Source organism: Flavobacterium arsenatis, assembly GCF_031456785.1.
Taxonomy (GTDB): domain Bacteria; phylum Bacteroidota; class Bacteroidia; order Flavobacteriales; family Flavobacteriaceae; genus Flavobacterium; species Flavobacterium arsenatis.
Genome location: NZ_JAVDVI010000001.1, coordinates 1 through 230686, shown reverse-complemented (window position 1 = coordinate 230686; position 230686 = coordinate 1). Strand labels below are relative to the sequence as shown.

191 protein-coding genes, 1 tRNA gene and 1 riboswitch (1 of these 193 cut by a window edge) are annotated in these 230686 nt (G+C 36.7%); of the genes, 122 read left to right on the top strand and 70 right to left on the bottom strand.

The window, feature by feature from the left end:
- The 3 genes from lpxK to J2X31_RS00955 all read left to right on the top strand — a co-directional run.
- On the top strand, positions 1–631 hold the 3' portion of the coding sequence (gene lpxK, locus J2X31_RS00965; protein WP_310023669.1) for a tetraacyldisaccharide 4'-kinase. 389 nt of this gene lie to the left of the window's left edge; 631 of the gene's 1020 nt are visible here — the last part of the coding sequence; the start codon falls outside the window, past its left edge; the stop codon is at positions 629–631.
- Positions 632–900: 269 nt separating this feature from the next.
- Positions 901–5682, top strand: coding sequence for a glycosyl hydrolase (locus J2X31_RS00960; protein WP_310023667.1), 4782 nt, complete (start codon positions 901–903; stop codon positions 5680–5682).
- Between the two features lie 311 nt (positions 5683–5993).
- A complete protein-coding gene (locus J2X31_RS00955; protein WP_310023665.1) occupies positions 5994–6806 on the top strand; it encodes a purine-nucleoside phosphorylase in 813 nt (270 codons plus the stop codon).
- 70 nt (positions 6807–6876) lie between these two features.
- Here the strand turns inward: J2X31_RS00955 and J2X31_RS00950 are convergent, their stop codons facing one another.
- Positions 6877–7218, bottom strand: a complete 342-nt coding sequence (locus J2X31_RS00950) for a hypothetical protein (RefSeq protein WP_310023664.1) — start codon at positions 7216–7218, stop codon at positions 6877–6879.
- A gap of 120 nt (positions 7219–7338) precedes the next feature.
- Here J2X31_RS00950 and J2X31_RS00945 point away from each other — a divergent pair, with 120 nt between their 5' ends.
- From J2X31_RS00945 to J2X31_RS00935, 3 genes are all read left to right on the top strand, one after another.
- Positions 7339–7905 (top strand): pseudouridine synthase, encoded by a 567-nt coding sequence (locus tag J2X31_RS00945; RefSeq protein WP_310023663.1) that lies wholly within the window; start codon positions 7339–7341, stop codon positions 7903–7905.
- Positions 7906–8007: 102 nt separating this feature from the next.
- Positions 8008–8457, top strand: a complete 450-nt coding sequence (locus J2X31_RS00940) for a tRNA (cytidine(34)-2'-O)-methyltransferase (RefSeq protein ID WP_310023661.1) — start codon at positions 8008–8010, stop codon at positions 8455–8457.
- Between the two features lie 39 nt (positions 8458–8496).
- Positions 8497–10104 (top strand): class I SAM-dependent methyltransferase, encoded by a 1608-nt coding sequence (locus J2X31_RS00935; RefSeq protein WP_310023660.1) that lies wholly within the window; start codon positions 8497–8499, stop codon positions 10102–10104.
- Here J2X31_RS00935 and J2X31_RS00930 read toward each other — a convergent pair whose 3' ends face one another.
- From J2X31_RS00930 to J2X31_RS00910, 5 genes are all read right to left on the bottom strand, one after another.
- Positions 10105–10599 (bottom strand): hypothetical protein, encoded by a 495-nt coding sequence (locus J2X31_RS00930; RefSeq protein ID WP_310023659.1) that lies wholly within the window; start codon positions 10597–10599, stop codon positions 10105–10107. It lies immediately after the preceding gene.
- Positions 10600–10645: 46 nt separating this feature from the next.
- Positions 10646–11434: an ABC transporter ATP-binding protein gene (locus tag J2X31_RS00925; RefSeq protein WP_310023657.1), complete on the bottom strand. Its 789-nt coding sequence runs from the start codon at positions 11432–11434 to the stop codon at positions 10646–10648.
- A complete protein-coding gene (locus tag J2X31_RS00920; RefSeq protein WP_310023656.1) occupies positions 11434–12462 on the bottom strand; it encodes an iron chelate uptake ABC transporter family permease subunit in 1029 nt (342 codons plus the stop codon). Before J2X31_RS00920 ends, J2X31_RS00925 begins: the two co-directional genes overlap by 1 nt.
- 47 nt (positions 12463–12509) lie before the next feature.
- Positions 12510–13652 (bottom strand): ABC transporter substrate-binding protein, encoded by a 1143-nt coding sequence (locus J2X31_RS00915; RefSeq protein WP_310023655.1) that lies wholly within the window; start codon positions 13650–13652, stop codon positions 12510–12512.
- Positions 13653–13923: 271 nt separating this feature from the next.
- Positions 13924–14139 (bottom strand): DUF2683 family protein, encoded by a 216-nt coding sequence (locus tag J2X31_RS00910; protein ID WP_310023653.1) that lies wholly within the window; start codon positions 14137–14139, stop codon positions 13924–13926.
- 64 nt (positions 14140–14203) lie between these two features.
- Positions 14204–14541: riboswitch (cobalamin riboswitch) on the top strand.
- Between the two features lie 31 nt (positions 14542–14572).
- Between J2X31_RS00910 and J2X31_RS00905 the strand changes: the two genes are divergently transcribed.
- Genes J2X31_RS00905 through J2X31_RS00890 form a run of 4 tightly spaced genes read left to right on the top strand, consistent with a single transcriptional unit; the run spans position 14573 to position 19767 of the window.
- Positions 14573–16405 carry a TonB-dependent receptor plug domain-containing protein gene (locus J2X31_RS00905; RefSeq protein WP_310023652.1) on the top strand — a complete coding sequence of 611 codons (1833 nt, stop codon included), beginning with the start codon at positions 14573–14575 and terminating at the stop codon, positions 16403–16405.
- A 5-nt stretch (positions 16406–16410) separates the two neighbouring features.
- A complete protein-coding gene (locus J2X31_RS00900; protein WP_310023651.1) occupies positions 16411–17457 on the top strand; it encodes a YncE family protein in 1047 nt (348 codons plus the stop codon).
- A gap of 33 nt (positions 17458–17490) precedes the next feature.
- Positions 17491–18783: a T9SS type A sorting domain-containing protein gene (locus J2X31_RS00895; RefSeq protein WP_310023650.1), complete on the top strand. Its 1293-nt coding sequence runs from the start codon at positions 17491–17493 to the stop codon at positions 18781–18783.
- A gap of 6 nt (positions 18784–18789) precedes the next feature.
- Positions 18790–19767 (top strand): T9SS type A sorting domain-containing protein, encoded by a 978-nt coding sequence (locus tag J2X31_RS00890; protein WP_310023648.1) that lies wholly within the window; start codon positions 18790–18792, stop codon positions 19765–19767.
- A gap of 54 nt (positions 19768–19821) precedes the next feature.
- On the opposite strand, the gene J2X31_RS00885 is transcribed toward J2X31_RS00890, so the two are convergent.
- Together J2X31_RS00885 and J2X31_RS00880 are read right to left on the bottom strand one after the other, a co-directional pair.
- Positions 19822–20565, bottom strand: a complete 744-nt coding sequence (locus J2X31_RS00885) for a tyrosine-protein phosphatase (protein WP_310023647.1) — start codon at positions 20563–20565, stop codon at positions 19822–19824.
- Between the two features lie 70 nt (positions 20566–20635).
- Positions 20636–22225: a peptide chain release factor 3 gene (locus tag J2X31_RS00880; protein ID WP_310024201.1), complete on the bottom strand. Its 1590-nt coding sequence runs from the start codon at positions 22223–22225 to the stop codon at positions 20636–20638.
- Positions 22226–22381: 156 nt separating this feature from the next.
- Between J2X31_RS00880 and J2X31_RS00875 the strand changes: the two genes are divergently transcribed.
- The 7 genes from J2X31_RS00875 to J2X31_RS00845 all read left to right on the top strand — a co-directional run bounded on the left by J2X31_RS00875 (position 22382) and on the right by J2X31_RS00845 (position 33393).
- A complete protein-coding gene (locus tag J2X31_RS00875) occupies positions 22382–23308 on the top strand; it encodes a PorP/SprF family type IX secretion system membrane protein (protein ID WP_310023645.1) in 927 nt (308 codons plus the stop codon).
- Positions 23309–23319: 11 nt separating this feature from the next.
- The gene (locus tag J2X31_RS00870; RefSeq protein WP_310023644.1) at positions 23320–25257 is read left to right on the top strand and encodes an OmpA family protein; all 1938 of its coding nucleotides are present in this window, start codon (positions 23320–23322) and stop codon (positions 25255–25257) included.
- A gap of 278 nt (positions 25258–25535) precedes the next feature.
- Entirely contained in the window at positions 25536–27500 is a 1965-nt protein-coding gene (locus J2X31_RS00865; RefSeq protein ID WP_310023643.1) for a peptidylprolyl isomerase, read from the top strand.
- Entirely contained in the window at positions 27501–28352 is an 852-nt protein-coding gene (locus J2X31_RS00860) for a hypothetical protein (protein WP_310023642.1), read from the top strand.
- On the top strand, positions 28336–29745 hold the full coding sequence (locus J2X31_RS00855; RefSeq protein WP_374725202.1) for a peptidylprolyl isomerase: 1410 nt from the start codon (positions 28336–28338) through the stop codon (positions 29743–29745). Before J2X31_RS00860 ends, J2X31_RS00855 begins: the two co-directional genes overlap by 17 nt.
- Positions 29746–29829: 84 nt before the next feature.
- Positions 29830–30783 (top strand): AAA family ATPase, encoded by a 954-nt coding sequence (locus J2X31_RS00850; RefSeq protein WP_310023641.1) that lies wholly within the window; start codon positions 29830–29832, stop codon positions 30781–30783.
- Positions 30784–31125: 342 nt separating this feature from the next.
- Positions 31126–33393: an aconitate hydratase gene (locus J2X31_RS00845; protein WP_310023639.1), complete on the top strand. Its 2268-nt coding sequence runs from the start codon at positions 31126–31128 to the stop codon at positions 33391–33393.
- Positions 33394–33478: 85 nt separating this feature from the next.
- Here J2X31_RS00845 and J2X31_RS00840 read toward each other — a convergent pair whose 3' ends face one another.
- From J2X31_RS00840 to J2X31_RS00825, 4 genes are all read right to left on the bottom strand, one after another.
- On the bottom strand, positions 33479–34135 hold the full coding sequence (locus tag J2X31_RS00840) for a DUF4283 domain-containing protein (protein ID WP_310023638.1): 657 nt from the start codon (positions 34133–34135) through the stop codon (positions 33479–33481).
- 131 nt (positions 34136–34266) lie between these two features.
- Positions 34267–34626 carry a cupin domain-containing protein gene (locus tag J2X31_RS00835; protein WP_310023637.1) on the bottom strand — a complete coding sequence of 120 codons (360 nt, stop codon included), beginning with the start codon at positions 34624–34626 and terminating at the stop codon, positions 34267–34269.
- Positions 34623–35477 (bottom strand): CPBP family intramembrane glutamic endopeptidase, encoded by an 855-nt coding sequence (locus tag J2X31_RS00830; RefSeq protein WP_310023636.1) that lies wholly within the window; start codon positions 35475–35477, stop codon positions 34623–34625. Before J2X31_RS00830 ends, J2X31_RS00835 begins: the two co-directional genes overlap by 4 nt.
- A gap of 197 nt (positions 35478–35674) precedes the next feature.
- Positions 35675–36469, bottom strand: coding sequence for a DUF3050 domain-containing protein (locus J2X31_RS00825; protein ID WP_310023635.1), 795 nt, complete (start codon positions 36467–36469; stop codon positions 35675–35677).
- Positions 36470–36636: 167 nt separating this feature from the next.
- On the opposite strand from J2X31_RS00825, the gene J2X31_RS00820 reads away from it, so the two are divergent.
- The 13 genes from J2X31_RS00820 to ftsY all read left to right on the top strand — a co-directional run bounded on the left by J2X31_RS00820 (position 36637) and on the right by ftsY (position 47509).
- A complete protein-coding gene (locus J2X31_RS00820; RefSeq protein WP_310023634.1) occupies positions 36637–37089 on the top strand; it encodes a GyrI-like domain-containing protein in 453 nt (150 codons plus the stop codon).
- 48 nt (positions 37090–37137) lie between these two features.
- Positions 37138–38298, top strand: a complete 1161-nt coding sequence (locus tag J2X31_RS00815) for a glycosyltransferase family 2 protein (RefSeq protein ID WP_310023632.1) — start codon at positions 37138–37140, stop codon at positions 38296–38298.
- 196 nt (positions 38299–38494) lie between these two features.
- Complete coding sequence (locus tag J2X31_RS00810) at positions 38495–39802, top strand: dihydrolipoamide acetyltransferase family protein (RefSeq protein WP_310023631.1); 1308 nt, start codon at positions 38495–38497, stop codon at positions 39800–39802.
- 100 nt (positions 39803–39902) lie between these two features.
- Positions 39903–41213, top strand: a complete 1311-nt coding sequence (locus J2X31_RS00805) for a DUF389 domain-containing protein (protein WP_310023630.1) — start codon at positions 39903–39905, stop codon at positions 41211–41213.
- 578 nt (positions 41214–41791) lie between these two features.
- A complete protein-coding gene (locus J2X31_RS00800) occupies positions 41792–42562 on the top strand; it encodes an exonuclease domain-containing protein (RefSeq protein ID WP_310023629.1) in 771 nt (256 codons plus the stop codon).
- 70 nt (positions 42563–42632) lie between these two features.
- Entirely contained in the window at positions 42633–43244 is a 612-nt protein-coding gene (locus J2X31_RS00795) for a fumarylacetoacetate hydrolase family protein (RefSeq protein WP_310023627.1), read from the top strand.
- Positions 43245–43589 carry an Hpt domain-containing protein gene (locus tag J2X31_RS00790; protein WP_310023625.1) on the top strand — a complete coding sequence of 115 codons (345 nt, stop codon included), beginning with the start codon at positions 43245–43247 and terminating at the stop codon, positions 43587–43589.
- Between the two features lie 4 nt (positions 43590–43593).
- Positions 43594–44274 carry a hypothetical protein gene (locus J2X31_RS00785; protein ID WP_310023623.1) on the top strand — a complete coding sequence of 227 codons (681 nt, stop codon included), beginning with the start codon at positions 43594–43596 and terminating at the stop codon, positions 44272–44274.
- 22 nt (positions 44275–44296) lie between these two features.
- Complete coding sequence (locus J2X31_RS00780) at positions 44297–45550, top strand: competence/damage-inducible protein A (RefSeq protein WP_310023621.1); 1254 nt, start codon at positions 44297–44299, stop codon at positions 45548–45550.
- Between the two features lie 72 nt (positions 45551–45622).
- Entirely contained in the window at positions 45623–45859 is a 237-nt protein-coding gene (gene rpmB, locus J2X31_RS00775; protein ID WP_026704335.1) for a 50S ribosomal protein L28, read from the top strand.
- Positions 45860–45884: 25 nt separating this feature from the next.
- The gene (rpmG, locus tag J2X31_RS00770) at positions 45885–46067 is read left to right on the top strand and encodes a 50S ribosomal protein L33 (protein ID WP_008253902.1); all 183 of its coding nucleotides are present in this window, start codon (positions 45885–45887) and stop codon (positions 46065–46067) included.
- Between the two features lie 75 nt (positions 46068–46142).
- Positions 46143–46295, top strand: coding sequence for a DUF4295 domain-containing protein (locus J2X31_RS00765; RefSeq protein ID WP_084625915.1), 153 nt, complete (start codon positions 46143–46145; stop codon positions 46293–46295).
- A gap of 260 nt (positions 46296–46555) precedes the next feature.
- The gene (gene ftsY / locus J2X31_RS00760; RefSeq protein ID WP_310023620.1) at positions 46556–47509 is read left to right on the top strand and encodes a signal recognition particle-docking protein FtsY; all 954 of its coding nucleotides are present in this window, start codon (positions 46556–46558) and stop codon (positions 47507–47509) included.
- Positions 47510–47690: 181 nt separating this feature from the next.
- Here ftsY and J2X31_RS00755 read toward each other — a convergent pair whose 3' ends face one another.
- Positions 47691–48773, bottom strand: a complete 1083-nt coding sequence (locus tag J2X31_RS00755) for a serine hydrolase domain-containing protein (RefSeq protein ID WP_310023619.1) — start codon at positions 48771–48773, stop codon at positions 47691–47693.
- A 70-nt stretch (positions 48774–48843) separates the two neighbouring features.
- Between J2X31_RS00755 and J2X31_RS00750 the strand changes: the two genes are divergently transcribed.
- The 3 genes from J2X31_RS00750 to J2X31_RS00740 all read left to right on the top strand — a co-directional run bounded on the left by J2X31_RS00750 (position 48844) and on the right by J2X31_RS00740 (position 49797).
- Positions 48844–48984: a hypothetical protein gene (locus J2X31_RS00750; protein ID WP_310023618.1), complete on the top strand. Its 141-nt coding sequence runs from the start codon at positions 48844–48846 to the stop codon at positions 48982–48984.
- 94 nt (positions 48985–49078) lie between these two features.
- Complete coding sequence (locus J2X31_RS00745) at positions 49079–49501, top strand: lipocalin-like domain-containing protein (protein WP_310023615.1); 423 nt, start codon at positions 49079–49081, stop codon at positions 49499–49501.
- Positions 49501–49797, top strand: a complete 297-nt coding sequence (locus J2X31_RS00740) for a DciA family protein (RefSeq protein WP_310023613.1) — start codon at positions 49501–49503, stop codon at positions 49795–49797. Before J2X31_RS00745 ends, J2X31_RS00740 begins: the two co-directional genes overlap by 1 nt.
- 114 nt (positions 49798–49911) lie before the next feature.
- On the opposite strand, the gene J2X31_RS00735 is transcribed toward J2X31_RS00740, so the two are convergent.
- The 5 genes from J2X31_RS00735 to J2X31_RS00715 form a co-directional block, all read right to left on the bottom strand.
- Positions 49912–50331: a nucleoside-diphosphate kinase gene (locus J2X31_RS00735; protein WP_026704340.1), complete on the bottom strand. Its 420-nt coding sequence runs from the start codon at positions 50329–50331 to the stop codon at positions 49912–49914.
- A 149-nt stretch (positions 50332–50480) separates the two neighbouring features.
- Complete coding sequence (locus tag J2X31_RS00730) at positions 50481–51683, bottom strand: T9SS type A sorting domain-containing protein (protein ID WP_310023611.1); 1203 nt, start codon at positions 51681–51683, stop codon at positions 50481–50483.
- 149 nt (positions 51684–51832) lie between these two features.
- Positions 51833–53422, bottom strand: a complete 1590-nt coding sequence (gene bshC, locus J2X31_RS00725; RefSeq protein WP_310023609.1) for a bacillithiol biosynthesis cysteine-adding enzyme BshC — start codon at positions 53420–53422, stop codon at positions 51833–51835.
- Positions 53423–53499: 77 nt separating this feature from the next.
- Complete coding sequence (locus tag J2X31_RS00720; RefSeq protein WP_310023608.1) at positions 53500–57579, bottom strand: T9SS type B sorting domain-containing protein; 4080 nt, start codon at positions 57577–57579, stop codon at positions 53500–53502.
- 121 nt (positions 57580–57700) lie between these two features.
- On the bottom strand, positions 57701–61735 hold the full coding sequence (locus tag J2X31_RS00715; RefSeq protein ID WP_310023607.1) for a DUF7948 domain-containing protein: 4035 nt from the start codon (positions 61733–61735) through the stop codon (positions 57701–57703).
- A gap of 140 nt (positions 61736–61875) precedes the next feature.
- On the opposite strand from J2X31_RS00715, the gene J2X31_RS00710 reads away from it, so the two are divergent.
- Positions 61876–64068, top strand: a complete 2193-nt coding sequence (locus tag J2X31_RS00710) for a B12-binding domain-containing radical SAM protein (RefSeq protein WP_310023606.1) — start codon at positions 61876–61878, stop codon at positions 64066–64068.
- Between the two features lies 1 nt (position 64069).
- Here the strand turns inward: J2X31_RS00710 and J2X31_RS00705 are convergent, their stop codons facing one another.
- The 3 genes from J2X31_RS00705 to J2X31_RS00695 form a co-directional block, all read right to left on the bottom strand.
- Positions 64070–64546 (bottom strand): hypothetical protein, encoded by a 477-nt coding sequence (locus J2X31_RS00705; protein ID WP_310023605.1) that lies wholly within the window; start codon positions 64544–64546, stop codon positions 64070–64072.
- Between the two features lie 62 nt (positions 64547–64608).
- Positions 64609–65298, bottom strand: a complete 690-nt coding sequence (locus J2X31_RS00700; RefSeq protein WP_310023604.1) for a response regulator transcription factor — start codon at positions 65296–65298, stop codon at positions 64609–64611.
- A complete protein-coding gene (locus J2X31_RS00695) occupies positions 65295–66554 on the bottom strand; it encodes a sensor histidine kinase (RefSeq protein WP_310023603.1) in 1260 nt (419 codons plus the stop codon). The genes J2X31_RS00700 and J2X31_RS00695 overlap by 4 nt, the downstream gene beginning before the upstream one ends.
- Before the next feature lie 169 nt (positions 66555–66723).
- On the opposite strand from J2X31_RS00695, the gene J2X31_RS00690 reads away from it, so the two are divergent.
- The 6 genes from J2X31_RS00690 to J2X31_RS00665 all read left to right on the top strand — a co-directional run bounded on the left by J2X31_RS00690 (position 66724) and on the right by J2X31_RS00665 (position 71399).
- Positions 66724–66885 (top strand): hypothetical protein, encoded by a 162-nt coding sequence (locus J2X31_RS00690; protein ID WP_310023602.1) that lies wholly within the window; start codon positions 66724–66726, stop codon positions 66883–66885.
- A 183-nt stretch (positions 66886–67068) separates the two neighbouring features.
- Entirely contained in the window at positions 67069–68010 is a 942-nt protein-coding gene (locus tag J2X31_RS00685; protein WP_310023601.1) for a hypothetical protein, read from the top strand.
- 274 nt (positions 68011–68284) lie between these two features.
- Positions 68285–68800: a GNAT family N-acetyltransferase gene (locus J2X31_RS00680; protein ID WP_310023600.1), complete on the top strand. Its 516-nt coding sequence runs from the start codon at positions 68285–68287 to the stop codon at positions 68798–68800.
- Positions 68797–69252 carry a GNAT family N-acetyltransferase gene (locus J2X31_RS00675; protein WP_310023599.1) on the top strand — a complete coding sequence of 152 codons (456 nt, stop codon included), beginning with the start codon at positions 68797–68799 and terminating at the stop codon, positions 69250–69252. Before J2X31_RS00680 ends, J2X31_RS00675 begins: the two co-directional genes overlap by 4 nt.
- Before the next feature lie 126 nt (positions 69253–69378).
- A complete protein-coding gene (locus J2X31_RS00670) occupies positions 69379–69750 on the top strand; it encodes a VOC family protein (protein ID WP_310024199.1) in 372 nt (123 codons plus the stop codon).
- A 134-nt stretch (positions 69751–69884) separates the two neighbouring features.
- The gene (locus tag J2X31_RS00665; RefSeq protein ID WP_310023597.1) at positions 69885–71399 is read left to right on the top strand and encodes a carboxypeptidase-like regulatory domain-containing protein; all 1515 of its coding nucleotides are present in this window, start codon (positions 69885–69887) and stop codon (positions 71397–71399) included.
- A 142-nt stretch (positions 71400–71541) separates the two neighbouring features.
- Here the strand turns inward: J2X31_RS00665 and rimO are convergent, their stop codons facing one another.
- The 8 genes from rimO to J2X31_RS00625 form a co-directional block, all read right to left on the bottom strand.
- The gene (gene rimO, locus J2X31_RS00660) at positions 71542–72861 is read right to left on the bottom strand and encodes a 30S ribosomal protein S12 methylthiotransferase RimO (protein ID WP_310023596.1); all 1320 of its coding nucleotides are present in this window, start codon (positions 72859–72861) and stop codon (positions 71542–71544) included.
- An 88-nt stretch (positions 72862–72949) separates the two neighbouring features.
- On the bottom strand, positions 72950–73609 hold the full coding sequence (locus tag J2X31_RS00655) for a response regulator (protein ID WP_310023595.1): 660 nt from the start codon (positions 73607–73609) through the stop codon (positions 72950–72952).
- A gap of 1 nt (position 73610) precedes the next feature.
- Positions 73611–74390 carry a sensor histidine kinase gene (locus tag J2X31_RS00650; RefSeq protein ID WP_310023594.1) on the bottom strand — a complete coding sequence of 260 codons (780 nt, stop codon included), beginning with the start codon at positions 74388–74390 and terminating at the stop codon, positions 73611–73613.
- Positions 74380–75006 carry a hypothetical protein gene (locus J2X31_RS00645; RefSeq protein ID WP_310023591.1) on the bottom strand — a complete coding sequence of 209 codons (627 nt, stop codon included), beginning with the start codon at positions 75004–75006 and terminating at the stop codon, positions 74380–74382. The genes J2X31_RS00650 and J2X31_RS00645 overlap by 11 nt, the downstream gene beginning before the upstream one ends.
- A 108-nt stretch (positions 75007–75114) precedes the next feature.
- Entirely contained in the window at positions 75115–75816 is a 702-nt protein-coding gene (locus J2X31_RS00640) for a hypothetical protein (RefSeq protein ID WP_310023589.1), read from the bottom strand.
- Positions 75817–76427: 611 nt separating this feature from the next.
- Positions 76428–78017, bottom strand: coding sequence for a T9SS type A sorting domain-containing protein (locus tag J2X31_RS00635; RefSeq protein ID WP_310023588.1), 1590 nt, complete (start codon positions 78015–78017; stop codon positions 76428–76430).
- Position 78018: 1 nt separating this feature from the next.
- Entirely contained in the window at positions 78019–79866 is a 1848-nt protein-coding gene (locus J2X31_RS00630; protein ID WP_310023586.1) for a right-handed parallel beta-helix repeat-containing protein, read from the bottom strand.
- Between the two features lie 106 nt (positions 79867–79972).
- Positions 79973–80254, bottom strand: a complete 282-nt coding sequence (locus J2X31_RS00625; RefSeq protein ID WP_310023585.1) for a hypothetical protein — start codon at positions 80252–80254, stop codon at positions 79973–79975.
- Between the two features lie 585 nt (positions 80255–80839).
- Here J2X31_RS00625 and J2X31_RS00620 point away from each other — a divergent pair.
- The 14 genes from J2X31_RS00620 to J2X31_RS00555 all read left to right on the top strand — a co-directional run bounded on the left by J2X31_RS00620 (position 80840) and on the right by J2X31_RS00555 (position 96831).
- Positions 80840–81880 carry a hypothetical protein gene (locus tag J2X31_RS00620; protein ID WP_310023584.1) on the top strand — a complete coding sequence of 347 codons (1041 nt, stop codon included), beginning with the start codon at positions 80840–80842 and terminating at the stop codon, positions 81878–81880.
- A gap of 6 nt (positions 81881–81886) precedes the next feature.
- A complete protein-coding gene (locus tag J2X31_RS00615) occupies positions 81887–83092 on the top strand; it encodes an amidohydrolase family protein (protein WP_310023583.1) in 1206 nt (401 codons plus the stop codon).
- Between the two features lie 54 nt (positions 83093–83146).
- Entirely contained in the window at positions 83147–83626 is a 480-nt protein-coding gene (locus tag J2X31_RS00610; protein WP_310023582.1) for a hypothetical protein, read from the top strand.
- Positions 83627–83637: 11 nt separating this feature from the next.
- On the top strand, positions 83638–84873 hold the full coding sequence (locus J2X31_RS00605; protein ID WP_310023581.1) for a hypothetical protein: 1236 nt from the start codon (positions 83638–83640) through the stop codon (positions 84871–84873).
- A 258-nt stretch (positions 84874–85131) separates the two neighbouring features.
- Positions 85132–85398, top strand: a complete 267-nt coding sequence (locus tag J2X31_RS00600; protein ID WP_310023580.1) for a helix-turn-helix domain-containing protein — start codon at positions 85132–85134, stop codon at positions 85396–85398.
- Positions 85399–85805: 407 nt separating this feature from the next.
- On the top strand, positions 85806–86447 hold the full coding sequence (locus J2X31_RS00595) for a DUF6266 family protein (RefSeq protein WP_310023579.1): 642 nt from the start codon (positions 85806–85808) through the stop codon (positions 86445–86447).
- A gap of 367 nt (positions 86448–86814) precedes the next feature.
- Positions 86815–90003: a type ISP restriction/modification enzyme gene (locus J2X31_RS00590; RefSeq protein WP_310023578.1), complete on the top strand. Its 3189-nt coding sequence runs from the start codon at positions 86815–86817 to the stop codon at positions 90001–90003.
- A gap of 35 nt (positions 90004–90038) precedes the next feature.
- Positions 90039–90926, top strand: coding sequence for a HamA C-terminal domain-containing protein (locus J2X31_RS00585; RefSeq protein ID WP_310023577.1), 888 nt, complete (start codon positions 90039–90041; stop codon positions 90924–90926).
- Positions 90923–93457, top strand: coding sequence for a DEAD/DEAH box helicase (locus J2X31_RS00580; protein ID WP_310023576.1), 2535 nt, complete (start codon positions 90923–90925; stop codon positions 93455–93457). The genes J2X31_RS00585 and J2X31_RS00580 overlap by 4 nt, the downstream gene beginning before the upstream one ends.
- Before the next feature lie 59 nt (positions 93458–93516).
- Complete coding sequence (locus J2X31_RS00575) at positions 93517–94437, top strand: hypothetical protein (RefSeq protein WP_310023574.1); 921 nt, start codon at positions 93517–93519, stop codon at positions 94435–94437.
- A gap of 51 nt (positions 94438–94488) precedes the next feature.
- Positions 94489–94734: a CYTH domain-containing protein gene (locus J2X31_RS00570; protein ID WP_310023572.1), complete on the top strand. Its 246-nt coding sequence runs from the start codon at positions 94489–94491 to the stop codon at positions 94732–94734.
- A 3-nt stretch (positions 94735–94737) separates the two neighbouring features.
- Positions 94738–95274: a hypothetical protein gene (locus tag J2X31_RS00565; RefSeq protein ID WP_310023571.1), complete on the top strand. Its 537-nt coding sequence runs from the start codon at positions 94738–94740 to the stop codon at positions 95272–95274.
- A 99-nt stretch (positions 95275–95373) separates the two neighbouring features.
- A complete protein-coding gene (locus tag J2X31_RS00560; RefSeq protein WP_310023568.1) occupies positions 95374–96078 on the top strand; it encodes a transposase in 705 nt (234 codons plus the stop codon).
- Between the two features lie 192 nt (positions 96079–96270).
- Positions 96271–96831, top strand: a complete 561-nt coding sequence (locus tag J2X31_RS00555; protein WP_310023567.1) for a DUF4494 domain-containing protein — start codon at positions 96271–96273, stop codon at positions 96829–96831.
- 327 nt (positions 96832–97158) lie between these two features.
- Here the strand turns inward: J2X31_RS00555 and J2X31_RS18195 are convergent, their stop codons facing one another.
- Both J2X31_RS18195 and J2X31_RS00545 read right to left on the bottom strand, forming a co-directional pair.
- Complete coding sequence (locus J2X31_RS18195; RefSeq protein ID WP_374725201.1) at positions 97159–97566, bottom strand: hypothetical protein; 408 nt, start codon at positions 97564–97566, stop codon at positions 97159–97161.
- Positions 97567–97614: 48 nt separating this feature from the next.
- The gene (locus J2X31_RS00545) at positions 97615–98493 is read right to left on the bottom strand and encodes a T9SS type A sorting domain-containing protein (protein WP_310023566.1); all 879 of its coding nucleotides are present in this window, start codon (positions 98491–98493) and stop codon (positions 97615–97617) included.
- Positions 98494–98711: 218 nt separating this feature from the next.
- On the opposite strand from J2X31_RS00545, the gene J2X31_RS00540 reads away from it, so the two are divergent.
- The 5 genes from J2X31_RS00540 (at position 98712) to J2X31_RS00520 (ending at position 112292) form a co-directional block, all read left to right on the top strand.
- Complete coding sequence (locus J2X31_RS00540) at positions 98712–98927, top strand: hypothetical protein (protein ID WP_310023565.1); 216 nt, start codon at positions 98712–98714, stop codon at positions 98925–98927.
- Between the two features lie 196 nt (positions 98928–99123).
- Positions 99124–100995, top strand: coding sequence for a cytochrome-c peroxidase (locus J2X31_RS00535; RefSeq protein WP_310023564.1), 1872 nt, complete (start codon positions 99124–99126; stop codon positions 100993–100995).
- Between the two features lies 1 nt (position 100996).
- Complete coding sequence (locus tag J2X31_RS00530; protein ID WP_310023562.1) at positions 100997–102961, top strand: cytochrome-c peroxidase; 1965 nt, start codon at positions 100997–100999, stop codon at positions 102959–102961.
- A 216-nt stretch (positions 102962–103177) separates the two neighbouring features.
- Positions 103178–111319 (top strand): LamG-like jellyroll fold domain-containing protein, encoded by an 8142-nt coding sequence (locus J2X31_RS00525; RefSeq protein WP_310023560.1) that lies wholly within the window; start codon positions 103178–103180, stop codon positions 111317–111319.
- A 67-nt stretch (positions 111320–111386) separates the two neighbouring features.
- Complete coding sequence (locus J2X31_RS00520) at positions 111387–112292, top strand: leucine-rich repeat domain-containing protein (RefSeq protein WP_310023559.1); 906 nt, start codon at positions 111387–111389, stop codon at positions 112290–112292.
- Positions 112293–112353: 61 nt separating this feature from the next.
- Here J2X31_RS00520 and J2X31_RS00515 read toward each other — a convergent pair whose 3' ends face one another.
- Entirely contained in the window at positions 112354–113175 is an 822-nt protein-coding gene (locus tag J2X31_RS00515) for a DUF2490 domain-containing protein (RefSeq protein ID WP_310023558.1), read from the bottom strand.
- 138 nt (positions 113176–113313) lie between these two features.
- On the opposite strand from J2X31_RS00515, the gene J2X31_RS00510 reads away from it, so the two are divergent.
- The 6 genes from J2X31_RS00510 to J2X31_RS00485 all read left to right on the top strand — a co-directional run bounded on the left by J2X31_RS00510 (position 113314) and on the right by J2X31_RS00485 (position 119709).
- Positions 113314–113799, top strand: a complete 486-nt coding sequence (locus tag J2X31_RS00510; RefSeq protein ID WP_310023556.1) for an acyl-CoA carboxylase biotin carboxyl carrier protein subunit — start codon at positions 113314–113316, stop codon at positions 113797–113799.
- 3 nt (positions 113800–113802) lie between these two features.
- Positions 113803–115245, top strand: coding sequence for an acetyl-CoA carboxylase biotin carboxylase subunit (gene accC / locus J2X31_RS00505; RefSeq protein WP_310023554.1), 1443 nt, complete (start codon positions 113803–113805; stop codon positions 115243–115245).
- A gap of 3 nt (positions 115246–115248) precedes the next feature.
- Positions 115249–116790 (top strand): acyl-CoA carboxylase subunit beta, encoded by a 1542-nt coding sequence (locus J2X31_RS00500; protein WP_310023551.1) that lies wholly within the window; start codon positions 115249–115251, stop codon positions 116788–116790.
- A 207-nt stretch (positions 116791–116997) separates the two neighbouring features.
- Positions 116998–118176 (top strand): T9SS type A sorting domain-containing protein, encoded by a 1179-nt coding sequence (locus J2X31_RS00495; RefSeq protein ID WP_310023550.1) that lies wholly within the window; start codon positions 116998–117000, stop codon positions 118174–118176.
- A 231-nt stretch (positions 118177–118407) separates the two neighbouring features.
- On the top strand, positions 118408–118704 hold the full coding sequence (locus J2X31_RS00490) for a hypothetical protein (protein ID WP_310023548.1): 297 nt from the start codon (positions 118408–118410) through the stop codon (positions 118702–118704).
- A gap of 396 nt (positions 118705–119100) precedes the next feature.
- Positions 119101–119709, top strand: a complete 609-nt coding sequence (locus tag J2X31_RS00485) for a hypothetical protein (RefSeq protein ID WP_310023547.1) — start codon at positions 119101–119103, stop codon at positions 119707–119709.
- A 58-nt stretch (positions 119710–119767) separates the two neighbouring features.
- On the opposite strand, the gene J2X31_RS00480 is transcribed toward J2X31_RS00485, so the two are convergent.
- Positions 119768–121009 carry an NAD(P)/FAD-dependent oxidoreductase gene (locus J2X31_RS00480; protein ID WP_310023546.1) on the bottom strand — a complete coding sequence of 414 codons (1242 nt, stop codon included), beginning with the start codon at positions 121007–121009 and terminating at the stop codon, positions 119768–119770.
- Between the two features lie 112 nt (positions 121010–121121).
- Between J2X31_RS00480 and flxA the strand changes: the two genes are divergently transcribed.
- The 32 genes from flxA to flxY all read left to right on the top strand — a co-directional run bounded on the left by flxA (position 121122) and on the right by flxY (position 152659).
- Positions 121122–122642, top strand: a complete 1521-nt coding sequence (gene flxA / locus J2X31_RS00475) for a flexirubin biosynthesis tyrosine ammonia-lyase FlxA (RefSeq protein ID WP_310023545.1) — start codon at positions 121122–121124, stop codon at positions 122640–122642.
- A gap of 29 nt (positions 122643–122671) precedes the next feature.
- A complete protein-coding gene (locus J2X31_RS00470) occupies positions 122672–123784 on the top strand; it encodes a WG repeat-containing protein (RefSeq protein ID WP_310023544.1) in 1113 nt (370 codons plus the stop codon).
- Between the two features lie 99 nt (positions 123785–123883).
- Entirely contained in the window at positions 123884–124615 is a 732-nt protein-coding gene (gene flxB / locus J2X31_RS00465) for a flexirubin biosynthesis SDR family reductase FlxB (RefSeq protein ID WP_310023543.1), read from the top strand.
- Positions 124616–124631: 16 nt separating this feature from the next.
- A complete protein-coding gene (locus J2X31_RS00460; protein ID WP_310023542.1) occupies positions 124632–125858 on the top strand; it encodes a beta-ketoacyl-[acyl-carrier-protein] synthase family protein in 1227 nt (408 codons plus the stop codon).
- 3 nt (positions 125859–125861) lie between these two features.
- A complete protein-coding gene (locus J2X31_RS00455) occupies positions 125862–126113 on the top strand; it encodes an acyl carrier protein (RefSeq protein ID WP_310023541.1) in 252 nt (83 codons plus the stop codon).
- Positions 126114–126119: 6 nt separating this feature from the next.
- Positions 126120–127001 (top strand): lysophospholipid acyltransferase family protein, encoded by an 882-nt coding sequence (locus tag J2X31_RS00450; protein ID WP_310023540.1) that lies wholly within the window; start codon positions 126120–126122, stop codon positions 126999–127001.
- 61 nt (positions 127002–127062) lie between these two features.
- Complete coding sequence (locus tag J2X31_RS00445; RefSeq protein WP_310023539.1) at positions 127063–128706, top strand: phytoene desaturase family protein; 1644 nt, start codon at positions 127063–127065, stop codon at positions 128704–128706.
- Positions 128707–128776: 70 nt separating this feature from the next.
- Complete coding sequence (locus J2X31_RS00440) at positions 128777–129679, top strand: dialkylrecorsinol condensing enzyme DarA (protein WP_310023536.1); 903 nt, start codon at positions 128777–128779, stop codon at positions 129677–129679.
- A gap of 13 nt (positions 129680–129692) precedes the next feature.
- Entirely contained in the window at positions 129693–130826 is a 1134-nt protein-coding gene (gene darB, locus J2X31_RS00435; protein WP_310023535.1) for a dialkylresorcinol biosynthesis protein DarB, read from the top strand.
- Complete coding sequence (locus J2X31_RS00430) at positions 130826–131260, top strand: hotdog family protein (RefSeq protein ID WP_310023534.1); 435 nt, start codon at positions 130826–130828, stop codon at positions 131258–131260. Before darB ends, J2X31_RS00430 begins: the two co-directional genes overlap by 1 nt.
- A 3-nt stretch (positions 131261–131263) precedes the next feature.
- The gene (locus J2X31_RS00425) at positions 131264–131725 is read left to right on the top strand and encodes a hotdog family protein (protein WP_310023533.1); all 462 of its coding nucleotides are present in this window, start codon (positions 131264–131266) and stop codon (positions 131723–131725) included.
- Positions 131725–132129 carry a flexirubin biosynthesis protein DarG gene (DarG, locus tag J2X31_RS00420; protein ID WP_310023532.1) on the top strand — a complete coding sequence of 135 codons (405 nt, stop codon included), beginning with the start codon at positions 131725–131727 and terminating at the stop codon, positions 132127–132129. Before J2X31_RS00425 ends, DarG begins: the two co-directional genes overlap by 1 nt.
- The gene (gene darH / locus J2X31_RS00415; protein WP_310023531.1) at positions 132129–133124 is read left to right on the top strand and encodes a BtrH-related acyltransferase DarH; all 996 of its coding nucleotides are present in this window, start codon (positions 132129–132131) and stop codon (positions 133122–133124) included. Before DarG ends, darH begins: the two co-directional genes overlap by 1 nt.
- A gap of 3 nt (positions 133125–133127) precedes the next feature.
- Complete coding sequence (locus J2X31_RS00410; protein WP_310023529.1) at positions 133128–133883, top strand: ABC transporter ATP-binding protein; 756 nt, start codon at positions 133128–133130, stop codon at positions 133881–133883.
- Complete coding sequence (locus J2X31_RS00405) at positions 133873–135159, top strand: ABC transporter permease (RefSeq protein ID WP_310023528.1); 1287 nt, start codon at positions 133873–133875, stop codon at positions 135157–135159. The genes J2X31_RS00410 and J2X31_RS00405 overlap by 11 nt, the downstream gene beginning before the upstream one ends.
- Entirely contained in the window at positions 135134–135583 is a 450-nt protein-coding gene (locus J2X31_RS00400) for an acyl-CoA thioesterase (protein ID WP_310023527.1), read from the top strand. The genes J2X31_RS00405 and J2X31_RS00400 overlap by 26 nt, the downstream gene beginning before the upstream one ends.
- Positions 135583–136719, top strand: a complete 1137-nt coding sequence (locus J2X31_RS00395; RefSeq protein ID WP_310023526.1) for a beta-ketoacyl synthase N-terminal-like domain-containing protein — start codon at positions 135583–135585, stop codon at positions 136717–136719. The genes J2X31_RS00400 and J2X31_RS00395 overlap by 1 nt, the downstream gene beginning before the upstream one ends.
- A gap of 1 nt (position 136720) precedes the next feature.
- Positions 136721–137332 carry a 3-oxoacyl-ACP synthase gene (locus J2X31_RS00390; RefSeq protein WP_310023524.1) on the top strand — a complete coding sequence of 204 codons (612 nt, stop codon included), beginning with the start codon at positions 136721–136723 and terminating at the stop codon, positions 137330–137332.
- 2 nt (positions 137333–137334) lie between these two features.
- Positions 137335–137592, top strand: coding sequence for a phosphopantetheine-binding protein (locus J2X31_RS00385; RefSeq protein ID WP_310023522.1), 258 nt, complete (start codon positions 137335–137337; stop codon positions 137590–137592).
- A gap of 4 nt (positions 137593–137596) precedes the next feature.
- A complete protein-coding gene (locus tag J2X31_RS00380) occupies positions 137597–138793 on the top strand; it encodes a beta-ketoacyl-[acyl-carrier-protein] synthase family protein (protein ID WP_310023521.1) in 1197 nt (398 codons plus the stop codon).
- On the top strand, positions 138793–139854 hold the full coding sequence (locus J2X31_RS00375; RefSeq protein WP_310023520.1) for a beta-ketoacyl synthase N-terminal-like domain-containing protein: 1062 nt from the start codon (positions 138793–138795) through the stop codon (positions 139852–139854). The genes J2X31_RS00380 and J2X31_RS00375 overlap by 1 nt, the downstream gene beginning before the upstream one ends.
- The gene (locus J2X31_RS00370) at positions 139848–140624 is read left to right on the top strand and encodes a polysaccharide deacetylase family protein (protein WP_310023518.1); all 777 of its coding nucleotides are present in this window, start codon (positions 139848–139850) and stop codon (positions 140622–140624) included. The genes J2X31_RS00375 and J2X31_RS00370 overlap by 7 nt, the downstream gene beginning before the upstream one ends.
- Positions 140614–141237 (top strand): flexirubin biosynthesis/transport protein LolA2, encoded by a 624-nt coding sequence (gene lolA2 / locus J2X31_RS00365; protein ID WP_310023517.1) that lies wholly within the window; start codon positions 140614–140616, stop codon positions 141235–141237. Before J2X31_RS00370 ends, lolA2 begins: the two co-directional genes overlap by 11 nt.
- A complete protein-coding gene (lolB2, locus tag J2X31_RS00360; RefSeq protein WP_310023516.1) occupies positions 141215–141835 on the top strand; it encodes a flexirubin biosynthesis protein LolB2 in 621 nt (206 codons plus the stop codon). Before lolA2 ends, lolB2 begins: the two co-directional genes overlap by 23 nt.
- A gap of 8 nt (positions 141836–141843) precedes the next feature.
- Positions 141844–142452 carry a porin family protein gene (locus J2X31_RS00355; protein WP_310023515.1) on the top strand — a complete coding sequence of 203 codons (609 nt, stop codon included), beginning with the start codon at positions 141844–141846 and terminating at the stop codon, positions 142450–142452.
- A 15-nt stretch (positions 142453–142467) separates the two neighbouring features.
- On the top strand, positions 142468–142839 hold the full coding sequence (locus tag J2X31_RS00350) for an ApeI family dehydratase (RefSeq protein WP_310023514.1): 372 nt from the start codon (positions 142468–142470) through the stop codon (positions 142837–142839).
- Position 142840: 1 nt separating this feature from the next.
- Positions 142841–143326 carry a hypothetical protein gene (locus J2X31_RS00345; protein WP_310023513.1) on the top strand — a complete coding sequence of 162 codons (486 nt, stop codon included), beginning with the start codon at positions 142841–142843 and terminating at the stop codon, positions 143324–143326.
- A 6-nt stretch (positions 143327–143332) separates the two neighbouring features.
- Positions 143333–144511, top strand: coding sequence for a DUF2062 domain-containing protein (locus J2X31_RS00340; RefSeq protein ID WP_310023512.1), 1179 nt, complete (start codon positions 143333–143335; stop codon positions 144509–144511).
- Positions 144512–148186, top strand: a complete 3675-nt coding sequence (locus J2X31_RS00335; RefSeq protein ID WP_310023511.1) for an MMPL family transporter — start codon at positions 144512–144514, stop codon at positions 148184–148186.
- Positions 148183–149706, top strand: a complete 1524-nt coding sequence (locus J2X31_RS00330) for a phytoene desaturase family protein (RefSeq protein WP_310023510.1) — start codon at positions 148183–148185, stop codon at positions 149704–149706. The genes J2X31_RS00335 and J2X31_RS00330 overlap by 4 nt, the downstream gene beginning before the upstream one ends.
- A 2-nt stretch (positions 149707–149708) precedes the next feature.
- The gene (locus tag J2X31_RS00325; protein ID WP_310023508.1) at positions 149709–151373 is read left to right on the top strand and encodes a C45 family autoproteolytic acyltransferase/hydrolase; all 1665 of its coding nucleotides are present in this window, start codon (positions 149709–149711) and stop codon (positions 151371–151373) included.
- Complete coding sequence (gene flxY / locus J2X31_RS00320) at positions 151370–152659, top strand: flexirubin biosynthesis putative acyl-CoA ligase FlxY (RefSeq protein ID WP_310023506.1); 1290 nt, start codon at positions 151370–151372, stop codon at positions 152657–152659. Before J2X31_RS00325 ends, flxY begins: the two co-directional genes overlap by 4 nt.
- A 128-nt stretch (positions 152660–152787) precedes the next feature.
- Here the strand turns inward: flxY and J2X31_RS00315 are convergent, their stop codons facing one another.
- From J2X31_RS00315 to J2X31_RS00300, 4 genes are all read right to left on the bottom strand, one after another.
- On the bottom strand, positions 152788–153726 hold the full coding sequence (locus J2X31_RS00315; protein ID WP_310023504.1) for a ring-cleaving dioxygenase: 939 nt from the start codon (positions 153724–153726) through the stop codon (positions 152788–152790).
- 147 nt (positions 153727–153873) lie between these two features.
- Entirely contained in the window at positions 153874–154224 is a 351-nt protein-coding gene (locus J2X31_RS00310; protein WP_310023502.1) for a cupin domain-containing protein, read from the bottom strand.
- Positions 154225–154250: 26 nt separating this feature from the next.
- Complete coding sequence (locus tag J2X31_RS00305; RefSeq protein WP_310023501.1) at positions 154251–154871, bottom strand: alpha/beta hydrolase; 621 nt, start codon at positions 154869–154871, stop codon at positions 154251–154253.
- A gap of 16 nt (positions 154872–154887) precedes the next feature.
- Positions 154888–155178 (bottom strand): GNAT family N-acetyltransferase, encoded by a 291-nt coding sequence (locus tag J2X31_RS00300; RefSeq protein ID WP_374725200.1) that lies wholly within the window; start codon positions 155176–155178, stop codon positions 154888–154890.
- Positions 155179–155426: 248 nt separating this feature from the next.
- On the opposite strand from J2X31_RS00300, the gene J2X31_RS00295 reads away from it, so the two are divergent.
- From J2X31_RS00295 to bglX, 4 genes are all read left to right on the top strand, one after another.
- On the top strand, positions 155427–156308 hold the full coding sequence (locus tag J2X31_RS00295) for a DUF808 domain-containing protein (RefSeq protein WP_310023500.1): 882 nt from the start codon (positions 155427–155429) through the stop codon (positions 156306–156308).
- A 132-nt stretch (positions 156309–156440) separates the two neighbouring features.
- Complete coding sequence (locus J2X31_RS00290) at positions 156441–157520, top strand: SGNH/GDSL hydrolase family protein (protein ID WP_310023499.1); 1080 nt, start codon at positions 156441–156443, stop codon at positions 157518–157520.
- 16 nt (positions 157521–157536) lie between these two features.
- Positions 157537–158907: a sialate O-acetylesterase gene (locus tag J2X31_RS00285; protein ID WP_310023498.1), complete on the top strand. Its 1371-nt coding sequence runs from the start codon at positions 157537–157539 to the stop codon at positions 158905–158907.
- 213 nt (positions 158908–159120) lie between these two features.
- Positions 159121–161403 carry a beta-glucosidase BglX gene (bglX, locus tag J2X31_RS00280; protein WP_310023497.1) on the top strand — a complete coding sequence of 761 codons (2283 nt, stop codon included), beginning with the start codon at positions 159121–159123 and terminating at the stop codon, positions 161401–161403.
- Between the two features lie 110 nt (positions 161404–161513).
- Here bglX and scpA read toward each other — a convergent pair whose 3' ends face one another.
- The 6 genes from scpA to udk are packed head-to-tail and all read right to left on the bottom strand — an operon-like array spanning position 161514 to position 166570.
- Entirely contained in the window at positions 161514–163634 is a 2121-nt protein-coding gene (gene scpA, locus J2X31_RS00275; RefSeq protein WP_310023496.1) for a methylmalonyl-CoA mutase, read from the bottom strand.
- 14 nt (positions 163635–163648) lie between these two features.
- The gene (locus J2X31_RS00270) at positions 163649–163942 is read right to left on the bottom strand and encodes a type II toxin-antitoxin system RelE/ParE family toxin (protein ID WP_310023495.1); all 294 of its coding nucleotides are present in this window, start codon (positions 163940–163942) and stop codon (positions 163649–163651) included.
- Complete coding sequence (locus J2X31_RS00265) at positions 163932–164162, bottom strand: hypothetical protein (protein WP_310023494.1); 231 nt, start codon at positions 164160–164162, stop codon at positions 163932–163934. The genes J2X31_RS00270 and J2X31_RS00265 overlap by 11 nt, the downstream gene beginning before the upstream one ends.
- Before the next feature lie 27 nt (positions 164163–164189).
- Positions 164190–165563, bottom strand: coding sequence for a methylmalonyl-CoA mutase subunit beta (locus J2X31_RS00260; protein ID WP_310023493.1), 1374 nt, complete (start codon positions 165561–165563; stop codon positions 164190–164192).
- Positions 165564–165608: 45 nt separating this feature from the next.
- The gene (locus J2X31_RS00255) at positions 165609–165938 is read right to left on the bottom strand and encodes an FtsB family cell division protein (protein ID WP_310023492.1); all 330 of its coding nucleotides are present in this window, start codon (positions 165936–165938) and stop codon (positions 165609–165611) included.
- A 23-nt stretch (positions 165939–165961) separates the two neighbouring features.
- Positions 165962–166570 (bottom strand): uridine kinase, encoded by a 609-nt coding sequence (gene udk, locus J2X31_RS00250; protein WP_310023491.1) that lies wholly within the window; start codon positions 166568–166570, stop codon positions 165962–165964.
- A gap of 189 nt (positions 166571–166759) precedes the next feature.
- Between udk and J2X31_RS00245 the strand changes: the two genes are divergently transcribed.
- Together J2X31_RS00245 and J2X31_RS00240 are read left to right on the top strand one after the other, a co-directional pair.
- Positions 166760–168727 carry an endonuclease gene (locus tag J2X31_RS00245; RefSeq protein ID WP_310023490.1) on the top strand — a complete coding sequence of 656 codons (1968 nt, stop codon included), beginning with the start codon at positions 166760–166762 and terminating at the stop codon, positions 168725–168727.
- A 421-nt stretch (positions 168728–169148) separates the two neighbouring features.
- Positions 169149–170843, top strand: a complete 1695-nt coding sequence (locus J2X31_RS00240; protein ID WP_310023489.1) for a S41 family peptidase — start codon at positions 169149–169151, stop codon at positions 170841–170843.
- Between the two features lie 1027 nt (positions 170844–171870).
- On the opposite strand, the gene J2X31_RS00230 is transcribed toward J2X31_RS00240, so the two are convergent.
- Positions 171871–171945 (bottom strand) — tRNA-Pro (locus J2X31_RS00230).
- Positions 171946–172103: 158 nt separating this feature from the next.
- Here J2X31_RS00230 and trxB point away from each other — a divergent pair.
- Positions 172104–173051, top strand: a complete 948-nt coding sequence (trxB, locus tag J2X31_RS00225; protein WP_310023488.1) for a thioredoxin-disulfide reductase — start codon at positions 172104–172106, stop codon at positions 173049–173051.
- A gap of 64 nt (positions 173052–173115) precedes the next feature.
- On the opposite strand, the gene J2X31_RS00220 is transcribed toward trxB, so the two are convergent.
- A complete protein-coding gene (locus tag J2X31_RS00220; protein WP_310023487.1) occupies positions 173116–173508 on the bottom strand; it encodes a DUF2721 domain-containing protein in 393 nt (130 codons plus the stop codon).
- A gap of 224 nt (positions 173509–173732) precedes the next feature.
- The gene (htpG, locus tag J2X31_RS00215; RefSeq protein ID WP_310023485.1) at positions 173733–175634 is read right to left on the bottom strand and encodes a molecular chaperone HtpG; all 1902 of its coding nucleotides are present in this window, start codon (positions 175632–175634) and stop codon (positions 173733–173735) included.
- Positions 175635–175809: 175 nt separating this feature from the next.
- Here htpG and J2X31_RS00210 point away from each other — a divergent pair, with 175 nt between their 5' ends.
- Together J2X31_RS00210 and J2X31_RS00205 are read left to right on the top strand one after the other, a co-directional pair.
- Entirely contained in the window at positions 175810–176286 is a 477-nt protein-coding gene (locus J2X31_RS00210; RefSeq protein ID WP_310023484.1) for a lipocalin family protein, read from the top strand.
- Positions 176287–176298: 12 nt separating this feature from the next.
- A complete protein-coding gene (locus J2X31_RS00205; RefSeq protein WP_310023483.1) occupies positions 176299–176994 on the top strand; it encodes a YiaD family glycine zipper/OmpA-like lipoprotein in 696 nt (231 codons plus the stop codon).
- Between the two features lie 145 nt (positions 176995–177139).
- On the opposite strand, the gene J2X31_RS00200 is transcribed toward J2X31_RS00205, so the two are convergent.
- Both J2X31_RS00200 and J2X31_RS00195 read right to left on the bottom strand, forming a co-directional pair.
- Positions 177140–178363, bottom strand: coding sequence for a DNA-methyltransferase (locus tag J2X31_RS00200; RefSeq protein WP_310023482.1), 1224 nt, complete (start codon positions 178361–178363; stop codon positions 177140–177142).
- A complete protein-coding gene (locus J2X31_RS00195) occupies positions 178353–178988 on the bottom strand; it encodes an ApaLI family restriction endonuclease (RefSeq protein WP_310023480.1) in 636 nt (211 codons plus the stop codon). Before J2X31_RS00195 ends, J2X31_RS00200 begins: the two co-directional genes overlap by 11 nt.
- Positions 178989–179230: 242 nt before the next feature.
- On the opposite strand from J2X31_RS00195, the gene J2X31_RS00190 reads away from it, so the two are divergent.
- From J2X31_RS00190 to J2X31_RS00175, 4 genes are all read left to right on the top strand, one after another.
- Positions 179231–179902, top strand: a complete 672-nt coding sequence (locus J2X31_RS00190) for a TetR family transcriptional regulator C-terminal domain-containing protein (protein WP_310023479.1) — start codon at positions 179231–179233, stop codon at positions 179900–179902.
- Positions 179903–180041: 139 nt separating this feature from the next.
- Complete coding sequence (locus J2X31_RS00185; RefSeq protein WP_310023478.1) at positions 180042–181349, top strand: ABC1 kinase family protein; 1308 nt, start codon at positions 180042–180044, stop codon at positions 181347–181349.
- 334 nt (positions 181350–181683) lie between these two features.
- On the top strand, positions 181684–185367 hold the full coding sequence (locus J2X31_RS00180) for a RemA C-terminal-like gliding motility protein (RefSeq protein ID WP_310023477.1): 3684 nt from the start codon (positions 181684–181686) through the stop codon (positions 185365–185367).
- 185 nt (positions 185368–185552) lie between these two features.
- Positions 185553–186521 (top strand): ABC transporter ATP-binding protein, encoded by a 969-nt coding sequence (locus tag J2X31_RS00175; protein ID WP_310023475.1) that lies wholly within the window; start codon positions 185553–185555, stop codon positions 186519–186521.
- Positions 186522–186615: 94 nt separating this feature from the next.
- Here J2X31_RS00175 and J2X31_RS00170 read toward each other — a convergent pair whose 3' ends face one another.
- The 8 genes from J2X31_RS00170 to J2X31_RS00135 form a co-directional block, all read right to left on the bottom strand.
- Complete coding sequence (locus tag J2X31_RS00170; RefSeq protein WP_310023473.1) at positions 186616–189027, bottom strand: S9 family peptidase; 2412 nt, start codon at positions 189025–189027, stop codon at positions 186616–186618.
- A gap of 213 nt (positions 189028–189240) precedes the next feature.
- On the bottom strand, positions 189241–190077 hold the full coding sequence (locus J2X31_RS00165; RefSeq protein ID WP_310023471.1) for an ion transporter: 837 nt from the start codon (positions 190075–190077) through the stop codon (positions 189241–189243).
- Between the two features lie 24 nt (positions 190078–190101).
- Positions 190102–191463, bottom strand: coding sequence for an exonuclease domain-containing protein (locus J2X31_RS00160; RefSeq protein WP_310023470.1), 1362 nt, complete (start codon positions 191461–191463; stop codon positions 190102–190104).
- A gap of 54 nt (positions 191464–191517) precedes the next feature.
- Positions 191518–192168: a YggS family pyridoxal phosphate-dependent enzyme gene (locus tag J2X31_RS00155; RefSeq protein ID WP_310023469.1), complete on the bottom strand. Its 651-nt coding sequence runs from the start codon at positions 192166–192168 to the stop codon at positions 191518–191520.
- Between the two features lie 139 nt (positions 192169–192307).
- A complete protein-coding gene (locus tag J2X31_RS00150; RefSeq protein WP_310023468.1) occupies positions 192308–193525 on the bottom strand; it encodes a DUF1015 domain-containing protein in 1218 nt (405 codons plus the stop codon).
- A gap of 344 nt (positions 193526–193869) precedes the next feature.
- Entirely contained in the window at positions 193870–194757 is an 888-nt protein-coding gene (locus J2X31_RS00145; protein ID WP_310023467.1) for a 3-hydroxybutyryl-CoA dehydrogenase, read from the bottom strand.
- 42 nt (positions 194758–194799) lie between these two features.
- Positions 194800–195792 carry a PDDEXK nuclease domain-containing protein gene (locus J2X31_RS00140; protein WP_310023466.1) on the bottom strand — a complete coding sequence of 331 codons (993 nt, stop codon included), beginning with the start codon at positions 195790–195792 and terminating at the stop codon, positions 194800–194802.
- A gap of 106 nt (positions 195793–195898) precedes the next feature.
- The gene (locus tag J2X31_RS00135) at positions 195899–196864 is read right to left on the bottom strand and encodes a Gfo/Idh/MocA family protein (protein ID WP_026706423.1); all 966 of its coding nucleotides are present in this window, start codon (positions 196862–196864) and stop codon (positions 195899–195901) included.
- Between the two features lie 144 nt (positions 196865–197008).
- Between J2X31_RS00135 and J2X31_RS00130 the strand changes: the two genes are divergently transcribed.
- Complete coding sequence (locus J2X31_RS00130; RefSeq protein WP_310023465.1) at positions 197009–197650, top strand: protein-L-isoaspartate(D-aspartate) O-methyltransferase; 642 nt, start codon at positions 197009–197011, stop codon at positions 197648–197650.
- A 43-nt stretch (positions 197651–197693) separates the two neighbouring features.
- A complete protein-coding gene (locus J2X31_RS00125) occupies positions 197694–198965 on the top strand; it encodes a cyanophycinase (RefSeq protein WP_310023464.1) in 1272 nt (423 codons plus the stop codon).
- Here J2X31_RS00125 and J2X31_RS00120 read toward each other — a convergent pair.
- On the bottom strand, positions 198962–199459 hold the full coding sequence (locus tag J2X31_RS00120) for a metallophosphoesterase family protein (RefSeq protein WP_310023463.1): 498 nt from the start codon (positions 199457–199459) through the stop codon (positions 198962–198964). The two genes, J2X31_RS00125 and J2X31_RS00120, sit on opposite strands and share 4 nt — an antisense overlap.
- A 269-nt stretch (positions 199460–199728) precedes the next feature.
- Here J2X31_RS00120 and truA point away from each other — a divergent pair, with 269 nt between their 5' ends.
- From truA to secDF, 7 genes are all read left to right on the top strand, one after another.
- Entirely contained in the window at positions 199729–200466 is a 738-nt protein-coding gene (gene truA / locus J2X31_RS00115) for a tRNA pseudouridine(38-40) synthase TruA (RefSeq protein ID WP_310023462.1), read from the top strand.
- Positions 200467–200535: 69 nt separating this feature from the next.
- The gene (locus J2X31_RS00110) at positions 200536–202296 is read left to right on the top strand and encodes an ABC transporter ATP-binding protein (protein WP_310023460.1); all 1761 of its coding nucleotides are present in this window, start codon (positions 200536–200538) and stop codon (positions 202294–202296) included.
- Between the two features lie 320 nt (positions 202297–202616).
- Positions 202617–204005, top strand: coding sequence for a dihydrolipoyl dehydrogenase (gene lpdA / locus J2X31_RS00105; RefSeq protein WP_310023459.1), 1389 nt, complete (start codon positions 202617–202619; stop codon positions 204003–204005).
- A gap of 211 nt (positions 204006–204216) precedes the next feature.
- Positions 204217–206157 (top strand): DNA topoisomerase (ATP-hydrolyzing) subunit B, encoded by a 1941-nt coding sequence (gene gyrB, locus J2X31_RS00100; RefSeq protein WP_310023458.1) that lies wholly within the window; start codon positions 204217–204219, stop codon positions 206155–206157.
- Positions 206129–207157: a DUF6588 family protein gene (locus tag J2X31_RS00095; protein WP_310023457.1), complete on the top strand. Its 1029-nt coding sequence runs from the start codon at positions 206129–206131 to the stop codon at positions 207155–207157. Before gyrB ends, J2X31_RS00095 begins: the two co-directional genes overlap by 29 nt.
- A gap of 26 nt (positions 207158–207183) precedes the next feature.
- Complete coding sequence (locus tag J2X31_RS00090) at positions 207184–208119, top strand: malate dehydrogenase (protein WP_310023456.1); 936 nt, start codon at positions 207184–207186, stop codon at positions 208117–208119.
- A 223-nt stretch (positions 208120–208342) separates the two neighbouring features.
- Positions 208343–211327 (top strand): protein translocase subunit SecDF, encoded by a 2985-nt coding sequence (gene secDF, locus J2X31_RS00085; protein ID WP_310023455.1) that lies wholly within the window; start codon positions 208343–208345, stop codon positions 211325–211327.
- 324 nt (positions 211328–211651) lie between these two features.
- On the opposite strand, the gene J2X31_RS00080 is transcribed toward secDF, so the two are convergent.
- The 3 genes from J2X31_RS00080 to cphA all read right to left on the bottom strand — a co-directional run bounded on the left by J2X31_RS00080 (position 211652) and on the right by cphA (position 217419).
- Positions 211652–213784 (bottom strand): S9 family peptidase, encoded by a 2133-nt coding sequence (locus tag J2X31_RS00080; RefSeq protein ID WP_310023454.1) that lies wholly within the window; start codon positions 213782–213784, stop codon positions 211652–211654.
- A 92-nt stretch (positions 213785–213876) separates the two neighbouring features.
- Positions 213877–214683: a tetratricopeptide repeat protein gene (locus J2X31_RS00075; RefSeq protein ID WP_310023453.1), complete on the bottom strand. Its 807-nt coding sequence runs from the start codon at positions 214681–214683 to the stop codon at positions 213877–213879.
- Positions 214684–214794: 111 nt separating this feature from the next.
- Complete coding sequence (gene cphA, locus J2X31_RS00070) at positions 214795–217419, bottom strand: cyanophycin synthetase (RefSeq protein WP_310023452.1); 2625 nt, start codon at positions 217417–217419, stop codon at positions 214795–214797.
- A 369-nt stretch (positions 217420–217788) separates the two neighbouring features.
- On the opposite strand from cphA, the gene J2X31_RS00065 reads away from it, so the two are divergent.
- Together J2X31_RS00065 and J2X31_RS00060 are read left to right on the top strand one after the other, a co-directional pair.
- Positions 217789–218685 carry a cyanophycinase gene (locus J2X31_RS00065; protein WP_310023451.1) on the top strand — a complete coding sequence of 299 codons (897 nt, stop codon included), beginning with the start codon at positions 217789–217791 and terminating at the stop codon, positions 218683–218685.
- A 5-nt stretch (positions 218686–218690) separates the two neighbouring features.
- On the top strand, positions 218691–219533 hold the full coding sequence (locus J2X31_RS00060) for an isoaspartyl peptidase/L-asparaginase (RefSeq protein ID WP_310023450.1): 843 nt from the start codon (positions 218691–218693) through the stop codon (positions 219531–219533).
- Between the two features lie 58 nt (positions 219534–219591).
- Here the strand turns inward: J2X31_RS00060 and J2X31_RS00055 are convergent, their stop codons facing one another.
- The 10 genes from J2X31_RS00055 to thrS all read right to left on the bottom strand — a co-directional run bounded on the left by J2X31_RS00055 (position 219592) and on the right by thrS (position 230176).
- On the bottom strand, positions 219592–220434 hold the full coding sequence (locus J2X31_RS00055) for an SDR family NAD(P)-dependent oxidoreductase (protein WP_310023448.1): 843 nt from the start codon (positions 220432–220434) through the stop codon (positions 219592–219594).
- 85 nt (positions 220435–220519) lie between these two features.
- Positions 220520–221419, bottom strand: coding sequence for a helix-turn-helix domain-containing protein (locus tag J2X31_RS00050; protein WP_310023447.1), 900 nt, complete (start codon positions 221417–221419; stop codon positions 220520–220522).
- Between the two features lie 86 nt (positions 221420–221505).
- Positions 221506–221805, bottom strand: coding sequence for a hypothetical protein (locus J2X31_RS00045; RefSeq protein WP_310023446.1), 300 nt, complete (start codon positions 221803–221805; stop codon positions 221506–221508).
- A gap of 13 nt (positions 221806–221818) precedes the next feature.
- Complete coding sequence (locus J2X31_RS00040; RefSeq protein WP_310023445.1) at positions 221819–222256, bottom strand: carboxymuconolactone decarboxylase family protein; 438 nt, start codon at positions 222254–222256, stop codon at positions 221819–221821.
- 77 nt (positions 222257–222333) lie between these two features.
- Positions 222334–222906, bottom strand: a complete 573-nt coding sequence (locus J2X31_RS00035; RefSeq protein ID WP_310023443.1) for a Crp/Fnr family transcriptional regulator — start codon at positions 222904–222906, stop codon at positions 222334–222336.
- 51 nt (positions 222907–222957) lie between these two features.
- Positions 222958–226722 (bottom strand): chemotaxis protein CheB, encoded by a 3765-nt coding sequence (locus tag J2X31_RS00030; RefSeq protein ID WP_310023442.1) that lies wholly within the window; start codon positions 226720–226722, stop codon positions 222958–222960.
- A gap of 138 nt (positions 226723–226860) precedes the next feature.
- On the bottom strand, positions 226861–227205 hold the full coding sequence (gene rplT / locus J2X31_RS00025; RefSeq protein WP_026706509.1) for a 50S ribosomal protein L20: 345 nt from the start codon (positions 227203–227205) through the stop codon (positions 226861–226863).
- Positions 227206–227373: 168 nt separating this feature from the next.
- Positions 227374–227571: a 50S ribosomal protein L35 gene (gene rpmI / locus J2X31_RS00020; RefSeq protein ID WP_022827375.1), complete on the bottom strand. Its 198-nt coding sequence runs from the start codon at positions 227569–227571 to the stop codon at positions 227374–227376.
- An 86-nt stretch (positions 227572–227657) separates the two neighbouring features.
- On the bottom strand, positions 227658–228212 hold the full coding sequence (infC, locus tag J2X31_RS00015) for a translation initiation factor IF-3 (RefSeq protein ID WP_374725206.1): 555 nt from the start codon (positions 228210–228212) through the stop codon (positions 227658–227660).
- Positions 228213–228229: 17 nt separating this feature from the next.
- On the bottom strand, positions 228230–230176 hold the full coding sequence (gene thrS, locus J2X31_RS00010) for a threonine--tRNA ligase (protein ID WP_310023438.1): 1947 nt from the start codon (positions 230174–230176) through the stop codon (positions 228230–228232).
- Between the two features lie 12 nt (positions 230177–230188).
- On the opposite strand from thrS, the gene J2X31_RS00005 reads away from it, so the two are divergent.
- On the top strand, positions 230189–230686 hold a 498-nt coding region (locus tag J2X31_RS00005; protein ID WP_310023437.1), incomplete at its 3' end, for a hypothetical protein.

Sequence of the window (230686 nt, the reverse complement as noted above, 5' to 3'; positions counted from 1 at the left end):
CAGACCCGAAATCATTTTATTGGATGATGCTTTTCAACACCGAAAAGTTAAAGCAGGATTGTATATTTTATTGACAGCTTACAATGATTTGTATGCTGATGATTATATTCTGCCAACCGGAAATCTTCGCGAAAGCAGGAACGGAGCCAGACGGGCGAATATTGTCATCGTCACGAAATGCCCTGCGAATCTTTCGCTTGACGAACAAAAATCAATTAAAGAGAAATTGAAACTGGCTCAAAATCAGGAATTGTATTTTACTTATGTTGATTATGATGACGCCATTTTTTCAGAAGAAAAGCAATTGCAAGTTTCCGATATAAAAGATTCAGACAAATTACTTTTAGCCGGAATTGCAAAACCCGAACCGTTCTTCAAGCATCTAAAAAAGGAAAATGATGAAGTTTTAATATTTCCAGACCATCATCATTTTTCTGAAAAAGATATTTTAGAGATTAAAAACAAAGCCCAAAACAACATCATCATTACAACCGAAAAAGATTATGTTCGCTTGAAAGGACAGCTTCCAAAAGAGCAGCTTTTTTATCTTCCTATAAAAAGTTCTTTTGTTTCGGATGAAGAAAATTTCGACAAAGCCATTTTTACCTATCTGAATAAATACTTTTTTTAGGATTAAAAAAGCGTTTAAGGTTTTTCGATTTAATCCAGCAGTTTCTCAATTATCTTCATCCAAAAAACAAATAACGAATTTTTATTTTCTTTTTTCAAGAACTCAATAAAGTTCAGTGATAACAACACTTCAACTACAACGTTGTAGTGTTGTTGTATAGGTAAAATACATTCCTTGAGCCTTCTTTCTCAAATCTGTATGGTTTGTATATTGTTGTAATTATAGATGTGTAATAAAATTGCCATTACATTAGCATAAAAATAAATTTTATGGTTTATAATTACGAAAAATGTATTAAAGCAGTAGTTGTTTTAATCTTATTGATTGTGTCGCAAAACATGGTCGCACAATTTACCACTGTAGGCGAAGGAAGCTACACGACTGCATTTCCCGGAACTGATTCCGCTGGAAGAAACGGATTTCCATCAGGAACGCCACAATTAAGCGGAAACGCTGTTGGAAAACCTGTTCCTACAAACGATTGGTGGTCGGCTTTAGTGAAACAAAATCACGCCAACAACCTTTTTAATTATCCATTGGCGTTGAAAACAGTTAACGAAGGACTCGTTGTCAGCTATATCGTTCCGACTTCTACACCAAATGGAAGCAGTCAGCCAATTGATGACGCTTTGCCGATTACGGTTGGAGTTTCAGGTTTAAATGCTGGTCAAGCTTCGGTTTCAGATTATTCGGACTGGACGGTTTCGATGAACTGGAACAATGGATCACATTCTTTTACAGCAACTGCCGGAATCGGGATGCCTTTTCTCTATTTTACAAAAAATGCGGCTGATGTCGCCAGTGTAAAAATCATAGAAGGAACGGTAGTCATTTCCAATGAAATGTTGGTGGTTACAAATTCACATCAAGGGGCCGATTTTGCAGTTTATGCACCAGTTGGAAGTACGTGGACACAAGCTGGAAACATTTACACTTCAACCTTGAACGGACAAAATTATTGGTCGATGGCCTATTTGGCTCCTTCGGCTCCAAGTGTGGCTCAAGCTGCAAATGAGTATAAAAAATACGCCTATGTTTTTCCAACGAATACGACAGCTACTTATACTTATAACGAAAGTACATCTAAACTTACCACCGTTTTTAATGTTGAAACAGATGTAAAAGAAGGAATTGAAACCAATGTGTTGTTGGGTTTGTTGCCTCACCAATGGGCGAATTTGGCTTCGGGTTCTCCACAGCCAAGTACTTATAATTATAGTTCTATCAGAGGCGAAATCAAGACGCTAGACAGTAATACTTTTACGGTTGAGCATACATTTAAAGGAATTTTACCAACGCTTCCTTATCTAGATAATTACAGCGAAGGATTCAGTCCAGCGTTATTGGACAGCAAGATTGCCCAGATTGAAAATGATGGACTTGCAACTTGGACCGATTCCTACAACGAAGGCCAAGTAATGAACCGATTGATCCAGACTGCAAGAATTGCTGATGAAATGGGAGATGTTGAGGCTAGAAATAAAATGGTTGCAACTATAAAAGAAAGGCTTGAAGATTGGCTTAAAGCCGAAGCAGGAGAGGTTGCCTTTTTGTTTTACTATAATACGAATTGGTCAACCTTGATCGGATATCCAGCCGGTCATGGTCAGGACAATAACATAAACGACCACCATTTCCATTGGGGATATTTTATTCATGCCGCTTCGTTTATGGAGCAATTCGAGCCTGGTTGGGTCGATCAATGGGGACCGATGATCAACTTGATGATTCGCGATGCCGCTTCCGCTGACAGGAATGATCCATTATTTCCTTATTTGAGAAATTTCAGTCCGTATGCAGGACATAGTTGGGCAAATGGTTTTGCGACTTTCCCTTTTGGAAATGACCAAGAATCTACTTCCGAAAGTATGCAGTTTGCTTCTTCCTTAATTCATTGGGGAACAATTACAGAAAATGATGCTATCAGGGATTTGGGAATTTACATCTATACAACAGAACAAACCGCAACCGAAGAATATTGGTTTGACATGCACGATAGGACTTTCAAACCAGGATATGGCTATAAAGTGGCTTCAAGAATTTGGGGTAATGGTTATGACAACCAAACTTTTTGGACATCGGATATCGCTGCCGCTTATGGTATCGAGATGTATCCAATTCACGGAGGTTCTTTGTATTTAGGACACAACACAGCTTATGCTGAATCTTTATGGAGCGAAATTTCCGCCAATACAGGAATCTTGAGCAACGAAGCCAATCCTAATCTTTGGCACGACGTTTATTGGCAATATCTTTCATTTACCAACCCACAAGCGGCGATAGATTTATATGATTCCTATCCGGAAAGAGGCTTGAAATTTGGTATCTCTGATGCTCAAACTTATCATTGGCTTCATGCCATGAACGCTTTGGGAAGAGTAAATTCCGCCGTGACGGCAAATTATCCAATCGCTGCTTCCTTTATTGATAATGGAGTGACGACTTATGTGGCTCATAATTATGGAGACGCTCCAATTAGCGTAACTTTTTCTGATGGTTATATCTTGCAAGTTCCCGCCAATAAAATGGTGACAAGCAGAGATATCAATGCAGAAGGAGTCCTTTCAGCCGATTTCTATCAGGCTTATCCTGGCGGAAGTGTCAATCTTACTGCAACTGTAGAAGGAAACGGCATAACCAAAGTGGCTTTCTATGATGGCGATAGTTTTATAGGAGAAGACACTATAGCTCCGTATCAAATGATGGCTCCAAACCTAGCCTTGGGAATCCATAGCATGTATGCAAAGGTTTATATTGGAGAACAATTCAATGTAACCAATATAATTTCCGTACAAGTTGGAGAGCAGGTTCCTTTTTCTGGAACAGCATTTCAGATTCCAGGAATCGTTGAAGCTGGGAATTACGATAAATTTGAGGGAGGAGTTGGTCAAGGTATTTCGTATAACGATACTTCGCAAATTAACGAAGGAGGCTATAGACCAAATGAATATGTTGATGCTGCCATGGATACTCAAGAAGGGGCAACAGTTGGATGGATTGCAGCAGGAGAATGGATGGAATATACCATCGATGTGCAAACTTCAGGTTTGTACAATGCAACACTTCGATATGCTTCAGGAAACAGCAATGGGGGTGGACCTTTCTATTTTGAAATTGATGGAACCGCTATTATGCCACCTACTTCTTTTACAACCACAAGCGATTGGGGAACTTGGGCCAATAAAGTCATCAACAACATTCCTTTCACACAAGGGCAACACATTTTGCGTTTAGTTGCAACCAGTGGAGAATTCAACCTTGGAAGAATGACTTTTGCCTATTCTTCGCCGTTGACATTTGTTCCGCCAGTTGCCAATGCAGGAGAAAATGTAGTAGTGATTTTACCAGCTACAACTGCCACACTTGATGGTTCTTTGAGTAACGACCCAGAAAACCAACCGATAACTTATGCATGGGAACAAATTTACGGTCCGTCCGTTATAGCTTTTAATGATGCGAATGTTGCTTCGCCAAATGTTTCTAATTTGGTTGAAGGTATTTATAAAGTAAAATTAACTGTTAGCGATGGAACCTATACTGCAAATGACGAAGTGTTGATTTTGGTTTCTGCCAATGGAAATTCAGCTCCGGCAGTTTCCCTTACTTCTCCAACGAACGGAGCCTCTTATGTTGAAGGAGCAACTATTTCTATCAGTGCTTCGGCTTCTGATTTGGATGGAACGATCGCTTTGGTAGAGTTTTATGATGGAGAAATTAAAATAGGTGAAGATTCTACAGCACCTTACACTTTTGAATGGAATAATCCAGCTGTAGGAAGTCATGCAATTACTGCAGTTGCAACCGACAATGGTGAGGCACAAAGCACATCCCAAGTTGTGAATGTAACGGTTTCGGCTGTAATGTCGTGTTCTGAAATATCAAATGAAGCTCAACAAGGTTCGTTTACAATTGGATATGAAGCAATATTTGAAACCGTTGGCAACACTGTTACGATAAGTTTTGAAATGCTCGATACCGATAAAGTTGGCGTTGTAGCCTATCTATGGCAACAATCTCCTTTTTCTGAAACGCAGATGGACAATGTTGGCGGACTTAAATTTTCGAAAACATTATCAGGTCAGACAATGGGTTCAACTATTACTTATGCAGTTAAATTTGCCTATGCAGGTGGACTTTCGGTTACCAAATACATCAGCTATGTAGTAGGAAATAATTGCGGAAGCAGTGGCGAAGATACCGAAGCACCAATGAACTTTACGGCAACAGTTGGAGCGATTACGGCAACATCGGTTGAATTATTGTTGAACAGCACGGATAATTCTGGAACTGTGGTTTATGATGTAATGTATGGAACAACATCAACATCGGTTGCTGGAGTTTCCGGAGTTCAGAAATCGGTTATCATTAATAATTTATCGCCAGAAACACTTTATAGTTTTAGTATTGAAGCCAGTGATGCATCTGGAAATGAAGCTGAAAATAATGCGATTGTTTTAGAAGCGACTACTTTGCCAGATTCAAATACTGCATGTTCAGGAACGAGTTCTGGAGCTCAACAGGGTTCTTTTTCTATTGGTTATAGTTATTCATTTCAAACCGTTGGAACCGATGTTGTCATTACATTTGAACTTCTTGACACTGATAAAGTGGGTGTTGTAGCCTATTTGTGGCAACAAACTCCTTTTTCTGAATCACAAATGACGAACCAAGGCGGATTGACATTTTCTAAAACCATAACAGGGCAAACACTTGGAGCAACGATTTCCTATGGTGTGAAATTTGCCTTTGCAGGCGGTTTGGCGGTTACCAATTATTTTAGTTATACCGTTGGAGATGATTGTGATTTGGGAATTGACGAAAATGAATTGAACAATTCAATCAGCATGTATCCTAACCCGGCAACAAATATCGTAACTGTGGATTCCAAAATTTCTTCAATATCAAAAGTGGAAGTATATTCTGTTTTAGGAAGCAAAGTCTTGGAAACTACCGAAAGTAAAATCAACATTGAAAATCTTTCAAGCGGTATTTATCTTGTGAAAGTATATGCAGGAAGTAAATCCGTAACCAAAAAATTAGTAGTTAGATAGTGTTTTTCAAGGTTATGAGATAATGCCCATAACTAGATTTCAAAGGCTGTAGCAAACAAGATGCTACAGCCTTTTTTAATATATCAAATTTAATTTATAAAACATTTGCCGAATTTTCCAGCATTTTCAAATCTTTAAAATAAATTTAAAAAGATACACCAGATCTTTTGTAAAATTCAGAATGATCCTTAAAGGAGAGGTTCTTATAATATTTACAAAAAATGGATTAACTCAACTAATTTGTTTTACTTTTGAATTATCAAGCCTCGGTTTTTGATTATATTTAATTCAAAAGAAAAAAGACAATAATAATGTGGGAAAAAGTACAGCAAACGGTTAGTTATATAAAAGAAAAAACCAATTTCACACCAGAATATGGTGTTATCCTTGGGTCAGGATTAGGAAGTTTTACAGATGATATTGAGGTTGAGTTTACACTACCCTATAATGAAATTCCAAACTTTCCAGTCTCCACGGTTCAAGGACATAAAGGTGCTTTGGTTTTTGGAACCATTCAGGATAAAAAAGTTGTAGCAATGCAAGGTCGCTTTCATTTTTATGAAGGCTATGATATGAAGGAAGTGACATTCCCGGTTCGGGTGATGAAATACCTTGGTATAAAAAAACTTATTGTTTCTAACGCTTCGGGTGGAGTGAATCCAAATTATGAAGTAGGTTCAATCGTGATTTTGAAAGACCAAATCAATATGTTGCCGGAACATCCTTTGAGAGGAAAAAACGACGAACGTTTCGGACCGCGTTTTGTTAATATGAGCGAACCATTTTCGAAAAAGATGATGCTAAAGGCGAAAGAAATTGCCAAAGATTTGAATATTGAAGTGCAGGACGGAATTTATCTTGGTTTGCAAGGGCCAACTTTTGAAACCTTGGCGGAATATAAAATGGTGAAAATTTTAGGTGCCGATTGTGTCGGGATGTCAACCGTTCCAGAAGTGATTGTAGCGCGTCACATGGATTTGGAAACTTTCGGGATTTCCGTTATTACCGATATGGGAAATGAGGAAAGTATAGAGTCAATCACTCACGCAGAAGTTTTAGAAGCGGCTAGAAAAGCAGAACCGCATGTTCGGAATTTAATAAAGGAACTGATTATACAGTATTAAAATTTAAAACCATTAAGAAGTTAAGATTCATTAAAACTTAATTTCTTAATGGTTCAAATTAATTAGAATTTTACTCATCAAGCTTCATATTCCCTCGATCTTCATGGTTTTCTGGATGCGAATTCGGATAGCGATTTGGCGTTATGTCAGAATTTTTATCCTTATTTTCAACCGTTTTCTGATTCTGATTTTCATTGTTGGTGGTTTTAGTTTCAGATCCAGCATCTTTTGAATCTTCTACATTATCATCCACATTTCGAGCTCTTTTCACCACGTCAGCATTTCCGTCCTTGTCTTTTTCGACTTCATTTTTCAAATCGGGAGTATCTTTTGGCATGTTCTGACCACTGAATCCTTCGTTGAGTTGTTGTTCGTTATTGGCTTTTTTAGCACCTAAATCTTTATTTTCCATAGCATTGGTTTTTTTGAAGTTGATTTGTATTATAATAGTACGATTTATAACCCAAAGATGCCACTCAATTAACATTGTTTTAATTGCCAAACAAACTTATCTTTGCCAATATTCTCAAAAATGAAGCACCACCATTATATCATTCACAAGCCTTACGGTTATTTGAGCCAGTTTATTTATGAACAGAAAAGGAAGAAAAAACTGCTGGGTGAATTGTATGCTTTCGCAGAGGGAACGATGGCGATTGGCCGACTCGATGAAGATTCAGAAGGATTGTTGCTCCTCACCACCGACGGAAAAGTGAGTGAAAAAGTGAGAAGCAAAAAAGTGGACAAGGAATATTATGTTCAAGTTGATGGCGTGATTACTGACGAAGCCATCCAGCAAATGAAAGAAGGAGTAGAAATTGGTTTCGAAGGCCAGAAATACATCACTTTGCCTTGTGAAGCTTCAAAAATAGAAGTTCCAAATTTTGCACCACGTTCCAAAAAAATACGCGACGAACGCCACGGACCTACAAGCTGGGCTTCCATCACCGTTAACGAAGGGAAATTTCGTCAAGTCAGAAAAATGACGGCTTCGGTAGGATTTCCAACCTTACGATTGGTGAGAGTCAGAATTGGAAACGTTCATCTGGAAGATTTAAAATCTGGAGAAGTAGTGGAAGTGGAGGAGTTTTTTGTATAAAAATTAAAAATTAAAAATTAAAAATTAAAAATTAAAAATTCCAGCTAACCCACAACCGACAACCGACAACCGACAACTCACAACTCACAACTCACAACTTCTATGCTAAACATCGTCCTAGTAGAACCAGAAATACCAAACAACACCGGAAACATAGGCCGTTTATGTGTTGGAACTGGAAATAGATTACACCTTATACATCCGTTTGGATTTCAAATTACTGATAAGAATCTGAAACGTTCAGGACTTGATTATTGGGTACATCTCGATTGGAAAGAATACCAAAATGTTGCCGAATGGGTTTCAGTAATTCCAGATACTTCTCGCGTTTTCCTGTTCAGTTCTCATGCTGAAAAGTCTTATCTGAAAGAAACATTTCAAGACGGAGACTGGCTCGTTTTTGGCAAAGAAAGTGTTGGTTTGAGCCAAGAGGTTTTAGAAATGTTCGAAAATCATTTAATGATTCCGATTTCGGCTTTGGTTCGAAGTTACAACCTTGCAAATTCTGTAGCTTTTGCAATTGGCGAAGCGAAAAGGCAACTTTCAATTTAAAAAAATACTATATTTGAGAGAACCTTCATTCTTTTAAATATGACCGATAAATCTCAATTAAGAAGTTCAATTTTCAAACATCTCGACGGCTTGGCGGTTGCTCCAGTTGCAATCGCACTAAAAAACAAAGGGGTTTTAGAGTTCATTTTAAACAAAAAACAAGCACAATTAGCTGAAATTACAACTGCTTTTAAAGCAAATGAAGGCTATCTTAATGTGGGTTTGAGAATCCTCGCTTCACAGGGTTTTTTGGAATATGATGTAGATAATGCTACTCAAGAAATCACCATTTCAATAAATAACAAAACAGAAACAGCCTTTTCATTATTTCATTTGTATGAAGATGTAGTCGATTTGCTTCAGTTTTCTACCAAATTTCATCCGCGTCTTTTTGAAGATGCTCCGTTTGAAAAACTCAATATTATTTTTGAGAAATACAAGAAGAATTACGGGATAACATTTTCCGAAGATGAAGTTACTCGTAGCATTCAAAATCAAATCTTAAAACATATCGAAGGATATTTAATAGGTCCAACAATCGTTCGTTTGGCGATGAACGGGATGTTTCACAAATATTTTATGGAGACTTCCTTCAAGCCGGAAGAGTTTCATAAATCTCCTGAAAATTTTAAAAAAATACTGGATTTCTTCGTTCATCTTGGATGGTTTTTGGAAAAGAATGGCAATTATCAATTTACAGAAATGGGTTTGTTTTATGCCAAAAGAGCCAGTGCTTATGGTGTTACGGTTTCCTATTTGCCAACATTTGCAAGAATTGAAGAATTGATTTTTGGCGATCCAGCGGTTTTAAGAATGGTTGCCGATGGCGAAAACGAAATCCACGTCGATCGTGAGATGAATGTTTGGGGAAGCGGTGGTGCTCACGATACTTATTTTAAAGTGGTGGATGAAATTATCGTAAAGCTTTTCAACCTGCCAATTGAAGAACAGCCCAAAGGAATCTTGGATATGGGTTGTGGCAACGGTGCCTTCCTGCAACATATTTTTGAGGTAATAGACAGACAAACTTTACGCGGAAAAATGCTTGATGAACATCCTTTGTTTTTAGTCGGAGCCGATTATAATCAAACCGCTTTAAAAGTGACAAGGGCTAATTTGATCAAAGCCGATATTTGGGCAAAGGTAATTTGGGGAGATATTGGAAGACCTGATGTGCTTTCAGATGATTTGAAAGAAAATTATAATATAGATTTGAAAGATTTATTGAATGTAAGGACCTTTTTGGATCATAATCGAATTTGGGAAGAACCGAAACACGTCAATAAGGACAGAATCAGCAAATCATCAGGAGCATTTGCCTTCAGGGGAAAACGAATCAGCAACAATTTGGTGGAAGACAATCTGCTGGAACATTTGCAGAAATGGTCGCCTTATGTTCGGAAATTTGGCTTGCTTTTGATAGAATTGCATACGATAAACCCAAAACTTACATCCGAAAATCTAGGTCGAACTTCGGCAACAGCCTATGATGCCACACACGGTTTTTCCGACCAATATATCGTAGAGATTGATGTTTTCAATAGTGTTGCATCTGAAGCTGGATTGTTTCCGGATCCAACCATTTTCAGAAGATTCCCAGATGCTGATACCGCTACAGTAAGTATCAATCTGTTGAAAGGGAATTAATTATCGTTGGATGTAGCTTGCAAAAGAAGCAATCAATTTATTTACCGTAATTTCAATTGAAGGCTTTATATCCTCGAAGCCTTGTTTTAGTTTTCCCTCGGGGGTAAAATAGTCTGGAAGGGTCGATTTTATGAGCTTGTCATCGGTATAGATTTCCTTTACCGTAAGTTTCAGCGTATAATTTGCATCGCCAAATTCTACCGCCAAAGTATATTTTACATCAAAAGTGAATCGTTCGCCCAAGCTATAATAAGCGAAAGCACCTTTTCTTAAAGCATCAATTTTCAAGGAGTTTGAAGTGACTTCATATACATCGGCACCATTTTTATTGTAAAATAAAGCCCAGCTTCTGGAAGCTTCAATAAGATTTTCAAGCGGAATATTTGGCTTTGCAATTACTACAGTGGGAAAACCATTTGGAGTAAGCTCAATTTTTTCTTGAGAAAAGGCTAAACAGCAATAAAAACAGCATAATAGAGGTAGCAACTTTTTCATTTTTGAAATTTTTGTTCCTATAAAGATAAGCCATACAAAGCTCAAATTAAAGGTCTTTAAAGATAAATTTAGCTTTTTCTGTATCAAAACGGATGTTCTCATCTTGAAACAAATCATCAAAAATGTGATTTTGAATTAAATTCTTTGGTTCATCTTGAATGACTTTTTCAGGTGTCATCACGATAATTTCATCGCTTAATTGAATGGCCAAGTCAATATCATGGGTAGAAAAAAGAATGCATTTTTGGGTTTCACTTGTTAGTTTTTTCAACAGTTTAAAAAGCGAAATTTTGTGCAGTAAATCCAAATGAGTTGTAGGTTCATCCAAAATAATCAGAGGTGTGTCTTGTGCCAAAGCTCTTGCTATTAAAACTTTCTGCAATTGTCCGTCACTGATTTCGTAATGTTTTTTATCGACCAAATGACTGATTTGAGTCAGTTCAATTGCTGAATTTATTTTCAGAATATCTTCATCAGTAAGTGTTCCAATCCAGTTCGTGTAAGGTTGTCTTCCTAAAGCTACCAATTCAAAAACGGTAAGATTACTTGGCGGAAGGCTTTCGGTTAAAACAATACTCAACTCTTTTGCCAGTTCCAATGAACTATAATCAAAAATGTTTTTGTGGTTTAAATTTACTGGACCTGAAATTGGTTTCTGTATACCAGTGATGGTTTTTAAAAGTGTGGATTTTCCGATACCATTGGCACCAATAAGCGAAATTAATTTTCCTTTTTCTAAAGAAATGGAAATGTTTTTCGCAACAACTTTTTGCTTGTTTTTTTGGCTGTAGCCAATTGAAATATCTTCTGTATGTAAGATGATTTTATTTTCCATCAGGCTATCATTTTACGTTTTCCTACTAACAACCAAATCACAACCGGAGCTCCAATGATAGAAGTTATCGCATTAATTGGTAAGATAATATCCGTTCCGGGAACTTGCGAAACGATGTCGCAAATCAGCATGATAATGGCTCCAAAAAGCAACGTTCCCCAAAATAAAATGCGATGACTGCTTGTTTGGAAAACCAATTTCGCAATATGCGGAACCGCCAAGCCTATAAAAGCAATCGGTCCGGCAAAAGCAGTGATGCTTCCTGCCAAAATACTTGTTGCAAAAATAATGGTCAAACGGGCTTTCTTGAAATTCAATCCCAAGCTTTTCGCATAATTTTCGCCCAAAAGCAAAGCGTCAAGCGATTTGATGCTGACCAAACTCAAAAACAATCCGATAAAAACACAAACGGTAAGAATTACGATGGAAGTCCACGGAAGATTTCCAAGATTTCCGAGTGACCAGAATGTGAATTTCTGCAATTGTTCGGCTGTACTGAAATACGTCAAAACGCCTACAAAAGCACTCGTGAAACTCCCAAACATTAAGCCTACAATCAATATGGACATGGTGTTTTTCAGCCGTTGGGACACGACCAAAACCGCCGATAAAACCATAAAACTTCCCAAACAAGAAGCAATTATAATGCCGTAGGAAGAGGCAACGAGCGAACCAAAAACAGAAGGCAGGAGTGAGGCACCCAAAATCACAAATGCAACTCCAAGGCTAGAACCTGAACTCAAACCTAAAACATACGGTCCAGCCAATGGATTCCGAAACATCGTTTGCATCAACAACCCGCTAATCGATAATCCCATTCCCACTAAAATTGCCGTGATCGCTTTCGGTAATCTGAAATTTACAATGATATACTGCCACGTTTCTTTTGAAGCTTCTTGTCCCGTCAAGCTTTTGAAAACGTCCTTCAACGGAATTGAAACTTGTCCTAAACCAATATCCAATAAAAATAAAATCAACATCAGGAATGTCAATGAAGAGAATAAGAAGATATTTTTAGATTTCAACATTTATAATCTGGTTTAAAAACTTCGAGCCTTTGAGCCTTTGTGGCAAATCATTTCAGCCTTTCAAAGAAAAAAGGAGTATAATCAGGCAACAATTCAGGATGCAAGGTTTTCACAATATCTTTCAAAACAATATCCGGTCGGTTGGGAGCCAATTCGTAATATAAAATTCCACCTGTTTTTCCTTTTTTACTGCTGAAAGAATAGACGTTTTTTTGCTGAAAAGCCTTGAATTGACTGTAATGCGGATTGGAATCTGTCATCTCTTTCAACGAAGAAAATTGACCCGAAGTTATCCAGAAATCAGCGTCTTTGGCTTTCTCCAAAACAGTTTCAAATGAAAGCGACAAGCTTCCAGTTCCTTCGGTTTCGTTCCATAAATAATTTCCTCCGGCTTGTGCCAACAACAAACTTCCCCAACTTGTGCCTTTCGGCAGATACCAGGTTCCTTCAAACATGTCTCCGGCAAGGATTGTTGGTTTTGAAGTCGCTTTTTTAGCAAGTGCCAATGTCGTATTGTATTCTTTTTCGATGTCTGAAAAAATCGTGTTTGCCTTTTCATCCAAACCATATAAGTAACCAAAAAACTTAATCCATTCGGCTTTTCCAAGTGGCGTTTGTTCGTTCCAATCGCCGTTCAGCATTACTTTTAGACCGCTTTTTTCCAAATTATCCAAGGTTGGATTTTTGTTGTCAATTCCATATCCGATAAAAACGTCTGGAGCGACATCAATGATTACCTCGGTATTCAGGGTTTGATTGTTGCCCAATTCTCGCACTTTTCCACTTTCAATTCGGGCTCTCACTTTTTCCGAAGAAATATAATCCAAATTCGGAAAACCTACTAGTGAATTTTCCACACCAAGCATTTCTAACGATGGAATATGGGTGGTAGAAGTTACGACAATACTTTTTATCGGAACCTGAATGGTGGTAAACTGACTCAAACTATCCGGAACTTTAGCGTCTTTTTCTTTTAGAATATAAGTATAATCTTGGGTTGCATTTGGCCACGGATTGGAAACTTTTAAGATGCTATAATCGCCATAATCAAAAATCGACAAACCCGAAGCATACTTGATTTCGTTTTTAATTTCAGAAGTGATAACGCCTTGTTGGTCTTGATTTTTCTTGCATCCGATGGCAAAAATCAATAAGGCAAAAAGTACTATTTTGGAAAAGAATGATTGCATAAAAAATTTTTGTTGAGGTTGACAAAGGTAAAAGTTATTATGGTTTTTTCAGAAATAAAAAAATCGCCGAGATTTTTCTGGGCGATTTTGGTCATTCAAATATCATTTTTTTCCATTTTTACCACATAGATACATAGAAATTTCTGTAGTAAATAGAAAGCTTTAGTCAATTCTTGATTCACATAGCTATGTCAAACTATCTTAAATAAAATGTCTTTATTAACAAACAATATTCTATGATTCTATGTGGTAAAAAAAGGAGAATCGGAATTTATTTCCAAATATCATCCAAATTAATTCTAGTGATTTTACCTTCTTTAAAATCTTGCTTGCTTTTTTCCATCGTAGCAACAAATTCTGGATTATACGGACTTTCATCAGGATTTTGTTCTGTAGTTTTTTCAAACTTGATCTTCAAAGCTTCCAAAAATGCTTTTACAACATTTCTTTCTTCTTGATTTTTAGGGTGAACGATAAAGCTTTCCATAGCTGAAATTATTTACTACAAAGATAAAAAATATTTTAAACGAAACTTGTTTTCAAAAAATCTATATTTGCATCCGAATTAAGGTTGTGGTTTAATTTTTATAAATCACATTAAAAGGGAAACAGGTGGAGATTGCAGATTCAAGATTTTAATTTTAGGTTCCAACAAGAATCTAAAATCTGAAATCTGAAGTCTAAAATCTGAAGTCCTGTGCTGTTCCCGCAACTGTAAGCTACAAAGTTTGTTGTTATCTACAAAAACCACTGTTTAAAATTCAGGAATTAGGAATTTTAGAATTAGGATTTTAAATCCTAAATCACAAAATCTCAAATCCTGAATCAAAAATGGGAAGGTAAACAACAAGACGCAAGCCAGGAGACCTGCCTTTTTTCTTAACGAATATCGAATCTTCGGGAAAAAAGATTCTGGAATTATGACTTTTAGAAAGCAGTTTTTACTTTTATTTCTCTTTGTATGCCAATTTGCTTTGGCACAAAACGACAGCATCCAGTATTTGGATGAGGTCAAAGTGTCTGATTCACAACTCAGGAATTTCTCCAACTCACAATCTGTTCAGAAACTATCGGATTCCATTATCAACAACAATCAGGCTTCGTTAACATCGTTACTGAATTACAACACCGTAATCTATTTCAAGGAAAACGGACTCGGAATGGTTTCGTCGCCTTCATTTAGAGGAACAACGGCTCAACAAACGGCAGTAATCTGGAACGGCATCAACATCAATTCGCAACTGAACGGTCAGACGGATTTCAATACCATCACGACAAGAGATTTCGATAATGTCAATGTTCGTGCAGGAGGAGGAAGTTCGATTTACGGAAGCAGTGCCATTGGCGGAAGCATTCATTTGAATAATGAACTTGATTTTACGGATAAGTTTGCCAATGAACTCCGTTTGAATTATGGTAGTTTCAATACGTATGGCGTTAATTATAAGTTGAATGTTTCGGATGAAAAATTCAGTTTTCAGACCAGTATTACTAGAAATGCTTCGGATAATGATTATGAATTTGTTGATTCTGATTGGAAAAACTTAAACGGACAATATTACAATACAAGCTTCAATACAATTTTTGGCTACAAAATCAACAGTAATAATTTTCTGAAATTCTACAGTCAGTTTTTTGATGGAGAACGTCATTTTTCTGTGCTTTTTGCATCAGAAGTAAAAACAAAATACCAAGATTTCAACACCCGAAATATGCTGGAATGGAGCAGTTTTATAGGGAAATTTACTTCCAAGTTGAAATTTGCAAGGCTATCAGAAAAATATAAATACTTCTCCAATATTGCATCCGATTCACATACTTTCGGGGAGGTTAAGACCTATATCGGGAAATATGATTTGGCTTTTGATGTAAATGAAGCTATAAAACTGAATGCGGTTGTAGATTTTACCCAAAATAGTGGCGATGGCTCTGATATTAAAAATGAAACAAGAAACATTGGTTCGGGAAGTTTGCTTTTGAAGCATCAAGTGACCGATAAATTGCTCTATGAAGCCAGTATTCGAAAGGAAATTACCAATAATTATAAAAGTCCGATGCTGTTTTCCATCGGAACAAATTATGCCTTCACTTCTTTTTATACCTTGAAAATTAACGGTTCAAGGAATTTCAGAATACCTACTTTCAATGATTTGTATTGGCAACCGGGAGGCAATGAGAACTTGAAACCCGAGTCGTCCTATCAGGCCGAAATTGGAAATGATTTTCATTTCAGGAATTTCAGGGTTAGCCTGACGGGATATCTTATCGACATTGAGGATATGCTCCGATGGGTTCCTTCAGGTGGAGTTTGGATGCCTGAAAACACCGATAAAGTCAAGACTTATGGAGGCGAGGTGCTTTTGAATTGGAACAAAAGTTTCGGCAGGAACCACTTTTCGCTGAACGGAACCTATGCCTACACGGTTTCTGAAAATACAACCACTAAAAAGCAACTCATTTATGTGCCGTATCATAAAGCCACTTCTTCATTGGCTTACGGCTACAAAAAGTTCTCGGCCAATTATCAATTTCTATACAACGGAGAAGTTTTTACACGCTCGGATAATAACTCAAGATACAACATGGATGCCTATTTTGTAAGCAATGCTTCGGTAGGATATGATTTTGGAACCACAAATTCCTACAAGCTCGGGTTTCAAGTCTTGAATCTTTTCAATGAAAAGTATGCAAGCGTGGAGAGCCGTTTTTTGCCGGGAAGAAACTTTAATATGTACTTAACTCTCAAATTTTAATGATTATGAAAAAGCTGAACAGATTTTTTTTATTACTTATAGCAACTTCGCTATTTGTTTCGTGTAGCAATGATGATAATGGCAATCCAGATGTGTCACTAGGCGAATATGACAATGGATTTTTTGTCCTGAACGAAGGAAATAGCAACTTATCTTCAGCATCGGTTACTTTTATTAGCAATTCGGGTTTGATTGAGCAGGATGTTTTTGGGAATGTAAATCCAGGTGCGGTAAGTAATGGAACATTATTGCAATCTATTTTCTTTGATGATACCAGGGCTTTTATTATTTCTGGAGGTTCTAACAAGGTAACAGTCGTAAACCGTTATACATTTGAATTTATAGCAACTGTTGATACTGATTTTGCAAGTCCGCGATATGGTGCTGTTATAAACGGTAAGGCTTATGTGACCAATTATAACGACTTTTCTATTGGTACGGACGACTTTTTGACCGTAATTGACCTTTCTACTTATTCAACTTCAAAAGTGCCATTGAACAACTGGTCAGAAAAAGTAATCGAGGAAAACGGTAAGCTTTACATCGCAAACGGATTTTACGGTAGCGGAACTTCTATCACGGTTTTCAATCCAGCCAATACTACTTCTACCACAACTATCGAGCTTGGTTTCAGTCCAAATTCATTGGAGGAAAAAGACGGAATGTTGTATGTTATGGGAGACGGAAAATTAGCTAAAATTAATCTTGCTACCAATCAAATTGCAGGAAACACCATCACTTTTCCAGAAGCACAAGCAGAAGCTAAAAACCTGAACATCGAGAACGACAAGATATATTATACTTCTGGAACAAGCGTTTTTGTGATGAATATCAATGCTACAACCGCACCAACAACTTCCTTGTTTTCGTATGAATCAACTTCTGAATGGGGCGGAATGTATGGCTTTGCTGTAAATGATGATAAGATTTATGTTGCCGAAGGTGGCGATTTTGCTTCCGATAGCGAAGTATATGTATATTCCCTAACAGGAACATTGCTTAACACATTTGGAGCAGGTGTAGGGCCAAATGGATTCTATTTCAACGACTAGTATTATTTCGAATAAATTCAATAAACCTCAAAAATGAAAAAAAATTACAGATTAGTTTTTTCCAGTATTTTACTTGTGTTTGCTCTATTTTCAGCAAATGCTCAAGGCTATGTTAACGGTATTTTTATGCTCAATGAAATTGGCGACGGACAAAGTGCTACGGTTTCGTTTCTTCCGAATGGAGGAACCCTAGAAAACGACATCTTCGGGACGGTAAACCCAACAGCGGGAGGTCTTGGAAATACAGGACAAAGTATGTCTTTTCACGGCGAAAATGCCTATATCATCCTCAATACCTCAAACCGTTTACGAGTGGTTAATAGTACTACTTTTGCTTTGGTAAACACCTTGAATACCGGACTTTCAAATCCTAGATATATGGCTTTCGCCAACGGAAAAGGCTATATCACGTGTTGGGGCGATGTAATTTCAGCGTCGGATGATTATGTGGCGGTTTTAAATCTGGAAACCTATACGATCGAAACCACAATTCCTATGGCGGAAGGGGTTGAAAGGATTTTAGAAATCAACGGAAAATTATATGTAGCCCATAAAGGCGGTTACGGATATGGAAACCAAATTTCTGTCCTCGACCCAATTAATAATACCGTTGAAACAACTATTCAGGTAGGAGATGTTCCGAACACAATGGTTGTAGATAATGGATTTCTCTATGTGCTTTCCGAAGGAAAACCATCTTGGGCTGGAACCGAAACTTTTGGAGCGTTGTCAAAAATAAACCTTACAACCAATGCCGTTGTCAGTACTTTAGATTTTCCATTGCTTCATCCTGCAAATCTTAAAATTGCCAACGGAAATTTTTATTATTCTGTTTTTGAAGATGTTTTTATGATGTCTAGCAATGCAACCGAATTGCCAGCTGAACCCTTGTTTACACTGCCAACAGCACAACCGTATGGTATTTATGGACTCGACATTATCGACGATTCCATTTATGTGGTTGATGCAGGATTTTTTTCAGCTCCATCAGATGTTTATGTGTATGATTTAGACGGAACTTTATTGGACGATTTCGAAGCCGGAATTGCCACAAACGGTTTCTACAAGGCACTTGAAGTTGATTTGGACATTAAAGAAAATCAAAAAAATAAGCTTGCCATTTATCCAAATCCTACAACAGAAGTATTCTATATCAATACAAATGAAACGGCAACAATTAAACTTTTTGATGTTTCGGGAAGATTGGTAAAAACCGAAAAATATACGTCAAGCGGAATCAATGTAGCCCATCTGGCAAAAGGTGTTTATTTGGTTGAAACCGAAATAGGAAACAACCGAAACGTAGAAAAATTGATCGTAAAATAAGACGTAATGAAAAATTTTCAACTTGTATTTTTTTTGTTTTTTTGCCTTTCGGCGAAAGCCCAATCCTATCCGCCAGAAGCTGGAACAGTAGGATCGACTGCAATTTTCAAGGACAGTCCGCTTTATGTGGCTTGGGCAACTGGAATTATCGTAGAACGAGGATACGTTAATAAATCGAATCCGAATTTAATCGTTAGCGGAAGCAACAAGGCTACTTTCGGGTCGCCATCAGATGCTATTGGTTTTCCCGATGGAAATGTGGTTAGCTTGGGCGACGAAGGTTTTGCCATTGCTACTTTTGCCCAACCTATTTATGATGGCGAAGGCTTTGATTTTGCTGTTTTTGAAAACGGAGGGCCGAGTTTTCTTGAACTTGCCTTTGTAGAAGTAAGCTCTGATGGCATCAATTTTTTCCGATTTCCAGCACATAGCGAAACCCAAACAACCACTCAGATTGGTTCATTCGGAACGCCATCGGCACCCTATCTTCATAATTTGGCAGGAAAATATGCAGGACAATACGGAACACCATTTGATTTGAGCGAGCTTGAAGACAATATTTTGTTGGATAAAAACCAAATCACACATGTGAAAATTATTGATGTTGTAGGTTCAATTGATCCTTTGTATGCCACTTATGACAGTTTCGGAAATGCCGTAAACGAATCGTTTCCAACACCTTTCAACTCCTGTGGTTTCGATTTGCAGGCTGTTGGCGTTATCAATCAAGGAACTTTGAGCCGTGATGATTTTGCTCAAAACAGCATCAAAATCTATCCCAATCCAGCTTCGGATTATTTTACAATCCAGTTGGATGAACAAGCGAAAGTTGCTGTTTATGATATTTCTGGAAGGATCATCTTGGAGAAAAACATCGCATCAACTGAAAAAATAAATACTTCCAGTCTTACATCGGGAGTATATATTGTTCAAGTTCTTTTCGCTCAAGGCAAAAAAATCGCAGAACGACTGATTATAAGGTAAGGGTTTTAATTCAAAAAGAAAGGCTTCCAATTTTAACGGAAGCCTTTTTATAACTTATTTTGCGGCAGTAAAAAACTGATTGTTTGAAATCACCTCTTTCAGTGGATTCAAATCCTTGATATCTAATTTGTTGCTAAAAGCCTCTATGTGTTTCTTGTGATGTACGTCGGAACCTACATAATCAATCATGCCGCTTTCGAGCAATTTTTTTGCAGTGACAAAAACACTTTCGCCATAATATCCAACAGTAGAAAGCATATTGAGTTGAAACAAGCAACCGGCTTTTTTTAGCTTCGTGTATTCAGAGAAGTTTTTGTGATAAAAAACATAACGTTCTGGATGTGCAAGTACAGGTTTGTAACCTGCAACCTGAAGATCAAAAATTATATCATAAAGCTGTATTGGAGCATTGATATAGGACATTTCAACCAACACATAATTATCCTTCAAGGTCAATAAAGGTTCTGATTGAAACAGTTTCACGAAGTGATCGTCCATTAAATATTCTGCAGCTGCTTTAAACGGAAGATTGATATTGTTTTCTTTAAGCAGCGAAACAACTTCATCTTTTTTAGTGGTTATAATTCCAGTATTGTTTTCCCAAACGTGCTGGATAATGTGTGGCGTGGTGATAAACTCTTTTACACCAAAATCCAACATCGACTTTGTAAGCGATAAGGTATCCTCAAAAGTTTTTGCACCATCATCAATCCCAAACAATAAATGAGAGTGAAAATCGATGTGGTTATCAGGAATCAGATCCTTGAGAACGGTTTTGTTTCGGTTAAAGAAAAACAATGTTTATTTGATTTAGGGGTTAATGCTTTTAAGATATAGCAATAATCAATTTCTTATTTTTAATTGAAATCTATTCAAATTCAGAAGTAAAAAACAACTTCACGTTTGGATATTTGCTTTGTGTCATCTGGATTGTAAAATCTGAATCGGCCAAGAAAACCAATTGGCCGTATTTGTCGTGTGCCAAGAATTTCTGTTTTATTCTTTTGAATTCCTTGAACTCATCACTTTTTGCATCATCTGGCTTTACCCAGCAAGCCTTGTGAACAGGGAAATTTTCATACGTACATTTTGCTCCATATTCATGCTCCAATCGATATTGGATAACTTCATATTGCAAGGCACCAACGGTTCCAATTACCTTCCTGTTGTTCATTTCAAGCGTAAAAAGCTGTGCAACTCCTTCATCCATCAATTGATCGATTCCTTTGTCAAGCTGTTTGGCCTTCATCGGATCGGCATTGTTGATGTATCTGAAATGTTCTGGAGAAAAGCTCGGAATTCCTTTGAAACTCATCGCTTCGCCTTCAGTTAATGTATCCCCAATCTTGAAATTTCCGGTATCGTGCAAACCCACAATATCGCCTGGATAGGAAATATCAACGATTTCTTTTTTCTCTGCAAAGAAAGCATTCGGACTAGAAAATTTCATATTCTTGCCTTGGCGAACGTGCAAATAAGGTTTGTTCCTTTCAAAAGTTCCTGAAACAATTTTCAAGAAGGCAAGTCTGTCACGGTGTTTCGGATCCATATTGGCGTGGATTTTAAACACAAATCCCGACATTTTTTCTTCTTTGGGATCCACCAATCTGGTTTCGGAATCTTTTGGTCGTGGCGACGGAGCTATCTCAATAAAGCAGTCCAATAATTCCCTTACACCAAAATTATTCAAAGCTGATCCAAAAAAAACAGGTTGCAATTTTCCGTCAAGATAATCCTGACGATCAAATTTTGGATATACTTCATCAATCAATTCCAATTCTTCACGAAGTTTTTCCGCAGGTTTTGGTCCGATGATTTTCTCCAATTCAGGATTCTGAACATCTGAAAAAGCGATGGTTTCTTCAATATTTTTTCGACTGTCGCCACTAAATAAGTTGATGTTTTGTTCCCAAAGGTTATAAATTCCTTGAAAATCATATCCCATACCAATAGGAAAGCTCAAGGGAGTTACGGTCAAGCCTAATTTTTGCTCCACTTCATCCATCAAATCAAAGGCATCTTTTCCTTCTCTATCCAATTTATTGATGAAAACAATGATTGGAATTTTCCTCATACGGCAAACCGAAACCAATTTCTCTGTTTGTTCCTCGACCCCTTTTGCAACGTCAATGACCACAATAACGCTATCAACAGCAGTCAGGGTTCTAAAAGTATCTTCGGCAAAATCCTTGTGTCCGGGAGTATCCAGGATGTTGATTTTTTTATCTTTATAATTAAAAGCCAAAACAGAGGTTGAAACTGAGATTCCTCTCTGGCGTTCAATTTCCATAAAATCCGAAGTGGCTCCTTTTTTAATCTTATTGTTTTTAACGGCACCCGCTTCCTGAATGGCACCTCCAAATAGCAATAATTTCTCTGTTAAGGTAGTTTTTCCGGCATCGGGATGCGAGATGATCCCGAAAGTTCTTCTTCTGTTTATTTCTTGTGTAAAACTCATCATGTATAAAATAGGGTGCAAAAATACTATTTATAGTTAAGAAACACATCTCTTCTAAACTACAATTTGATAAATGATTATAAATTTTTTATACCCAAATTTTTAATCTATTTTTGATTGATGTTTTATGGATTTTCTTGAGTTTAAAACCATTTCATGAATACAAAATATACACTTCACTTATTGGTTTTTTTGTTGTTTTCTTGCGTTGTTCAAGCACAACAAGATGCTCAATATACTCAATATATGTATAACACAATCAATGTGAATCCAGCTTATGCAGGTTCTAGAGGTGTTACAAGTATTTTTGTGATGCATCGCACTCAATGGGTTGGTTTGGATGGAGCTCCAGTCACCAATACAGCATCTATCAATAAACCAATAAATGACAGTAATCTTGGCTATGGGATTTCATTCGTGAACGACAGGATTGGTGTTTCGGATGAGAATACAATTTCAGTTGATTTCTCTTATTCTGTAAAAACATCCGAAGAATATAAGCTGTCTTTCGGTATCAAAGCAGCTGCAAATATCCTAAGTGTCGATTATTCCCGACTAACAATTCGTCATCCAGATGATGTGCTTTTAAGCCAGCAGGCAAATATTGACAACAGGCTTTCGCCGAATTTTGGAGCGGGTGTCTACTTTCATTCCGATAAAAATTACGTTGGTCTATCGGTGCCTAATTTTCTTGAAACCAAGCATTATGACGACAATATGAGTTCGCTTGCAAAGGAGAGGATGCACTTTTATCTTATTGCAGGAAGTGTTTTCGATTTGAATGAAACCCTAAAATTCAAACCCGCATTGATGACCAAAATGGTTCAGGGAGCTCCACTTCAAATAGATCTGTCGGCTAATTTTCTATTCTATGATAAATTTTTCATTGGAGCGGCTTACAGATGGAGTGCTGCTTTGAGCGGAATGGTTGGCTTTCAAGTATCCGATTCTTGGCACATTGGATATTCCTACGATGCGGAAACAACCAAACTTGTCAATTACAATTCAGGATCGCACGAGGTTTTTCTTCGCTATGAATTGTTTCGAAATTACAGCAAGATTGTTTCACCAAGATTCTTTTAATTCTTTCTCTTATGAAAATTAAAATACTCCTCTATCTATCGATTCTCGTCTTGACTGCAGGAAATGTTTTTGCCCAGGAAAAGCAAATTAAAAAAGCAAATAAAAAATTCAACGATTTGTCCTATATTGATGCCATTTCTATTTACGAACGTGTTGCAAATAAAGGATATAAATCTGCAGAATTGTTCCAGAAACTAGGCGATTCCTACTATTTTAATTCACAATTTGAAAAGGCTTCAAAATGGTACGGAGAATTATTTTTTTTGGATAATTCTGATATTTCAGCCGAATATTTTTACCGTTATGCCCAAACCTTGAAGTCTGTTGGTGAATATGAAAAGGCAAATGAAATGCTCGAAAAATTCACAGCTCTTTCTGGCAATGATATTCGTGGCGATTTGTTTTCAAAAAAGAAAAATTATCTGGAAATTATAAAAAGTAATTCGGGTCGATACATAATTAAAGAGGCTGGAATCAATTCTGAATATTCAGATTTTGGAACTGCTTTCTATGGCGATAACATTGTTTTTGCATCATCGAGAGATACCAGCGGTTTGTTTAAGAGAGAACATACTTGGACCAATCAGGCTTTTTTAGATTTGTATGTTTCAGAAATAAAATCAGACACCATAATGTCTAAGCCGGAGAAATTTTCAAAGAAAATCAATTCTAAATTCAATGAATCGACACCTGTTTTCACAAAAGATGGTAAAACGGTTTATTTTACAAGGAATAATTTCAAGGACGGAAAAAAGGGAAAAGATGCCCAAAAAACGACACTTTTAAAATTATACAGCGCCACTTTAAAGGAAAATAGTTGGGAGGATGTTACAGAATTGCCTTTTAATAGCGACAACTATAATAATGCTCATCCGGCTTTGAGTGTAGATGAAAAAACGCTGTATTTTGCATCGGATATGCCCGGAACATTAGGCCAATCGGATATTTTTAAAGTAACAATCAACGATGATGGAAGTTTTGGAACTCCAGAAAATTTAGGACCTCAAATCAATACCGAAGGCAAGGAAACTTTTCCGTTTGTTTCGGCAGAAAATGAACTCTATTTTGCGTCAGACGGTCATCCTGGATTGGGAGGTTTGGATGTTTTTGTATCAAAAATAAATGGCGATAATGCTTTTCGAGAACCAATTAATATTGGAACTCCTATAAATTCCCCAACCGATGATTTTGCTTTTATAATCAACGTTGAAAGGAAGGGTTTCTTTAGTTCAAATAGAGCGGAAGGAAAAGGTTTTGACGACATCTATACCTTTATAGAAACAAAAAAACCGACTTGCCAACAAATTTTATCAGGGACAATTACCGATGATGAAACAGGTGAGCCATTGTCAAATGTTGAGGTGATGCTTTTAGATAAAAAATTTGAAGTAGTAGGCAAACAAAACACCGATGCAAGAGGATTTTATTCTTTTGAGACTGCATGCGGGAAAATATATTACTTACGGACTAGTAAAGAAGATTTTGAAACCATCGAAAATAAGATCATAGTTCCCAATGAATCAGGAAAAACTACTTTGCCGATTACACAAAAAAAGAATGTAAAAGTAATTTCCTTAAAAGACGATATTGCCAAGATGCTCAACATCAAAATGATTTATTTCGATCTAGATAAATCGTTTATAAGGGAAGATGCAAAAGTCGAACTGGCTAAGGTTTTGGAAGTAATGCTCCAATATCCTACCTTGAAAATAGATGTCCGTTCCCATACCGATAGCAGGCAAACCCATCAATACAATCAAAAATTATCAGACAGAAGAGTAAAAGCCACAATCGCATGGCTTGTTCAGCAAGGAATTAGTCCTGAAAGATTAACTGGTAAAGGTTATGGCGAAACACAACTCATAAATGAATGCAAAGATGGGGTAGAATGCACTGAAGAACAACATCAGATCAATAGACGAAGCGAATTTATCGTAGAAGCACTATAATTTTATGCCTACTCTAAATTAGAGGCATCCTGTTTTTGCGGGATGTTTTTTTAATTTGAAGTGCTATTGTGCTGTGTTAGCAAGCCGCCATTTAATTTTTTGTTAATAGTAATGAACAAACTTGCATAATGTAATTGAATTGTTAATTTTGTTGGTTGTTATTATTGTAAAACCGAATGAAATACAAACCAATTTTATTCGTTTTAAATACTGATAATAAACCAAAACAACCAAAAACAATAAGCTTACTTAATTAAAAATACATAATTAAAACAAGAATGAAAATAAAACAATTGTTGTTCGGGCTTTTGCTTTCTGCAAATTTTGTTGCCAATGCCCAAGACAGTAAAAAAGAAGTATTGTTCTCAATTGATGATAAACCTTATTATACTGATGAATTTTCTAGGGTTTATAAAAAAAATATTGACTTAGTGAAGGACGAATCTCAAAAAGACCTTAACCAATATTTAGAACTTTTTGTTGGATATAAACTTAAAATCAATAAGGCCAATAAATTAGGATTGCAGAATAATCCTAAATATCAAAACGAATTAAAATCCTACAGAAGTCAGCTTTCTAAAAATTATCTTACCGATACAAAAGTCACCAAGGAACTCATCGAGGAAGCCTATAACCGATCTCAAAAAGAAATAAAAGCATCCCATATTTTGATAATGGTTGATGAAAATGCGGCACCAGCCGATACTTTAAAAGCCTATAATCAAGCCTTAGACATTCGCAAAAAAGCAGTTGCAGGAGAAGATTTCGGGAAATTGGCACAACAATATTCTCAAGATCCATCGGCAAAAGAAAACCAAGGAGATTTAGGCTATTTTTCAGCTTTGAGAATGGTTTATACTTTTGAATCTGGAGCATACAAAACCAAAAAAGGTGAAATTTCTAAACCTATTAGAACCCGTTTTGGCTATCATTTGATAAAAGTGAATGACGTTCGCGATAACAGAGGAAAAGTCACCGTGGCCCATATTATGATCATGAAGCCTGCCGAAGGATTAAATTCGGAAAAAGGCAAGGCTAAAATTCAAGACATTTACAAAAAATTACAGCAAGGTGAAAAATTTGAAGAACTTGCCAAACAATTTTCCGAAGACAAATCATCTTCAGAAAAAGGCGGTGTTTTGAACAGTTTCAGCTCTGGCGAATTAAGTTCAAATGAATTTGAAGATGTTGCTTTTTCATTATCAAGACAAAATCCAATCTCGGAACCTTTTGAAAGTGCATACGGATGGCATATTGTGAAGTTTGTAGAAAAACATCCCGTTAAATCATTCGAAGAAATGGAATCGGAACTGGAGGGTAAAATCAGAAAAGACGACCGTTCCCGTTTGATTGTGAATTCAATGAACGAAAAGCTTCGTAAAAAATATGCTGTAAAAAGAGATAATAAATTGTATGCAGCTCTTGTGAAAACGGTTACCAACGACATTTATACTGGAGCTTGGAAAGTTCCTGCAGATACAAAAAACTTCGACAAGAATTTGTTTTCTGTAAACGAAAAAGCCATCACTGGAACTACATTCTTAAATTATTTGAACAACCAGCAAAAGGGTGTTTCAGAAATCAAACCTGTATCTAAATTGGTAGATTTCTTATATGAAAAATTCCTTGACGAGCAGTTGAATGTGTATTACAACGATAACCTAGAAAAAGAATTTCCTGAGTTTGCAGACGTTATGGAAGAATACCGCGACGGTTTGCTTCTTTTTGATTTGATGGAAAAAGAAATCTGGGAAAAATCTAAAACCGATACTATTGGTTTGCAGCATTTCTATGAAAAGAACAGCAACAATTATAAATGGAAAAACAGATACGATGTTTTAATTGTGTCTTCAACAAAATCTGATTTTATAAAGAAAGCACACAAAATGCTGAAAAAAGATAAATCGGCAGAATTCATCAAGCAAAATCTAAATACAGGAAAAGAGGTTGAAGTTCTAGAAAAAGAAGGTGTTTTTGAAGAAGGAAACGAAGCACTTCCTAAAAACGTAACGTTTAAAACAGGTGTTACAGATGTTGTCAAACAAGGCGATTATTATTTTGTGACCCGAGTGAACAAAGTGCTTCCGGCAGGAAATAAAACGCTTGAGGAATGCAAAGGAAAAGTAGTGAATGACTACCAACAATATTTGGAAGAAAATTGGGTTTCAGATTTGAAGAAGGAATTTACGATCGAGGTCAACAAGGATACTTTCGAAAAGGTGAAAAAACAAATCAAGTCCTAAATGCAAAAAGGGTTTTATATAATAGGATTGTCTCTGCTGCTGTTTTCTTGTAATTATTTCAAACCAGAAGCAAAACCCGAATCAATAGCAAGAGTAGGAGATTCCTTTTTGTATAAAGAAGATATAAAAGATTTGGTTGCCGCCGGAACATCAAAGCAAGACAGTGTTTTGATTGTGAAAAGTTTCATTGATCGTTGGGCTACACAAAAGTTGTTGATTGAAGCGGCTAATCTCAATTTAAACGACGAAAAAAAAATAGAGTTTGATAATTTAATCCGGCAATACAAAAGCGATTTATATACAAAAGCCTACATCGAAGAAATTGTAAAAACAACAGTTGATACCGTCATTTCTGAAAAAGAGCTTAAAGAATATTACGACAATAATAAAGAAAACTTCAGGACAAACGGTACTTTGGTGCAATTGAGATATATTAATCTGCCAAAGGACCATCCGAAATTTTCAACCATAAGAAGCAAGTTCCTGGATTTCAGAAAATCGGATAAGAAGTTTTGGGACACCTATCAAATTCAGTTTAAAAATTCCGCTTTGAATGATTCTGTCTGGGTAGAGTTGAATGAAGTTTACAGAAAACTGCCTTTTATAAACCCGGATAACCAAGGAAAATATATAGCCGAAGGAATCTCTTTTGAAAAGCCAGATTCATTGAATGTATATTTAGTTAAAATAAAAAAAACAATAAACAAAAACGAGATAAGTCCTTTTGTGTATTTAAAGCCAACTTTACAGCAAGTAATTTTGAATAGAAGAAAATTGGAATTAATTAAAAAATTTGAAAAAGAAATTACTGATGATGCGATTAAAAATAACAAATATGAAATTTATAAATAGTAGAAACTTCCTGGTTCTTTTATTGGCAGTTTTCTCAATTGGCGAACTACAAGCACAAGAAATTATTAGCGATACAGTAAAAAAGCAAGCTCCAAAATCGTCCTACAAGCGTCAAAAAATTGATGGAGTTATTGCAACTGTTGGAGATTATATTGTTTTAGATTCGGATATCGATAAGAATTTCCTAGAGCTTGCAGCCAATGGAAATAATTTAGAAAATGTTACAAGATGTCAAATGTTGGGCAAGCTTTTGGAAGAACGATTGTATGCACATCAAGCACTTCAGGATAGTATTATCGTCAAGGATTCGGAAATCAACAGTATGATGGAAGAAAAGATTGGAGTGATGCTGGAGCAAACACGTGGCTCAATGGACGATCTTGTGAAATATTACAAAAAAAATAGTGAAGAGGAATTTAGGACTTACTTTTTTGAAATTTTGAAGATGAACAAGCTTACGTCAGAAATGACCAATAAAATTATCGATAAAGTAGAAATTACACCAGAAGAAGTTAGAACTTTTTTCAAAGGAATCAAGAAAGAGGAATTGCCTACTTTTGGAGATGAATTGGAGATTTCTCAAATTGTAATCAAACCTCAAGTTACCGAAGCTGAAAAACAAAAAGTTAGGGATAGGCTCAACGAATTTAAAAAAGAAATTGCAGCAGGTTCTAGTTTCTATAGTAAGGCAGTTTTATATTCGCAAGATCCAGGATCAAAATCAAACGGTGGTTTCATGAAAGTAAACCGCAAGACACCTTTGGTAAAGGAATTCAAGGATGTTGCCTTTAGTTTGGATGAAGGGCAGATTTCTGAGCCTTTCGAAACTGAATATGGTTTTCACATTGTTTATATAGAGAAAATACGTGGTCAAGATGTTGATTTGCGTCACATCCTGATTGCTCCAAAAATTTCTGAAGAGTCTTTGAAACAAGCGAAAGATAAAGCTACATTGATAAGAAAGAAGATTGTTGATGGAGAAATTTCTTTTGCAGATGCAGCTAGAAGTGAATCTGATGAAATAGAAACCAAAGCCAACGGAGGTGCTTTGCTGAATCCTAAATCATTAGATTCTCGTTTTGAATTGACGAAATTAGATGCAATGTTATACGGTCAGGTTTCCAATCTTAAAACAGGTGAAGTTTCCCTTCCGTTTATAGATGAGCCAAGATCTGGAGGAAAAGTCTATAAGTTAATGATGGTTACCAATAGAATCGCTGCACACCCGGCGGATTATTCTACTGATTATATAAAAATCAAAGAATTTGCTTTGAAAGACAAGCAAATCAAGGAAATTGCGAAATGGACTGAAGCAAAAATTAAAGATACTTATATTAAAATTAATGGTGAATACAGGGATTGTGATTTTCTAAACAACTGGTTGAAAAAGTAGTACAATCTATTTTTTTGGATAGTTTTTTATAATCTGAAATCTACTCCCGAAGCTTCGGGACTAAACTCTAAAATCAAAAACCACATGTCTGACGTTACTGCTATACAAAACTTGGTTCAAAAAAGGAATGAACTAAAAAAGGAGATTTCTAAAATTATTGTTGGTCAGGATGTTGTAGTCGACCAGATTTTGTTGAGTATCTTTTCTGGAGGTCACGCACTCTTGGTTGGTGTTCCTGGATTGGCAAAAACATTGATGGTGAATACCATTGCTCAAGCTTTAGGTTTAGATTTTAAACGTATTCAGTTTACACCAGATTTGATGCCTTCTGATATTCTAGGAAGTGAAATTTTGGATGAAAACCGTCAGTTTAAATTCATTAAAGGACCCATTTTCTCAAACATCATCCTTGCAGATGAGATCAACAGGACACCGCCTAAAACCCAAGCCGCCTTGTTGGAAGCGATGCAGGAAAGAGCCGTTACTATTGCAGGACACAATTATAAATTAGATTTGCCTTATTTTGTTTTGGCAACTCAAAACCCGATTGAGCAGGAAGGAACCTATCCGTTGCCTGAAGCCCAGTTGGACCGTTTTATGTTTTCCATAAAATTAGATTATCCTTCCTTTGCAGAAGAAGTTCAGGTGGTAAAAAGCACGACTTCGGATACAAAGGAAACCGTAAATCCATTATTTTCAGCCCAAGAAATTATTGATTTTCAACATCTAATCAGGAGAATTCCAGTTGCCGATAATGTTATAGAATATGCTGTTACTTTAGTAAGCAAAACGCGTCCTGATAATGAATTGTCAAACGATTTTATTAAGAATTATATCGATTGGGGTGCTGGACCGAGAGCTTCTCAAAACCTAATTTTGGCAGCAAAGGCAAATGCTGCCTTCAACGGAAAATTCTCTCCAGATATCGAAGATGTAAAGGCTGTTGCCATCGGAATTTTAAGACATCGTGTCGTGAAAAACTACAAAGCCGATGCCGAAGGAATTACGATTGAAAAAATTATAGCTTCTTTGTTTTAAGAACTTATTTATAAAAATTAAACTAAAACCTGATAACTCAAATTGTCAGGTTTTTTTGTCCCAATCTGACTACGAAAACGTGATAGAACCCTAATTTAGAAAGGTTCTTAATTTGATAATGATTCTTAAAACTTTCTAAAATTCCGAATTTGGTAATAAAATGACTTTAAATTAACGATTACATAAAATTTTAATTTAAATGCAAAATTTATTTAATAATAATCATTAAAATTGATTATTTGAGAATAATAATCTTTTGAATCTTCTCTTTTATTAAAAATAGTTCAATTTAGATTTGAATTTATTAAATTTGCAGTCACAAACAAGCAAACAAATTTTACTATGGCTTTTGATATTGAAATGATTAAGAAAGTGTATGCGAATATGACAACTCGTGTGGATAAAGCACGTGAAATAGTTGGTCGTCCGCTTACCTTGACGGAGAAAATTTTATACAACCACCTTTGGGAGGGAAATCCTTCCCACGCATTTACAAGAGGAAAAGATTATGTTGATTTCGCACCGGATAGAGTAGCTTGTCAGGATGCAACTGCACAAATGGCCTTGTTGCAATTTATGCATGCAGGAAAAGCAAAAGTTGCGGTTCCAACAACGGTTCACTGTGATCACTTGATCCAAGCGAAAGTAGATGCAAAAACAGATTTGGCTCGTGCAAAATCGCAAAGTAATGAAGTTTTTGATTTCCTATCATCAGTTTCAGATAAATACGGAATCGGTTTCTGGAAACCAGGAGCTGGAATCATCCATCAAGTTGTGCTGGAAAATTACGCTTTCCCTGGCGGAATGATGATTGGTACAGATTCACATACTGTAAATGCAGGAGGTTTAGGAATGGTTGCCATTGGAGTAGGTGGTGCAGATGCTGTTGACGTGATGTCGGGAATGGCTTGGGAATTGAAATTTCCAAAACTTATCGGAGTGAAACTGACAGGTAAACTATCTGGTTGGACAGCTCCAAAAGATGTTATCCTTAAAGTTGCCGGAATCCTTACTGTAAAAGGTGGAACGGGTGCAATCGTTGAATATTTTGGCGAAGGTGCAACTGCAATGTCTTGTACAGGAAAAGGAACTATTTGTAATATGGGTGCCGAAATTGGAGCAACAACTTCAACTTTTGGATATGATGCTTCAATGGACCGTTACCTTCGTTCAACAGGAAGAGCGGATGTGGCTGATGCTGCAAACGAAATTGCTCCTTATTTGACAGGGGATGCTGAAGTATATGCAAATCCAGAACAATATTTCGACCAAGTAATCGAAATTAATCTTTCAGAATTAGAGCCTTACTTGAACGGACCTTTCACTCCAGATTTGGCTACACCAATTTCTAAAATGAAAGAAGAAGCAATCAAAAACAACTGGCCTTTGAAAATTGAAGTTGGTTTGATCGGTTCTTGTACGAATTCATCTTACGAAGACATCGCTCGTGCTGCTTCTTTGGCAAAACAAGTTGCCGATAAAAACTTAAAAACAAAATCTCAATTTACGATAACCCCAGGTTCAGAATTGGTACGATATACCATCGAACGTGACGGATTTATTGATACTTTCGATAAAATTGGCGCTACTGTTTTTGCAAATGCTTGTGGACCATGTATTGGAATGTGGGATAGAGAAGGTGCTGAAAAAGAAGAAAGAAATACAATTGTTCACTCTTTCAACAGAAATTTCTCAAAACGTGCAGATGGAAATCCAAACACTTTGGCGTTCGTAGGTTCGCCAGAATTGGTAACGGCTTTGGCAATTGCAGGAGATTTATCGTTCAATCCTTTGACTGATAAATTAATTAATGAAAATGGCGAAGAAGTAATGTTGGACGAACCAACAGGAGATGAATTGCCTCCAAGAGGTTTTGATGCAGAAGATCCAGGTTTCCAAGCTCCAGCCGAAGATGGTTCAGGGGTTCAGGTTGCCGTTTCTCCAACATCGGAAAGATTGCAATTATTGGCTCCTTTCGAACCTTGGAACAAGAAAAATATTACAGGAGCTAAATTATTGATCAAAGCTTTCGGAAAATGTACGACCGACCATATCTCTATGGCTGGACCTTGGTTGCGTTTCCGTGGACATTTGGATAATATCTCAAACAATATGTTGATTGGAGCAATCAATGCCTTCAACCAAAAAGCAAATTCGGTTAAAAACCAATTGACAGGAGAATATGATGCAGTTCCGGCTGTTCAAAGAGCTTACAAAGCTGCTGGAGTTCCTTCGATTGTTGTGGGCGATCACAACTATGGAGAAGGTTCTTCTCGTGAACATGCAGCAATGGAACCACGTTTCTTGGGTGTGAAAGCGGTTTTGGTAAAATCATTCGCTCGTATCCACGAAACCAACTTGAAAAAACAAGGTATGTTGGCACTTACGTTTGCCAATGAATCAGACTATGATAAGATTCAAGAAAACGATACCATCAACTTTACTAATCTTGTAGATTTCGCACCAGGTGTGCCGTTGACTTTAGAGTTTGCACACGAAGATGGTTCAGTAGATGTTATCATTGCAAATCACACCTACAATGAAGGTCAGATTGGCTGGTTCGTTGCAGGTTCAGCATTAAACTTGATTGCTGCTGCAGGAAACGCATAATTTGTGTTTTTCTTTTATAAATGACAAAACTCCCGAAGTAATTCGGGAGTTTTTTTATGTGAAATTGGAATATATTTTCTCGATTTTAAATTTCTATCAAAATATTTAAAGCTAAAAAGAAAATTACAGCAATTATACCAATGTAAAAAATTGTTTTTCCGTGATTCCTATCTTGGGTTTTATAGGAATAAATCCTTTGGCCATTGGGCAATGTCTTTTTAGAAGCCCAAAGAGAATACCCAATCAAAATTCCAAGAGCACCTCCCAAAAATGAAAGAATGTAGCCCGCAACAATCCAAGGTTTTTGATTTTCTTCAGGCTGTGACAAAATTTTGATCCGTTCCTTTTTTAAGGATTCCAGCATTTCCAAATCAATAGATTTTCCTCTTTCTTTAAGGATTTTTTGAGCAAGTTTATAATCAAAAATGTTCCATTCATCCGATTTTATAAGCACTTCATACAAATCTTCATTGGTGAAATCAAATAGATAATACCCTTTGTCGATTTCATTTATGTTGTTTTCTGCAAATTCTTCAAGCAACAATTCAGCTTTCTCAAAATCAGAAGGAGCTATTTTTATTTCGTATTGATGCTGTAAACTGCTTCCAGAAAAAGTAGTATCAACAGGAGGGACATTATTTCCTATTTCTGTTTGAATATTATTTTTATTCAACAAAAATTCAAGCTCTTGAGCTTGATTTAAAGTTAGGAAATTTCGAAAAGAAGTAAAATTTTCAGCCATACATTCTTTAGATTGAAATATTATATTTTCAAAAATAGTTTATAATTTTCAAAAAAAAGTAAACCTCTAATTTTATTATAAATATTGGTCATCTGAAGCCTCTTTGCACTAATTTAAAATAGATTTTTAAACTAATACTTTTGTTCTTCAATTGATTTTGTAATTTCAGAAATGACTTTTCCAGTGTGTTCAGTAGTTTTAGATTCGATCAGCATAATTGAGCACTCTTCTTTTGAAGAAACCCTGTGATTTACCCCTTTTTTTACCACATAGAAATCTCCTTTTTGCAAAATTAAATTAGGTTCATTTTCTATTTCCATTAGCAAAGAACCCTCTACGATATAAAATAATTCGTCTTCATTTTCATGATTGTGCCAAGGAATTTCTTGTCCTTTTATTTTTGCCACCTTAATATATTGGTCGTTTACTTCTCCAATTATTCTTGGAGAAAAGTATTGATCTACTTTTAATAATGCATCTTTTATATTCATAATTTACTTGTTTTTCTTTTAATAATTTTACCTTCTTTGTAGGCTCGGTAATATAGAAATAGACCTATTGATAATAAAAAGAGCACTGTTATAATTGAATTTTCAATTCCAACGGCACCACCTGTCAATAAAATAGGTCCTTGAAATTTTGATTGGATAATGGTGCCCATATTGTCCAATCCTGTTAGGTTAGAGCCATAAAAAGGCTGTGCAAAATTCCAGCCAAGATGAAAGAAAAAAGGCAACCAAATTCTTTTTGTATAGATAAAGAGCATGGACATAGTAAAGCCCCAGCACAAATCTGTAAAAAGACTAAAGAGGTTTGAATTCGGGTTGAAAAAGTGCGATGTTTCAATTACCATAATTATTACCAAGGCAATGTGAGTGCCAAGCCAATTTTCTAATTCACGTAAAATTAATCCTCTTATAAATAGATCTTCAATTAATGCAGCAACCATTAAAAGTGTAAATAATTTTAAGGGATAATTGGTTGTTGATATTTCGATAAATTGATAATGTCCTAATAAATAGAGAATAAAAACGGACAATGAAATGGTTAAAAAGCCAACTGAAAAACCTCCAAACATTTCCTTTGCTAAATATTTTGTAGAAAGTTCTTTAATGGCTCTTTTATCATATAAACGAAACATAAAATAGTAGCTAAGCAATAAAATAAAAAGAGATATAATATGAATTAATGGATCAGCATGATCTCTATCTTGAATTAAGCTGTAAAATAGTGGTTTTGAAATGAAATTTTGAATTCCCACGAAAATCGAAAAGCAGGCACTAATTCCTAAGATAATTTTTGTAATGGGAAAATTAAGTATTTTTTTGATGGATTGATTCATAGATCAGTTGATTGATTGATTGATTGATTGATTGATTGATTGATTGATTGATTTGACGAATCGTATTTCGAATTGTTACAGATAAGATTTCTCTATGTCTCCTTTTTTGAATAAAAAATGATTAAGGGAATACGTTTATTAAGTATAGCCTTAATAAACGTATTCCCTTAATCGTTCAAAAATATATTTTAAAAGTTCTAAACTTCTACACTCGCATTTTTCTTCAACAAAATAGCATCATAAACACCGTCCCACAAACTAATACGTTGCTGAAGTGAATTGATGGTGGTGGTTTCGGCTTCTTTCCAAAAAGCTTCGTTATCACCACATAGATTAGCCGTCATTTGGAGGGCAAGATGGCTGTGGTGGTCGCCATCCACTTCAATATGGCGTTCCAAGTAATATTTGAAAGTCGAAATGCTTTCAGGATATTCCTTATACATATCATTGATGATGGCCAAAAACATATCTGGAATCAAATCTTCGCGGCCAAAGGTGAAAATTGCAGATTGCAGATAATCCTTTTTGCTGTTGATGATCTCAAACGTAAAATCTACAAAATCTTTAGCAACAGTTGGAGTTTCAGATAAGGCAAAAGCCGATTCAAAATTCCCTGATTTTTTCAATTCGGCTACAAATTTTTCAATCGAGGTGGTGTCGGCTCCACATTGCTGCATGGCATCAATATACAATTCGAAATGACTTTTTCGGTTGCCAAAAGCATCCACATCTGATTCTTCTCCAACAACAATTTCATTGATAAGGTGTCGCGTATCGGCATCTCCAACAGGAAACCAAGGCACAGAAGTACAGGTCAGGTTATTTTGCAAGGCTTTTAGAAGCGACATAAAATCCCAAACAGCAAAAATGTGGTATTGCATAAAAATCTGCAAATCTTCAGTGTCTTTTATAACAGAATATACTTTATGGTCGATTATTTGTTGTCTAAAAGGGGCAATGGTTTGTTGGATGCGTTGAATATGTGGGTTCATATTTTTAAAATATAAAGTGGGATAATTTTCGGCAAAAGTATTAAAAATAAACGGCAATTTACTGCTAATGTTTGAACTTCAGGTAAGGTTTTAAATTCTCTAAATGTAAAAAACAGCTTAAAAATTAAAACAAAAATTGTAAATTCACAGCTTTAAAAAAAACAAAAATGATTCAAAAACCCTCCTTTCACGTCATTGGAATTTCTATTAGGACTACCAATCAAAACGAACAATCTTCAACCGATGTTCCAGCACTTTGGAACAGGTTTTTTGCAGAAGGCATTCTTGCGAAAATTCCGAACAAAATCAGTAATAATCTTTATTGTATTTATACTGATTATGAAAAAGATCACACAGAACCCTATACAACATTATTAGGATGCCAAGTTGAAAACCTAAACGAAATTCCCGAAGGACTGATTGGGAAAACATTTCCAGAAGCCAATTATGAAATCTTTACAGCAAAGGGAAACCTTATGGAAGTTGCTGTTTATAACGAATGGATGAAAATTTGGAAAGCAGACATTTCAAGAACATTTGTTGCCGATTTTGAAATCTATGACGAGAAATCCCATAACCCAGAGCAAGCGGAAGTTGATATATTTATAGGAATAGGATAAAATGACACTGCATAGAAACTAAAATAAATTTTCAATTATATTTGTCAAATGCAATTATCTGTAATTATCCTCAATTATAATGTCCGCCATTTTCTAGAGCAATGTGTTTTGAGTGTCCAAAATGCCACTGAAAATTTCAATACCGAGATTATTGTAGTAGATAATAATTCACAAGACGACAGTTGCCAGATGATAAAAGACCGTTTTCCAGACGTTATTCTCATCGAAAACAAGGAAAATGCTGGCTTCCCAAAAGGGAATAACATTGGAGCAAAAATTGCAAGTGGAAAATACATTTGCATCCTAAACCCAGATACCGTTGTTGCCGAAGACACTTTCGAAAAAGCACTGGCTTTTGCCAATAAACAAGAAAACCTCGGAATCGTTGGCTGTAAGCTCATTGACGGAACCGGAAATTTTCTACCCGAATCAAAACGTGGAATTCCAACCCCTTTCGTAGCTTTCACTAAAATATTCGGGCTATACAAAATCTTTCCAGGCATCAAAGCCTTTGGGAAATATTATGCCTCACATATTACAGAAAATCAAACCGGAAAAGTAGAAATTTTGGTAGGAGCTTTTATGCTCATGAAAAAAGAAACCTACGAAGAAGTGGGTGGTTTCGACGAAGATTGCTTCATGTATTCTGATGATATCGATTTGTCGTATATGGTTTTAAAAACTGGAAAGGAAAATTATTATTTCCACGAAACCACTGTTATACATTATAAAGGAGAAAGTACGATTAAAGACGGAACCTATATGAAACGTTTCCAAGAAGCAATGAATTTCTTCTACAGAAAGCATTTTACGGTATCATTTTTCTTTTCCTTTTTCATGAAAATAGGAATTATTTTCTTTTCATTTATAAAGATGTTCCAAGGGAAACCAAAACCTAGAAGAAAGCCAAAAAGTTATATTTTAGTGTCGGAGAATGGGAATACAAAAGAAAAATTACAACAAGTACTCAAAAAAAATATACAAATCACAACAATAGAAAATCAAAAAGCAGTATTTTCGCAAACGTTTTCGAAACATGAAAGAACTGAAGTAATTTTAGATAATAATTACCTAACGTTCAAAGAAAGCATCGGGTTTTTGGAAACACACAAAAATAATAATATGACCTTTAAATTTCTGCCAAATGAATCCCATTTTATCATCGGAAGCAACAGCAGTAACGATAGAGGAGAAGTAATCCAGTTTTAAACTTGAAAACTTTTGATTTAAGATTTTTAGCAAAAACTTAATGATTCTTAATTTCTTAATGGTTTAAAATTACATTAAATTTGTGTTTTTAGTATTTAAAATATAATCCTGTAAAATTATATAATTCATAGTATAACCTAAAAATTATCACTAATTTTGCATCAAGAAAATAAAAATTCACCATTAGGTTAGCAATATGGCAAAATTTGAATTGAAACTTCCAAAGATGGGAGAGAGTGTTGCAGAAGCAACCATTACCAATTGGTTAAAAAAAGTAGGCGACCCAATCGAAGCCGATGAAGCCGTTCTTGAAATTGCTACTGACAAAGTAGATTCAGAAGTGCCATCAGAAGTTTCGGGAGTATTGTCTGAAATCCTTTTCAACGTTGATGACGTTGTAAAAGTAGGACAAACAATTGCCTATATCGAAGTTTCAGGTGGAGTAGTAGTGGAAGCTCCAAAAGAAGACGCTCCGGCATCTGTAGCAACAATCGAAAAAACGGTAGAGTCAGCTCAACAAGCTGTTGCAACACCACAAGATTTCTCCAACTCAGAAAAATTCTTTTCTCCTTTAGTGAAAAATATTGCCAAAGAAGAAGGGGTTTCAGTTGCTGAACTTGAAGCAATAAACGGTTCAGGAAAAGACGGAAGGGTTACCAAAGACGATATATTAAAGTTTGTTGAGAACAGAAAAACAGCAAAAGTAGAAACTCCAGCTGTTGTTATCAAACCGCAACCAATTGAGAACACACAACCGACAACCGACAACAAAAAAGCTCCAGTTTCTGTAAACGGTGGCGATGAAATCGTAGAAATGGACCGTATGCGAAAACTGATTTCAGGCTACATGGTCGCTTCAGTTCAAACATCGGCTCATGTTCAGTCGTTCATCGAGGTAGATGTAACAAACATTGTGAAATGGAGAGATAAAGTAAAAACAGCATTCGAAAAAAGAGAAGGCGAGAAACTGACTTTCACTCCAATCTTTATGGAAGCCGTTGCAAAAGCGTTGAAAGATTTCCCAGGAATGAACATTTCTGTAGATGGCGATTATATCATCAAAAGAAAAAACATCAACCTCGGAATGGCTGCAGCTCTGCCAAACGGAAACCTGATTGTTCCGGTTATCAAAAATGCCGACCAGTTGAATATTGTTGGAATGGCAAAAGCTGTTAACGATTTAGGAAACCGTGCAAAAGCCGGAAAACTAAAACCAGACGATACACAAGGCGGAACTTATACCGTAACAAACGTTGGAACTTTCGGAAGCGTTTTCGGAACTCCAATCATCAACCAGCCACAAGTAGGAATCCTAGCTCTAGGTGCCATCAGAAAAGTTCCAGCTGTTATCGAAACTCCAGAAGGCGATTTCATCGGAATCCGTCAGAAAATGTTCCTTTCACATTCGTATGACCACAGAGTTGTAGATGGAGCACTTGGTGGAAGCTTCGTGAAACGCGTTGCAGAATACCTCGAAGCATTTGACGTAAACAGAGATTACTAAAAATAAATCATATTTTGAGACTCCCGAAAGCAATTTCGGGAGTTTTTTGTTTTATGGCTTTTCAGTCTATGAAATTTAAACTATATTTAAAACAAAAAAGATGAGCTTGCTTAGAAAATTCCTCACCTATACCAACCTCCAATCCGAAATGGACGATTATGAGGTGATTCATGCCAATATTCAAAAGGACATTATCTTTAAAGGAACCAATCTTTGGATTTTGGTTTTTGCCATCTTCATTGCTTCGATAGGATTGAACATGAACTCAACTGCCGTTATTATTGGAGCCATGTTAATTTCGCCCTTGATGGGACCGATAAATGGAATGGGTTACAGCATCGCGACCTACAATTTTACCTTGTTCAGAAAAGCACTCAAAAATTTTGCTTTTGCTGTAATTGCGAGTTTATTTGCATCAACTTTATATTTTCTGTTAAGTCCTTTATCAACAGCACATTCGGAGCTTTTGGCACGAACGAGTCCTTCAATCTATGATGTTTTGATTGCACTTTTTGGAGGTTTGGCCGGAATTGTAGCCATCAGTAGTCGTCAAAAAGGGAATGTAATTCCAGGGGTGGCAATTGCAACTGCCTTAATGCCACCACTTTGCACGGCAGGATTTGGATTGGCAAATGGTGACATGGCGTTCTTTTTAGGTGCTTTTTATCTTTTTACAATCAACACGGTTTTCATTGGCATTTCATCGGTTTTGATTTCCAGATTCTTGAAATTTCCCATCACAAATTTGGTTAAGGAAGGACAAAAAACCAAAGTCGTTCGGTGGACTTCTTTTATTATAGCAATTACCCTGATTCCAAGTATTTACTTTGGTTATGTTCTGGTTCAGGCCGAAAGATTCACGTCAAGTGCCGATAAATTTATAGCAGAAGTAAGCGTTTTTGAAGGCAGTTATTTGCTGAAACACGAGATTGAACCAAGAGAAAAAAAAATAAATCTGATTTATGGAGGAAGCGATTTGACAGCCGAGAACAGAAAAGAAATCACAAAACGAGCGACGGTTTATTCACTTTCCGATGCAACATTGATTTTCAAGCAAGGATTTTCGTTCAATGAAGGAAAAGAAAGCGTCAACCAAATCGACAAGCTCAAAACCGAAGTCAACCGCCTGAATCTGGCCTTGAAGGAAAACAAAAGAACTACTGACAGTATTGTTGCCAAACCCAAAATTGGAAAGCAACTTTTAGCGGAAATCAAGACGATTTTTCCTGAAATAAAATCGTGTTCCTATGCCGAAACGATTGCTTTTCAAGACAGTACCAAAACTGACAAGGTGAAAATCGTAGTCATGGAAACCACCAAAAAAGGTCTCAACAACGATTCCCGAAAAAGAATCAACGATTGGCTCAAAAAACGTTTGGAAAGCAACAACGTGAAGACTTATTTTGATTAAATGTTATCTATAAGAACTCCGACAGAATTCAAAACTCTGTCGGAGTTTGAACTCGAAATTTGAAATTTTTATAATTAGTTTTTTCAGGAGCCAAACATTTGGCATTTTTTAATCCATTTTCCCGTCCTCCCTCCAAATCTTTTCTTTTTTTAAAGAAAAAAAAGAAAAGGATTTTCCCTCCGGCCGGGGCTAGAATAAAATCTTTAGGCTTCTTTTAATCCATGATGCCAAAATTGTGGTTACGAAATTCTAACAACTCCGACAGGGTTTCAAACTCTGTCGGAGTTTGAACATTTAGATTTTTTTTTCGACAATCTTGGTCAAAAAGATTAAAGAGTGCCTAAAGATTTCATTCTACCCCCGATGTGACAATTGTCTGAGCTCTTAAACCTGTGGCCAACAGGTTTAAAGCGAGTTGCCGCAGCGGGAATTTCGTTTAAAGAATGCCTTTTGATTTGGTTCTGGAAAACACCTATTAATTTAAAGATTTCTTTGTTTTGCTTCTGCATAAAAGTGATGTTTTGTAGGCGAATTGACTTTAAAACCTTTTATCTTTGCAATCCAAAACAACCCACAAAATGGAACTTAAATTAACGAAATCAATCTGTTTTTTTGACCTAGAAACCACAGGAATCGACATTACGAAGGACAGGATTGTTGAAATAGCAATCTTTAAAGTTTTTCCGAACGGCAATAAAGAAAGCAGGACTTGGCTGGTGAACCCGACGATTATGATTCCAGCGGAATCGACTGCTGTTCACGGAATTACGAACGAAAAGGTGGCAAACGAACCGACTTTTAAAGAGCTGGCTTCTACAATTCATAACATGATTAAAGATTCCGATTTGGCTGGGTTTAATTCCGACCGATTTGATATTCCGCTTTTGGCAGAAGAATTGTTGAGAGCGGGAGTTGATTTTGATATGAAAAATAGCGTTTCGGTTGATATTCAGACGATTTTTCATAAAAAGGAAGAACGTACTTTGAGTGCTGCCTATAAATTTTATTGTGGGCAAAGTCTTGAAAATGCCCATTCTGCAGAAGCCGATACAATGGCAACTTATGAGATTTTGAAGGCACAATTGGAGCGTTATGACGATTTGCCACAGGACATGAAATCGCTTTCGGAATATACAACCAGAAAAAAATCGGTTGATTTTGCTGGATTTATCGCTTTGGATAAGGATAATGAAGAGATTTTTACCTTCGGAAAACATAAAGGTGCTAAAGTAGAAAAGGTGCTGGATGCAGAACCTGGTTATTTTGGCTGGATTCAGAATGCTGATTTTCCTTTATATACGAAGAAGGTTTTAACGGCGATTAAGTTGAGGAGATTAAATACAAAATAAGTTAGTAACCAGTCACAGTTTTCAGTCGCAGTTGGCACTGAAAACTGTGACTGAAAACTGAAAACTAAACATGAAGATAATCTGCATCGGTAGAAACTACACCAAGCATATTGAGGAATTGCAGAACGAAAGACCAACGGAGCCTGTGATTTTCCTGAAACCGGACACGGCGATTTTGCCAAAGAATTTTCCGTTTTTTATTCCGGATTTTAGCAGTGATATTCACCATGAAGTGGAAATCTTGGTGAAGATAAACAGAGTAGGAAAGCACATCGACCCGAAATTTGCCCATAAATATTATGACGAGATTGGTCTTGGAATTGATTTTACGGCCCGTGATGTGCAATCGCAATTGAAAGAAAAAGGACTTCCTTGGGAAAAGGCGAAAGCTTTTGACGGTTCGGCAGTTATGGGTGAGTTTTTACCAAAATCTGAATTTAGTTCGCTTGAAAACATTAGCTTTGAGTTGAAGAATAATGGAGCAACGGTTCAGTCGGGAAACACATCGCACATGTTGTGGAAAATTGATGAGCTGATTTCGTATGTTTCGCAATATTTTACCTTAAAAATTGGCGATATTATTTTCACAGGAACTCCAGAAGGTGTTGCTCAAGTGAAAACCGAAGATGTTTTGGAGGGTTTTATTGAAGGAAAAAAACTATTTAGAATACAAGTAAAATAAATGGCTTTACACTATAATTTGGCGAAGGTTTACGCAATTTCTGAAAACGATACCGATTTTGTGATGGATATCGTGACACTTTTTGTTTCGGAAGTTCCGCAGGATCTATTGCAAATGAAAGAAGCAATCAACGAAAAACAATATAAAGCAGCTTATGGTTTTGCACACAAAATGAAACCAACGCTTGATTTGTTAGGTATGACTGTAGCTCACGAAGAAATCATCTATATAGAGAATTGGACAAGAAATGAAGGGAAGCGAAAAGAAGTAAAAGATACTTACAAAAGCATTGAAAGCCGTATTGAAAAAGCGGTTAAAGAAATTCGCAAGGATTTTAATATGTGATTTTATGAATTTGAAAAGTATTTTGTTTTTTCTTTTATTGTCTTTTTCTGTTTTTTCTCAGAAGCAGTTTGAGTTTGATTATATGCTGATTTATGATTTTAAATCCGACGAGTCATCAGAAAGTGAAGAAATGGTGTTTTTAACCAATTCTAAAGATAACAGCTATAACATATTGCTGATTTCCAAGAAGGAGAATTGGTCAGTAAGCATGAATCATAAAGATTTTGTGTCAATGCCATTTGAATTACCCAAGTTACAGCTTGAAAGTTTGAAAGTATTAACGTTAAATTGCGATTTGATAAGATCAACAGGTGACTATAATAAAGAAAAGATTGATAAAAACTATAAGTTTATTGATGTTGAACCTGTTGATATTGATGGATTTCTTTATGAAACGTTTGCTTTAAAATTGGTTGATTCAAAAAAAGAAAAGAAAAAAAAAGAGCCAACATTTTATTATTGCATAGAAAAGAATACAGATTTTCATTTGCCGATACTTTTAAATAGCGTGATTAATGTTAATTATTTCGAAGAAAAAAGTGTTCCTAATGGTATCGCTAAAGAAATGTATTTAGTATCTTATGTAAAAAAAGAGAAAACCAGTATTTTTAAATTGAAAGATATCTTGAAGATACATAAAACTGTTTTACTGCCAAAGGATTGTGAAGTCTATCTGAATAAATAATCATAAAATAATTGTAAGTATCTTGAAAGCAACAATAGTTACCATTGGCGACGAAATCCTAATTGGACAAATAGTAGATACTAATTCTGGATTTATTGCAAAAGCATTGGATAAAATTGGAATCGAAATCAACGAAATGATTTCTATTTCAGATGATAAAAATCAGATTTTAGATACTTTTTCAAAACTACAAAACAAGGTAGATCTGGTTCTGATTACAGGAGGTCTTGGACCAACAAAAGACGACGTAACCAAGAAAACATTCTGCGATTATTTTGAAGACGAATTGGTTGTCAATGAAGAAGTTTTGGATCACGTTACCCAATTGATCGAGGGAATTTACAAACGTCCGATTTCTCAAATCAATAAGGATCAAGCTTTGGTTCCTTCAAAATCTACCGTTTTGTTCAATCAATTTGGTACCGCTCCAGGAATGTGGATGAAAAAGGAAAATACAGTTTTTATTTCTTTGCCAGGCGTTCCCTACGAAATGAAAGGCTTGGTTGAAAATGAAATCGTTCCGAAAATCATTAAAGAATATAAACGTCCTTATATTCTTCATCAAACTATTTTAACCTATGGTCAAGGCGAAAGTCTTGTAGCTGAACGAATTGAAGAATGGGAGAATAACTTGCCAGAATTCATCAAATTAGCTTATCTGCCAAGTCCGGGAAGAGTTCGCCTCCGACTTTCAGCAAGAGGAACGGATGAAGAAGAATTGAAAAAAGCGATTGCCGAAAATGTAGTTTCACTTACAAAAATCATTGGCGATATAATCGTTGGTTTTGATGATAGCGAAACGCTTGAAGTTGTGGTAGGAAGAATTTTAACACTGCAAAAAAAGACCATTTCAACGGCAGAAAGTTGCACAGGTGGAAAGATAGCACAGGTTTTGACTTCCATTCCTGGTTCATCGGCTTATTTTAAGGGAAGTATTGTGAGTTATGCAAAAGATGCAAAAATAAATGTCCTGAAAGTTTCCGAAGAAACCATAGAAAAATACAGTGTTGTAAGTGAAGAAGTTGCAAAAGAGATGGCTCTTTCCATCCAAAAAATTATGGATACCGATTACGCCATTTCTGTAACTGGAAATGCCGGACCAACAAAAGATGATACTGATGAGGAAGTCGGTACTGTTTTCATCGCTTTGGCCACTCCAGAAAATGTAATTGTCGAAAAGTTTAATTTCGGTCAACCACGTGAAAAAGTGATAGATAGGACTGTAAATAAAAGCTTAGAAATGCTTCAGAAAGAAATTTTGAAAAATGTACTTTAATTATTTTGCATATAAGGTTTATTTTTCTTTTCTTTGCACCCTCGATTTGAATAACGATAAAAGATAAGCATAATGTCAAGAGTTTGTGACCTTACAGGTAAAAGAGCGATGGTAGGAAATAATGTTTCTCACGCGATGAACAAGACTAAGAGAAAATTTTCTGTAAACTTAGTTAAAAAACGTTTTTATCTTCCTGAAGAAGATAGATGGATTACTCTTAGAGTAGCTGCATCTACAGTAAAAACAATCAACAAAAATGGAATCGCTGCAGTTTTGAAACAAGCTAAAGCTAACGGATTTATTAAATAATCCTATCCAATAAATATATAGCAAGATGGCAAAGAAAGGTAATAGAATCCAGGTAATTTTAGAATGTACTGAGCACAAGACTTCTGGTGTTCCAGGAACTTCAAGATACATAACAACAAAGAACAAAAAAAATACTCCAGATAGATTAGAGATTAAAAAATTTAATCCAATCTTGAAACGTGTAACTGTTCACAAAGAAATTAAATAATAATTAGAGATTTTAATAAAATCCCAAATATTCACATTTGCAGATTTTATTAAAATATAAAAAACATTTGTAACCATGGCAAAGAAAACCGTAGCAACATTACAGACAGCTTCTAAGAGATTATCAAAAGCCATCAAAATGGTGAAATCTCCAAAAACAGGTGCATATACATTCGTAGAATCTATCATGTCTCCAGAACTTGTTGATGAATTCTTAAAAAAGAAATAATTCAAAATACAGCCTATACAAAAGCTACTTTCAACTCGAAAGTAGCTTTTTTATTTTTATATTTGTCCTAAAATTTTAAGGAGCAAGGCAAAAGGCATTTTTTAATCGTAGTTCCCGCTTTCCATTACAATCTTTTTGTTCCGAACACCGGAACAAAAAGGATTTCCACTGCAATCGGGGCTAGATGAAAACTAAAGGCATTTTTTTAACTTTAGGAGAAAAAATCCTAAATCCTTAAAATCCTAAATCCTAAATAAAAAATGAGTTTTTTTAAAAGAATATTTTCATCCGAAAAAAAGGAAAGTCTCGACAAAGGACTTGAAAAAACAAAAACAACTTTCTTTTCCAAGCTAACCAAAGCAGTAGCTGGAAAATCAAAGGTAGACGACGAAGTACTCGATAATCTTGAGGAAATTCTCGTTGCTTCAGATGTTGGAGTTGATACAACTTTAAAAATAATCAAGCGAATCGAGAAACGCGTTTCCGAAGACAAATACCTCGGTACCGACGAACTCAACCAAATTCTTCGTGAAGAAATAGCCGCTTTATTATCGGAAACCAACACTGGAAACGATTCAGAATTTGAAATTCCAAAAGATAAAAAGCCTTATGTGATTATGGTAGTTGGTGTAAACGGAGTTGGAAAAACCACTACTATCGGTAAGCTTGCCTATCAATTCAACAAAGCAGGATACAAAGTGGTTCTTGGTGCCGCCGATACTTTCCGTGCCGCTGCAATCGACCAATTGCAGATTTGGGCGGATAGAGTAGGAGTTCCAATCGTGAAACAACAAATGGGGAGTGATCCGGCTTCTGTGGCTTTTGATACCCTAAAATCAGCTGTTACACAAAATGCTGATGTTGTAATTATTGATACTGCTGGACGTTTGCACAACAAAGTAAACTTGATGAACGAGCTGACGAAAGTGAAGCGTGTGATGCAGAAAGTAGTAGAAGATGCTCCACACGACGTAATGTTGGTTTTGGATGGTTCTACCGGTCAAAATGCTTTTGAACAAGCGAAACAATTTACTGCTGCAACCGAAGTAACTTCATTAGCGGTTACAAAACTAGACGGAACCGCAAAAGGTGGTGTTGTTATCGGAATTTCAGATCAATTTAAAATTCCTGTAAAATATATCGGAGTAGGTGAAGGAATAGAAGATTTGCAAGTTTTCAATAAATATGAATTTGTAGATTCTTTTTTCAAATAATAGTTTCCAAAATGAAGCGATTGAAACCTTTACATCTTTACTTGATTTTTATAATTGTAATGATTGTAGCAAGGTTTTTTGAAAATAAGCTTCCTGTACTTTATTATATTTTAGTAGTTATAGGATTTGTGTTTTTCTTTTTAGCTTTAAAAAAATACTTTAAGAAATAAAAATAAATGCGTTATTGATATAACGCATTTATTTTTTGCCATAACTCTTCGTCAAAACCTGAAAGTGCAAAGGTAGGATTATCTGGATTGGCAACTTCTCCCATTCGGATCACGACCATTTTTTTACTTGGAATCACATAAATTTTCTGGTCGTTTTTGCCCAATGCCATAAACATATCGTTTGGTCCAGAAGGGATCAAAGTTCCTTGGAATTCAAACTGTGTTTGTGGCAAATGATAACTTGATTTTCCATTCAACCACCAGAGATAACCATAAGCTTGATTGATGTTTTGAGAAGTTGTGGTGGAAGCCGTAAAATAATTTTCATTCAAAATGACTTCGTTTTCCCATTTTCCTTTGTTGAGTATCAGCAAGCCAAAACGTGCCATACTTCTTGTTGTACTGGTGTAAACTCTGTTATTTCCTAGGTTGACCCAGTTGCCATTCATTCCAATCTTGTCTCTTAATTTTAAGTTGAAATAGCTGTTGTAGGTTTGTCCGCTTGCTTCTGCAATTACGTCTTGAAGTTTTACATAAACGTTGTGATAAGCCCAACGGGTTCCTGCATCAGCTTTATAAGTCAAACATTCTGGAGTGGCGCAGTCTTCGTTAGCTATATCTTCAATTCCGGATGTCATTGTTAGAAGATGTTTGTTGGTTATGAGGTTTTCTTTTTCTGGAGTTAGGCTTGTCCATCCCATTCCCAAATAATCCGAAACTTTGTTGTTGATGTTTAGTAGGTTTTCCTGTTCGGCAATTCCGGTCATGGTTGCTGTTAAGGTTTTTCCAGCACTTGCCCAATACCAATTTGTGGTGGCGGAATGTCCGTTGAAATAGTTTTCAATAACGATTTTCCCATCAACTAAAATGATAAATCCTTTGGTGTGTTTTTCTTCCAAAAAGTTGAGTAGTGGTGCAACGGCATTTTCATTCCAACCTAAATCAGTAACGGTTTTGGTTTCCCAAGTTGAGCCTTGAAGTGGTGGAAAATAGAGGGTTTCTTCTGGATTTGGGTTGGTGCTTGGACTTTCGTCGGATGAACTGCATCCTAAAAAGGAAATGAACAGGATGAGGATTATGTAGTTGCTTTTCATACTATTTCAGTTTCGGGATAAGACTTTAAAAGTAGTGAATAGTTTAATGGATTGGTCTAAAAGTTTTATTTTGAAACTAAAGTTTCCAACGGCGGAGCTAGCCCAGACAGAAGTGGAAACCCCGGAATTCGAAAAGCTATTTTTTGCTGGACAAAAAAGAGCGACCTTGGAAGCTCCTTTTTTGTCCTTGCAAAAAAAGCTTTTTGAATGAGGAGTTGCAACGGATGGCTGGATTGGCTACAAACAATTAACGTCGTTGGTTTTTAGGTGCCAATTTTTAGCTGTATTTTTACGGTTTTAAAATTATGATGAAAAAAACAGCTGTATTATTTATCGCATTTATTTCTTTTACGGCTTGTAAGGAAAAAGTGAAGCCAGAGAATATTTCGAAGATCAATGGATATTGGGAAATTGAAAAGGTGAATTTGCCGGACGGGAATGAAAAAAACTACAAGATTAACGAGACAGTCGATTATTTTGAAGTGAAGAATGATTCAGGTTTTCGGAAAAAAGTAACGCCACAATTTGATGGGAAATATTTGGTGAACGACGAATATGAAAAGGTGAAAGTGGTGATTGAAGACGAGAAAATTTTCCTGGAATATGCTACAGAATATTCGAAATGGAAAGAGGAAGTTCTAGAAGTTTCGGATGAGAAACTGGTATTGAAAAACGAGGCAGAAATTGAATATGAATACAAACGGCCAACTCCTTTTAGTGTAAAATAATGGCAAAACGACTCAATAATGAAAGCTCGATTGGCGATGTGTTGAAGGTAATTATTCAGGACAACAAGCTACAAGCCGGAATCGATCAGGTTTCGGTTAAGGAGGCTTGGGTTTCGCTGATGGGAAATGGCGTGAACAGTTATACTAAAAATGTGGTGTTGAAAGGCAATACGTTGTATGTGGAGCTGACTTCGGCGGTTTTGCGGGAGGAATTGAGCTACGGCAAGGATAAAATTATCAAGATGATCAATGAGGAATTCAGGAGGGATCTTGTGAAGGAGGTTGTTTTGAGATAGTTTTCAGTCGCAGTTTTCAGTTTACAATATTAGATAAAATAAAAAAGTCCAATTTCTATTTTTGAAATTGGACTTTTTTATTTGGATTTGTTTACTGTCAACTGCGACTGTCAACTAAAACTGCTCTCTTCCAGCAAAGTGGAAAGCACTTTCGATAGCTGCATTTTCATCGCTATCAGAACCGTGAACTGCATTTTCTCCGATTGAAGTTGCATATGCTTTTCTGATTGTTCCTTCAGCAGCTTCAGCTGGGTTTGTAGCTCCAATTAAAGTTCTGAAATCTTCTACTGCATTTTCTTTTTCCAAGATAGCTGCAACGATTGGTCCTCTTGACATGAATTCTACCAATTCTCCGTAGAAAGGTCTTGCACTGTGAACTGCATAAAATGCTTGAGCATCAGCTACAGTCAATTGTGTTAATTTCAAAGAAACGATTTTGAAACCACCGTTTGTAATCATTGCTAAAATGTTTCCGATGTGTCCGTTAGCGACAGCATCTGGCTTAATCATTGTAAATGTTCTATTTGTTGCCATTGTAATTTTTTAAATTTTTGGCAAAAGTAGCCTTTTAAAACCATATAATAAAATCTAATTGGCATTGATACTATTAATTTTTTAGGGAAATAAAAATCCCTTGCTATAAAAATACAACAAGGGATAAAGTCAATAAACCTGCCTAAAAATTAATTTTTGATGACTTTTATTGTCTGATTAATGTTGTCAGCTGCAATTCTGGCAAAATACATTCCTTGAGGAAGAGCAGATGCATCAATTGCAATTTCATTTGCAGTAAGATTTTTAGTAAGAACCACTTTTCCTACCACGTCAATAATTTGAACAGATGTAATTGCGGATTCAGATGAAAAAATCCAACTATTTTTTGATGGATTTGGATATACCTTTACGTTCTTTAAATTAAAATCTTTTGTACTTAGATTTGGAGTAATGCTGTATGCCAAAGTGTTTTTATTGAAACTGATGTCATAGTTTCCGGCTGCAGCGATAACGATATTCGGACCATTAACCGCTAAAAAACCAGGAGTATCGCTTGATCCCCAATTGGTATCCCAAGAATTTTCAAGTCTGAATTTTATTTCTCCCGCTAAAAGTGCATAATTTGTAATTGAATAATTTACTCCGTCGGTGGTCATTAAATCTACGTCAGCTCCTTCGAAACCGCCTTCACCCAAGACAGAACCTAGAAATCCTACGCTTTGAAATCCGAAATTATAGGCAAGTGTTGTTTTGTTGAATGTAACATTATAAGTGCCTGCAACAACTGGAATATTGCTGTTTGGATCGTTCAAAAGTGCTGTTCCGCTTGGAAAAGCCGAACTTCCCCAGCTGTTTGTCCATTGGTCATTTTCTCTGAATTTTGCATCTCCAGTAGTGAAGGTGTAGTTGTTTAGAGTATAGTTGATTCCGTCGCTTGTAAACATGTCAACATCCGGTCCGTCAAAACCATTTGCTGAAACAGCATCTCCAAGAATACCAATTAAAGGGAAACTTAAAACATTTGTAAAACTGTAAGCACCTGTGGTTCGGTTGAAGGTGACGTCATAGGTTCCGGCAACAGTAAGGATGTTGCTTCCGTTTTGAGTTGCAACTCCACTTGGAAAGTTTGCATTACCCCAGTTGTTGGTCCAAGCTCCATCTTGTCTGAATTTTGCACCACCATCAGCATTTTGTGCGGCGTCAAGAACTACTAAACCCGTAATGGTATAATTTACGTTGTCAGTTGTACTCATGATGTGGGTATCAGGAGTCAACGGGTCATTATCGGGCCAACCTCCAACGGCTTGACCTACAATAGAAATGGTTTGTGCATGAGTTGTAGTTGAAAGCAATCCAATCAATGCAATAAATAAGAGTAATGTTTTTTTCATAATGGTGTATTTAAAATTTTGTTTAGCATAAAACTAGTTCAAAATTCTTTACAAATAAATACACCACCAAAAATACCATAAGCGAAAACGTTTTCGTATTGATAACTTTTTCTTTTGGGAGTTATAAAAATAGGATATACGGAATAATTTTAGAAAACGATGACGTTGAACTTGTTTTCAAGCGGTTGGAGCTCGGTCATTAATTTCGGAATCAATGCTTCGCCATTGGTGACATAAAATTCAGAAAAATTGGTTTGCCTTTCCTGAAGGCTTTTTATGGGAAACAATTCATTTTGCAAATCGGTGATCCGTTCCAACTCTTCTGAATGTTTTCTTTTTTCGGCTTTCAGCAATCGTTTTTCAAGATTTTCCAGCCCTTTTATCTGTTTAGCTTCTTGTGCTTTTACAGCTCCCGAAAACGATTTGTCAGTTTTGGAAGCTATGGCGTTCAGGTTTTCGAATTGTTGTTTTAGAAATGCTTTTTGCTCTGAAAAATCAATGGCAAATTCCGAAAAGCTTTTTATTTTTTCATTCACCAAATCGGTTTGCTTGCTAAACAAATCGTTCCAATTCAAATTGAGCTTGTCGGCTTTCTTTGCTTGCTTTTCGGTTGCCAAAAGAACAGAATTTCTCAATAATATTATCGGAAAAGTTATGTTCACGGCATCAAAAAATGACTTCAATTCCAACCAATAGGCCAATTCGCCTCCACCACCAATGTAGCAAAGGTTAGGCAAAATTACTTCCTGATACAATGGTCTCATTATCACATTCGGACTGAATTTTTCAGGATGATTTTCAAGTTCTGAAAGCATTTCCTTTTCAGAAAACCTGATGTCGGTTTTGTTTACATAATAGGTTTCATTTTGAAAGATGATCCGTTCCCTCAAATGATCTTCTATATAAAACAAATTGATGTCCCTCGGATTTACCTGAACATTGTATTTCTTTAGTTTTTCAGTAGTTTCAAGCACTTTCTTGCTCGAAGTTTGATGCAGTAATTCCTCTTTTACAAAAGGGATGAAAAGTTTCTTCAACTCCTTGTTATCAGCATCCAAAATCACCAAACCATATTCTCCAAATAAAGAATTGGCTAAAAATCGGGTAGCATCTGTAAGATTATCATGCTTCAAATAAGCTTCTTCGAACAATTTCTTGATGGTTTCCGCATTGGAACCTTGTCCTAATTCTTTGCTGAAAACGTGTAGAACTTCGGCAAGACCTTCGGTTGACAAACGGCCGACTGGTCCGGCACTTTCCTTATTCCATCTAAATTTCTTACCCTTAAAATTAAAATAATTGATTTCATCAAAATCGTGGTCTTCGGTCGCCATCCAATAAACGGGAACAAAATTATAATCCGGATATTTGGTTTTTAATTCCTTTGAAAGATTGATGGCTGAAATTATCTTATACAAAAAATACAAAGGTCCAGTAAACAAATTCAGCTGATGTCCGGTTGTGATGGTAAAGGTGTTTTGCTCTTTTAAAGCTTCAATATTTTGATTTGTAAGTTTAGAAACTGTGAGGCTTTGATACTGTTCTTTTAAAACCGAAACCAAAACCTTACGGTTTTCAATGTCAAAATTTTCTTGTTTTTCAAGAAGTTGTTCCTTGAAGTTTTCCAAGATTGGAAACCGATTGTAAAGCGACTGTAAGTTTTCTTTTTGGTCTAAATAATCATTCATCAATGGAGTGAAATATCCGGAATCTTGATAGCTGATACAGTCGGTTGGCATAATGAAGTGTTCTAAAATTTTTGTAAAATTAACTAAAAAAAAGGTGGTAATTTTTGGTTTAACAAATGGTTGGCTTTTTATCTTTTTAAGGAAAAATGGCCTCTGTGTTCTTTTCCGTTTTCACGGATTACAACAAACCAATAATCAGTTGAAGGAAGCATTTCGCCGTTGTAAGTACCATCCCAGTAGGCTTCACGGTTGGTCAGTTGCTTGATGAATTTTCCGTAGCGGTCAAAAATATGAACTTTCAAATTAGGTTCGTTTTCGTGGAATTTGATTCCCCAAACATCATTGTAGCTGTCGCCATTTGGAGTGAAAAATTTCGGATACATCAGCAAATAAACGTCTTCTTCGGCAACGCCACAACCTTTGATGTCGTTCACATAAACGGTATATTCTCCATTCGGCAAGCCAAAAAACTGGTTGCTACTTTGAAAATGAATCCCGTCAAGCGAATATTCATAATCGCCCAAACCATCTACAATAACCGTAATCGCATTATCATAGGAAGTCCAATCGAGCGTTTCAATTTCCACAATTGTAGCTTTGTTGGACAACTCGACTGTTGTTGTTTTTGTTGAAGAACAAATGACGGTGCCGTGGTTTTTTGTTACCGTAACCGAATAAGTTCTGGCTTGAGTAACTGTGATGGCTCTCGTTGTTTCACCAGTGGACCAAGTATAACTATCAAAACCTGCATTGGCTGTTAGGGTTGTAAAGCCATTTTCGCAAATATAATATGTGTCTTTCATGTCAATGAATGGAGAAGAAATGAGGTTCAGGTTCAACTCCACAACCGTATGACACAGATTGTTGAAGACAACCCGAACATAAACCGTATTTTGACCTAAATTCAAAAGATAATCTTGTTCATCAACCAAGGCTGATGCCAGTTCATTTTCGGCACCTGAAAAACTATCATAATAACTAAAAGTATAAGCTGTTGAATTTGCAATGATATCTTCTTCATAAACCCTCAAATCGATAGTTTCATCTCCGTCATTCAAATCATCACACACTAAATCCGAATAATCATTTGCAGGCAATTCATCAATCAAAACAACATTGATTGCCAATCGTTGAACGCTTTCGCAACCATTTAGCGTTTGCGAAAGATAATAGGTAAAACCATCTTGGAGCAGGGTAGTGGTTGGAAGAAGGTTTCCATTAATAGGACTGTCATAAATTTGAATCGAACTTCCGTTAACAATAAGCTCGTTTAAAGTTGCATTCTGATTCGCACAAAATGTTTGTGGCGACAAACCTGTTGGAGCAGGAGTGTTTTGAAGAGAAATGGCAACTGAAATCCTGTCGCTTTCGCAACCATCAACGGTTTGAGAAACATAATAAACGGAATTCCCTAGCAATGTTGTCGAGGGTAAAAGCGTTCCGTCAATTTGGGCATCATACCATTTTAAATCGATTCCATTCACAACTACATCGGCCAAGGTTGCATTTTGTTGGATGCAGAAGGCTTGAGGTGTGGCATTTGGAGAAGGAATAATAGTTGTAAAAGGAATCAAAGTTGCCATTGTTGCTTCGGAAACACATCCAATAACATCTTTAATCTTAATGAAATAGGTTGTCGGAACAACATTATTCAAAGTAGCATCGGTGGTCCATGTTGTTCCGTTATCAAAGCTGTATTCTGAGGCAGGGGTGTCAACGGTTATTGTTCCATTCGGATTGTTGCAGTTGGGTTGGGTAAGCGTTAAAGTCGGAGGATTTGGATTGATCAGAGAATCTACTACTGCAATTGTAGGGCTGGATTCACAAAGACCGATTTTTATCCTAACTTGATAGATGCCAGGAGATAATGGAGGCGAAACAGGGTTGGTTGAATACGTCAATCCATTGTCAAAGCTATATAGATCGGCTATGTTTGTAACGGTTATAAAACCAAACGGGTTTGTACAACTTGGTGGCTGACTAATTGCAATTGGAGGAGGACTTGGTGCATCTGGAGGGGATTGAATCACCGCTACTGCAGGATAGGAGGGGCATCCATTTGCCGAAAGCTTTATCTTTAAGTTATAAATGCCAGAGGGTAGATTTGTTTGTGTGTTGTTAGTGACCCAGCTAACTCCATTATCAAAACTATATTGAACAGCTGGGGTGGATATGGTTATAGTTCCTAAAGGAGTGGTGCAATCTATGGGTTGAATGGCAGTATATAATGGAGCACTTGGTAGAATATTTTGATTTCCAGTATTTACCGAGGCTGTAATGGAAATACACCCTAAACTGTTTTTAATTTTTAAAGAGTAAGTGGTATTTGCTGTCAAATTTGTAGCAACGGGATTAGTGGTCCAAGTCACCCCATTATCAAAGCTATATTCGGCCGCAGGTGTATTAATTGTTATCGTTATTCCAGTGCCATTTTCGGTAGGGCAATTTGGCTTGACTATACTGTAAAGAGGTGCTGATAGGTAAACATGGTACAATCCAACAGCCAATAGTCCTGAAACACAACCCGCCTCATTTTTAATTTTTAGATAATAGATTCCCGCAGAAAGATTTTCGAATAGAGGATAACTAGACCATGTTAGACCATTATCTATGCTGTATTCCATTGCAGGAGTTGTAAAGGTTATTGTACCTCCAACACCACAAGAAGGATGTGTAACAATGCGTTCTGGAGGAGGAAGATAAAAAGTGTTTGTATTTAGAACAGCTATTGCAAAATGTGAACGGCATCCGTTGATATCCCTTGTACGTACTCGATAATTTCCAGGAAGTAACCCTGTAGCGGTAGGGTCAGTGGTCCAAGTCACGCCATTATCAAAGCTATATTCATAAGCAACACTGGTAATCGTGATACTCCCATTTGGACCACAATCCGGTTGAACCATTGTAAAAGTTGGAGCTGGTGATAAAATCTCTGGTACAGTAACCCGTTTATACATCATACATCCATTGTCATTTTTTATTCTAATATAATAATTCCCTGGAGTTAGGTTTTCCAGCACAGGGTTTGTTGTCCAGGTAAGTCCACTGTCAAAACTGTAAGCATCTCCAGGTGTTTGAATGGTTATCGTTCCTGTGTTCACGCAAGTGGGTGTCGCGATAGCATCAATATCAGTATTTAGGACTGTAAGATCTATATACTCATCGGTGCTGATAAAACAACTGCTTAAAGTGCTGACCTTAACATTATACCGTCCAATATTTTCTAATTCAGTCGGAACATTATAGCTCGCATCAGTAGCACCCACTATAGCAACACCATCCTTATACCATTGATAAGTGGGGTCTGTTATCGAATTATTCTCAATATGCGAAAGCAATACCAGGTCATTACCACAATAGCTTCCGGTTTGGCTAATATTGACATTAAACATTGAAGCGTCATTTAAAAGCAAATTGTCATAAGCAAAGTAAGGAATGCATAAATTCTGTTCAGGACTACGCCAGACAGGATAAGAAGTAGGCAAAACCGCAGGTGCTCCTAGCATTATTGCATTGATGTTTACCGTAGGAGTAAAGTTAATGGTCAGCTGATGCCAGGATTGTTCAGGGGTAAAAGTCACATATCCAATTTCTATCCAAGTAGGATCAAATACCGATGGAGCAGCATAAGTTGGGAGAGGAAGATTGTTTCCATTGGTGCAACCATATAAAGTAATGTTTACGGGTTGCATGATATTGATATTATATCCAGTAGAGTTGCCTATATCGTCCATGCAAACCGCAGTAACATTAAAGGTCAACTGATAGTTAGTTCCAGCAGTCATCGTTGACAACAGCGTAGTACCAATATATTCTCTCCATCCACTCATATAAATACCGCCAACCGCTGCCTCACCATCAGGAAAATCATTTAGCCCAGCGTCAATCAAGGCTCCTGCTACCCATCCACAATTATTAAAATAATCAGATGTAGCATTAGTAGACTGAATCCAAGGAATGGCATAATCCAATTGCGAAAGTTCAGCTTCAGATTCCATAGTAGGGCAGGTGGTATAAAACTCAAACGAAGGATTCGGGATTATCGAAGGAATTATAGTGTTGCCACCACAAACACACTCCGGATCATTCAAGTCAATCAACCCATCGCCATCATCATCAATACCGTTGTTGCAATTTTCTTGGGCATTGAGAGCTACAGAAAAAAGCAGTATAAAAAACACGAGACAATTGCGTAAATTGTTGGTCATCTTTTCATAATTAACAAACGGTTTTCATCAAAGGGATAATTTTTTGATGATATCAAAAGCAGCGTAAATTTAATTAAATACTGATAACGATGGTGTTAATATTTGAAATTACTCTTCGTTCTTATCTTTTTAAACTAAAATGTCCTTTGTGTTCTTTTCCGTTTTGCCTTGTAACCGTAAACCAATAATCAGTAGCCAATTGCGGTTGTCCCTTAAAAGTACCATCCCAAGTAGGATCTGTATCGGTCAGTTGCTTGATGAATTTGCCATAGCGGTCAAAAATCTTGACAACCATATTCGGTTCATTTTGGTAGAATTTAATTCCCCATGAATCATTATATCCATCAGCATTCGGACTAAAAAACTTCGGATACATCAGCAAATAAACATCATCAAAGGCAACTCCACAACCATTGATGTCCCTAACATAAACCGTATATTCTCCATTGGCCAAACCAGTAAATTGTTTGCTCGATTGATAATGAACATCGTCTAAAGAATATTCATAATTCCCAAAACCATCCACATAAACCGTCAGCATGTTTTCATTCGAATTCCAGTCGGAAGTTTCAATAGAAGTAATCGTTGCCTTGTTCGAAGGTACGACTGTAATAGTCTTCGTTGTCCCACAAATCACGTCGCCATGATATTCTGTAACGGTAACACTATAAGTTCCTGCTTCTGTAACCGTAATAGCCTGACTCCATTCTCCGGTCGACCAGGTGTAGGTATAAAAACCAGCATCTGCCGAAATGGTTTTCGACCCGCCTTCACAAATACCATAAGTGTCCAGCATGTTGAGAATTGGCGAAGCAATCACGTTCAATTGAAGCATTACAACCTTGTAGCAAAGCGTAGAATTTTCAACCCTAACATAAATTGTATTCCCACCTAATTGCAGTTCATAATCCCCAAAATCCGTAATCTCATTGACAGAAATTTCAGTATCAGCCGAAGCAAAATCCGTATAATAGCTAAACGAATAACCGCTAGAAGCAGGAATGATATCTTCGTTATAATCCGAAAGATCTACCTTTTCCCTACCATCATTCAAATCATCACAAACGCTCTTGGTAAAATCATTCGCCGGCAAATCACTGATGATGTCGGATATAAAAGGAGTCCTCAAGCTACTCTCACAACCATTTACTGTTTGCGAAGCCCAATATGCCATATCATCCTCCAGCGGAGTATTCATAGGCAAGATAGAACCCCCAAACTGGCTGTCATAAAACACAACATCAGTTCCCGTGAGCACAAAATCAGCAAGGGTCAAGGCTTGCGTGTCACAAAAGTATTGAACCGCAAAACCAGTAGGCCCAAAAGTATTTTGAATGGTTGCCGTTACCGGAATTCTCGCACTTTCGCATCCACCGATGGTTTGTGAGGCATAATAAGTAGTTCCATTTTCAAGCAAGGTTGTATCCGGCAATAAATTTCCACCAGTTGCTTCATCATACCATTTTATGTTTTGCCCTGTAATGGCGATATCGGTTAGGGTTTTATTTTCTTGGATGCAATGGGTAACGGTTGCATTTGCTATCGGAAGAGGTTGTGGTATAATCGTAATAGTTTGGTTTTGAGTTGCAGTATTGCCATTCCCGTCAGTATAGTTCCAAACAATAGTGTAAGTTCCCTCCAAAGTATAAACTAATGGGCTAGTGGTTGTAGCGGCAATTGTCAATAGGCAAGTATCCGTAGCAGTAGGAGTAGGAATTGTCAAACTATTACAGGTTCCTGTAATAGTAGGCAGGTTTGTAATATCAGGAACAGGAGCAAGGGTATTCCCAACAGTTACAACCACCGATTTCGTATCATCACAGCCGCCTGCTGTTCCCGTAATCGCACAAAAGTATTCCCCCTCATTGGCTGTTGTAGCACTCGGAATGTTCGGGTTTGGCAAATTAGAGGTAAAGCCATTCGGACCTGTCCAAGAATAGGAAGTTCCCCCATTAGCAGTAAGCGATATAGTAGCATTAACACAAACAGGAGAGTTGCTTGACACGGTTACAGACGAAGTACAATCTGCAAACTTCACTAAAAAAGCACTCACAGTATCATTGGTAGAAGAAATCATTCCCGGTGTTGTGGCTATACCGGTAGAACTTCCAAAAGTGGTTCCATTCAAATAGATGTTATTAGAATTATCTACTCTAACTTGAAGAAATTGCTCTGCCTTATCTCCTCCAAAATAAGATCCCCATTCTCGTTGACCAGACGAATTAAACTTCTGAAAATAACCTTTCAAATAAAACCCTCGCTCAGTCATATAGGCTCCTGGAGTGGCTATATGTTCATCAATGGTGGTTTGACCAGCAATAAAAACTTCTCCATTTTCATTTGCATCTATTGAGGTGAAGGGTTCAAAAAAATAAGTACACCATACTTTTTCCTGATTTACTACATCAAATTTCAAAATGTAATAGCGGTATGGTCCTGTAGGATCGGGATAGTTGGTTATCAAATCCGTGTAGTTGTCTATAAAAGTACCTGCAGTAGCAAAATCACTATGACTACCAGCCTGTCCATACATGTATAAATAATTGCCTACTAATCGTCCATGCCACATACCATCACCCCCAGGTCCTCCAACAAAAGTTCCCCATATTTTTTCTCCTCCAGTAGTGAATTTAGCGATATGCAAATCACCTTGACCGGCATTGTTTTCCTGATAAGAACCTGGAGTACTAATATTCGGAACGTCTCCTGCTGTACCACTAATATAAACAAAATTATCTGCAGAAACATTAACAGACTGAACACTTCCGTTGTAATACGTACCCCAAATACGTTGACCTGTAGGTGAAAATTTTACAAGAAGTCCAGCCCAATCATTGCTCGTCGGCTGAAAACTACCTGCTGTAGTTAGGTTCTCCGTACTTGCAGTCCACCCTCCAATATATATATTGTTAAAGCTATCTATCGCTACAGACCTTAAATAGTCATTCTCAACATCACCATAATAAGTTCCCCATTCACGTATTCCTAATGAATTTAACTTCACTATATACATATCATTATAAACACTTTTCACTGGTTGGTAAGAGTCGGGTGTTACTATATTAAAATCTGCATGTAAAACACTACCTCCAAAAACAACACTAAAGTCAGGACCAATAGCCATTACGCTCATGCTGTAAGTTGCATAATAGGTTCCCCAAATACGAACTCCATTTTGATCAATCTTGGCATAGTAGGAAGTGTGATCAGCATCAAATGTTGATAAATGAGTACCCGCTGTAGCCACATTGTTTAGACTTTGAGTCGAACCGCAGATATAAACATTATTCAAAGCGTCTGTCCTCATAGCGCCAGAACTTGAGGGATTCTCATTCCCATAATAAGTCCCCCACAACCTTACAGGAACAGGATCAATCACAATGACCTTGTCAGATGCAATCTTTTCTGAAACCCCAAAACCATAAACATTTTTCTTCAATTTCTTATACCCAACCGCAATCTCCTGTCGCCCATTCCCGTCTTCTGCCCAACTCAAAGGCAAGGTTTCTTCCATAGTTCCAAAACGCGTTTCCATCCTGATTTTACCATCCGCCAAATCCGTTTTCAAACCGTCAAATTTCATCCTGATGTCCGAAGCCTTTCCTTCAGGACGGATGATAAAATTGTACTCAACAGCTTTAGCCTCATCCTCAGGAACAAAAAATACCACGTCAATATTCGGATAAAGGTTCTTGTAGGTTATTTTTTGATACTGATGCACCATCAAAATTCCTTCAGGAGCATGTTGCAACGTATAATAATTGTCATAATCCTTTGATTTTCCTTCTGCCAAAAGTTCTACATTCGGATTCGAACCCTCAAAAACAACATCTACACGATGAAAGATGTATTTTAAAGAATAATCAGGCAACGAATTTTTCTCCCCATCCCGACCTTCTAAGTTCTCTTTTTTTTGCCTGTCCTTTTCCGTCAGCGGAATTTTCTCCGTTTCATAAACATCATACGAAAAGCCATCCTTCTTCAACTGAACATTCAGCCCACCCGTATTCAATAAGTAGTTCACTGCTGTATTTGGCTTCCCCTTCTGGTCAATAATTTGGCCCTTGTTTTCTTTAAAGCCAACAGATTGACTCTTGTTTTGAGCCGATAAGCTAAAAGATAAAATAGTAAACAGAAAGAGTAATTTCCGAAGCATAAAAATATTTTTGGTTTCACAAATATAAATAAATCCTCTCTTGTTAAATAAAATATAATTTTTTATGAAACACAAAAAATCAATCAAATTCCTCTATCCTCAAAAATATCAACTAATTTTGCCTGCTGTTGCAAATCTCTATGACAAAACTCTTCCTCATAACGCCACCCTTCACCCAGCTGAACACGCCCTATCCGGCAACGGCCTACATCAAAGGTTTTCTCAACACCAAAAACATCTCCGCCACACAAGCCGATCTAGGAATTGAAGTCATCCTCAAGATATTTTCAAAGCAGGGATTAACGGATTTGTTTGCAACTGTCAACCAACAACCAGCATCCGATAATCCAAATATCCAACGAATAATAGCCCTTCAGGACTATTACATCAATACCATCGATGCTGTGATTCTCTTCCTTCAAGGAAAAAATCCAACTCTAGCTTTACCAATTTGTCAGGAAGATTTTCTGCCCGAAGCCTCGCGTTTCGCACAACTCGAAGAACTCGATTGGGCCTTCGGTACAATGGGAACTCAAGACAAGGCAAAGCATTTGGCTACTTTATACCTAGAAGATATTTCCGATTTAATCGTAGAATGTGTCGATGAAAACTTCGGCTTTAGCAGATATGCCGAACGCCTCGGAAGATCGGCTAATTCATTTGACGAATTATACCAAAGTCTTCAGCAAGAACACACTTATATCGATAAGATTCTAATCCAATTACTAGAAGAAAGAATTAAGGAGGCCAACCCAACATTGTTCCTCATTTCAGTTCCCTTTCCCGGGAATTTATACGCCGCGTTCCGGTCGGCTCAATTTGTAAAGAAACATTTCCCACATATAAAAATATCCATGGGTGGCGGTTTTCCGAATACCGAATTACGATCGTTATCCGATAAAAGAGTTTTCGAATTCTTCGATTTCATAACGTTGGATGATGGCGAGATGCCCATCGAAAATCTCATCGAACACATAGAAGGAAAAAGGGAAATTCAAGATTTGAAACGAACTTTTACCTTGATAAACGATGAGGTAAAGTACATCAATAATTCCACCTGCCGTGATTACAAGCAATCAGAAGTAGGAACCCCCGATTATTCCGATTTACCTTTGGACAAATACATTTCCGTAATAGAAATCGTCAATCCAATGCACCGAATGTGGAGCGACGGTCGTTGGAACAAGCTCACCATGGCCCACGGATGCTATTGGGGAAAATGCACCTTCTGCGACATCTCCCTAGATTATATAAAAATCTACGAACCTGTCGCCGCCAATCTTCTTTGCGATAGGATGGAGGAACTCATCTTGCAAACAGGTCAGAACGGTTTTCATTTTGTCGATGAAGCCGCACCTCCAGCATTAATGAGAGCTTTGGCTTTAGAAATTTTAAGACGAAAGCTAACTGTAACCTGGTGGACCAACATCCGCTTCGAGAAAAGCTTTTCTAAAGATTTATGCATTCTCTTGAAGGCTTCCGGTTGCATCGCCGTTTCTGGCGGACTAGAAGTAGCCTCCGACCGATTGTTAAAGTTAATTGACAAAGGAGTAACGGTTGAACAAGTGGCAAAAGTAACCCGTAACTTCACCGAATCGGGCATTATGGTGCATGCCTATTTGATGTATGGTTACCCGACACAAACCATCCAGGAAACTATTGACAGTCTGGAAATGGTGCGTCAATTGTTTGAGGCAGGTGTGTTGCAATCAGGTTTCTGGCACCAGTTTGCCATGACGGCCCACAGTCCTGTAGGAATGTATCCCGAGAAGTTCGGCGTTCTAAAAGAAACCGAAAACATAGGCACTTTTGCCAACAACGACATCAATTATACTGATTCAACAGGAATCAACCACGATAAATTCAGTTTCGGACTCAAGAAATCGCTCTTCAATTTCATGCACGGAATTTGTTTTGATTATCCATTGCAGGATTGGTTTGAATTTAAAATTCCAAAGACCAAGATTCCCGAAGATTTTATTTTTGAAGCCTTAAATGCCGAAGAAGATTTCAAGATAAAACCTACTGCCAAAATCGTTTGGCTAGGAGGGAAGCCTTCTGTAGAAGACTTTATCAAATCAAAAAAAGGAAGTTCTTGGCAAATGATGGGTTTGACCTTCCACGATAAAAAGGAAAGCTTCACGATTCAAGTAAATAAAAACGAAGGCGAATGGCTGGTGGAAATGCTCAAAAAAATATCGGTTTCCAACTCAAAAACCTATAGTTTTAATGAGCTGAAAACCGATTTTGAAACCAGTTTGGAAGATTTTGAATTGTTTTGGTATTCAAAACCCATCCATATTTTAAGGGATTTCGGATTATTGGTCTTGTAGTTTATTCTTCAACCGGTTCGGCTGCTTCCTCTTTGTCTTTCTTTCCTTTTTTCTTCTTTTTGTCTTTCTTGTCCTTGTTTTGAGCTTTGTCCTTCAACGCCGCAAATTTCACTTTTTGCTTATCGTTCAGGATTTCTAAAATCTTAGCTTCCATATTGTTATTGGCAACTGTCAGTTTCTCATATTTCAATTCATTGGGAACCTGCTCTTCCATAATAGACGTTGAGGCATTCTTATAATCATCAACAATTGTTTTCACAATCGCCGATTGAAATCCGTCCAAACCAAGCTCGCTCGTCAACTTGTCGGTTGTTGCTTGAACCTGATCAATTGGTTTTTGTTTCTTAGGAGTTGGATTTCCTTGTCCTGACATCATCGAGCGATCCAATCCATTTCTATTATTTCTATATTGTGCATTTGCAGCATTAGAAATAAATAAAGTAAAAAGGATGATAAAGGATACTATTTTGATTTTCATCTGATTAATTTTTAAAAGGTTGTCAAATTTAAGGTTTATAATCCTAAAACAAAAACGATGCCTTACTCTTGAATATTAAATTTAAATCCAATTCCGTGTAAGTTTTCTATTGAGATATGGCTTTCCGTTGACAATATCTTGCGTAATCTCGAAATAAAAACATCAAGGCTTCGTCCCATAAAGTAATCGTCGTCGCCCCAAAGTGAGGTCAGGATTTGTTCCCTTTTCAAGACTTTGTTCTTGTTGTCCAAAAACAATTTCAACAGTTCCGATTCTCTCTGGGTCAGGTTGATTTTCTGTTCCTCAAAGGTCAGGACATAATTGTTCGTGTCAAATTTATACCGCCCGACACTATACGAAACCTTTTCAGTAATTTCATTCTTTTGCGATCGTTTCAGGAAAATCTCAATCTTCAAGGTCAATTCTTCAATGCTGAAAGGCTTCACCAGATAATCATCGGCACCAAGCTTCAATCCTTTAATCCTATCTTCCTTCAAGGTTTTTGCCGAAAGGAAAATAATAGGCACATCGTTATTGATTTTTCTAATGTCCGAAGCAATCTCAAAACCATCTTTTTTGGGAAGCATGATGTCCAAAATACAAATGTCGAAATTTTCTTTTCGGAACGCCTCCATACACAAATCCCCATTCATGCAATGCACCACTTCATAGCCGTTTTGTTCCAAATTGTCTTTAGTCAAAAAGGCCAGTGTCTCATCGTCTTCGGCATATAGGATCTTATACGAACTCATGATTTTAAGGGTATTAAAAGGGTTATGGTGATTCCGTTTTCAAGGTTGTTTTTTGCATTTATCTTCCAATGGTGCAAGGTGCAAATTTTCTTTACATAATACAATCCGAGTCCAAAACCGTTCACTTCATTACTCTTTTTGCTCGGAATTCTGTAAAACTTATCAAAGATAAACGAAAGATTCTTTTTCGAAATTCCAATTCCGTTATCGCTAAATTCCAATTTCAAATTTCTGTTTTCTTCCGAAATCGTGATGTGTATTTCAGGTTTGTTCTCGCAGTATTTTATAGAATTGTCAATCAAATTATAGACGATATTGGTAAAATGAAATTCATCGGCCTTGATGCCATAATCCTTTTCAGTATGGATGTGAACCGTGGCATTTTCATATTTCAAACGGATGTTCTCTACCACGTTTTCAATGATCGAAACAACCGAAAGCTCTTTTAAATCTAAATCCAAAGGCGAATTATCGGATTTGGCAATATTTAAGATCTTCTCGATATGGTGGTTAAGTTTATTGCTTTGGTTGATGATGATTTCTGTGTATTTTTCGAGTTTTTCGTCTGATTTTATGGTATCCTGACGGTTGAGGTAGTTCGATGCAATCAAGATCGACGACAGCGGTGTCTTGAACTCATGCGTCATATTATTGATGAAATCCCGTTGCAATTCCGAATATTTCTTTTGTTGTAAGATCGTAAAAATCGAATACACATAAATCACCAAAATCACAATCAATGCAAACGAAAGCACAAACCAAAACTGCAATGAACTCAAAATATAACTGCTTTCCTTTGGGAAGCGAACGGCGAAATAATAGACCAGATTCTTGTGTTTTGGGAAATAAACCTTTGCTTTTGCTTTTGCTTTGTCTGAAAGTGAAACAAAATTACCGTACACCATTTCATCGCTCTGGCAATTGTACATCGCATATTCAAAATCGGTCGTGATGCCCATTTTTTCAAACTCAGATTTGAGGTAGAACTCCAGAATCTCCGGTTCAAAATCGTTCTCTACATTCACGATATAATAGTCGTTCGAGATTTTCTCAATCGGGTTTTTCGAGGGCAACTCGTGGCTGGTTCCCTGATAGAGATTCTTCACCACTTCCAGCAAGGCAATGTGTGCCGTTTGGCTGAATTTCTTTTCCTCAAGTGTAAACGCCTTCTTGGTCCAAAGCAATTGGGCAATCAGGATGCCAATGATGGCAAAGAGTCCTAGGAGGATGATGGTATTGAGTTTGTTGAATTTCAAAAAGATAAATTTAGAATCAAAGTGTAATATTACTCAAAAATAAGCTATGATTTTTGCATTAACAAGTAGTTAACAACATTCAGGTAGGCTCATTGTTGCCGAATTATTTGTTTAATAACTTTAATAGATATTTTAATCAGATCCTTTTTTGTAATTTTAAATAAAAAACATGGAAGTAAATTGGATAGTTTTAGGGATTTTGGGTATTCTGATAGTACTCTTGGTGGTTTATGTAGTGAAGGAAAACCGAAAGGATAAAAAGAGCCTCACAGACTTTTTGAACAATGATTTCAAGAAGAAAGACGAATCTGAATTTAATGATGAAGATTGATTTTTCAGATTTACGGAAAACCGTAATGTTGGTTGTTTTTTGGGAGTAGTTTTGGCGATGATAAAAGTTTTAGTACTTTTAAAAAATAATACGCTAGGGAGTAGCGACAAACTACCTTGTTTTGGGTGGATTGTTGGTACTTTGTAGCGGGTATAAATGAGTTAGGTGCAAGCAAAAAAAAAAATGACTATTGAAGAAAAAATTAAAATACTAATAGAAAACGAAATTCCAAAAGAAGGTATCAATGAAATATTGAAAGGTGCTTTATTTTTTGAGAAAACAAATGGTGTATCAACATCTGAATATTGGAAATCAAAAGAACTCACAAATAGAGATGAATTTTACATCGTGTTAAATTCATACTTTGGATTAATTGGAGCTATAAATGAAAATCCAGAAAATAATGAATGGCGTTTGAAGTTTGATGTTGCATTTTTATTTCAGCTAAAATCAAATGCTCAATCTGCAAAATCAATCGAATTACTAACCAATAATAAGTGTTATGCAGATGCATTAGTAATTTGTAGAACGTTAATATCAAGATTGAATTTATTAATTCTTTGTGCTTTAAATCCTGATCTATTTAATATTTGGTTAAAGAATCCAAAAGAAAAAATATTTTTAGACGGTCAAATCCGTAACGAACTAAAAAATAATAATATATCCTTACCTACTCATCTATATGAATTTTATAGTGAAATAACACATGGGCAAGTTCAAGGATTAGGAGAAATTGGATACTTTGAACAAGGTTTGTTTGCAGACGTAAAACCAGCCGAAAATCAAATTTGGGTTACAGCTAAATTTATTATTGCAACAATTTATTTCACAGTTCTATGTATGGCTGTTCAAGATTGCGAAGGTAAAAATATCCCCGAAAGATTTAAAAATCATCTAATTTTGTTTGAGTTTTTTCAAAAAAAATATTTAGTTCACAATAGAATAGACCAAATATGGACATTTCTACTCGAAGACAGACACATTGAGAAAGCAGGGAAAGATGAATCCATATTTGGCAGAAATTATGATTTTAATGGACTGAAAGAACAAATAATTAAATTTCATAGAAAAGGGCAAAAGAAGAAATTGTCAAAAAAATATGATTTGAATGAAAATAAAAATTAATAAGCCAACGCCAAACAGCCACTACAACAGATTTGGCAATTGGCTTAATGGAAAGTTGGTTTTGTATTTGGGATTATTTGGCAAATTCAAGAATAGAGTTTTAATTAGACCCAAACCCCGAACTCTCGGATATCCACAACAGTTCGCACAGAATTGCACCTCGATCGCTCGGATATCCACAACAGTTAGGCAGAATTGCATTTTATGACCACAAACAAAAACCGCAACCCACCTTGCGGTTTTTTGTTTATATTAGCTACACAAAACAATCATAATGCAACCTGTACTTGAAACAAATCGGCTTGTCTTGAGAGAACTCCACCCCAATGATGCGGAACAGTTCTATCAATTGAACCTAAATCCAAACGTCATAAGATATACCGGAAATACAGCTTTTAAAAATAGGGAAGAAGCCCGCCATTTTCTGGAAAATTATCAGGATTATAAACTAAACGGTTATGGCAGATGGGCTGTAATAGACAAATCAAATGGTGCATTTCTAGGCTGGTGTGGACTCAAATACGACAAGAACCTTGATGAAACCGACATTGGGTTTCGCTTTTTCGAGCACTATTGGAACAAGGGCTATGCTACAGAAAGTGCCAAGGCGTGTATAAGCTATGGGTTTGAAAAACTGCAACTGGAAACCATAATTGGAAGGGCAATGCTGGAAAATGTGACTTCGATTAAGGTACTCGAAAAAATAGGGCTAACCTTCGACAAGGCTTTTGATTTTGATGAGCAAAACAAAGGAGTGATTTATAAAATTGAGAAAGGCTTAAGAAAATGATTATTGAATTAGCGGCTAAAAACGACCACGAAATATTGACATCAATAACAAAGAAGTCAAAAGCCTACTGGGGCTATTCGGAGGAGCAGATTGAGATTTGGTCGGACCAACTCACGATTTCCGAAAGCTATATCGAGAAAAATGCAGTTTACAAGCTTGTTTCGGATACTGCAACAATGGGATATTATTCCTATTTCCATGAAAATGAAAAAACCATAAGATTGGATAATTTATTTGTTTTGCCTGACTATATCGGAAAAGGATTCGGACAAATTTTAATGAACGATTTTTTGAATCGGACGCAATCTATGGGAATTAATAAAATAATTCTCGAATCTGAACCAAACGCTGAAAGCTTTTATGCTAGATTTGGTTTTGTAAAAGTTGGAGCCATCGAAACTTCAATAAAAAATAGATTTTTACCCATAATGGAATTAATTTTAAAACCTTAAAACATGAAAAAGAACATCGTAGTATTGGCAGGATTTCTAACCTCGTTCGGACTTGGTTTTTATGGAAATTCAATTACCGATAAAGGAGTAGCAACTACCGAGAAACAATCAAACACAAACAACGATATGAAATTAGGAGCATTTTCAGTAAGCTTGAGTGTCAAAGACCTCAAGGTTTCAAAAGAGTTTTATGAAAATCTTGGTTTCAAGGTTTTTGCCGGCGGAATGGAGCAAAACTATCTCATTATGAAAAATGAAAGTACACTCATCGGGCTTTTTCAAGGCATGTTTGAAGGCAATATCCTCACCTTCAATCCAGGGTGGGACGAGAATGCAAAAAACATCGAGAAGTTTGATGATGTCAGGGAAATCCAAAAACAGCTAAAAAGCAAGAACATCAAGCTCACAGCCGAAGCCGACGAAAAGACTGCCGGACCTGCAAGCGTGATGCTGACCGACCCCGACGGAAACATGATTTTGATTGATCAGCATCGATAGATACTTGTTTGGAAAGCTTTTTCGGAAGAGTAAAGACGTGGTTGCAAAAAATTTTTTCTTGATGCAACGTTTTTATAAATAAATTCGTCTTCTAATAAAAACTATAGTTCAGTAATCAAAAAACACCAAATCCAATGAACAAATCACTACTAATCTTAACTGTCCTCCTGCTTCAACTTGCAGGATTTTCTCAAAACATTACCGGAAAAATAGTGGATGTCAATACAGGCGAAAGTATTCCGTATGCCAACATCGCTATTTCGGGTGCCGAAAACCTTATCAGTAATGAAGAGGGTTTTTTTAGTATTTCAGGGAAGAACAATGATGCCTCGGTATTGATGGTTTCCTATCTGGGGTATATTAGCCAGCAACTCACCATTGGCACATTAAAAAAACAAAGCAATATTGTAAAGTTGCAACCCGGTGTTTTTGAACTTGATGATGTAGATGTGAATAAAATAAAGCCAAACGCAGATGCAATTATGGCAAAGGTAAAAGAGAACATCAAAAAGAACCACGGAGTGAGCCCGGATGCGATGAAAAAGACGTTCTTTATGCGTGATTTTGGTACGTTCAAGCCTAAAAAACTCGATATTGAAATTACAAAATCAACAGGATTCTCAAAAAAGGCTTTAAAGGATGCGAATGCAGATGTGGCTAGCTTTACCTCAAAACTAATGAACAATCCGCCACAAGAATTTACCGATGTCTTGGCTAATTACTATAGCGGAACGGTTACCGGGAAAGAAAAGCCTGTTTTTACTAATAAGTTAGAGGTGGTGAAAGCCACCAAGCTCAAGGATGAAAACCGTGCAGTTTCCATAGACAATATGGAGAAGATGGCTGCGAATATTTTCTTGAAACATCTTGATACTACAAAGTATTACCGTATCAAGAGTGGATGGTTTGGTTCCCGCGACACGATTTCGTTGCGAAAAGATTACAACAAAAAGAAGAAAAAGAAAGAGAAGAGAACTGAATTGGGTTCGGCAAAATCAAATTTATATTCAACCCTTGCTCAAAATGATGTTCTGGGAAGCCGATTGAATTTTGCCAACCAAACCGATCTTTATGAGTATACTTATGAAGGAGCCGTTTATTCTGCACAAAATGAGTTTGCGTATGTTGTTGGCTTTAAGCCGAAGAAAAGCAAAGCAAAATACACCGGCAAGCTTTACATCTCTGAAAAGGATTTCGCTGTGCTAAGGGCCGATTATAATTTAGCAAAAGGAAAAACATTGGGAGGTTTGAATGTAAAATGGCTTTTGGGTATCAAGGCTTCAGAAAACGTCAGCAACGGAACGGTTATTTATAAGCAAAATGCTTCGGGAGAAGGCTATCATTTGCAGTATGCATCTAGTGAAACAGGTCAGTATTTTTACTTAAACCGTCCGCTAAAATTCATTGAGCTTACTAATGAAGATAAGGATGTGGTGGCCGTTGATATAAAAGTAGAAGGGAACATGACCGAAAAAGTGGAGTTCTTGAATATAACACAAGCAAATATCGAAACGAGTGCACTTGAAGAGGTTAAAGAAAAAGAATTTGAATACATCAAGCTCAAACGCTATGACCCAAAAATCTGGAAAGATTATACCGCCATCGAACCGTTGGAGGAAATGAAGCAGTTTAAGGTTGTGGAGGAGTAGTTTTTAACGTATAACTTTTTTAAAAAAGAAATGAACCATTAAGGTATTAAGGCTCATTAAGTAAACACAAAGCTTAATGAGCCTTAATACCTTAATGGTTTATACAAAAAAAGAGCTTCAATTTGAAGCTCTTTTTAATTTATTATGCTACAACAGCCTCCCCATAAAGGTCAAACTCCGTAGCTTCTATAATTTTGATATCTACAAACTCACCGGTTTTTAAATACTGTTTCGAAGCATCAATCAACACTTCATTATCCACATCCGGACTGTCAAATTCGGTTCTTCCAACAAAATGACCGCCTTCTTTTCTGTCGATGATGCATCTGAAAACTTTTCCCACTTTTTCCTGATTCAAATCCCAAGAAATCTGCGATTGCAATTCCATTATTTCGTTTGCACGAGCTTGTTTTACATCGGCAGGAACATCATCTTCCAATAAATAGGCATGTGTGTTTTCTTCGTGAGAATAAGCAAAACAACCCATCCTGTCGAATTTCATTTCCTGAACCCAGTCTTTCAAGATGTTGAAATCTTCTTGAGTTTCGCCTGGATAACCTACGATCAAGGTGGTTCTGATGGCAATTCCCGGAACAGCTTCACGGAACTCTCTTAATAATTTTGTAGTTTTCTCTTGAGTAGTTCCACGACGCATCGATTTCAAGATGTTATCCGAAATATGTTGCAACGGAATATCAATGTAATTGCAAATCTTTGGCTCACGTTTCATGATCTCCAAAACATCCATCGGAAAGCCCGACGGGAAAGCATAGTGCAAACGGATCCACTCGATGCCTTCCACTTTTACCAAAGCTTCCAGCAACTCGCCAAGATTACGTTTCTTGTATAAATCCAAACCATAATAGGTTAAATCTTGAGCAATCAAAATCAATTCCTTCACACCATCTCTAGCCAAACCTTCGGCTTCCTTCACCAATTTTTCAATAGATTGCGAAACGTGTTTTCCTCTCATCAGCGGAATCGCACAAAAACTGCAAGGTCTATCACAACCTTCGGCAATCTTCAAATAAGCATAGTTTTTTGGAGTCGTCGTCAAACGTTCTCCCAACAATTCATGTTTGTAATCCGCTCCCAAAGCTTTCAACAAGCCAGGCAATTCGGTAGTTCCAAAATACTGGTCCACATTCGGGATTTCTTTCTCTAAATCCGGGCGGTAACGTTCAGACAAGCATCCGGTTACAAAAACCTTATCTACCAAACCACGTTCTTTCTTGTCTGCATATTCCAAAATCATGTTTACCGATTCTGCCTTTGCATTGTCAATAAAACCGCAAGTATTGATCACGATAATATTACCTTCAGTTTCAGCAGGAGCCTCGTGTTCAACGTCTTTGCCACTGGCACGAAGTTGTCCCATCAGGACTTCACTGTCATACACATTTTTCGAACAGCCTAAAGTAATAACGTTGATCTTGTTCTTTTTTAACGATTTGGTTCTCATAGTAATAAGGTCTAAATATTTTTAGAGCGTGCAAAATTACGCTTTTATTTTTAGAAGCGGAATCATTTGGGAATTTTTACTTGGAAGATTACAGGAATGGTGCTGTGAGTTTGTGTTTAAAAGAAAATAAAACCAATCCTACTTTAGATTTAATGCTAAATCGATCAAACAAGGCTGTTCTGTATGATTCTATTGATTTGACAGAAAGGCATAAGATTTCGGCCATCTGATCGTAGGTAAATTCCCTTTCATCGCAAACCAAGGTCAGGAATTCCAGTTCCCGTTTGGATAAGACAATGGATTGTTCACTGTTTTTTTCAGGTTGATGTTCATAGTTACGGATGCGTTTCAAGATTTCGGTTACGTTGGTATAGCCAATCTTCACGATGTTGTCGATAGCTGATTTCAAATCCTGAGCCGTACAGTTCTTGTGCAAAAAACCTCGGGCTCCATAATGGTAGGCATCGTCTATGATCTGTTCGTCAAAATGCTGGGTAAGGAGCAGTACTTTATAATCGCTATTTGATGCTTCTAATTTTTTGAGCACTTCAATGCCGTTCATGTTGGGCATCGAATAATCCAGGATAAAAAGATCGGGTGTGTTTTCTAATGGCAAGGCTTCAAGAAAAGCAACTCCGCTTTCAAATTCGTGGGTTACTTTATAGGTTTCCATTTTTTCCAATAATTCCTTTAAACCCTGTCTGACAATCTTATGATCGTCTATAATGCCGATGGTAATTTTATCCATACTAAATGTTCTTGTTTTCTGAAAGAATGATGGTTGTGCCTTTTTCTGGTTCCGATTGCACTTCAATTGCATAATCGATGATAGAGGCTCTAGCAGTGATATTTTTTAGCCCCAAGCTAGTGGTGCTTTCTTTAACCAATTCATAGTCGAAACCCTTGCCGTTATCGCTAATAGTCATACTAAAACCATTTTTATTTCGAATAGTAATGGTTATTTCAGTTGCTTTAGAATGCTTAAAGGCATTGTTGATGATTTCTTGAAAGATACGGTAGATAACGATTTTTTCATTGGTTGTAAATGTCTTTTCAATGGCATCTGTCTTTAAAAAATGAAAATGGATCGAAGGGTTTTTCTGCAATCGTTCAACTTCTGTTTCTATTACTTTGAGCAGGTTCTGTTTGGTGATGAATTGGTTGTTGAGCGAATGGCTGATGCTTCGGATGGATTTTGATAAATTACTGACCGACTGTGATAGCGGTTCAAGTGTTTCCTTTAGTAGGGGCGAATCCAATTTGAGGTTTTCTATTTGGAAATTGATATAGGTCAATTGCTGTCCGGCATCATCATGCAAATCCTGCGAAATATTGTTCAGTACCTGCTCCTGTGTCTCAATGATAGTGGTGTTGAGGGTTTTCTGGAAATCAATATCCTTCTGATAGATCACCTTGGTGTAGTTTTTAATCTTGTTGATGTAGAGCTTGCCCAATAGCACGCAAAACAGCACTACAAGACTCGCAAACAAAACAACGATAATGATTCCAAAGGCAAAATTAGTGTTCATAGAGCAGTGTTTTTTCGCGGTACATATAGAAGTTAATCAACCCATAATAAACGATGTTCACAAAATAGCCAATGACGGTATAGAGCTGTACATCGCCAAAAACCACCGTTTCGGATAGTTCATGGTTCTTAAACCCAAAGATAACACTCAATCCCAAGAAAAACAGTACGGGTGCAAAAAGCAAGATGTAATTATTGGAGAGGAAGAAACCAAAGTCTTCCTTTTTGAGTCGGTAGAAACTATCAACAATAAAAAAAATCAGGTAGAGGAAGGCACCAAAGATAAAAGTATTGTAATTGAATTTTTGAAGCCCTTCAAACGACACCAGGTTGATGATGCCATAGGTGAGGAATACCGTCATCACAATCCTTCCGAGCATTTTTCTTTTGGTAATCTTGAACAGCAATAAGAGCCAAAGCGAATGATGAAACAAGGTTGTAATGGAATAAACCAAACTGATGTTGATTTTATGGTAGAGAAAAATCAGGCACGCCACCTCACTCGTAAGGCTTACGAAGAGTATCGACAGCAAGATGTGGTGTAGTTTGTTGTTGCGTTTGTAGGCAATCAAAACAACAATAAAGGAAACAAACACCAATAATTGCGTAAAGTTCATGAAGGGTAGTAGGGTTTGAATCATAATTCCACGCAGTTCTCTTTTGGGGTTAAGAAAATAAGCGTGAAATTACAAAAATTAATTAATTAAGGTAAAAATACTTCCCAATCAGGGCGGAATCTGAGAATAATCATAATAATTATAATGTCCAGAAGTGTCTTTTACCCTGAAAATAACAATCTTATGGTTGTTTACACTTGCTGTTGCAAACTCAAAAATACTGCTGTTTTTTAGGCTGTATTTGTCTACGATGCTTCTAAAAAGAGGAACAGAAAAACAGTTTTGGTCAAACAGGAAATTATTGGTCATAGAGAAGCTCAAGACGTTACTGCTGCTGATGTTTATAGTGGTGTATTTATTGTAATTTGTAGTAGTGAAATTACCTCCATTATTAGCAATCTGGGTTTTAATTTGCGACAAATTCATAGAAATATAGGGGCTAACATTACTAATGCTTCCACTGCTGATGTTATGAGCACATTCGATATAGGGATAGGTAGCTTCAAAAAAAATATAACTGCCATTTTCTCTAAGCCAGGCTGCATAATCAACCTCTCTAATTTTGGAGGCATCAATAGCTACGATGCCATCCCCAGTGCCAATCTGTTTTTCGCGAGTGGGAACATCATACATGTATTCTTGATTGTCTATCTGCCAATCGTTGTAAGTATCTTCAGGGATTCTGTTCACGGCCACAAAAATAAGTTGTTCACAGCCTTCAGGGTCTTGCTGGTCACAACATTCATAACATATTATGGCACTTATGATCAAGATCAAAAGCAACAAAATAAGAATTTTTATTCTCTTCATTCTTGGAATTTTGTTTCAATTGTTTATAAAAGGGGCGGTCTATCTAGCAAGTTGATATCGAATCAGCAGCAGGTTCAGATTCTGCTTCTTTTCTTCCTGAGGCTCTGCTTTTTTAACAGGAATGCTAAACGAAGCACTGATGCTTGCTATCAGAAGAAGGAGTATCATTTTTTTCATATTTGCTGTTTTTTTTGGTTCATTACAAAGATTATGCTTTTCTATAAATTCTGATATAGGGAAAACCCTATTTTTTTATAGGTGTTTCACTAGTTGTCTTATGATTGGTTTTTACGGCTGACATTATATAAGCCAAAAAGCAGGATTAAGCGATGGGATGCATATCGTGAAGTAACCTCAGACAACAAAAAGAGGTATGCTGTCAAGCGGATTAAGAATTAAGTTGCTATTGTTATAAAAGCTTAAAAAAGAAGCCGCTTTACTGGATTGCAAAGAGGCTTCTTTTTTACTTCATTGTTTCTTCTTCTTAAATTTATACGTTTGATTGTACTAAATTTTCTTTCAGAATATTAGAAAGTAATTGCACCGCATATAAAATCTTCAATTTATAGCTTCAAATAGGGGATAGGTGACCTTACATCCCATAAGTGCTCTTATTTCTTGATGATCTTTCTGTAAAAAACCTTGTTGTCGCTGTCGGTAAGCTTCATTATATAAACACCGGTAGGATAACTGGCTATGGTAATATTATTTTGATGATCTTCCCATGATCCCATCTTTCTGCCATCTACGGCATACAACAAGATGCTTTTTATAGTCTTGTTGTCTTCCAAAGAGATGTTGACAACATCTGTTGCAGGATTAGGATAGAGTTTAATGTTTGATTTTGTAAGATCTTCAACGGATAAAACAGCACAAGGGGAAAGCATAATACCATTATCGTTCAAATCGGTATCAGTCCTTACAATGGCCCGTGCCACTACCGAACCATTTTGTTTGTTTCCAATAAACAATGGCTCGTCATTCATCACGAATGCCGCATATCCATTGCTAAGTGCATCCAGTTGCATATCGTTGTCCACTATCTTTTCAGCTATTTTTGCACCTGTTGTACCGTTTATCTTCATAACTGCCCATCCACCGTTTTCATAACCATAGGATCCACAATAACCTGTTGCATAGATGGAACCGTCACAGCCAATGTCAAAATGTGAGGCCGCTTGATAGTTAGGGAAATTTGGTCCCAATGGTGGGATAGTCATTTGAGGGGCAGTTCCCGTCCATGCCTGTGTTCCGGTTTCAGTATTGATTTTCTTTACAGCAAAATAACTTGTTGAAGCCCCAACGGTAGTATGCTCTAAACTCATATAGAGATGGCCATCATAAAATTTAGCGTAAGCCATCCTGCTGCCGTAAACGCTGGAGTTCACACTATTCAATCCCCAAATTTGGTTGCCGTTGTTGGAATCTACCTTAAAGACATCAATATCATCAGCACCACTAACCAGATAAAGGTTGTCCTGTGCATCCATTAGCAACTCGTCCAGTTCCATTAAGTTTGGCGAAATGGTAGTATTGTATTCTTTGTCCCACATTGGTGCATCAAAATTATAACCGTTGATTTTTCGTATGTGTGGTACGACAGTCTGATTGAAATTATAGGCATATCCATATATTATATTTTCTTTTGAATCTTGTACCAGATTGCCTAAGAAAGTTCCTGACCATTGGTGTATGAGTTCCGTAACTGGTGCTGCACCTTTGCTGATCTTATAAATCAAATGGCCACCCGAAATGTTGTTCACCTCCGTAAGATTAGAACAAATTAGTATGATTTCAGACTTACGTACCAGTACCCTTACTACATCGCTGTATAGGGTAGATTTTAAGAATTGTTGTGATTGCCAGAGTAAGGCTCCTGTTTGCATATCAATCTTGCTAATATGCATGCCATTATAATAGTGGATTTCAAGAAAGCAGAAATTACTCCCGTCCTCATGGAGGATAACTTTTTTTACTTCATCGGATTGGTTGTAGGCAACAGCCCAAATCTCAGAACCCGAAGCATCCAGTTTGGTGAGTACTACTTTTCCAATGGTATTACCCACTGTATTCTGCCTTGTTGCCAAAAGGATGTTGTTTCCAGAGCGGGCCGAATCCATATAAAAATCACATGTCTGGGCCTCGGTCGTAACTGTGCAGAGAAGAAAGGATAGTAGCGTGATGTATAGTGAACGTTTCATCTTAATTGAGTGTTATGGATTTTGTGAGCAGGCAACCCTGTGCATTTGTAAAAGTAACCGAATAGGTACCCCCTTGAGTGATTGCAATCTTTTGTGTAGTAGCACCTGTTGACCAAAGTACTGTAGCGGTTTGAATTTTAGGAACACTCAACGATTTATAGGCACCACAATTATCTTTTTCTACCGTAATCTCAAAATCCCCTAATTTTAAGATATTGCTCACGGTCTTGCTGTCGTTTGAAAAATTATTATCATTGGTATTGTTTGGATTGGAAACAATAAAATTCAGCTTGGTATAGAAGGTGTTGTCGCCAATGATGCAATTCGGAACCACAACTTGTGCTGTTTCCGAAGGATTGATTAGGGTTGTAGCGGTCACAGGAGTTCCTGCAAAATCGTTTATAGTGGTTTTGATATCGAGCGTGTTGACTATAGTTGCTCCATTGTTCTTTATGGCTAAAATAACGTCACCATTTTCACACCCTGCAAGTGTTGGCGTTACTATTTCAAGCAACTCTATGTCAACGTAAGTTGAAAAATCCATATCAAATTCATCAGCACCGATGTCAGGAATAGCGTTTCGTGTCTGTCCGTCAATATCTGTCGTTATGGTTGCAATAGCTACCCCGCTGTTGTTTAGCATAGAGGCATTTTGGGTATGCAAATCAGTATCCGAATTATAGACATAGCCCACCACCTTGCTGTTTGCTTCCTTGTTGCTGAAGCTCTTCCATTGCGGAAAGGTGTAATATTTTTCCAGATTCGGATTGTCTACATACATGTAACGTACGGTCTTGATGTCGTTTTTAAAAGCATTGTAGCTAGAACTGTAAACCGAAAGAGGAATGTTGTCCATCACAGCAATATCTTGTTTGCCAGAGGAGCAGAATACATTGTTCCGAACCTGATAGGAAAGCGCGGCTGTCGAATTGTATTCCTTGTCAATCAGCAGGCAGTTGTGGGTCGATTTAAAATTATTATGGGATACCCTCACGTTTTTAAAATAGGAGATGTAGAGGTTCTGATGCTGTGAGTTGATGAAATTATTATACACCGTTGCTGTATGGTCTCCTGGTGCAGCACTAAGTCTTACGGCAGCGGTACTGAAACTACCTGTATTGTTCGCTTGTGGATTTTGAATTTTATTAAAGCTGACAGTCAGGTTTCCTTCACAGATCAATGCCGCTATACTGCTGTTGACAGCAGTTCCAAATGTATTGTTGGTGATGGTCAAATTACTTCCCCTGTTAACTTCAATCGCATTCGTCCCGGCATAAGGAAAATTATTGCCTGATATTACCAGATTTGCAATTGGAGATGCATAATTTGCCCGGTAGATGCAGCGACCGGGACTGCCAGAAAACAAATTGTCAGCAATGGTCATATTGTCACCTAACACTTCCATATAATAGCCTCCAAAGGCATTTGTAAAAGTACAATTACGTACTTGTATAAAGTTGCCGTTAAGATTAAATACATGGCTATTGGAAGGGGTGCTAAAATGATACGGATTGAATTTTAAGTATTTAAAGATGCAATGATGGGCATTTACAACCCATGGTCCACCAGTGATGGTCACACTCTCCGCATTCAAATTTTCCGACTGAAACGTAATCGTATTGGTTGCCGACGTTCCTGCTACATTTCCGAGCATAAACTGAAAGGAACTGTAACTTCCGGGTTGAAAGTTAAAAACTACAGGACCCGAAACACCTTGCGTTTCAAGTGCTGTTATTGCTTCGGCGAGGGTGGCATAATTGCCGGCATTAGTTCCTATTGTGTAGTTTCCATTGAGTTGGGACCACAACGAAAAAGGAACAATCAAGAATAGCAGAAGTATTTTTTTCATCAAAAGGTAAGATTTTTTGTAAAAATACTTTTTTTTATGAATTAATCTAATAATTTGAATGATTTATTTGCTGTACTCCAATTGTTTCTCTAGCAGTTTCTGTAAATTACAAAATAGTCAGATAAGGCCTGCCCTTGCATTTTTGCTGGATGAAACCAATAACTTTCTCATACGTCTTCCAATTGGTCGTAAAATTAAACAGGATATATAGCATCCTTTCCTCACGATTTATCGAAGCCGAATAGACTTGCTCCAACGACGAAACAAATCCGTGCATTTCCAGTTGTTCACAGCCTTCAGGGTCTTGCTGGTCACAACATTCATAACATATTATGGCACTTATGATCAAGATCAAAAGCAACAAAATAAGAATTTTTATTCTCTTCATTCTTGGAATTTTGTTTCAATTGTTTATAAAGGGGGCGGTCTATCTAGCAAGTTGATATCGAATCAGCAGCAGGTTCAGGTTCTGCTTCTTTTCTTCCTGAGGGGTTGTTTTTTAATAGGAATGCTAAACGAAGCACTGATGCTTGCTATCAGAAGAAGGAATATCATTTTTTTCATCTTTGCTGGTTTTTTTGGTTCATTACAAGGATTGTACTTTATCATAAGTCATCATGTAGGGAAAACCCTATTTTTTTATAGGTGTTTCACTAGTTGTCATAATGTTTGTTTTTTTTGTAATTTTATATAAGCTTAAAATTTTAATAATCAGAATATTAAGTAGTTTTTTTTGCTGTTGATACCGATCTTTTCGGAAGGCTACAACAGCTGTATCCTTGTCTAACTAAAAAAAATAGCACTATATAACGCTTTTTTGGCTAATCATCAGTGGCATACAAGTCACAATTTCAGAATGTTATGTTTTTGTTAGGAACTTAAAATAACCATTTGTAGGGATTTTTTAAAGCTTTTTTTTCACCAATTTTGTTAGTGCCAATACTGCAATAGTAGGTTTTAATTCTTATCATTTATGGAAATATCAAAAATACTTGAGATTCTAATAGCCATGGGGCTGTTTTATTTTCTGTTCAGTTCCTTGGTTTCAGTGGTTTTTGAATGGTATTCCTATCAAACCAAGAAAAGGGGAAAGTTTCTTCACGAAACCATTCTAAAGCTTTTGGAGGATCCTGTCAACCAGAGCTACGGAGCCACGCTCTATTCGCATCACACGATTGACAAGCTAAAGAAAGGAAAAAATTCCTATCCCCAATACATTTCTTCCGAGATGTTTGCTGATGCGTTGATTGATATAATTGGATCGCAGTCGGACCGCATTTCTTTTGACAATCCCTTTGAAGCAATGAAATCAGAAGAGCCTTTTGAGGTGAAATTGACCGAAAACCGTATCACGGATCCTTTCGCACGATTTGGAGAAGGCCTCAAAGCAATGAACTACAGTCCGCTTAAAAATCAGTTGAGGTTTTATTATGAAAAGGCAGAAAGCTACAGCGAGTTGAAATCCAATATTAAAGTATGGTTCGATGATTATATGGAGCGTGTAAGCGGCTGGTATAAGATGAAAACCCGATCGTCCTTGTACATCATCAGTTTTATGGTTGCTGTTGGTTTCAATCTGGACTCTATCACCATCATCAAAAAAATAAACAGCGACGATGAAGTCCGAAAAAAAGTGATGGCAATGGCAGAACGCATTGTCCAAGAAGAACTACAAGTCAATGCAATTGACAATGTAAAATACGAAGCCTTGGCCTATCCTACGGAAAATCAAAAAGATTTTACCTCAAATGCCAACAGCAATAATGTAGAATCTGTACTGGAAGCCTATAAAAAGACCGAATTGGTTTTGCGGGAACTGGAGCAGAATGCCATCCCCATAGGCTACTACGGCGCTAAAAGCTTTGTGAATATTTTCAGCAGCTTTTCTTCCGTTTTCTGGTGGCTCTGCGGTATAATTATTTCAACGCTTGCCTTGAGTTTTGGAGCACCCTTCTGGTTTGAGGTAATGGTAAAGGCCATCAATGTAAGAAGATCAGGAATTAAACCCAATTAAACGACTATGAAAAATACATTCAACACCCACGTACATATTTTCAACGGACAGTGTGCGCCAAAAGACTTCTTGCAGGTCGGGGTTGCCCTGGGAGACGGAATTTCAAGTTTTCTAAAATGGCTGTTCCAGACCAAGCCCGTTGCCTGGATCATCGTTAAGATGGGCTACCTGATTCCCAACAAGATGCTCCAGTTTCTAAAGATAGGTGTCATGGCCAGCCAAGAGCAAGTATTGGAATACCTGCTGGACGGCTACAAACGAACCCAGTATTCCGACATGAAATTCATCCCCCTGACACTGGATATGGATTATATGACGGACACCAAGAATAAGCCCAATCAGGATTTCAAATCGCAGATTCACGAGATGGTACAGCTAAAGAAGACCTATCCTGACAAGATATTTCCCTTCTATGGCATCGACCCAAGAAATCCGGAAACCGTGACCTTGAAAGAATTCAAATCGCTTTTTGAAAACCACACCTTTTCAGGCATAAAGCTGTATCCTGCCAATGGATTCTTTCCGTTTGACCCTCGTTTGGATGCCATGTACCAATATGCAGTAGCCCATAACATTCCCATCATGACACATTGCACAAGAGGAGGAAGTTATTTCATCGGCAAGGATGTTTGGCAACTGATTCCGGATGTTCCACCCTCCTTAAATCCCGACCATCCCGAAATGCTAGCCATTAATAAGCGGATTCAAGCCTACAAAAAGAGCACCGACAAGTTTTTTAGATCCAACGGAAGGGTATGCAACCTGTTTTCACATCCGTCCAATTATATTCCGGTTCTCGACAAATACCCAACGCTCAAACTGTGCATTGCCCATCTGGGTGGCGATGTAGAAATCTTGGGAAAGGACAACAAGAACAGCAAGCAATTAAGCATCCATACCAAATCCCACCAATTGGAAGAAAATGCACAATCGTGGTACGGCTTTATTCTAGAAAACATACTTGCACCCTATCCCAACACATACGCTGATATTTCGTATTCGTTGAGCGACAGTTCCAGTATGAAAATCCTCTACAACGACCTCCAATCGGGTAAGGCAAATGCAGAACGAATGCTCTTTGGAACCGACTATTTTATGATCCAGAAGGAATTCACCGAGATGGAAGCCATCAGCACCGGAGAAAAGGAACTCAAGCAATATCTATTAAAGATGATGTCCGATAACAATTGGAAGTATCTAAGCAGAACATAACGACCAGGTAGCCGAAAAGGGAAGATAGAGTAGGCGAAATAAAAACTAAAAGTCATGGATAAAGACACCCCCAAAATCGATAAACTGAAGGTTGATAAGCTTTTAAAAGCCGTATCAACTTTAAATTCATTTACAACCCTTGCCACAGAAGGGAATGAAATCTATCTTGACGATCTTTATAAGATAGTTCCCGCTTCGGAAAAGAAAGTCACTTTTTCATTGTCATTCCAAAACGTAGGAGTAGCAACTACAACAAAAGCTTATTTAGAAAGCGAATTAATCCTTCCTGCAGAAAATGGCTCCATCGATAATTGTTTCATCGAAAAGAATACGAACCTGCGAGGTAAGACGCTTTCTGTGTTTTCTTATATCACCACGACAAATCTTTCCAGTCCTTCGTTACCATTTGATTTCAAAGCTTCGCTGGTCATCAAAGGAGGAAAATCAACTATCAAGTTTCCAATTGCGAATCAAGTGACATTACAAAATGTTGGTGATAGCGTCTCTCTAAAACTAACCCTCTTCTTTTATTAAAATCGTGTACCATGAAAAAAACAATACTTATTGCGTTTCTCAATGTTGTTTGTCTGACAGCTCAAGCACAAGAAGAAATTAAGTTTGATGGTTTAAAAGCTCCTTCATCGCCAGCTTTTAATTTGCTTGGCATTTCTCCAAGTTCTATTGATCAGCCTACGGATATAACCTCTTTTGCAGTTTCTATTCAGAATGCAACAAGTGACTTTAGCTCGATACCCAATAATTATGCAATGGAATTTTTACCCTTTACGCTTTTTAGTAAAAACTCTATGACCACAAAGGAATTAGGAGATAAAGAATTTAAAAATGTTTTTAAGCAGACCTTTTTAATTTCGCTCGGGGTGGCAAATGAAATAAACGATGATATCGCAGCAGTTCCAAAACTCACGAAGCTGGGTATGGGATTAAAATTCTCCATCATTAGACCTGCATTTACCGACACTACACTTATTAATTTAAAAGAATTGTACAATGCCCAAGAAAAAGTTTTAGATTTTGACTTTGCAAGGCAAAAGGAAAGAGAACAAAAAGATTCTTTGCTTATTAAGTATAAAGAACTAAAAAAAGAAATCTTATCACAGGGTTTGTCAGAGTCAGAGGAAAAAGCAAAACTTTCGGAAATAGTAAATCTTGAACAAAAACGAAAAATAGAATTATCTAAAGAGACAATACATTTATCTACAGAACAAAAAGACACAAAACGACAGTTAGAGGATAAGGTAAGTGAAAAGGCAAAGTCTTTAGAATTCAAAAGAAGCGGACCATTCCTAGATTTTGCCTTAGGATCCGTAATTGATTTTAAGGATGAGACTTTTAACAGAAGTCAGTTGAGCAAGTCAGGAGCTTGGCTAACAGGTGGCTTCATCCATAATTCGTTGGATATATTAGGGGTTGCCCGATATTTGTACCAGCCCGATAAAATCTTGGCAGATGATACTGGATTATTGGACACAGAAAATATTTCTTCTCTTGATGGCGGAGTAAGGGTTGTTTATAAAACACTAAAAAAGCAACAACTTTCCCTAAGTGCGGAAGGACTTTACAGAAGTGTTTTAGACAGTGACCTAGTGGATTCGAGTTGGAGATTAGTTGCCAATGCTTCCTACGATTTTGGGAGTAATCAAGTAGTTACCTTTAGTTTTGGTAAAGATTTCGACAACACTTTCATAAAAGAGGACAACCTTGTCGCCGCCTTAAACTTTATTATCGGTTTTGGAGATAGTGTCAAAAACGATACAAAATAAGTAGAGTAAGTATTAAAAAAATAAATCAGGAGAAGCTACCTTTCCGATAAGTAGTTATATCCTGCAATTTTCAAAGACCTTAAACCAAAACTGGTTCTAAGGTCTTTTTTTTGTTTTAATGTGACGGTTAATGTTTAATAGAGTGCAAAAGTTAATAGAATGGCGTTGTTTGTGTAATTTAATAAATTTTCACTAATACATACTAAATTTTGTTAAAATAAGTTATAATGTTGTATTTTAATTAATAATAAACGCCAAATGCAAAACGAAAGAAAAAAACAGCAAGGTCGTTCTAAAAGTGTATCATCAAGTAAAAAAAGAGGTATCAAGGACGAAGAGTATTACGACAATTCCGATTTAAAAAGAATGTTTAACACCAGCGAAAGCACCCTCTACCGAATGCGAAGAGATCAAGAATTGCCTTATCAAAAACTTCGAGGCAAGATCTGTTACCCCAAATCGTATTTCAACACGACTTTCCTGCAAAAATGTCTGGATCGATTGTCAAAATCTGAAAATGATTAGTACCGGAACCGCCTACGAAAGTTGGCGGTTTTTTTTGCTAAAATAACACCTTTTTCAAACCTCATTTTTACACCCTTTTATAGGGTTTTCTTCGAGTGTTCTTCGACACTTGTTCGTATGTTCTTCGCAAAAAGGGTGTGTTTTGCGAAGAACGTACGAACAACACCCGAACATGACCCGAAGAAAAGGGGTAAAAACAACACCCTGGGCATACTCTAAAGCACAAGGTTTCACAACCAGTCAGCATCGGTCAATATCGGTCAGATTATTTCAAAGTACTTCACTTTTAGTCAATACCGTTCTATTTTTTCACAAGCTAGGTGTTTTAAAAAAGGCGTTCTATTTTCGTTTTGAATTCGGCTGTAGTGGCCGGGTCGTATTAAGTAACCCTATAAAAAAATAAAACTATGGGAACATACAACAAAGGGATTTTAGGTGCTTTTTCAGGTAAGGTAGGACCCGTTGTGGGGGCAAATTGGCGAGGTAAGGACGTGTTGCGAAGCTTGCCCAAGAAATCGAAAAAGGAACCAACGGAAGTGCAATTGAGGCAACGTCAGAAATTTGCTTTTGTAACGGCTTTTCTCACTCCCTTAACGCCTATGATGGGACGTTATTTTGGGCAAAAATCGGGCGATCGTTCCAAGCGTAATATGGCGATGTCCTATCACATGAAGGAAGCCGTGACCTACAATGGTGCGGAGTGGGAGATGGTTTATCCAAAGGTGCAAATCAGCAAGGGCGAACTCTTGGGCGTTGCTGTACCTGTTGCAACGGCAGAAGCCGGTGGTATTATTCGTTTGGAATGGAAAAATAATTCGGGACAGGCAACCGCAAAGGCCGATGATGAATTGGTTGCCGTGGTGTATGACCCGTTAAATAAAACATCGGAGATGTTCTTTAAGGTGGGGCTTCGTGCTGACGAACAGGGCGAATTGCAAGTGCACGATTCTCTGATAGGAATGGAAGTACATTGCTGGATAGCCTTTGTTTCCACTGATGAAAAGCGATATGCCACAAGCAATTATCTGGGAACGATTAAGGTTCTTTAATCGGATGGATCAGCCTCAAGGAAACTTGGGGCTTTTTTTGGTTGAGAGGCTGATTTGCGGAATAACTTCATAACTGTTTTTTTTTTTTGAAGCTTCTCCCAACTCCCAACTTCGAACTCCCATCTTACATCAAAAAATAGGGTTTTACCTATTGTGGGGTGTGGGGGAATGTTGGAAATTGTGTGAGTGTAAAAAAAAAGTTTTTGGGAATGTGGAAAACCGTAAAAATGCTGTTTTAGCATTATCTACATTTACCAACGACTAATAGATTATTTCTACAGCAGATGTTAAAATTACTAAATAAGAAAATATGTTAAGTGGATTTTTTTAGGTAAGTTTGACTATTAATCAAATGTTAAAAATTTTAATGACCTTACAACAGTATATATCCAAATTAAATATTCTTTACCAAACAGGTAATGCACGAGAACATAGTTATAGGGGAGACTTGCAAAACTTGTTTATGGCTATTGTTCCAGACGTATTGGTAACCAATGAGCCAGCACGAGTGGCTTGTGGAGCACCTGATTATGTTTTTACTAGAAAAGATGTTCCTGTGGGTTATGTGGAAGCAAAAGATATTGGTTTTGAATTAAATAGTAAATCATTTAAAGAACAATTTGACCGCTATAAAGCAGGTTTAAGTAATTTGATTTTTACAGATTATATGGATTTTCATTTCTATAAAGATGGAAATCTTGTTACTAAAGTTGCCGTTGCAAAATTAGAAAACAATCAAATAGTTGCACTACCCGATAATTTCAATACGTTTACTGAACTTATTAAAAACTTCACGGTTCAAGTTACACAAACCATCAAGTCGCCTACCAAGTTGGCACAAATGATGGCGGGAAAAGCCAAATTAATGGCGGATGTAATAGAGAAATCTTTGAACAATGACGATGCAAACCAAATACGTTCGAGCATAAAGAGCCAAATGTTATCGTTTCAGCAAATGCTGATTCATGATATAGACAATAAATCATTTGCTGATATCTATGCTCAAACTATTGCTTATGGTATGTTTGCCGCACGTTATCATGACCCTACTTTGCCAACTTTTTCCAGACAAGAAGCTGCAGAATTGATTCCGAAGAGTAATCCTTTCTTGCGAAAGCTTTTTCAAGACATTGCAGGCTATGATTTGGACAGCCGTTTGGTGTGGATTGTAGAGGAATTGGTTTCGATATTCTTGGCCAGTGATGTTGCCAAGATTATGAAAAACTTTGGAAAGAGCACCAAGCAGGAAGACCCTGTGGTGCATTTCTATGAAACCTTTTTGGGCGAGTACAATCCTGCTTTAAGGAAAGCACGAGGAGTTTGGTACACGCCACAACCTGTGGTTAATTTTATAGTTCGAGCAGTTGATGATATCTTGAAAACAGAGTTTGACTTAAAAGACGGTTTAGCCAACACCAGCAAGATTAAGATTAAGAAAAAGGCGGTGACACAAACCTTGGGCAAGAATGCCAAGATTAAGGAAGTGGAGACAGAAGTGGAAGTACATAAAGTACAAATACTAGACCCTGCTACTGGGACAGGAACATTCTTGGCAGAAGTGGTGCGACACATTCATAAAAAATTTGAAGGACAGCAAGGCATTTGGAGCAAATATGTCACCAACGACTTGATACCGAGATTGAATGGTTTTGAGTTGCTGATGGCGAGTTATGCCATGGCACACTTAAAGATGGATATGCTGTTGACCGAAACAGGCTATAAACCTACCGACGACCAACGATTTAGAATATTCCTGACGAATAGTTTAGAGGAAGCACACCCTGACACACAGACACTTTTTAGTTCTTGGCTTTCGGATGAAGCGGATCAGGCTAATGCTATAAAGCGTGATGCTCCTGTTATGGTGGTAATGGGGAATCCGCCTTATAGTGTGAGTAGTTCTAATAAAAGTGAATGGATTCAAAATTTAATTAAGGATTATAAAAAAGATTTAAACGAAAGAAAAATAAATCTTGATGATGATTACATAAAATTCACTCGTTTTGGACAGCATTTTATTGATAAAAATGGAAGTGGAATTTTGGCCTACATTTCTAATAATAGTTTTATTGATGGTGTTACACATCGTCAGATGAGAAAAAATCTATTAGAAAGTTTTGACAAAATTTACATTTTAGACTTACACGGATTCTCAAAACTTAAAGAAATAAATTTAGTAGCTACAAATGATGAAAATGTGTTTGACATTCAACAAGGTGTTAGTATTAACATTTTTGTAAAAACAGGAAAAAAAACTAATAAAGAATTAGCTACTATTAAATACTTTGAGCAATATGGTAAAAGAATAGAAAAGTACAATTTTTTAAACGAAAACCATATTAATAAAATTGATTGGATTACTTTAGACCCAATTAAACCATACTTCTTTTTTGTAAAAAAAGACTTTTCTGAAGAAGAGAATTATAGATATGGATTTGAAGTTAATGATTTATTTATTAATTCTAATTCAGGCATTAAAACTGACAGAGATAGTTTGTTTTATGATTCTAATAAAGACAATTTACAAAATAGGTTTAATACTTTACTATCTAATGATTTTAATAAATCATTTACTGATCAGTACAATATTTATGATTCTGGCAGTTACAAAATAACATCGGTAATTAAGAATAAATTATTTGATTCAAAATTTATTAAAAAAACTATTTATCGGCCATTTGATTCACAATGGACATATTATGATCCAATAATTATAAGTCGTCCTGCTCAAAAAGCAATGATTCATTTAAACGAAAAAGATAATAATGGATTGATTTTAGGAAGACAAGGTCAAGTTATTGGACACATGCAATGGAATCTAATTTTTTGTACAAATACCTTGTCAGATTACAATGTATTTTATAGAGGTGGTGGCTATGTATTCCCTCTTTACATTTATCCAGAAACCACAACACAACAAAGTTTACTAAATGAAGTAATTCGCACCCCAAATTTAAACATGGAAATTGTCAACAAAATAGCTACTGATTTAGGGATGGAGTTTGCACCTGAAAAGGCGGATTACTCCATACAAACAGAAGAAACTAACCAGCTGACACCAATTGATATTCTGGATTATATTTATGCTGTATTGCACTCGCCAAGCTACAGAGAAAAATACAAAGAGTTTTTAAAGATTGATTTTCCGCGTGTTCCTTACCCTAAAAATAAGAGGGAGTTTATTGACTTGGTAGGTTTGGGTAGTCAGTTACGTCAAATTCACTTGCTTGAAAGTGACATTGTGGAACAGTATATTACTCAATATCCGGAGGATGGGGATAATGTTGTAGGCAAAGTCATTGCGAAGAATGAAGCAATCACAGATATTGAGTCGGTACTTTTAAACGTTTACATCAACGACACTCAATATTTTAAAGGTGTACCAGAGAACGTTTGGAACTTTTATATTGGAGGTTATCAGCCTGCTCAAAAGTGGTTGAAGGATCGAAAAGGTCGTGAATTAAGCTATGAGGATATTTTACATTATCAGAAGATGATTGTGGCTTTGAGTGAGACTGGGAGGATTATGGGGGAGATTGATGGGATAACTTTATAAATCACAAATCCAATAATTAAAATTAAATTACAATTATGGAAAAATATTTGACTAACACTGAAAAATTAGTAAATCACATTTATTGGTTCTATGAAGATTTGGAAACACTTCCCACAAAAGATCATTACGGTCTGTCAATTAATTATACTGATTTAAAGGAAAGAAAAGATGACTTTTTATCAGAGTTAATCAATACAGTAGTTAGTTGGGTATATAACAATACTAAATCTAAAGATTTGCTTGATAAGAGGTTTGAAGAAACAAAGGATTTAGGAAATGCAATAAATTTTGTCACCAGTCAAGCTTATAAAAAATTCAGAAAAGGACATCCCCAGGGTCAGTTTGGTGAGCTTTTATTGTTTAATCTGATTCAGCATTATTATAAAGCTGTTCCTGTTTTAAGAAAACAGAGGATAACAACTTCAACAGGGCATGAGAGATTTGGTGCTGATGCTATACATTATAAAAAAGATGGAGATAATAATATTTTTATATTAGGTGAGTCAAAATGCTATAAGACTGATTATTCTTTCAATAAAGCATTTGAAACATCATTGAATAGCATTGTAAATACATTTAATGTTCTAGATAAAGAATTGGATTTATATTTATATGACGACTTTTTAGAAGAAGAGTTAGAAGCTATTGTAAAAGCTTACAAAAATAACGAATTAAAAAATGTAAAATTTGAATTAGTATGTATGGTCGCGTATAGCGAAACTAATAAAATTTCAGGAAGTGATGAAAAGAGTATCAAAGAAGCAATAAAAGTAATTATAAAAAATCGATGTAAAGATTTTGATAAGGATAAATTCAAGGTAATAAACGAGGCTTTATTAACTAGAATAAATTATATAGTATTTCCAATTTGGGAATTAGACATTTTATTAGACACATTTCAATCTAAAGTTGGATCCGTATGATATTGGAAAAACATAGAGAGCTGATTAATTATCTATTGGATATCGAACATAAATCAATAGCCATTAAATTACAATTGGTTAAACAGACTACGATAGCAATCACAGACGAACGATTATATAAAGCTATTGGAATGATTGATTACTATTCAAGAAATAAAGATGATGAATCAAAGCAATTAGTTATAGTGTTGTCCTCTATCTTGTATACTTATAAGGAAAAACATTGGACTGGATTGAACGATTTTTTGGTTATTGTCTTATCTCGAATTGGTTTTGCTCCTTCCGCAATTATGGTTGATGAAAATTTTGATAACGAATCAAATACATTTACTCCATTAAATAGTTTTATTAGTCAAATAAACACTACTATAAACCAATTAAATAACGAAATTGTAATAAAAAATAGAGTTTATTTGCTAACTGACTTCCAAAGAGAGGTTTGGAATAAAAGTAAAGAATCTAAATTTTTAGGTATATCGGCACCTACTTCTGCGGGAAAGTCGTTTATAATTCTTTTAAGATGTATTGATAATATAATTGCAGTAGGTGGGAATATTGTTTATATAGTTCCAACCTTAAGTTTGATTAATCAGGTTGTCAATGATTTTCATATTAATCTAAATAAATATGGTCTTAATGACTATGAGATACTTACGAACTTTAAAAAGGATAAAAATAATAAAATTATTTATGTCTTAACTCCTGAAAGAGCAATTTCAGCTTATAATGAAAATGATAAACCTTTCGGAAATGTCAATTCTTTCATTGTAGATGAAATCCAAAATATAGAACGGATAGAAAATAAAGAAGATGAGAGATCTAAAATATTATTTGATAGTTTAGTAGAGCTTAGTTTTAGCTATAATCCCGATTTAATTATTTTTAGTGGGCCAAGAGTGTCTGGACTGAAGAATATGGGATTTGATATTTTTAATGAAAAAAATTCAAATGAAATTAGTGCAGTTTCATCTCCGGTTACAAATTTCACATACAGTATTTCTAAAAAAGGGAGCAAATATTATTTAAAGCAATATTCTCAAATAAAAAAAGATTATTCAATTATTGAGATTATTAATACAAATTATTTAAAAATAGGAGGCTCACAATATGATGATAAATATTTGTCATATTTAAGTAATTTTTTAACTCAAATAGGTTCTGATAGTAAAAATATTATTTTCTCACCAACCTCAGGGACTGCAAGAAAAATAGCCATTGATCTTACTAAAAAGCAGTTGAGCATTAATAATAGCATTAAATTAAAAAGTTTAATAAACTATGTATCTGATACCGTTCATCCAAATTATGACTTATGTACGACATTAGAATATAGTATCGCTTACCACCATGGAAAAGTACCCTCCCATATAAGAAATGTTTTGGAATATGCAATTAAGGAAAAAATGATTAAAAATATTGTTTGTACAACCACATTAATGCAAGGAGTTAACTTACCTGCACAAAATGTTATTATGAGAAATGGATATCTTTCAACAAAGAAGTACAAAGGTATAATGCAGAAGTTAACTAACTATGAGATTTCTAATTTGAGAGGACGAGCAGGAAGATTGTTAAAAGATTTTATTGGCAGAACATTCGTGTTGGATGAAAATGCATTTGATGATGAAATAAAAAAACAAGGCGAATTATTCCAAGATGAAAATAAAGACTTAAAAACAGGATATGGAAAAATTTTTAATGAAAATAAATCCGTAATAACTGATGCTGTTTTCAACAACAGAAGCAATGAAGATTTAAAGGAAGATATAGGAAATGAAGGAAAATTTATAATAACATATATCCGCTATAATATCTTAAAACATGGTATAAATTGTCTAGAAAGGTTAAATTCAGTTGGCATTAATTTGAACAAGATAGATATAATTTCTATAAAAAATGAGCTCGATAAAGAATTAAGGGTTCCAATTAAAATATGTCTAAAAAACAGATATGTGGATCCTTTAATGATAAACAATATTTACATCAACATTGACATCTATAAAATTCCCACAGATATTAATAGTAATAGCTTAAGCAATGACTTATACAATTTAGTGAACAAGATCCGAATAGAATATCCCATTTATTACAGTAAATATTTTAATATCCAAAATGAATTACCAGTAACATTTTTCTATACTGTAATTAATTGGATGAAGGAAAAGCCACTTACAAACATATTAAGTGGAGATTATTTCAACAATGCTGATAATATAGATAAAAAAATAGACGATATTCAAAAGAGCATATGTTTTGATTTAACATCAATGCTGAAACCCTTCTACTCAATTAAAAATCCTGATTCCAATATTTTAAGTTGTATGGAGATGGGAGCATATAAATCTTTAACCTTACAGCTAATTAGCTTAAACATTCCCCGAGAGGTGGCATTAATTTTAAGCAAAACATTATTTGATAATTTAAATATAAGAGACAATGATATAACCGACTCATTTTTGAAAAGAATTATTAAAGAAAATATTGAAAATATAAATTTTTGGAATGCTATTCAATTAAAACACTTACTTTAAGAAACTTTTTATAATTAGCCTTCACTCAAAGACTCAAAGTTTAATTTAATGCTTTAAATATGATAATCACAAAGAAAAGAATTAGGAATGTAGAATTGTATTGGCATCTTATAGAAGATGAAACCGAATTTTATATAGGTGTTTCGGAAATCAATAGATTTGCTAAAACTCTTACTAGAATTGGTTTTTCACAGAATTTAGAACTTGGAGAAACTATTCTTCCAAGAGTTATTGGTCCTGTATCAAGATTTAATGCAGAAGGAAGAAACGATAAGCAAAAACATTTGGAAAAAGAAACTGCATATCGCCAGGTGATGTGGAAATGGAAGCAGTTTATTGGTGGGGGACAATTTGAAGAAATTGAAGAAGTGAGAGATGTACCCTATCAAAGGTATCAAGTAGAGTTTATTGCACCACCAAGCGAAGAACTTTCGATAGTAGAAGTTGACGGTCAAAAAATGATTCTTTCCTCTCGAATATTAAAAACAGAAGAAAATTCGATTAAGGCCAAGCATCTTTTTAATCTTTTTTTTGAATTGTTTGGAGAATGTATGATGCTTACAGAAGATCTTGATGCAATTCAGCTTCCAGAGGTCATTAGAAAAAATTGGTCTGTTTTACCTCCGGGAGAGTATCCTTTTGAAGAAATAGAAGAACATATAAATCAAAGTTTATCAGTAGTAAGAAATAGGAATAGTAGAGTGATTAAGTATAGAATTCAAGAGGTAAATAACTTTACTCCTAATTTTATTGCTGTTGGTACATCTGGATTTACTGGTTATTGGATTTTTGGTTTTCCTAATAAAAATATTTTTATTTTGGAAAGTGTCTATCCAAATAATGCAACTTATATTTTAGGTAACAATTGGGAATTAGTCAGTCAATTATCAAAAGCAGAGATATTGAGACAAGATATGCAAATTGCGAGAATTGTTCATAGAAATACTTGGTTAGCCGAGATTACTAATTTACTAAATTAATTATCTTTTCAAGATATAGACTAGTGTAAGTTTTTGAAATTTGGAAAAAACATGAAAAACCAATTATCACTTCATGAAGCAATTGTAATCGCTTTAATCAATATTAATAAAGAAAACTTTACGGCAAGTTTTAAAGAAATAGCTGATTTTATAGAAAAGCGAAATCTTTATCCTGATCGGAAAGGTGGTATTGATTTATCTACGCAAGTTATGCTCAGAAGTACAAAGGCTGATAATAGCTATTCTTATTTATTTGAAATAGTAGGAGATGATAAAATAAAAATTAAAAACAATTAATTAATGAATTCTCAAGATTTACTATTTGAAAATTACCAGCTTACTATTTTAGATCAATTGGAAAATACAGCTTTTATACGTTTAAGTCCTATTATAGGCGAGGCATTGAAAAGAGAGAGAAGAAAGGTTTACATAGTGCATAGTAATCAAGAAATTTTATATGTTGGAGAAGCTGGAAGTTCTGTTTTAAAGCGATTTCAAAGGGGTTGTACAGCTTTTAATTATAAAGTTAAAAATAGTCAAGCGAGGAGAGGGTATCAAGGTTATAAATGGCTCAACAAGGAACTAAATAAAGCTCGAACATTAGATGTATTGGTGGTAGTTTTTGATGAAAGCTATGATTTGAAACGTGATTTTATAGAGGCTGTTGAAGGAGAATTAGTGTATTTGATTAGAAGTGAAACTAATGAATGGCCTAGGTTTCAAAATGAGATTCATTTTAGTAATTGTGTTGGGGCAAAGGAAACTGCTGAAGAAATCTTTGAGAATTTATTGATGAAGATAAATAATAAAGAAATAATTAAAAAAGTAATTTTATGAAAGCATTTATATCTTACAGCATTAATGACAATCTAACGCTGAACCTTCTGCATATAAATTTAGTGCAGAATATAGGGAGGTAGTAAGACAGAATCCAAAATGAACAACTACAACCCAAACAAACACCACCGCCGTTCCATCCGGTTAAAAGGATATGATTACAGCCAAGAAGGTTTGTATTTCATTACGATTTGTTGTCAGGACAGAGCCCATTTGTTTGGAGTAATTCGAGAAGGCAAAATGATATTGAATGAAGCAGGGGAAATGGTGCAACGGTGGTATTATGAATTGGAACATAAATTTCCAGATATAAAATGCCATTCGATGGTGGTGATGCCGAATCATTTTCATTGTATTATTGAAAATACGGGTGTTTTTGCGTCATCGGTAGGGGCCGACCTACGTGTCGGTCCCGATTTTGAAGATTGCCAAGGCAATCCCCAAGAAGGCAATCCCCAAGGCGATTGCAATAAGGGCGAACACGCAGGTTCGCCCGTACTACCGCCGCTGCCGCTGCGAGATTCCCATAAATTAAGCAATGCCGAGAATAATAATAGCAAAGCTATTTTAGGCGAGCACGCGGCTTCTCCCTTATATCGGGTGGTGCAATGGTTCAAAACAATGTCTACAAATGAATATATCCGCGGTGTAAAATCACTAGGATGGAAGCCCTTCAATGGTAAAGTATGGCAACGGAATTATTATGAAATCATCATCCGAAATGAGGAGGCATACGAACATATTTCAAATTATATAGCAAGCAATCCTGCAAAATGGAAAGGGGATAAATTCTCCCATAGTTAAAAGATTGAAAGATTGAAAAGATTAAAAGATTAAAAACTGACTACCAACTGCAACTGAATACTGCGACTGAAAACTGCGACTGAAAACTGCGACTGACCACTGACCCACTACACAAATTGTGAATATCTATTTTTCCAGACCACCTATTTCATTTCCATTAAAATCTATCTTTGACCTCCTAAAAAATATAATATGAGTGCAATTTGGTACGAATGCAAAGTACGATACAGAAAAGTAGATGAAGCCACAGGTCTTCAAAAAGTAACCACCGAACCTTATTTGGTTGATGCCCTTTCCTATACGGAGGCAGAGCGAAGGATCAACGAGGAGATGTCGGCCTATGTGAGTGAGGAGTTCAAGGTGACAGGCATCAAGCACGGCAACTTTGCCGAGATCCATCCGTTTGAAAATGCCGACCGCTGGTTCAAGTCAAGGGTTTCCTTGATAGCCTATGATGAAGAAAGCGGCAAGGAACGAAAGACGGGCATGAACCTTCTGATACAGGCCAATGATGTGAGGGATGCCTTTGACAATACGGTAACAGCGATGAAGAATACAATGGGTGACTATACGATTACGGCTGTTTCTGAATCACCAATCATGGATGTGTTTCCTTATTTTAGTGGTGATGAGGGAGAAATCGAAAGCATAGAACGGTTTAACGCAGCAAAAGCCTCAAAGTTAGCCACTAACAATGATGACGAAGTTGAGGTTGAAGAAATTCTCCAGCAGCATGAAGTGGAAAACAGCTAGTTGCTTGTCTGTTATCGGATAGTTTGGATAATGTGTATAAAGCATTAAAGACGCTGAAGATTAATTGTTTATAAAGAGAAAGCCCCGATTTTAAGTCGGGGCTTTTCAGTTATAGGTAAGGCAAACAATTTATCCCTCTCCAATTTTATATTTAGCAGTTCCAATTCTTTGCAAATCACATGATGTAACTTTCGTGTTCCTAATCGGGTCAATAGCTTCCGTTGCTTATCAACAAGTAGATTAGCTTGGTTTTTAGTATTGTTTTTGCAACAAAATCTTTCTGCTGTTTGTGAAACTACTGACGGCTGTAACCAAGTGTAGAAGCCACTAAATTAATGGAGTGTCGGGATTTTTCCTCTGTGCTTTGTAAGCTTTTTGCAACAGGGGTAAATACTTTTTTCTGATTTCCGCATTCATTGTGCTGTCAGCTATATCTATCACATGGTTGAGTATTTCTTTCTCCGCTTCGAGCCTCTTTATTTTTGCTTCTAATTGAGAGATTACGGTCTTAGGCGACTGTTTTGATTTCTTGGTAGATTTAGGTTTCCAATCTAAGTTACCATGTTTTCTTAACCAAACCAAAACAGTGCTTCTGCCTTGGATGCCATACTTCTTTTGTGATTCTTTATAAGTGAGGTAGCCTTTTTCTATTTCGTCTACAACTTGTAATTTAAAGGTCAGGCTGTAATCTTTTTGAGACCGTTTTGAAGCACTCTCAACATCTTTGTTTTTCATATATGTCAACTTTTGTGTCAACTTATTTTAGGACTATAGATAATTTGCTTATGATTTTATTATTTTCTTGGTAGTTGTTCCTTCCTCTGAAGAAATACCCAGAAAATAGGTTCCTGTAGCCATTTCGCTAAGATCTAGCTCCACACTGGCAAGACTGTTGAATGCATGTGTTTTTAGAATCCTGCCATTTAAATCAGAAATCGTAATGCTGTTGATGCTCAAGGTGTTTGATGCACGGATGCTCACTAGGTTGCTTGTAGGATTTGGATACACGACAAATTGGTTGGCATTAAAAACAGGAGTGTCTAACGTTCCTGCTTTTATTGTGATGTCATCGAAAAGTAGAATAGTATTGCTGTGTGTAGGATAATCGTGAAGTCTGAAAATCAGGGACACATTTTGTCCTGCATAGGCAGTAAGGTCTATTGAAATCATAGAGGAGGAGGCAAAAACAGTTTCAGATCGCACTGGCGTCTTGGTGTTTAGATAATTTTTGAGGGCTTCGGGTGTAGCAATGCCGTTAAATTCAGTACTTGCCATGATGTAAATAGAATAATGGGCACTACCAATGGCTCCAACCGCCACACTGCCGACTCTGAGAGTGGCATAGCTCGGGCCATCAGGAAGATCATAATCTGCAGATTTAATGGCAACATCTGTTCCTGTGATATGGGTGAGAACAGACCCCACGACTGTGGTAAAAGTAAGTACGCCAATTGTTTTTCCTGTAAATCCAATAGCTTGAATGGACGGACTTGGATTGAAGATGCCACCATCAGGAGATTGCCCGTAAAGGTCGATGACATCCCAGCCGTCGGCAAAAATGTCGTCATTATTTCCTTCGAAATCCTGTGAATAAAGTATTTCTTGTGCATTTGCATAAGAAAGCAAGCCTAGGAATAAGGCTGTAAGAATTGATTTTTTCATTTGTTTTGATTGATGATTATGATTTAACGGTTATTAGATGCAATAAAAGAAGAAAGGCAGCATCAGCAAAAGTTAAAAAAATATTAATTTAAAACATAAAGACTTTATCTATCAATCCTGCAACTTTTAGCGTGAATCCTATAAAAAAATCGTTGTAAACGACCGTACCTTTATCATAATAACCAAGGAGGTTTTTCTTCCACAAAAAAAATAAAGCTATGAACACTTCTGAACAACACAACGAAGATCGCGAACGCGAAACGCATGATTTCAACACCCAACAGCCGTATAACACACGTCCAGACGACCGAAAGGACGATCTAGAGCACGAAGAAGATGACATTGATGAAGCAGAAGCAGATGAAAGACGCGACTGGGGAGATGTGGATCCTGCAGGTGGAGAAGCACCAACCAGTCCGGGAAGTGCCGTTTAAAATTTAAAGCTCCTTTTGGGGCTTTTTTTTTGTTATCAGTTATCAGTTATCAGTTGTCGGTTGTCGGTTATTTGGGATTTGTTTTTTTTTGTTATTTCTCCAACATTATATGATTTCTTAATACTTCGATAACCTGCCGGAGACAGTTGATAAGTAAGTTTGTAGGATTGAATAAAATTAATTCCTGCCCCAATAAATGTTTACCCCTTATCTAAAAATCAAGTCGTTAAGCTTTGGATTAATAGGCTCTTTGGTTACTTTAGCTTTTTTCTCTTTTGCATCTGAATCTTCCTACCGCGACATTCCTCTGAAAGTCAACCAGCAATTACTTGAAAAATATGCAGACGAGCTAAATACTTCTGTGAAACATTTCGATAATGTTGCCGATGCCTTCCAACTAGGAAAGATTCCGTTAGATTCCCTGCAAAACGCACTTTCATCTACACGACTCCACTATAAGAAAATTGAATTTATACTTGCCTTCTATTATCCAGAATATGTCAAGGAACATCTCAACGGAGCACCTTTGCTTTTTATAAAAAAAGGAACCAGTCCTATGGTACTGGAACCTGAAGGACTCCAAGTACTCGATGAATTGGTTTTTTCGGATGAAGCAAAAGCATCAAAAGTTCAAATTTCGGCATTGGCCAAAAGGCTTACCTCGAATTATGGTCTCCTTTGTGAAAGTATCCACAAAAAAAAACCAACGGGAAATTGGCAAATAAAGGCGATGCGTTTGGAGCTGGTCAGAATCTTTACGTTAGGAATAACAGGTTTTGATACTCCGGGTTCGTTGAATGCCTTGCCGGAAGCCACTGCTTCGATGCAGGGAATGCTGGAATTTCTAAATCAAAGTGAAACCAATTCTACTGCTATCAAGGATTGTGAACTGCTTTTTACTCAAGCGATAGATGTCTTGAAAAAAGCCAATTCATTTGAAGCATTCGACCGTCTGGCTTTCTTGAAATCCTATATCGATCCGCTTTATGCAAAATTGGGTGCTTTGGATGGTGAGGCGAGTCCTGAATTCTTGACCAGTACGAGTGCCTGGAATTCCAAAAGTACTTCCATCTTCTCGGATGATTTTTTGGATCCTTATTTCTTTACCGATTTAAAAAGAGAAGAAGATAGCGATGCGTTAAGAGCCTTGGGAAAACAGCTTTTTTATGACCCGATTATAAGTGGCGATCAAAAAATGAGCTGTGCCACTTGCCATGATCCCAAAAAAGCCTTTACCGATGGGAATGCCCGATCGTTGAGCAACCTCCAAGGGAAAACGGTTTTACGGAATGCCCCAACTTTGCTCAATGCCGTTTATGCCGATAGGTTTTTTTATGATTTACGAGCCTTTACACTAGAACAACAAGCCGAACACGTTATCTTTAATACGAGTGAGTTCAATACTGCTTATGCTGAAATCCTTCAGAAATTGAATGGGATTCCAGAGTATAGCAACCAATTCAAGAAGCTCTTTGGTGAAAAGAAAATCAACCGTGATCAATTTTCGAAAGCCTTGGCTTCCTATGTCCTTTCGTTGAATTCCTTCAACAGTACGTTTGATCAATTTATACGAAATGAAATCAATACTCTTCCTGAAGAGGTACGAAACGGATTTAATCTTTTTATGGGTAAGGCCAATTGTGGTACTTGCCATTTCGCACCCACTTTTTCAGGATTGGTTCCGCCGTTTTATAATGAAAATGAAAGCGAAATTCTTGGCGTCCTAAACCATCCGAAAGATGCAGTAGTAAAACTTGATGCTGACAAAGGTCGATTTGACAACCAGATTTTTAGTGAGAAAGCTCCAATATATGAACATTCTTTCAAGACTACGACAGTAAGAAATGTAGGTTTTACGGCACCCTATTTTCATAATGGAGCTTATAAAACCTTGGACGAAGTGGTAGATTTTTACAATAAAGGAGGTGGCGAAGGTGTAGGATTATCGGTTTACAACCAAACGCTTTCTCCTGATCCGCTTGATTTGAATGAAAAAGAAATAAAGGACCTGATTGCTTTTATGAAATCACTCGATGATTTGAAGGCAATCGACCAGAATCGCTATTAAGATGAAATTTAAAAAAGCCTTCCGATTGTTGTTTTTGGCACCTGCTGTACTGTTTCTTCATTTACAATTTAGTACAAAAGAGGTTTATCTTGAAGATGATTTCCGTAGGATAATTTTCAAAGATGTAAAGGAATTGAGCAAGGAAATTGATCTGCTTCATCAAACCGCTTATGATTTTAATAGGAATCAGGCAAGCTTGAAGCAACTTCAGCAGCAATTAAAAAACACCCGAAATTCCTATAAAAAGATAGAATTTGTTTTGGAATATTATTTTCCGAAGCACATCAAATATTACATCAACGGAGCACCTTTAAACCATCTGGATCCTTTTCCAATAAACGAAAATACTCCAAATTATTCTGGATTAAGTCCGAAAGAATACAGCAAAAGCCTACCTCTGGACCACTTGAATACGGATCATTACAAGGATGAACAACGTGTTGTGGAACCAGTAGGGCTTCAGGTTTTGGATGAATTGATCTTTTCCGATGAAGCAATTTCCAGTGGGGAGGCTATCCAGAAACATACCTTTGAATTGCAAGAGTGGTTCAGGGTTTTGGAAAAGGGGATGCAAAGGCGGACTTTCTTTTATGACTATGAAATGATGGAAGCTTCCAGGATAGAGTTGGTTAGGATTTTCACACTCGGAATCACGGGGTTTGATACTCCAGGTTCGCTGAATGCACTAGAAGAAGCCAATGTTTCCCTAAAAAGCCTACAGAAAATACTGCATCCGATAGTAGTGAAAGCATCCGAAAAGCAAAGGGTGGAACTTGATATACTTTTCAAGAAAACGGTTGCCTATCTAAATAAGAATAAGAATTTCGATGCCTTCGACCGCTTGGAATTCTTGACGGAGTTCATCAATCCGTTGTATAAGAAAACCTTGGAGCTTCAAAAGGAATTGAACATTAAATCAGTAGCCGAAACCACCAACAGGCTGGCAAGCTGGAATGCTTACAGCGATAATATCTTTGACGAAGATTTCATCAATCCTTATTATTATACGTTGTTGAAAGAAGAAGATGATAACGAGCATCTTCGTGAGTTGGGCAAGCTTCTTTTTTATGATCAGAATTTGAGCAAAAGCCAAACGATGAGTTGTGCAAGTTGCCACAAACCTGAACTTGCTTTTACTGACGGTGAAAAAAAATCATTGGCAAGCATAGAAGGACAACATGTTTTGAGAAATTCCCCAACTTTGATCAACGCCGTCTTTTCGGATAAATATTTCTATGACCTGAGGGCTTTTGACCTAGAGGAACAGGGCGAACACGTGATTGAAAGCCATCTGGAATTTGACACCAGCTTTTCGGAATTGGTTCAAAAATTGAATGGCAATACACATTACACCCAACTTTTTCAGACTGCTTTCGGTAAAAAAGAAATCATAACACGCTATTATTTTTCATTGGCGTTGTCTTCCTACATAGTTTCCCTTCGGTCTCAAAATAGTCCGTTTGATCAATTTGTTCAAGGGAAAACCAATAAGGTGTCGGCTGAAGTTAGAAGAGGATTTAATTTATTTATGGGAAAAGCCAATTGTGCCACGTGCCATTTCGCACCCACTTTTTCAGGATTGGTTCCGCCTTTGTACCATGAAAGTGAAAGCGAAGTCCTAGGTGTTTTTGAGTCTCCGAATATATTAAAGATCGATGCCGACTTGGGGAGGATTGCCAATAATAAATTGGAAGACCGGGAAGAAATCTACCGTCACTCTTTTAAAACGCCAACTGTTAGGAATATAAAATTGACTGCTCCTTATTTTCACAACGGAGCTTATCCAACGTTGGAAGAGGTACTTGATTTTTACAACAAAGGTGGAGCAGGTGGAATGGGATTGTCGTATGAACTTCCAAATCAAACCTTGTCAAGTGAACCGCTCAACCTCACCAAAAGAGAAATTGCCTCCTTAATTGCTTTTATGGAATCCTTAACAGACAATCCTGAAAAATTCCGGAAATAGTCCTTCTTTTTTACGTTTATTCACAAAACAATATTCCCTTGTTGTACTTTTTGCAAATGCTATCATCCCAATAGTTAAAAGGTTTTTAGCTCCTTAAACATTAGTTAACGATGGTTACATTTTAGTGAACTTATCATAAGAAACCATTCATGCTGAGGCAACCTTGCAGACGTACTTTTGCCTCATTCATAACCCATTTATTAATTATTTTTTATCATGAAAAAAAGCCTACTATTTTTAGCACTGCTTTTTTCTCTCTGTTGGAGCTTTTCCGTTCGCGGTCAGGCCATTCCGGGAGATTCGATTGTGTATGGCCCTATGTTCAGCCCCGTTTACGAAAATTCTGTACGGGTTTGGGTGCTTACAAAACACGGAACAGGAACAGGAAACACCCTTTCCATTTCGTTAACTGGCAATGATGCCACGCCACTAACAGGAACAGTGTATAATTCTGATGACCGTCTGGGCTACAGCCTGAGGTCGTTTGAATACACCAACCTACAGCCGAATGTTACCTATACGGCAAAAGTGCTCGTTAATGGAACACCTTCCACCCGTATGTCAACCATCAAAAACGGTCAGAATGTGGTGGACGATTTCGAATTCCTATCAGGAGGTTGTGGAAGAATCTATGATTTGACCCGTTGTATTGACCTTCCTGAATCAGCAACCCACATCAATGGGGATCCAGATATGTTCAATGTCATGGCAAATGAAGGCAGTGACTTGATGGTTTGGCTGGGAGATGCCACCTATTTATTAGGATTGCAACATGCCATGGGGCAATGTCCTGATGGTGTTGACGACTGGGCCAACAAGGATATGGCTTTTGACCGTTATAGATTTTATAGAGGTTATCATGATAAGCTGACAATGGCAATGCCACAATTGTCTATTCCGGACAATCATGATTTAGGACCTAATGAGTTCAACAAGAATATGCCGACTATCGGGGAGATGCGTGAAATATTTAAGGATTGGTGGCCTAATCCTGAATATAAGAGCACAGCCGAAGGACCAGGACTTTTTTCTTCCTATAAATATAAAGACGTAGAATATTTCCTAACCGATAATCGCAGTTTCAGAGACGGAACAGCCGATCATTTTGGTGCAGAGCAATTAGAATGGCTAAAGCAAGGACTTTTAAATTCGACAGCTACTTTTAAAGTGATTGTTAACGGAACGCCTACATTTACACCTTATGGAGGAAGAAACTTTAGTGTAAGCAATCAAGCTGCTGGCTTTTTGAAGTTCATCCAAGACAACAACATCAATGGTGTGCTTTCTATATGTGCCGATATCCATGAACAGCGTTTTATGATGCGAGATGGCGATACCAAATATCCTTTATTTGATCTTTTATCAGGTAATTTGAATTCTGATATTGGTAATGGAAATTATACGGTTGATTATAACAATAACAGTATTCTTAACGGAATGAAGCAAACCTATCTGAGGATTAATGTTTTTGGAGAGGAAGACGACAGAAGGATGAAAGTGGAATATGTTGGACTAAATGGAGAAGCTTATTTCCAATCGATCATCCACCAAGATTTATTGACCAGTTTGGATACCGAAGCCAAGAAGCTTGACCTGAATATGGACAATGCCTTGACGGATGCTTCGCCTTTTCAAAATGCAGTTCAGTCATCAAATATTACTTATGATGTTGATAGAGATAACGTTGCAAACGGAGCTTTGAAACTAACAACAAGTAGCTCGATACAAATTTCAAATCATACCTCTTTGCAGTTACACGATCGTTCCTATACGCTTTCGTTTTGGTTGAATCCAGATGCAATTGCGACAAATGGAGCAACGATACTTTCAAATGGAGTAGAAGGAAGCGGCGTTTCTTTCGGGATTGACGGAAACGGAAAACTGAATTACAAAGATCACGCTACAGGAATTACACAAACCAGCCAATACAGCCTTTTGCCTAACACTTGGTCGTATGTAGTTTGGAAATACAACAACGTAAGAAAAAAATTGTCTCTTTATTATAATGGCTTCTTGATTCAAAGCTGGTCGAACATCGCTTCGCCAACACTATCAACTGGCGATGTAAAAATTGGAAATAATTTTGAAGGTAAGAAGTTCACAGGTCTTTTGGATGGGCTTACGCTTTATGGCCGATTACTTTCGGATCAAGCTATTGCCAATGAATCTGATTTTGAAAGCAGTCGTGGAGAAGTATTAAAAGTAAGCGGAGGACAACAATTGGTTATTCCTGCAACTATAATAAACGACGTTTTCAGTGATGATTTCTCCATCCAATTCTGGACAAAATTGAATGCCGATCCTGGAACCAACTATCAAATAGTAGGAAGCCACGGAAGAATTAACAACAACACGACCGGAATTTCTTTTGAATATCCTGATTCCAATAAATTGAATGTGGTTTTAGGAAACAATACCAGCGGATGGAACACCTCACTTTCCAATCAAGGAGAGGCTTGGAATGTTGGCGAATGGAACCACGTAACGGTTACGGCAACAAAAAACGGAACCATCAAGTATTATGTAAACGGAAGCCTGATTGCCCAAGCACCATTTGGACAATATATTACCAATAATTTCGGACTGGGAATTGGAAATAGCCCTAACTACGGAGCCGGACTAATTGCTGCAGAGTTGGATGAATTCCGCCTTTGGCAAAAAGCATTGACAGAAGAAGAAATCAAGCAACAGATGCACTATCCGTTGTTGGGTACCGAAGCTGATTTGGCCGTTTATTATGATTTTAGTCCAAACGAAACCGAGACAGGATTCACAAGCAAAGGAATGTTTCAGCACCAAATAACCTTGAATAATGGAGGTGTTTTGGCAGCAGCCACTTCGCCAGTTGGAGCTATTGAGCCTGAATTTCAAAGCATTGTAAAAGGAAAATGGAGCAAAAACAATGCTGCAATTGTAGCAGGATTAACTTTGCCAGAACCTATAACCGCATTTAACACCAATGTAATTATTGGGAAAAGTGCCGATAGTACAATGGCAGTTGTTCCCAACCATCCAGAATTATTTTACTTAAAAGGAGGTTGGAGAATTGACCCTGTGAACAGTCCGTTTGCAACAGTAAAAATCAACTTGCAACAGGGTTTTACAGCAGTTCAATTTGATTCTATCACAAGTTCTTCAAGAGAATATCATTTGCTTAAAAAAGAATCGGACACTGAATTTACGACTATTGCAGATGGAAGTTTCGACGGACAGAATGTAACGTTCTTCAACACCAACCTGCAAGATGCTAGCTATTTTCTTGCCTGGTCAGAAACGAGCACCGAAGCAGGTAGAGGCGGATTGCTTTCGCTTGTCGGAGGACATAATGTTGCAATACCGTTTGCTACTGTTAATCCAACTCTTGCTGGAGCTTTTACTTTAGAGTTCTGGACCAACATTATTGAAGCAACAGGAGAAAATCCGAAATTAATTGCCAATAACGGTCGAGTAAACAACAACACAAGAGGTTTTGCACTAGAAATCCCTTCAAACGGATCGGTAACGGCTACTTTTGGAACCAATGGTTCTGGATGGAATGCCATCAACTCTGGAGAACCTTTGCAAATTGGAGAGTGGAACCACATCGCCTTGACGGTTCAGCCTAATCAAACGGTGAAACTCTATGTAAACGGAGAATTGAAAGCTTCGAACCCTTTTACAACTTTTGCCCTTAATGAAGTTTGGAACCTATCTTTAGGTAAAAGCATCAACTACGGAGCAGAATCCAAAACCTTGATGGACGAATTCCGTATTTGGAATAAAGTGAAAACCCAAGAGGAAATCAAGGCGCAGATGCATACAATTGTAAATACTGCAGATGAGAACCTGATTTTCAATTATACTTTCAATCAAGAAGATAATGGAACGTTGCTCAATACGGGAACTTTGGCTAACACCATTCCGTATCAAAATGCTACCATTATTGCTACAACAGCACCAGTAAATCAAACCATTTTGGAATTTCCTGATACGGTAACGGCAAGCTGGAGCGTTAAAAACGATCCTGAAAACGGTTTCTATGTAAAAAATCCAATTACAAGTTTTACAGAAAACGTAGTCATAAGCCGTAAATTGAACAACGAGCGTCTTCAATTAGGTACAAGTACAGATTCTACTTATGTAGCAGGAGGATGGCATTTGAATGCCTTGAATATTGCAACGGCTACCGTTCAAATTGACTTGGAGAAAATCTTCGGAATTGATACCGATGCCGTAAACGCTTTGGTTGAAAACTATTTCCTTCTAAAAGGAGATCCAGCAAGCGATTATCAAATTGTTTCGACAGGTACTGTAAATGAAAAGAAGGTAGATTTTGAAAACCTAGCCTTATCCCAAGGGAATTATTATCTTGCCTATAAAAAAGATGTCAATGCCGCAATCGGATTGCAAGGAGGTGCCTTGGATATGGCAAGCGGACATTCGGTTGAGATTCCAAAAGAAGGAGTGAATGAAGCCTTGGCAGGACCTTTCACGATCGAGCTTTGGGCACGTTTGACACAGACTGCCGGAAACAACACCAAGCTAGTTGGTTTCAGCAGTTATGGTGGTGGTACCTTCAGAGGATGGGAAATGGAGTTTTTGAGCAATCAAACCTTACAAACCATCACGGGTAAAGGTGACAACAATGCAGGATGGAATTCCTTGAACTCCAATTATGTTTGGAAATTAAACGAGTGGAACCACACTGCCGTAACCTTTACGCCAAACGGAGAATTCAAGTTCTACATCAACGGAGAATTGGTGAGCAGTTCACAAGCACAAGCTTTTATTCCGAATACCTATAATTTAGCTTTGGGTAAAAACTTGGCAAACAATGCTCCAACACAGAACAATATCGATGAATTCAGGATTTGGAGCAAGGCAAAATCAATCGAGGAAATCCGAAAGGATATGTACTTGACCATTACGGAAGCAACTCCAAACTTGGTTTACAATTATACCTTTAACCACGACGATAACGGATTCCTGATCAACAGTGGTTCTCAAAACGTTGAAGTTTCTTATACAAATGCTTCTATTATTCCAGCCACTACTCCGGTAAGAGAAATGGAAGCTTCCTATAGCAACAACGTATCTGGAAACTGGAGCGTGAAAAATGATCCAAAAAATGGAGTTTATCTTGAAGATGCCATTGGAAATAAAAACAGCAATCTTGTTGTTGGAAGAGAAGTGGGAGAAGAAATTTTAGGGATTTTGGGTTCAACCGAAACCGATACGCTTTACTTGAACAGCCGTTTCTTGCTGAATCCATTATTTTTGGATAACGGAAAATTAAACGTTAACCTTTCAAAAGTATTTACTAACCTGAACGATGTTCAATTGCTTGCAAGCGAATATTTCCTATTGAAAGGAAATCCTGCACAAGCTCTTGAGATTATTGCAACAGGAACAAAATCGAACAACATCGTTTCGTTCAGCGAAATCGCATTGGAAGAAATGCCGGTATATTTGGCTTGGAAAAACGTAGCGACCTATCCTGAAGGAACGTTCCCAATTGCCTTGCAAAGTTTGTGGAAATACAACGACACAGGTGTAGATTTAGGAATAGATTGGCAAACAAATGCCTATGACGATTCAGCTTGGGCTTTCGGAAACGCCATATTAGGTTATGGTGATAACCGCGAAAATACTTTATTGGATTTTGGTGGAGATGCCCAAAACAAGCGTCCTACCTATTATTTGAGACATACTTTTAATGTAGAAGATGCTTCTCAATATGGTAATTTGCGTTTTAATATGATGAAAGACGATGGTGTTGTGGTCTATGTGAACGGAGTGGAAGCTTTCAGAAGAAATATGCCAGAAGGACCAATCACATACAACACTTTTGCCTTAACTGCCATTGATGGAGACAACGAAATTGCTTTTGAATTGATTGAAACCGAAAATTTGTTGCAAAACGGTAACAACGTGATTGCAGTAGAGCTTCATCAAGTTAGTGCCACCAGTTCGGACATCGGATTTGAAATGGAAGTTTCGGCTGGATTGCCTCCAATTGCTATAACTAATTTCCCTTTAGTTCAAGATTCAGAATGGTATTTCCTTGATAATGGTTCTAGTTTAGATGCTGTTGATTGGAACTCTACAACAGCTGAAAACGATAATTGGTCAAGAGGTTTTGGTCCTTTCGGGTATGGAGATCCTGTAGCTACTACGGTTTCTTACGGTCCAAATTCGGCCAACAAATACATCACGACCTATTTCTACAAAGACATCCAAGTTGATTTGAACAACATTTCAGACTTGGTTGAATTTGGAGTAAAACGTGATGATGGAGCCTTGGTTTATGTAAACGGAGTGGAAGTATTCAGACAGAATATGCCGGAAGGCGAAATTACCTATACTACACATGCAGCTTCTATAGTTGATGGATTAAATGAAAACAGGTATTTCACTCAAGATCTTCCTAAAACAGTTTTCCAAGAAGGAATCAACAGGATTGCTGTTGAGGTGCACAACCGTGACGGACAAAGTTCTGACTTGAAGTTTGATTTATACATCAAAAACAAGCCAGCTACCATTCCTGTAGATTGTGATGCACCACATATTTCGTGTTTTACATCGATCGCACCTACAGGACAAACCAACAAGATGATCATTCCAGAGGAACACCGTTTCCAACAGATGTTCAAACAAGGAATTCCTTATACTGACGGATCAGGAAGTGTTCCAGGAAACCATGATTATACAGCCTATTTGTCACTTTCTGGAAGCAGTACAGTAGGACAAGTGTATGTGAATCACGAAAACACACCAGGTGGAGTTTCAGTAATCGATCTTCATTTAGATGCTTCTAACAATAATTTATGGAACATCGATGCAAGTAAACCAGTAGATTTTTACAATACCGATTTGGCAACCACTAGCAGAAATTGTTCTGGAGGGATAACACCTTGGGGTACGGTAATTACTGCAGAAGAAGCAACCAATGGAGGTGATGCTAACGGTGATGGATATGAAGATGTGGGTTGGTTGGTAGAAATCGATGCAGCTACTGGCTTGGTCAAAGAATACGGAAATGGCAAACAAGAAAAATTGTGGGCTATGGGAAGAATGAACCACGAAAATGTGGTAGTTGCGAATGACAATATAACCGCTTATTATGGTGAAGATGGAGGAACAAATTGTGTTTATAAATTTGTAGCCGACACACCTGGAAATCTTTATTCAGGAAAAGTATATGTATTGAAATTAGATTTACCGTTATCAGGTGACGAAGCAAGTTCAAGTACTGCAACATGGATTGAAGTTCCAAATGCAACAAAATCAGATAGAAATAATCTGAATACTTTAGCCGGAGCTCTTGGTGGAACCAATTTCAATGGGGTAGAAGACTGCGAAATCAGTCCTCTTGACGGAAAAATCTATTTCACGTCTAAAGGTAAGAACAGAATCTACAGATTCAAGGAAGAAGGAACAGGAGTTTCAGAATTTGAAGTTTTTGCTGGAGGAGTTACCTATCCTATTGAAACAGCAAACGGAATTGTAAATGAGGCTTGGTCCGACGGAAACGACAACCTAGTTTTTGACGACAAAGGAAATCTTTGGGTGTGTCAGGATGGAGGAAGAAACTACATCTGGGTGATTGATCCAAATCATACTCAAAACAATCCAAAAGTAAAAATCTTTGCTTCGATGCCAGCCGGTTCAGAGCCAACAGGTTTGACCTTTACACCGGATTACAAGTATGGTTTCTTCTCCGTACAGCATCCAAACGGAAACAATGCACCACAATTGGATGCTACTTTCACTGACGTAACCTTTAACGGTTCGGCTGTTGTAGTATTCTCTTTGGGTAAAGATCTTGGAATACAAGTACCTTTGGCTGATTTCGTAGCAGACGAAGTGGTAGTAACCGAAGGCGAAACGGTAACCTTTACCGATTTGAGTACCAACACGCCAAACGGTTGGGAATGGACTTTTGAAGGTGGAACACCAGCAACTTCAACAGAGGCTTCTCCAACCATTACCTACTCAACTGCTGGAATATATGATGTAAGCCTTGTAGCTAAAAACATTGCAGGAAGTAGTGAAACAGTTACAAAAGCACAATACATTTTAGTGGAAGAAGAGTTAGGAGTAAACAACCCTAATGAATTAGGCGACAAAGTTAGTGTTTATCCAAATCCAACTACGGGTCTTGTAACCGTCCAATTGGAAGAAGAAGCTGGCAAAAAAGTGTCGATCCAAGTATATGACATCCTAGGAAGAATAATTTCTCAAACAGGAAGCCAGACTACTGGACCTAATCAAAAAATTGCACTAGACCTTTCGCAAATTGTAGGTGAACAAGTTTTCCTTATCCAAGTTCAAGTGGATGGGAAATCATCAACTTTCAAAATGTTGAAAGTAAACTAATATAAGCCAGATTTTTAATAAGGGCCGGCATTCATTTGCCGGTCCTTTTTTTAATTTAATTTAACCTATGAAAAAAATTATACTCTTATCATTCCTTTTAGTTGGATTTTTAGGCTATTGCCAAAATGCAAATCCTTTGAAGGAACAAGTATATTACAGTGTTGCCGAAGCCTTAAAAAAGGATAAAGATGCCACACAGCTCAATCTTCGTGACCAGCATATCTTTTATGTAAGCGACAGCATCAACCAACTCAAAAACCTCCGTTTCCTAAATTTAATGCGGAACAATTTGGAGAAATGGGACGATGCCCTCTTCGACCTAAAAAAGCTCGAAATACTCATATTAAAGCTCAACTCTATAAAATATGTACCCAATTCAATAGGTAAACTGGATAAACTTATCCGATTGGATCTTTCAAATAATAGCATTTCACAGCTTCCGGATGCCATCACAAAGCTCAAGAAAATCAGGTTTTTAGATTTATCTATGAATGCAGTTGCTTCTATTCCTGAAAACATAGGAAAATGCAAGGAATTGGAAGTTCTGGAGATGAACCATAATCAGTTGAGCCATCTTCCGTCATCGGTTTCTCATTTGAAAAAACTTAAAACCCTGCATCTGGGGTATAATCAGTTCAACATCTTCGACCAACAATTGACCAAGCTGTATTCTTTAGAAGATTTGAATTTGGAATACAATCAATTGCAGGAATTTCCAAAAGAAGTTGGAGCCTTAAAAAAATTGAAAATTTTGATGCTCAATGGCAATAAGATTAAACAGCTTCCCGATGAGATTACACAATTGCAAGATTTGGAATTGCTTTCGTTGGCCAAGAATTCAATAGAAAAAATGCCAGAAACAATCAAGGAATTAAAAAACCTCAAGACCCTAATCCTTTTGGGAAATCCCATCAGCAGTTCGGAAAAAGAAAGAATTAAGAAAGCATTGCCTAGTTGTACGGTACTTTTCTAAATCCTATTTTAATCCTTGAGCTTTAATTTGGAATTTGGCTCCGAAGCGAGAGTATTGGAATTTATTCTTCTTTTTTTTGAAGATCAACATTAATGATAGTACTGATGATAAAACCGTTGTTGTATTGAAACACATTCTTGTTGTCAACTTCCCTTCCAAGCTGTACAATCTGGCTCAAATAGCCACCTTCGATTTGGAGGTATTTATTAAAACGATAACCGAGTAAGGCCCCAAAGCGGTTCTGGTCGAATATATTTTCGCCTACATTTTTCCCAAAGCCGATGAACACTTCGTCGTAAAGCACGGCATAAGGCGTTTTGTCCTGCATGGTTTTGCCTTTCAATGGAATTTGCATCCGTAGCATATAACGGACACGGTTCAGGAACGGAAACTCATCTTCCTTGTCCAAACTGGCATCACTGTACCGACCCACCCAACGTTGTTCGAGCATAAAACGGTGCGATAGGTTCAGGCTTCCAATCTTGTCCTGAAGTGTCAGCATTTCATACATTCGGTGTTCTGTAAAATCCCTGCCCATTCCGTTTAGCGGTGTTTCTCCATAGGGATAGGTTTCGGCCCAGGCATATCCAACTCTCACTTGTACCTCCGGTCGGAAGTTATAATTCAATCCCACCCTCAACAATCCTTGTTGCCAATTTTCGACATAGTCGTCACGACGCCATTGGTATTCGGTATGGATGTCCATTTTTTCATTGATTTTGAACGTGCCACTATAGGCCAGCCACCCAATGTTGTTGTGTTCTTTTGTTCTATTTTGAGCTTGCAGTTTAGTGCTTTCGCTAAATTGTAGAAGTGTTACTATCAAGAAAAGGGTAGAATAGGCTTTCATCTTTCGGTTAGGGATTTGTTTTTGAGCTTCCAAAAATAGTGATTTTTCGGAGATGGTTTTTGGGATGGGTTTCGTAAACTTTCAAATGGTTTTCAAACTACCTCTAAAATTACTTTTTCCTTTCGCAAACGTTTTCATTTTCCTTACTTTTACAGTCTTGAAAATTATACTATGGATAAAAGTTACCAGCTTACCGTAAACAATACCACGGTCTATGAACGTTCAGCATCAGAAAACACAGCACTTGATGCCGTAGAAATTACCCCAATCCAGTTTCACATCTTAAAAGACAGTCAGCCTTATACGGCCGAAATTGTCAATGCTAATTTTTTAGCCAAAATCTATACCGTAAAAGTCAATGGAAATCTTTACACGGTTGCCATTTCAAGTCCGTTGGACAAATTGATCAAGGACATGGGGTTTGAGGTTGGAGCTTCCAAACAAATCAACGTCATCAAGGCTCCAATGCCAGGATTGATACTGGAAATGAGTGTCACTGTCGGACAAGAAGTAAAGGAAAACGACTGCCTTTTAATTTTAGAAGCCATGAAAATGGAAAACAGTTTCCTGTCGCCAAGAGCGGGAATCATCAAATCCATTTCAGCCAGCAAAGGCGATGCCGTAGAAAAAGGACAGTTGTTAATTGAATTCGAATAGATTATGAAGAAGATATTAGTAGCCAACAGAGGCGAAATTGCCATCAGGGTAATGAAAACTGCCCAAAAGATGGGCATCAAAACCGTTGCCGTTTATTCAACTGTTGACCGAAATGCACCACACGTAAAATTTGCCGACGAAGCCGTTTGGATTGGAGAATCACCTTCCAGCCAGTCGTATCTATTGGGAAGCAAAATCATAGAAGTAGCCAAGGAATTAGGTGTTGATGCCATACATCCCGGTTACGGATTCTTGAGTGAGAATGCCGCTTTCGCGGAAGAGGCCATTGCAAACGGCATCACATTCATAGGTCCGGAATCAAAAGCCATCCACATGATGGGAAGCAAATTGGCGGCCAAGGAAGCCGTGAAAGCTTACGATATTCCGATGGTTCCAGGAATTGATGAAGCCATCACCGATATTGAAAAAGCAAAGAAAATTGCAACAGAAATAGGTTTCCCAATCCTAATCAAAGCTTCTGCCGGAGGAGGAGGAAAAGGAATGCGTGTTGTTGAAAAGGAGGAAGATTTAGAATCCCAAATGACACGTGCCATCAGCGAAGCGACTTCTGCTTTTGGAGACGGTTCGGTTTTTATCGAAAAATATGTGGCATCACCAAGGCATATCGAAATCCAAGTTATGGCCGACAGTCACGGAAATATTTTATATTTATTTGAAAGAGAATGCAGTATCCAACGTCGTCATCAAAAGGTTGTCGAAGAAGCACCATCCTCTGTTTTGACACCAGAATTAAGAAAGCAAATGGGAGAAGCGGCTGTGAAAGTGGCCAAAGCCTGTGATTATTTAGGAGCCGGAACGGTAGAATTTCTATTGGATGAAAATCTGAATTTCTATTTCCTTGAGATGAACACGCGACTTCAAGTAGAACATCCGGTAACGGAAATGATTACAGGTTTGGATTTGGTGGAGATGCAAATTCGAGTGGCAAAAGGCGAAGCACTTTCTATAAAACAAGAAGATTTGCAAATCAAAGGTCACGCAATGGAACTACGTGTTTATGCCGAAGACCCGTTGAATGATTTCTTGCCAAGTGTCGGAAATTTAGAAGTATATAGTTTGCCTTTCGGCGAAGGCATCCGCGTTGACAATGGCTTTGAACAAGGCATGGACGTTCCGATTTATTATGACCCGATGTTGGCCAAATTGATTACCTACGGAAAAACAAGGGAAGAGTCTATTCAATTGATGATAAAAGCAATTGAAAGTTATCAAGTAGAAGGTGTGAGTACGACTTTGCCTTTCGGGAAGTTTGTGATGGAGCACGAAGCCTTCCGTTCGGGCGATTTCGATACACATTTCGTAAAGAATTATTACGATGCGGAACATTTGAAAGCCCAACAAGACAAGGAAGCAGAAGTTGCGGCAATGGTTGCACTTCAACAGTACTTAAAAGACCAGAATATGCTTCGTTTACCAATACAGTAAGACATGAAAGACAAGATAAAAGTATTAGAAGATAAAATTGCCTTGGCACATTTAGGCGGAGGCAAAGCTAGAATAGAAAAACAGCACGAAAAAAAGAAACTGACAGCCAGGGAAAGGATAGAATACCTTATGGACGAAGGTTCCTTTGAGGAAATCGGAATGCTGGTAACCCACAGAACGACAGATTTCGGAATGGAAAAGGAAGTCTATCTGGGTGATGGAGTCATCACAGGCTACGGAACAATCAACGGAAGAATGGTCTATGTCTTTGCACAAGATTTTACTGTTTTTGGAGGTGCTTTGTCAGAAACCCATGCGGAAAAAATCTGCAAGGTGATGGACATGGCCTTGAAAACCGGAACGCCAATGATTGGTTTGAACGATTCCGGTGGAGCGAGAATCCAGGAAGGAGTGAGGTCTTTGGGAGGTTATGCTGATATATTTTATAGAAATGTAAAAGCTTCGGGAATAATTCCACAAATTTCTGCCATCATGGGGCCTTGTGCTGGTGGAGCCGTTTATTCTCCAGCCATGACCGATTTTACAATGATGGTCGAAAATACGAGTTATATGTTTGTAACGGGGCCAAATGTCGTGAAAACTGTGACGAACGAAACCGTAACTTCCGAGGAATTGGGTGGAGCAAGTACACATTCGACAAAATCTGGAGTGGCACATATCACATCTGCAAATGATGTGGAATGTCTGGAGGATATTAAAAAACTGTTGAGCTATTTGCCACAAAGTAATTTAGAAACTACACCAAAAGTTCCGTTTGAATTCGGAGATGAAATCAGGGAACAACTCAACGGAATCATTCCAGAAAATGCCAACAAACCTTATGATATGCACGATGTCATCAAAGGAATCATCGACGAAGATTCTTTCTACGAAGTGCATAAGAATTTTGCCGAAAACATTTTGGTAGGTTTTGCACGAATAGGAGGAAGAAGCATCGGAATAGTTGCCAATCAGCCGATGTTTTTGGCAGGTGTTTTGGATGTAAACAGTTCAGTAAAAGCCGCACGTTTCACAAGATTCTGCGATTGTTTTAATATTCCGCTTTTGGTTTTGGTAGATGTGCCTGGTTTCTTGCCAGGAACCGATCAGGAATGGAACGGAATCATTGTTCACGGAGCCAAATTGTTATACGCTTTAAGCGAAGCCACAGTTCCCAGAGTAACGGTTATCACCCGAAAAGCCTATGGTGGAGCCTATGATGTTATGAACTCCAAACACATCGGTGCCGATATGAATTTTGCCTGGCCATCGGCAGAAATTGCAGTTATGGGAGCCAAAGGTGCAAGTGAAATCATCTTCAAGAAAGAAATTTCATCTGCAGCAGATCCGGCAGCAAAACTATTGGAAAAAGAAGCAGAATACGCTGAGAAATTTGCAACGCCATACCGTGCCGCCGAACGTGGTTTCATCGATGAAGTGATTTTGCCACAAGATACCAGACGAAAATTAATCAAGGCGTTCAGCATGCTGGAAAACAAAGTGAGCGAGTTGCCGAAGAGGAAGCATGGGAATATTCCTTTGTAAATATTTGGTATTTAGAATATTAATGAATTAAGCTAAAAAGCCGATCTTGCAACTATCAAGATTGGCTTTTTTCATTCTTTAAATCAGACATCTGACTTCGCTAAAAGAAAATCAACTTTATTTTTAACGTTCTCTTAACTTTTGAGTAAAATCCTACAACAAAAGAAAATTGTAAGTTAGCAAATTGAATCATTAATCAATTTAAAAATGAAAAAAACTACTCTAGGAATGTTATTTGGATTTGGTTTTCTAGCAACATCAGGCTTTGCAAGTGCTTCGAATATCGATCCAACAAAGCCTCTGAAAAAAGCAACAGCAACTTTTGCAACTTCAAATGACAATTGTGCAACTGCAATGGCAATTACTGAATTCCCTTTTAATTTTTTCCAATCAGATGGAGCCGATGCTGCAAACGATGGTATTTCGACTACTTGCTTGAATGCTATGAATGATGGTCTTTGGTTTACTGTTGAAGGAAACGGAAACAGTATAGCAATCACTGTCACTCCCGAAAGTGACAATTATGATATTCAGCTCGGTATTTTCAATGGAAGCTGTGGTGCATTGTCATGTGTGGGGGTCATGGACGTAGGCTTTTCGGGAGAATCAGAAACCTATGTGATAGGAACTTCCGAAATTGGCACAACCTATTATATTAACGTTGGCCACTACCATCCTGTTATTGATCAGCCCGAAGGGAATTTTACGATCAATGTAACCAGTGTTCCAACCCCTGTTAACGACAACTGTGCTGGTGCTATCGAAATTGTTTCATTTCCTTATACAAATGAGCAAACCGATGGAACTGCAGCTTCTACGGATGGTTTTGTGATGGCTTGCGAAAATTGGGAAATGAATGATGGACTTTGGTACACCTTTACAGGTGATGGAAGTAGTATTGAAATAACTGTAACTACGGGTGAGGAATATGATATTTCTCTTGGAGTCTTCACAGGAACTTGTGAAAATCTTGAATGTGTTGAAACTGTTGATGACACTGTTTCGGGAGACGAAACCATACTAATTGCCAATTCAGTGATGGGAACGGTTTATTACATCAATGTAGGATATTATGATTCTTTTGATGATGCACCCGAAGGTAATTTCACCATCAATTTAACAAGCTCTGGAGGATTAGGAACTAACGATAAGGAATTTCAAAACTTCACAGCCTATCCAAACCCTGTAAAAGATGTGTTGAATCTATCTTACACAGAAAATATTTCAAACGTAGAAGTATTCAATCTTTTGGGACAAAAAATGCTAGCAAAATCAGTGGATGCCACACAAACACAAGTAGATTTATCAGGATTGTCAAGCGGTTCTTACTTGGTAAAAGTAACTTTTGTCACTACAACCAAATCCTTAAAAGTTGTAAAGCAATAATTCACTCTCTGGCTTTCGCCGAAAATAGAATAGCAAACCGCTTGGATTAATTTCAAGCGGTTTTTTTTTGTCCTATGCCTCAAAAAAATAAAAGCTGTTTTTAATTTGAATTATATAATCCTGATTTGTAATCTTATAAGAGTGGATAATTTTAGTTTCAGTAATTTCATTTAAAATTCACAATGTATAAAAGTTATAGTTAAACCCCAAAACGCTATATATTTAAAGATCATGAAAATTACTATTCAACCTTTTACTACTGTGCTTCCTGTTGAAGAAAAGACAGCCTTGTATAATATCTTGAAAAGATGTGAGGAGGATTTGTTGAGAAGAAATCCTGATTTCACCGATGTTATACTGGAATTGAAGCAGGTACCCGTATTAAATTCGTCACTTTCAGTGAGGCATTCACTTTTGGATGATGAAACTAAATTAAAAATCGTACTCAACTTTAATAAAAAACCGCCAGGAGAAAAACTGTATGATGTAATAAACAAGGAGTTAAATATCATCAAAAAAGAACTTTAGACTTTTTTCGGTCAAATCCAACACCAACTTAGTATTAGTTGGTGTTTTTTATTTTAATTGAGGATATGGTTTGAATATATCGCTTTAAATTAAAATTAGCAGCGTTTAAATTTTAAGTATTCGGGCGTTACCACAAGGGTCGGGCTTTCCGTTCCAATTTTTTTTGTCTCGTTAAAGAAACGAGACAAAAAGGGATTTCCACTTCAAACGAAGTTCACTGAACTTCGATTAAAATAAAAGTTAAGTGAAGTAATCCCTAACGCAAATGCTGTACTAAATTAGAATTACGAGAATATATTTTATTCATCCTAATTTGGAAGATTTAATTTTATTGTATTTTTTCAAAATTAAATACTATTTTTACTACCTATCCTAAATATTAAAAACATAAACAAAATGAAAAAAACCGCAATTATTGCCCTATTGTTCTTTTCTGGAATAGCTATGGCTCAAAAAGTAAAAGTTGAAAAAGGCGATTTCAAATTCCTAAAAGGTCAAAAAGAAGTAAACATCGAATTTGTTTACAGCAATTTGAAATTAATGAAGGAAGAAATTACAGAAGAACAATATGTAAAAGAAAGAGCCGCTGAATTGAATGAAAAATCGAAAGGCAAGGGTGACATCTGGAAGAAAAAATGGGAAGGAAGTAAAGAATTAATTTGGAATCTAAAATTTTTAGAGCTTGCAAATATTGTACTTTCAAAAGAGAAGAAAGACCTTGTTTTTCAAGAAGGGGCAACTAACGCAAAATATACGCTTATTGTAGATGCAGTTTGGATCTATCCAGGTTGGGATGCTGCAGTTATGAAGCAAGCGGCAAAAGTAAGCACTGTTTTGAGATTTGTTGAAACCGCAAACAGAAACAATGTGGTTCTTGAACTTTCTACGGATAAAGCTCCTGGCGACCAATGGGGAAACAATTTCAGTAATGAATCAAGAATTGGCGAAGGTTTTGCAAAAACAGCTAAAACGATGAGCAAAATGATTTTGAAGGAAGTTTTCTAATTCACTATAAATTATTGCATAAAAAAAACCGGAATTTTAATTAATTCCGGTTTTTTTATTACTTGCTTTTTTCAAGATTCAAAAGATGGGCCATATTCTTGATCACGTTGTCGTGTTTTTTTACAAATGGATTTTCCTGATCCCAAACATAACCAGCCAAAACGGCACAGATTTTTCTTTTAACATCTGGGTTTTCTGGTCGATGGAAGAATAAGGTTTGCAGATTCCCTGTGTACCATTCTTTTACATAAGTCGTGAAAACTCCGATGCCACTTTTCATATATTCTGTGAATTCCACTTCCCAATCTACTTTTTCTCCATTCAATTGTCGGTGAATTAATTTGGCGGAAAGCATTCCCGATTCAGTTGCAAAAGCCACTCCCGAAGAAAAAACGGGGTCTAAAAATTCAGAACTGTTTCCAGTAAGGGCAAATCCTTCGCCATACATCTTTTTAACCGCTCTTGAATAGTTTTCCAATTTAACCGGCTCGAATAAAAATTCAACCCCACCAAAACGCTTTATATAATAATCCGATAATTGGATTGCGTTTTTCAACGCTTCGGCATTGTCTTTATTTTCTGAAAGCGAATTGATGAATGCAGTTGGTCCAACAACACCAAGGCTTGTATTTCCGTTTGAGAAAGGAATCACCCAAAGCCAAACTTCGGTTTCTAAAATATCAAACGAAATCAATGTTCCTTCTTGACCTTCTGGACGGTTGACATCTTTTACATGGGTGAAAATCGATGAATGTGGGTCTAATTTGGAAGGCGTATCCAAATCCAACAATCTAGGCAAAACACGACCATATCCACTAGAATCTATAATAAATTTTGCATGTATTTGTTTGGTATTTCCGTCCTTGTCTTTTAGTGTGGTAATGGAGTCGCTTCCATTGAATTCTACAGCCGTAACTTCGCTTTCAAATTCCAAATCGATTCCTTTTCGAATCACTTCTTGGGCCAAAGTATTGTCAAAATCGGCCCTTGGAACCTGCCAGGTCCAATCCCAACCTTCAGAGAATTTATTACTAAAATCAAACAGACATATTTCTTCGCCTCTGATAAACCGAGCACCCAGTTTCTTCTCAAAATTCATGGCGTCAAGTGCTTCAAAAAGTCCAGCTTCGGCAAAGTGATCCATTACACGAGGAATCAGGCTTTCGCCAACTACCAAACGGGGAAATTTTGTTTTTTCAACTACCTTGACTTTGATTCCATTATTATGTAAATATGAAGAAGAAACACAGCCCGAAGGACCCGCTCCAATCACTAACACATCAACAAATTCCATAGTCATATTTTTCTTTTTTCTTATTAATAATGTCTTAACTTTGTGGCGGTAAATGTAAAGACATAAAATCTAAATTTACATAAAATAGCTTATATATTTTAAAGAAAAAACAAATTTGATGAGTACCATAAACGAATATTTAAGCTTGGCCGAATTTACGGCAATCGTATTCCATAAAAACAATGTTGAGCTTAGCGAGGGCGTTTTGAATAGGGTAGAGGAAAGCTTTGATTTTTTAGAGAAATTTTCCAAAAATAAAGTAATCTATGGCGTAAATACAGGTTTTGGACCAATGGCTCAATACCGTATAAAAGACGAAGACAGGTTGCAATTGCAATACAATTTAATCAGAAGTCATTCCTCTGGAACAGGAAAACCATTGAGTGCTGTTTGTGTAAAATCGGCTATGTTGGCCAGATTGAATACACTTTCATTAGGAAATTCAGGGGTTCATCCATCAGTCATCCATTTAATGAAGGAATTTATCAATAGAGATATTACACCACTTATTTTTGAACATGGTGGCGTTGGAGCAAGTGGTGATTTGGTTCAATTGGCACATTTGGCTCTAACTTTAATTGGTGAAGGCGAAGTTTTTTATAAAGGTGAAAGAAGAACTACGAAAGAGGTTTTTGAAATTGAAAACCTGCAACCGATAACTGTGGCAATCCGCGAAGGATTGGCTTTGATGAATGGTACTTCCGTGATGACTGGTATTGGGATTGTAAATGTTCATAATGCTGAGAAACTTTTGGATTGGGCTGTAAAATGCTCGTGTGCCATCAATGAAATCGTACAAGCTTATGACGACCATTTTTCGGCAGCATTAAACAATACAAAACACCATTTTGGGCAACAAGAAGTTGCAAGAAAAATGCGTGAAAATCTTGATGACAGCAAGTTGGTCCGAAAACGCGAAGACCATCTTTACACAGGTGAAAACAAGGAAGATGTCTTCAAGGAAAAAGTCCAAGAATATTACTCCTTACGATGTGTGCCCCAAATTTTAGGACCTGTATTGGACACTATAAAAAATACGGCATTGGTTTTGGAAAACGAAATCAATTCGGCAAATGATAATCCAATTGTAGATGTGAAAAACCAGCACGTCTATCACGGAGGAAATTTTCATGGCGATTACATCTCGTTGGAAATGGATAAATTGAAATTGGTTGTAACAAAATTGGCAATGTTGGCCGAACGTCAACTGAATTATTTATTGAATTCTAAGATTAATGAATTGTTGCCACCGTTTGTTAATTTGGGAACCTTGGGTTTCAACTTTGGTATGCAAGGTGTTCAATTTACGGCAACATCAACAACAGCTGAATGTCAGACCCTATCAACTTCAATGTACATCCACAGTATTCCAAACAATAACGATAATCAGGATATCGTGAGTATGGGAACAAATGCGGCAGTTATCACAGGAAAGGTAATTGAAAATGCCTTTGAAGTTTTGGCGATAGAATTGATCACCATTGTTCAGGCAATTGATGCCTTGGAGCAAAAAGATGCCGTTTCATCTGTAACCAGAAAAATGTATGATGAGGTGAGAAACATCATCCCTACATTCCAGCAAGATCAGGTAATGTATCCGTTTGTTCAAAAAGTGAAAGACTATTTAATGACAAAATAATAATCTACTAATTTTTATCTTTTTAAATTATGAAAAATGCAGCTTTTTTATTAGTATTGTTTTTTCAATTTGTTGGAGCACAAGAATTGGCATTGGTAAAACAAGATGGGAAATTTGGCTATTTAGCTAAATCTGGTGAATTTGCAATCAAGCCTACATTCAAGGAAGCCGAAAGCTTTTCAGATGGTTTGGCAGGAGTTCAAGAAAATGGAAAATGGGGTTTTATAGACCCAAGCGGAAAATGGATAATTGAACCAAGTTTCTCCAAGGTTAAATTTTTCGACAGTGGTGTTTGTATTGTTGAAAAAGACAAACAGTGGGTTTACATTAACAAGAAAGGTGAAGTTTTAAAAGTACCAAGTTCAGATAAATTATTTGATTTCGAAGGAGGCGTTGCATTCATAAGACAAAACAATAAAGTAGGTCTGATCAACCCAAAAGGTGAGATTGTCCTTCAGCCAACTTATGACATCATCAAGCCATTTGACGGCGATTTTGCAAGAGTGAAAAACAACGACAAGTGGGGTATTATCGATAAAAAAGGAAAACTTGTGGTCAATACCGAATATGATGAGATTGGCGATTTTTTCAAGAATACAACTTGGGCAAGAAAAGGCGAAAATTTTGGCTTGGTTACGGCAAATAACTTTACAGCTATTGAAGGGGTAGATAAAATCTGGGATTTCAATACCGAAGATAATACATTTGCAAGAAAAGGTGGCAAGATCGGATTCATCGATTTGAAAGGAAACTGGATCATCGAACCTAAATTTAAAAAAGTAAAGGCATTTTATAAAAACCTTGCACCAGTTGATGAAAATGGAAAATGGGGCTATGTCAATGTTAAAGGAGAATATGTAATCCAACCAACTTATGATGATGCAGAAGTTTTTGGTCCAGATGGATTGGCTCCTGTAAAGGAAAAAAAGTGGGGATTTATAGATGTTGCTGGAAAGCTCGTAATTCCGACGAAATATGATATTACGGCTGCAAGTCTGACTTCTATGTTTAAGAAAACCGACAAAGGCTTCATCAATGGTTTGGCTCGTGTTAAATCTGGTGACCAATGGGGTTTCATCAAAACTAATGGAGAGGTATTAGGTGGGAAATGGTTTAAAAATGCCGAATTATTTAAGAAATAAAATATATGAAATCGCCATTAAAAAGAGTTTATTGTAAATAAACACAAAAAAATAAAAGGCGATACCATATATGACCGATGAAAATAAAAATTTACATATATGAAATGTGCCTTAGTAACAGGAGGTTCCCGAGGAATCGGAAGTGCCATCTGTCAGAGATTAGCCGAAGATAAGATTTATCATATATTGATTAATTATCAATCCAACAAGGAAGCCGCCGAAAAGACTTTGGAAGAAGTCATCAAAAAAGGTGCAACTGGAGAAATAATTAAATTTGATGTTGCCAATGCCGAAGAAGTCAAGTCAGTTTTAACAGCTTGGCAAGAAGCCAATCCGGAAGCATTGGTCGAAGTTATCGTCAATAATGCAGGAATTACACGCGATGGTCTTTTTATGTGGATGACGCATGAAGATTGGAGCAATGTCATCAATACCAGCTTAAACGGTTTTTTCAATGTAACGAATTTCTTTATGCAGAAAATGCTTCGAAACAAATACGGACGAATCGTCAATATGGTTTCGCTTTCTGGAGTAAAAGGAACTGCTGGACAAACCAACTATTCTGCTGCAAAAGGAGCTGTTGTTGCAGCAACCAAAGCATTGGCACAGGAAGTTGCAAAACGAAATATCACAGTGAATGCTGTTGCCCCAGGATTTATCAGAACTGATATGACAAGTGATTTGGATGAAAAAGAATTGATCAAGATGGTACCGGCCAATCGATTTGGAGAAGCCGAAGAGGTTGCGGAATTGGTCGGATTCTTGGCATCAAGAAAAGCAGGATATATTACCGGTGAGGTGGTTAATATAAATGGAGGAATTTATTCATAAAAGTACTTTTTAAACAATGGACAAAAGGGTAGTAATTACCGGAATGGGAATTTATTCCTGCATAGGAACTTCAATCGAAGAAGTGAAGGAGTCACTTTATGAAGGAAAATCAGGAATAGTGTATGACGAAGAACGAAAAGAATTCGGATTTCAATCCGCAATAACAGGTAGGGTTCCAAGGCCAGACTTGAAAAACCTGTTGAGCCGTCGTCAGCGAATCAGTATCGGTGAAGAAACGGAATATGCATACATGGCAACCATCGAAGCCTTGAAAAATGCCAAGATTGACGACAGCTATTTTGATGAAAACGAAGTAGGAATTCTGTATGGGAATGACAGCGTTTCCAAAGCAATCATTGATGCTACCGATATTATTCGTGAAAAAAAAGACACCGCTTTGATTGGTTCTGGAGCCATTTTCAAATCCATGAACTCAACCGTAACGATGAATCTTTCTACCATTTTCAGATTGCGTGGTGTGAACATGACCATAAGTGCGGCTTGTGCAAGTGGTTCTCATGCCATAGGTTTAGGGTTTTTATTGATTAAAAGTGGCATGCAGGACATGATTATTTGTGGAGGAGCCCAAGAAATCAATAAATATGCAATGGCCAGTTTTGATGGTTTGGGGGTTTTTTCACCAAATGAAAAAAATCCTGCCAAAGCATCACGGCCTTTTGATGCCAACCGAGATGGTTTGGTGCCAAGTGGTGGAGGTGCAACATTGATTATTGAAAGTTATGAATCGGCAGTAAAAAGAGGAGCACCTATTCTTGCTGAAATAATAGGTTATGGCTTTTCTTCTAATGGAGGTCATATTTCAACGCCAAATGTTGAAGGTCCGGCAACGGCCATGAGACGTGCTTTAGAGCAAGCTGGAATCGACCCTAGCGAGGTGGATTATATCAATGCACATGCAACATCAACACCAGTTGGAGATTCTAATGAAGCTAAAGCAATTTTTGAAGTTTTTGGCGAAAGCAATCCTCATGTAAGTTCAACAAAATCAATGACTGGACACGAATGCTGGATGGCTGGTGCAAGTGAGATCATCTACTCGACCATTATGATGCAAAATGATTTTATTGCACCAAATATTAATTTAGAAAACCCCGATGAGGATTCTAAGAAGTTAAATATTGCTACGACTACAGTAAATAAAAAATTTGATATATATTTGTCGAATTCATTCGGGTTTGGAGGAACAAATTCAGCAGTGGTAGTGAAGAAATTTAAAATTTAAATAATGAATACAGAAGAGATTTTAGAGAAGATTAATGAGATTTTAGTAGACGAATTTGAAGTCGATGCAGAGGTTATCTCTCCTGAATCTAATCTTAAGGATACATTAGGATTGGACAGCTTGGATTATGTAGATTTGGTGGTAACAATTGAAGCCAACTTCGGTGTGAAATTGAGTGAACCTGATTTTGTTGGAATTGCTACTTTCCAAGATTTCTATAATTTAATCGAGCGAAAAATAGAGAACAAGAATTAAAACAATATGAGTCAATGGGATGGTAAGTCTAAAGGGACTCTTTTAGGGTATAAAATATTTGTATTCTGTATAAAAAAGCTAGGAATCAAAACAGCCTATACTGTCTTGGTTTTTGTAGCTTTTTATTATTTTTTGTTTGCAAGGAAATCCAATAAGGCTACCTTGTATTACTTGCGTGAACGACTTAAATATTCCTATTTCAAGTCGATTCTCATGCTCTATAAAAGTTATTTTACTTTTGGGCAGATAATCCTCGACAAGACGGCTATATCGGCTGGTTTAAGAAGTAAATTCACTTACGAATTTGACGGAATTGAGGTACTCAAACAACTTTTAGCCGAAAAAAAGGGAGGTGTTTTGATTAGTGCACATATCGGGAATTTTGAAATAGCCGAACATTTTTTTGCAGATATCGATCTCGAATGCCAGATCAATTTGGTAACTACTGATTTGGAGCATTCCGTAATAAAGGAATATCTGGAAAGCGTTACCCAAAAGTCGTCCATAAAATTTATTATTGTACGAGATGATCTGTCTCATATTTTTGAGATCAATAACGCATTATCCAATAATGAATTGATATGTTTTACAGGAGATCGCTATTTTGAAGGAACAAAAAGCATGACGGAAACCCTTCTTGGAGAAGAAGCCAATTTTCCGGCAGGTCCTTTTTTAATTGCTTCAAGGTTGAAAGTCCCAGTGGTTTTTGTCTATGTGATGAAAGAACCTAAATTGCATTATCATTTGTATGCAAGGGTAGCCGAGATAAAGCAACGTGACGAAAAAGGCCTTTTGAAAGCCTATACTCAAAGTGTTGAAGCAATGCTGGAAAAATATCCGTTGCAATGGTTCAATTATTTTATGTTTTGGCATAAATCAGAAAAATAGATAGTTCTAATGCGAAAATTGATATCAGATTCATTCCAATTTTAGCTAAAAATGATAATGTATGGAAGAGTTTGATTCAATTATAATTGGTTCGGGAGCTGGCGGATTGGCTACGGCACTTTGCCTGTCAAGGGCGGGACAAAAAGTTTTAGTCCTCGAACAGCATTCCGTTCCAGGAGGTTGGTGTCATAGTTTTACCTTAAACGGTCAGCGATTTAGTCCCGGAGTCCATTACATTGGTCTTCTTGATGAAGGTCAATCTACAAATGATTTATATAAAGGTTTGGGTGTTGCAAACGACATTGTTTTTTTTCGGATGAACACAAAAGGATATGATCATTGTATCATCAACGGAAAGAAATTTGACTTTCCGGCCGGAATTGAAAATCTCGAAAAAAGCCTGATCCAGCATTTTCCCAAAGAAGAAAAAAATATAATAGAATACCTGAACCTGGTAAAAAAAGTCAGTGACGAACTGCAACTGATTCCAAAGTTAAAAGGTTTCTGGCAAAATATAACTGTTCCGTTCAGGACGAAGCATTTTGGAAAATTTGCACTTTTCAGCCTTAAAAGAGTAGTGAACTGGCACGTGAAAGATCCGATGTTAAAAGCAGTTTTGAATGCACAGTGTGGTGATCATGGCTTACCTCCAAATAGAGCCAGCTTTCCAGTACATTGTTCGGTGATGAATCATTATTTTGAGGGTGGTTTTTATCCGATGGGTGGTGGTGGTGGAATTGTCAAAGCCATGACCACCAAGATAAAAAGCTATGGTGGCGTTGTTCGGACACAACAATCTGTGGCAAAGATTCTCATCGAAAATAAAAAAGCCTTTGGTGTGGAATTGACTTCTGGAGAAAAAATATTTGCCAAGAATATCATTTCAAACGCCGATCCATCCACAACTTATCTTAAACTGATTGGCAAGGAAAACATCAGCAAAAAACTCACCCAGAAACTAGAAAAGACAAAATATTCGGTTACTTCCCTGATTTTATTCCTCACATTGGATCTGGATGTAACACAATACGGCATTGATTCAGGAAACATTTGGAATTTTAAGGACGAAAATGTCGATGATCATTTCGAAACCCTTATGAGTGGCGATGTAACGCAAGGCGAAGAATTTCCAGCTTTTTTCATGAGTTGTACCACTATAAAAGATCCCGTAAGTTTTAACGGACGGTACCATAATTTTGAAGTGGTGACGTATGTTGATTATGAAAGTTTCAATGAATTTGACGGCGATGATTATCATTGTCCAAAATATGAAGCTTTCAAGAACAAGATCATCGAAAAATTCCTCAACAGTGTCGAGAAAATCATACCAAATGCCAGAAAACATATCATTCAGGCCGAATTAGGAACACCAAAAACAAATCAGTTTTACATCAATTCTACAAGAGGAAATGTTTACGGAACGGAGAAAACCTTAAGTCAGGTGGGACCTTTTTCCTATAAGAACAAAACAGAATTCGAAAATTTATTTCTTTGTGGAGCCAGCACGTTGTCGCATGGTGTAACTGGAGCAACCTATTCTGGATTGGCTACCGCTGCGACAATCTTAAACTGCAAGTCGGATGATTTGTTGATTGATGATCCTACTCAAAAAATAAATATTTTTGATGCCGAAGATCCTTCTTCCTGGAGTGATTTCATCCATAAAAAGAGGGAAGATAAGAAACGTACTTTTAAACAGCTGTAAGAGAATTAACACCAACTTCTTTTTAAAGAGTGGTGATAATTTTATATTTGTTGGATTATAACATCGGGAAATGAAAAACGTACTAGTAGTTTATTATACACAATCCGGACAACTGGAAGAAATTGCAAGGAATATTGCAAAGCCACTTCTTGAGGATGCCGAAACTTCGGTTACTTTTTTTAATATAGAGATGGTAAAACCATTTCCTTTTCCTTGGAAACCAGCACAGTTTTTTGATGTTTTTCCAGAATCATTTCTTCAGATTCCAACAGAAATTCATACTCCCTCACAGGACATTCTTTCTCAAAAATACGATCTGATAATTCTAGCCTATCAGGTTTGGTATCTTTCGCCATCCATCCCAATTACATCTTTCCTTAAAAGTGAATTTGCAAAGCAATTACTTGATGATACACCGGTTGTGACCGTTATTGGTTGTAGAAACATGTGGGCTTTGGCACAGGAAAAAGTAAAGACGCTTCTTAAAAATGTAAATGCAAAACTGGTGGGTAATATTGCTTTGGTCGATAGACACATCAATCACATCAGTGTTATTACCATTGTCGAATGGATGTTTACTGGAAAAAAAGAAAAATATTTGGGCCTATTTCCTAAACCTGGAGTTTCGGATAAGGAAATTTCAGGATCAACCAAATTCGGAACCATTATTCTTAAATATTTGAAATCAGATTCTTATATAAACTTGCAAGAAGAATTAGTGGCAAATGATGCTGTAGAAATCCGTCCTTTTTTGATAGAAATGGATAAAAAAGCCAATAAAATGTTTAAGATTTGGGCCAATACCATCATAAAAAAGACCAATTCGCGTCCCGTTTGGCTCAAAGGATTTTATATTTATTTGTTGGTAGCAATATGGATAATGTCGCCAATAGTATATATATTGCACCTTTTTACATTTCCTCTGAAATACCCTAAAATAAAAAAAGAAAAAAAATACTATAAAGGAGTTTAAAGATTAAAAAAGCATGCCTGAAGTTTACATCACGAGATCTGGAAAATATTTGCCAAACGAGCCTGTTTCTAATGACGAAATGGAATCATTTCTTGGCTTGATAAACGATGCTGCCTCAAAAGCACGTCGAATTATCCTTCGGAATAATGGAATTAAGTCGCGGTATTATGCTTTAGACAAGGACGGAAATCCAACTCATACCAATGCAGAACTAACAAATAATGCAATTAAAGAACTTTTTGACGAAAGTTTCACTTCAAAAGATATTGAATTGCTTTCGTGTGGCACTTCAACTCCTGATCATTTATTGCCTTCACATGCCGCAATGGTTCACGGATTGATGAAAAACCAGTCGGTAGAATTGAATTCCTCTTCAGGAGTTTGTAATGCTGGAATGAATGCCTTGAAATTTGGCTATCTTTCTGTAAAATCAGGAAGTACGAACAATGCAGTTTGCACAGGCTCAGAAAGGGTTTCAACCTGGATGCTTGCCGATAAATACGAAAATGAAATCGACAATCTTAAAACGCTGGAGGAACAACCCATCATCGCTTTCAAGAAAGATTTTCTTCGTTGGATGTTATCCGATGGTGCCGCTGCTTTTTTATTAGAGAATAAGCCAAAAGGCGAAAACCCTCTCAAGATGGATTGGATGGAGGCATTTTCCTATGCTTTTGAGCTCGAAGCGTGTATGTATGCCGGAGGCGATAAATTAGAAAATGGTGAAATTAAGCCGTGGAGCGATTATAAATCAAATGAATGGCTCACGCAATCGGTGTTTTCAATCAAACAAGATGTGAAAATATTAGATCAATATATCCTTGTCAAAGGTGCTGAAAGTATGAAAAAGGCAATGGATAAAAACAATGTCAAAGCTGAAGATATTACCTATTTCCTGCCACACGTTTCGTCTCATTATTTTGTAGCGGGATTAAACAAGGAATTGTCAGCATTAGGTGTTGAAATTCCGATGGAAAGATGGTTTATGAATTTAGACAGAGTCGGAAATGTTGGTTCAGCTTCAATTTATCTCATGCTGGAAGAATTGATGAATTCAGGAAAATTAAAAAAAGGAGATAAAGTTATGCTTTCGGTTCCAGAAAGTGGAAGATTCTCCTATTCTTATGCCTTTTTAACGGTTTGCTAATGGAAAACAATTTACCCATATTAGATGAAAATTTTGTTGGAAATCTTATCCCTCAAAAAGCTCCCTTTGTTATGGTTGACAAGCTACTTTCTTTCTCCGAAAATGAAGTCGTAGCAGGTCTGACCGTATCCGAAGACAATATTTTTTGTGATAATGGAACATTCCAGGAGTCAGGATTAATTGAACACATGGCACAATCTGTAGCATTGTTTACAGGCTATCAATTTTATTTGAAGAATGAGCCAGCTCCAACAGGATATATCGGTTCGATCAAGTCAATTGCCATTACGACATTACCAAAATTAGATGATAAAGTGGAAACAACCGTAAATGTACTTCATGAATTTATGGGTGTAACGCTAGTGGACATAGTTTCAAAATTAAATAATATAGAAATTGCACGAGGACAAATGAAAACCGTTCTTGCAAGTTAGGATATGCAGTCTGCCGAAAACAATATCGAAATCCAGAATTATCTGCCGCATCGGAAGCCGATGCTCATGGTCGATTGGATATTGGAAATAAATAATGAAGAAGTAAAGACCGTTTTTAAAATAAAGCCTGATAATATTTTTGTAAAAAATAATTTCTTTGCAGAAGTAGGACTTATCGAAAACGCGGCACAAACCTGTTCATCAATTGTCGGGCAGTCTTTTTTTCTAGAAGGCGATTATCAGGAAAGAAGCGATGTTGAAGTGATTGGGTTCATAAGTGGCATAAAAAGAGTAACAGTACTCGAGTTGCCCCAAGTTGGCAGTTCTATTCATACAAATGCTGTTTTGTCTTCTCGTTTTGATACCGATGAGTATATCGTTTGCACAATGACTTGCACTACCTTTTGTGAGGAGAAGAAACTTTTTGAGGCAGAAATAAATTTATTCATTCAAGAGAAAAGATAATGAAGAAGGAGGAAGTACCACAGGACAAAAGCAGCCTTTCATCCATAAAGATGAAGGAATTGTGCTATGCTACCGATGAAAAAGGAAATTACACAACAGCCTTAAGTACAGGTTGGGAACCCAAGACAATTGCATTGGAAAATTCCATCCAAGAGGTGAATGAAAGGATTGAGGAAGCGAATCAAAATGTAAAAAACGGAAAAGCAAGTCCAATCGTCTATTTTATGGAAGTACATAAAATGGATTGGTTGACACTTTCAAGTTATGTAAACATGTGGAAATGGCGTGTAAAAAGACATGCGAAACCATCAGTTTTCAATACATTAACTAACAAGATTTTATCAAAATATGCCGAGGCTTTTGAAATTTCGGTCGAAGAATTAAAAAACTTTAAAGGCAATTAATGGAAACTAATTTTATTCACCATCAGTCTGCACATTGCGAGAACGGTGTTGCTTCGAACTTGTTGAAGCACCACGGAATAAACATTAGCGAACCAATGGTTTTTGGAATTGGCTCTGGACTTTTCTTTTTCTATTTGCCATTATTGAAAGTAAATCACGCTCCAGCCATCAGCTACCGACCAATGCCTGGCTCCATTTTTAATAAGGCAGCGAAACGATTAGGCATTAAGATCAAGCGTGTAAAGTTTTCCAATCCAGAAGCCGCCCAGAAAGCATTGGAAGAAAATTTAAAGAACAATATTCCTTCAGGATTGCAGGTTGGAGTTTACAACCTGACGTATTTCCCAGATGAATATCGTTTTCATTTCAATGCACATAATTTGGTTGTATATGGGAAAAAAGAAAATAATTTTTTAGTAAGCGATCCTGTAATGGAAACGGTTACGGTTCTGACGGATAAGGAATTAGAAAAAGTACGTTTTGCAAAAGGGGCACTTGCACCAAAAGGCCAAATGTATTACCCAATTGAAATTCCATCGAATATTGATTGGGAAACTGCCATAAAAAAAGGAATTAAAAATACCTGCAACGATATGTTGGCTCCATTGCCGATTATCGGTGTTGCCGGAATGCGTTATTTGTCTAGGAGTATCCGAAAATGGCCGGTTAAGAAAGGGGTAAAAGTGGCGAATCATTATCTGGCACAAATGGTTCGGATGCAGGAAGAAATAGGAACTGGTGGTGGTGGATTTCGTTTTATATATGCCGCCTTTCTTCAAGAAGCATCTGTTATTTTAAAGAACGAAAAGCTAAAAGAACTTTCTTTAGAAATGACCAACATTGGTGATTTATGGAGGGATTTTGCTGTAAATGCTGCACGAGTTTATAAAAATAGAAGCAATCAGGCGGACGTTTACAACAGTCTGGCCAATGAACTCTTGAAACTGGCTGATTTAGAAGAAGCTTTCTTTAAAAAACTTAAAAAGGCAATCTAAATTATGAGTGCACCAATAATTCAAATCAACGAACTTTATAAAAAATATAAAGATGCCGACTTTTTTTCAGTGAACAACTTAAGTTTGTTGATTGATAAAAACGAAATCTTTGGACTTCTTGGTCCGAATGGAGCAGGAAAAACCACGTTGATTTCAATTTTGTGCGGCTTGATAAAGCCTACCTCTGGCAAGTTCACGATCAATGGTTTGTCTTACGATAAAAATGCTACTCAAATAAAGAAAACAATTGGGGTCGTACCTCAGGAATATGCCTTATATCCAACCTTAACAGCCCGAGAAAATCTTCGGTATTTTGGTAGTATGTACGGACTGAAAGGCAAAGAATTGCATCAAAAAGTAGATGAAGCCTTGGAGCATCTGGGACTTTTGAAATTTGCCGATAAAAGAATTGAAACATTTTCCGGTGGTATGAAACGCCGAATAAATCTCATTGCGGGAATATTGCACGAGCCGGCTGTATTATTTTTGGATGAACCAACTGTTGGGGTAGATGTACAGTCCAAAAACGTGATCATAGATTATCTGAAATCATTGAATGCGAAGGGAACAACAATCATCTATACTTCGCACCATCTTTCGGAAGCTCAGGATTTCTGTACTAAGATTGCCATCATAGATCAAGGGAAGATATATGCAGAGGGAACTCCAAAAGCATTGATTTCAAATACACCAAATGCTTATAATTTAGAAGACGTATTCATCTCACTAACAGGAAAGGAGCTTCGCGATGATGTATAAATTTCTAATGTCGGTTTATAAGGAAATGCTCCTGCTTAAAAGAGATTTCGGCGGACTAGTCATCTTGTTCGTGATGCCGTTGGTACTTATTGTTACGATAACCTTGATACAGGACAGCACCTTCAAATCTGTAACGGAAAGCCGTATTCCGATTCTTTTGGTTGATAATGATAACGGAGCCATTTCAAAAACCGTCAAAGAGAATTTGGAAGAAAGTGGTTCTTTTGAAATCGTCACTAAAATTGATGGTATCCTCATTAATGAAGCTGTTGCAAAAGAAGCAGTTTTTAAAGGAAAATACCAATTGGCGATTGTTATTCCTGCAAAATTAAGTTCCGACTTGCAATTAAAAGTAAATCAGAATGTAGAAAGAATAGTTGGTAATTTAGGAATGGGTGAAGCTACAACTGTACCTGAAAAGACTGCAAAAATAGCCTCAAAAGAAGTCAGATTGTATTTTGATCCTGCCACACAGCTTGCGTTTAAGAATGCAGTGAAAAGTGCCATCGATAAAATGATTTCCCAAATAGAAACCAAGTCCATCTACACCGCATTCCAAGATCAATTGGGAGAGGGGGATGAAGCCATCTTTGAGCAGGAAAGTTTTATTGTCTTCAAGGAAATGATGCCAAAAGTAAACGACAAGGAAGTACTGCCAAATTCAGTACAGCACAATGTTCCGGCTTGGGCCTTGTTTGCCATATTTTTTATAGTTGTGCCACTTTCCATCAATATTGTAAAGGAAAAGGGACAGGGAACACAAATCCGATTGATTACAAATCCGGTTCCGTATGCAGTAATTATAGCTGGAAAAACAGCGACTTATCTTATAATTTGCATGATACAATTTTTCCTTATGGTTGCCGTCGGAGTTTATCTTTTTCCGTATTTAGGACTTCCGGTTTTGGATGTTGAAGGAAAATTATTCTTGATGAGTGTCGTAGCCTTGTTTTCAGGATTGGCGGCAATAGGATTTGGAATTTTGCTAGGAACAATTGCCAAAACACAGGAACAGTCAGCACCGTTTGGAGCAACTTCTGTTGTAATTTTGGCAGCCGTTGGAGGTGTCTGGGTGCCTGTTTTTGCCATGCCGAAAATCATGCAGCATATTTCGCAGATTTCGCCAATGAACTGGGGATTGAATGCTTTTTATGATGTGCTTCTACGCAACGGCAATCTGCTTGAAATCCTTCCCGAAATTAATTTATTACTTTTGTTTTTTATAGGTACAATAACCCTTGCAATCGGCTATGATAAAAAGAAAAGAGCAGTATAACGAAGTGGAAGCACTTACGGTAAGTCAAGAAATCCGTGTTCGGTTTAATGAAACAGATCCTTTGGGGATTGTTTGGCACGGCTATTATATAACGTATTTTGAAGACGGACGTGAAGCTTTTGGCCGCGAACATGGAATTTCCTATTTAGATGTACATCAATTTGGCTATACGACGCCAATTGTAAAGTCAACCTGTGAACACAAATTGTCGTTACGCTATGGCGATGTGGCTCGGATAGAAACCACAATTGTAGATTCTCCGGCTGCTAAGATGATTTTCAGGTATAAAATTTATGATGCCAAAAATGAAATTGCCTGTACAGGTGAAACCGTTCAAGTATTTGTTGATGCTTCGGGAACATTATCGTTGAATTTTCCACCTTTTTTTGAGGAATGGAGAAAAAAAGTTGGCTTGTCTAAATAATGGTAAGAAACGTTTACATAACTGATACAAATTGCGTCACGCCTTTAGGTTTTGACATTGCTTCTAATTGGGAAACCTTGATGAAAGGCAATTCCGGAATACAGTTGCACAAAAAACTCGAGATGCTCGAATCGTTTTATGCCTCCATCATAGATTCGGAAAAATTAGATGATGCCTTCTCCACAATTTCAGGGGAAACGCATTTTACAAAACTAGAAAAGATGTTGCTTCTGGTTTTAAAGCCCTTAATCGAGAAACAAAAAATTACGGATAGAACTGCTTTTATTTTTTCGACAACCAAAGGAAATATTAGTCTTTTGGAAAATGAAAATAGTTCAATTGAAACCGCTCATTTATCGGCTTTAGCCAAAAAAATAAGTCGCTTTTTTGGATTTACAACCGAACCGATAGTGGTTTCAAATGCTTGTGTTTCGGGTGTTTTGGCAATAGCAGTTGCAAAAAGAATGATACAATCGGGAGTCTATGATGATGCTTTTGTGGTTGCTGGAGACGAAGTTTCAGAATTTGTTCTGTCAGGGTTCAATTCTTTTCAGGCAATGAGCGATTCACCTTGCAAGCCTTATGATAAAGACAGGAATGGTGTAACATTAGGCGAAGCTACGGCAGCGGTTTATATTACCTCAAATGAAAATAAAGTTCAAAAAGTTGCTGTGAAAATTATAGGAGATGGTGCTATAAACGATGCCAACCATATTTCCGGCCCTTCCAGAACGGGTGAAGGCTTGTTCAGGAGTATCGAAAGCGCTTTTAAAGAATCGGGTTTAGAACCTGAAAAATTGTCTTATATTTCGGCCCACGGAACGGCAACCTTGTATAATGATGAGATGGAAGCTGTGGCTTTCAATAGATTGGGTTTGCAAAATGTTCCCGTGAACAGTTTGAAAGGTTTTTATGGGCATACTTTGGGAGCTTCCGGACTATTGGAAACGGTGATTGCCATTGAAAGTGCTCGGAAAAATCAGTTAGTGGATTCAAAAGGTTTTACCGAAATGGGAACAACCCATCCAATCAACATCATAAAAGGAAATGCCGAACAAGAGATTGATTATTTCCTAAAGACAGCTTCCGGTTTTGGCGGTTGCAATACGGCCGTTTTATTTGAAAAAGTACATTAATTTGAAGTCAAATACCTATATATCAAACTATTGTGTAATCGAAAATAATTCGGTTACTGTAAATGGTGAAAAGCAGTTCGAATGGGAAAATACTTCCTTTTCTGAATTTGCAAAGATGGCTTATAAGCATTTTGGAATGGAATATCCAAAGTTTTTCAAGATGGACAGTTTGAGTAAATTGGCCTTTCTTGCATCGGAAATTATTCTGACTGAAATTGTAAATAAGGAAGATGAAAATGATATTGCATTGGTATTCGCCAACAGGTCTTCAAGTTTGGATACCGATGTAAAATACCAGGATTCAATTGCCGATAAGGAAGCTTATTTTCCGAGTCCGTCGGTATTTGTCTATACATTGCCAAACATTTGTATTGGCGAGATCAGCATCAAGCACAAACTGCAATCTGAAAATGCTTTTTTTGTTTTTGAGGATTTCAATGCAGGTTTTATGAGTGATTATGCCAATTTGCTTTTGGATACCAACAAGACCGAAAAAGTACTTTGTGGCTGGGTTGAATATTACAATGAAAATTTTAAAGCCTTTGTTTATCTTGTAGAAAAGCAAGGCGAATTAATACATAACGAACAAACAATTACTACATTATACAATTAATTATGGAAGCATTAAAACAAGAATTAAAAGCAAAAATCATTGAAGTTCTGAACTTGGAAGATATTACTGTTGAAGACATCAACGACGATGACACGCTATTTGGAGATGGATTAGGATTGGATTCTATTGACGCTTTGGAATTAATCGTTTTATTGGACAAAGAATACGGTATCAAATTGACCGATCCTAAAAAAGGAAAATCGATTTTTGTGTCAATTGAAACAATGGCCAATTTCATCGCGGCAAACAGAACGAAATAATTTTATGAGAAAAAAAGTTGCGATAACAGGAATGGGAATAATTTCTTCGATAGGAAATACTGTCGAAGAAAATTATAATGCCTTGGTATTGGGAAAAAAGGGAATTTCTTCCATTGAAAATTTTGAGACGATCCATAAGGAAGTCATCAAGGTTGGAGAAATCAAACTAACAAACCAGCAGTTATCGGAACAACTTGGCATTTCATCAGATAATAATTTTTCCAGGACTTCGCTTTTGGGAGCCATTGCGGCACAACAAGCAGTTGAAAATGCCGGAATTCAAGATATAAATGATTACAGATCGGGATTGATTTCAGCTACAAGCGTAGGCGGAATGGACATGACAGAGAAATATTATTACAAATATTTTGAAAATGAAGCCTATCAAAAATACATTACTAGCCATGATGCTGGAGATACGACTCATAAAATCGCAACACATATTGGTCTGAAAGGATTTGTAACTACGGTAAGTACCGCCTGTTCATCTGCTGCAAATGCTATTATGATGGGAGCTCGAATGATTCAATCAGGACAACTGGATCGTGTTGTTGTGGGAGGAACAGATGCCTTGGCCAAATTTACCATCAATGGCTTTAAAACCTTGATGATTTTATCGGATACTTATAATCAACCTTTTGACAACAACCGTAAAGGTCTGAATTTGGGAGAAGCCGCCGCTTTTCTAGTTTTAGAATCTGAAGAAATTGTGCAAAAGGAAAACAGAAAAGTTTTGGCGTATGTTTCCGGTTTCGGAAACGCGAATGATGCTTTTCACCAGACTGCTTCTTCTGAAAATGGAGAAGGAGCTTTTCTGGCCATGCAAAAAGCCTTGAAAGTTGCCAATTTGAAACCATCGGATATCGATTATATCAATGCCCATGGAACGGCGACTCCCAATAATGATTTGTCTGAAGGTCGTGCTATTTTGAGGGTGTTTCAAGAAAACGTGCCCGATTTTAGTTCGACAAAAGCTTTTACAGGTCATACTTTGGCAGCTGCCGCTGCGATTGAAGCGGTGTACAGCGTTTTGGCACTGCAACACAATATTGTTTTTCCGAATCTGAATTTTGAAACCCCGATGGAGGAATTTGATTTGGTGCCGCAAACTACCTTAAAGGAAAAACCAATCAGCCATGTCTTGTCCAATTCATTTGGATTTGGAGGAAATTGTTCAACTGTCTTATTTTCAAAAAGCTAATGAAGAATTGTTATATCAATGGAGTAGGCTGTATTTCGACCCAAAATACTTTTGATGCCGATTTTTTGTCGGAAGTGACAATCAATGAAACCGAAAATGTCTTGTTTGCCAATCAGCCTTCATACAAAGAATTTATCGCTCCAGTGGCAATCCGCCGAATGGCAAAAGGCGTTAAAATGGGAATTGCAGCATCCGCGAAAGCGTTAAAAGAAGCGAATGTTACGATGCCGGATGCCATCATTACAGGAACAGGAATGGGCTGTGTGGAAGATTCAGAAAAATTCCTGAAGGCAATTATTGACAACAATGAGGAATTTTTAACGCCAACTTCTTTCATCCAATCAACCCACAATACCGTTGGAGGACAGATTGCTTTGGGATTGCAATGCAAAGCCTATAATTTTACGTATGTAAATGGAGCTGTCTCTTTTGAAACTTCTCTGCTTGATGCAAAAATGCAAATTGAAAACGAAGAAGCCAACTCTATCTTGATTGGTGGAATTGATGAAACGGGGTCACACACTATTGAATTATTCAAACTTGCTGGTTTGATAAAAAAAGAAACAGACCAACCTTATTCGGTTTTAAACTCAACTTCAAAAGGCGTTGTTTTTAGTGAAGGTGCCAGTTTTTTTGTTTTAGAAAATGAAAAGAAAGAAAGCAGTTATGCTTATGTAGAAGCTGTTTCGATGATAAATACATTGGAAAAAGAGGAAGTTGAAAGCCATATAGCATCTTTTTTGAGTGCCAATAATTTAAAAGTTTCGGATATCGATGCTGTTGTTTTAGGCAATAATGGCGATGCAGAGTTTGATGGATATTATGATGTTTCGAATACGATTTTTAATGAAACGCCTCAAATTTTTTATAAGCATTTGAGTGGCGAATACAATACCGCTTCGGCATTTGGTTTCTGGGTTGCTTCAAATATAATGAAAACTCAAAAATTATCTGAAATTGTCAGTAAGAATCATATCTTTAGAGAGGAATACGAAACTATTTTACTGTACAATCAATACCGAGGTAAAGACCATAGTTTAATCCTGATGAAGAGATGCTAAAACATAAAACCATAACCTTTTTTTGTGTTTCCATCTTGGTTATGATGCTTGTTTTAAGTTTTTTATCGGAAGTGAAATGGTGGTATTTCTTATTGCTTTTTTTATTCTGGCTGGTAATGACCGTTTGGGGTTCTTCAGACATTCGTTTAGGGTATTTTATAAAAACCTATTGCAATAATCAGGACGAAAAAAAGCGAAGAATTGCCCTAACGTTTGATGATGGTCCTCATCCGATGACGGAAAAAGTCTTGGAAATACTTCGAAAACACAATGCAAAAGCAACTTTTTTTTGCATAGGAACCCAAATTGAAAAATATCCCGATATTTTTAAGCGGATTATTGAAGAAGGCCATACCATCGGCAACCATAGTTATTCGCATTCCAATTCATTCGGAATCTTTTCTACGGAAAAAGTAACCGAGGAAATTCTACACACCAATACAATAATAGAACAGCTTTCAGGTAGCAAAGTATTGTTTTTCCGACCACCATTTGGAGTTACAAATCCAAGGATAGCCAAAGCAATTTTGGATACAAAACATTATGTAATTGGATGGAACAATCGTTCGCTTGACACTGTTATCAAAGAAGAAGCAAAAATTCTCGAAAGGGTAAAAAGTAAAGTCAAGCCGGGAGGAATCATTTTGTTGCACGACACTTCTTTAAAATCGGCCAACGTTTTGGAACAGATATTGCTATTTCTGAAATCTGAAAATTATACAATCGTCCCCGTTGATGAATTGCTAAACCTACCAGCTTATGAAAACTAGAATTTTTTTGCTATTGTTTTGTTTAATGAATCTGAATATTTTTTCGCAAGAGAAAATGTCAGCTTCGGAGATTACTTCTTTTAAGGCCATTGTTGAGAAAGAAGCTAAAAACATCAAATCACTAAAAACCGATTTTATTCAATATAAACACCTTGATTTTTTGTCGAAAGACATTGAAACCTCTGGAAAAATGTATTTCAAGCAACCCAATATGTTGAATTGGCAATACACAAAGCCGTATCAGTACAGCATCGTTTTTAAAAATAATAAAGTTTATATTAACGATCAAGGTAATAAAAGCACAGTCGATGCCAATAGCAAGATGTTTGAAAAAATCAACAAGATGATTGTTGGAAGCGTGAGTGGAAACATGTTTGACGACAAGGAATTTACGATTACTTATTTCAAGAACAAGGATTTTAATATTGTGAAATTAACCCCAAAGACGGCATCCATCAAAAAATACATCAATCAAATCGATTTGCATTTCCCGATGAGTGATACCACGGTTTCGGAAGTGAAATTAACGGAACCTTCAGGTGATTTTACACGAATCGTATTCAAGAACAAACAACTTAATGCAAAAATAGATGATTCGATTTTTACAAATTAGTTTGCTTTCATTCTTTCTGGTATCGTGCAAATCCTATCAGGTTGAAAACGCAGTTGCAAAAGAACTTTTCGTTAAAGAATATAAGAATCTTTACTTTTCTGATTCCAAAACAGATTATGTTTATAAGGCAACAATTGAAGTCTATGGGAACCAATTGAGTGGTATTTTCATCGCCAAAAGAATTAGCGACATTACACATAGGGTTGTTTTTACTACCGATTTTGGTAATACTTTGCTGGATTTTGAGCTTTCGGAAAATGATTTTAAAGTGAATTATATTCAGGAAGATTTAAACAGGAAGATTATCATCAATACTTTGCGAGATGACTTTCGTTTGCTTTTGAAAGAAAACCATACTGTCCAAGAAATTTTTGAAAATGATGAAAATATCATTTATAAATCGGCCGATAAAAAAGGATTTAATTATTTTTTTGAAAGTAAAGTTGATAAAAAATTGACGAAGATCATTAATGCATCTAAAAGTAAGGAAAAGATTATATTAGGTTTTGAATCAAAAAGTACTATTTTTGCCCAAAGCATCACCATCCAACATAAAAACATCAAGCTTAAAATCACATTGAATCAAATTACTAATTAATCAAATTAATGATGAAAAAATTAATTGTTCTGGCATTTTTTTATGCCTTTGGAGTTTCAGAAGGTAATGCACAAGTTACTTTCAAACCAGGAGTTAAGGCAGGTGTCAATTTTGCACGTTTTACGCAAAGCGACAATCCGAATGAACGATTCTACGGAAAAACAGATTTTTATGCAGGTATTTTTGGTGCTTTAAAGTTGTCTAGGGTTTATACAATGCAACCAGAAATCCAGTATTCAAGACAAGGTTCTGGAATTGAGTATATTGATTCTAACAACATCAAGCATGATGATAAAATCAATATTTCCTATTTGTCATTAATGCTTGCCAATAAATTCACATTCGATAAATTAAATATTCATGTTGGTCCTACGTTCGATATAAAAATAAATGACACAAAAAAGGAACTTAATAGTTATGATAATTACAATTATTATGACGACGATTACAGCAATGGTATAGACATGGCAATTTTTATTGGAGCAGGTTATAGCATCACCAATAATTTAGAATTTGAAGCCAGAGTTAAAAAAGGAATTATCCCTGTTAATGATGGTTGGGATAGCGAAAACATGGTTTTTCAACTTGGACTTGCTTATACTTTTGATACTAAATAAATTTAAATAAACACCATGTTGCTAAAGGATTTTTACAAGGTTGAAAAACTAGAAAATGTTTCTGAAGGAAAATACAATGCGGTTGTGCATCTAAACAATCAGCACGACATCTTTAAAGGACATTTTCCAGGAAATCCAGTAACACCCGGTGTTTGCATGATGCAAATAATCAAAGAACTTTCGCAGGAAATTGTTGGAAGTTCTTTGTTTATGATAAGTTCTTCCAATGTGAAATTTATGGCACTCATTAATCCGGACGTTCATCCTGTTCTAAAATTGGAGTTGGAAATTTCTGGAGATTTTGATACTGAAATAAAAGTAAAAAACACTACTTTTTTTGATGAAACTGTAGCGTTGAAATTGACCAATACGTATAAAAAAGCATAATTTGAAAACATTGTTTTCCATATTGTTTTGTCTTCTTTTTCTAACAGCCCAGGAATTACCTGATGTTAGAGAACAATATTATGATGCTTCAAAAACAAAGGAAAGTGCGGAACAATTCCACAAATTACTTTCCAATTATTCCAAAAGCAACAGCGTGATTTTGGCCTATAAAGGAGCTTCCATTACATTACAATCAAAATTTGCATCTGGCGTAAAACAAAAAAAACAATTGTTTATAGAAGGTGCCACATTGGTTGAAAATGCCGTAAAAAATAGTCCAGAGAATACCGAAATCAGATTGGTTCGCTTGAGTATTCAGGAAAATGCACCTAAAATTTTAAAGTATAAGGCAAATATTGAGGAGGACAAGAAAGTCATTGTCGATACTTTTGACAAGCTTCCTCAGGATTTAAAAGCCTACATAAGAGATTACGTAAAGCAGTCTAAAGTTTTTACCGAAAAAGAAAAACAACAGCTACTTAAATAGCACGGTATGAATCCAAATCAATCCATCAGTGAGCGAATTGAAAAGTTGCAGCTGTGTGTTATTATTCCCACTTATAATAACCATAAAACGTTACGTCGTGTTATTGATGGCGTTTTAAACCATACCCAAAATTGTATTGTTGTAAACGACGGTTCGACTGATTCTACAAAAGAAATTTTAAGTTTTTATCCTCAAATTGCAATACTCAATCTTCCAAAAAACAAAGGAAAAGGAAATGCACTTCGTGAAGGTTTTAAGAAAGCGAAGGATTTAAAATATCAATATGCAATCACGATTGATTCAGACGGACAGCATTATCCTGATGATATTCCTGTTTTTATAGACCATCTTGAAAAGGCTGAAAAAGAGGTTTTATTGATTGGAAACCGAAACATGGATCAGGAAGGCATTCCTAAAAAAAGCAGTTTTGGAAACAAGTTTTCTAATTTCTGGTTTTGGTTTGAAACGGGAATCACTTTAGAAGACACACAATCCGGTTACAGGTTGTATCCATTGAGATTTATCCCGAAACGACTCTACACCAATAAATTTGAATTCGAGATAGAAGTGATTGTTCGAACTGTTTGGAATGGAGTAGAAGTGAAGAACATTCCAATCAATATTTTATACGATCCAAACGAACGCGTCAGCCATTTTCGTCCGTTTAAGGATTTCACGAGAATCAGTATTCTCAACACCATTTTGGTTATTATCACCCTTTTATACATAAAGCCGAGAGACTTTTTCAGGAGTCTCAAAAAAAAAAGTTTTAGGGATTTTATCCGTGAAGATGTTTTAGCCAGTTCCGATTCTAATTTAAAAAAAGCACTTTCGATTGCATTGGGTGTTTTTGTGGGAATTGCACCCGTTTGGGGATTCCAGACTTTGGCTGTTATTTCTTTGGCAGTGGTACTTCGATTAAATAAAGCACTGGCTTTTGCCTTTTCCAACATTAGTATTCCACCGATGATTCCCTTTATTGTCTGGGGTTCGTTGGAAATAGGCAGTCTTTTTGTTTCAAATCCAATTGTATTCAATTGGGATACTTCGATAAATTTTCAAGAGGTCAAAATTCATCTCTTTCAATACCTTGTTGGGAGTTTTGTGTTAGCAACTGTTATGGCAATTCTTTTCGGGGTTGGAAGTTATTTAGTACTTTCGCTGTCGAAATCATCACGAAGATAAATGCACCATTATTTCCTTCAAATCCATCATTTTGTCCAGCGAAACAAGCTTCTGGCGACAGGAGTTGCGTTTGCATTTTTGCTGGTTTTTGGTTTTTTTGCCTCGAAGATTAAATTTGAAGAAGACATCACCAGGATTATCCCGAAAAACGATCAGTCGGACCTTACGGCAAAAGTACTCAAACAACTTAATTTTTCTGATAAGATAACCGTCATCATTGAAAAAGATAAGAATGGAACCGTAGATGATTTGGCAGAAACGACGACTGTTTTTCTAGACAGCATTGCTTCTTGTAAGGATTATATAAAAGACATTCAAGGCAAAGTTGAAGACGAAAACATTCAAGAAACGTTTGATTTTGTTTACAATAATCTTCCCTTATTTCTAGACGATGCAGATTATGCCCAAATCGATAAAAAACTCAATAGGGACAGTATCTCCGTTCAAGTACAACAAAATTACAGGACGTTGATTTCGCCTACCGGAATTGTTGCCAAGGATTTCATTTTGAATGATCCGTTGGGTATTTCTTTTATTGCATTGAGAAAACTCCAGCAGTTGAGTGTTGGAGATGAATTTCAACTTAAAAACGGATTTTTGGTCACTAAAGATGAATCCAAATTATTGCTTTTCATCAATACCAAATTAAGCGGAACAGAAACCGAGAAAAACACCCTTTTTGTTGAGAAATTAAACGCTGTAAAAAGCAATTTGAATGCTCAATTCAAAGGAAAAGCAACTGTCGATTATTTTGGAGCTTCCCTGATTGCAGTTGCCAATGCAAAACAAATCAAGCACGACATCCTCACGACCATAATCGTATCGTTGGGATTGCTGATGCTGATTTTAATTCTGTTTTATCGAAAGTTACTCATACCAGTCATTATATTTATCCCGACCATTTTTGGAGTGGCTGTTGCCATTGCCTGTTTGTATTTTATAAAAACAACTATTTCCGCCATTTCTTTGAGTGTTGGTGCCGTACTTTTGGGAGTTACCATCGATTATTCCCTGCATATTCTCACACATTACAAGAACAATACCGAGCTGAAAACTTTTTACAAAGACATTACAATGCCGTTGATAATGAGCAGCACGACAACCGCTTTGGCTTTCCTCTGTTTGCTGTTCGTAAATTCTGAAGCCTTGAAAGATTTAGGGATTTTTGCAGCAATTAGCGTTGTGGTTAGTGCACTGTTTTCACTGTTGATTGTTCCTCATTTGTATAAGCCTAAAGCGAGTGATGTGAATAAGAAAACAATTTTAGACAAGGTTGCCGGTTTTTCTTTTGAACGGAATAAATTCCTTATCGTTTCAAGCGTAGTACTGATTGTAGTGAGCTTTTTTACTTTTGGAAATGTAAAATTCAACAACAACCTTTCGGAACTTAATTTTATTCCTGCCGAAATAAAAGATGCCGAAGCAAAGCTTGAAGGAATTACAAATCTGACTTCGAAGTCTATTTACTTGGCTTCTTATGGCGATTCCATGGAAGAAGCATTACAACAAAACAATAAGCTCTTTGAAAATCTTTCAGCAAAGAAAAGAGAGAAGGAAATATTGAATTTCAGTTCTTTAGGAGGTATTGTCCAGCCAAAAGAAATGCAGCAACGTAAAATTGAGAAATGGAACATATTTTGGACAACAGAAAAGAAAATATTTGTACAAAATAATCTCGTTGCAAGTGGCAATACCGCTGGTTTTAAACCACAATCGCACCAACGTTTTTATGATTTGCTTCAATCAAAATTTACTCCAATTAGTTTTGAAGAATATGCCAAAGTAAAGGCCTTTTTCTTGGATGAATTTGTTTCGGCAAAGGATGGTTTCTACACCGTTTCATCGATTGTGAAAGTTTCCAACGATCAACGCGATGCATTTGTCAGCAAAATAAGTGCAGAGGAAAAAGTGATTTCCATTGATCGTCAACAGATGAACGAAACGTTTTTAGGAAAACTTCGTGACGATTTTAATGACTTGGTGAATTATTCATTATTGGCTGTGATTCTTGTTTTATTCGTTTTCTTCCGAAGAATTGAATTGGTCATCATAAGTACAATTCCAATCATCATTACCGGACTTGTAACTGCCGGAATAATGGGCATTTTTGACATCCAACTGAATATTTTCAGCACGATCGTTTGCACCTTGATTTTTGGTCACGGTGTAGATTTCAGTATTTTCATGACGAGTGCCTTGCAAAAAGAATATACCACAGGAAAAGATGAAATGCCAACGTACCGAGCATCCATAATTTTGGCTGCCTTGACTACAATTTTGGCAATCGGAGCCTTAATTTTTGCCGAACATCCCGCTCTAAAATCTATTTCATCTGTTTCATTGATAGGGGTTTTCGCCGCTTTACTGATCACGTTTATTTTCTATCCAATCCTCTTTAGGATTTGCATTTTCAATAGGGTAAAGAAAGGAAAATCACCCATTACGCTTCGATTGCTGGTTCATTCCACACTTTCGTTTATTTATTATGGTTTGGGAGGATTTCTGCTTTCTTTGATAGGTGAATTGGTCATGAAAATTATTCCCTTAAAAAAAGAAGTGAAAATGATGTGGTTCAGACGAACGATGTCTAAATTCATGAAGTCGGTTCTATATTCTAATCCATTTGTAGCCAAAAAAGTGGTCAACGATAATGGAGAAACTTTCGAAAAACCATCCGTAATTATTTCCAATCATACTTCGTTTTTGGATACGCTTGCAGTTGGAATGCTGAGTCCGAAAATTATTTTCTTGGTGAACGACTGGGTTTATAATTCGCCTTTTTTCGGAAGAGCCGTAAAACTTGCAGGTTTCTATCCCGTTTCCCAAGGTGTAGAAGGAAGTGTCGAACATTTGCGGGAAAAAGTGGAGCAAGGCTTTTCATTGATGGTTTTTCCAGAAGGTTCACGATCGGATGATGGAACCATTCAGCGTTTTCATAAAGGAGCTTTTTATCTGGCCGAACATTTTAATTTGGATGTCGTGCCGGTTTACATCCACGGAAATTCGGATACTTTGCCCAAAGGCGATCATATCATTTATGATGAAAATATTACCGTTATTATTGGTAAAAGAATCGAAGCCGATGATTTGTCTTTCGGAACAAAATATTCTGAACGGAGCAAAAAGATTAACCATTATTTCAGACAACAATTCAGCCAGTTGCGAAAAACGTTTGAAGATGAAAATTATTTCAGGAACAAGCTCTTTTTAAGTTTTTTATACAAAGAGTACGAAGTGATTAATGAGGTGAAAACGGATTTCCAACAAAGAAAATCATTATATTTCAAGCTGAATGATTATATCAAGGAAGATGCAATAATTTTGCATATAGCCAATGATTTCGGTCAGTTGAATATTTTGTTGGCTTTGCAACAGCCCAAACGAAAGGTTTTTTCATACATTGAAAATGAAGAAAAAAGAAACATTGCAACAGCGAATTATTTGCTGAAAAAGCGTAAAATTGTTTATTTGGATGATCGTATAGAAAATAATCAATATGAAACCCTTTTGATTTCAAATGATAATCCAGCAATAATAAAAAGTTTAGAATTAGGGGATAGCATACAGCAAGTCATTTTGATAAGTCAATTTGAATTGAAAAGCCATTTTATAGGTCTTGGTTTTGAGGAGCATAGAGTAGAGGAAGGCTTATTGGTTTTAAAGAAAAAAATGTGAAAAAGAGATACGATATAGTAATTATTGGCAGTGGTTTGGGCGGTTTGGTTTCGGCTATCCTTCTTGCAAAAGAAGGAAAGAGTGTTTGTGTTTTGGAAAAAAACAATCAATACGGAGGAAACCTGCAAACGTTCGTACGGGACAAGACTATTTTTGATACCGGAATCCACTATATTGGCGGATTGGCTGAAGGACAAAATCTTCATAAATATTTCACCTACATCGGCATCATGGACGACTTGAAATTAAAAAAGCTGGACGAGGATGCCTTTGATATCATTACTTTTGATGATGACAAAACACAGTATCCACATGCCCAGGGATATGAAAATTTCATCAAGCAATTGGCTGTTTATTTTCCGGAAGAAGAAGAAACAATCCGAAAATATTGCAAGCAATTGATTTACACCTGCGATTCGTTTCCGCTTTATAATCTCAAGCAAGGGGATGGCTATCATAGTGATGTCCTCTCAATAAATGCAAAGCAATACCTTGACGAATTGACCGATAATGAAAAATTGAAAGCTGTTTTGGCAGGTTCTAATTTTTTATATGCTGGAATTGCCGATAAGACACCTTTTTATGTTCATGCGTTATCTGTTAACTCCTATATTCAAAGCTCTTGGCGTTGTTTAAAAGGAGGAAGCCAGATTACAAAATTGCTAATAAAGGAACTCCGAAAATATGGGGGAGAAGTTTACAAGCATCGTGAAGTTACAGGTTTCGGATTCAATGATGATGATAAGCTGATTTCAGTGAAAATAAAGAATGGAGAAGAATATTTCGGAGATATTTTTATTTCGAATATTGAACCGAAGAGCACATTAAAAATGATAGGTGAGGATAAATTCCGAAAGTCCTATTTCAGCAGAATTCAGAGTTTGGAAGTGTTACCATCGGCATTCAGTCTCTATGTGGTTTTTAAACCTAAAACCTTCAAATATCTGAACCATAATTATTATCATTTCAGGGACAGTACGAGGGTTTGGAATGCCAATGAATATACCGAAAAATCGTGGCCGGAAGCCTACATGGCATCCATGAATATTTCCGAAGAAAATCAGGTTTGGGCCGAAAGTTTGACCGCCATCACGTATTTGAAGTTCGAAGAATTTAAAGAATGGGAAACCACACACAATACTGTTGCCGACAAAAATGAAAGAGGAGATTCGTATGAAATATACAAGGCAGAAAAGGCGGAGCTGTTCTTGAAGGAAATTGAGAAAAAATTTCCAGGAATTCGGGATTGTATCCGATCTATTCATTCATCGACACCATTGTCCTACCGTGATTATATTGGAGGACACGAGGGAAATCTGTATGGATATATAAAAGATTCCAACAATCCGATGAAGACCTTTATTTCGCCAAAAACAAAGGTTGAAAATCTATTTCTCACGGGACAAAGCATCAACATGCACGGTGTTTTAGGTGTAACTATTGGAGCTGTAGTAACGTGTTCGGAAATTCTAGGAAAGGACTATCTTATCAATAAAATCAACCGTCAATTAGCTGAATAAGAATGAAAGGGGATATCAAAATACTATTTTCTTTAGGGATCTTATTTTTGATGTTCTCCTGCGGAACTTCCAAATCCATTCATCATCAGCCAGAACTAGAGGGGTACAATCAGGAAAAGCCTGTTGTTGTCAAACATTCTGACACACTTTTTTCTTCGGGTTCTAATTATTTCATCAAGAACAAGCAACAGCTTTGGGAATTGTATATTTCGGGAGATGCCTTGCAGAGGGGACTGTTGGCAGGAAGCCTTTCTGAACATCTGGTTCAAAAACAAGAACGTGTTTTCTTTTCGAAAGTGAAGGAAATTGTTCCTTCGAGATTCAAACAGAAACTGCTTCGGGAATTCCTGAAATGGTACAATCGAAAGATGTATCTTCACATTCCAGAAGAATATAAAACTGAAACGTATGGCGTTTCCCAATATGTTTCGGACGATTATAATAATTTGGCTCCAAAATATTTACGAACTTTATACCTTCACGGAGCTCACGATATCGGACACGCTCTTCAAGATTTGGCCTTGGTGGGATGTTCATCTTTAGCAGTTTGGGGAGATAAAACAGAGGATGGGGAATTGTTGATCGGTAGAAATTTCGATTTTTATGCAGGTGATGAATTTGCAGAAGACAAGGTTGTCGCTTTTATAACTCCAGATAAAGGACATCCTTTTATGACGATAACCTGGGGCGGAATGATAGGAACTGTTTCGGGAATGAACAAGGAAGGATTGACGGTTACAATAAATGCCGGAAAGTCAAAAATCCCTTTGGTTGCCAAAACGCCTATTTCTATCTTGGCTAGAGAAATTTTACAATATGCTTCGACGATTGATGAAGCTGTTGCTATTGCTGAAAAACGAGAAGTATTTGTTTCCGAATCCATTATGGTGGGAAGTGCCAAGGACAAGAAAGCTATTCTGATAGAAGTTTCTCCAGAAAATTTTGGAGTTTTTGAAGTTCAAAACAGTAATCAGTTGGTGTGTACGAATCATTTTCAAAGTGAAGCCTATCAGTCAGATCAACGGAATAGTGCCCATATTGAAGAAAGCCATTCCAAATACCGTCACGATAGGATAAAGGAGCTTTTAGCCGAAAAGGAAAAAATGAATCCGTTGAAAATGGCAGCAATTCTTCGAAACAAGGAAGGTTTAGACGATAAGCAAATCGGATACGGAAACGAGAAGGCCTTGAATCAGTTATTGGCACATCACGGCGTTATCTTTAAACCCGAAAGCAGGATGGTTTGGGTTTCGTCGAATCCGTATCAATTGGGTGAATTTTTGGCGTATGATCTGAATAAAATTTTCAATAAGAACGAAAAAGATTTTAAAGTTCAAGGTTCAGATTCGATGAATATTCCAAAGGATGAATTTCTGAAGACGAAAGCATTTAAAGAATATGAACAGTACCGAATCAGTACTCGAATGATAGATGATGCTATTTCTAAAGATCAAGATTTAACGGCTGATTTTATATCTGAATACCAAAATCTCAATCCCAACCACTGGATTGTATATTATAAAACAGGAAAATATTACTATAATAAAGGTTGGTATAAAGCAGCGGAACTGGCGTTTCAAAAAGCACTGACCAAAGAAATTACAACAGTTTCGGATAGGATTCAAATAGAAAAATACCTGAAAAAAATAAAACGAAGAAGAAAATGATACCAGCTATAGAGAAAGCATCCGTACAGGAAATTAAACAATTTCAGGAAGAAAAACTGAAAGAATTGCTGGTTTATTTATCCGAGCATTCTCCTTATTACAAGGCGATGTTTGAAAATAAGAAAATTGATATTGAAACTATAAAAACACTGGAAGATTTACGTAAGATTCCAGTTACCACCAAGACTGATATCCAAGAAAATAACGATGCCTTCTTCTGTGTTCCGATGCATAAGATCATCGATTATGCAACCACTTCAGGAACATTGGGTGATCCGGTAACATTCGGCTTGACCGATAAAGATTTGGATCGTCTGGCCTACAATGAAGCCATTTCATTTGTTTGTTCCGGTATCCAAGAAGGCGATGTGGTGCAACTGATGACTACCATGGACAGGAGGTTTATGGCAGGATTGGCCTATTTTCTCGGACTTCGAAAACTTGGTGCTGGTGCAATTCGTGTTGGTGCCGGAATACCAGAATTGCAATGGGATTCGATTTTAAAATACAAACCAAAATACTTGATTGCCGTTCCTTCCTTTTTATTGAAAATGATAGAATATGCCGAAAGCAACAACATTGATTACAATGCCTCAAGTGTTGAAAGCGTCATTTGCATCGGAGAATCCCTGCGGAATCAGGATTTTTCGCCTTCTATTTTGGCAAAAAGAATTGCTGATAAATGGAACGTCAAGTTGTTTTCAACCTATGCTTCTACCGAAATGAGTACGGCTTTCAATGAATGCGAACATTTCCAGGGAGGCCACCAACATCCAGAATTAATTATCACTGAAATTCTAGACGAAGGAAATCAGCCGGTAAAACAAGGTGAAAGTGGAGAGTTAACCATCACCACACTTGGCGTTGAAGCACTTCCCTTATTGCGTTTCAAAACAGGTGATATCGTAAAGTTGCATTCTGAACCATGTCCTTGCGGAAGAAATACGGTTCGTGTCGGACCCGTTTTAGGACGAAAACAGCACATGATAAAATACAAAGGAACTACCTTGTATCCGCCAGCCATGCACGATTTGTTGCGTTTTTTCGAAGGCATACAAAGCCATCTGATTGAAATTTCTACCAATGATCTTGGAACAGATGAAATCCTCATCAAGATTGCTTCTGACCAGCCATCGGAAGAATTGATGAATCAAATCAAGGACCATTTTAGGGCAAAACTGAGGGTTACACCAAAAGTTGAATTCGTTGCTCAAGATGAATTAGCCAAAATTATTTTTCCACCTATGAGCCGAAAACCTATTACTTTTTTGGATAAAAGGCCCTAATAATTCATAAAAAAAAAACAACGTTTGGACACAAAGATTTTTTAGAGATTTTAAACACGAATTTCACTAATTTTCAAGAATGAATTTGTGAAAATTAGTGAAATTTGTGTCTTTTCTTATGGTGACGATTAATTGATTTTCACCAAATGGGCTTCAATCTTATCCCTGCTAGATTCGTATTGTGCAGGCAGTTTCAAGTTCTTGCCTAACTCTTCCAAGGTTTCATCAACTGTAAAGCCTGGGTTTTCGGTTGCCAATTCAAAAAGTACCCCTCCTGGTTCTCTAAAATAAAGAGAATGAAAATATTGCCTGTCGATTTGTGGCGTGATAGACAAGCCATATTGCTCTATTTTTTCACGGAAATACATCAGTGAAGCATCATCTTTTACTCGGAAAGCTACGTGATGAACAGATCCGTTGGCAACGTGGCCTCTGTGTTCTTGAGGCAATTCTACCAGGTCAACAATAGCGGCATTTTCAACCGTATCAGTGGCATAACGGTAGCGGTTTACGTCCTGATCGATCAATTTATAACCAAATATTTCGGTGAGGATTGCTGCCGTTGGCTTGATGTTGTTCAGCGTTAAAGTAATGTTGTGGAAGCCTTTTGTGGCAACGTTTGCTGTTACTTCATCTGTTTCCCAAGCTTTCCTGTTATCCTCACTTTTAGACTCAATCAATTCCAGTTTTAAACCATCTGGGTCTAAAAACGTAAGGTACTTTTCTCCGAACTTTTCAGCCGGTTTGTTGTAAATCACATTGTATTTTTCAAAGCGTTCCTGCCAGAATCCAAGGCTTCCTTTCGGAACAGAATAGCCGATTTCAGTTGCCATTCCAGAGCCTTTTCGGCCTTGCTGAATGCCTTCTCCCCAAGGGAAAAAAGTCAGAATCGTTCCAGCACTTCCTACTTCATCTCCAAAATAGAAATGATAGGTTCCCGGATCGTCAAAGTTCACCGTTTTCTTGATAAAACGTAATCCCAATACGTTAGAATAGAAGTCAAAATTGCGTTTGGCATCACCTGCAATTGCAGTAATGTGATGCAAGCCTAATAATGTGTTTTCCATGATATTTTTAATTTTTTGTTGTTATTAATTTCTTATACAAATTTACATCGGTCTGAAATCGTGTGCATTGAACTGGGACAAGAAAGAGCGACATCTAAATTTGAAAAGTTAATACTGTTTTTTTTGTTTGGTAAATGAATCGCTTCCTTATAATTTTATAAAGATCGATTTTCGAACTTTTTCCTCCAGATTTCGGGTTTTGTGTCCTTTTCCTGTCAAGTCTTCCATCAGTAAAATCGAGCCTGTCGGAAAGCTTCTTTTTTCTCCCAGCGAAGTTTCAATTTCCACTCCACCTTCAAGCAAAACGATATATTGACGGTCTGGAGCATTATGAAAATCATAATCATAAGAAGGGGAAACTTCCCTGAACACAATGGATGTTGCAGGTTCGTCATCCGACAGAAAACCAATTTCGCCTTTGTCGTTTAAGGGAACTTCAAAATCTTCGAAGTGACTTTGGCTATTGACATCGCTATAAATTTTAGTGATTGTGAACATATGTTTTCGATTAAAATTCAATAGTGTTATTTGAGGTTAAAGACAAGTTGGTTGGCAAGGTCAATTTCCTCCTGATTGATGGTATGTCCCATATTGTCATAGATTTTCTTGGTAACCGAAGCACCCATTTTCTTCAAGATAATTTCCGTTTCATTGACTCTTTCAACAGGAACGTGCATGTCAGGGTTACTCGTTCCGATAAATATTGGTGTGTTTTCAAAGTTTCCAGCATAATTTTCTTCAGATAAAGAATCACCAATTAATCCGCCAGTAAAAGCTACAACACCTCCATACTTTGATGCATTTCGAGCCACAAATTCAAGCGAAAGACAAGCACCTTGAGAGAATCCCAGAAAATAAATATCTTCGCTTTTGATTCCGTTTTCTTGAATTGTTTCTACAATTTCGGCAATAGTGTCGAGCGATTTTGAAAGCGAAGGTTCGTTTTGCGGAATTGGAGCCAAGAACGAATAAGGATACCAAGTATGGTTGTCGGCCTGAGGAGCGATCAATGCAAAATCGGCCACGTCAAGATGTCTTGAAAGCGAAAGGATGTCGTGTGAACTTGCACCGCGACCGTGAATCATGACGAGGGCTTTTTTTGCTTCTTTTAAAGGAATTCCGGCTGTTATATTTTCTAAATTCATAAGTATTGATTTTAAATTATTTTTTCCAGATATCGGCAAATTCATCCGGACGTTTTTTGAATTGGGCATGAACATAAGGACAAAGAGGCAAAACCATCATCTTGTTTTCACGTGCATAACGTGTCATTTCCTCCAAGAGTTTTTTCGCAAAACCTCTTCCTTCGGCTTCGGGCTCAACTCCTGTATGATAAACCGTCAGTAAATCATCTTTGATGCTAACGGTCATTTCGCCCAGCTTTTTTCCATCTTCATAAAGGTTAAAAGCACCGTGTTTTTTTTGGTCTAATTCTAATTTTATGGTTTCCATATCTTTAATTTGTTTAGTTATGCTTTATTGATAAGACAAAATTAGCTTCTATTTAAAGTTTGTGCATTGAACTGGAACAAGAAAAAAGAGTAAAAAAAATCATTTAAATGTATTCGCTTCAGTAGATTAAGTTAAATAAAACCAGTTTTAAAGTTTCCCAATTGCTTGTTAAATCTCGAAAGCCCTTATTTTCATAACATCAAATCAGATTTAATTTTCTATTTTTAACCCATAACGAAAAACAAAATATGGCATCAGGATTTTTTGCAATTTTAGATGATATCGCCGCCTTGATGGACGATATCGCCGTTACAAGCAAGTTGGCCACTAAAAAAACGGCAGGAATTTTAGGAGATGATTTGGCGGTGAATGCTGAAAAAGCTACTGGTTTTCTGGCATCAAGAGAAATACCTGTTTTGTGGGCGATTACCAAAGGTTCTTTTATCAATAAGGTGATTATTTTGCCAACCGTTTTCTTGCTGAATTATTTCTTTCCAGTTGTTATTACCATTATTTTGGTTTTGGGAGGAGTCTATTTAGCCTATGAAGGTGCCGAAAAGATTGTAGAATTTCTTTTCCACCGTGCCAAAAAAGGACACGAAGTGCTTCATGAAAGTGTGCTGCCTGAATCGGATGAAAATTCTGAAAAGTCAAAAATAAATTCAGCTATAAAAACCGATTTTATTCTCTCTTTGGAGATTGTGATCATAGCTCTGGCAACGGTCATCGAGCAAGAACATCCTTTACTGACCCAAATTCTTTCTGTAACTTTTGTTGCAATCATAGCAACTGTAGGAGTTTATGGTATTGTGGCACTAATTGTAAGAATGGACGACGCTGGTTTTTTTCTTATAAAGAAATCAGGAGACAAGGGATTTCTATCTGTTGTCGGACAGATTCTAGTGAAAGCATTGCCTATTATCATAAAGATTCTTGCGGTAGTGGGAACGATTGCCCTGATATTGGTTTCAGGAGGCATATTCGTGCACAACATTGAGTTTTTCCATCACTTGTTTCCAACAGTTCCTTCAAAGATCAAGGAGTTTGGTTTCGGATTAGTGATTGGGCTCTTGACAGTTGGGCTTGTCGTGGTTTTCAAGAAATTATTTCTTCGGAAAAAGAATAATTAAGTCTAAAAGAGAAACCATTCTGATTACAAAATTTAAAAGTTGATGTTGCCAAGATTCTACATTAAAATGATATTTTAGTACAACAATGAAACTGCATATTTGATAACTTTACAAAAATGTATTTTATAAATTATGCAATTCATAAAAAAAGCCCTCTTATTTTTGTTTTTGATAGCATCAAGTATTTCATTTTCACAAATAAAGGATACTGATGTTCTGTTTTATATTCCACAAGGAAGAACAGAGAAAATAGCCGATAATGGAATTGTTTTAATCAGTTCTGCATCGTCAATCACCTTCAGTTTTACTGGAAATTCATGCGAAATTGCATTGCAATCAGTAAACGAAAATGGTCATCACGCCTATGTTTCCCTTGAATTGGATGGGAAATATATAGGAAGGCTTCGAGTGGAAAACCAACTAAAAAAGTATCCAATAAAAGTTGCTTCGGGAAAAAGACATACACTCAAAATTTTCAAGGCAACGGAAGCTTCTACAGGTGGTATCCTGTTCAATGGAGCAACCGCGAAGCTGATTCCAACCTCCATAAAAGAAAAGAAAAGAATAGAATTCATCGGAAATTCCATCACCTGCGGAATGGGTGCCGATGTAATTGAAATTCCTTGTGGCCAAGGCGAATGGTTCGATCAGCATAATGCTTACATGGCTTATGGACCAGTGCTTTCAAGAAATCTGGATGTAGATTTTCAATTGAGTTCCGTGTCAGGAATGGGTATGTATCGAAATTGGAACGACGAGACAGAACCCGTGATGCCAAATGTCTATGGAAATTTGCATTTAAACAATGATGCATCAAAACCTTATGATTTCAATTTCAAGCCAGACATCATTAGCATTGCCTTAGGCACGAATGATTTTTCTGAAGGAGATGGGGCAAAAATGAGACAGCCTTTCAGTGCCGATAAGTTTGTTTCCAATTATGTAAGTTTTGTCAGGATGCTTTACAAGCACAACCCAAATGTGCAAATCGTTGTGGTAAACAGCCCGATGATCAATGGGGAAAAGGACAAGGTTTTCACTGACTGTCTGGAAAAAATCAAGGATTCATTTAAAAATGAAAGCTTTAAGCCGATTCAAATCTTCAAATTTAAGGCAGTAACACCACATGGTTGCACTTCGCATCCTGATGCCGAAGACCACAAGATTATGGCAAGCCAATATGAACCCTTCCTGAAAAAGCTCTTGAAGTAAAATTCTAATTCTAAAGATGAAAAAATACATTTTACTATTTTTAGTTTTCACCAATCTCGCATCGGCAAATGTTGTGCTTCCCACTATCTTTTCGGATAATATGGTACTGCAACGAAATTCCGAAGTGGAAATTTGGGGTTGGGGAAGTCCAAAGGAAGAAATCGTTATCACTACAAGTTGGAACAATCAGGAATATAAAACCGTACCTAATAATGAAGCCAATTGGAATTTAATCCTAAAAACTCCCGAAGCTGGCGGACCATTCGAAATCACTATAAAAGGCTACAACCAAATCATCTTAAAGAACATATTAATTGGCGAAGTCTGGCTTTGCTCAGGTCAATCCAATATGGAAATGAACGCTTTTTGGGGAATCAAGAATGGAGAAGAGGAAATAAAATTGGCGGATCATCCCAACATCCGTTTTTTCAGCGTTCCAAAATTAACATCAACAACACCACAGGACAATCTTCCAGCAAATTGGGAAATCTGTATGCCAGAAACAATGAAATATTTCAGTGCCGTGGCCTATTTTTTTGCCCTTCACCTGCAAGATGATTTAAAAAATGTTCCCATCGGACTCATCAATTCGTCTTGGGGAGGAACACCGGCTGAAATCTGGATTCCCGAAGCAACCATCAAAAACAACAGCGAACTGACTGCATCTGCCAATAAATTGAGCACAACCGAATACGGTCCGAATTTACCTGGACGAGCGTTCAATGCGATGATAAATCCTTTGACAGGGTTCAAAATTGCAGGGGCAATTTGGTACCAAGGCGAAAGCAATGTTGGTGCTAAAAATTATGAGAAAACCCTTTCTTTGCTTATAAATTCGTGGCGTGAAAAATGGCAACAGGACTTTCCGTTCTATTTTGTGCAAATCGCTCCATATCAATATGGCGATGACCATTTCGAAGGAGTTAAAATTCAAAACGCACAACGAAAAACCTTGCAATTGGTCGAAAACACAGGAATGGCAATGACTTCCGATATTTCTACAACGGATGACATTCATCCAAAAGATAAAAAATCGGTAGGAAATCGCTTGGCCGAAATCGCCCTAAAAAAACATTATAAAACCCGAAATACGATTGCTGAAGGACCACTTTTTAAGAATATTGAAATCAAAAAAAATACCATTTCCATCACTTTTGATCATGCAGAAGAATTGTATTTCAAGAACAAAAAAACGGCACTTTTTGAAGTTGCAGGAGCCGACAATATTTTCCATACAGCCGAAGCCAAAATCAAGAACAATAAAATTGAAGTCACATCAAAAGCCGTTAAAGAACCAAAAAAAGTACGTTTTGCTTGGAAAAACACAGCCCAGTCAGATGTTTTCAACAGCGCCAATATTCCCGCTTCTGCTTTCATAAGCGAATAGTTTTTTAATTTGAAGCAGAATTCGGAAGTGATGATCAATAAACAACAGTCCCGTTTTCCGAAGTAGTTTTTGCCTCGAACCCCGAGGCAAAAAGCTACTTTCTCCAACCGGGGCTAGGGAGAATGGTCAGTGAATTTTTGCAATCATTCCGACTATTGTGTGCCATACAAACCGAAAAAAAACAATAATGAAATTCATTTCAAAAACATATTTATGAAAAAAAATACAACCATCATAACAGGGATTTTTACCCTCTTTACCCTCACCTCAATGAATGCACAAAACAAAGCCCATCTCGACAAGAAAAAACCAATCGAAGAACGAATTTCCCTTTTGATGAAGGAAATGACCCTTGAAGAAAAAGTAGGTCAAATGAACCAATACAACGGTTTTTGGGACGTAACCGGACCCGCTCCAAAAGGAGGAAATGCCGAACTGAAATACGAACACCTACGTAAAGGATGGGTGGGTTCGATGCTAACAGTTCGTGGCGTAAAGGAAGTCCGTGCCGTCCAAAAAATTGCCGTTGAGGAAACCCGTTTGGGAATTCCGCTTATTATTGGTTTTGATGTAATCCATGGTTACAAAACTTTGAGTCCAATTCCATTGGCAGAAGCGGCAAGTTGGGACCTGGAAGCCATCAAAAAATCAGCACAGATTGCCGCCGATGAAGCTTCGGCTTCGGGAATCAACTGGACTTTTGGTCCAAATATGGATATTTCCAGAGATGCAAGATGGGGAAGAGTAATGGAAGGTGCCGGAGAAGATCCATATCTGGGAAGCAAGGTTGCTGTTGCGAGAGTGAAAGGTTTTCAAGGCAATTTAGCCGATAACAATACGATTGCAGCTTGTGCCAAACATTTCGCAGCTTATGGTTTTGCCGAAGCAGGATTAGACTATAATACGGTCGACATCAGCAATTCTACACTTTACAACACCGTTTTGCCTCCGTTCAAGGCAGCATCGGAAGCAGGCGTTAGAACAATGATGAATTCTTTCAATACATTGAATGGCGTTCCTGCAACGGGAAATAGTTTCCTGCAAAGAGACATCCTAAAAGGCAAATGGAACTTCAACGGATTTGTGATTTCCGATTGGGCTTCGGTCCGAGAAATGATTACCCACGGTTTTGCGAAAGACGAAGCTGAAGCAGCCTTAAAAGCCATTCAAGCAGGTTCGGATATGGATATGGAATCCCATATCTATGTGGCAGAATTGGTAAAATTAGTCAACGATAAAAAAGTAGAAGTTGCATTGGTTGATGATGCTGTTAAAAGAATCCTTCGCGTAAAATTTGAGTTGGGTCTTTTTGATGATCCTTACAAATATTGCGATGAAAAACGTGAAAAAGCTACTATCGGAAACAAAGCCAACAATGACGGTGTTCTGGATATGGCCAAAAAATCAATCGTTTTGTTGAAGAATGAAGGCAATTTACTTCCGTTGAAGAAAACAGGACAGAAGATCGTTCTCATTGGTTCTTTGGCAAACGACAAGACAAGTCCATTGGGAAGCTGGAGAATTGCTTCGGATGACAATACAGCCGTTTCGGTTTTGGAAGGAATGCAACAATACAAAGGCAATCAGCTTCAATATGAAAAAGGTACTGAACTTACGATAGGAAAAACAACATTCTTGGACGAAGTGGTTTTCAATACCACCGATACATCCGGTTTTGAATCAGCTAAAAAAGCAGCTTCAACGGCAGATGTTGTAATAATGGTTTTGGGAGAACACGGTTTTCAAAGTGGGGAAGGACGAAGCAGAACCAATCTTGATTTACCTGGAAATCAACAACAATTATTGGAAGAAATCTATAAGGTAAACAAGAATATTGTTTTGGTTTTGAATAACGGACGACCTTTGGCTTTGCCTTGGGCTGCTGAACATGTTCCAGCAATAGTTGAAGCTTGGCAGTTGGGAACTCAAACAGGAAATGCCGTTGCCCAAGTTCTATATGGCGATTATAATCCGAGTGGAAAATTACCAATGTCGTTTCCTAGAAATGTTGGTCAGTGTCCAATCTATTACAATCATTTCAGTACGGGAAGACCTATTGATAGTGATAAAAATGTATTTTGGTCACACTATTCAGATGTTGAAAAAACACCATTATTCGCTTTCGGACACGGATTAAGCTACACGACTTTTGGTTATAAGAATCTGCAAATAGACAAACTAAATCCATCTAAAGGAGAAACGGTAAAAGTTTCGGTTGATGTAACAAATACAGGAAATGTGGATGGAAAAGAAGTAGTTCAACTTTATATTAGAGATGTAACAGCAAGCCTTTCTAGACCAGTAAAAGAACTAAAAGGCTTCGAATTGGTTTCCTTGAAAAAAGGGGAAACGAAAACCATCACTTTCAATTTGACAGATGCTGAACTAGGCTTCTACAACAACAACGGAGAGTATTTAGTAGAAGCAGGGAAGTTCAAAATATTCGTAGGAACGAGTTCTACAGAAGTTTTGGAAAGCGAATTTGAATTGAAATGAAAAAAGAGTAGGTATTAAAAATAGGTTTAATTTTTGTTTCAAGTTTTTGTGAAAAAAAAGGCTGTTTGATTTAGTTCAGACAGCCTTTTTACATTATGAATAAGTGTTTTTTAATCCAAAAGTACATCCAAAATCGTAATCGCCGCCTCACTAATTTTGGTACCAGGACCAAAAACAGCAACAGCTCCAGCATCAAATAAGTACTGATAATCTTGAGCAGGAATAACACCCCCAACAATTACCATGATATCTTCGCGACCGTATTTTTTTAGTTCTTCAATAACCTGAGGTACCAAGGTTTTATGTCCGGCGGCAAGAGAGGAAACGCCCAGAATATGCACGTCGTTTTCCACGGCTTGCTTGGCGGCCTCGGCAGGCGTTTGAAACAACGGACCTATATCCACATCAAAACCTACATCGGCATAGCCTGTGGCAACAACTTTTGCTCCACGGTCATGACCATCCTGACCCATTTTGGCAATCATGATTCTTGGTCTTCTACCTTCTTGCTTGGCGAATTGATCGGCTTTTTGCTTGGCCAATTCAAAACTCTTATCGTCTTTAATTTCCTTGCTGTACACGCCACTAAAAGATTTAATTTGTGCTTTATATCTTCCAAAAACCAGTTCCAATGCATCACTTATTTCGCCTAGAGTAGCACGATTTCGGGCTGCATTCACTGCTATTTCTAATAAATTACCTTGTCCGCTTTTGGCGGCTTCGGTCAATTCATTCAAGTTCATTTTTACTTTTTCGTTGTCACGCGAAGCTTTTATTTCTTCTAGTCGTTCAATTTGCTGACGACGAACCATCTGATTGTCGACATCCAAAATATGCAATGGATCTTCTTTTTCCAAACGGTATTTGTTGACCCCGACAATAATATCCTGACTGCTGTCGATTCGAGCTTGCTTTCTTGCGGCAGCTTCTTCGATTCTCATCTTCGGAATTCCAGCTTCGATGGCTTTTGTCATACCGCCTAATTCTTCTACTTCGAGAATCAATTCCCAAGCTTTTTCGGCTATTTCTGCCGTAAGGCTTTCAATGTAAAAACTTCCTGCCCAAGGATCGACGGTTTTGGTGATTTTGGTTTCTTCCTGAAGGAAAATCTGGGTGTTTCGGGCAATTCTGGCGGAGAAATCGGTTGGTAAGGCGATTGCTTCGTCTAGGGCATTTGTATGTAGAGATTGTGTTCCTCCAAAAGCGGCAGCCAAAGCTTCAATGGTTGTTCGGGCTACGTTATTGAATGGATCCTGCTCGGTCAAACTCCATCCAGAAGTCTGGCAATGGGTTCTTAAAGCTAAAGATTTATCGTCTTTTGGATTGAATTGTTTGACCAGTTTTGCCCAAATCATTCGTCCGGCTCTCATCTTGGCGATTTCCATAAAATGGTTCATCCCTATGGCCCAAAAGAACGAAAGGCGAGGAGCGAACTCATCAATTTTCATTCCAGCGGCAAGTCCTGTTCGGATGTATTCCAAACCATCGGCTAAAGTGTAAGCCAACTCAATATCGGCTGTAGCTCCAGCTTCCTGCATGTGGTAACCCGAAATGGAAATTGAGTTGAATTTCGGCATTTTCTTGCTGGTAAAATCAAAAATATCAGCAATAATTTTCATCGAAGGAGTAGGAGGATAGATGTAGGTATTCCGAACCATAAATTCCTTCAAGATGTCGTTTTGGATGGTTCCGGAAAGCAATTCAGGTTTCACGCCTTGCTCTTCTGCAGCAACAATATAGAAAGCCATAATTGGCAAAACCGCACCGTTCATGGTCATTGACACCGACATTTCATCAAGCGGAATTTGGTCGAATAACACTTTCATATCTTCGACTGAATCAATTGCAACACCTGCTTTTCCAACATCTCCAACCACACGTTCATGATCGGAATCATAACCACGGTGTGTTGGCAAATCGAACGCTATTGAAAGTCCTTTTTGTCCGGCAGCGAGATTTCTTCTGTAAAAAGCATTACTTTCTTCTGCGGTTGAAAATCCTGCATATTGACGAACCGTCCAAGGACGACGAACATACATGGTGGAATACGGACCACGAAGATTTGGTGCAAAACCAGCTCCAAATTCAAGATGTTCAAAATTTTCAATGTCTTCTTTGGAATAAGTTGATTTAAGTTCGATTCCTTCTGCAGTTAGAAAAGGTTGTCCGCTTTTAGGAGTTTCCTTTTTTATATTTTCGAGGGTGATATGTTGGATGTTTTTTCTTTTCATTTTAAATAGAAAATCTATTTTGGATATTTTGTTGTACTTCTTGAAGTGTTAAAGCAGGAAAGAATCTTTACTATTTTAGCTTTTTCATCTATTGTAAAAAATATAAGATAAGGAAATTTTCTAATTGGAATGGCTTTGAAGTCTTTGTATCGAGTTTGAAAGTATGGATTTATTTTTAGAAAAGCATAAGCATTTTCTAATTCGGCATAAAATTTATTCAATACAGAGGAGCTTATTTGAGAATAATATTCTGCAATATCTTCTATTTCTATCTGAGCTCTTGGCGAAACAATGATCTTATAATCCATGTTTTTTCTTAAGCCTCAATAATGATTCTTCGGCTGTCAGATAATCTTCTGTAGGCTCATTCGCTCGATAATCAAGAATCTCTTTCATCTCATCGGTCAATTCAAAATTATCTTGTTTCGGCAAAATAATCACTTCTACTTCTTCTGCATTAAAATCGTCTGGAAGTATAATGTTGATCTGATGGTTTTTAACTTTAATAAATTGTCTGATTGCTTCCATAATTTTGTTTCTTTCAAATATACTAAATTACTGAACTTCTTTCTCAGTTTCCAAACGTTCCTGCTCCATCTTTTCAGCCAATCGTTTTTCGATAATCGGCGAAACCAATGTCTTTCTTGGTTTTGTTTTTACAAAAGGAAACAATTCCAAATCATGGCTCATTCGGTCGTTTTTGTTTGGATACTTATTCGTTCCGAGTAAAATTTCTTTACCCGAATCAAATAATTCCTGCTCTTTGGTGGCACTTTCTTGAATTTTTCGTTGGATGGTTCCTTCGACCAATTGAGTGATGAAACCACCATTTGCTTCAATGTCTTTAAATAAAGTAAGTGCTTTTTCGGTCAATTGACTCGTTAGATTCTCTATATAATAAGCCCCGTCGGAAGGATTACTAACCTTGTCAAAATAACTTTCGTGCTTCAAAACCAACAATTGATTTCGTGCGATTCTATCGCCAAATTCGTTGTCTTTGTGGTATAAACTGTCGTAAGGCAAATTCGCAACTGCATCGGCTCCACCTAAAATGGCACTCATGCATTCGGTTGTTGTTCGAAGCATGTTGACATTATAATCGTATAAAGTCTTGTTTCGTTTTGAAGGAATTGCTAAAATATGGCAATCAAAATTATGGTCGTATTCTTTTGCTAAAAGATTAAACAACAATCGGATGGCTCTTATTTTTGCAATCTCAAAAAAGTAATTGGTTCCAACGGAAACCTGAATTAAAATGGGTTTTGAAATGGTTGCAACTCGATTGAAATATTCATTTGCATGTGCTAAAATATAAGCGATTTGCTGAACTGCATTTGCTCCAGCATTTTGGTATAAAGCTCCGTCAACACTTATGAAATGGATGTTTTGGCAAGCAATTGAAAGTGTGTTTAAAACATCAAAATCAGTTTCAAGATTGGTAAACCAATTTCCTTCTTTTGCCAAACGTCCAGCAGGGTCAATTTGAACAAAAATGGTAGCGTTTCTGTCTTTTGCAATAGTATCAATTTTCTTTACGAAATCGATTGAAAGAAAAAGTAAATTGAAGTAAACGGTAGTGTTTGCCAAAGGAAGTTTTGCAACTAATTTTTCTACATCAATCGTTTCATTTTCAATGGTAAAACGGATGCTTTCGGCACCACGATTTAAGGTTTCCAATGCCCTATCGGCTGATTTTTCTAAATCATACACAAAAATATTCTGACAGATTTTAAAAGATTGGGAACTATTTGTGTTTGCAAAATTTTTCTGGTCTTCATCCTTATGGTAAAAAGGTTTTACCTTGATGCCTTCTGTACTTTCCCAAATGAGAGTTTCATTATAGTCAGCACCTTTTAGTTCATACTGAATTTGCTGTTTCCACTGTTTGGATGAAACGGGCTGAAAATCGCTGAATAAATCGTTTGACATTTATTTGTGTATTTATGGCTACTGTAAACTGTTACTGAATACTAATTACTTTAAAGAATCACCTTCGTATTCGATGATGTAAATATCCTCACTGTCCTTTTTCATATAGTATTTTTCTCGGGCAAATTTCTCTACCTGATGCGGATTCTTGAGCGTTTTGATGTTCTTTTTATCTTGCTTTATTTCTTCCAGATAATATTCCTTATTGTCCTCCAACTCATTGATTTCCTTATCCAGCAAACGATGGTCAAGATAGGAATAGTTGTCCAGGAATAGCATCCAAACTATAAAAAAAGCCGAAACAATAACATACTTGTTGCTCAAAAATCGGAGCAAGGGATGTTTGTCGGTAAGCTTTTTTATAGGATTCTTCATTTTATAAAAGTAAGCAAAAGTTATTATAAAATTCGCTGGTTGATTACGGCTCGAACCACATCAATGGCAACCGTATTGTATTTGTCGTTCGGGATGATGATATCTGCGAAAGCTTTTGTCGGTTCGATAAATTGCTCGTGCATTGGTTTTAATGTGTTTTGATAGCGGTTCAAAACTTCCTCCATATCACGGCCTCTTTCTGCAATATCACGTTTCAATCTTCTAATCAAGCGTTCGTCAGAGTCTGCATGAACATAAATCTTGATGTCAAACATATCGCGAAGTTCAGGATTGGCAAGGATAAGAATTCCTTCGATAATCATTACTTTTCGAGGATGAGTTGTAATGGTGTCCTCCGTTCTGTTGTGTGTAACGAATGAATAAACAGGCTGATCGATGGTGTTTCCGGCTTTTAATTCCTTGAGATGTTTCACCAATAATTCAAAATCAATTGCTCTTGGATGATCAAAGTTTATGAGTGCCCGTTCGTCATAAGAAAGATTATGGTTTTCCTTATAATAGGAGTCTTGCGAAATAATACCCACTTCGGTTTGTGGCAATTCATTCATAATTTGTTGCACAACGGTGGTTTTTCCACTTCCAGTTCCTCCGGCAATTCCAATAATCAGCATAAATAGTTGTTTTGTTTTGTCAAAGGACAAAAATAGCAATTTAATTGGGAGTGGTTTTTGTTTTGGTATGAAATGTTTTGGTGAACTTTTAAACATTAAATTCTTGAGGAGGTTAACGAATTATCTTCATTTTCAGAATGCTAGGATGCAATAATTTAAATTTCTTATTTTTACATAAAATTAAACCTGATGAAAAAATATTATTATTCCTTAATATTGATGGCATTTTGCCTTATTTCGAATGCCCAAATTGTCATCAACGAGATAGATTCCGATACGCCAAGCATCGACGACAAGGAGTTTATCGAACTAAAATCCGATGTCCCTAATTTTCCGCTCGACGGATATGTCTTGGTTTGTTTTAATGGCAATCCTTCCTCAAGTACGGCAAATAGAAGTTACTATACTTTAGATTTAGATGGATTATCAACCGATATCAATGGCTTGATTCTAATAGGAAGTAAGTTGGTATCTCCTGTTCCAGAAAGAATTTTTGGAGATAATTTAATCGAAAATGGAGCCGATGCCATTGCGATTTATACCGGAAGTTTCGAAGATTTTCCTGATGGAACTTTGGCCACTTCTACCAATTTAATTGATGCCGTTGGATATGATACTAGTGATGCCGATGCCACTGCTTTGATGGCACTTCTGGGTATTACGGTTCAATATAATGAAGATGCAAATGGACAAGGAGCTACACAATCCATCCAAAGAAAAGCCGATGGAACATTTGAAACCAAAGCTCCAACTCCTGGTGTTCATAATGATGGAAGTGGTTTTATTTTTAATGGAATTACAATCAGTGGGCCAAATTTGCAATACAATGAAGGCGATAATTTCAATATTACATTTACGACCCAAACGGCTGTCACCAGCGATTTGACTTTTAATTTCACTTTGAACAATGGTTCTTTTAATGCATCAGATTTTACGGGAACAACTTCGGTTTTGATTCCAACAGGTTCGACAACATTTACCACCAATATTCAAATTATCAATGATGAAAACGATGAAGGCGATGAAGTGGCAAAAATTAAATTTGGAGCATTGCCTTTCGGCTACAATCGTTTGAACGATAATGTAGAAGTTGAAATTATCGACGATGATTATCAGATTGCACCTTGGGGAACACCTTTAAACCCAACTTATGGCGTTGTATCTAGCACAGCACCAGAAGGTTATTATGATAGTTTGGAAGGAAAATCAGGAGCAGTTTTAAAACAAGCCATTCAAGATATAATTGCAAATCCGGCTGTTGTTCGGGCTCATAATTATGGCGATGTGAATACAATTCTTAGAATTTCCGACCAAAATCCATTGAACAGCAATGAAATTTGGATGATGTATAAGGAACAACCACGTTCAAAATTATTAATACAAACCACCGGAAGTGGAACAGGGAAATGGAATCGCGAACATATTTACCCTCAATCGCGTGGTGGTTTTTCAAATGCAACGGCCGATACTCCTGACGGAATGAATGTCTGGGAACCTTCAAATGCTACAATTTTATTGCACGGTCATTCAGATGCACATCATATTAGAGCCGAAGATGGTCCAGAAAACAGTTCCAGAAACAATAAAGATTACGGACTTACGGATTACAATGGCTTTTCTGGAAATCAGGGAAGCTGGAAAGGTGATGTGGCCAGAGCGGTTTTCTATATGGCAATCCGTTACAATGGTTTGGAGGTCGTGAATGGCAATCCTGCTGACACAACCGTTGGTCAATTGGGTGATTTGGCAACTTTGTTGACTTGGAATACAACCGACCCATCAGATGATTTTGAGATGAACCGCAATAATTATATCTACACATGGCAATATAACCGAAATCCATTCATTGACTATCCGAATCTTGCCGATTATATTTGGGGAGCAAATGCTGGAGAAACTTGGTTTTCAACATTATCTGTTGATGAAAATATTGGTTTGAATGTTTTTGTTTATCCAAATCCGGCTAAAAACTTCATAACTGTTTCAGGAATTCAAAACGAAGGAACTATTGAAGTCTATTCAATTTCTGGACAAAAACTTTTGAGTAAATCTTTCAATGGCGAAACACGTTTTTCAATAGATTTTCCAACGGGAATTTATATTGCAAAAATTTCATCAGAAGGAAAAACGATAGTTAAGAAGATTTCAGTTCAATAAGGCTAGGAACGGTTTAAAACTATAATTAGGATAATGTGTTTATGTGCTTATGAAATAAGTAAACACTTACTTACAACACATTATTAAGTACGTCAAAAATAATATAAAAGAACAACGAAGAAGGTCAATTATTTTAACTAAAAAGGCCTTCGGATTACAAGAGAGTATAATAACCCATTCTAGGCTAGAGCGTGCAGGATTGATAGTATCGAGTATGAACGGTATTTCGTGTAAAAACAATAAAATTTCATCGTTCATGCTATTGTGCGTGAACGACTATGAGTATTTTATTAATATTGTATATTTGAAAAATTTATTTGTAAAATGAAGAAATGCTGTATTCAAATGCTATCATCGGAATAGGTTGTTTTATTCTAGCTGAAACAAGTTTTACCAAATAATCTATAGAAAAATATAAAAAATGAGACAACCTTTTTACATAATCCTAGGCGTTTTTTTTATTTCAACAATAAGTTTTAGTCAAACTAAAAAAAAATTATCAGACAAGCATTTGATCAGTATCTGTAAAACTTGGGGATTGCTTAAATATTATGATCCAATTGTTTCAAACGGAAAAATTGATGCAGATTCCTTGTTGCTTTCCGCTTTGGAACAAAAACTTCCGGTAGAAAAAACAATTTCAATTTGGATTGATTTCTTAAAGACTAAAAGGCATATAAAAACTTCGGAAGCAACCTCTTGTACAGAAAAAGACGATCGAAATTTATCCTTTGAATGGATTAATAAAGATAAAAACCTTACGAAAAGCCAAAAGAAATATCTTTCAGATTTAGTCAAATCAGGACAAATTCCGGGTGGATTTTATTCGCAAAAAAAAGAGGCAATACGGTATTCAGGAAATAATGAAAAGAGTTACAAAGACAAGGCTTTAGAAGAAAATTACCGACTTTTAAATTTATTTAGGGCTTGGAATGTGATCGAATATTTCTACCCTTATAAATACGGAATTTCAAAAAAATGGGATGACGTCCTTGTCGAATTCATTCCAAAAATTAAAAAACAACAGGATGAACTTTCCTATAAGAAGACTTTGTCCGAATTTTCTGGTGCTATTGAAGATACCCATTCCCGCATAGAAGGAATTACTCACAAGGAAATTTTTGGAAGCTATGGAGCACCATTTACTTTTCAAATTGCAGAAAACAAAATTGTGGTCACAAAGCCAATTGATGCAGGAATATGTGAAAAATTAGGAATAAAATACGGAGATGTGATTGAAACTGTAGACGGTGAATCGGTTGAAAAAATAATTGCAAAAAAATCAAAATATATTTCTGCTTCGAATGCCTCTGTAAAATATAGAGATTCTTACCATTATATGTTTTCTGGAGAAAAAGGAAGTTTTATCATCAAAGGATTCGACCGAACCGGAAAGCCTTTCCACAAAGAAATAGAGAGAATGGATAAAAAAAATGACGTTTGGTTCGCAGATGGAACTCCTGACAATGAATTGGTACGCTACGATGAGATTTCGAAAAAAACAATATATTCAGTCCTAAATAAGGACAACATTGGATTCATAGATTTTTCATTATTTGAAAATTCAGAAATTGACAGCGTAATGAAATCGATGAAAAATTCAAAAGGGATCGTGTTTGATTTAAGAGGCTATAGTTCGAATGGCGGTGTTTTGAAAACATTTGATTATCTTTTTCCAGAGCCAAAATGGTTTGGGATTTTGACAAAGCCAGATTTTGACAAACCAGGTAGGTTTTGTTGGCAAGATTATATTATTACGGAGGATTATAAATTTATAGGGAAAGAAAATCCTGATTACTATAAAGGAAAAGTGGTGATTCTTGTGAATCAAAATACACAAAGTCTTTCAGAAATGTGGGCAATGATTTTTAAAATGGCGCCGGATGTTACGGTTATTGGAAGCCAAACTGCGGGTGCTGATGGAAATGAAACTCCGATTCCATTAGTTGGTGGAGAATCGATGATTTTTTCTGGAGTCGGAATTTTTTACACTGATAAAACAGAAACGCAAAGAATTGGGATCGTTCCAGACATTTTGGTAAAGCCAACAATTTCAGATCTTCAGCACAAGATTGACCCATTGATAAATAGTGCTTTTGATTTCATTCTTAAGTAAGTCGTGTAATTTAATGACATACTGAAGTTTATAGGCACAGGATTTTTTAAGTAAAAATGGCGCTATCTGTTTTTCAGATGATCCCATTTGAACCTTTGTAGAGTATTGAGATTCACAATCGAGCCAATCAATCGGTAAGATCTACATTTGCATTTATAGTTCGCAACTTTAGCAGCTTTTGAGCAATATGTCTTTCAATAATTCACCAAGATCACCCTTTTCTTAATCCTATGCCCGACAGTTTGAATTCCAGTTTAGTCAATTGTCTTGCTGTAGTTTGATTTTCTTTGTAATTCGCAAGTTCAATTTGATTGGTAGATAAGAGAAACCCCTTATATGGGATAACCTTTGCAATAAACCATCGTACTGACTTGACATCGAAATAAAGAAGCCCTTTGTGCTTGACTTTACGTCAAGATTACGTTAAAGAGAGATATTCTAGCCTCAATTTAGGCTAATTTAGTGGTAAACTTGATAATTTTTATGGGCGACAATAGATAAAAAATAAAAAGGTCGGACCATGACCACGTCAATACTGTTCTGGTACTATAAAAGCATTAGGAAAACAGATTAAAGAACGAAAGTAAGGATTGCGACATAGACATACTTTGTCATTTAAAAAAACATTAGGGCAATATGGAAGAGGGAACTTCATCAACTAAAGTAGAAAAAAAACAACAGAAACAAAAGAAGCAACGTATTGCCACGAACCTTTTACCTTGGGTTACCGCTGTAGCAATGTCCATACAGTCATTGGACGTGACAATCCTTAATACGTCGTTGCCCTCCATAGCCTGCGACTGAACTATTCACCAACAGAGATGCATTCCGTTGTTGTAACCTATGCACTTACTCTGGCCTTATTTATCCCACTCTCGGGCTGGCAGGATTCGAACTTGCGGCTTTCCCGCCTTTACGAGACGCGATAACTGTCTTACTGTAAGATAGTAGATCTTGTGCCAATTTATTTTTGGATGAGATTTGGGATAAAAACAAAAAAAGCCGAACAGAAATGTTCGGCTTTTTGTCGGGGTGGCAGGATTCGAACCTGCGGCCTCCTGCTCCCAAAGCAGGCGCGATAACCGGGCTACGCTACACCCCGAAAGCGGATGCAAATATAGAACTAAAATTAGTTTTACCAAACCAAAAGCAAAATAAAAATAAGCTATTTGAGAATTATCAAAACTAATCAACAAATAGGAATTATTTTTTATTAAAAACATACATTTGCATTCTCAAAAGAACAAAAACAATACTACTATGTCAGATACGATTGAAAAAATAAAATGCCTCATTATTGGTTCGGGTCCTGCAGGTTATACTGCAGCAATTTATGCATCTAGAGCTAATATGTTTCCGGTTTTATACCAAGGAACTCAACCGGGTGGACAATTAACAACTACAAACGAAGTTGAAAACTGGCCAGGAAATCCAGAAGGAATTACTGGGCCTGAAATGATGGTTAATTTGCAAGAACAAGCACAACGTTTCGGAACGGATGTTCGCGACGGATGGGTTACTAAAGTTGACTTTACGGGGCCAATCCATAAGGTTTGGGTAAACGATTCAAAAGAAATCCATTGCGAAACCGTAATTATTTCTACAGGAGCTTCTGCCAAATATTTAGGATTGCCTTCTGAACAGCACTATCTTCAAATGGGTGGTGGTGTTTCGGCTTGTGCGGTTTGCGACGGATTTTTCTACAGAAATCAAGAAGTTGTAATCGTTGGAGCTGGAGATTCTGCTTGTGAGGAAGCACATTATCTTTCTAAGCTTTGCAAGAAAGTAACAATGCTTGTGAGAAGTGAAAATTTCAGAGCTTCAAAAATCATGGCAGAAAGAGTTAGAAAAACCGAGAACATCGAAATTCTTTTGAATACCGAAACGCTTGAAGTTATTGGTGACGGACAGGTTGTTACTGCCGTTAAAGTTTTGGATAAAACAACCAAAGAAGAAAAAACAATTCAGGCAACTGGATTCTTTGTGGCAATTGGTCACAAACCAAATACTGATATTTTTAAAGATTTCTTGGATTTAGACGAAACGGGATATATCAAAAATATACCTGGAAGTTCTAAAACAAATGTTGCCGGGGTTTTTGTTGGTGGAGATGCTGCCGATCATGTTTATCGTCAGGCAATTACTGCTGCGGGAACAGGATGTATGGCCGCTTTGGATGCTGAAAGATACCTGGCTTCTTTGGAATAATCCAGCTGAAAATTTATTATGCAAAAATCCCAACCGTTAAGTTGGGATTTTGATCATCAATGTTTTAACTTTCAGACAAATCGCTCAAATGCATTTGAAGAGCCTTTACCGAAATACTGATTTCCCAGAACGAAATTCCCAATGAAATCAATAAGGAAAGCAAACTCAACCCAAACAGATAGATGCCAACGAGTTCCTGCTCGACAAACAATAAAAGCATGGCAAAAACTGACAGGAACAAACTCAAAACACCAAAAAGTTGCATGTATCGAATAAGGATGATACGTAAATTGAGGTTTTTAATCTGCAATAGGATGGATTTGCTGTTATGTTCCTCATAATTCTTTTTCAAGCCTCGAACAATTTGGGCGATTGTTAGGAATCTATTAGTGTAGGCCAGTAAAATTAAAGAAGTTGCGGAGAAAAGTAATGCTGGAGTTTCTATGTTTAGCGTCATTCAGGGAGTATTAAGATTTAAGTATTAAGACTGATTTAAGATTTAGGATTTTAGACTTGGTATTTCTATTGATATTGAAATTGATTTTTTTCATTCACCCAAAGTTCGTTAATCTATTTTGATTTTCAGTTTTTTGCATAAAAAAAACCTGCAAGTAAACTCACAGGTTTTAGTCTTAATACTAAGGTCAAATGTCTTAATACTTAATACTTCAATCTTAATACTTATTTAATCAACTCAAAGCTTCGTTTTACAAAAGCCGTCAAGTCTTCTCCTTTTAATAGGTTTTGAGACAATTTTGCCAAATCCAACGCTTGTTTTACCAAATGTTCTTGGTGGGTTTTGTCGGAAGTATTCAAAATGTTTGTTGCTAATTCAGAATTTGTATTTACAACCAAATTGTACATTTCTGGCATATTCCCCATTCCGAACATTCCGCCACCACCAGATTGACTCATTTCTTTCATTCTTCTCATGAATTCTGGTTGTGTGATGATGAATGGCGAAGCATTACTGTCCATCGCTTCCAATTGAACCGAATACGTTTGCTTCGGAACAAAACCTTCCAAAACCGTTTTCAAGCTTTCTTTTTCTTCGTCTGATAATTTAGAAATCGTGTTTTCGTCTTTCTTGATTAAATTATCGATATGATCTGAATCGACTCTGACGAAAGTCAAATTTTCATTATCAGCTTCTAATTTTTGGATCAAATGCGAGATGATTGGCGAATCTAAAAGCAAAACTTCGTAACCTTTATCTTTTGCCGTTTGGATATATGAATGCTGAGCATCTTTATTTCCAGCATATAAAATAACATGTTTTCCGTCCTTATCTGTTTGCGTTTCCTTAGTGTTTTCTTTTAATTCCTCAAGTGTGAAATATTTTCCATCAACTGTTGGATACAAAACGAAAGCTCCTGCTTTTTCGTAGAATTTTGGTTCAGAAAGCATTCCGTATTCCAAAACAATTTTAATATCGTTCCATTTTTGTTCAAAATCTTCACGGTTTTCTGTAAACAAGGCTTTCAATTTATCAGCTACTTTACGAGTGATGTAGTTTGAAATCTTTTTCACGGCTCCATCCGCTTGCAAATACGAACGCGAAACGTTCAACGGAATATCTGGAGAATCGATAACACCTTTTAGCATCGTCAAGAATTCAGGTACAATTCCTTCCACATTATCTGTTACATATACTTGATTTTGATACAATTGGATCTTATCCTTTTGAATCTGCAAATCAGCACCTAATTTCGGGAAGTATAAAATTCCAGTCAAATTGAAAGGATAATCCACATTCAAATGGATGTTGAAAAGCGGTTCTTCAAATTGCATCGGATACAATTCTCTGTAGAATGACTTATAATCTTCGTCCTTTAATTCAGTTGGAGCCTTTGTCCAAGCTGGATTTGGATTATTGATGATGTTGTCTACCTCAACTTCTGTAAACGTTTTGTCTACATTTTCTGGAGCAACTTCTTCGCCTTTTTTCTGTTCGATTTTTTCTGTTCTAGTTCCAAATTTAATCGGAATAGGCATGAACTTGTTGTATTTTTGAAGCAATCCAGAAATTTTGCTGTCTTCCAAGAATTCCAAAGAATCTTCAGCAATGTGCAAGATGATTTCCGTTCCTCTTGTTGTTTTGTCAGATGGCTCCAATGTAAATTCTGGGCTTCCATCACAGGTCCAATGAGCTGCAGGTTCGTCTTTGTATGATTTTGTGATGATTTCTACTTTTTCGGCAACCATAAATGCAGAGTAGAATCCTAAACCGAAGTGACCAATAATTCCTGAATCTTTAGCAGAATCCTTATATTTTTCAAGAAATTCTTCGGCACCAGAAAAAGCAACCTGGTTGATGTATTTTTCAACTTCATCGGCCGTCATACCCAAACCTTGGTCGATGATGTGCAGTTTTTTGCCTTCTTTGTCAATCTTTACTTCAATAATAGGGTTGCCATATTCTGTTTTGGCTTCGCCGATACTGATTAGGTGTTTTAATTTTAGAGTTGCATCAGTCCCATTCGAAACCAATTCGCGCAAGAAAATCTCGTGATCGCTGTATAAAAATTTCTTAATTAAGGGAAAGATGTTTTCTACCGAAACATTGATTTTTCCTGTTGTCATAATTAGTGTGTTTATTTATGTTAAAATAGTACGATGTCGATTATTCAAATAGAGTACCAAAATGGGCAAAATGACAAAATGGCGGAATTGTTAATTTTAAGATAATTCTAAAATAAAATTTTAACATTTAAATACGAATGATTGTATATTTGTATGAAATTAAAAATACCAAACTATGAAAAAATTATTTTTATTAGCTGTTCTTGCCGTTACGTTCGCGTCGTGCAAGTCTACATCAGCTACAAACACCAAGGTTGACAACAAGACCGAGCGTTTGATGAAAGGAAACTGGGTAATCAGTTCTGTTTCTTATCCGGGTTCAGAGTACATTAAAGTTTCTTCGTTCCAATTGGCAGATTCTAAATGCTTCGAAGGAAGTACATGGAAATTCGTTTCCAACAACAACAAAGGCGACATGGCCTTGACGAATCCTACATGTGCTGGATTTAGTTCACCAATTACTTGGTTTGTGAACAAAGAAGGACAATTTGTATTGAAGGTTTTAAGTGCTGGCGACAAAGCAAAAAAAGTTAGAGATGGTTATGTTTTGAATGTAGCCAATCAAACAGAAACATCTTTCCAATTGGTTGATAGAATCGACGTTGGAGGAAAAATGACAGATGTTGTATATCAATTTCAAAAAGTAAACTAATAAAATAGCAAGATGAAAAAATTTTCTATAGTAGCATTAGCTGCATTAATGATGATAGGTTCAGTTCTTACAGGTTGTGAGGCTGCGAAAAATACAAACAAAACACAAAGAGGTGCCGGAATTGGTGCTGCAGCTGGAGCTGTAATTGGAGGTGTTTTAGGAAATAACCTTGGAAAAGGTGGAAACACGGCTCTTGGGGCTGTAATTGGTGGAGTTGTTGGTGGAGTTGCCGGTGGAGTTATCGGGAACAAGATGGACAAACAAGCTAGAGAGATCGATCAGGCTATTCCAGGTGCTGAAGTTGAAAGAGTTGGAGAAGGTATCAAATTGGTATTGAATGAAAATGCAGTGCGTTTTGATACTAGCAAATCTACTTTGACTGCTACTGCAAAAGGAAATTTGGATAAATTGGTAACGGTTTTCAACCAATATCCAGATACTGATATCGTAATTTTTGGATATACTGATAGTACTGGTAAAGTAGAGTTCAACCAAACTTTATCTGAGCAAAGAGCTGCTTCAGTAAAATCTTATTTGGTTTCTAAAGGGATTTCTGGGACCCGTTTTACTACAAAGGGTATGGGAATTGCTGATCCGATAGCAAGCAACGAAACTGTTGAAGGAAGAAGCCAGAACAGAAGAGTTGAATTTGCAATTACGGCAAATCAAAAAATGATTCAGGATGCTGAAAGAGAAGCTAAACAATAATTTTAGCTCGTAATTATATTGAAAGCTGTTTCGAGAGAAACAGCTTTTTTTGTTAAAACAAATTTTAAAATTGTTTGAAATCGAAGAATCAAGCTAGGTTCTGCACTTCGTTAAATGGGATTAATAGTTTGTTCAATCAGGTAATTCAATCTGCTGTTTTGCAAACCCTTTTTAAATGTTCGTTATTTTTGTTTATAAGTTCTCTTGTCTGTAGCTCAAGAGATTTCAATATTGTTACATCTGTTTCAAATCCAAAAAGTCTACTTATCCCAGTTTCTCTAGTCTGGACTAAAATTTTCATTTTATAGTTTTTTCCGTAAGTAGCTTTTTCCAATTTTTCAATCGCATCTTCAATGCTTTCGTTTTCAGTTTGAATTTTTACGGGTACTGGCATCCCATCACAATATTCTTTTAAAAAGCCATCAATTCCGGAATTACGTTGAACAGGAAAGGCATTTATGTTTTGAAGTATTGCAAGTTCTTTTTCTGTTTTTTCAAAATATTCATTTGTCCCCTTGTTCAATAAATTAGATGTAGAAATTATCATTTCTTCTAAACGTGAATTAGCCAACTCAACCGCATCAGCAGAAACGTCTATTCCGATAAAATTTCTTTTTAATGATTTTGCAGAAACACAAGTTGTTCCACTTCCACAAAACGGGTCAAGAACTAAATCTCCTTCATCAGTTGCAATATTTAAGATTTGATTTAGTAGGAGAACAGGTTTTTGAGTAGGATAACCTGTTCGTTCTTTTGCTTTGGGATTTAGATACGGAATTTCCCAAACGTCAGAAAGTGGCACACCTTTTTTTTCTTTCCCTAAAATTGGATTTCCACTGTCATCTCTTTTGTAAACCGATTTTCCATTTTCATTTTTTTCTCTGTCTTGTAAAATTTGGTCAAGATTTGTTGTAGCAGAATAGTCAGTATAAAGAGTGTTGAATTTAAAATCCTGTGTTTTGGAGTAAAAGAATATTACTTGATGTGAATTTAAAAGTCCTTTTTTTGCATTGGACCAACGCTTATAAGACCAAATAATCTCACTTTGAAAATTATCCCGTCCAAAAACTTTGTCCATAACAATTCTTATATTGTGTGAAGCTGTTTTGTCGCAATGTAGGAACACGCTTCCAGTGTCTTTTAAAACTCTTTTTGATTGCTCTAAAACATTTTCTATTACCGACAAATACTCTTCAATTGAATTATATTTATCGTCAAATTCATAAGTTTTAGAATTGTCTTTATTTGTCAAAGAGTGTTTTTTTTGTGTGAAAAATGGTGGGTCAAAATAAATCAAGTCAACTTTATTGGCTTCAATTTCTTTGAGTTTTTCAACACAATTCCCGTGAATTATTTTATTAATTTCCATCTTGAGGTGTTCTTTCGTTAGCAATTTCAGTTAAAATGGCTTTTAGGTCAACTCCAGAATATGCTTTTAAAAAATCCCAAGCTTCATCTCCACCATAATATTCCCCATCAACACCAGCGTAAAGTGTTTTTAGGGTTTGTTGAATTCTAATTGCTTGTAGTCTTTGTGGATAAAAGAACATAATTCTAATTGGCTTGTATCCGTGATTTTTGATGACTTGAACTCTTGTATGCTCTTTCGTAATATGGTCTCCATCAGTGGTGGCATCTTTCCACTTTACTTCAATAGCGTCATTATTATTTAAGAAGTCAATTTCAAATGTTTTAGGTCTTTGCCCTATAGTATTTTCTACTTTTGTCTTTATGCCTTCTGGAAACTTATAATTCAGGCATAAAGTCGCAGATGCTTCAAGAAAAGAACCTGCGTATTTATATAAAAAACGTCCCGTATTTTGATAACTGTCTATAAGTTGCCCTTGTTCAAGTGAAATTCCCAATACACGATAAATAAGATAGTGAGCATTGTCATCAGCTTTCATTTCTTCTGTTCTCGCTTCAATTTTACCTTTCAAGTTTGTTGAATAAACCTCTGCTAAATTCTTTATACTTTGTATTAATTCTTCCATTCTAAATTTCTCTATATAATTGGTTGCAAGTTACAAAATTTTAGTAAGCTAGTGCTTGGATAGAATGATTCATAACTTTTTAACTAGAAGAGCTATTGAAAATAGATGAAAGAAGAATCTGTGTTTTGATTAAAGAATTGACCTCAAGAAACCTACATTTTTTTTGAAAGACTTTTAACAAATGTTTTTATGTTTCAGAAATATTTGAAAGTAAATTTACATAAGATTTAAAACGACTCATTATGGCAACAACAAAAAGACCGAATGCTAAGAAGAAATTACTGGATGAAAATCAGATAATTACTTTATATATGGACTATGTTTTGGAGAAAAATAAAGCTCCAGAAAATGTCTATCTTTTTTGTAAGGAACACGGAATTGAAGAATCGGAGTTTTATACTTTTTTTGGTTCGCTCGATGCCATCAAGCAGGAAATTTGGGTAAAGTTTTTTGAGAATGCAATTGTTACGATAAATATAGAAGAAGCCTATGCAGGCTATTCCGAGAAGAATAAATTGCTGACGTTGTATTTTACCTTGTTTGAAATTTTTACTTTAAATAGAAGTTACATTGTTTATTCATTAAAGGAAAATAAAGAAGGTTTGAAAAATTTGCAAGCTTTGAAAGCGTTTAGAAAACAGTTCAAGGATTTTGTTGGAGGAATAATGAATTCGAATAGTGAAGAAAAAGAAAACAGGGTAAAGAAAATTACGAAACCTGTTTTTGCTGAAGGAGCATGGATTCAGTTTCTATTTATTTTGAAATTCTGGCTGGACGATACTTCGAAAGGTTTTGAAAAGACGGATATCTTGATTGAAAAATCAGTCAACACTTCTGCAGACTTGATGGATACCAAACCATTGGAAAGCTTGTTGGACTTAGGAAAGTTCATTTGGAAAGAAAAATTTAATTAGTAGCACAGACTGCGTGAGGGATTGAAGCGGAAATCCTTTTATTTTTTTCTTTAAAAAATAAAAGATTGGGAGCGGAAAGCCCGACAGCAAAAAAATGCGACAGCTTTTTTTTTGGTGGCACGCCCAAAATATAAATAAGATGAAAACTTTAGATAGAATTCCGACTACAAAGATTGAACGTGCTGGGCAACTGGTGAAAACGGGTTTCAAGATTGGTGGAAATTATATGGCATATTATGGCGAAAAAATAGTGAATCCTTCGCTTTCGAAGGATAAACTGAACGAGAATAATGCCGAGGATATTTATGATGGTTTGAAGAATTTGAAGGGAAGTGCCTTGAAAGTGGCACAGATGTTGAGTATGGACAAGAATATTATGCCGAGAGCTTATGTTGAGAAGTTCTCGTTGTCACAATTTTCGGTTCCGCCTCTGTCGGCTCCTTTGGTTCGAAAAACGTTCAAGAAATATCTGGGAGAATTTCCAGAAGCCATATACGATTCGTTCACTCCAGATTCTGTAAATGCAGCCAGTATCGGTCAGGTACACATGGCTGAAAAAGATGGGAAGAAACTTGCTGTGAAAATCCAATATCCTGGAGTGGCGGAAAGTATTAGTTCTGACTTGGCAATTGTAAAGCCTTTTGCTATTAAAATGTTCAATCTGCAAGGCAAAGATTCTGAAAAATATTTTAAGGAAGTCGAAAATAAATTGCTCGAAGAAACCGATTATGATTTAGAATTGAAGCAGGGAACTGAAATTGCAGTGGCTTGCGGAAAGATTCCGAATTTGAAATTTCCAAAGTATTATCCAGAATTGTCGTCCAAGAAAATCCTGACGATGGATTGGATGGAAGGCGAACATTTATCTGAATTCACAGCTCATAATACGGATAGAGCAAAAGGCGACAAACTCGGTCAGGCCTTATGGGATTTTTATATGTTCCAGATTCATAAATTGCGACAGGTTCATGCTGATCCGCATCCGGGGAATTTTTTGATTGATAAGGAAGCGAATTTAATTGCAATTGATTTTGGATGTATTAAGCAAGTTCCAGAAGATTTTTATGTTCCGTATTTTGAATTGGCAAATCCAGCTATCATTGATAATCTGAAGCTTTTTAATGCAAAATTATATGAGCTCGAAATTTTAAGAATGGATGATACAAAAGAAGAAGTCGAGTATTTTACAGGTTTATTTCATCAATTGTTGAGTTTGTTTACATTGCCTTTTCATGGAGAAAGTTTTGATTTTTCTAATGAAGAATTCTTTGGAAACATTGCCAAAATGGGAGAGGAGTTCTCTAAAGATACACAACTCAGGAAAATGAATGGTAATCGCGGTTCTAAACATTTTTTATACATCAACCGAACGTTTTTTGGTTTGTATAATTTACTGCACGATTTGAAAGCTAGGATTGATACAAAATCCTTTGAACAATATAGATAGATCATAGTTTTGGTTTTTGATTGAGAAGAGCACGTTTTGCAAAAAGCGTGCTCTTTTTCTTATAAAGTGTTGATTATAAGAATATTATTATTGTATTGACATATTTGTATAATAATTTGAATAACGTTATTAAATGTGTTGTTTTATGTGCAACTTGTGGAATATATATTAAGTATTATTGACTTTAATTGAGAATTTTATTTTGTGAAATGTTCATTTATTGTCGTTGGTCGGTTTTTTCGTACACTTCATCGAAAAACCTTTTAAAAGCCTTTAAACATTGATTTTTTTTGATTTGTTTATCATAAGTTTGAGACTAAATCGTCCCTAAATTATGAAAAAAACTAAAATAGCGTTAGACAAAATCTTTCGGCAAGAAGACAGTTCTATTCTTCTTCAAAAAGTAAATTCTTTCAATTTTTCAAAGATTTATTTCTTTCTATTTATGATTTGCAGTGCAAATCTCTATTCTCAAACTACCGTTATTTTGCCGAGTGGTTCTACAAATTGGACCGTGCCATGTGGTGTTACTTCTATTACTGTCGAAGTGTGGGGTGCCGGTGGTGCCGGTGGTGGTGTCACAGGGAACCCATCTGCTGGAGGTGGTGGTTCTGGAGGTGGTTATGTTAGTTCCACCTTTACAGTAACGCCAAATGCTTCGATAGCTTATTCAGTTGGAGCAGGAGGAAACGGAAGCAATGGAACAGTTAATAAAAACGGAGGCTCATCTTGGTTCATAAGCAACACAACCTTACTTGCAATTGGTGGTAATGGTGCTGCAAACCTAACTACCAATACTAACTTTGGAGCTGGTGCATTAGCACCTACAACAGGAAACATAGGAGGAACACTTGCAAGTTCTTACGGAGGTAGAGGTGGAAATGGAATAGATGCAGGAACAGATACCAGTGGTGGTGGTGGTTCTAGTGCTGGTACAACTGCTCCTGGAAATACAACTGGTATAACAGGAGGGACAGCTCCAACTAATGGGTATGCAGGTGCAAATGGAAGAAATAGCAATGACAACGGAATTACCGGAGGTGTAGGAGCCGGAGGTTCTGGCGGAAGAGCGAACACCGCAACTGATAGGCTTGGAGGCAACGGAGGAGCTGGTCAAATCCGAATAACTTATACCGTTGGAGCTGTTCCTTCATCCTCACTTCCTTATGGTAACAATGTGTGGAATGTTCACGCATGGAACGGTGGCGATATTTCGGGTGGCTCTGGAGCGTGGAGTACAGATTACAGAGGTTTTTATGTGAATTCAAATTTAGATTTTAATACAGTGGCTCACTGGGGAATCAATGCTTCTCCTTCCAGTGCAACAGGTTGGACTGGATGCACAGTGGATATCGATAATTTTTCCTTTGCAGCCAAAAGACAAGGTTTTCCTTGTGGGCTTTACCGCATCGATGTGCTGAGAAATGATGATATAGCTCAACTTTACATAAACGATATTTTAGTATGGAGCAGGGTCGATTGGAGTGGGGATGGTGCAACTCCTGCTTCAAATTTAAATGTTTGGACTGGCACTCTGGGTCCAAATGATAGGGTCGAACTCCGGATAAGTGAAGGTGCAGGTGGGGCAGACGGGCATATAACTTTTACAGTAGTTTCTCCAACAGCACCAACTTTAACAGGACCTGCTTCTAATATCATCTGTTCGGGAACTACTGCTACGCTAAATGCTACAGGAAGCAATGTTGCAACGGCTGCGTCAACGCTTTGGTTCCAAGGTGCATCTTGCCCGACAATTGGTTTTGTTCAGGAGTTTGAAACAATGCCTTATGTTGCCACTCAAACAACGGTTAATAGTTTGGCTTCAGGTATTCTCAATCTGACTTCCGCAAATGCGACACCTGCTGATCCTATGATTTATATGGAAGATGTACTTTTATCAGCCATAAACCCTACTGTTCAACGTTATATTTCGATGCGTTACCGAGTTGTTGCAGGAACAGCAATAATGACAGAAGTTTATTTTAAGAAAGGGGCTTTAGCTTTAGCCGAAGATAAAGTTGTGAGAGGTAATTTGATCAGCGATGGAAGCTGGCACGTACTTTCTATTGATATGGGTGCTAATTCGAATTGGAATAATACAGGTGGCAACATCACAGGCTGGCGTTTCGATTATACAACCGGTGCTAATGTAACTATGGAAATAGATTATATCGTTCTGGCTTCACTTCCCGTAATGGAGAATACAGCAACAGATGATTCCAGCATAATCGTTAGTCCAACGGTTAGTCCAACCAGCTATACTGTTTTAAAGGTTGCAGAATCCTCTTGCGGAACGCTTAGTGCGTGTTCAACAACTCAAATTTATGTCAATAAAACATGGATTGGAGGAACAGGAGATTGGAATGTTGCAGCAAATTGGTCGCCTTCTGGAGTTCCAACAAGCGATCAGTGTGTGGTTGGAACATCAGGAAATATTACTGTAAATGCGAATGGAAATGCAAAAAAAGTAACCCTTACCAACACAACAGCACTGACAATTCCTTCAAATAACACCTTGACGGTTGTTGATGAAATCAATATTGGTGTCAATGCTGCTTTCACCATTCAAGACAGTGGTAGTTTGGTTCAAGAAAATAACACGACGAATACGGGAAATATTACATTTATTCGTAACGCAAAACCAATGAAACGGTATGACTTTACTTATTGGTCATCTCCAGTAGCGGCACAAAATCTCGATGCTGTTTCTCCAATGACCTTGTTTGATAAATATTTCAGTTGGAACCCAACCACAGGAGCTTGGATCACGCATTCATCTGATACGGTTACCATGAAAGTTGGAAGAGGCTACATCATCCGTGCTCCACAATATTTCTCAACAACTACCCCTGCAAATTTCACGGCAAATTTCATCGGAACCCCAAACAATGGCGAAATCTCTTACACTGAATTTCAAGGCAGCGGAACTACTCAAGTATGGAACCTAATAGGAAATCCTTATCCATCGGCAATAGATATAGATTTATTTATTGGCGATCCAGACAATACAGAAGTAGGGGGAGCTATTTATCTTTGGACACACAATACTCCAGCTCTAGACAACGGATCGGGAACATTCAGTTATACAAGTAACGATTATGCCGTTTACAACAGTTCCGGTGGTATAGCAACTGCTGCTCCAAACGATCCAAATGACACTACTGATGACGATGATAATAATAGTACACCAATAAATGGTCACGTTGCTGCAGGTCAATCGTTTTTTATAAGAGGACTTGCTTCGGGAACTGTTAAGTTCAAAAACACAATGCGTATTGCAGGAAACAATTCCAACTTCTACAAACCTGTAGCAACAGATCCTGCAGAAAATTGGCAAACCACGGGTAAACATCGATTTTGGATCAACCTTCGAAACAATCAAGGAGCCTTCAATCAAGCATTAGTTGGTTATATAGAAGGAGCAACCGATGATATTGACCGTTTGTATGATGCGGAACTCTGGGGTGGAAATTATGTAACCATCTATTCTTTGTTCAATCAAAACAAACTGACTATTCAAGGGAAAGCACTTCCTTTTAATACTTCAGATGTTGTTCCTTTAGGATATAAAGCAACAATTGCAGGAACATTCAATATTAGTCTGGGCGGTTTCGACGGATTATTTGAAGGTCAAGACGTTTTCCTGAAAGATAATCTATTAAATACAATTCATAATTTGAAAGACGGAAACTATACTTTTACCTCTGCCATCGGAACATTTGATAACCGATTCGAAATTGTATATCAAAGTGAAGCACTAAGCACCGATAACCCAGAAAGCAATCCAGATAGCATCTTCATTTATAAGGATAGTAACTCAACAATAGCAGTTAATTCTGGACAGATTCTAATTGAAGAAATAAAGGTATATGACATATCCGGCAGACTTCTTTCTCAAGAAAAAAACATAAATAGGGCGAATACATTAATCAGAAATCTGCCCGAAACCCATCAAGTATTGATTGTTGAAGTAGTATCAGTAGATGGTTTCAAAACAACCAAGAAGATCGTCTTTTAAGGTTTCCAACCTATAAATTCATTACCGAAAACCATCAAAAGCAATTTTGATGGTTTTTTGTTAAAAGTAAGAGTCATTTTTGCAATTACTAAATATCAAATTCGGCTTCTCATCATCTTCAAATTACCTCCATCACTTTTATCTACGCTGCATTCTTTGTAAGTTTGCAGCTCATAAACCTAGCAATGCTTCAAGTCAATAACATTTCATTTTCATACGATACACAAACGGTCATCAATTCCGTTACTTTTAAACTTCAAAAAGGACAAAATCTTTCCATTATAGGCGAAAGCGGATGCGGAAAAAGCACACTGCTCAAACTCATTTATGGTTTGTATGACTTGAATGAAGGCGAAATTTTTTGGAAAGATAATCAAATACTTGGGCCAAAATTCCACTTAGTTCCAGGTGCTGATGAAATGAAATACCTCGCCCAAGATTTCGATTTGATGCCCTATATTACCGTTGAGGAAAATGTCGGGAAATTTCTGTCGAACATTTATCCAGATGAAAAAAAGGCTAGAATAAATGAACTTTTGGAGATGGTCGAGATGACTTCTTTCGCCAACACAAAAGTGAAGTACTTGAGTGGAGGTCAACAGCAACGTGTGGCTTTGGCAAGGGTTTTGGCTTTGGAACCCGAAGTTTTGTTGCTCGACGAACCTTTTAGCAACATCGACAGTTTTAGAAAAGGTGCTTTACGCAGAAATTTATTTGCCTATTTGAAGCACAAGGAAATTACCTGTATCATTGCCACTCATGACAGCATCGATGCGTTGTCTTTTTCTGACGAAACGATTGTGATGAAAAATGGTGCAATTGTCAGCCATGATTTCTCGAAAAATGTCTATCTGAAACCAAAAGATAAATATGTAGCTTCGCTTTTTGGAGAAGTAAACGAGATAAAATTGCACAACCTGGTGGAAACCGAAGACAAGGAAAAAACAATCTTGCTGTATGCCAGCGAATTATATTTAACTGATATTTCAGATCTGATTGTTACTGTAAAACAATGCTATTTCAAAGGAAATAATTATTTGATAAAAGCAGTTTTCGAACGAAAAGTCATCTTCTTCGAAAATCCTTTTAGTATTTCTGAAAATGAGGTGGTTTGCCTTTCGGCAGATGAGGAAATTGTAGAGATGAGAAAATAGAAAGTAGAGAATTGAAAATAGAAATAAATAAATAAAAAAAGAGGAAAGCAACATATCTTTCCTCTTTTTTCTTTTCTCTATCCCTCAAGTTGGACTAGTTCTTCAAATGCTTCTCCAAGAACTGATCTTGTTCCCAAAGCAAGTGCAAAATATTTTCTTTAGCAACATATCCATGACTTTCTTTTGGAAGAATCACCATTCTCACTGGAGCTCCCAAACCTTTCAATGCCTGAAAATAACGTTCAGTTTGAAGCGTGAAAGTTCCTGGATTGTTATCGGCTTCACCATGCGTCAACAATAATGGTGTTTTCATTTTGTCGGCATTCATGAAAGGCGACATGGTGTTGTAAACCTCTGGCGATTCCCAGTAATTTCGTTGTTCACTTTGGAAACCAAATGGCGTCAACGTTCTGTTATAAGCTCCACTTCTTGCAATTCCACAAGCAAATAGGTTAGAGTGTGTCAATAGATTTGCCGTCATAAAAGCTCCATAAGAATGCCCGCCAACAGCCACTTTCTTCGGATTGATGTAACCCAATTTATCCACAGCATTGATGGCAGCTTCTGCATTATCAACCAACTGTGAGATAAAATTGTCGTTTGGTTCTGTTGTTCCCTCTCCTACAATCGGGAACGAAGCATCGTCTAGCACTGCATATCCTTTTGTAACCCAATACACAAACGAACCATAGTAGGGAAACGTAAATTCATTTGGATTTTGAGCACTTTGTCCAGCACTATTTTTATCCTTAAATTCTTCTGGGTAAGCCCAAATCAGTAAAGGCAATTTTTCTTTTTTAGTTTTATCATAACCCGCTGGCAAATATAAAGTTCCGGAAAGTTCAACACCGTCTTTTCTTTTGTATTTGATCACTTCTTTATGAACGTTCTTGATGCTTTCGAAAGGATTTTTGAAATTGGTAATTTGGGTCAAGCTATTTTTCTTCTTGATGTTTCTGAAGTAATAATTTGGATACTCTGTTTTCGATTGAATCTGAACCAAAACATCACCTTTCTTGAAATCTTCGATAGAGAAAATGTTCTCAATTTTGTCTTTATAATTGGATTGATACAATCTTTTTGTTTTCAAACTCTTGATGTTGAATTCATCCACAAACGGAAATTGTCCGTCTTTTGTGTGACCTTGACCAAGCAAATAGGCATTGTCGCCTTCAAGTGCCAAAACATATCTTCCGTATTGGTTTTTCACGGTTTCAAAACTCCCCGGATCAGAATAGATATCCTGCGAATTCCTGTCCCAAACCAATTGTGGCTTTTCATTTGGTTTTGATGGATTGATAAAGAAAGTTCTTTCATTTCGTGTGTCATACCATTGGTCGAATAAAACAGCTGTATTGTCATTTCCCCAAGTGATTCCGCCGTAACGTTGTCCTGTTTTCACCAAAGAAGTTGGATTTCCTGCAAATGGAGCTTCCCATAAAAATACTTCGTCTCTAAATTCTACTTTATTGGCAGGATCTCCTTCATCCAAAGCTTCCACAAACGATAATGTTGCAGGCGTGTCGGCTCTCCAGCCCATGCTTCTTTTCCCTTTTCTAACGGCCATAAAACCTTTTGGGATAATTTCGTTTAAAGGAACTTCGTTTACGGTTTTTACTGCTTTTCCAGCTTTATCATAAACTACAGTTTTAGAGGGAAAACGGCTCAAAGGAACAATATAAGAAAATGGTTTTTGAATCGTTGTAACCATCAAATAGTTTCCGTCAGGCGAAAAAGTTTCTCCAGCATACATATCAGCTTGCATAAACAAAGTGGAAGTTCCGTTGAGGTTGACTTTGTATAATTCAGCATTCACAAGCGACTCAAAATTAGTTTCATCCGTTTTATTTTTCAATAAATCCTGATAGGTTCTGTTTTGCGATTTTGATCCATCGGCTGTAGAAACGATTGGTCCAGTCGGAATGTCTTTTGCGGCATTGATTAAAGCAGGGCGGTTTTTTGGAAGCATTTTCACCAAAATCGTTTCGTTGTCTTTGAACCAACTGAACGGATTTCCAAGATTTGCATTTACTGTTGCTTCTGTTAATTTTGTGGCTTTCGCCGAAGCTACATCGAGTACCCAAAGTTCGACTCCTGTTGCCGTTGTGTGCGAAAAAGAAATTTTCTTCTCGTTTGGCGACCACGAAACGTTTGCAATTTTAGGATTTGAAGGCAAACCTGTCACCTGAATTTCCTCTTTTCCAGAAACTTTTCTAACTTTTAAATTGTTGATGTAGGTTACCGTACTCGAAATATTGGTAACCGGGTTGATTCTCAAACCTCCCAACTTCATTTCATCCTGATTTAAATCGTCAAGGGTTTTATAGGTATTGCGGTAGGAAAGCAACATGTATTCCTTTTTGGTATCCATTGATACGGATGGAGCTCTTTCATAATCTACTAAATCAAGGATTTCCTTGGATGGTTTTTGATAGGTGAGGTTTTCCTGTGCGATTCCAAAAAAGCCGATAAATAAGAACGAAAAAAGTGTGAATTTCAATTTCATTGTTCGTTTGTTTTTAATTAATAAAGTATAAGTCTAATATAAAGGCAAGATGTTACATTTTAAAGATAAATTGTCTTTTTAATTAAATCCCCAACTGGAAGGAAAATCCTCTTTATATTTTTCTTTAAAAATGAAAATTTACAAGGAAAGTGCTAACTGTCTGGCGACAGGTAAGAATGGATTCTAAAAAAAAAGTTTGTGCTACTGAAAAAACTATTCTTCTAAAAAAGCTCCGCATTTGTAGCAGAATTCGGCTGTATTTCGATGGTCGTTTGTGCCACATTTTTTGCAGGCTCCAGGCAAAAGGGTCCTTGTTTTTCTACCGCTTGCCAATTCGGCGGTTACGATTCCAGTTGGAACGGCGATGATTCCGTAACCCAAAATCATGATAAACGAGGCGATGATTTTGCCGAGTGGTGTTATGGGTGCGATGTCGCCATAGCCTACGGTTGTTAGTGTCACGATACACCAATAGATGCTGGTTGGTATGCTTGTGAAACCGCTTTCGGGACTTTCGACTACAAACATAACGGCTCCTAAAAGGATGGAAATGATGAAAACGAAATAGATGAAAACGATGATTTTGGTTTTACTGGCGTTGATGGCCAGTTTGAGTTGTGAGGCTTGACCTGAAAATTGAACCAAATTTAAGATTCTAAAGAGTCTTAAAAGTCGCAAGGCTCGGACAACGGTTAGGATTTTTGTACTTGGAATGAAAAAAGAGAGATACATTGGTAAAATCGAAATCAAGTCGATGATTCCGTAGAAACTAAAAATGTATTTTAATGGTTTTCTGCTGGAAATGATTCGTAAAATGTACTCGATGGAGAAGAAAATGGTGATAATCCATTCGGAAATGATAAAGAAATCGTGGTAAATTATGTCTAAACTTTCGACACTTTCGAGCATTACCAAAAAGACGCTCAAGAGAATGACAAACAAAAGAATGATGTCAAATAGCCTTCCTGCGGGAGTGTTTACGCCATGTATGATGATGTTTACTCTTTGACGAAAGATGTCGTAAGGTGTCTTGCAGTCTTTGTTTTTCATACGGTCTAAAATACGGAAACTATTTTAAAAACGAACAATTTTGTGGTATTTGCTTTTTTTGAGGTAGCCAAGTATGATATTTTTTGAATCGCGGTTGTTTGGCAATGGCGTGATGACGTTTTTGAGGACTTCGATGTTGCTGATTTGATAGTTCAAATCATAGAAAGCATAGCCTAAAAGTATCCCGTTTTCGAGCACGACGGCACTTTTTTCTTGGATATTTCGACCCCTTTCAATGATAATCATGTTCTGATTTTGGTATTCATTGTTGGCCAAAAAATCTTCAGCACGAAGGTTGTATTCTTCTGGAGTTTCTTTTTGGATACAAGCTCCATTGCATTGATTGAGTTGATAGGGGAAACAATTGGTTTTTGGATTGTCGAGTCCGTTTATTTTTTGGCACAGATTGTATTTTTCAGTAAATTGAAACAATTTATTTTGTGCTTCCTGATGCGTTGCAAAAGAGGCAATTTCTTTTTTTCGCATATCCGATTTTTCCAAAACAATTGCGAGATAACCATTGTCGTTCACTTTTGAATAGAGCGACCAAGGGAAAATGGTTTTGCGTAAAGCCCTATTATAATTGGGTTTGTTGACTTTTATTTCTTCGGATTCTTTTAACAAAGCGATTAGTTCGGTTCCGGTTTCTTCGTAGGAAACATCAAAAACTTCGGCTTGAATTTTTTTTTCTTTTCGTGCCGAACCTGTAAAATGCTGGTTCACTCGTTTTTTGATATTTCGGCTTTTGCCGATGTAAATGATGTCGCCATTTTCGTTATGGATGTAATAAATTCCGGTTGTTGAAGGCAATTTTGAAACGATATCTAAAAGTTTCGGAGCCAATTTTTTCTCGACTTCGGTTTTGATGAAGGTTTTCACGACTTCTTTCTCCAAATCTTTGTCCAGAAGCATTTTGAATAATTTCACGGTTGCCAAAGCATCTCCCGAAGCGCGATGTCTGTCGGCCATTGGAATTCCGAGTGCTCGAACTAATTTTCCTAAACTGTAGGAAGGCTGTTCGGGGATTAATTTTTTCGCTAATTCTACCGTACAAATGTTATGGCATTCAAAATCGTATCCCAAACGAGCAAATTCAGTTCGAAGGATTCGATAATCAAATTGGGCATTGTGTGCGACAAGAATAGTGTCTTGTGTAATTTCGATGATGCGTTTTGCAACTTCATAAAATTTTGGAGCACTCTGTAACATGGCATTATTTATGCCGGTCAATTTCACCACAAAAGGTTGAATCGGCTTTTCAGGATTGACCAAACTAATAAATTGATCGACAATTTCGTGTCCGTCGAATTTATAGATGGCAATTTCCGTAATTCCTTCTTCGTTGAATTGGCCTCCGGTGGTTTCTATGTCGAGTATTGTGTACAAAAAAGTTGTCAGTTATCAGTTGTGAGTTGTCAGTTTCTTCGTTTGTCGATAATTTTATCTCGTTCCAAATATACTACTTCCAATCCGAACCATTGTACTACCGCATTCAATTGCTAGTTGATAATCGCCGGACATTCCCATCGAAAGAGTTGTTAGTTGGGGGGTATTAGTTTTTAGTTTGTCGAAAATTGACTTTAAATGTAAAAATTCTTTCTTGATTTGGTCTTGGTTTTCGGTGAAGGTTGCCATTCCCATCAAGCCTTTTATTTGTATGTTTTTTAGTTTGTCTTGCTCAACTTGTTTCAGAATCTCATTTAGCTCTTCTTCATTTAATCCAAATTTTGTTTCTTCTTCTGCAATATGTATTTGCAAAAGACAATCGATAATTCTATTGTATTTTAAAGCTTGTTTGTTTATTTCTTCCAATAATTTCAAGGAGTCTACACCGTGAATCAAACTCACAAATGGAGCCATAAATTTGACTTTGTTGGTTTGAACGTGTCCAATCATGTGCCATTCGATGTCTTTTGGCATTTGCTCAAACTTCTCTGCCATTTCTTGGATTTTATTCTCTCCAAAGATTCGTTGTCCGGCTTCGTAGGCTTCCATCAAATCGGAAACGGGTTTTGTTTTTGAAACTGCAACAAGAGTTACGTTTTCTGGCAGTGTGGATTTTATTTCGAGTAGGTTGTTTTTTATTGACATAAATTTATTTATAAACTTTGTCATTCCGACGAAGGAGGAATCTCCATTAGTTGAGTTTCTTGTGAAGATTCCTCCTTCGTCGGAATGACACTATTGTGGTATCAAAATCTTTTAATCTTTCAATCCTTAAATCTTTCAATCAAATCTCATACACAACCAAACCACTTCTAAACTTCGGGTCGATGTAGGTGCTTTTTGGAGGCATAATCAAATTGTTATCGGCCAATTCTTTTATTTCTGCAATATCGGTTGGAAAAAGCATAAATCCTAGTTCAAATTCGCCTTCATCCACAACTTCTTTGATTGTAATAATTGATTGTTTTCCGGGAATATAATCGATTCTTTCATCATTTCTTAAATCCTCAATTCCGAGTATTGGATTTAATACTTTTTCGTATAATATTTGAGCATCAAGCCGTTCCAAAACCGAAGTGAAACTGTGTTCGTCTTTCAAAGTTAAAGAATAAAATTCGCCATCGAGATACATTCCGAATTCGAATTTTTTTGTGGGTTTCCAAAGTTCTTGTTCTTTATTTTTAAGCCAAAAACTTTCAGATAATTTATTCAGAAATTCTTCTTTTGAGTGTCCGTTCAAATCTCTGATGATTCTGTTGTATTCGTATATTTTGACGTTGCTTTCTGCAATTAGAAAGCTCATAAAATAATTCAGGTTTTCGTTTCCGGAAGCTTTATCTTCTTCATATAATAATTCTGCCGAAGCCGAACGGTGGTGTCCATCGGCAATATATAAATCGCCAATTTCAACGAATTTTTCCTGAAGCCAGGCGATTTCGTTTATGTCTTCAATTTTCCAAAGGATGTGTTTTTCTCTTTTGGTTGTGGAGAATTCGTATAATGAGTCAGTTTGCTTTTTATCTGAAATCCAAGTGGTTAATTCAGAATTGTCGGGATAGGTTATCAAAACGGGCTCGGTATTGAAACCTGTTCTGTGAAGATAATCTTTGAACAATTCTACACGATATTGCAACGTGTCTTCGTGTCGTTTGATGACATTATTTTGATAATCTTCGATGGAAGTTCCGGCAATTATTCCAGTAAAAGTTTGGATTTTGGTTTGGATTTCGTAGATGAAAAAGACCGGTTTTTCTTCCTTGATTAAAACAACTTCTTCCTTAAAGTCATTGTATTTCTGGGCAACGAGTTTAAATCTTTTTTCCAATCCGATTTTTTGCTGGTTGACATAGGCCGGATTCAAGACGTGAAGAAATGAAAACGGATTGAAATCCAACTGCGAAGCTAATTCTGCTGGAGAATATTCATCATAGGAACGCGAAGTTACCAAGCTGACTTTGTCGCGAGTTGGTCGGACGGCTTTGAAAGGGATTATTTTTGCCAAAATCTTTTTTGTTTAAAGTTTAAGGTTCCTAACAGGTTTTCAAAACCTGTTAGGTTTGTTTGATTTAAACTATCGGGTTTTTAAAACCTGTTTAGTTTTGGGTTCTTAATACCTAACAGGTTTTGAAAACCTGTTAGGTATTGACAAAGATTGGGAAACTAGCGTTTAAAAAGTGCCTAAAGTTTTCATTTAGCCCCGATTGGAGCAAATATCCTTTTTTGTTTTTTCTTTAAAAACAAAAAAGATATTGTGGAAAGCGGGAATAGGGTTTAATTTATTCCTGATGGTTTGCTCCAAAAAAAAATAAACACCTACAAGGTTTTGGAAACCTTGCAGGAGTTATTTTAAGAAAACTGTTTCGCTACTTTTTCGGCCTTTTTGCTTTCGTAATAATCATAGAATCCTTCGCCTGATTTCACGCCTAATTTTCCGGCACGAACCATATTCACTAAAAGCGGACAAGGTGCATATTTTGGGTTTTTGAAACCTTCGTACATTACATTCAGAATCGCAAGGCAAACGTCAAGTCCAATAAAATCAGCCAATTGCAATGGTCCCATCGGGTGAGCCATTCCTAATTTCATTACCGTATCGATTTCGTAAACGCCTGCAACTCCGTTGTATAGAGTTTCGATGGATTCGTTGATCATCGGCATTAAAATTCTGTTGGCCACAAAACCTGGATAATCGTTTACTTCAACTGGAGTTTTTCCTAATTTTTCGGATAATTCCATGATGATTTTAGTCACTTCATCAGAGGTATTGTAACCGCGAATGATTTCAACGAGCTTCATAATTGGCACCGGATTCATAAAGTGCATCCCGATAACACGTTCAGGATGAGCGACAACGGCTCCGATTTGCGTGATGGAAATCGACGAAGTGTTGGTTGCCAAAATTGTATTGTGTGAACAAGCTTCGTTTAATTGCTTAAAAATATTCAGTTTTAATTCTACATTTTCAGTTGCGGCTTCAACTACTAAATCAACACCAACAACACCGTCTTTAATATCAGTATAGGTGATGATATTGCTGATTGTTTTCATTTTATCGTCTTCAGAAATGGTTCCTTTAGCAACCATTCTGTCCAAGTTTCCTGCGATTGTCGCCATTCCTTTGTCAAGAGATTTTTCTGAAACATCGATTAGTTTTACGGTAAATCCGCTTTGTGCAAAAGTGTGGGCGATTCCGTTGCCCATTGTTCCGGCTCCGATTACGGCTATGTTTTTCATTTTTATTTATTAAAAGATTTAAAAATTTTAGGATTGAAAGATTTATTGTCTTTCTATTTCTTTTCTGATTTCTTGAAGCAATTGTTCTTCTGAAGGCAGAATTAATTCGTATTGGCTGGCTAAAATAGTCTTGTTGGTTTCGGGTAATGAGAATTTTACGACTGCATTGTTTTTGTCTGCACAAAGTAAAATTCCGATGGTTGGTTTTTCGTGTTCAAGTTTTTCAATTCGGTCATAATAATTGACATACATCTGGAGTTGACCCAAATCTTCGTGTGTTAACTTATGCGTTTTTATTTCGAAAATGATAGAACATTGTAGGATTCTATTGTAAAAAACCAAATCGATAAAAAAATCATCGCCATCAAGATGGATTCTTTTTTGTCGCGAAACAAATGAAAATCCGTTGCCTAATTCCAGAAGAAAATCTTGCAGATGCGTGATGATTGCCTGTTCTAAATCTTTTTCATAATAGGCAGATTCACGTCTCAAACCGAGAAATTCTAAAACCATTGGGTCTTTGATAATTTCGGATGGATTGGTTGGAAGTTTTTCATTTCGAGCAACTGCCAAAACGCTTTCTGTGTCGTTGCTTAACAACAATCGTTCAAATAATTGACTGTTTATTTGGCGTTCCATTTGCCGAACCGACCAATTGTTTTTTACGGTTTCGGCTATGTAATATTCTCTTTTGTCTTCATTTTCAATGCGTAACAATAATCGATAATGTGTCCAACTCAATTGTGAACGCAGTGAGTTCACAATTGGAAAAGTTCTATAAAACTGGCGGTACCAATTTAAATTTCTGTAAGAAAATCCACTTCCAAATTCAGGAGTTAGTTGTTCAGAAAGATATTTAATCAGATAATTTCCGTATTCAGCACGGTCTTTTCCTTGCTGTTCTTCATTGAAAATGCGTTCGCCAATATACCAATACAATAAAGTTCTCTGGAAATCAACCGAACGAACGGCAGTTTCTCTTGCATTTGCAATGAGATTCTTGATTTCGAGAAGAAGGTTGTTATTGGTTAGCATCTATAGAATTAAAAGATTTAAAAATTTAAGGATTGAAAGATTTTTGAACCATTAAGAAATTAAGAAAGATTAAGACTTAAGTCTCTTAATTTCTTAATGGTTTAATTTATTTCTTGAAACAATCAATGATTTGATAAGCAACTCTCAAAGCATCTGTTCCATCTTCTAAAGTCACGATTGGTGTTGTGTTATTGTTGATGGCATCAGCAAAAGTTTCTAATTCATCCAAAATGGCATTGTTGTTTTCAACATCTGGATTATCAAAATAGATTTGTTTTTTCACACCTTCGGCATTTTGAAGAATCATATCAAAATCGCCTGGAACTTCTGGTGCATCTTTCATCTTCACGACTTCGCATTTCTTTTCGAGGAAATCTACAGAGATGTAGGCGTCTTTTTGGAAGAAGCGTGATTTTCGCATGTTTTTTAAGGAAATTCGGCTTGAAGTCAAGTTGGCCACACAACCATTTTCGAATTCAATTCGGGCATTTGCAATATCTGGAGTGTCAGAAATTACCGAAACGCCACTTGCGTGAATGTTTTTTACTTTCGATTTTACAACACTCAAAATTGCATCAATATCGTGAATCATCAGGTCTAAAACTACAGGAACATCAGTGCCACGAGGGTTGAATTCTGCCAAACGGTGCGTTTCAATAAACATCGGATTTATGATGTCATTCTTTACAGATTTAAAGGCTGGATTGAATCTTTCAACATGACCAACTTGACCTTTTACGTTGTATTCTTTTGCTAAAGCAATAATTTCTTCGGCTTCTTCAACTGTGTTTGAAATGGGTTTTTCAAGAAAAACATGCTTGCCTGATTTAATGGCAACTTTTGCACATTTGTAGTGCGAAAGTGTTGGAGTTACGATATCCACCACATCAACAGCGTGAATCAATTTGGCGATGGTATCGAACTTTGTATAACCAAATTCCTTGGCTACTTTCTCGGCATTTTCCTGATTTGGGTCATAGAAGCCTACTAGTTCATATTTTTCAGATTGCTGTAACAAACGCAAATGAATTTTTCCCAAGTGGCCAGCACCTAATACTCCAACTTTTAGCATAAAAATGTATTTTCCACAAAAATAACATTAATTGTTTAAAGATTAAAGTTTGAATCATTAAAGTTTTATCGATTTAAAATTTAAAATTCAATCTTTAAATACCTTTTACTTTCTTATTTTTACCGAAATTAAAACCTCCAAATTTTGAAAGATACAGCCAAACATCAAGGACTTCGAAATCAATTAATAGCCGTTTTAGAACAGAAGGGAATTACGGATAAGAATGTATTGGAAGCCATTAAAAAAATTCCGAGACACTTGTTTTTGAACTCCAGTTTTGAAGATTATGCCTATCAGGACAAGGCCTTTCCGATTGGTGCGGGACAAACCATTTCGCAACCTTATACTGTTGCCTTCCAATCACAATTATTGGAAGTTCAAAAAGACCATAAAATTCTAGAAATTGGTACAGGTTCAGGTTATCAAACGGCGGTTTTATGCACCATGGGAGCCAAAGTTTACAGTGTGGAACGACAAAATGAATTGTTTAAAACAACGTCTTTGCTTCTTCCAAAATTAAATATCAGACCAAAACATTTGTCTTTTGGAGATGGTTATAAAGGTCTTCCAAATTATGCTCCTTTTGATAGTATTATTGTAACGGCTGGAGCTCCAATCATTCCAAAACCTTTGATGGCCCAATTAAAAATAGGAGGAAGGCTCGTGATTCCGCTTGGTGAAGACCATCAAATTATGACCATGCTAATCCGGAAAAATGATACTCAATTCGAAAAGCATGAGTTTGGAGAGTTTCGATTTGTGCCTTTATTGGAAAATAAAAATTAAACCCTAATAGGTTTTTGTTATATTTACTGAATATCAAAAACCTATGAAGATAAAATTACTCCTTTTATTATTTCCACTATTTTCCTTTTCGCAAGGCTACACCAGTTATTTCACAGGAAACACGAATAATATTACCACAACGCCAGAATTTGGAGTTTGCCTTATGGGTGGTGCTACCGAACACGACAATGCCATGATTTGGTTGCTGCAAAAAGCCAATGGAGGAGATGTTGTTGTTTTGAGAAGTTCCGGAAGCAATGGCTACAATAATTATTTGTATTCCGATTTGGGAGTGAATGTAAATTCGGTCGAAACGCTTGTCATTACTTCTGTTGCAGGTGCTACAAATCCTTATGTTTTAGATAAAGTGGCAAATGCCGAAATGATTTGGTTTGCCGGTGGCGATCAATGGAATTATGTTTCCTATTTCAAAAACAATGCACTCGAAGATTTGTTGAATGACCATATTAATGTGAAAAATGCTCCAATTGGAGGAACAAGTGCAGGAATGGCCATTCTAGGAAGCCATTATTTTTCGGCACAAAATGGTTCTATAACTTCTGCTCAAGCCTTGTCAAATCCTTTTCATAATAATCTGACAATTGGTGAAAATGATTTTCTGCAAGTTCCATTTTTGGAAAATACCATGACCGATTCGCATTATGACAGTCCTGATCGACGTGGAAGACATACCGCATTTTTAGCCAGAATGACCCAAACCATCAACGGAAGAAGCTTCGGAATTGCCTCGAATGAATATGTTGCAGTATGTTTTGGAGATGACGGAAAAGCAATAGTTTTCGGAGATTATCCTGCATACGACGAGTTTGCTTATTTTCTACAAACCAATTGTGACGAAGTTTTTCCAGAAACCATGCAAAACGCAACACCTTTAACTTGGAACCATAACGGTAAAGCCGTAAAAGTCTATAAAGTTCCCGGAACAATGAACGGAACCAATTATTTTAATCTAGGTGATTGGCAAACAGGAAGTGGCGGAATTTGGGAAGATTGGTCGGTAAACAGCGGAACATTTTCATCTGTAGCAGGAATGGCAAACGCCTGTAATCTTAATGTTAGTGATTTTGAATCCGAAAAATTCTCAGTTGCTCCAGTTCCATTTCAACAAGAAATAAACCTAAAAAATGCAGGAAAAAACAACTTCTCCATTTATGATATACAAGGAAGAATCGTCCTTCAGAATTCTTTTTCAGATAAAATTAAAATTGATACGTCCAATTTGCAAAGCGGGATTTACATCCTAAAAGTAATATCAAACGGAAGAACTTCCAGTCAGAAAGTCATTAAAAACTAGACTCTTTTTTCGATTTCGATGATTTCCAAACCCTTGATTGCATCGCCGTCAATCACAAAACGCAACATCGTTCTCACATCGTGAAAACCACTTTTTCCAACCGCACCGGGATTCATGTGCAGTAAATTTAGTTTCTTGTCGAACATCACTTTCAAGATATGTGAATGTCCACAAATAAAGAGTTTTGGCGGATTCAGAGTAATCTCGCTTCGAATCGCCTGATTGTATTTTCCGGGATAACCGCCAATGTGGGTGATCCAGACATCAACACCTTCACACATAAAACGGTTGTTCAGCGGAAACTCCATTCTCGCTTTATCATCGTCAATATTGCCATAAACAGCACGAAGCGGTTTTAGTTTCTTTATAGTGTCCGTCACAACCAAATCGCCAATATCACCAGCGTGCCAAACCTCGTCGGCCTGATGTACATATTTCAAAATCGTGTCGTCAATATGACTATGAGTATCGGAAAGAAGCAGTATTTTTTTCAAGATATTTTTTTTAAGGAGCTATTTCCTGCTTTCCGTTCCAATCTTTTTATTTTTTTAAAGAAAAAAAATAAAAAGGATTTCCTCTTCAATCAGGGCTAGGGTTCGGTGGTAAAATTAAACATTCCAGTTCAAAATCAAATTAACATTTCGTTACAATTCAAAAGATAAAAATGTCTACATTAATAAAGTATCTTTGTCGGGAAAAATCCAGAAGTCAGAAAAACTAGATTGTCGAACAACTTCTAAATTCAGATTTCTAAATTCTAAAAATGCGTTATTTCATCAAATTCTCATACAAAGGAACAAATTATCACGGTTGGCAATACCAACCCAATGCTACCTCTGTACAGGAAACCTTGACAAAAGCATTATCGGTTGTACTCAATTCTGAACTTGAAATTATGGGTGCAGGACGAACCGATACAGGAGTTCATGCCAAGGAAATGTTCGGACATTTTGACTTCAAAAATGAAATTGAAACTCCAACGCTAATCCACAAGCTCAATTCTTTTTTGCCAAAAGACATTGCCGTTCACGATATAATTCCGGTTCACGATGACGCTCATGCCCGTTTTGATGCAACTAAAAGAACGTATGAATATCATATTAATACGACCAAAAATGTTTTCTTGGAAGAATTAAGTTGGTATTATCATCAGAAACTGGATATCAATTTGATGAACGAAGCCGGAAAAATTTTACTGAAACATACCGATTTTCAATGTTTCTCAAAAGTAAACACAGATGTAAACACCTTCAACTGTAAAATTACCGAAGCATTTTGGAAGGAAGAAAAAAAACAATTAATTTTCACCATTTCGGCCGACCGATTTTTGCGTAATATGGTTCGAGCAATCGTAGGAACGTTGGTTTATGTTGGTTTAGGAAAGATTACGTTACAAGATTTTAACGCCATCATTGAAAGCAAAGACAGGGGGAAAGCAGGTTTTTCAGTTCCAGCTCATGGATTGTATCTGACGGAAATAAAATACGATTATATAAAATAGGTTATAAGTTATGAGTTATCCTTTTTTAGTCAAAATCTAAAATCTGAACTCTAAAATCTAAAATAATAAATGAAAGCAAAAGCATTCGATACAAAAGTATTCAAACGAATAATGGTGTACACCAAGCCTTACAAATGGAGGTTCAATGGTGTAATTATTTGGGCAATTTCACTTTCGATATTTGCCGCACTTCGTCCATATTTGTTAAAGCAAACCGTTGATGGCTACATTCAAACCGAAGACCAGCAAGGTTTGTTGTACTACATTATCCTGATGGGGGTTGTACTTCTTTTGGAGGTTATCTCGCAATTTTATTTCGTTTATTGGGCCAATTGGCTCGGTCAGGACATTGTTCGCGACATCCGAACAAAGCTTTTCAAACACATGCTGAGTTTCAGGATGAAATATTTTGACAATGCCCCAGTTGGTCAGTTGGTTACGCGTTCTGTTTCGGACATCGAAGCAATCGCCAGAATTTTCAGTCAAGGGTTGTTTATGATTATAAGTGACTTGATGAAAATGGTTGCCGTATTGGTGTTTATGTTCTATATGAATTGGACTTTAACGTGGATTGTAATTGTAGCAATGCCTATTTTGGTAATTGCGACAAGGGTTTTCCAGAAAAAAATGCAAGTGGCTTTTGAAGAAGTTCGAACGCAAATTTCCAATCTGAATACTTTTGTTCAGGAACGTGTTACCGGGATGAAGATTGTGCAACTTTTCAACCGCGAGGAAATTGAGGCTCAAAAGTTCAGTGAAATAAATGCAAAACACAACAAGGCTTGGATCAAGACGGTTTGGTACAACTCGATTTTCTTTCCGATTGCCGATATTATTTCATCATTGACATTGGCAATGGTGGTTTGGTACGGTGGAAGCCAGATTTTAGGAGGTAATACGAACACTACTTTTGGTGACCTTTTTTCGTATACGATGTTTATCGGGATGCTGTTCAATCCGCTTCGTCAGATTGCAGATAAATTCAATGAGATGCAAATGGGGATGATTGCTGCAAATCGTGTTTTTGATATCCTGGATACACAAGATCAAATTCAGGACAAAGGGAATCTGATTGCTCCAAATTTTAAGGGTGAAATAGAATTCAAGGACGTTCATTTTGGTTACATCGAAAATGAAGAGGTAATCAAAGGAATCAATTTAAAGGTAAAAGAAAGTGAAACGATTGCAATTGTCGGAGCTACGGGAGCCGGAAAATCTACCATCATTAATTTGTTGAATCGTTTTTATGAAATCAACAGCGGTGTGATTTGCATTGATGGCGAAAATATTAACAGTTATACTTTGGAATCCTTGAGGGAACAGATTGCAGTTGTATTGCAGGATGTTTTTCTTTTTGCCGATACGATTTACAACAACATCACACTTAACAATCCAAATATTACAAGGGAACATGTGATAACGGCTTCCAAGAAAATCGGCGTTCACAATTTTATCATGAGTTTGCCAAATGGCTATGATTATAACGTAAAGGAACGTGGTGTTATGCTTTCTTCGGGACAACGCCAGTTGATTGCTTTTTTACGAGCTTATGTCAGCAATCCGAGTATCCTGATTTTGGATGAAGCCACTTCGTCAATCGATACCTATTCTGAAGAGTTGATTCAAAGAGCAACCGAAACGATTACAAAAGGAAGAACTTCGATTGTAATTGCTCATAGACTTGCAACAATCGTGAATGCCGATAAGATTATTGTGATGGACAAAGGTCTGATTGTTGAGCAAGGAAGTCATTTTGAGCTTTTGCGAAACGAGAATGGTTTCTACAAGCGTTTGTATGATTCGCAGTTTGCGGTGGAAAAGGCGGAGTAGTTATAGGTTTTATTTGAGAATGATTCCAAAGGAAAAATGCCTGCCTGTCGGCAGACAGGGTTTTCTCAATAGCCCAGATGCTGCAATTGTTTGAGCTCTTATCTCGTTCTTAAAAACGAGATAAAGCGAGTTGCTGCAGCTGGAAAATGGTTTCCCAGCACAAAACCAAGATTCGCTCCTGAATGAAAAATAACAACTTTGAAGTTTTCTTAAAAGAGAATAAATGCTTATTTTCGCAACTGAAAATTCATTTAGAAATTATAGGATGAAATGAGCTTCGGCGAATTTTATTTTTACAAAAATCAAATAAAACACAAAAAATGAAATACGATATTATTGTTTTAGGAAGTGGTCCTGGTGGTTATGTAACAGCTATTCGTGCATCGCAATTGGGATTTAAAACGGCCATTATTGAAAAAGAAAGCCTTGGTGGAATTTGTTTGAACTGGGGTTGTATCCCAACGAAAGCTTTGTTGAAATCGGCTCAGGTTTTTGATTACCTAAAACATGCTTCTGATTATGGTTTGACTATTTCGGAATTTGATAAAGATTTTAGTGCTGTAATCCAACGTTCCAGAGGTGTTGCCGACGGAATGAGCAAAGGAATTCAGTTTTTGATGAAGAAAAACAAGATTGATGTTCTAGAAGGTACAGGAAAGGCTAAGCCTGGAAAGAAAATCGACGTTACGGATAAAGACGGAAAAACGACTGAATATTCAGCTGATCATATCATTATTGCCACTGGAGCTCGTTCGCGCGAATTGCCAAACTTGCCACAGGATGGTAAGAAAGTAATTGGTTACCGTCAAGCTATGACGTTGCCAGAACAGCCAAAATCGATGATTGTGGTTGGTTCTGGAGCGATTGGAGTTGAGTTTGCTCATTTCTATAATTCTATGGGAACTGATGTTACGATTGTGGAATTTATGCCAAATATTGTTCCGGTTGAAGATGAGGATATCTCAAAACAAATGGAGCGTTCAATGAAGAAAGCGGGTGTGAAAATCATGACGAATTCTTCTGTTGAGAAAATTGATACTTCTGGAAATGGCGTAAAAGCAACTGTAAAAACAGCAAAAGGAGAAGAAATTCTAGAAGCTGATATCCTGCTTTCGGCTGTTGGAATCAAATCTAACATTGAAAATATCGGTTTGGAAGAAGTTGGTATTGCAACCGATAGAGATAAAATCTTGGTGAATGCTTTCTACCAAACTAATGTTCCAGGATATTATGCTATTGGAGACGTAGTTCCAGGTCCGGCTTTGGCTCACGTGGCTTCTGCAGAAGGAATTACTTGTGTGGAAAAAATCGCAGGTCTTCACGTTGATCCAATCGATTACGGAAATATTCCTGGTTGTACGTATGCAACTCCAGAGATCGCTTCTGTTGGTTTAACCGAAAAAGCAGCTAAGGAAAAAGGATATGAGTTGAAAATTGGAAAATTCCCTTTCTCGGCTTCAGGAAAAGCGAGTGCTGCTGGAACAAAAGATGGTTTTGTAAAAGTAATTTTTGATGCTAAATATGGCGAATGGCTAGGTTGTCATATGATTGGTGCCGGAGTTACGGATATGATTGCTGAAGCAGTTGTAGCCCGTAAACTGGAAACTACAGGTCACGAAATCATCAAATCAATCCACCCGCATCCAACAATGAGCGAGGCTATTATGGAAGCTGCCGCTGATGCTTATGGAGAAGTGATTCACTTGTAAGAAATTCAAGTTTTATTGACAATATGAAATCCGCTGAAAAGCGGATTTTTTTGTTTCATAAAAAGGGCAAAAATGATAATTTAAAATCGAAGTTTTTAAGATGAAAATGTTAATAACTTACGGACTAAAACAGGCATTTTTAAGCGATTATCCCTTGCGTTTTCATATATTTGTTCGTTAAACAAAAAATCATTCAGAATAATAGATAAATATGAGCGAAGAAGTAAATAAACACAATTATTCAGCAGATAGTATTCAGGCATTAGAAGGGATGGAGCACGTTAGAATGCGTCCGTCGATGTATATTGGAGATGTAGGTGTTAGAGGTTTGCACCACTTGGTTTATGAGGTGGTAGATAACTCTATCGATGAGGCAATGGGAGGTCATTGCGATACCATTGGCGTTTGGATTAACGAAGATGGATCGATTACTGTTGAAGACAATGGTCGTGGTATTCCAGTTGATTTACATAAAAAAGAAGGCGTTTCGGCACTTGAGGTTGTAATGACCAAAATTGGAGCAGGAGGTAAGTTTGATAAGGATTCGTATAAAGTTTCTGGAGGTTTGCACGGTGTGGGGGTTTCTGTAGTAAATGCACTTTCCAACCACATGCGATCTACGGTTTTTAGAGATGGAAAAATCTACGAACAAGAATACGAAAAAGGAAAAGCGTTATATCCGGTAAAGCAAATTGGGGAAACGGAAAAAAGAGGAACCAGACAGACTTTTTATCCAGATGATACTATCTTTACGCAAACAATCGAGTTTTCATATGATACTTTATCAGCTCGTATGCGTGAACTTTCGTTCTTGAACAAAGGAATTACAATTACTTTTACAGATAAGAGAGAACTTGATAAGGACGGAAATTTCGTTTCAGAAGTATTCCATTCAGATGAAGGTCTGAAAGAATACATCCGTTATTTAGATGGAAACCGTGAGCCAATCATTTCTCATGTAATTTCAATGGACCACGAAAAAGGAGAAATCCCGGTTGAGGTTGCCTTGATTTACAATACAAGCTACACAGAGAATATTTTTTCTTACGTAAACAATATTAATACCCACGAAGGTGGAACGCATTTGCAAGGTTTTAGAAGCGGTTTGACAAGGACGCTTAAAAAATATGCCGATGCTTCTGGAATGTTGGACAAATTGAAATTTGAAATTGCTGGAGATGACTTCCGTGAAGGATTGACAGCAATTATTTCGGTTAAAGTAGCCGAACCTCAATTTGAAGGACAAACCAAAACCAAATTAGGAAACAGAGAAGTTGTTTCGCCAGTAAGTCAGGCAGTTTCTGAAATGTTGGAAAATTATTTGGAAGAAAATCCAAATGATGCTCGAATCATCATCCAAAAAGTAATCCTTGCAGCTCAAGCACGTCATGCAGCTAAAAAAGCACGTGAAATGGTGCAACGAAAAACTGTAATGGGTGGTGGCGGATTGCCAGGGAAATTGTCTGATTGTTCAGAACAAGATCCTGCAAAATGCGAAGTATACCTTGTCGAGGGAGATTCGGCTGGTGGAACGGCAAAACAAGGTCGTGACCGAAACTTTCAAGCTATTTTACCTTTGAGAGGTAAGATTTTGAACGTTGAAAAAGCGATGCAGCATAAGGTTTTCGAAAACGAAGAGATTCGAAACATATTCACTGCTTTAGGAGTAACTATTGGTACTGCTGAAGATACTAAAGCTTTGAATCTCGAAAAATTAAGATACCACAAAGTAATCATCATGTGTGATGCCGATGTCGATGGAAGTCATATTTCTACTTTGATTCTGACGTTCTTTTTCCGTTTTATGCGTGAATTGATTGAAGAAGGGCACGTTTATATTGCAGCTCCTCCTTTATATTTGGTTAAAAAAGGAAACAAAAAAGAATATGCTTGGAACGATGTTCAGCGTGATCAGGCAAATGAAAGAATGGGTGGAAGTGCAGCAATCCAACGTTATAAAGGTCTTGGAGAGATGAATGCTGAACAGTTGTGGGAAACTACAATGGATCCAAATTTCAGAACGCTACGTCAAGTAACTATCGATAGTCTTGCTGAAGCAGATAGAATTTTCTCTATGCTAATGGGGGATGAAGTGCCACCAAGGAGAGAGTTTATAGAAAAGAATGCAGTTTACGCCAATATTGATGCGTAAAGCCGTCTTAAAAGGAATCGTACTATTTGTTTTTTGCATAAGCAATGCAAATGCTCAATCTTTACCAGCTGAAGAAATTTATTTCTTGATTAAGGATGCGATTTTTTTTACAGATAAATATGTTACACCTGCCACAGATGCCGCGGTTTATCAAGCGGCATCCGGTTGGGTAAGTACTCCAAAAAAAGCAAACCTTTGGGATTTTAAAGTTGGTTTGCACGGAAATGTTTTCTTTGTTCCGCAATCGGATCGTAGTTTCAGGCTTTCAAATAGCGATCTTTCTTTTTTTAGGATTAATCAAGAAGGTGTAGAAAGTGCTTTAACGCCTTCAACTTTAGGAAGTGATCAATATATAGAATTGATAGGTGAGCTTAACGGGAGTCCTGTTTCATTAAGAACGCCTGAAGGAATCGACAGGGAAGTGGTTTTCTATCCTTATCTTCAAGGTGCTGTCGGACTTTGGTATGGAACGGAGATTGTGGCTAAATTTTCCCCAATGATCAAACTGAAAAACGTAGATTATCAAGTATATGGTTTAGGATTAAAACATAACTTGAGTCAATATTTTCCAAGTTTGGAAAAAAGAAACCTGCATTTTTCTGTTTTAGCGGCCTATTCAAAAGAAGACCTGACAGTTAATTTTTTAGATGTTGAAACTGCCTACGGAAACCTTGGGTTGAATGCATTGAACAGTTTGATCGATACCTGGCAATTCCAAGTGAATGCTTCAAAAGAATTTAAAAGATTTGAGCTTTCTACGGGTTTTATAATGAATACAAGTGATTTTGAATATAAAGTGAACGGACCAAAAGGAGAGATTGAAAAAATTACGCCTTTGCAAGATATCTTAAACGGACAATTGAAATCAATTGCCCGAACAAAATTCAATGGAATTGGCGAAATTTCCGGGAGGTATCAATTTCATCATTTTTATATACAACAAACGCTTGCTTTTGGTAAATTTGTAAACTCAAATACCGCATTACAATACGAATTCTAATTTATTAAATATAAAAACAACATAATATGAAAGTTACAATAGTTGGTGCTGGAAACGTTGGAGCATCGTGTGCAGATGTAATTTCTTACAGAGGAATTGCAAGTGAAGTGGTTTTATTGGATATTAAAGAAGGTTTTGCCGAAGGGAAAGCTATGGATATCATGCAATGTGCTACCAATACGGGTTTTAATACACAACTTACAGGAGTTACTAACGATTATTCTAAAACAGCCAACAGCGATGTAGTTGTAATCACTTCTGGAATTCCAAGAAAACCAGGAATGACACGTGAGGAATTGATCGGAATTAACGCTGGAATTGTAAAATCGGTTACAGAAAATATTTTGGCTCATTCTCCAAATACAATAATTGTAGTAGTTTCGAATCCAATGGATACAATGACTTATTTGGCATTGAAATCTACAGGTTTGCCAAAAAACAGAATCATCGGAATGGGTGGTGCTTTGGATAGCTCTCGTTTCAAATATTATTTGTCTAAAGCTTTAGATAAACCAGCAAATGACGTTTCTGCAATGGTAATCGGAGGTCACGGAGATACAACGATGATTCCATTGACTAGATTGGCTTCTTATAACGGAATCCCAGTTTCAGAATTCCTTTCTCAAGAAGAGTTAGATAAAGTAGCTGCTGATACAATGGTTGGTGGTGCAACTTTAACTGGTCTTTTGGGTACTTCTGCATGGTATGCTCCAGGAGCTTCAGTAGCTTATTTGGTGGATAGCATCTTGAACAATCAAAAGAAAATGATTGCTTGTTCTGTTTTCCTTGAGGGAGAATACGGACAAAGCGATATCTGTATTGGTGTTCCTTGTATCATCGGTAAAAACGGAATTGAAGAAATCGTTGACATTACATTGAATGATGCTGAAAAAGGATTATTCTCTAAAAGTGCAGATGCTGTTAGAAGCATGAATGATGCTTTGAAATCGGTTTTAGCATAAGCTTTTACACAAAATATGAAAAAGACTGCAAACTTGCAGTCTTTTTTTTGAGATTAATCAATAAATAAATTGGTTAATCTTTTTGTAAATTATATATTTGCTCGTTTTAAAAAAAGGGAAATAATTGAGTTTAGTCGCTTTTAAATCAATAGCTTTTGAATTATTTATTTTTTAACATTAGAAACAACAAAATACAATCAAAATTAATTAATTATTAGTAATAATGCAGAATAGAGGACTCGTTAAATTTTTTGCAATTTTATTTGCATTGGTAAGTATTTACCAACTTACTTTCACATTTGTAGCAAGTAGCGTTGAAAACAAAGCAAAAGCTTTTGCAAAAGGTAATCCAGAGCAAGAGGTAAAATACCTTGATTCAATCGGGAAAGAAAAAGTATTTTTAGATCTTTTTACCTATAATGATGTAAAAGATAAAAAAATCAACAAAGGATTGGATCTTGAAGGAGGAATAAATGTTATCCTTCAAATATCGGTAAAAGATGTTTTGAAAGGTTTGGCAAACAATTCTAAAGACCCAATTTTCAACAAGTCTTTGGACGATGCTACTAAAAATCTTGAAGGAAATCAAACCTATATTGATGCTTTCTTTAAAGCGTTCAACGAAAATTCGGCTGGAAAAACCAAATTGGCTTCTCCAGAAATTTTTGCTAACAAAAACTTGCAAGGCGAAGATGGTATCAACTTTAAGATGACCGATGCTGAGGCAGAAAAAGTAATCAGAAAAAAAGTTGACGAGTCAGTTAGTAGTGCATTTGAAGTACTAAGAAAGCGTATCGACAAATTTGGTGTGACACAACCAAACATACAGAAATTAGGAGAAACAGGAAGAATCCTTGTGGAACTTCCAGGTGCTAAGGATGTAGATCGTATTAAAAAATTATTATCAAGCACAGCTCAATTAGAGTTTTGGGAAACGTATAAGATTGAAGAAATTGGTAGCTTCTTGGTTCAGGCTAACGAAATCTTGAAGACTACAGAAGTTGCTGTTAAGGAAACCGCTCCTGTAAAGAAAGATTCTTTAAGCTCATTGTTGACAGATGATACTGCAGATTCAACTGCAACTAAAAAAGGAAATAACCCTTTGTTTGATAAAATTATCGGACAAGGTGGAGGTCCAGTTTTGGCAGTTTTCTCTTTAAAAGATACTGCTTCTGTAAATAAATATTTGAACAGAGCAGATATCAAGAACCTTTTGCAAGGTGAACAACGTTTTGCAAAATTCGTTTGGGGAAAACCTTCAACAATCAAGGACGATAAAGGAAAAGAAATTGAAACACTTGAGCTTTATGCCTTAAAAGGAAATAGAAACAATGTTGCTCCAATGAGTGGTGGTGTTGTTACTGAAGCTAGAGATGAGTTTGACCAAATGGGAAGACCTTGTGTTTCGATGCAAATGAATGGTGCTGGAGCTAAAATCTGGGAAGAACTAACTGGAAAAGCTTACAGCCAACAAGGTTTTATTGCGATTGTGTTGGATGATGTTGTTTATTCTGCACCAGGTGTTACTACGGGACCAATTGCTGGCGGAAACTCTCAAATTTCTGGGGCTTTCACGGTTGCGGAAACAAAAGATTTAGCAAACGTATTAAAAGCAGGTAAATTACCAGCTTCAGCAGATATTATTCAATCAGAAGTAGTAGGACCATCTTTGGGACAGGAAGCTATCGATGCGGGTATCAATTCCTCTTTATTGGGATTATTGATTGTTTCACTTTGGATGATTGTATATTATGGTAGAGCAGGTTGGTATGCAAATTTAGCTTTAGCAGTAAACTTATTATTCCTTTTCGGAGTATTGGCTAGCTTTGGTTTTGTATTGACATTGCCAGGTATTGCAGGTATCGTTTTAACGATGGGTACAGCAGTCGATGCGAATATCATTATCTACGAAAGAGCAAAAGAAGAACTTCGTTTAGGCAACTCTCTTGAAGATTCTATCAAAGCTTCTTATGGTTGGAAAGGTGCAATGCGATCTATCGTAGATGCAAACGTAACTCACATCTTAACAGGTATTGTTTTGTATGTTTTCGGTACAGGTCCGATAAAAGGTTTTGCCTTGACATTATTGATTGGTATTTTTACCTCATTGTTTACAGCTATTTTTATCTCAAGAATCCTTTTGGAAAGAAGTGCAGCTAAGAATAATAAATTGACTTTTGATACTAATTTTTCTAAAAATTTCTTTACAAAATTCAATTACAATTTCTTGGGAGCCAAGAAGTATACCTACATTATTTCGTCTATCGTTGTAATTGGTAGTATTATTTCGATTTGGTTTAATGGTTTCAACCAAGGAGTTGATTTTGTTGGAGGAAGAACTTTCCAAGTTCGATTTGAAAATACAATTTCTACTGACGAAGTAAAAGAAGAGTTAAATGCCGTTTTTGGTGGAGGTGTTGAAGCCAAAGTATTTGGTAACAGCAACCAGTTGAAAATCACAACTAAATATAAAGTAGATGTGCACGGAACAGAGGCGGATGAAGAAGTAAACAAAATGCTTTTTGATGGTTTGAAAAAACATTATTCAGCTGACATGAACTATGAAAAATTTGTAAATGCTTATGATGGAAAAACGTTAGGTATTTTACAAGCTTCTAAAGTTGGTCCTGCAGTTGCAGAAGACATCAAGACAAATTCTTACTGGGCTGTACTTGGAGCAATGGCCATTGTATTCCTTTACTTGACCATCAGTTTCCGTAAATGGCAATATAGCTTGGGTGCGATTGCTGCAGTAGCACATGACGTTATTTTCGTATTGGGAGTTTATTCACTTCTTTGGAAATATATGCCATTTGGTATGGAAATCGACCAGCACTTTATCGCTGCAATCCTAACAGTTATCGGTTACTCTATGAATGATACCGTAATTGTATTTGACAGGGTTCGTGAATATTTAGGAGGTAAAACTAAAGGTTCTTTTAACGATATCGTAAATAAGTCTATTAATTCTACTATGTCAAGAACCATCAATACATCATTGACGATGATCTTGGTATTATTGATCATGTTCATATTAGGTGGAGAAACGATCAGAGGATTTATCTTCGCCATGTTGATTGGTATTATCGTTGGAACATATTCATCTCTTTTCATCGCAACACCAGTATTGTGTGATACCATTTCGGATGCAGAACACAAACGTATCGAAGAGTTGCACAATAATGCAAACAATGAAGAAGTAGCTTAATTCTAAATTTAGCTTTCAAATATAAAAGGCTGTCTCTATTTTGAGACAGCCTTTTTTGATTTTCGAATACTATAAATTTCAACACTAATTGCACCAATTTATTCGTGTAAATTGGTGCAATTAGTGTTGAATGATTGTGTGTCGTAATAATATGGGTATAATTTAGTGATACATTAATTGCCATTGGTTTTAACCAATGGGATATTAAATAAAAAAAACAAACATCAATTAATCCATTTGGCTTTAGCCAAATAAAAACTCAAGCAAAAAAACTCCCGACTACAGCTGTAATCGGGAGTTTGTAATTTATAATATTATTCGTTTCTACTTATTATTCTCAATAATATAATCCAAAACTTTTCGCATCAAATGAACTCTATCCTTTCCGGTTACATTATGCTTGTGCATCGGATAAGGAAAGAAATCAATTTGCTTTTCGGCTTCGATGAATTTTTTTACCAAGGCAAAATTCTGTTGCATCACCACAACATCATCACTTGTTCCGTGAATCAAAAGTAATTTTCCTTTCAAGTTTTTCACATAATTCAATGTGCTCGATTCATCAAAACCTTGAGGGTTTTCGGCAGGAGTATCCATATAACGTTCGCCATACATTACCTCGTAGAATTTCCAATCGGTAACAGGACCACCGGCAACTCCAACTTTAAATGTATCTGGTTTTCTCAACATTAACGAAGTCGTCATAAAACCTCCATAGCTCCAACCATGAACTGCTAAACGATTTCCATCAACATAAGGTAAAGATTTCAAATACTCAACACCTTTTAATTGGTCTTCCATTTCATGAACACCTAACTTTCCATGAATTACATTTTCGAATGCCAATCCTCTGTTTTCAGAACCACGATTATCAACCGTAAACACCAAATAACCTTGTTCCGCCATCCAATACATCCAAAGATTTGCTCCATCCAGATAAGAATTTGTAATCATTTGAGCATGAGGACCACCATAAACATAAACCATAACCGGATATTTTTTTGTCGGGTCAAAATTGCTAGGCTTAATTAATCTTGTATATAAATCAGTCGTTCCATCGCCAGCTTTGATCGTCTTGATTTCAGCAGTTCCCATTTGGTAGTCGGCATATTTGTTTTTGCTTTCTACCAATGTTGTTGCTTTCAGGTTATTATCCAAAAGCAAAGATTTTGATGGAGTCGTATGATTTGAAAATTCATCAAAAAACCAATTGCTGTCAGAGCTAACAGAAAAATTATGAACGCCTTCCTCTTTTGTAAGAAGCGTTTGTTTTCCTTTTAAATCTACTTTATAAGCCAACATATTCGTTGGATTTGCTCCTGTAGCTGAAAAATAAATTTCAGTTCCAGTTGGATTTGAACCAATAATTCCTGTGGTTACAAATTTATTCTGCGTCAATTGCTTGATTAATTTTCCATCAATTGAATAGTAGTATAAATTATTGAAGCCATCTTTCTCGCTTATCCAAACAAAATTATTAGACTTCGTATTTGGAAAAAACGCTGGATGTTCTGGCTCAACCCATTTTGGGTTTTTCTCATTGAGAATTGTTCTCACAAAAGCACCCGAATTTGCATCATACAAATGCAAAGACATATCATTTTGAGAACGGTTTACTTCGGCAATCAACACATATTTTTCGTCTGGAGTCCAAGATAGATTGGTCAAATAATCATCAACGTTTCCTTTTGGAGTGATGAATACGGTTTTGGCTGTAGCCAAATTATAAATCCCAACTTTTGGCTTTTCGCTTTTCTGACCAATCATCGGATATTTAATGTTTTGCAATTTCCCAGGAGTTTCATTGATGTCCAGCAGAGGATAATCGGCAACTTCGGTTTCATCTTTTTGATAGAACGCTAAAAAGTTGGCATTTGGCGACCAAAATATTCCATTGTGGATCCCAAATTCACTTCTCGCGTATGTTTGTCCCGAAACAATTCCTTCATTGGTTTCATTTGTAACGGCAACTTTTTGATTGTTTTTGTTGATGAAATACAAATTGTTTTTTTCTGTAAAAGCAATATTTTCTTTTTTATTATCAAAAGTCTGATTTTCGGCAACTTCAGGCAATTCGGCAATTTGCTTTCCAGTTTTTGTTGCAACATTGTACTCGTAGAATTTTGCACCATCATTCAAAACAAAAGTGTTGGCATCTTTCCATTCGATTCCAAAGAAACCCCTTAAACTTGTTCCAAGAGTTTTATTCAAATCAGAAAGTGAAACCAATTCGGTCGCTTTTGTGTCAGCCGTATTCGCCACCATCAACTTTTGTCCGAAATTTTCAAAGAAAATGTATTTATTGGTATTAGGAATCCATTGAAATCCTAAAACATTATCGGCTCTAAAAGCCCTGTATTGTTGCAAAACGCCATCATCTAGTGTGAGTTTCTTGGTTTGCCCGAAAGCTGTAAAGGCCAAGAAAAGACTAAAAACAGCAATTAATTTTTTGTTCATATTGTGTTGTTTTTTAAGTTTTCAAAGATATTGAAAAAGGATTAAGTAAAATTCCCAAAGATTGAATTCAGTTTTGAATCAGGCGAATTGATTTACCATCTTGGTTGATAAGGATAGGTTTCGTAGATTGTATTATCTTCACTTAATTTATAACCAATTTTTGCATTTTCAAAAGCTTCTTTTAAAAGTGTTTGATATTCTTCGGTTTTTCCGAGTTTAGCCAAACAAATTGCTTTATAATATTGTGCTTCAGCAAGATTCTTGTAATTTTTTAAAGCTTTATCAAAATTGGTAATCGCTTCTTCAAATCGACTTTGTTCATATTGCGAAATGCCAAGGTAGAATAATGCTGTTGGATGTAGCCAATCTTCTCCATTTTTAGCAAGCATTTGGTTGACATAATCTTGAAGTAAAATTTCGACTTTGCTAAACTCATTTAGTTGAAGGCAACTGATTGCGATGTAGAAGTTATAGGTATGATCCATTACATAACCATTCCCAAATTTTTTGATGCAATCTTCAAAATCTAAAATGGCGTCTTTATAGGTTTTTGCAAAAATACATTTGATAAAAGCACGATAAGGTTGCCATCTTTCGGCATCATACAAAACCGCTTTGTCAATATAGTTCATCCCAACTTCATATTTTCGTGCTTTAAAATAGGGCATCGCTTTTTGTTGCCAGAAATAAGCATAAGTACTATCAACTTTTAAACCAGCATCAAGACAAGCTTGCCACTCATTCATATTATAGTTGTAATTGTAATGTTCTGCACAATCAGTAACAAACTTTTGTTGGAGTTCATCGTGTCTTTTTCTTTTTTCCAATTCTGCTTCTTGGGTTTGCGAAAAGCTAAAAAACGATAAGGAAAGGAATGTGATAATCGATAATTTTTGCATATAAAGTTCTTGTGAATTCAAATATATTAAAAAAGGATAACGTCAACAGGATTTTAACCCCTGTTAACATTATCCTTTTACTGCATTATTTTAATTTTTAATTCGTAATTTTTAATTAATACCTGACTCGTTTTCCTTATCTAGATATTGTTGAACGATTTCAATGGCATTTGTCACCACATCGCTCAAAGCTGTGATGTAGGTTCCTTCTTCTGCAATGTTGATGGCATGTTTGATGGCTTCCACTTCTTTTGAAATGATTTCATAAGTAACATTCCTGCCTGATTCGGAAATTCCTTCGAGAATTAAATTATTGATTTCATCTTCAGTCCGACCTCTCAAATGTTTTTCAGACCGAATAATAATGTGGTCAAACATTCTTCCGGCAATTTTGGCACATTCTTTAATGTCTTCGTCACGACGATCGCCAACTCCAGCAATGATTCCAATTTTTTTATTGGCTTCAACAGAACTCAAATAATCTTCTACACCCAAATAACCTGATGCATTATGGGCAAAGTCAATCAATACCTTGAATTTTTTAAAGTCAAAAATATTCATACGTCCCGGAGTTTGAGCCACACTCGGAATAAATGTCTGAAGGGACAAGCTAATATCTTCCGTCTTGAATCCCCATAAATAACTAGCCAAAGTAGCAGCCAAAGCATTTGCAATCATAAATTTGGCCTTTCCGCCTAAAGTTAAAGGAACGTGAGTCGCTCTTTCAACACGAATTTTCCATTCTCCTTTTTTAACGGTTATAAATCCATTTTCATAAACCGCCACGATTTTTCCTTCTTTCGATTGTTTCTTGATGAACGAACTGTCCTCATCCATACTGAAATAGGCGACATTGCAACTTAAATCTTCTCCAATCTTAATACATTGTTCGTCATCGCCATTCAAAATTGCCCAACCGTCTTTTTTGATGCTTTTAACGACTGTGCTTTTTACTCTTGCCAAATCATCAAGCGTGTGAATGTCGCTCAAACCCAAATGATCTTCCTGAATATTGGTGATCACGCCAATATCACATCGGCTAAAGCCTAAACCAGAACGTAGGATTCCACCACGGGCTGTTTCCAAAACTGCAAATTCCACCGTTGGATCTTTCAATATATATTCGGCAGAAATTGGCCCGGTTGTATCACCTTTTTCCATCATGTGGTTCTGGATGTATATTCCATCTGATGTGGTAAAGCCAACTTTGTAGCCATTATTTTTTACAATATGAGCCAAAAGTCTTGTAGTGGTGGTTTTTCCGTTGGTTCCTGTAACGGCTATAATCGGAATTCTACTCGGTTTTCCTGGAGGATAAAGCATATCGATTACTGGCGAAGCAACATTTCTTGGTAAACCTTCAGAAGGAGCAAGGTGCATCCTGAATCCTGGAGCGGCATTTACTTCCAAAATACAACCGCCATTTTCCTTTAAAGGCTGCGTCAGATTTTCAGCCATAATATCAACGCCGCAAATATCCAAACCAATTACTCTAGAAATTCTTTCGGCTAGAAAGATATTTTCTGGATGCATCATATCAGTAACATCAACAGAAGTTCCACCTGTGCTTAAATTGGCAGTTGATTTCAAGTAAACGATTTCTCCATTTTTAGGAATACTTTCAACGGTATAATCTAATTTTTCTAATAAATCCAAAGTATCACGATCGACATCAATCTGTGTCAAAACATTTTCGTGACCGTAACCTCTTCTAGGGTCTTTATTAGTTTCATCAATCAGGTATTGGATTGTGTTTTTTCCATCTCCAACAACGTGAGCTGGAACTCGTTTTGCAGCGGCAACCAATTTATTATCAATTACAAGGACACGGAAATCGAATCCTGTAATGAATTTTTCAACGATTACTCTTCTGCTGTAGTTTTGAGCATAAATTAATCCTGCTTTCGCATCTTCCCAATTGGTAACATTGATGGAAGCTCCTTTTCCATGATTGCCGTCCAAAGGTTTAAGTACGATTGGATAGCCAATTTTTTTGATGGTGGCTTCTAAATCTTCTTCGTCAACACAGATACTTCCACTAGCTACAGGAATCGAGGCTAAGTCGAGCATACGTTTTGTTTCTTCCTTATTGCAAGCAATATCAACTGCTATATTACTGGTTTTACAGGTTATGGTTGCCTGAAAACGCATTTGATGTACTCCATATCCTAGTTGAACCAATGAATTTGTTCCCAAACGGATCCACGGAATATCTCGCGCAACGGCTTCTTCGACAATACTTCCCGTACTTGGTCCGAGGCGAACGCGTTCGCGGATTTCACGCATTTTCTGAATATCGCCTTCCAAATCATATTCGGTTCCTGCAATTAAGGCTTCGGCAATATTCACGGCAGATTCTGCTGCAAAAAGGCCTACATTTTCTTCAGTATAACTAAAAACCACATTGTAGATTCCGGGGGTTTTGGTTTCCCTGGTTCGCCCGAAACCAGTTTCCATTCCCGCAAGGGTTTGGATTTCCAAAGCAATATGCTCGATCACGTGACCCATCCAAGTGCCTCTTTCTACTCTTGAGAAAAAGCCTCCGGGAACGCCTTCGGAACATCTGTGTTCGAACATCGTGGGGAACATTGCTTCAATTCGTTCCTTGAAACCTTCGATTTTATTGGTAGGGAATTGTTCCATTTCCTCTAAATCCAATCTCATTTGAATTAATTTTTTTCTCTGAACACTCCAGATGTTAGGTCCTCGAAGGGCTTGTACTTTTAATATTTTCATTCGGTTGAAGTTATTGTTTTAGGTAATTATTTGATTTTTAGATAATTATTTTAATTGTTTATATGGTATTTATGAACTCGAAAAAATAATTAGAAAATTAGTTAAAATTTTTATAATATCATCCATCTAAAATATTTTTTTTGAGGTTGATATTGAGGATTAATAGTTTGTATAACGAAAATGATAATGAATTCAGTAAGCGTAATTGTTAGTGGGATCTTGAATCTAGCCCGGTCCCGATCCCGAAGTTTCGGGACGGGAGTAGCGAAAAGCAGGATAAGCTCCTGAAAATATTTTTAAAAATAAAGCCTCGAAGATTGCTCGTTTTAAGTTTTTGGTTATTTTTACAAAAATAACATACCAATTAAAATGAATATACAAGGAAAATTAATGATTATTGGAGGTGCTGTAGATAAAGGAAGTTTTACAGAAACTGATTTAGACAAAAATGTTGCGAATAATCTAAACTTTTTTGAAACGGGAATTTTAAAAAGGCTTTTGCTGGAGTCGAAACACAAAGAGAATTCGAGAATTGAAGTCATTACTACGGCTTCTAAAATTCCAAGGGAAATAGGTCCGGAATACGTAAAGGCACTTGAATATCTTGGTGCAAAAAACGTGAGTGTACTGCATATCGAAAAACGCGAACAGGCTACAAGTGAAGAAGTTTTAGAAAAATTAAGAGCTGCAGATGTAGTGATTTTTACTGGTGGCGACCAATTGCGATTGACTTCGATTCTTGGCGGAACTGCCTTTCACGATATTATATTGGAAAAATATCATAATGAAGACTTTATCTATGCAGGAACTTCGGCTGGTGCTGCTGCTGCATCAAATAATATGATTTACCAAGGAAGCAGTTCAGAAGCTTTGCTGAAAGGCGAAGTAAAAATTACGAGTGGTTTAGGACTAATTGACGGTGTTATCATCGATACACATTTTGTGCAAAGAGGTAGGATTGGCAGACTTTTTCAAGCTGTTGTGGGAAATCCGAAAGTGCTTGGAATAGGCTTGGGTGAAGACACCGGCTTGCTGATTACCAATAATACAAAGATGGAAGCGATTGGTTCTGGTTTGGTTATTTTGGTTGATGGTAGAGAAATCAAGGACACGAACTTGACGCAAGTTGAATTGGGTCAGCCGATTTCGATTTCGCATTTGGTAACGCACGTGATGAGTATGTATGATACTTTCGATTTGAGCACTCACAAAATGTTCATCAGGTCTTCTCAATATGCCGATGAATTAGGACTTCCTACAGATTAAATACTATGAAAATAATTATCCACGGCGGTTTTTTCTCTGAATCTTCTACCAATCATGAAACAAAAGTAGCAAAACAAGAAGCCTTATTGCGAATTGTAAAAGATTCGTATGAATTCTTGAAAACGCATTCAGCTTTAGAAACGGTAGTGTATGCAGTTTCGCAATTGGAAGACGACGAATTATTCAATGCAGGAATTGGTTCTCAGATTCAAAGTGATGGAAAAATAAGGATGAGTGCTTCTTTGATGGACGGCTTTTCGCACAAGATGAGCGGTGTAATCAATATTGAAGAAGTGAAAAATCCGATTCAGGTTGCCCAAGTTTTATTGGATTATGATGATAAAGTTTTGGGAGGAAGTGGAGCGACAAACTTTGCAAGAAAGCACGGTTTTGAAGTTTTTTCTACTGAAATTCCGCAAAGACGTTCTGAATATGAGGCAAAATTAGCTTCTGCTGGAACCGGAACTGTTGGTTGTGTGGCTTTGGATAAGGACGGAAAGATTGCAGTTGCTACTTCAACCGGAGGAAAAGGTTTTGAAATTCCGGGAAGAATATCCGATTCTGCCACTGTTGCAGGAAATTATGCCAATAAATTTTGTGGTGTGAGCTTGACAGGAGTTGGCGAAGATATTGTGAGTGGAGCGGTTGCAGCAAAGATTGTAACCCGTGTAACAGACGGTTTTTCTTTAAAGGAAGCTTTTGAGAAAACATTCAATGAATTAAAGCCTTTTGATGGTTTTGCTGGTGCAATTGCCATTGATAAAGGAGGAAACATCTTTCATCAGGATTCGCATCCGAGTATGGTTTTTGCCAGTTTTGATGGAGAAAACGAAGAAGTTTTTAATTAGAAAAAATATATTTTTAAAAGAAACCCGATAGGCTTTGGCTTATCGGGTTTCTTTTTTATTAAAATCCTGTAGAAATGGTTACTAATTTCCATTCTTCCAATTCAGTTTCCATTGCTGAAATCTTACTTTTTGCCATTTCATAAGCATCGTTTCCTAAGAATAAATGCAATGGTGGATTTTCCTGTTCGGCAATTTTTATAATTTCTGCCACTCCTTTTTCAGGGTCACCCGGTTGATTTTGATTGATTTCATCCTGATGCATTGTTTGAGATGCTCTAACTTCGTTATAATCTTCAATATGATTTTTAGGAGTTGCCAAAGAATCAGGATTTAAGAAATTGGTTCTGAAATAACCCGGAAGTACAGCCGTTACTTTTATACCGAAAGGTTTTGTTTCAATCGCCAAGCCTTCCGTAAAACCAATTACGGCAAATTTTGTCGAACAATAAATTCCAAATCCAGGAAAATCGCCTACATAACCTCCGATAGAAGAGAAGTTGAAAATGTGTCCCGATTTTTGTTCACGCAAATAAGGTAATGCCTGTCGGATTACGTTTAAAGAACCAAAGACATTGACATCAAAGTTCTGTCTTGCTTCTGCATCTGAAAGTTCTTCGAGAGCACCAAGTAATCCGTAACCTGCATTATTGACAACATTATCAATTCGACCAAATGTTTTTACAGTTTCTGAAATAGCATTCTGAACGCTTTTTTCATCAACCAAATCCATTTCAAGGGCTAGAAAATCTGAACTAGTAGGGATTTCTTTTACTAAATCTGCTTTATTTCTTGTTGTTGCAGTTACAGAATGTCCTGCTTCTAATAGTTGCCTTACCAGGATAAGACCGAAACCTTTTGATGCTCCTGTAATAAACCAAACTTTTTTGTTGTCGCTTTTCATAATTAGTTGTTTTTAAATTATGAAGCAAAATTACAGCAGGAATGGATTTGGTTTCTTGCTTCAATCAAACGAATGATTGCAAAATTCAAACATTTCTATAAAAACTGGGTGTCAGGTTGGTTTTTTTCTTGAAAAAGTTATTGAAATGTGCTGCTTCTTCAAAACCTAAGGCATAACTTATTTCTGAAATATTCCAGTCTGTATATTTTAATAATGCTTTGGCTTCGGTAGTTATTCTTTCCGTTATGTAATGCGTAGTAGTCTTACCAGTGGTTTCTTTGATGGCTCTGTTCAAATGGTTGACGTGAATTGAAAGTTGGCTGGCAAAGTCTTTTGCGGAGCGAAGTGTGAACCTTTGAGAAGGTGTTTCTATGGGGAATTGACGCTCTAGTAATTCTGTGAAAACGGCTGTTATTCTTGAATTTGCGTCAGGATGCTGGTATATTGTTTCGGTTGGCTGTCTTTTTAAAGCGTAGTGGGTAAGCTCGGTAGTATAGTTTCTGAGTAAGTCGTATTTATAAGTATAATCAGAATTTATTTCCTCGAACATCTTTTCGAAAATGGCTGTAACTTCGGTATCTTCTTTGGCGTTTAAAATGTATGATGGTTTTCCGCCTTGGGCAAACATTGGTAGGTCGTTCAGATTTCCTTTTATTTTTTCTGTGAAAAAGGACTCTGTGAAAATACAGAAATAGCCAGTTGTTTCTCCTGAGAGATGTTCCCAAGTATACGGAACTTGTGGGTTGAAAAATATCAATGTTGGACCCGAAACCTCGATGCTTTTATCAGCATAATGGTAGAGATTTGTTCCCCGAATGAGGCATATTTTATAAAAGTCCCGTCGGCTATAGCTGATGTTTGGACTTTCATTCGGAAGGCAATCCTCTAATTTAAAAACATTAAAATGACCAATTCCGTCTTTTAAATCAACGGTAATGTGTTCCATTTTGTTTTGATAAAACTCTTTTAGCGATTGTGTTTTCATTTTACAAAATTACAAAATTCAAACATATAAATAACATATAAGTAAAAAGCCATCCGATAAGAGATGGCTTTTTATGTTTTCAAATATTAAAAAGAAGAACCTATATGCTCTAGCATTTCAAACTTATGCGAATTATTGAGACCGCTTTCATCTCGTTCTTTTTGGAAGTTTTTAAAAGAGGCAACATTTAAAATTTGTTTCTGTATTGCTTCATTTTTATAGGAAGATAGATGTAAAAAGGTAATTCCATCTTCACATAAAAACACTTCGTACTTAAAATCTGAAGGGTTTAATTTTTTAAAGTCTTCCAGAAATGTCGTAATGTTAGCTTTGTTTTGAGCTACAAACTCTGGCTTTACGGTATAGGTTACTTTTACTGAAATCATATTTTCAAATTATTTAGTTAACTGCTAATTCTGTTGCAATTGCAATTCTGTTCCAAGCATTGATTATCGTAATCATCATAATGATGTTTCCGATATATTCTTCCGTGAACAAGTTTTTTGCCTTAGCATAAGTGGCATCCGACAAGTGATTTTTTTGAATCAAGGTGATTTCTTCGGTCATTTCTAGGATCACTCGTTCTTCTTCGGTGAAAAGTGTTGTTTCTTTCCAAGCGTTTAGAAGATAGATTCTTTGTTCGGTTTCGCCTTGTTTTCTTGCATCTGTTGTATGCATGTTGATACAAAATGCACATCCATTAATTTGTGAAGCCCTGATTTTGATCAGCTCTTTGTGGGTTGAAGTTAAAGAAGTTGAAGCGATGTACTTCTCTAATCCGAACATTGCTTTGTAGGCTTCTGGTTGTGTCTGAAAAATGTTTACTCTTGTTTCCATTTTGATATGTTTTTAAATTCATTACAAAGTTGCGCAAGATGTGGCTTAAAAAACTTGAAGTACTTCAAGAAATGAAATCAGACTTTTCCAGCTCTAATTTTACTCATAAATTCTGGCGAAAAATCCAAGTAGGAGGCAATCATATATTGTGGAACACGCTGAATAAATTCAGGAAACATACTATTCATGTGATGAAACCGTTCTTCGGCCGACATTGTAAAAAGGTATCTGATCCTGACTTGTGAAGCTCCAAATGATTTTTGGATTACCAGTCGGAAGTATTTTTCCAGTTTAGGAATTCTATCCAAAAGTTCATCAAACGACTTTCGGTCGATAGAAAGTACTTCTATTTTTTCAATGGCTTGAATATTAAAATGAGAAGGGGTTTGATATTGAAAGCTCAAATAATCGGTAATCCACCAGTTCTCAATTCCAAATTGTAAAGTTTGTTCTACTCCTTTATTGTTGTTGATGTAAAACCGAACACAGCCTTTGAGGATAAAATATTGCTTGTTGCAAATTTGTCCTTCTTCTAGCAAAAGTGATTTTTTAGTAAAGAGTTGATGCTGAAAATGGGTGAGAATCATTTCCGCATCAGCTTCATCTATGGTGATGAATTTTTTTATATGATCGATAAGATTTGAAAGCATCAACAAATATAGCAATCAAAAATAAAAAGATGGTTACTGTCAAAAACTTTTTTAGAAGCCAGGAATATAAATATCAAACGTGGCTCCTTTATTTATTTCGGCAGATACTGTAATAAAACCATTATGATTATCGATAATTTTTTTGACGATGGCAAGGCCAATTCCGGTTCCAGCATATTGGTCGTCATTGTGCAAACGCTGAAAAATACCGAAAATTCTATTTTTATAATCAGGGTTGAACCCAATCCCGTTATCTTCAATAGAAATATGGCAATAGTTTTTTGAAGCAGAAAGTTGCCCAACGACTAATTCTAGGTTTTTCTTTTGCAAGACACTGCCTTTTGCTATCTTACTTTTGATGATGATGTGTGGAGCGGTTTCTGGAACTGAAAATTTGATGGCATTACTAAGCAGATTTTGAATCAATTGTCGGAATTGGAACCGAATTATGGTAGCATTTCCGAGTTCATGTGTTTCTATTGTTGCCTTTTTTTCATTAATATTTTCGGCAAGATCGTTCTTTACTTCGTCAACAATTTTGTTTAGGCTGGTATTTTCAAACTTTCTTTCATTAGAATTGGCATACGAAAAGGCTAATAAATCCTCGATAAGCGTTTGCATCTTTCGAGCTGTATTATTCATTTTTTGGAAATAATCTTTTCCTTTATCTGATAATACGGCATATTCTGTTTCTAATATTCTCGATGAAAAGGTCTGAATTTTACGCAAAGGTTCTTGTAAATCATGACTTGAAACATAGGTAAACGATTGAAGTTCGTTATTCATTTTTTCAAGTTCGATAAATTTCTCTTCTAGTTTTTGATTGGTTTTTTCTAATTCGAGCGTTCTTTTTGCTACAGCTTCTTCAAGTTTTTCCTTCTCTTTTATCTGTTCTTCTATTTCAGTATTGGTTCCAACCCACATTATTGTTTTACCATTGGTGTCTTTATAGGACAGGCCACGGCTCAAATGCCATTTGTAGATACCTTCTTTATTTAGAAAACGATCGGCTATTTCAAAAATGTTGCCCGTTTCAATAGAATATTGCCATTGCTTGTTGTTGTTTTCAAAATCATCTGGATGGATAATTTTTTTCATTCCCGAATCTCTCAATTCTTCAAATGTAAGTCCGGTATAATCCAGCCAATTCTTGTTGAAATAATTGTATTTGCCTTGAGCATCGGCAGTCCATACTTTTTGAGGCATGGCATCGGCAATAAACTGAAAACGTTTTTGCACCTGATTTTGCTCTTCTTCTTGCTTCTTCTTTTCGGTTATATCTTCAATAGCGAGAAGAATTAGTTTTTGAGAATCATTCTCTTTATTGATTTCTCGTGCATTTAAAAGTAGCACACGTTCCCCAATATTTGAAAAAGTGTTGGTAATTTCGAAATCTTTAAAAGTAGCCTTTTGTGGTAAAATCTTCTCTAACAGTTTTCTCAAGGCAGGAATATTCCATTGTTTATTGTCTAAATCGTAAATTAATACGCCTTCCGTATTTTTTTCCTTGGCCAAAAAAGTTTTATAAAAGGCAGTATTGGCTTTTTGAACTCGAAGATTTTTATCTAATATCAACAAAGGTTCTCGAAGTGTGGCTACAATGGCTTCTGCATAATCTCTAGATTCTGTAATCTGTTCGTTAAGATTTCCAATTTCTTGATTAACAACCATAAGTTCCTCATTGGTGCTTTGCAATTCTTCTTTACTGGTCTCCAATTCTTCATTAAGACTTTGTAATTCCTCGCTTCCGCTTAATAGTTCCTCATTGTCCCTTTGCAGTTCTTCATTAGCCGTTTCTTGATCTTCTGTAATGCTTCGCATGTCTTCATGCGTTTGTTTTAGTTCATGTTCTAATTGCTCAATTCGTAAATCTTTGGCATCTTTTTTTGCTTTTGAAGTTGCCTTTGAACCCATAATTTGTTCAGAAACATTAATGGATTTATGAAATAGAATGAGGTGATATACTTCGCTTGTATTAGGAAGTGGAATGGCTTCGATGTCAATCGTATGAATGGTATCAGCAAATTTTAGACTGATATCTTTTTTAATGATAGTAGTTTGTTCTTTTTTGGCTTTATGCAAAATTGTTCTCAGTTCGAATGCAAGGCCATGCTTTGCCATTTTCAATAAATTGTGGGTAGGCTTTCCTGGTAATTGCTCCAAATACATGGATGTACTTCCTCTAAAATCTACAATATCGAGTGCTTCATTCACAATCACACCAGATGGAGTATAGTTTTTAAGAATGATATCGTTTGCCGTTTTTTGAAAGTCATTGTTGATGATTTCAGGTTTTGTATTGATATTTGACAAGCCTAAGTTTTGTTCATTTCGCTTACTTGCAACGTGCATAAACCTTCCAGAAACATCTTTTCGGGTAAACAGTTTATCATTTTTTCCGTTGGAAATAAATAAATCCGAAGCACTACCTGTGGTTTCCGTTTTTCCTAAAAGTAAAATTCCTTTGGGAAGCAACGAATAATGGAAAGTAGTCATGGCTTTTTTCTGCAAATAGGGCTCCATATAAATCAAGACATTTCGGCAACTGATGAAATGCATTTTGCCAAAGGGTGGATCTTTAAGGAAATTATGCACAGCAAAAACACACATGTCTCTAATGTTTTTATCAATAACATAGCTATCGTTGCTTTTCTTGAAAAAAGTAGCAAGCCTTTCGGCAGAAACCATACTGACTTCACTTTTGCTGTATTTTCCGCTTCTGGCTTTTGCAATGGCAGGTTCACTTAAATCTGAAGCAAAAATTTGGAGCTTTTCGGGATTAGTTCCTAAAAACTCTTTGAAGCAAATGGCAATAGAATAAGCCTCCTGACCTGTACTGCAACCGGCTATCCAAATTCTAATGGGTTCATTTTCGATATTATTTCGAATAAGTTGCGGAAAGACATGATCACACAGGCTGTCAAAAACTTTTTCATCCCGAAAAAAACTCGTTACAGGAATCAGCAAATCCTGATATAAAATATCTTGTTCGGATTTATTTTCTTTTAAATACTTAAGATAGGAGGAAGGGGTTGTATTTTTATTGATTACCATTCTCCGAAGTATTCTTCTTCTGATGGTTGTTTGTTTGTAATAGGTAAAGTCAGTTCCTTTCCGAATTCGCAAAAGCGAAATGATTTGGTTGTGAATTAAATCATTTTCATTGGATTGATTTTCTTCCACCTCTTCATTTCCATAAATACTTTTGTAGGCGTTTGCTATTTTTAACGGCATCTCTTCTGGCGAAAGGATAAAATCTACCACATTTGCCTTGATGGCACTATTGGGCATGCTGTAATAAGCGGAAGTTTGTTCGTTTTGAGCAACTGTTATTCCGCCATTTTCTTTGATTGATTTTAGTCCGGCAGTTCCATCTGAACCGGTTCCTGATAAAACCACCCCAATAGCATGGTCTTGGTGTACTTCTGCTAAGGAATTAAAAAAAAGATCAATAGGGAAGTTAAGTTTTGTTTTGCTGATGTCACGAGGAGTGAGTTGCAGGATCCCGTCATTTGCAATCATCATTTTGTTACTTGGAATAACATAGATATGATTGGGCTTTACTTTTATATCATCAGAAATTTCCAATACTGGAATTGGAGTAACCTTTTGTAATAATTCCGTTAGAATGCTATCATGGTTAGGATCCAAGTGTTGTACCAAAACATAAGCCATACCTGAATTTTCTGGAATTGCTTTGAGTAGTTTCTTAAACGCCTCAAGTCCTCCGGCAGAAGCGCCAATTCCCACAACTGGAAAAAGGTTTGTCGATTTGATGATTGGTGTAGGAACGGAACTCGTATCTTTTGGATGCATCCTGTGAAATTACGCTTATTCAGAGCCAATCACTAATTAAAAAGGTTTTATTATTTTGGTGTAAAATAAAAAACCCATTCGCCGTGGCGAATGGGTTTGATATAAGTAAGTAGATAAATTATTGTTTGACAAACGTTCTTATTTTACTTTTTTGATAACAGCTTTGAAAGCTTCTGGGTGGTTCATCGCTAAATCTGCAAGAACTTTTCTGTTCAATTCGATTCCGTTAGCTTTTACTTTCCCCATAAACTGAGAATAACTCATTCCTTCCAATCTGGCTCCAGCGTTGATACGTTGAATCCACAATGCACGGAAGTTTCTCTTGTTTTGTTTTCTATCGCGGTAAGCATAAACCATAGCTTTCTCCACCGCGTTTTTAGCAACTGTCCAAACGTTTTTACGTCTACCAAAGAAACCTTTGGCTTGCTTCATTATTTTTTTTCTTCTTGCTCTTTTAGCAACTGAATTTACCGATCTTGGCATAATTTTAATGTTTTTTTGTAGCAGGCGTCCTGAATTTAATCAAAGGAACTTAAGGCCATACTCCAAGGTTATTGAATAATTTTTAACCTAAAGAATTTTGGGTTTAGGGTTATGGGTTTTTGGTTTAGGGATTTCCCTGAGCCTTGAACCTTTTACCTTGAACCTTTATTAGATAATTCTTAATTGTTGTTTGATGCTTTTCATATCTGTCTTGTGAACAAGTGCAGAGTGTGTCAAAGCTAATTTACGCTTTTTAGATTTTTTAGTCAAGATGTGACTTTTAAAAGCGTGCTTTCTTTTAATCTTTCCAGAACCAGTAACTTTGAAACGTTTCTTGGCGCTAGATTTGGTTTTCATTTTAGGCATTTTTCCTAGTGTATTTAATTTATTCTTACTTACTTATTTTTTGGTATAAATTTTCAATCTGAAAAACTGCGACTGAAAACTGAATACTACTTTTTCTTTTTCGGAGCAATGAACATGATCATTCTTTTTCCTTCAAGAACAGGCATTGCTTCAACCTTTCCGTATTCTTCAAGATCGGTAGCAAGTCTTAATAAAAGAATTTGCCCTTGATCTTTATAAATAATAGAACGTCCTTTAAAGAATACAAATGCTTTTAATTTAGAACCTTCTTTTAGGAACTTCTCGGCATTTTTTCTTTTAAATTCATAATCGTGCTCATCTGTTTGTGGTCCGAAACGAATTTCTTTTACTGTAATTTGAGTAGATTTTGCCTTAAGCTCCTTTTCTCTTTTCTTTTGCATGTAAAGGAACTTTTTATAGTCCATAATTTTACATACTGGTGGTTCAGCATTTGGAGAAATTTCAACTAGGTCGAATTCCTGTTCATCGGCCATACGTAAAGCTTCTGAGATTTTGTAAACTCCTGGCTCAACGTTATCACCTACAAGACGTACTTCTGGAACACGAATAAGATTATTTATTCTGTGTGCATCTTTTTTTTCTACTCGAGGCTGGTAACCTCTGTTGCTTCTTATTGCTATGGCTTTATAAATTTAAGTTAAACTGTAAATGTTTTTAATGTCTTTTTTATCTCTTCGTTCACTATTGAAGCAAATTCTTCTATAGAAACGCTAATATTTCCTTTTCCTTCCTGTCCGTGACGACGTACAGAAATAGTACCATTTTTCTCCTCCTCTTCGCCTACAATCAGCATAAACGGGTACTTTTGAACTTCCGCTTCACGGATTTTCCTTCCAATCGTCTCGTTTCGGTTGTCAATTAGGGCGCGAATTTCGTGATTTTCTAGCAAATCTAAAACTTTTTTAGCATATTTTTCATATTTCTCGCTCAAAGACAATATAATAGCTTGTTCAGGCATCAACCAAATTGGGAAATTTCCTGCCGTATGTTCTAGTAAAATCGCTATGAAACGTTCCATCGAACCAAAGGGTGCTCTGTGAATCATCACCGGACGGTGCAATTCATTATCCGAACCTTTGTATGTCAAGTCAAAACGCTCGGGTAAATTATAGTCCACTTGTATAGTTCCCAATTGCCATTGTCTTCCCAGAGCATCCTTTACCATGAAATCCAGTTTTGGACCATAGAAAGCAGCTTCGCCATATTCAACAACAGTATTCAGGCCTTTGTCTCTTGCAGCATTGATAATTGCATTTTCAGCTTTTTCCCAGTTTTCGTCACTACCTATATATTTAGCTCTGTTTTCCTGATCTCTCAAAGAAATCTGTGCCGTAAAGTTTTCAAATCCTAAAGATCCGAATACATATAATACAAGATCAATTACTTTTTTGAACTCCTCGTCCAATTGTTCTGGAGTGCAGAAAATATGTGCATCATCTTGAGTAAATCCTCTAACACGAGTCAAACCGTGTAATTCTCCCGATTGCTCATATCTATATACCGTTCCGAATTCGGCATAACGCTTCGGTAAATCTTTATACGACCAAGGTCTCACGTTGTAAATTTCACAGTGATGAGGACAGTTCATTGGTTTCAATAAAAATTCCTCGCCTTCAGCTGGAGTGCTAATAGGTTGAAAACTGTCAGCTCCATATTTTTCATAGTGTCCAGAAGTTACATAAAGCTCTTTCTGTCCGATATGAGGTGTAACAACTTGTTCGTAACCAGCTTTCTTTTGGGCCTTTTTCAGGAATTGCTCCAAACGATCTCTCAAAGCGGCACCTTTTGGCAGCCACAAAGGTAAACCTTGGCCTACTTTTTGAGAGAAAGCAAACAATTCCAATTCCTTTCCAAGTTTTCTATGGTCACGACGTTTAGCTTCTTCAAGTAATTCAAGATAATCTGTCAAATCTTTTTGCTTAGGAAAAGAAATTCCATAAACACGAGTCAACTGTTTGTTTTTTTCATCACCTCTCCAATAAGCACCGGCAACACTCATGATTTTAAAAGCTTTGATGATTCCAGTATTTGGAATATGCCCCCCACGGCATAAATCAAAAAAGTCAGCATGATCACAAAAAGTAATCGTTCCATCTTCCAGATTCGAAATCAATTCAGTCTTATATTCATTGTCTTTATAAACTTCCAAAGCTTCCGCCTTAGAAACCGAACGCATCTTGAATTCATATTTCCCTCTCGAAATCTCAAGAACACGATCTTCCACTTTCTTGAAGTCAGCGTCAGTAATCTTTTGATCTCCGAAATCAACATCATAGTAGAATCCATTTTCAATCGCAGGTCCTAATGTCAGTTTGATTCCTGGGAACAATTCCTCCAGAGCCTGAGCCATAACGTGAGAAGTAGAATGCCAAAAAGCTTTCTTTCCATCCTTGTCATTCCATGTATATAAAACGAGTGACCCATCCGTCGTCAATTCCGTCGCGGTTTCCACAGTAGTTCCATTAAAAGAAGCTAAAATAACATTTCTAGCCAATCCCTCACTAATGCTTTTTGCAACATCCATCGGAGTCACACCTTGTGCAAACTCTTTAACTGACCCATCGGGTAACGTAATCTTTATCATCGTATAAAATTTATGACCGCAAATATAGAAGATTCTCAAAACACACACAATATATATAGGTACTATAATTTCTACCTAATATATAATGTGCAAAATTATCATGAGCGAACCTTCGGGCTTCCAATAGGTCCATTTTCCCGTCCTCCCTCCAAATCTTTTCTTTTTCCAAGGGAAAAAAGAAAAGGATTTTCCCTCCGGCCGGGGCTATGGTGGAGGCTTTCGGGCATCCCGGGAACCTTTTTTCCCTGCCTTCCTGCAAAAAGACGCATCCTTCTATTCCGGCGGAGGGCTTCAATTTCCTCACCGCCACCTGATCCTCACGGTTGCCTTGGTGATATTGTGGAGCAAACCCTGATGCCTTCGAAAAAACTTTCCATTCCAAGGCACACGTTTCCAGCGGATTGTAAAAAAGGTAAAAAAAAAGTGCATCCAAAGCTTGCGGGAGTGGAAATCTTGTGTACTTTTGCACCCGCATTCAAGGCGAAGTTCTTAGACACACACTGTAAAAGC

What these genes read in the sequence shown, in the direction of transcription:
- J2X31_RS00140 (WP_310023466.1), bottom strand. Translation starts at nt 195,792, where the DNA reads ATGCTAACCAATAACAACCTTCTTCTCGAAATCAAGAATCTCATTGCA.
- J2X31_RS00210 (WP_310023484.1), top strand. Translation starts at nt 175,810, where the DNA reads ATGAAAAAATTATTTTTATTAGCTGTTCTTGCCGTTACGTTCGCGTCG.
- J2X31_RS00510 (WP_310023556.1), top strand. Translation starts at nt 113,314, where the DNA reads ATGGATAAAAGTTACCAGCTTACCGTAAACAATACCACGGTCTATGAA.
- J2X31_RS00810 (WP_310023631.1), top strand. Translation starts at nt 38,495, where the DNA reads ATGGCAAAATTTGAATTGAAACTTCCAAAGATGGGAGAGAGTGTTGCA.
- J2X31_RS00110 (WP_310023460.1), top strand. Translation starts at nt 200,536, where the DNA reads ATGAAAGCAAAAGCATTCGATACAAAAGTATTCAAACGAATAATGGTG.
- J2X31_RS00455 (WP_310023541.1), top strand. Translation starts at nt 125,862, where the DNA reads ATGAATACAGAAGAGATTTTAGAGAAGATTAATGAGATTTTAGTAGAC.
- J2X31_RS00380 (WP_310023521.1), top strand. Translation starts at nt 137,597, where the DNA reads ATGAGAAAAAAAGTTGCGATAACAGGAATGGGAATAATTTCTTCGATA.
- darB (WP_310023535.1), top strand. Translation starts at nt 129,693, where the DNA reads ATGCCTGAAGTTTACATCACGAGATCTGGAAAATATTTGCCAAACGAG.
- J2X31_RS00790 (WP_310023625.1), top strand. Translation starts at nt 43,245, where the DNA reads ATGGCTTTACACTATAATTTGGCGAAGGTTTACGCAATTTCTGAAAAC.
- J2X31_RS00860 (WP_310023642.1), top strand. Translation starts at nt 27,501, where the DNA reads ATGCAAAAAGGGTTTTATATAATAGGATTGTCTCTGCTGCTGTTTTCT.
- J2X31_RS00270 (WP_310023495.1), bottom strand. Translation starts at nt 163,942, where the DNA reads ATGGATTATAAGATCATTGTTTCGCCAAGAGCTCAGATAGAAATAGAA.
- J2X31_RS00200 (WP_310023482.1), bottom strand. Translation starts at nt 178,363, where the DNA reads ATGGAAATTAATAAAATAATTCACGGGAATTGTGTTGAAAAACTCAAA.
- J2X31_RS00095 (WP_310023457.1), top strand. Translation starts at nt 206,129, where the DNA reads ATGCAGTTTACGCCAATATTGATGCGTAAAGCCGTCTTAAAAGGAATC.
- cphA (WP_310023452.1), bottom strand. Translation starts at nt 217,419, where the DNA reads ATGAAAATATTAAAAGTACAAGCCCTTCGAGGACCTAACATCTGGAGT.
- scpA (WP_310023496.1), bottom strand. Translation starts at nt 163,634, where the DNA reads ATGAAAAGAAAAAACATCCAACATATCACCCTCGAAAATATAAAAAAG.
- J2X31_RS00035 (WP_310023443.1), bottom strand. Translation starts at nt 222,906, where the DNA reads ATGCTTTCAAATCTTATCGATCATATAAAAAAATTCATCACCATAGAT.
- J2X31_RS00665 (WP_310023597.1), top strand. Translation starts at nt 69,885, where the DNA reads ATGAACAAATCACTACTAATCTTAACTGTCCTCCTGCTTCAACTTGCA.
- J2X31_RS00260 (WP_310023493.1), bottom strand. Translation starts at nt 165,563, where the DNA reads ATGTCAAACGATTTATTCAGCGATTTTCAGCCCGTTTCATCCAAACAG.
- J2X31_RS00600 (WP_310023580.1), top strand. Translation starts at nt 85,132, where the DNA reads ATGCAAAACGAAAGAAAAAAACAGCAAGGTCGTTCTAAAAGTGTATCA.
- J2X31_RS00310 (WP_310023502.1), bottom strand. Translation starts at nt 154,224, where the DNA reads ATGTTCACAATCACTAAAATTTATAGCGATGTCAATAGCCAAAGTCAC.
- DarG (WP_310023532.1), top strand. Translation starts at nt 131,725, where the DNA reads ATGAAGAAGGAGGAAGTACCACAGGACAAAAGCAGCCTTTCATCCATA.
- J2X31_RS00855 (WP_374725202.1), top strand. Translation starts at nt 28,336, where the DNA reads ATGAAATTTATAAATAGTAGAAACTTCCTGGTTCTTTTATTGGCAGTT.
- J2X31_RS00610 (WP_310023582.1), top strand. Translation starts at nt 83,147, where the DNA reads ATGGATAAAGACACCCCCAAAATCGATAAACTGAAGGTTGATAAGCTT.
- J2X31_RS00785 (WP_310023623.1), top strand. Translation starts at nt 43,594, where the DNA reads ATGAATTTGAAAAGTATTTTGTTTTTTCTTTTATTGTCTTTTTCTGTT.
- J2X31_RS00945 (WP_310023663.1), top strand. Translation starts at nt 7,339, where the DNA reads ATGAAGCACCACCATTATATCATTCACAAGCCTTACGGTTATTTGAGC.
- J2X31_RS00595 (WP_310023579.1), top strand. Translation starts at nt 85,806, where the DNA reads ATGGGAACATACAACAAAGGGATTTTAGGTGCTTTTTCAGGTAAGGTA.
- J2X31_RS00555 (WP_310023567.1), top strand. Translation starts at nt 96,271, where the DNA reads ATGAGTGCAATTTGGTACGAATGCAAAGTACGATACAGAAAAGTAGAT.
- J2X31_RS00530 (WP_310023562.1), top strand. Translation starts at nt 100,997, where the DNA reads ATGAAATTTAAAAAAGCCTTCCGATTGTTGTTTTTGGCACCTGCTGTA.
- thrS (WP_310023438.1), bottom strand. Translation starts at nt 230,176, where the DNA reads ATGATAAAGATTACGTTACCCGATGGGTCAGTTAAAGAGTTTGCACAA.
- J2X31_RS00675 (WP_310023599.1), top strand. Translation starts at nt 68,797, where the DNA reads ATGATTATTGAATTAGCGGCTAAAAACGACCACGAAATATTGACATCA.
- J2X31_RS00065 (WP_310023451.1), top strand. Translation starts at nt 217,789, where the DNA reads ATGAATATACAAGGAAAATTAATGATTATTGGAGGTGCTGTAGATAAA.
- J2X31_RS00385 (WP_310023522.1), top strand. Translation starts at nt 137,335, where the DNA reads ATGGAAGCATTAAAACAAGAATTAAAAGCAAAAATCATTGAAGTTCTG.
- lpdA (WP_310023459.1), top strand. Translation starts at nt 202,617, where the DNA reads ATGAAATACGATATTATTGTTTTAGGAAGTGGTCCTGGTGGTTATGTA.
- J2X31_RS00745 (WP_310023615.1), top strand. Translation starts at nt 49,079, where the DNA reads ATGATGAAAAAAACAGCTGTATTATTTATCGCATTTATTTCTTTTACG.
- J2X31_RS00680 (WP_310023600.1), top strand. Translation starts at nt 68,285, where the DNA reads ATGCAACCTGTACTTGAAACAAATCGGCTTGTCTTGAGAGAACTCCAC.
- J2X31_RS00195 (WP_310023480.1), bottom strand. Translation starts at nt 178,988, where the DNA reads ATGGAAGAATTAATACAAAGTATAAAGAATTTAGCAGAGGTTTATTCA.
- J2X31_RS00575 (WP_310023574.1), top strand. Translation starts at nt 93,517, where the DNA reads ATGATAATCACAAAGAAAAGAATTAGGAATGTAGAATTGTATTGGCAT.
- J2X31_RS00055 (WP_310023448.1), bottom strand. Translation starts at nt 220,434, where the DNA reads ATGAAAAGCGACAACAAAAAAGTTTGGTTTATTACAGGAGCATCAAAA.
- flxY (WP_310023506.1), top strand. Translation starts at nt 151,370, where the DNA reads ATGATACCAGCTATAGAGAAAGCATCCGTACAGGAAATTAAACAATTT.
- J2X31_RS00180 (WP_310023477.1), top strand. Translation starts at nt 181,684, where the DNA reads ATGAAAAAAACTAAAATAGCGTTAGACAAAATCTTTCGGCAAGAAGAC.
- truA (WP_310023462.1), top strand. Translation starts at nt 199,729, where the DNA reads ATGCGTTATTTCATCAAATTCTCATACAAAGGAACAAATTATCACGGT.
- J2X31_RS00290 (WP_310023499.1), top strand. Translation starts at nt 156,441, where the DNA reads ATGCAATTCATAAAAAAAGCCCTCTTATTTTTGTTTTTGATAGCATCA.
- J2X31_RS00805 (WP_310023630.1), top strand. Translation starts at nt 39,903, where the DNA reads ATGAGCTTGCTTAGAAAATTCCTCACCTATACCAACCTCCAATCCGAA.
- lolA2 (WP_310023517.1), top strand. Translation starts at nt 140,614, where the DNA reads ATGAAAACTAGAATTTTTTTGCTATTGTTTTGTTTAATGAATCTGAAT.
- J2X31_RS00560 (WP_310023568.1), top strand. Translation starts at nt 95,374, where the DNA reads ATGAACAACTACAACCCAAACAAACACCACCGCCGTTCCATCCGGTTA.
- J2X31_RS00650 (WP_310023594.1), bottom strand. Translation starts at nt 74,390, where the DNA reads ATGAACACTAATTTTGCCTTTGGAATCATTATCGTTGTTTTGTTTGCG.
- bglX (WP_310023497.1), top strand. Translation starts at nt 159,121, where the DNA reads ATGAAAAAAAATACAACCATCATAACAGGGATTTTTACCCTCTTTACC.
- J2X31_RS00720 (WP_310023608.1), bottom strand. Translation starts at nt 57,579, where the DNA reads ATGACCAACAATTTACGCAATTGTCTCGTGTTTTTTATACTGCTTTTT.
- J2X31_RS00040 (WP_310023445.1), bottom strand. Translation starts at nt 222,256, where the DNA reads ATGGAAACAAGAGTAAACATTTTTCAGACACAACCAGAAGCCTACAAA.
- J2X31_RS00625 (WP_310023585.1), bottom strand. Translation starts at nt 80,254, where the DNA reads ATGAAGAGAATAAAAATTCTTATTTTGTTGCTTTTGATCTTGATCATA.
- J2X31_RS00735 (WP_026704340.1), bottom strand. Translation starts at nt 50,331, where the DNA reads ATGGCAACAAATAGAACATTTACAATGATTAAGCCAGATGCTGTCGCT.
- rpmI (WP_022827375.1), bottom strand. Translation starts at nt 227,571, where the DNA reads ATGCCTAAAATGAAAACCAAATCTAGCGCCAAGAAACGTTTCAAAGTT.
- J2X31_RS00710 (WP_310023606.1), top strand. Translation starts at nt 61,876, where the DNA reads ATGACAAAACTCTTCCTCATAACGCCACCCTTCACCCAGCTGAACACG.
- J2X31_RS00635 (WP_310023588.1), bottom strand. Translation starts at nt 78,017, where the DNA reads ATGAAACGTTCACTATACATCACGCTACTATCCTTTCTTCTCTGCACA.
- J2X31_RS00295 (WP_310023500.1), top strand. Translation starts at nt 155,427, where the DNA reads ATGGCATCAGGATTTTTTGCAATTTTAGATGATATCGCCGCCTTGATG.
- flxA (WP_310023545.1), top strand. Translation starts at nt 121,122, where the DNA reads ATGAGTACCATAAACGAATATTTAAGCTTGGCCGAATTTACGGCAATC.
- J2X31_RS00795 (WP_310023627.1), top strand. Translation starts at nt 42,633, where the DNA reads ATGAAGATAATCTGCATCGGTAGAAACTACACCAAGCATATTGAGGAA.
- J2X31_RS00840 (WP_310023638.1), bottom strand. Translation starts at nt 34,135, where the DNA reads ATGGCTGAAAATTTTACTTCTTTTCGAAATTTCCTAACTTTAAATCAA.
- J2X31_RS00890 (WP_310023648.1), top strand. Translation starts at nt 18,790, where the DNA reads ATGAAAAATTTTCAACTTGTATTTTTTTTGTTTTTTTGCCTTTCGGCG.
- J2X31_RS00300 (WP_374725200.1), bottom strand. Translation starts at nt 155,178, where the DNA reads ATGGAAACCATAAAATTAGAATTAGACCAAAAAAAACACGGTGCTTTT.
- J2X31_RS18195 (WP_374725201.1), bottom strand. Translation starts at nt 97,566, where the DNA reads ATGAAAAACAAAGATGTTGAGAGTGCTTCAAAACGGTCTCAAAAAGAT.
- J2X31_RS00850 (WP_310023641.1), top strand. Translation starts at nt 29,830, where the DNA reads ATGTCTGACGTTACTGCTATACAAAACTTGGTTCAAAAAAGGAATGAA.
- J2X31_RS00175 (WP_310023475.1), top strand. Translation starts at nt 185,553, where the DNA reads ATGCTTCAAGTCAATAACATTTCATTTTCATACGATACACAAACGGTC.
- J2X31_RS00045 (WP_310023446.1), bottom strand. Translation starts at nt 221,805, where the DNA reads ATGATTTCAGTAAAAGTAACCTATACCGTAAAGCCAGAGTTTGTAGCT.
- accC (WP_310023554.1), top strand. Translation starts at nt 113,803, where the DNA reads ATGAAGAAGATATTAGTAGCCAACAGAGGCGAAATTGCCATCAGGGTA.
- flxB (WP_310023543.1), top strand. Translation starts at nt 123,884, where the DNA reads ATGAAATGTGCCTTAGTAACAGGAGGTTCCCGAGGAATCGGAAGTGCC.
- J2X31_RS00605 (WP_310023581.1), top strand. Translation starts at nt 83,638, where the DNA reads ATGAAAAAAACAATACTTATTGCGTTTCTCAATGTTGTTTGTCTGACA.
- J2X31_RS00670 (WP_310024199.1), top strand. Translation starts at nt 69,379, where the DNA reads ATGAAATTAGGAGCATTTTCAGTAAGCTTGAGTGTCAAAGACCTCAAG.
- bshC (WP_310023609.1), bottom strand. Translation starts at nt 53,422, where the DNA reads ATGCCAACCGACTGTATCAGCTATCAAGATTCCGGATATTTCACTCCA.
- J2X31_RS00645 (WP_310023591.1), bottom strand. Translation starts at nt 75,006, where the DNA reads ATGAACTTTACGCAATTATTGGTGTTTGTTTCCTTTATTGTTGTTTTG.
- J2X31_RS00325 (WP_310023508.1), top strand. Translation starts at nt 149,709, where the DNA reads ATGAAAGGGGATATCAAAATACTATTTTCTTTAGGGATCTTATTTTTG.
- J2X31_RS00155 (WP_310023469.1), bottom strand. Translation starts at nt 192,168, where the DNA reads ATGTCAATAAAAAACAACCTACTCGAAATAAAATCCACACTGCCAGAA.
- J2X31_RS00490 (WP_310023548.1), top strand. Translation starts at nt 118,408, where the DNA reads ATGAAAATTACTATTCAACCTTTTACTACTGTGCTTCCTGTTGAAGAA.
- J2X31_RS00030 (WP_310023442.1), bottom strand. Translation starts at nt 226,722, where the DNA reads ATGCATCCAAAAGATACGAGTTCCGTTCCTACACCAATCATCAAATCG.
- J2X31_RS00590 (WP_310023578.1), top strand. Translation starts at nt 86,815, where the DNA reads ATGACCTTACAACAGTATATATCCAAATTAAATATTCTTTACCAAACA.
- J2X31_RS00265 (WP_310023494.1), bottom strand. Translation starts at nt 164,162, where the DNA reads ATGGAAGCAATCAGACAATTTATTAAAGTTAAAAACCATCAGATCAAC.
- J2X31_RS00500 (WP_310023551.1), top strand. Translation starts at nt 115,249, where the DNA reads ATGAAAGACAAGATAAAAGTATTAGAAGATAAAATTGCCTTGGCACAT.
- J2X31_RS00430 (WP_310023534.1), top strand. Translation starts at nt 130,826, where the DNA reads ATGGAAAACAATTTACCCATATTAGATGAAAATTTTGTTGGAAATCTT.
- rpmG (WP_008253902.1), top strand. Translation starts at nt 45,885, where the DNA reads ATGGCAAAGAAAGGTAATAGAATCCAGGTAATTTTAGAATGTACTGAG.
- J2X31_RS00835 (WP_310023637.1), bottom strand. Translation starts at nt 34,626, where the DNA reads ATGAATATAAAAGATGCATTATTAAAAGTAGATCAATACTTTTCTCCA.
- J2X31_RS00565 (WP_310023571.1), top strand. Translation starts at nt 94,738, where the DNA reads ATGAATTCTCAAGATTTACTATTTGAAAATTACCAGCTTACTATTTTA.
- J2X31_RS00135 (WP_026706423.1), bottom strand. Translation starts at nt 196,864, where the DNA reads ATGCTAAAAGTTGGAGTATTAGGTGCTGGCCACTTGGGAAAAATTCAT.
- J2X31_RS00470 (WP_310023544.1), top strand. Translation starts at nt 122,672, where the DNA reads ATGAAAAATGCAGCTTTTTTATTAGTATTGTTTTTTCAATTTGTTGGA.
- J2X31_RS00060 (WP_310023450.1), top strand. Translation starts at nt 218,691, where the DNA reads ATGAAAATAATTATCCACGGCGGTTTTTTCTCTGAATCTTCTACCAAT.
- J2X31_RS00485 (WP_310023547.1), top strand. Translation starts at nt 119,101, where the DNA reads ATGAAAAAAACCGCAATTATTGCCCTATTGTTCTTTTCTGGAATAGCT.
- J2X31_RS00350 (WP_310023514.1), top strand. Translation starts at nt 142,468, where the DNA reads ATGTTGCTAAAGGATTTTTACAAGGTTGAAAAACTAGAAAATGTTTCT.
- J2X31_RS00615 (WP_310023583.1), top strand. Translation starts at nt 81,887, where the DNA reads ATGAAAAATACATTCAACACCCACGTACATATTTTCAACGGACAGTGT.
- J2X31_RS00125 (WP_310023464.1), top strand. Translation starts at nt 197,694, where the DNA reads ATGAAGATAAAATTACTCCTTTTATTATTTCCACTATTTTCCTTTTCG.
- J2X31_RS00090 (WP_310023456.1), top strand. Translation starts at nt 207,184, where the DNA reads ATGAAAGTTACAATAGTTGGTGCTGGAAACGTTGGAGCATCGTGTGCA.
- trxB (WP_310023488.1), top strand. Translation starts at nt 172,104, where the DNA reads ATGTCAGATACGATTGAAAAAATAAAATGCCTCATTATTGGTTCGGGT.
- udk (WP_310023491.1), bottom strand. Translation starts at nt 166,570, where the DNA reads ATGCTGATTATTGGAATTGCCGGAGGAACTGGAAGTGGAAAAACCACC.
- J2X31_RS00620 (WP_310023584.1), top strand. Translation starts at nt 80,840, where the DNA reads ATGGAAATATCAAAAATACTTGAGATTCTAATAGCCATGGGGCTGTTT.
- J2X31_RS00450 (WP_310023540.1), top strand. Translation starts at nt 126,120, where the DNA reads ATGAGTCAATGGGATGGTAAGTCTAAAGGGACTCTTTTAGGGTATAAA.
- lolB2 (WP_310023516.1), top strand. Translation starts at nt 141,215, where the DNA reads ATGATTCGATTTTTACAAATTAGTTTGCTTTCATTCTTTCTGGTATCG.
- J2X31_RS00355 (WP_310023515.1), top strand. Translation starts at nt 141,844, where the DNA reads ATGATGAAAAAATTAATTGTTCTGGCATTTTTTTATGCCTTTGGAGTT.
- J2X31_RS00875 (WP_310023645.1), top strand. Translation starts at nt 22,382, where the DNA reads ATGAATACAAAATATACACTTCACTTATTGGTTTTTTTGTTGTTTTCT.
- J2X31_RS00685 (WP_310023601.1), top strand. Translation starts at nt 67,069, where the DNA reads ATGACTATTGAAGAAAAAATTAAAATACTAATAGAAAACGAAATTCCA.
- htpG (WP_310023485.1), bottom strand. Translation starts at nt 175,634, where the DNA reads ATGACAACAGGAAAAATCAATGTTTCGGTAGAAAACATCTTTCCCTTA.
- J2X31_RS00820 (WP_310023634.1), top strand. Translation starts at nt 36,637, where the DNA reads ATGATTCAAAAACCCTCCTTTCACGTCATTGGAATTTCTATTAGGACT.
- J2X31_RS00585 (WP_310023577.1), top strand. Translation starts at nt 90,039, where the DNA reads ATGGAAAAATATTTGACTAACACTGAAAAATTAGTAAATCACATTTAT.
- J2X31_RS00205 (WP_310023483.1), top strand. Translation starts at nt 176,299, where the DNA reads ATGAAAAAATTTTCTATAGTAGCATTAGCTGCATTAATGATGATAGGT.
- J2X31_RS00495 (WP_310023550.1), top strand. Translation starts at nt 116,998, where the DNA reads ATGAAAAAAACTACTCTAGGAATGTTATTTGGATTTGGTTTTCTAGCA.
- J2X31_RS00690 (WP_310023602.1), top strand. Translation starts at nt 66,724, where the DNA reads ATGGAAGTAAATTGGATAGTTTTAGGGATTTTGGGTATTCTGATAGTA.
- J2X31_RS00285 (WP_310023498.1), top strand. Translation starts at nt 157,537, where the DNA reads ATGAAAAAATACATTTTACTATTTTTAGTTTTCACCAATCTCGCATCG.
- J2X31_RS00075 (WP_310023453.1), bottom strand. Translation starts at nt 214,683, where the DNA reads ATGCAAAAATTATCGATTATCACATTCCTTTCCTTATCGTTTTTTAGC.
- J2X31_RS00960 (WP_310023667.1), top strand. Translation starts at nt 901, where the DNA reads ATGGTTTATAATTACGAAAAATGTATTAAAGCAGTAGTTGTTTTAATC.
- J2X31_RS00845 (WP_310023639.1), top strand. Translation starts at nt 31,126, where the DNA reads ATGGCTTTTGATATTGAAATGATTAAGAAAGTGTATGCGAATATGACA.
- J2X31_RS00950 (WP_310023664.1), bottom strand. Translation starts at nt 7,218, where the DNA reads ATGGAAAATAAAGATTTAGGTGCTAAAAAAGCCAATAACGAACAACAA.
- J2X31_RS00240 (WP_310023489.1), top strand. Translation starts at nt 169,149, where the DNA reads ATGAGACAACCTTTTTACATAATCCTAGGCGTTTTTTTTATTTCAACA.
- J2X31_RS00525 (WP_310023560.1), top strand. Translation starts at nt 103,178, where the DNA reads ATGAAAAAAAGCCTACTATTTTTAGCACTGCTTTTTTCTCTCTGTTGG.
- J2X31_RS00480 (WP_310023546.1), bottom strand. Translation starts at nt 121,009, where the DNA reads ATGACTATGGAATTTGTTGATGTGTTAGTGATTGGAGCGGGTCCTTCG.
- J2X31_RS00425 (WP_310023533.1), top strand. Translation starts at nt 131,264, where the DNA reads ATGCAGTCTGCCGAAAACAATATCGAAATCCAGAATTATCTGCCGCAT.
- J2X31_RS00800 (WP_310023629.1), top strand. Translation starts at nt 41,792, where the DNA reads ATGGAACTTAAATTAACGAAATCAATCTGTTTTTTTGACCTAGAAACC.
- J2X31_RS00705 (WP_310023605.1), bottom strand. Translation starts at nt 64,546, where the DNA reads ATGAAAATCAAAATAGTATCCTTTATCATCCTTTTTACTTTATTTATT.
- J2X31_RS00730 (WP_310023611.1), bottom strand. Translation starts at nt 51,683, where the DNA reads ATGAAAAAAACATTACTCTTATTTATTGCATTGATTGGATTGCTTTCA.
- J2X31_RS00145 (WP_310023467.1), bottom strand. Translation starts at nt 194,757, where the DNA reads ATGAAAAACATAGCCGTAATCGGAGCCGGAACAATGGGCAACGGAATC.
- J2X31_RS00190 (WP_310023479.1), top strand. Translation starts at nt 179,231, where the DNA reads ATGGCAACAACAAAAAGACCGAATGCTAAGAAGAAATTACTGGATGAA.
- J2X31_RS00520 (WP_310023559.1), top strand. Translation starts at nt 111,387, where the DNA reads ATGAAAAAAATTATACTCTTATCATTCCTTTTAGTTGGATTTTTAGGC.
- J2X31_RS00895 (WP_310023650.1), top strand. Translation starts at nt 17,491, where the DNA reads ATGAAAAAAAATTACAGATTAGTTTTTTCCAGTATTTTACTTGTGTTT.
- J2X31_RS00870 (WP_310023644.1), top strand. Translation starts at nt 23,320, where the DNA reads ATGAAAATTAAAATACTCCTCTATCTATCGATTCTCGTCTTGACTGCA.
- J2X31_RS00940 (WP_310023661.1), top strand. Translation starts at nt 8,008, where the DNA reads ATGCTAAACATCGTCCTAGTAGAACCAGAAATACCAAACAACACCGGA.
- J2X31_RS00700 (WP_310023604.1), bottom strand. Translation starts at nt 65,298, where the DNA reads ATGAGTTCGTATAAGATCCTATATGCCGAAGACGATGAGACACTGGCC.
- J2X31_RS00185 (WP_310023478.1), top strand. Translation starts at nt 180,042, where the DNA reads ATGAAAACTTTAGATAGAATTCCGACTACAAAGATTGAACGTGCTGGG.
- J2X31_RS00630 (WP_310023586.1), bottom strand. Translation starts at nt 79,866, where the DNA reads ATGAAAAAAATACTTCTGCTATTCTTGATTGTTCCTTTTTCGTTGTGG.
- J2X31_RS00815 (WP_310023632.1), top strand. Translation starts at nt 37,138, where the DNA reads ATGCAATTATCTGTAATTATCCTCAATTATAATGTCCGCCATTTTCTA.
- J2X31_RS00900 (WP_310023651.1), top strand. Translation starts at nt 16,411, where the DNA reads ATGAAAAAGCTGAACAGATTTTTTTTATTACTTATAGCAACTTCGCTA.
- J2X31_RS00755 (WP_310023619.1), bottom strand. Translation starts at nt 48,773, where the DNA reads ATGAAAAGCAACTACATAATCCTCATCCTGTTCATTTCCTTTTTAGGA.
- J2X31_RS00865 (WP_310023643.1), top strand. Translation starts at nt 25,536, where the DNA reads ATGAAAATAAAACAATTGTTGTTCGGGCTTTTGCTTTCTGCAAATTTT.
- J2X31_RS00370 (WP_310023518.1), top strand. Translation starts at nt 139,848, where the DNA reads ATGCTAAAACATAAAACCATAACCTTTTTTTGTGTTTCCATCTTGGTT.
- J2X31_RS00655 (WP_310023595.1), bottom strand. Translation starts at nt 73,609, where the DNA reads ATGGATAAAATTACCATCGGCATTATAGACGATCATAAGATTGTCAGA.
- J2X31_RS00170 (WP_310023473.1), bottom strand. Translation starts at nt 189,027, where the DNA reads ATGAAATTGAAATTCACACTTTTTTCGTTCTTATTTATCGGCTTTTTT.
- J2X31_RS00830 (WP_310023636.1), bottom strand. Translation starts at nt 35,477, where the DNA reads ATGAATCAATCCATCAAAAAAATACTTAATTTTCCCATTACAAAAATT.
- J2X31_RS00340 (WP_310023512.1), top strand. Translation starts at nt 143,333, where the DNA reads ATGAATCCAAATCAATCCATCAGTGAGCGAATTGAAAAGTTGCAGCTG.
- J2X31_RS00315 (WP_310023504.1), bottom strand. Translation starts at nt 153,726, where the DNA reads ATGGAAAACACATTATTAGGCTTGCATCACATTACTGCAATTGCAGGT.
- J2X31_RS00880 (WP_310024201.1), bottom strand. Translation starts at nt 22,225, where the DNA reads ATGAGTTTTACACAAGAAATAAACAGAAGAAGAACTTTCGGGATCATC.
- J2X31_RS00545 (WP_310023566.1), bottom strand. Translation starts at nt 98,493, where the DNA reads ATGAAAAAATCAATTCTTACAGCCTTATTCCTAGGCTTGCTTTCTTAT.
- ftsY (WP_310023620.1), top strand. Translation starts at nt 46,556, where the DNA reads ATGAGTTTTTTTAAAAGAATATTTTCATCCGAAAAAAAGGAAAGTCTC.
- J2X31_RS00740 (WP_310023613.1), top strand. Translation starts at nt 49,501, where the DNA reads ATGGCAAAACGACTCAATAATGAAAGCTCGATTGGCGATGTGTTGAAG.
- J2X31_RS00440 (WP_310023536.1), top strand. Translation starts at nt 128,777, where the DNA reads ATGAAAAACGTACTAGTAGTTTATTATACACAATCCGGACAACTGGAA.
- J2X31_RS00640 (WP_310023589.1), bottom strand. Translation starts at nt 75,816, where the DNA reads ATGAAGAGAATAAAAATTCTTATTTTGTTGCTTTTGATCTTGATCATA.
- J2X31_RS00400 (WP_310023527.1), top strand. Translation starts at nt 135,134, where the DNA reads ATGATAAAAAGAAAAGAGCAGTATAACGAAGTGGAAGCACTTACGGTA.
- J2X31_RS00535 (WP_310023564.1), top strand. Translation starts at nt 99,124, where the DNA reads ATGTTTACCCCTTATCTAAAAATCAAGTCGTTAAGCTTTGGATTAATA.
- J2X31_RS00580 (WP_310023576.1), top strand. Translation starts at nt 90,923, where the DNA reads ATGATATTGGAAAAACATAGAGAGCTGATTAATTATCTATTGGATATC.
- J2X31_RS00255 (WP_310023492.1), bottom strand. Translation starts at nt 165,938, where the DNA reads ATGAAGAATCCTATAAAAAAGCTTACCGACAAACATCCCTTGCTCCGA.
- J2X31_RS00910 (WP_310023653.1), bottom strand. Translation starts at nt 14,139, where the DNA reads ATGGAAAGCTTTATCGTTCACCCTAAAAATCAAGAAGAAAGAAATGTT.
- J2X31_RS00080 (WP_310023454.1), bottom strand. Translation starts at nt 213,784, where the DNA reads ATGAACAAAAAATTAATTGCTGTTTTTAGTCTTTTCTTGGCCTTTACA.
- J2X31_RS00540 (WP_310023565.1), top strand. Translation starts at nt 98,712, where the DNA reads ATGAACACTTCTGAACAACACAACGAAGATCGCGAACGCGAAACGCAT.
- J2X31_RS00050 (WP_310023447.1), bottom strand. Translation starts at nt 221,419, where the DNA reads ATGAAAACACAATCGCTAAAAGAGTTTTATCAAAACAAAATGGAACAC.
- J2X31_RS00445 (WP_310023539.1), top strand. Translation starts at nt 127,063, where the DNA reads ATGGAAGAGTTTGATTCAATTATAATTGGTTCGGGAGCTGGCGGATTG.
- J2X31_RS00905 (WP_310023652.1), top strand. Translation starts at nt 14,573, where the DNA reads ATGACTTTTAGAAAGCAGTTTTTACTTTTATTTCTCTTTGTATGCCAA.
- J2X31_RS00305 (WP_310023501.1), bottom strand. Translation starts at nt 154,871, where the DNA reads ATGAATTTAGAAAATATAACAGCCGGAATTCCTTTAAAAGAAGCAAAA.
- J2X31_RS00220 (WP_310023487.1), bottom strand. Translation starts at nt 173,508, where the DNA reads ATGACGCTAAACATAGAAACTCCAGCATTACTTTTCTCCGCAACTTCT.
- J2X31_RS00935 (WP_310023660.1), top strand. Translation starts at nt 8,497, where the DNA reads ATGACCGATAAATCTCAATTAAGAAGTTCAATTTTCAAACATCTCGAC.
- J2X31_RS00375 (WP_310023520.1), top strand. Translation starts at nt 138,793, where the DNA reads ATGAAGAATTGTTATATCAATGGAGTAGGCTGTATTTCGACCCAAAAT.
- J2X31_RS00335 (WP_310023511.1), top strand. Translation starts at nt 144,512, where the DNA reads ATGCACCATTATTTCCTTCAAATCCATCATTTTGTCCAGCGAAACAAG.
- rplT (WP_026706509.1), bottom strand. Translation starts at nt 227,205, where the DNA reads ATGCCAAGATCGGTAAATTCAGTTGCTAAAAGAGCAAGAAGAAAAAAA.
- J2X31_RS00930 (WP_310023659.1), bottom strand. Translation starts at nt 10,599, where the DNA reads ATGAAAAAGTTGCTACCTCTATTATGCTGTTTTTATTGCTGTTTAGCC.
- J2X31_RS00165 (WP_310023471.1), bottom strand. Translation starts at nt 190,077, where the DNA reads ATGAAAAACAAAGACTGCAAGACACCTTACGACATCTTTCGTCAAAGA.
- J2X31_RS00570 (WP_310023572.1), top strand. Translation starts at nt 94,489, where the DNA reads ATGAAAAACCAATTATCACTTCATGAAGCAATTGTAATCGCTTTAATC.
- J2X31_RS00410 (WP_310023529.1), top strand. Translation starts at nt 133,128, where the DNA reads ATGAGTGCACCAATAATTCAAATCAACGAACTTTATAAAAAATATAAA.
- J2X31_RS00925 (WP_310023657.1), bottom strand. Translation starts at nt 11,434, where the DNA reads ATGGAAAATAAAATCATCTTACATACAGAAGATATTTCAATTGGCTAC.
- J2X31_RS00395 (WP_310023526.1), top strand. Translation starts at nt 135,583, where the DNA reads ATGGTAAGAAACGTTTACATAACTGATACAAATTGCGTCACGCCTTTA.
- J2X31_RS00955 (WP_310023665.1), top strand. Translation starts at nt 5,994, where the DNA reads ATGTGGGAAAAAGTACAGCAAACGGTTAGTTATATAAAAGAAAAAACC.
- J2X31_RS00915 (WP_310023655.1), bottom strand. Translation starts at nt 13,652, where the DNA reads ATGCAATCATTCTTTTCCAAAATAGTACTTTTTGCCTTATTGATTTTT.
- J2X31_RS00245 (WP_310023490.1), top strand. Translation starts at nt 166,760, where the DNA reads ATGAAAAAATATTATTATTCCTTAATATTGATGGCATTTTGCCTTATT.
- rimO (WP_310023596.1), bottom strand. Translation starts at nt 72,861, where the DNA reads ATGAGAACCAAATCGTTAAAAAAGAACAAGATCAACGTTATTACTTTA.
- J2X31_RS00405 (WP_310023528.1), top strand. Translation starts at nt 133,873, where the DNA reads ATGATGTATAAATTTCTAATGTCGGTTTATAAGGAAATGCTCCTGCTT.
- rpmB (WP_026704335.1), top strand. Translation starts at nt 45,623, where the DNA reads ATGTCAAGAGTTTGTGACCTTACAGGTAAAAGAGCGATGGTAGGAAAT.
- J2X31_RS00920 (WP_310023656.1), bottom strand. Translation starts at nt 12,462, where the DNA reads ATGTTGAAATCTAAAAATATCTTCTTATTCTCTTCATTGACATTCCTG.
- darH (WP_310023531.1), top strand. Translation starts at nt 132,129, where the DNA reads ATGGAAACTAATTTTATTCACCATCAGTCTGCACATTGCGAGAACGGT.
- gyrB (WP_310023458.1), top strand. Translation starts at nt 204,217, where the DNA reads ATGAGCGAAGAAGTAAATAAACACAATTATTCAGCAGATAGTATTCAG.
- J2X31_RS00460 (WP_310023542.1), top strand. Translation starts at nt 124,632, where the DNA reads ATGGACAAAAGGGTAGTAATTACCGGAATGGGAATTTATTCCTGCATA.
- J2X31_RS00825 (WP_310023635.1), bottom strand. Translation starts at nt 36,469, where the DNA reads ATGAACCCACATATTCAACGCATCCAACAAACCATTGCCCCTTTTAGA.
- secDF (WP_310023455.1), top strand. Translation starts at nt 208,343, where the DNA reads ATGCAGAATAGAGGACTCGTTAAATTTTTTGCAATTTTATTTGCATTG.
- J2X31_RS00765 (WP_084625915.1), top strand. Translation starts at nt 46,143, where the DNA reads ATGGCAAAGAAAACCGTAGCAACATTACAGACAGCTTCTAAGAGATTA.
- J2X31_RS00715 (WP_310023607.1), bottom strand. Translation starts at nt 61,735, where the DNA reads ATGCTTCGGAAATTACTCTTTCTGTTTACTATTTTATCTTTTAGCTTA.